Annotated in this window: 211 protein-coding genes and 1 pseudogene (1 of these 212 cut by a window edge); 121 read left to right on the top strand and 91 right to left on the bottom strand. The window is 60.2% G+C overall.

All coding sequences use genetic code 11. The features are described from left to right. Positions 1-81: 81 nt before the first annotated feature. Complete coding sequence (locus tag QRN33_RS06605) at positions 82-732, bottom strand: HAD family hydrolase (RefSeq protein WP_252873649.1); 651 nt, start codon at positions 730-732, stop codon at positions 82-84. A gap of 28 nt (positions 733-760) precedes the next feature. Then, positions 761-1306 (bottom strand): gamma carbonic anhydrase family protein, encoded by a 546-nt coding sequence (locus QRN33_RS06610; protein ID WP_064365253.1) that lies wholly within the window; start codon positions 1304-1306, stop codon positions 761-763. Between the two features lie 62 nt (positions 1307-1368). Here QRN33_RS06610 and prlC point away from each other — a divergent pair, with 62 nt between their 5' ends. From prlC to QRN33_RS06625, 3 genes are all read left to right on the top strand, one after another. Beyond that, a complete protein-coding gene (prlC, locus tag QRN33_RS06615; RefSeq protein ID WP_165839188.1) occupies positions 1369-3447 on the top strand; it encodes an oligopeptidase A in 2079 nt (692 codons plus the stop codon). Further along, complete coding sequence (locus tag QRN33_RS06620; protein WP_016772316.1) at positions 3444-3734, top strand: YheV family putative zinc ribbon protein; 291 nt, start codon at positions 3444-3446, stop codon at positions 3732-3734. Before prlC ends, QRN33_RS06620 begins: the two co-directional genes overlap by 4 nt. Before the next feature lie 113 nt (positions 3735-3847). Next, positions 3848-5869, top strand: a complete 2022-nt coding sequence (locus QRN33_RS06625; protein WP_285407656.1) for a M3 family metallopeptidase — start codon at positions 3848-3850, stop codon at positions 5867-5869. 5 nt (positions 5870-5874) lie between these two features. On the opposite strand, the gene QRN33_RS06630 is transcribed toward QRN33_RS06625, so the two are convergent. Beyond that, positions 5875-6522 (bottom strand): phosphatase domain-containing protein, encoded by a 648-nt coding sequence (locus QRN33_RS06630; protein WP_065616468.1) that lies wholly within the window; start codon positions 6520-6522, stop codon positions 5875-5877. Positions 6523-6802: 280 nt separating this feature from the next. On the opposite strand from QRN33_RS06630, the gene QRN33_RS06635 reads away from it, so the two are divergent. Genes QRN33_RS06635 through QRN33_RS06645 form a run of 3 tightly spaced genes read left to right on the top strand, consistent with a single transcriptional unit; the run spans position 6803 to position 10650 of the window. Next, positions 6803-7549 (top strand): gluconate 2-dehydrogenase subunit 3 family protein, encoded by a 747-nt coding sequence (locus QRN33_RS06635; protein ID WP_285407658.1) that lies wholly within the window; start codon positions 6803-6805, stop codon positions 7547-7549. 2 nt (positions 7550-7551) lie between these two features. Continuing rightward, positions 7552-9336 (top strand): GMC family oxidoreductase, encoded by a 1785-nt coding sequence (locus QRN33_RS06640; protein WP_064365248.1) that lies wholly within the window; start codon positions 7552-7554, stop codon positions 9334-9336. 12 nt (positions 9337-9348) lie between these two features. Next, positions 9349-10650 (top strand): cytochrome c, encoded by a 1302-nt coding sequence (locus QRN33_RS06645; protein ID WP_285407662.1) that lies wholly within the window; start codon positions 9349-9351, stop codon positions 10648-10650. 67 nt (positions 10651-10717) lie between these two features. On the opposite strand, the gene QRN33_RS06650 is transcribed toward QRN33_RS06645, so the two are convergent. Continuing rightward, a complete protein-coding gene (locus tag QRN33_RS06650) occupies positions 10718-11020 on the bottom strand; it encodes a hypothetical protein (RefSeq protein ID WP_042608998.1) in 303 nt (100 codons plus the stop codon). Between the two features lie 247 nt (positions 11021-11267). On the opposite strand from QRN33_RS06650, the gene QRN33_RS06655 reads away from it, so the two are divergent. From QRN33_RS06655 to QRN33_RS06665, 3 genes are all read left to right on the top strand, one after another. Further along, positions 11268-12326, top strand: a complete 1059-nt coding sequence (locus tag QRN33_RS06655) for a PA0069 family radical SAM protein (protein WP_285407663.1) — start codon at positions 11268-11270, stop codon at positions 12324-12326. Positions 12327-12563: 237 nt separating this feature from the next. Continuing rightward, a complete protein-coding gene (locus QRN33_RS06660) occupies positions 12564-13292 on the top strand; it encodes a carbonic anhydrase (RefSeq protein WP_064365244.1) in 729 nt (242 codons plus the stop codon). A 90-nt stretch (positions 13293-13382) separates the two neighbouring features. Beyond that, positions 13383-14909, top strand: coding sequence for a SulP family inorganic anion transporter (locus QRN33_RS06665; protein ID WP_116657658.1), 1527 nt, complete (start codon positions 13383-13385; stop codon positions 14907-14909). 115 nt (positions 14910-15024) lie between these two features. Here QRN33_RS06665 and QRN33_RS06670 read toward each other — a convergent pair whose 3' ends face one another. Next, positions 15025-15675 carry a hypothetical protein gene (locus QRN33_RS06670; RefSeq protein ID WP_042609002.1) on the bottom strand — a complete coding sequence of 217 codons (651 nt, stop codon included), beginning with the start codon at positions 15673-15675 and terminating at the stop codon, positions 15025-15027. A gap of 370 nt (positions 15676-16045) precedes the next feature. On the opposite strand from QRN33_RS06670, the gene coxB reads away from it, so the two are divergent. From coxB to QRN33_RS06690, 4 genes are all read left to right on the top strand, one after another. Beyond that, a complete protein-coding gene (coxB, locus tag QRN33_RS06675) occupies positions 16046-17173 on the top strand; it encodes a cytochrome c oxidase subunit II (RefSeq protein ID WP_042609003.1) in 1128 nt (375 codons plus the stop codon). An 82-nt stretch (positions 17174-17255) separates the two neighbouring features. After that, a complete protein-coding gene (gene ctaD / locus QRN33_RS06680) occupies positions 17256-18842 on the top strand; it encodes a cytochrome c oxidase subunit I (RefSeq protein ID WP_042609004.1) in 1587 nt (528 codons plus the stop codon). Between the two features lie 155 nt (positions 18843-18997). Beyond that, complete coding sequence (locus QRN33_RS06685; protein ID WP_016772328.1) at positions 18998-19549, top strand: cytochrome c oxidase assembly protein; 552 nt, start codon at positions 18998-19000, stop codon at positions 19547-19549. A 25-nt stretch (positions 19550-19574) separates the two neighbouring features. After that, a complete protein-coding gene (locus tag QRN33_RS06690) occupies positions 19575-20462 on the top strand; it encodes a cytochrome c oxidase subunit 3 (RefSeq protein ID WP_042609005.1) in 888 nt (295 codons plus the stop codon). A gap of 97 nt (positions 20463-20559) precedes the next feature. Here the strand turns inward: QRN33_RS06690 and QRN33_RS06695 are convergent, their stop codons facing one another. Then, positions 20560-20763 carry a twin transmembrane helix small protein gene (locus tag QRN33_RS06695; protein ID WP_024015001.1) on the bottom strand — a complete coding sequence of 68 codons (204 nt, stop codon included), beginning with the start codon at positions 20761-20763 and terminating at the stop codon, positions 20560-20562. 70 nt (positions 20764-20833) lie between these two features. Here QRN33_RS06695 and QRN33_RS06700 point away from each other — a divergent pair, with 70 nt between their 5' ends. Genes QRN33_RS06700 through QRN33_RS06720 form a run of 5 tightly spaced genes read left to right on the top strand, consistent with a single transcriptional unit; the run spans position 20834 to position 24742 of the window. Then, positions 20834-21574 (top strand): SURF1 family protein, encoded by a 741-nt coding sequence (locus tag QRN33_RS06700; RefSeq protein ID WP_285407669.1) that lies wholly within the window; start codon positions 20834-20836, stop codon positions 21572-21574. Further along, complete coding sequence (locus QRN33_RS06705) at positions 21540-22133, top strand: PA_0111/PP_0108 family redox-active disulfide protein (RefSeq protein WP_116657655.1); 594 nt, start codon at positions 21540-21542, stop codon at positions 22131-22133. The genes QRN33_RS06700 and QRN33_RS06705 overlap by 35 nt, the downstream gene beginning before the upstream one ends. 10 nt (positions 22134-22143) lie before the next feature. After that, entirely contained in the window at positions 22144-23223 is a 1080-nt protein-coding gene (locus QRN33_RS06710; protein ID WP_042609008.1) for a COX15/CtaA family protein, read from the top strand. Next, positions 23211-24110: a heme o synthase gene (gene cyoE / locus QRN33_RS06715; RefSeq protein ID WP_285407672.1), complete on the top strand. Its 900-nt coding sequence runs from the start codon at positions 23211-23213 to the stop codon at positions 24108-24110. The genes QRN33_RS06710 and cyoE overlap by 13 nt, the downstream gene beginning before the upstream one ends. Next, positions 24107-24742 carry an SCO family protein gene (locus QRN33_RS06720; RefSeq protein WP_285407674.1) on the top strand — a complete coding sequence of 212 codons (636 nt, stop codon included), beginning with the start codon at positions 24107-24109 and terminating at the stop codon, positions 24740-24742. Before cyoE ends, QRN33_RS06720 begins: the two co-directional genes overlap by 4 nt. Before the next feature lie 268 nt (positions 24743-25010). Here QRN33_RS06720 and QRN33_RS06725 read toward each other — a convergent pair whose 3' ends face one another. The 3 genes from QRN33_RS06725 to QRN33_RS06735 form a co-directional block, all read right to left on the bottom strand. Beyond that, complete coding sequence (locus QRN33_RS06725) at positions 25011-25781, bottom strand: MetQ/NlpA family ABC transporter substrate-binding protein (RefSeq protein ID WP_042609011.1); 771 nt, start codon at positions 25779-25781, stop codon at positions 25011-25013. Positions 25782-25846: 65 nt separating this feature from the next. Then, positions 25847-26521: a methionine ABC transporter permease gene (locus tag QRN33_RS06730; RefSeq protein WP_016772337.1), complete on the bottom strand. Its 675-nt coding sequence runs from the start codon at positions 26519-26521 to the stop codon at positions 25847-25849. Next, on the bottom strand, positions 26521-27528 hold the full coding sequence (locus QRN33_RS06735) for a methionine ABC transporter ATP-binding protein (protein WP_016772338.1): 1008 nt from the start codon (positions 27526-27528) through the stop codon (positions 26521-26523). Before QRN33_RS06735 ends, QRN33_RS06730 begins: the two co-directional genes overlap by 1 nt. 262 nt (positions 27529-27790) lie before the next feature. On the opposite strand from QRN33_RS06735, the gene katE reads away from it, so the two are divergent. Further along, positions 27791-29932: a catalase HPII gene (katE, locus tag QRN33_RS06740; RefSeq protein ID WP_285407678.1), complete on the top strand. Its 2142-nt coding sequence runs from the start codon at positions 27791-27793 to the stop codon at positions 29930-29932. An 80-nt stretch (positions 29933-30012) separates the two neighbouring features. Here katE and QRN33_RS06745 read toward each other — a convergent pair whose 3' ends face one another. The 4 genes from QRN33_RS06745 to QRN33_RS06760 are packed head-to-tail and all read right to left on the bottom strand — an operon-like array spanning position 30013 to position 32812. Continuing rightward, entirely contained in the window at positions 30013-30726 is a 714-nt protein-coding gene (locus tag QRN33_RS06745) for a PA5502 family lipoprotein (protein ID WP_042608299.1), read from the bottom strand. A 37-nt stretch (positions 30727-30763) separates the two neighbouring features. Further along, positions 30764-31552, bottom strand: coding sequence for a zinc ABC transporter permease subunit ZnuB (gene znuB, locus QRN33_RS06750; protein WP_016772340.1), 789 nt, complete (start codon positions 31550-31552; stop codon positions 30764-30766). After that, on the bottom strand, positions 31545-32330 hold the full coding sequence (znuC, locus tag QRN33_RS06755) for a zinc ABC transporter ATP-binding protein ZnuC (protein ID WP_101159662.1): 786 nt from the start codon (positions 32328-32330) through the stop codon (positions 31545-31547). The genes znuB and znuC overlap by 8 nt, the downstream gene beginning before the upstream one ends. Further along, positions 32330-32812, bottom strand: coding sequence for a Fur family transcriptional regulator (locus QRN33_RS06760; protein WP_042608298.1), 483 nt, complete (start codon positions 32810-32812; stop codon positions 32330-32332). The genes znuC and QRN33_RS06760 overlap by 1 nt, the downstream gene beginning before the upstream one ends. Before the next feature lie 66 nt (positions 32813-32878). On the opposite strand from QRN33_RS06760, the gene QRN33_RS06765 reads away from it, so the two are divergent. Beyond that, complete coding sequence (locus QRN33_RS06765; protein WP_285407684.1) at positions 32879-33799, top strand: zinc ABC transporter substrate-binding protein; 921 nt, start codon at positions 32879-32881, stop codon at positions 33797-33799. Positions 33800-33889: 90 nt separating this feature from the next. Here the strand turns inward: QRN33_RS06765 and QRN33_RS06770 are convergent, their stop codons facing one another. Both QRN33_RS06770 and QRN33_RS06775 read right to left on the bottom strand, forming a co-directional pair. Next, positions 33890-34843 (bottom strand): homoserine kinase, encoded by a 954-nt coding sequence (locus tag QRN33_RS06770; RefSeq protein ID WP_285407686.1) that lies wholly within the window; start codon positions 34841-34843, stop codon positions 33890-33892. 53 nt (positions 34844-34896) lie between these two features. Further along, on the bottom strand, positions 34897-35187 hold the full coding sequence (locus QRN33_RS06775) for a DUF2782 domain-containing protein (RefSeq protein WP_042608295.1): 291 nt from the start codon (positions 35185-35187) through the stop codon (positions 34897-34899). Positions 35188-35261: 74 nt separating this feature from the next. Between QRN33_RS06775 and polA the strand changes: the two genes are divergently transcribed. Then, positions 35262-38066, top strand: coding sequence for a DNA polymerase I (gene polA, locus QRN33_RS06780; protein ID WP_285407689.1), 2805 nt, complete (start codon positions 35262-35264; stop codon positions 38064-38066). Between the two features lie 418 nt (positions 38067-38484). Here the strand turns inward: polA and yihA are convergent, their stop codons facing one another. After that, entirely contained in the window at positions 38485-39126 is a 642-nt protein-coding gene (gene yihA / locus QRN33_RS06785; protein WP_123417616.1) for a ribosome biogenesis GTP-binding protein YihA/YsxC, read from the bottom strand. 191 nt (positions 39127-39317) lie between these two features. Between yihA and QRN33_RS06790 the strand changes: the two genes are divergently transcribed. The 7 genes from QRN33_RS06790 to QRN33_RS06820 all read left to right on the top strand — a co-directional run bounded on the left by QRN33_RS06790 (position 39318) and on the right by QRN33_RS06820 (position 46587). Next, positions 39318-39623, top strand: coding sequence for a c-type cytochrome (locus QRN33_RS06790; RefSeq protein ID WP_039757140.1), 306 nt, complete (start codon positions 39318-39320; stop codon positions 39621-39623). Positions 39624-39653: 30 nt separating this feature from the next. Next, positions 39654-40265, top strand: coding sequence for a c-type cytochrome (locus QRN33_RS06795; RefSeq protein WP_285407692.1), 612 nt, complete (start codon positions 39654-39656; stop codon positions 40263-40265). Positions 40266-40464: 199 nt separating this feature from the next. Further along, on the top strand, positions 40465-41106 hold the full coding sequence (locus QRN33_RS06800; protein ID WP_042608291.1) for a thiol:disulfide interchange protein DsbA/DsbL: 642 nt from the start codon (positions 40465-40467) through the stop codon (positions 41104-41106). A 14-nt stretch (positions 41107-41120) separates the two neighbouring features. After that, complete coding sequence (locus tag QRN33_RS06805; protein WP_024014985.1) at positions 41121-41999, top strand: endonuclease/exonuclease/phosphatase family protein; 879 nt, start codon at positions 41121-41123, stop codon at positions 41997-41999. Then, positions 41996-44014, top strand: coding sequence for a diguanylate cyclase (locus QRN33_RS06810; protein ID WP_285407696.1), 2019 nt, complete (start codon positions 41996-41998; stop codon positions 44012-44014). Before QRN33_RS06805 ends, QRN33_RS06810 begins: the two co-directional genes overlap by 4 nt. A 101-nt stretch (positions 44015-44115) precedes the next feature. Next, positions 44116-44898 (top strand): N-acetylmuramoyl-L-alanine amidase, encoded by a 783-nt coding sequence (locus QRN33_RS06815; protein ID WP_285407698.1) that lies wholly within the window; start codon positions 44116-44118, stop codon positions 44896-44898. Positions 44899-44973: 75 nt separating this feature from the next. Then, on the top strand, positions 44974-46587 hold the full coding sequence (locus QRN33_RS06820) for an EAL domain-containing protein (protein ID WP_285407700.1): 1614 nt from the start codon (positions 44974-44976) through the stop codon (positions 46585-46587). On the opposite strand, the gene QRN33_RS06825 is transcribed toward QRN33_RS06820, so the two are convergent. Beyond that, complete coding sequence (locus QRN33_RS06825) at positions 46584-48374, bottom strand: ATP-binding protein (protein ID WP_042608287.1); 1791 nt, start codon at positions 48372-48374, stop codon at positions 46584-46586. The two genes, QRN33_RS06820 and QRN33_RS06825, sit on opposite strands and share 4 nt — an antisense overlap. Before the next feature lie 10 nt (positions 48375-48384). Next, positions 48385-49731, bottom strand: a complete 1347-nt coding sequence (gene algB / locus QRN33_RS06830; RefSeq protein WP_039757147.1) for a sigma-54-dependent response regulator transcription factor AlgB — start codon at positions 49729-49731, stop codon at positions 48385-48387. A gap of 428 nt (positions 49732-50159) precedes the next feature. Here algB and QRN33_RS06835 point away from each other — a divergent pair, with 428 nt between their 5' ends. The 5 genes from QRN33_RS06835 to QRN33_RS06855 all read left to right on the top strand — a co-directional run bounded on the left by QRN33_RS06835 (position 50160) and on the right by QRN33_RS06855 (position 54644). Then, positions 50160-50444, top strand: coding sequence for a hypothetical protein (locus QRN33_RS06835; RefSeq protein ID WP_039757148.1), 285 nt, complete (start codon positions 50160-50162; stop codon positions 50442-50444). A 75-nt stretch (positions 50445-50519) separates the two neighbouring features. After that, the gene (locus QRN33_RS06840; RefSeq protein WP_003177151.1) at positions 50520-50684 is read left to right on the top strand and encodes a DUF1328 domain-containing protein; all 165 of its coding nucleotides are present in this window, start codon (positions 50520-50522) and stop codon (positions 50682-50684) included. A gap of 2 nt (positions 50685-50686) precedes the next feature. After that, the gene (locus QRN33_RS06845; RefSeq protein WP_285407704.1) at positions 50687-51151 is read left to right on the top strand and encodes an inhibitor of vertebrate lysozyme family protein; all 465 of its coding nucleotides are present in this window, start codon (positions 50687-50689) and stop codon (positions 51149-51151) included. A 716-nt stretch (positions 51152-51867) separates the two neighbouring features. Then, positions 51868-53199 (top strand): glutamate/aspartate:proton symporter GltP, encoded by a 1332-nt coding sequence (gene gltP / locus QRN33_RS06850; protein WP_227973379.1) that lies wholly within the window; start codon positions 51868-51870, stop codon positions 53197-53199. A 215-nt stretch (positions 53200-53414) separates the two neighbouring features. Further along, positions 53415-54644 carry a spore maturation protein gene (locus QRN33_RS06855; RefSeq protein WP_042608285.1) on the top strand — a complete coding sequence of 410 codons (1230 nt, stop codon included), beginning with the start codon at positions 53415-53417 and terminating at the stop codon, positions 54642-54644. A gap of 116 nt (positions 54645-54760) precedes the next feature. Here QRN33_RS06855 and QRN33_RS06860 read toward each other — a convergent pair whose 3' ends face one another. The 9 genes from QRN33_RS06860 to QRN33_RS06900 form a co-directional block, all read right to left on the bottom strand. Beyond that, positions 54761-55387 (bottom strand): ABC-type transport auxiliary lipoprotein family protein, encoded by a 627-nt coding sequence (locus QRN33_RS06860; protein WP_065616448.1) that lies wholly within the window; start codon positions 55385-55387, stop codon positions 54761-54763. Beyond that, positions 55384-56322, bottom strand: a complete 939-nt coding sequence (locus tag QRN33_RS06865; RefSeq protein WP_042608283.1) for an MlaD family protein — start codon at positions 56320-56322, stop codon at positions 55384-55386. Before QRN33_RS06865 ends, QRN33_RS06860 begins: the two co-directional genes overlap by 4 nt. A gap of 1 nt (position 56323) precedes the next feature. After that, positions 56324-57127 carry an ABC transporter ATP-binding protein gene (locus QRN33_RS06870; protein ID WP_252873632.1) on the bottom strand — a complete coding sequence of 268 codons (804 nt, stop codon included), beginning with the start codon at positions 57125-57127 and terminating at the stop codon, positions 56324-56326. Then, complete coding sequence (locus QRN33_RS06875) at positions 57124-58272, bottom strand: ABC transporter permease (protein ID WP_285407706.1); 1149 nt, start codon at positions 58270-58272, stop codon at positions 57124-57126. Before QRN33_RS06875 ends, QRN33_RS06870 begins: the two co-directional genes overlap by 4 nt. A 54-nt stretch (positions 58273-58326) precedes the next feature. Next, positions 58327-59355, bottom strand: coding sequence for a DUF5924 family protein (locus tag QRN33_RS06880; protein WP_042608280.1), 1029 nt, complete (start codon positions 59353-59355; stop codon positions 58327-58329). A 232-nt stretch (positions 59356-59587) separates the two neighbouring features. After that, positions 59588-60982: a M16 family metallopeptidase gene (locus QRN33_RS06885; RefSeq protein WP_258639855.1), complete on the bottom strand. Its 1395-nt coding sequence runs from the start codon at positions 60980-60982 to the stop codon at positions 59588-59590. 164 nt (positions 60983-61146) lie between these two features. After that, positions 61147-62805, bottom strand: coding sequence for a Na/Pi cotransporter family protein (locus QRN33_RS06890; RefSeq protein ID WP_285407709.1), 1659 nt, complete (start codon positions 62803-62805; stop codon positions 61147-61149). 297 nt (positions 62806-63102) lie between these two features. Further along, complete coding sequence (locus QRN33_RS06895; protein WP_285407710.1) at positions 63103-63690, bottom strand: hypothetical protein; 588 nt, start codon at positions 63688-63690, stop codon at positions 63103-63105. Between the two features lie 88 nt (positions 63691-63778). Then, on the bottom strand, positions 63779-64414 hold the full coding sequence (locus QRN33_RS06900; RefSeq protein ID WP_285407711.1) for a hypothetical protein: 636 nt from the start codon (positions 64412-64414) through the stop codon (positions 63779-63781). Between the two features lie 467 nt (positions 64415-64881). On the opposite strand from QRN33_RS06900, the gene QRN33_RS06905 reads away from it, so the two are divergent. Continuing rightward, a complete protein-coding gene (locus QRN33_RS06905; RefSeq protein WP_285407712.1) occupies positions 64882-65247 on the top strand; it encodes a DUF6124 family protein in 366 nt (121 codons plus the stop codon). 139 nt (positions 65248-65386) lie between these two features. On the opposite strand, the gene QRN33_RS06910 is transcribed toward QRN33_RS06905, so the two are convergent. Genes QRN33_RS06910 through QRN33_RS06925 form a run of 4 tightly spaced genes read right to left on the bottom strand, consistent with a single transcriptional unit; the run spans position 65387 to position 68367 of the window. Continuing rightward, entirely contained in the window at positions 65387-66088 is a 702-nt protein-coding gene (locus QRN33_RS06910) for a hypothetical protein (RefSeq protein ID WP_285407713.1), read from the bottom strand. After that, positions 66066-66695, bottom strand: a complete 630-nt coding sequence (locus QRN33_RS06915; protein ID WP_285407714.1) for a hypothetical protein — start codon at positions 66693-66695, stop codon at positions 66066-66068. The genes QRN33_RS06910 and QRN33_RS06915 overlap by 23 nt, the downstream gene beginning before the upstream one ends. Beyond that, positions 66695-67852, bottom strand: a complete 1158-nt coding sequence (locus tag QRN33_RS06920; protein WP_285407715.1) for a DUF2515 family protein — start codon at positions 67850-67852, stop codon at positions 66695-66697. The genes QRN33_RS06915 and QRN33_RS06920 overlap by 1 nt, the downstream gene beginning before the upstream one ends. Positions 67853-67869: 17 nt before the next feature. Further along, positions 67870-68367 (bottom strand): PAAR domain-containing protein, encoded by a 498-nt coding sequence (locus QRN33_RS06925; RefSeq protein ID WP_285407716.1) that lies wholly within the window; start codon positions 68365-68367, stop codon positions 67870-67872. Positions 68368-68908: 541 nt separating this feature from the next. Between QRN33_RS06925 and QRN33_RS06930 the strand changes: the two genes are divergently transcribed. Further along, on the top strand, positions 68909-69268 hold the full coding sequence (locus QRN33_RS06930) for a DUF6124 family protein (protein WP_285407717.1): 360 nt from the start codon (positions 68909-68911) through the stop codon (positions 69266-69268). A gap of 129 nt (positions 69269-69397) precedes the next feature. Here QRN33_RS06930 and QRN33_RS06935 read toward each other — a convergent pair whose 3' ends face one another. Next, on the bottom strand, positions 69398-70165 hold the full coding sequence (locus QRN33_RS06935; RefSeq protein ID WP_042608270.1) for a TerC family protein: 768 nt from the start codon (positions 70163-70165) through the stop codon (positions 69398-69400). Positions 70166-70250: 85 nt separating this feature from the next. Beyond that, on the bottom strand, positions 70251-71558 hold the full coding sequence (locus QRN33_RS06940; protein ID WP_042608269.1) for a CitMHS family transporter: 1308 nt from the start codon (positions 71556-71558) through the stop codon (positions 70251-70253). Between the two features lie 328 nt (positions 71559-71886). Between QRN33_RS06940 and QRN33_RS06945 the strand changes: the two genes are divergently transcribed. Beyond that, complete coding sequence (locus QRN33_RS06945) at positions 71887-72297, top strand: GFA family protein (RefSeq protein WP_285407718.1); 411 nt, start codon at positions 71887-71889, stop codon at positions 72295-72297. Here QRN33_RS06945 and QRN33_RS06950 read toward each other — a convergent pair. Continuing rightward, entirely contained in the window at positions 72294-72620 is a 327-nt protein-coding gene (locus QRN33_RS06950; protein ID WP_285407719.1) for a DOPA 4,5-dioxygenase family protein, read from the bottom strand. The genes QRN33_RS06945 and QRN33_RS06950 overlap by 4 nt on opposite strands. 81 nt (positions 72621-72701) lie before the next feature. On the opposite strand from QRN33_RS06950, the gene QRN33_RS06955 reads away from it, so the two are divergent. Further along, positions 72702-73367: an NAD(P)-dependent oxidoreductase gene (locus QRN33_RS06955; RefSeq protein WP_285407720.1), complete on the top strand. Its 666-nt coding sequence runs from the start codon at positions 72702-72704 to the stop codon at positions 73365-73367. Between the two features lie 80 nt (positions 73368-73447). On the opposite strand, the gene QRN33_RS06960 is transcribed toward QRN33_RS06955, so the two are convergent. Then, entirely contained in the window at positions 73448-74398 is a 951-nt protein-coding gene (locus QRN33_RS06960; protein ID WP_285407721.1) for a choline sulfate utilization transcriptional regulator, read from the bottom strand. A 114-nt stretch (positions 74399-74512) separates the two neighbouring features. Between QRN33_RS06960 and betC the strand changes: the two genes are divergently transcribed. The 3 genes from betC to QRN33_RS06975 all read left to right on the top strand — a co-directional run bounded on the left by betC (position 74513) and on the right by QRN33_RS06975 (position 78788). Then, the gene (betC, locus tag QRN33_RS06965) at positions 74513-76027 is read left to right on the top strand and encodes a choline-sulfatase (protein WP_285407722.1); all 1515 of its coding nucleotides are present in this window, start codon (positions 74513-74515) and stop codon (positions 76025-76027) included. A gap of 16 nt (positions 76028-76043) precedes the next feature. After that, the gene (gene choX, locus QRN33_RS06970) at positions 76044-76964 is read left to right on the top strand and encodes a choline ABC transporter substrate-binding protein (RefSeq protein WP_285407723.1); all 921 of its coding nucleotides are present in this window, start codon (positions 76044-76046) and stop codon (positions 76962-76964) included. A gap of 255 nt (positions 76965-77219) precedes the next feature. Continuing rightward, entirely contained in the window at positions 77220-78788 is a 1569-nt protein-coding gene (locus QRN33_RS06975) for a SulP family inorganic anion transporter (RefSeq protein ID WP_285407724.1), read from the top strand. A 108-nt stretch (positions 78789-78896) separates the two neighbouring features. Here QRN33_RS06975 and aroE read toward each other — a convergent pair whose 3' ends face one another. After that, positions 78897-79718: a shikimate dehydrogenase gene (gene aroE, locus QRN33_RS06980; RefSeq protein WP_285407725.1), complete on the bottom strand. Its 822-nt coding sequence runs from the start codon at positions 79716-79718 to the stop codon at positions 78897-78899. Positions 79719-79727: 9 nt separating this feature from the next. After that, positions 79728-80642, bottom strand: a complete 915-nt coding sequence (gene hemF / locus QRN33_RS06985) for an oxygen-dependent coproporphyrinogen oxidase (RefSeq protein WP_285407726.1) — start codon at positions 80640-80642, stop codon at positions 79728-79730. A 150-nt stretch (positions 80643-80792) separates the two neighbouring features. On the opposite strand from hemF, the gene QRN33_RS06990 reads away from it, so the two are divergent. After that, complete coding sequence (locus QRN33_RS06990; RefSeq protein ID WP_285407727.1) at positions 80793-81770, top strand: quinone oxidoreductase family protein; 978 nt, start codon at positions 80793-80795, stop codon at positions 81768-81770. 171 nt (positions 81771-81941) lie between these two features. Here the strand turns inward: QRN33_RS06990 and QRN33_RS06995 are convergent, their stop codons facing one another. From QRN33_RS06995 to QRN33_RS07010, 4 genes are all read right to left on the bottom strand, one after another. Beyond that, positions 81942-82688, bottom strand: a complete 747-nt coding sequence (locus QRN33_RS06995) for a hypothetical protein (RefSeq protein ID WP_252873623.1) — start codon at positions 82686-82688, stop codon at positions 81942-81944. A gap of 184 nt (positions 82689-82872) precedes the next feature. Further along, the gene (gene tsaC, locus QRN33_RS07000; protein ID WP_042608257.1) at positions 82873-83430 is read right to left on the bottom strand and encodes an L-threonylcarbamoyladenylate synthase type 1 TsaC; all 558 of its coding nucleotides are present in this window, start codon (positions 83428-83430) and stop codon (positions 82873-82875) included. A 54-nt stretch (positions 83431-83484) separates the two neighbouring features. Further along, positions 83485-84582, bottom strand: a complete 1098-nt coding sequence (gene dprA / locus QRN33_RS07005; protein WP_285407728.1) for a DNA-processing protein DprA — start codon at positions 84580-84582, stop codon at positions 83485-83487. Positions 84583-84666: 84 nt separating this feature from the next. Then, positions 84667-85692, bottom strand: a complete 1026-nt coding sequence (locus tag QRN33_RS07010) for a LysM peptidoglycan-binding domain-containing protein (RefSeq protein WP_285407729.1) — start codon at positions 85690-85692, stop codon at positions 84667-84669. A 159-nt stretch (positions 85693-85851) separates the two neighbouring features. On the opposite strand from QRN33_RS07010, the gene def reads away from it, so the two are divergent. The 5 genes from def (at position 85852) to QRN33_RS07035 (ending at position 90544) form a co-directional block, all read left to right on the top strand. Continuing rightward, positions 85852-86358, top strand: coding sequence for a peptide deformylase (def, locus tag QRN33_RS07015; RefSeq protein WP_042608254.1), 507 nt, complete (start codon positions 85852-85854; stop codon positions 86356-86358). 57 nt (positions 86359-86415) lie between these two features. Further along, positions 86416-87375 (top strand): methionyl-tRNA formyltransferase, encoded by a 960-nt coding sequence (gene fmt / locus QRN33_RS07020; RefSeq protein ID WP_042608253.1) that lies wholly within the window; start codon positions 86416-86418, stop codon positions 87373-87375. Then, the gene (rsmB, locus tag QRN33_RS07025) at positions 87372-88682 is read left to right on the top strand and encodes a 16S rRNA (cytosine(967)-C(5))-methyltransferase RsmB (RefSeq protein ID WP_285407730.1); all 1311 of its coding nucleotides are present in this window, start codon (positions 87372-87374) and stop codon (positions 88680-88682) included. Before fmt ends, rsmB begins: the two co-directional genes overlap by 4 nt. A gap of 21 nt (positions 88683-88703) precedes the next feature. Then, the gene (gene trkA / locus QRN33_RS07030) at positions 88704-90080 is read left to right on the top strand and encodes a Trk system potassium transporter TrkA (protein ID WP_042608251.1); all 1377 of its coding nucleotides are present in this window, start codon (positions 88704-88706) and stop codon (positions 90078-90080) included. A gap of 149 nt (positions 90081-90229) precedes the next feature. Further along, the gene (locus QRN33_RS07035) at positions 90230-90544 is read left to right on the top strand and encodes a tetratricopeptide repeat protein (RefSeq protein ID WP_064365211.1); all 315 of its coding nucleotides are present in this window, start codon (positions 90230-90232) and stop codon (positions 90542-90544) included. 51 nt (positions 90545-90595) lie between these two features. Here QRN33_RS07035 and QRN33_RS07040 read toward each other — a convergent pair whose 3' ends face one another. Together QRN33_RS07040 and tag are read right to left on the bottom strand one after the other, a co-directional pair. Next, on the bottom strand, positions 90596-91483 hold the full coding sequence (locus QRN33_RS07040) for a lysophospholipid acyltransferase (protein ID WP_024014955.1): 888 nt from the start codon (positions 91481-91483) through the stop codon (positions 90596-90598). 40 nt (positions 91484-91523) lie between these two features. Next, positions 91524-92081, bottom strand: a complete 558-nt coding sequence (gene tag / locus QRN33_RS07045; protein WP_042607974.1) for a DNA-3-methyladenine glycosylase I — start codon at positions 92079-92081, stop codon at positions 91524-91526. A gap of 81 nt (positions 92082-92162) precedes the next feature. On the opposite strand from tag, the gene glyQ reads away from it, so the two are divergent. The 4 genes from glyQ (at position 92163) to QRN33_RS07065 (ending at position 96574) form a co-directional block, all read left to right on the top strand. Beyond that, positions 92163-93116 carry a glycine--tRNA ligase subunit alpha gene (gene glyQ / locus QRN33_RS07050; RefSeq protein ID WP_003187265.1) on the top strand — a complete coding sequence of 318 codons (954 nt, stop codon included), beginning with the start codon at positions 92163-92165 and terminating at the stop codon, positions 93114-93116. Beyond that, the gene (glyS, locus tag QRN33_RS07055; RefSeq protein WP_042607975.1) at positions 93113-95167 is read left to right on the top strand and encodes a glycine--tRNA ligase subunit beta; all 2055 of its coding nucleotides are present in this window, start codon (positions 93113-93115) and stop codon (positions 95165-95167) included. The genes glyQ and glyS overlap by 4 nt, the downstream gene beginning before the upstream one ends. A 4-nt stretch (positions 95168-95171) precedes the next feature. Next, positions 95172-95711, top strand: coding sequence for a D-glycero-beta-D-manno-heptose 1,7-bisphosphate 7-phosphatase (gene gmhB / locus QRN33_RS07060; RefSeq protein WP_177330619.1), 540 nt, complete (start codon positions 95172-95174; stop codon positions 95709-95711). An 83-nt stretch (positions 95712-95794) separates the two neighbouring features. Further along, entirely contained in the window at positions 95795-96574 is a 780-nt protein-coding gene (locus tag QRN33_RS07065) for a lysophospholipid acyltransferase family protein (protein ID WP_042607977.1), read from the top strand. 167 nt (positions 96575-96741) lie between these two features. Here QRN33_RS07065 and QRN33_RS07070 read toward each other — a convergent pair whose 3' ends face one another. Then, the gene (locus QRN33_RS07070) at positions 96742-98277 is read right to left on the bottom strand and encodes a sensor histidine kinase (protein ID WP_042607978.1); all 1536 of its coding nucleotides are present in this window, start codon (positions 98275-98277) and stop codon (positions 96742-96744) included. A gap of 164 nt (positions 98278-98441) precedes the next feature. Between QRN33_RS07070 and QRN33_RS07075 the strand changes: the two genes are divergently transcribed. Together QRN33_RS07075 and QRN33_RS07080 are read left to right on the top strand one after the other, a co-directional pair. Beyond that, the gene (locus QRN33_RS07075; RefSeq protein WP_285407731.1) at positions 98442-99161 is read left to right on the top strand and encodes a response regulator transcription factor; all 720 of its coding nucleotides are present in this window, start codon (positions 98442-98444) and stop codon (positions 99159-99161) included. Between the two features lie 47 nt (positions 99162-99208). Continuing rightward, positions 99209-100399 carry a CgeB family protein gene (locus tag QRN33_RS07080; protein WP_285407732.1) on the top strand — a complete coding sequence of 397 codons (1191 nt, stop codon included), beginning with the start codon at positions 99209-99211 and terminating at the stop codon, positions 100397-100399. A 70-nt stretch (positions 100400-100469) separates the two neighbouring features. Here QRN33_RS07080 and gyrB read toward each other — a convergent pair whose 3' ends face one another. Genes gyrB through dnaA form a run of 4 tightly spaced genes read right to left on the bottom strand, consistent with a single transcriptional unit; the run spans position 100470 to position 106671 of the window. Further along, the gene (gyrB, locus tag QRN33_RS07085; protein WP_024014948.1) at positions 100470-102887 is read right to left on the bottom strand and encodes a DNA topoisomerase (ATP-hydrolyzing) subunit B; all 2418 of its coding nucleotides are present in this window, start codon (positions 102885-102887) and stop codon (positions 100470-100472) included. Between the two features lie 5 nt (positions 102888-102892). Then, positions 102893-103996: a DNA replication/repair protein RecF gene (gene recF / locus QRN33_RS07090; protein ID WP_042607980.1), complete on the bottom strand. Its 1104-nt coding sequence runs from the start codon at positions 103994-103996 to the stop codon at positions 102893-102895. 14 nt (positions 103997-104010) lie between these two features. Further along, complete coding sequence (gene dnaN, locus QRN33_RS07095; protein WP_016772390.1) at positions 104011-105114, bottom strand: DNA polymerase III subunit beta; 1104 nt, start codon at positions 105112-105114, stop codon at positions 104011-104013. 39 nt (positions 105115-105153) lie between these two features. After that, on the bottom strand, positions 105154-106671 hold the full coding sequence (dnaA, locus tag QRN33_RS07100) for a chromosomal replication initiator protein DnaA (RefSeq protein WP_042607981.1): 1518 nt from the start codon (positions 106669-106671) through the stop codon (positions 105154-105156). Between the two features lie 566 nt (positions 106672-107237). Between dnaA and rpmH the strand changes: the two genes are divergently transcribed. From rpmH to mnmE, 5 genes are all read left to right on the top strand, one after another. Next, complete coding sequence (rpmH, locus tag QRN33_RS07105; RefSeq protein WP_003213577.1) at positions 107238-107372, top strand: 50S ribosomal protein L34; 135 nt, start codon at positions 107238-107240, stop codon at positions 107370-107372. A 16-nt stretch (positions 107373-107388) separates the two neighbouring features. Next, the gene (gene rnpA / locus QRN33_RS07110) at positions 107389-107790 is read left to right on the top strand and encodes a ribonuclease P protein component (RefSeq protein WP_064365270.1); all 402 of its coding nucleotides are present in this window, start codon (positions 107389-107391) and stop codon (positions 107788-107790) included. Then, the gene (gene yidD, locus QRN33_RS07115; protein WP_027901580.1) at positions 107783-108028 is read left to right on the top strand and encodes a membrane protein insertion efficiency factor YidD; all 246 of its coding nucleotides are present in this window, start codon (positions 107783-107785) and stop codon (positions 108026-108028) included. Before rnpA ends, yidD begins: the two co-directional genes overlap by 8 nt. A gap of 2 nt (positions 108029-108030) precedes the next feature. Further along, positions 108031-109713, top strand: a complete 1683-nt coding sequence (yidC, locus tag QRN33_RS07120; protein ID WP_064365205.1) for a membrane protein insertase YidC — start codon at positions 108031-108033, stop codon at positions 109711-109713. 81 nt (positions 109714-109794) lie between these two features. Next, positions 109795-111162 carry a tRNA uridine-5-carboxymethylaminomethyl(34) synthesis GTPase MnmE gene (gene mnmE / locus QRN33_RS07125; protein ID WP_064365204.1) on the top strand — a complete coding sequence of 456 codons (1368 nt, stop codon included), beginning with the start codon at positions 109795-109797 and terminating at the stop codon, positions 111160-111162. Between the two features lie 44 nt (positions 111163-111206). On the opposite strand, the gene QRN33_RS07130 is transcribed toward mnmE, so the two are convergent. The 3 genes from QRN33_RS07130 to QRN33_RS07140 form a co-directional block, all read right to left on the bottom strand. Then, on the bottom strand, positions 111207-113642 hold the full coding sequence (locus QRN33_RS07130) for a TonB-dependent siderophore receptor (RefSeq protein ID WP_285407733.1): 2436 nt from the start codon (positions 113640-113642) through the stop codon (positions 111207-111209). A gap of 118 nt (positions 113643-113760) precedes the next feature. Next, the gene (locus QRN33_RS07135; RefSeq protein WP_285407734.1) at positions 113761-114708 is read right to left on the bottom strand and encodes a FecR domain-containing protein; all 948 of its coding nucleotides are present in this window, start codon (positions 114706-114708) and stop codon (positions 113761-113763) included. Beyond that, complete coding sequence (locus QRN33_RS07140; protein WP_064365201.1) at positions 114708-115214, bottom strand: sigma-70 family RNA polymerase sigma factor; 507 nt, start codon at positions 115212-115214, stop codon at positions 114708-114710. Before QRN33_RS07140 ends, QRN33_RS07135 begins: the two co-directional genes overlap by 1 nt. Positions 115215-115784: 570 nt before the next feature. Between QRN33_RS07140 and mnmG the strand changes: the two genes are divergently transcribed. From mnmG to QRN33_RS07230, 18 genes are all read left to right on the top strand, one after another. Further along, entirely contained in the window at positions 115785-117683 is a 1899-nt protein-coding gene (mnmG, locus tag QRN33_RS07145) for a tRNA uridine-5-carboxymethylaminomethyl(34) synthesis enzyme MnmG (RefSeq protein ID WP_285407735.1), read from the top strand. Next, the gene (gene rsmG, locus QRN33_RS07150; protein WP_064365199.1) at positions 117680-118324 is read left to right on the top strand and encodes a 16S rRNA (guanine(527)-N(7))-methyltransferase RsmG; all 645 of its coding nucleotides are present in this window, start codon (positions 117680-117682) and stop codon (positions 118322-118324) included. Before mnmG ends, rsmG begins: the two co-directional genes overlap by 4 nt. Positions 118325-118342: 18 nt before the next feature. Then, positions 118343-119140, top strand: coding sequence for a ParA family protein (locus QRN33_RS07155; protein WP_016772400.1), 798 nt, complete (start codon positions 118343-118345; stop codon positions 119138-119140). A 9-nt stretch (positions 119141-119149) separates the two neighbouring features. Continuing rightward, positions 119150-120022, top strand: a complete 873-nt coding sequence (locus tag QRN33_RS07160; protein ID WP_285407736.1) for a ParB/RepB/Spo0J family partition protein — start codon at positions 119150-119152, stop codon at positions 120020-120022. Between the two features lie 148 nt (positions 120023-120170). Continuing rightward, positions 120171-120578: a F0F1 ATP synthase subunit I gene (locus QRN33_RS07165; RefSeq protein WP_042607990.1), complete on the top strand. Its 408-nt coding sequence runs from the start codon at positions 120171-120173 to the stop codon at positions 120576-120578. A gap of 16 nt (positions 120579-120594) precedes the next feature. Beyond that, a complete protein-coding gene (gene atpB / locus QRN33_RS07170) occupies positions 120595-121464 on the top strand; it encodes a F0F1 ATP synthase subunit A (RefSeq protein WP_042607991.1) in 870 nt (289 codons plus the stop codon). A gap of 133 nt (positions 121465-121597) precedes the next feature. Then, on the top strand, positions 121598-121855 hold the full coding sequence (gene atpE / locus QRN33_RS07175) for a F0F1 ATP synthase subunit C (protein WP_003097235.1): 258 nt from the start codon (positions 121598-121600) through the stop codon (positions 121853-121855). A gap of 58 nt (positions 121856-121913) precedes the next feature. After that, complete coding sequence (locus tag QRN33_RS07180) at positions 121914-122384, top strand: F0F1 ATP synthase subunit B (protein ID WP_016772403.1); 471 nt, start codon at positions 121914-121916, stop codon at positions 122382-122384. A 12-nt stretch (positions 122385-122396) separates the two neighbouring features. Then, complete coding sequence (locus QRN33_RS07185; protein WP_016772404.1) at positions 122397-122933, top strand: F0F1 ATP synthase subunit delta; 537 nt, start codon at positions 122397-122399, stop codon at positions 122931-122933. Positions 122934-122954: 21 nt separating this feature from the next. Further along, positions 122955-124499, top strand: a complete 1545-nt coding sequence (atpA, locus tag QRN33_RS07190; protein WP_016772405.1) for a F0F1 ATP synthase subunit alpha — start codon at positions 122955-122957, stop codon at positions 124497-124499. Positions 124500-124549: 50 nt separating this feature from the next. Next, positions 124550-125410: a F0F1 ATP synthase subunit gamma gene (atpG, locus tag QRN33_RS07195; RefSeq protein ID WP_007911960.1), complete on the top strand. Its 861-nt coding sequence runs from the start codon at positions 124550-124552 to the stop codon at positions 125408-125410. 27 nt (positions 125411-125437) lie between these two features. After that, positions 125438-126817, top strand: coding sequence for a F0F1 ATP synthase subunit beta (gene atpD / locus QRN33_RS07200; protein WP_007911961.1), 1380 nt, complete (start codon positions 125438-125440; stop codon positions 126815-126817). A 45-nt stretch (positions 126818-126862) separates the two neighbouring features. Continuing rightward, positions 126863-127288, top strand: coding sequence for a F0F1 ATP synthase subunit epsilon (locus tag QRN33_RS07205; RefSeq protein WP_016772407.1), 426 nt, complete (start codon positions 126863-126865; stop codon positions 127286-127288). Between the two features lie 119 nt (positions 127289-127407). Next, the gene (glmU, locus tag QRN33_RS07210; protein ID WP_285407741.1) at positions 127408-128775 is read left to right on the top strand and encodes a bifunctional UDP-N-acetylglucosamine diphosphorylase/glucosamine-1-phosphate N-acetyltransferase GlmU; all 1368 of its coding nucleotides are present in this window, start codon (positions 127408-127410) and stop codon (positions 128773-128775) included. Positions 128776-128980: 205 nt separating this feature from the next. Then, entirely contained in the window at positions 128981-129757 is a 777-nt protein-coding gene (locus tag QRN33_RS07215; protein WP_042607993.1) for a DeoR/GlpR family DNA-binding transcription regulator, read from the top strand. A gap of 2 nt (positions 129758-129759) precedes the next feature. Further along, complete coding sequence (gene glmS, locus QRN33_RS07220) at positions 129760-131592, top strand: glutamine--fructose-6-phosphate transaminase (isomerizing) (RefSeq protein WP_285407743.1); 1833 nt, start codon at positions 129760-129762, stop codon at positions 131590-131592. 75 nt (positions 131593-131667) lie between these two features. Next, positions 131668-132594: a LysR family transcriptional regulator gene (locus QRN33_RS07225; RefSeq protein WP_042608016.1), complete on the top strand. Its 927-nt coding sequence runs from the start codon at positions 131668-131670 to the stop codon at positions 132592-132594. A 103-nt stretch (positions 132595-132697) separates the two neighbouring features. Next, complete coding sequence (locus QRN33_RS07230; protein WP_252875345.1) at positions 132698-133324, top strand: glutathione S-transferase family protein; 627 nt, start codon at positions 132698-132700, stop codon at positions 133322-133324. Here QRN33_RS07230 and QRN33_RS07235 read toward each other — a convergent pair. Next, a complete protein-coding gene (locus tag QRN33_RS07235; protein ID WP_285407747.1) occupies positions 133307-134743 on the bottom strand; it encodes a glycosyltransferase family 4 protein in 1437 nt (478 codons plus the stop codon). The two genes, QRN33_RS07230 and QRN33_RS07235, sit on opposite strands and share 18 nt — an antisense overlap. A 525-nt stretch (positions 134744-135268) precedes the next feature. Between QRN33_RS07235 and QRN33_RS07240 the strand changes: the two genes are divergently transcribed. The 6 genes from QRN33_RS07240 to QRN33_RS07265 all read left to right on the top strand — a co-directional run bounded on the left by QRN33_RS07240 (position 135269) and on the right by QRN33_RS07265 (position 143555). After that, the gene (locus QRN33_RS07240; RefSeq protein WP_285407749.1) at positions 135269-136846 is read left to right on the top strand and encodes a glycosyltransferase; all 1578 of its coding nucleotides are present in this window, start codon (positions 135269-135271) and stop codon (positions 136844-136846) included. Beyond that, positions 136840-138141, top strand: a complete 1302-nt coding sequence (locus tag QRN33_RS07245) for a glycosyltransferase (protein WP_285407750.1) — start codon at positions 136840-136842, stop codon at positions 138139-138141. The genes QRN33_RS07240 and QRN33_RS07245 overlap by 7 nt, the downstream gene beginning before the upstream one ends. Further along, positions 138138-139292, top strand: a complete 1155-nt coding sequence (locus tag QRN33_RS07250) for an acyltransferase family protein (RefSeq protein WP_285407751.1) — start codon at positions 138138-138140, stop codon at positions 139290-139292. Before QRN33_RS07245 ends, QRN33_RS07250 begins: the two co-directional genes overlap by 4 nt. Beyond that, positions 139286-140113 carry a class I SAM-dependent methyltransferase gene (locus QRN33_RS07255; protein WP_042608021.1) on the top strand — a complete coding sequence of 276 codons (828 nt, stop codon included), beginning with the start codon at positions 139286-139288 and terminating at the stop codon, positions 140111-140113. Before QRN33_RS07250 ends, QRN33_RS07255 begins: the two co-directional genes overlap by 7 nt. A 135-nt stretch (positions 140114-140248) precedes the next feature. Next, positions 140249-141433 carry a DUF3142 domain-containing protein gene (locus tag QRN33_RS07260; RefSeq protein ID WP_285407753.1) on the top strand — a complete coding sequence of 395 codons (1185 nt, stop codon included), beginning with the start codon at positions 140249-140251 and terminating at the stop codon, positions 141431-141433. Continuing rightward, positions 141420-143555, top strand: a complete 2136-nt coding sequence (locus tag QRN33_RS07265) for a hypothetical protein (RefSeq protein ID WP_285407755.1) — start codon at positions 141420-141422, stop codon at positions 143553-143555. Before QRN33_RS07260 ends, QRN33_RS07265 begins: the two co-directional genes overlap by 14 nt. Here QRN33_RS07265 and QRN33_RS07270 read toward each other — a convergent pair. After that, positions 143552-144181 (bottom strand): LysE family translocator, encoded by a 630-nt coding sequence (locus QRN33_RS07270; protein ID WP_285407757.1) that lies wholly within the window; start codon positions 144179-144181, stop codon positions 143552-143554. The two genes, QRN33_RS07265 and QRN33_RS07270, sit on opposite strands and share 4 nt — an antisense overlap. Before the next feature lie 145 nt (positions 144182-144326). Between QRN33_RS07270 and QRN33_RS07275 the strand changes: the two genes are divergently transcribed. After that, positions 144327-144800 (top strand): Lrp/AsnC family transcriptional regulator, encoded by a 474-nt coding sequence (locus tag QRN33_RS07275; protein WP_253497391.1) that lies wholly within the window; start codon positions 144327-144329, stop codon positions 144798-144800. 100 nt (positions 144801-144900) lie between these two features. Here the strand turns inward: QRN33_RS07275 and lpdA are convergent, their stop codons facing one another. Next, complete coding sequence (gene lpdA, locus QRN33_RS07280) at positions 144901-146301, bottom strand: dihydrolipoyl dehydrogenase (protein ID WP_042608025.1); 1401 nt, start codon at positions 146299-146301, stop codon at positions 144901-144903. A gap of 202 nt (positions 146302-146503) precedes the next feature. Here lpdA and hflK (QRN33_RS07285) point away from each other — a divergent pair, with 202 nt between their 5' ends. The 5 genes from hflK (QRN33_RS07285) (at position 146504) to cfaB (ending at position 153820) form a co-directional block, all read left to right on the top strand. Then, positions 146504-148465 (top strand): protease modulator HflK, encoded by a 1962-nt coding sequence (gene hflK, locus QRN33_RS07285; protein ID WP_285407762.1) that lies wholly within the window; start codon positions 146504-146506, stop codon positions 148463-148465. Further along, a complete protein-coding gene (gene hflC, locus QRN33_RS07290; RefSeq protein ID WP_116657220.1) occupies positions 148462-149502 on the top strand; it encodes a protease modulator HflC in 1041 nt (346 codons plus the stop codon). The genes hflK (QRN33_RS07285) and hflC overlap by 4 nt, the downstream gene beginning before the upstream one ends. Continuing rightward, on the top strand, positions 149499-150548 hold the full coding sequence (gene hflK / locus QRN33_RS07295) for a protease modulator HflK (RefSeq protein WP_285407766.1): 1050 nt from the start codon (positions 149499-149501) through the stop codon (positions 150546-150548). Before hflC ends, hflK (QRN33_RS07295) begins: the two co-directional genes overlap by 4 nt. Further along, positions 150545-152455, top strand: coding sequence for a cation-translocating P-type ATPase (locus tag QRN33_RS07300; protein WP_285407768.1), 1911 nt, complete (start codon positions 150545-150547; stop codon positions 152453-152455). Before hflK (QRN33_RS07295) ends, QRN33_RS07300 begins: the two co-directional genes overlap by 4 nt. Positions 152456-152632: 177 nt before the next feature. Continuing rightward, on the top strand, positions 152633-153820 hold the full coding sequence (gene cfaB, locus QRN33_RS07305; RefSeq protein ID WP_064365182.1) for a C17 cyclopropane fatty acid synthase CfaB: 1188 nt from the start codon (positions 152633-152635) through the stop codon (positions 153818-153820). A gap of 11 nt (positions 153821-153831) precedes the next feature. Here the strand turns inward: cfaB and cls are convergent, their stop codons facing one another. After that, positions 153832-155271, bottom strand: coding sequence for a cardiolipin synthase (cls, locus tag QRN33_RS07310; protein ID WP_285407770.1), 1440 nt, complete (start codon positions 155269-155271; stop codon positions 153832-153834). A 131-nt stretch (positions 155272-155402) separates the two neighbouring features. On the opposite strand from cls, the gene QRN33_RS07315 reads away from it, so the two are divergent. Then, complete coding sequence (locus QRN33_RS07315; protein ID WP_285407772.1) at positions 155403-155921, top strand: DUF3617 domain-containing protein; 519 nt, start codon at positions 155403-155405, stop codon at positions 155919-155921. 85 nt (positions 155922-156006) lie between these two features. Here QRN33_RS07315 and QRN33_RS07320 read toward each other — a convergent pair whose 3' ends face one another. The 5 genes from QRN33_RS07320 to QRN33_RS07340 form a co-directional block, all read right to left on the bottom strand. Further along, the gene (locus QRN33_RS07320) at positions 156007-156882 is read right to left on the bottom strand and encodes a metal ABC transporter substrate-binding protein (RefSeq protein WP_285407774.1); all 876 of its coding nucleotides are present in this window, start codon (positions 156880-156882) and stop codon (positions 156007-156009) included. Positions 156883-156893: 11 nt separating this feature from the next. Continuing rightward, positions 156894-157763 (bottom strand): metal ABC transporter permease, encoded by an 870-nt coding sequence (locus tag QRN33_RS07325; RefSeq protein ID WP_285407776.1) that lies wholly within the window; start codon positions 157761-157763, stop codon positions 156894-156896. Next, entirely contained in the window at positions 157763-158431 is a 669-nt protein-coding gene (locus QRN33_RS07330; protein ID WP_042608035.1) for a metal ABC transporter ATP-binding protein, read from the bottom strand. Before QRN33_RS07330 ends, QRN33_RS07325 begins: the two co-directional genes overlap by 1 nt. After that, a complete protein-coding gene (gene folE2, locus QRN33_RS07335) occupies positions 158428-159324 on the bottom strand; it encodes a GTP cyclohydrolase FolE2 (protein ID WP_285407778.1) in 897 nt (298 codons plus the stop codon). The genes QRN33_RS07330 and folE2 overlap by 4 nt, the downstream gene beginning before the upstream one ends. Before the next feature lie 83 nt (positions 159325-159407). Continuing rightward, complete coding sequence (locus QRN33_RS07340) at positions 159408-159785, bottom strand: glutamine synthetase (protein ID WP_285407780.1); 378 nt, start codon at positions 159783-159785, stop codon at positions 159408-159410. A gap of 209 nt (positions 159786-159994) precedes the next feature. On the opposite strand from QRN33_RS07340, the gene zigA reads away from it, so the two are divergent. Together zigA and QRN33_RS07350 are read left to right on the top strand one after the other, a co-directional pair. Further along, the gene (zigA, locus tag QRN33_RS07345; RefSeq protein ID WP_285407782.1) at positions 159995-161200 is read left to right on the top strand and encodes a zinc metallochaperone GTPase ZigA; all 1206 of its coding nucleotides are present in this window, start codon (positions 159995-159997) and stop codon (positions 161198-161200) included. After that, positions 161200-161850: a DUF1826 domain-containing protein gene (locus QRN33_RS07350; protein WP_285407785.1), complete on the top strand. Its 651-nt coding sequence runs from the start codon at positions 161200-161202 to the stop codon at positions 161848-161850. Before zigA ends, QRN33_RS07350 begins: the two co-directional genes overlap by 1 nt. Positions 161851-161853: 3 nt before the next feature. Here QRN33_RS07350 and QRN33_RS07355 read toward each other — a convergent pair whose 3' ends face one another. After that, positions 161854-162210, bottom strand: coding sequence for a hypothetical protein (locus tag QRN33_RS07355; protein WP_064365269.1), 357 nt, complete (start codon positions 162208-162210; stop codon positions 161854-161856). A gap of 41 nt (positions 162211-162251) precedes the next feature. Here QRN33_RS07355 and QRN33_RS07360 point away from each other — a divergent pair, with 41 nt between their 5' ends. Continuing rightward, positions 162252-163217, top strand: a complete 966-nt coding sequence (locus tag QRN33_RS07360) for a CobW family GTP-binding protein (RefSeq protein ID WP_285407787.1) — start codon at positions 162252-162254, stop codon at positions 163215-163217. Between the two features lie 6 nt (positions 163218-163223). Here QRN33_RS07360 and QRN33_RS07365 read toward each other — a convergent pair whose 3' ends face one another. Beyond that, positions 163224-163637, bottom strand: coding sequence for a DUF3301 domain-containing protein (locus QRN33_RS07365; RefSeq protein ID WP_042608041.1), 414 nt, complete (start codon positions 163635-163637; stop codon positions 163224-163226). Between the two features lie 117 nt (positions 163638-163754). Here QRN33_RS07365 and pdxY point away from each other — a divergent pair, with 117 nt between their 5' ends. Next, complete coding sequence (pdxY, locus tag QRN33_RS07370) at positions 163755-164627, top strand: pyridoxal kinase PdxY (RefSeq protein WP_042608042.1); 873 nt, start codon at positions 163755-163757, stop codon at positions 164625-164627. 107 nt (positions 164628-164734) lie between these two features. Here pdxY and QRN33_RS07375 read toward each other — a convergent pair whose 3' ends face one another. Further along, a complete protein-coding gene (locus QRN33_RS07375) occupies positions 164735-165217 on the bottom strand; it encodes an acyl-CoA thioesterase (protein ID WP_016772447.1) in 483 nt (160 codons plus the stop codon). Positions 165218-165496: 279 nt separating this feature from the next. Between QRN33_RS07375 and QRN33_RS07380 the strand changes: the two genes are divergently transcribed. After that, positions 165497-167260: a cation:proton antiporter gene (locus tag QRN33_RS07380; RefSeq protein ID WP_083353860.1), complete on the top strand. Its 1764-nt coding sequence runs from the start codon at positions 165497-165499 to the stop codon at positions 167258-167260. Between the two features lie 21 nt (positions 167261-167281). Here QRN33_RS07380 and QRN33_RS07385 read toward each other — a convergent pair whose 3' ends face one another. From QRN33_RS07385 to uvrD, 3 genes are all read right to left on the bottom strand, one after another. After that, entirely contained in the window at positions 167282-167689 is a 408-nt protein-coding gene (locus tag QRN33_RS07385) for an SMI1/KNR4 family protein (RefSeq protein WP_123417680.1), read from the bottom strand. A 136-nt stretch (positions 167690-167825) separates the two neighbouring features. After that, a complete protein-coding gene (locus tag QRN33_RS07390) occupies positions 167826-168701 on the bottom strand; it encodes a Tim44 domain-containing protein (protein WP_016772449.1) in 876 nt (291 codons plus the stop codon). 293 nt (positions 168702-168994) lie between these two features. After that, positions 168995-171178, bottom strand: coding sequence for a DNA helicase II (gene uvrD / locus QRN33_RS07395; protein WP_064365169.1), 2184 nt, complete (start codon positions 171176-171178; stop codon positions 168995-168997). 257 nt (positions 171179-171435) lie between these two features. Here uvrD and QRN33_RS07400 point away from each other — a divergent pair, with 257 nt between their 5' ends. The 3 genes from QRN33_RS07400 (at position 171436) to QRN33_RS07410 (ending at position 175682) form a co-directional block, all read left to right on the top strand. Next, positions 171436-174309 (top strand): GGDEF domain-containing phosphodiesterase, encoded by a 2874-nt coding sequence (locus tag QRN33_RS07400; protein WP_285407796.1) that lies wholly within the window; start codon positions 171436-171438, stop codon positions 174307-174309. A 127-nt stretch (positions 174310-174436) separates the two neighbouring features. Continuing rightward, positions 174437-175303 carry a transcriptional regulator HexR gene (gene hexR, locus QRN33_RS07405; protein WP_007962240.1) on the top strand — a complete coding sequence of 289 codons (867 nt, stop codon included), beginning with the start codon at positions 174437-174439 and terminating at the stop codon, positions 175301-175303. Positions 175304-175478: 175 nt separating this feature from the next. Further along, a complete protein-coding gene (locus QRN33_RS07410) occupies positions 175479-175682 on the top strand; it encodes a PA3496 family putative envelope integrity protein (RefSeq protein ID WP_080902479.1) in 204 nt (67 codons plus the stop codon). Here the strand turns inward: QRN33_RS07410 and QRN33_RS07415 are convergent. Then, on the bottom strand, positions 175624-176586 hold the full coding sequence (locus QRN33_RS07415; protein ID WP_285407799.1) for a LysR family transcriptional regulator: 963 nt from the start codon (positions 176584-176586) through the stop codon (positions 175624-175626). The two genes, QRN33_RS07410 and QRN33_RS07415, sit on opposite strands and share 59 nt — an antisense overlap. 190 nt (positions 176587-176776) lie before the next feature. Between QRN33_RS07415 and QRN33_RS07420 the strand changes: the two genes are divergently transcribed. Together QRN33_RS07420 and oadA are read left to right on the top strand one after the other, a co-directional pair. Then, the gene (locus QRN33_RS07420) at positions 176777-178192 is read left to right on the top strand and encodes an acetyl-CoA carboxylase biotin carboxylase subunit (protein WP_024014853.1); all 1416 of its coding nucleotides are present in this window, start codon (positions 176777-176779) and stop codon (positions 178190-178192) included. A 100-nt stretch (positions 178193-178292) separates the two neighbouring features. Further along, positions 178293-180101, top strand: a complete 1809-nt coding sequence (gene oadA, locus QRN33_RS07425) for a sodium-extruding oxaloacetate decarboxylase subunit alpha (protein WP_285407801.1) — start codon at positions 178293-178295, stop codon at positions 180099-180101. A gap of 209 nt (positions 180102-180310) precedes the next feature. Here oadA and QRN33_RS07430 read toward each other — a convergent pair whose 3' ends face one another. Beyond that, on the bottom strand, positions 180311-182506 hold the full coding sequence (locus QRN33_RS07430; RefSeq protein WP_285407803.1) for an autotransporter family protein: 2196 nt from the start codon (positions 182504-182506) through the stop codon (positions 180311-180313). A 294-nt stretch (positions 182507-182800) separates the two neighbouring features. On the opposite strand from QRN33_RS07430, the pseudogene QRN33_RS07435 reads away from it, so the two are divergent. Next, positions 182801-183199, top strand: a pseudogene (locus tag QRN33_RS07435) (HipA domain-containing protein); the annotation flags it as partial. After that, positions 183196-183474: a helix-turn-helix domain-containing protein gene (locus QRN33_RS07440; RefSeq protein ID WP_024014849.1), complete on the top strand. Its 279-nt coding sequence runs from the start codon at positions 183196-183198 to the stop codon at positions 183472-183474. The pseudogene QRN33_RS07435 and the gene QRN33_RS07440, both read left to right, overlap by 4 nt. 7 nt (positions 183475-183481) lie before the next feature. Here the strand turns inward: QRN33_RS07440 and QRN33_RS07445 are convergent, their stop codons facing one another. Together QRN33_RS07445 and QRN33_RS07450 are read right to left on the bottom strand one after the other, a co-directional pair. Next, positions 183482-184318 carry an amino acid ABC transporter permease gene (locus QRN33_RS07445; RefSeq protein ID WP_083353854.1) on the bottom strand — a complete coding sequence of 279 codons (837 nt, stop codon included), beginning with the start codon at positions 184316-184318 and terminating at the stop codon, positions 183482-183484. Continuing rightward, positions 184315-185133, bottom strand: coding sequence for an ABC transporter substrate-binding protein (locus QRN33_RS07450; RefSeq protein ID WP_258639769.1), 819 nt, complete (start codon positions 185131-185133; stop codon positions 184315-184317). Before QRN33_RS07450 ends, QRN33_RS07445 begins: the two co-directional genes overlap by 4 nt. Positions 185134-185246: 113 nt before the next feature. Between QRN33_RS07450 and QRN33_RS07455 the strand changes: the two genes are divergently transcribed. Continuing rightward, the gene (locus QRN33_RS07455) at positions 185247-186149 is read left to right on the top strand and encodes a homocysteine S-methyltransferase family protein (protein ID WP_285407809.1); all 903 of its coding nucleotides are present in this window, start codon (positions 185247-185249) and stop codon (positions 186147-186149) included. 120 nt (positions 186150-186269) lie between these two features. On the opposite strand, the gene QRN33_RS07460 is transcribed toward QRN33_RS07455, so the two are convergent. The 3 genes from QRN33_RS07460 to QRN33_RS07470 are packed head-to-tail and all read right to left on the bottom strand — an operon-like array spanning position 186270 to position 188034. Next, entirely contained in the window at positions 186270-186941 is a 672-nt protein-coding gene (locus QRN33_RS07460; protein ID WP_285407811.1) for a GNAT family N-acetyltransferase, read from the bottom strand. Between the two features lie 12 nt (positions 186942-186953). Further along, complete coding sequence (locus QRN33_RS07465; protein ID WP_285407813.1) at positions 186954-187400, bottom strand: GNAT family N-acetyltransferase; 447 nt, start codon at positions 187398-187400, stop codon at positions 186954-186956. A 10-nt stretch (positions 187401-187410) separates the two neighbouring features. Next, positions 187411-188034: an FMN-binding negative transcriptional regulator gene (locus QRN33_RS07470; protein WP_285407815.1), complete on the bottom strand. Its 624-nt coding sequence runs from the start codon at positions 188032-188034 to the stop codon at positions 187411-187413. Between the two features lie 93 nt (positions 188035-188127). Between QRN33_RS07470 and pdxR the strand changes: the two genes are divergently transcribed. Beyond that, positions 188128-189681, top strand: coding sequence for a MocR-like pyridoxine biosynthesis transcription factor PdxR (gene pdxR / locus QRN33_RS07475; RefSeq protein ID WP_285408133.1), 1554 nt, complete (start codon positions 188128-188130; stop codon positions 189679-189681). Here pdxR and QRN33_RS07480 read toward each other — a convergent pair. The 4 genes from QRN33_RS07480 to QRN33_RS07495 all read right to left on the bottom strand — a co-directional run bounded on the left by QRN33_RS07480 (position 189638) and on the right by QRN33_RS07495 (position 197750). Continuing rightward, positions 189638-194242 (bottom strand): dermonecrotic toxin domain-containing protein, encoded by a 4605-nt coding sequence (locus tag QRN33_RS07480; RefSeq protein WP_285407817.1) that lies wholly within the window; start codon positions 194240-194242, stop codon positions 189638-189640. The two genes, pdxR and QRN33_RS07480, sit on opposite strands and share 44 nt — an antisense overlap. 139 nt (positions 194243-194381) lie before the next feature. Next, positions 194382-195476 (bottom strand): polyamine ABC transporter substrate-binding protein, encoded by a 1095-nt coding sequence (locus QRN33_RS07485; RefSeq protein ID WP_064365155.1) that lies wholly within the window; start codon positions 195474-195476, stop codon positions 194382-194384. Then, entirely contained in the window at positions 195473-196498 is a 1026-nt protein-coding gene (locus tag QRN33_RS07490) for a histone deacetylase family protein (RefSeq protein WP_285407820.1), read from the bottom strand. The genes QRN33_RS07485 and QRN33_RS07490 overlap by 4 nt, the downstream gene beginning before the upstream one ends. Before the next feature lie 256 nt (positions 196499-196754). Beyond that, positions 196755-197750 (bottom strand): AraC family transcriptional regulator, encoded by a 996-nt coding sequence (locus QRN33_RS07495; protein WP_064365153.1) that lies wholly within the window; start codon positions 197748-197750, stop codon positions 196755-196757. A 405-nt stretch (positions 197751-198155) separates the two neighbouring features. Between QRN33_RS07495 and QRN33_RS07500 the strand changes: the two genes are divergently transcribed. Further along, a complete protein-coding gene (locus QRN33_RS07500) occupies positions 198156-198587 on the top strand; it encodes a hypothetical protein (RefSeq protein WP_123417694.1) in 432 nt (143 codons plus the stop codon). A 72-nt stretch (positions 198588-198659) separates the two neighbouring features. Here QRN33_RS07500 and QRN33_RS07505 read toward each other — a convergent pair whose 3' ends face one another. The 3 genes from QRN33_RS07505 to aspA all read right to left on the bottom strand — a co-directional run bounded on the left by QRN33_RS07505 (position 198660) and on the right by aspA (position 203206). Then, positions 198660-199664 (bottom strand): asparaginase, encoded by a 1005-nt coding sequence (locus QRN33_RS07505; protein WP_285407823.1) that lies wholly within the window; start codon positions 199662-199664, stop codon positions 198660-198662. 170 nt (positions 199665-199834) lie between these two features. Further along, positions 199835-201283, bottom strand: a complete 1449-nt coding sequence (locus QRN33_RS07510; RefSeq protein WP_042608066.1) for an alanine/glycine:cation symporter family protein — start codon at positions 201281-201283, stop codon at positions 199835-199837. 498 nt (positions 201284-201781) lie between these two features. After that, positions 201782-203206 carry an aspartate ammonia-lyase gene (gene aspA / locus QRN33_RS07515; RefSeq protein WP_016772472.1) on the bottom strand — a complete coding sequence of 475 codons (1425 nt, stop codon included), beginning with the start codon at positions 203204-203206 and terminating at the stop codon, positions 201782-201784. A 180-nt stretch (positions 203207-203386) separates the two neighbouring features. Between aspA and QRN33_RS07520 the strand changes: the two genes are divergently transcribed. The 5 genes from QRN33_RS07520 (at position 203387) to QRN33_RS07540 (ending at position 207197) form a co-directional block, all read left to right on the top strand. Then, positions 203387-204295 carry a LysR substrate-binding domain-containing protein gene (locus tag QRN33_RS07520; protein ID WP_123417696.1) on the top strand — a complete coding sequence of 303 codons (909 nt, stop codon included), beginning with the start codon at positions 203387-203389 and terminating at the stop codon, positions 204293-204295. A 329-nt stretch (positions 204296-204624) separates the two neighbouring features. Further along, positions 204625-205116 (top strand): 5-(carboxyamino)imidazole ribonucleotide mutase, encoded by a 492-nt coding sequence (gene purE / locus QRN33_RS07525; RefSeq protein WP_007920220.1) that lies wholly within the window; start codon positions 204625-204627, stop codon positions 205114-205116. 10 nt (positions 205117-205126) lie between these two features. Next, a complete protein-coding gene (locus QRN33_RS07530; protein ID WP_042608067.1) occupies positions 205127-206209 on the top strand; it encodes a 5-(carboxyamino)imidazole ribonucleotide synthase in 1083 nt (360 codons plus the stop codon). 112 nt (positions 206210-206321) lie between these two features. After that, positions 206322-206567 (top strand): GlsB/YeaQ/YmgE family stress response membrane protein, encoded by a 246-nt coding sequence (locus tag QRN33_RS07535; RefSeq protein ID WP_016772475.1) that lies wholly within the window; start codon positions 206322-206324, stop codon positions 206565-206567. Between the two features lie 93 nt (positions 206568-206660). Beyond that, positions 206661-207197: a DUF3299 domain-containing protein gene (locus QRN33_RS07540; protein WP_042608068.1), complete on the top strand. Its 537-nt coding sequence runs from the start codon at positions 206661-206663 to the stop codon at positions 207195-207197. An 85-nt stretch (positions 207198-207282) separates the two neighbouring features. On the opposite strand, the gene QRN33_RS07545 is transcribed toward QRN33_RS07540, so the two are convergent. Together QRN33_RS07545 and QRN33_RS07550 are read right to left on the bottom strand one after the other, a co-directional pair. Further along, entirely contained in the window at positions 207283-208182 is a 900-nt protein-coding gene (locus QRN33_RS07545; RefSeq protein WP_285407830.1) for a D-hexose-6-phosphate mutarotase, read from the bottom strand. Positions 208183-208239: 57 nt separating this feature from the next. Beyond that, complete coding sequence (locus QRN33_RS07550; RefSeq protein ID WP_003229628.1) at positions 208240-208644, bottom strand: acyl-CoA thioesterase; 405 nt, start codon at positions 208642-208644, stop codon at positions 208240-208242. 377 nt (positions 208645-209021) lie between these two features. Between QRN33_RS07550 and QRN33_RS07555 the strand changes: the two genes are divergently transcribed. Continuing rightward, a complete protein-coding gene (locus tag QRN33_RS07555) occupies positions 209022-210320 on the top strand; it encodes an MFS transporter (RefSeq protein ID WP_064365146.1) in 1299 nt (432 codons plus the stop codon). Between the two features lie 11 nt (positions 210321-210331). On the opposite strand, the gene QRN33_RS26685 is transcribed toward QRN33_RS07555, so the two are convergent. From QRN33_RS26685 to QRN33_RS07565, 3 genes are read right to left on the bottom strand one after another with little or no spacing between them, the layout of a single operon-like run. Further along, entirely contained in the window at positions 210332-210586 is a 255-nt protein-coding gene (locus tag QRN33_RS26685) for a PIN domain-containing protein (RefSeq protein WP_502944972.1), read from the bottom strand. Further along, the gene (locus QRN33_RS07560; RefSeq protein WP_285407833.1) at positions 210541-210828 is read right to left on the bottom strand and encodes a PIN domain-containing protein; all 288 of its coding nucleotides are present in this window, start codon (positions 210826-210828) and stop codon (positions 210541-210543) included. Before QRN33_RS07560 ends, QRN33_RS26685 begins: the two co-directional genes overlap by 46 nt. Next, entirely contained in the window at positions 210825-211883 is a 1059-nt protein-coding gene (locus QRN33_RS07565; protein WP_285407835.1) for a helix-turn-helix domain-containing protein, read from the bottom strand. The genes QRN33_RS07560 and QRN33_RS07565 overlap by 4 nt, the downstream gene beginning before the upstream one ends. A 187-nt stretch (positions 211884-212070) precedes the next feature. Here QRN33_RS07565 and QRN33_RS07570 point away from each other — a divergent pair, with 187 nt between their 5' ends. From QRN33_RS07570 to QRN33_RS07600, 7 genes are all read left to right on the top strand, one after another. Continuing rightward, positions 212071-213069, top strand: coding sequence for a phosphate ABC transporter substrate-binding protein PstS (locus QRN33_RS07570; RefSeq protein WP_042608073.1), 999 nt, complete (start codon positions 212071-212073; stop codon positions 213067-213069). A gap of 505 nt (positions 213070-213574) precedes the next feature. Then, entirely contained in the window at positions 213575-215608 is a 2034-nt protein-coding gene (locus QRN33_RS07575; protein ID WP_285408135.1) for an ABC transporter permease family protein, read from the top strand. Positions 215609-215624: 16 nt separating this feature from the next. Next, on the top strand, positions 215625-217295 hold the full coding sequence (gene pstA, locus QRN33_RS07580) for a phosphate ABC transporter permease PstA (protein WP_285407838.1): 1671 nt from the start codon (positions 215625-215627) through the stop codon (positions 217293-217295). 131 nt (positions 217296-217426) lie between these two features. Beyond that, complete coding sequence (gene pstB, locus QRN33_RS07585) at positions 217427-218260, top strand: phosphate ABC transporter ATP-binding protein PstB (protein WP_016772482.1); 834 nt, start codon at positions 217427-217429, stop codon at positions 218258-218260. Positions 218261-218382: 122 nt separating this feature from the next. Beyond that, positions 218383-219144: a phosphate signaling complex protein PhoU gene (gene phoU / locus QRN33_RS07590; protein ID WP_016772483.1), complete on the top strand. Its 762-nt coding sequence runs from the start codon at positions 218383-218385 to the stop codon at positions 219142-219144. 187 nt (positions 219145-219331) lie between these two features. After that, positions 219332-220285: a response regulator gene (locus QRN33_RS07595; RefSeq protein ID WP_042608076.1), complete on the top strand. Its 954-nt coding sequence runs from the start codon at positions 219332-219334 to the stop codon at positions 220283-220285. A 186-nt stretch (positions 220286-220471) separates the two neighbouring features. Next, complete coding sequence (locus tag QRN33_RS07600) at positions 220472-221368, top strand: peptidoglycan DD-metalloendopeptidase family protein (protein ID WP_123417701.1); 897 nt, start codon at positions 220472-220474, stop codon at positions 221366-221368. Positions 221369-221475: 107 nt separating this feature from the next. On the opposite strand, the gene QRN33_RS07605 is transcribed toward QRN33_RS07600, so the two are convergent. The 3 genes from QRN33_RS07605 to phoB form a co-directional block, all read right to left on the bottom strand. Continuing rightward, complete coding sequence (locus tag QRN33_RS07605) at positions 221476-222816, bottom strand: hemolysin family protein (RefSeq protein ID WP_042608078.1); 1341 nt, start codon at positions 222814-222816, stop codon at positions 221476-221478. 123 nt (positions 222817-222939) lie between these two features. After that, a complete protein-coding gene (phoR, locus tag QRN33_RS07610; RefSeq protein ID WP_285408137.1) occupies positions 222940-224226 on the bottom strand; it encodes a phosphate regulon sensor histidine kinase PhoR in 1287 nt (428 codons plus the stop codon). Positions 224227-224364: 138 nt separating this feature from the next. After that, positions 224365-225054, bottom strand: coding sequence for a phosphate regulon transcriptional regulator PhoB (gene phoB, locus QRN33_RS07615; protein WP_007896474.1), 690 nt, complete (start codon positions 225052-225054; stop codon positions 224365-224367). A 151-nt stretch (positions 225055-225205) separates the two neighbouring features. On the opposite strand from phoB, the gene QRN33_RS07620 reads away from it, so the two are divergent. Continuing rightward, positions 225206-225589: a COG4315 family predicted lipoprotein gene (locus QRN33_RS07620; RefSeq protein WP_065616386.1), complete on the top strand. Its 384-nt coding sequence runs from the start codon at positions 225206-225208 to the stop codon at positions 225587-225589. Positions 225590-225701: 112 nt separating this feature from the next. On the opposite strand, the gene ubiA is transcribed toward QRN33_RS07620, so the two are convergent. Then, complete coding sequence (gene ubiA / locus QRN33_RS07625; RefSeq protein WP_064365141.1) at positions 225702-226592, bottom strand: 4-hydroxybenzoate octaprenyltransferase; 891 nt, start codon at positions 226590-226592, stop codon at positions 225702-225704. After that, positions 226592-227152: a chorismate--pyruvate lyase family protein gene (locus tag QRN33_RS07630; RefSeq protein ID WP_083353843.1), complete on the bottom strand. Its 561-nt coding sequence runs from the start codon at positions 227150-227152 to the stop codon at positions 226592-226594. Before QRN33_RS07630 ends, ubiA begins: the two co-directional genes overlap by 1 nt. Positions 227153-227353: 201 nt before the next feature. On the opposite strand from QRN33_RS07630, the gene QRN33_RS07635 reads away from it, so the two are divergent. The 3 genes from QRN33_RS07635 (at position 227354) to QRN33_RS07645 (ending at position 229156) form a co-directional block, all read left to right on the top strand. Next, positions 227354-227521, top strand: coding sequence for a rubredoxin (locus QRN33_RS07635; RefSeq protein WP_016772491.1), 168 nt, complete (start codon positions 227354-227356; stop codon positions 227519-227521). Positions 227522-227541: 20 nt separating this feature from the next. Further along, the gene (locus QRN33_RS07640) at positions 227542-228690 is read left to right on the top strand and encodes an NAD(P)/FAD-dependent oxidoreductase (protein WP_285407846.1); all 1149 of its coding nucleotides are present in this window, start codon (positions 227542-227544) and stop codon (positions 228688-228690) included. Positions 228691-228880: 190 nt separating this feature from the next. Continuing rightward, positions 228881-229156, top strand: a complete 276-nt coding sequence (locus QRN33_RS07645; protein WP_003213368.1) for an HU family DNA-binding protein — start codon at positions 228881-228883, stop codon at positions 229154-229156. Between the two features lie 94 nt (positions 229157-229250). On the opposite strand, the gene QRN33_RS07650 is transcribed toward QRN33_RS07645, so the two are convergent. After that, positions 229251-229607 (bottom strand): hypothetical protein, encoded by a 357-nt coding sequence (locus tag QRN33_RS07650; RefSeq protein WP_252873587.1) that lies wholly within the window; start codon positions 229605-229607, stop codon positions 229251-229253. 676 nt (positions 229608-230283) lie between these two features. Between QRN33_RS07650 and tssA the strand changes: the two genes are divergently transcribed. Beyond that, positions 230284-230686, top strand: the 5' portion of a protein-coding gene (tssA, locus tag QRN33_RS07655) for a type VI secretion system protein TssA (protein WP_253497264.1). It continues 1160 nt past the right edge of the window; only the first 403 of its 1563 coding nucleotides appear in the window; it begins with the start codon at positions 230284-230286; its stop codon lies beyond the right edge, outside the window.

A 230686-nucleotide genomic window follows, 5' to 3' on the forward strand; every position in this document is an offset into this window, starting at 1 on the left:
AGCAGTCAGATGCGAACTGTTCGTCCCACCACCCCTTCAAGTCTAACCATACAAGTGAGCCTGCTCGCGATAGCCATCTGATCAGCGCTGCAAAAACGCCTGATGCAACTCATCCAAAGTTTCAAAGTGATATGCCGGCGCCTCGGCATTCAACTCTTCAAAACTGCCAAACCCATACCCTACCGCCGCTGCATCGATGCCATTGCTGCGCGCCCCGATCAGGTCATGCTTGCGATCACCGATCATCAGGGTCTGCGCCGGATCCAGGCCTTCAGCCTCGAGCAGATGCGCGATCAGCTCAACCTTGTTCGTCCGCGTGCCGTCCAGCTCGCTGCCGTAGATCACTTTGAAATGCCGGGCAAAATCAAAATGCCGGGCGATTTCGCGGGCGAACACCCACGGCTTGGACGTTGCGATATATAACTGCCGCCCTTGCCCGCTCAAGGTTTCCAGCAGCGGCGTCACGCCGTCGAACACACGATTCTCGTAGAGACCTGTGACCTTGAAGCGCTCGCGGTAGAAATTCACCGCTTCCCAGGCCTTGGCCTCGTCGAAATCGTAGAACTGCATGAACGCTTGCAACAGCGGCGGGCCGATGAAGTGTTCCAGTTTGCTCAGATCAGGTTCGTCGATGCCGAGGTTGGCCAAGGCAAATTGAATTGAGCGAGTGATGCCCTCACGCGGATCGGTCAGGGTGCCATCAAGGTCGAACAGTACAGTCTGGTAATGCATGAGAAATCCTGAGCAGGTGTAGGGCAATTCAGAGCTGGTCGTAGCCTTCGGCCAGATGCAGGTCCTTGAGCTTGACGTAGTTCGCCGCGCTGTAGGTAAAGAAGGCGTTTTCCTTGTCGGTCAGCGCTCGCACCTGTTTCACCGGGCTGCCGACATACAGGAAGCCGCTTTGCAGGCGCTTGCCCGGCGGCACCAGACTGCCGGCGCCGATGATCACGTCGTCCTCGACTACGGCGCCGTCCATGACGATGCTGCCCATGCCGATCAACACGCGGTTGCCGACCGTGCAGCCATGCAGCATGACCTTGTGGGCGATGGTCACGTCATCGCCGATCAGCAAGGGAAAACCGTCCGGGTTGAACGGGCCGGCGTGGGTGATGTGCAGCACACAGCCGTCCTGCACGCTGGTGCGCGCACCGATGCGGATGCGGTGCATGTCGCCACGGATCACTGTCAGCGGCCAGACCGAGCTGTCTTCACCGATCTCGACGTCGCCGATCACCACCGCCGAGCCGTCGACGAATGCGCCTTTGCTCAAGCGGGGGGTGTGATTCTGATAGTTGCGAAGGGACACGATTAGTTCTCTCTCTGTCGCCGATAGCTGCGGTGAGTGGCGATTGTAATTAAGATGGGCGCATGTTTCTTCCAGCCAAGGTGCCAACCGTGAGCGTGAACAACCCTCTTTTGCAGTCCTACGACCTGCCACCGTTCTCCACGATCCGTGCCGAACACGTCCTGCCCGCCATCGAAACCATCCTCGCGGACAACCGCGCCGCCATCGCCGAAATCCTCAAGACCCAGGGCAAGAACCCCACCTGGGCCGGTCTGGTGCTGGCGATGGACGAACTCAACGATCGCCTCGGTGCAGCGTGGAGCCCGGTCAGTCATCTTAACGCTGTGTGCAACAGCGCCGAATTGCGTGAAGCCTACGAGTCGTGCCTGCCGGCCCTGAGCGCCTACTCCACCGAGATGGGCCAGAACCGCGAACTGTTCCAGGCCTACGAGGCGCTGGCCAACAGCCCGGAAGCCGCCAATTTCGACGTCGCGCAAAAAACCATTCTGGAACATGCACTGCGCGATTTCCGCCTGTCGGGTATCGACCTGCCGGAAGCCGAGCAGAAACGTTACGCCGAAGTGCAGAGCAAGCTGTCCGAACTCGGCAGCCGCTTCTCCAACCAATTGCTCGACGCCACCCAGGCGTGGACCAAACACGTCACCGACGAAGCCGCCCTCGCCGGCCTGACCGATTCGGCCAAGGCGCAAATGGCTGCTGCTGCCCAGGCCAAAGGCCTCGACGGCTGGCTGATCACCCTGGAATTCCCCAGCTACTACGCGGTGATGACCTACGCACAAGACCGCGCGCTGCGTGAAGAAGTCTACGCCGCCTACTGCACCCGCGCCTCGGACCAGGGCCCGAATGCCGGCCAGAACGACAACGGCCCGGTGATGGAAGAGATTCTCGACCTGCGCCAGGAACTGGCCCGACTGCTGGGCTTCGCCAGTTTCGCCGAGCTGAGCCTGGCGACAAAAATGGCCGAATCCAGCGATCAGGTGCTGAGCTTCCTGCGTGATCTGGCCCAGCGCAGCAAGCCGTTCGCCGCCCAGGATCTGCAACAGTTGCGTGCATACGCCGCCGAACAGGGCTGCGCCGATCTGCAAAGCTGGGACAGTGGCTTCTACGGCGAAAAACTCCGCGAGCAGCGTTACAGCGTCGCTCAGGAAACCCTGCGTGCCTACTTCCCGATCGATAAAGTCCTGAGCGGCCTGTTCGCTATCGTCCAGCGTCTGTACGGGATCGAGATCGCCGAGCAGAAAGGCTTTGATACCTGGCACCCGGACGTGCGCCTGTTCGAGATCAAGGAAAACGGTCAGCACGTCGGCCGCTTCTTCTTCGACCTGTATGCCCGCGCCAACAAGCGTGGCGGCGCATGGATGGACGGCGCCCGCGACCGTCGCCGCACCGTCGACGGCGTGTTGCAAAGCCCGGTGGCCAATCTGGTGTGCAACTTCACCCCGGCCGACAGCGGCAAGCCGGCGCTGCTGACCCACGATGAAGTCACCACCCTGTTCCATGAATTCGGCCATGGCCTGCATCACCTGCTGACCCGCGTTGATCACGCCGGCGTTTCCGGCATCAACGGCGTGGCATGGGACGCGGTCGAGCTGCCAAGCCAGTTCATGGAAAACTGGTGCTGGGAGCCGGAAGGCCTGGCGCTGATTTCCGGCCACTACGAGACTGGCGAACCACTGCCGCAGGACTTGCTGGAAAAAATGCTCGCGGCGAAGAATTTCCAGTCCGGCCTGATGATGGTCCGTCAGCTGGAGTTTTCGCTGTTCGACTTCGAACTGCACGCCACCCACGGCGATGGCCGCAGCGTGGCGCAAGTGCTCGAGGGCGTGCGCGACGAGGTCTCGGTGATGCGTCCACCGGCGTACAACCGCTTCCCGAACAGCTTCGCGCATATTTTCGCCGGTGGTTACGCGGCCGGTTACTACAGCTACAAGTGGGCCGAAGTGTTGTCCGCCGATGCCTTCTCCAAGTTTGAAGAAGACGGCGTGCTCAACGCAGAAACCGGTCGCGCCTTCCGCGAAGCGATTCTGGCGCGCGGCGGTTCGCAGGCACCGATGGTGCTGTTCGTCGACTTCCGTGGCCGTGAACCATCGATCGACGCGCTGTTGCGCCACAGCGGTCTGAGTGAGGACGCGGCAGCATGAGTGACGGCCCTGTGATCACCAAGAAGCGCTTTATCGCCGGGGCGGTCTGCCCGGCGTGCAGCGAGCCGGACAAGTTGATGATGTGGAACGAGGACGGCGTGCCGCACCGCGAGTGCGTGGCCTGCGGTTACTCCGACACACTCAACGAGCAGGGCCTGTCGGTGCCCAAAGAGCTGGGCACACGGGTCAATACCAGCGCGCTGAAGCCTGCCGCCGACAAAAAGGTTCAGGCCGTGCAGTTTTTCCCGAACCCGAAGCTGAAGAAAAAGCCTGACGAGCAACAGTAACAACTATCGCCACGTGCCGATGATCGTCGGCAGGTGGCGGTAACTATCTACCCCCTCGCCCCCGCGCTTCCTGATTAGGCTGGCCAATCCAGCCCTCTCTCACGGAAGACGCCATGCCTGACACCAATCCCCTCCTGCAACAATGGCAGTTGCCGCCCTGGTCGGCGGTACGCGCCGAGCACTTGCTGCCGGCGGTCGAGCGCATCGTCGCCGACAACCTGCTGATTATCGAAAACGTTATTGCCACTCAGGTCGATCATCCGAATTGGGATGATGTGGTCATCGCCATCGATGAAGCCGACGCGCGCCTGGGAGAAACCATGGCGGTCATCGAGTTCCTGACGGTGATCCGCTCCAAGGATCCCGACTGGGTACAGCAGAGCGCCCTGAGCAGCGCAGTCGCAAAGCAATTCCTGGGCGCAAAAGCCAGAAATCCTGCGTTGTCACAGACCTTTCAGCGGCTGGCATGCAGTTCGATCGCGGCCAGTTTCAGTGATTCACGCAAAGCCTCACTGGCGAAAATCCTGCGCGGATTCCACATGGCGGGAGCCGGGTTGGCCAACGCTCAAAGCGAAAAACTGGGGCAATTGAACACGGAGATCGCGCTCATGCAGAAACTGTTCATGAGCAATCTCAAAGCTGCCAGCGCCGCCTGGAGCAAGCACGTTGCAGACATCACGTTGCTGGCAGGGCTGAGGCCCGATGTGCAGGAGCATCTGGCTGCCAACGCAAGACAGGCAGGACTCACCGGCTGGCGGCTGACGCTGGAGCAGAACACTCATCAGCAGATCATGACCTTCGCGCAGAATCGTGCGCTGCGCGAGGAATGTTACAAAGCTTATTGCACACGCGCCTCGAATCACGGGCCTGATGCGGAGCACTTCGACAATGAGCCGGTATTGATGGTGTTGCTGTTCTTGCGTCACGAAAAAGCCCGGACATTGGGCTTCGACAATTTCGCTCAATTGCGCTTGCACGATCGTATGGCTACAGACACCTCGCAGGTCGGCGCTTTCCTGCGTCGGCAAATAGCCCTCAATGCAGCCTCTCTGGCCGAGGAAACCAAGGAACTGCAGACGTTTGCCCAGGAGCAGGGTATCGAGCAGGTCGAGCCATGGGATCACGATTTCCTGGCTGAACAACTCCGTCGCCAGCGGGCGGACGGCGCACTGGATGATCTGCGGCAATATTTCCCGTTGAACACCGTATTGCGCAGTCTCTGCCGGTTCAGCGAGCATTTGCTTGGGATCAGGATCAGCGAAGACACCCAGCGTGATCGCTTCGACGAGAACGTCCGCCTGTTCGAAGTCAGCGAGCACGGTCAACCGATTGGCTACGTTTACATCGACCTCTTCCGCCGCGAGGCTGGCAATGACTTTGCATGGTCGGGCGTGTTGCGTAACCGTCGGGTCAACGCCGAAGGCCGGCCAGCATTGCCGATTGCCTCGCTTCACAGCAACTTTACCGCCGCAGCCGCCGGCCATGAAAACCTGCTGTCACACCAGGATCTGCGCGTACTGCTGCACGAGTTCGGGCACTGCCTGCATCACGTACTGACCCGTTCGCCGCATTACAACCTGTCCGGCATCTCGCAATTGAGCCGCGACGCTGCCGAATTTATCGGGCAGTTGTTCGAACACTGGGCGCAGTCAGCCGAGTTTTTGCGCTGGCTGGGCATCCATCACAAAACCGCCGAACGTCTGTCCGAGACCCGGATCAAGGTCGCGTTGTCCGCTCTGGGCGCGCAACGAAGCCGGGAAACGGCGATCTTGTTGATGGGCGCGCTATTCGATCTGGAGCTACATAGCGGTGACGGTCGCAGCATTCAGCAGGTGTTCGATGATGTGCAGCGGGAGTTTGCCCACCTGCCGATACCCGCCTATTGCCGGTTCGCCAACAGTTTCGATTTTCTGGCGACCGGCTATGAAGCGTCGGTGTACGCCTACAAATGGTCCGGCGTGCTGGCCAGTGAGGCATTCAAACGCTTTGAGCGCGAGGGCGTATTCAACCCCCGGACGGGCCGCGATCTGCGTGAAACACTGCTTTCGGGTGACATGAAGTCGCTGCCCGAGGCGCTGCAAGCCTTTCTTGGCCAACCGATCAACCCAGAACTATTTGCCGCGATGCCGGGCTGAGCCGATCAACGCTGGACGTGCGCCGAGTCGAACCAGTTCTTCATCGAGCACATGGCGAATGCACTGGTGCTGCATTCGCCATTGACCAAGGCTTCGTGCAAGCGGTCGACGTCGGCTTGCATCACGTAACGCACGCTGTCGTGAAAGTGCTGGCTGTCACCAAATCCGCCCTCGGTCATCTCCTTGAGCGCCTGCTCTTTGCTCCAGCCCTGCACCACCACCCGGTACATCGCCGCCATCAGACCGGTGCGATCAGAACCGTGCTTGCAGTGCATCAGCACCGGGCCCTCAGCTTCGGCGGACTGAATTGCCCGCAGGGCTTTAAGCACGTCGCTGTCGTCGACGTGACTGGTGCGATACGGCAGCTGCACCTGCCTGATTCCGGGCACGGAGAGCCAGTCGCTATCAGCATCAGGCAGGAAGTTGATCACCGTGACGACATGCAGACTGTTCAACAGCGGCACCGCGCTACGACTCGGCAAGGCGCTGCGATACAGGGTTGGCGACATGCGAAACAGATTGAACTGCGCCTCGACCGGCTGCGCCCACTCGGCCGGGCGAGGCGGCGTGGCGTCGGCAGCCCGGGCGGCAATGCCATGCAGCAGCGCGACAAGCGAAAAACACAACGCGGGAAAAAAACGCACTCGAGACATGCTGGGCTGACCGTTCGGCAATCATCATTGCGGGAATTGCAGCTTCGCTAGTGAGCGGTCAATGCACCGTGAGCCGGCCGTCAAAGAAACGTGAATCGTCGCCTCGCCGGGCTTTTTTCCGCTCAAGCAGTATTTCTTGATGCTTAGCCTGCTACCATTTGTCACATGATGTTGCAGACGTGACGCCCTTCACCGGACCAGACCCTGATCGTCGCGACGCAAAATTCCTCGAGCCGCTCGCAGAAGCGGCTGACTTCTATGCCTGATGAGGTGCCCCCCCATGTCTGATCAAGATCGAGACAACCCGCGGCGTGAGTTCTTGCGCAAATCCCTGACCCTGATTCCGGTGGTTACCCTCGCCGGTACCGGCCTGGGCAGCAGCGTACTGCAAGCCGCACCAGAAAGCGCACCGGCGCCTGCGGCGGCAAAACCCGCCCCTGCCAGTGCTGGTGATTATCAGCCGAGCTACTTCACCGCCGAAGAATGGGCATTCATCAACGCCGCCGTTGCGCAGTTGATCCCCAGCGATGCGCAAGGCCCCGGCGCCCTCGAAGCCGGCGTGCCGGAATACATCGACCGGCAGATGAACACCCCGTATGCCGCCGGCGCCCTTTGGTACATGCAAGGCCCGTTCAATGCCGACGCTGCGCCGGAAATGGGCTGGCAGAGCAAACTGGTGCCAAAAGACATCTACCGCCTCGGCATCGCCGCCACGGATCAGTGGGTAAAAGGTCTCAGCGGTAAAACATTTGCCGAGCAAGACAGCGCTACCCGAGACGATTTGCTCAAGCAGCTCGAAGCCGGCAAGCCACAGTTCGATGCGGTGCCGGCGAAGATCTTCTTCAATCTGTTGCTGCAAAACACCAAGGAAGGTTTCTTCTGCGACCCGATCCACGGTGGCAATAAAGGAATGGTCGGCTGGACCATGATCGGTTTCCCCGGCGCCCGCGCCGATTTCATGGATTGGGTGGAACGCAACGAGCAATACCCCTTCCCGGCAGTGTCGATTCGCGGCGAGAGGGCGTAAGCATGGCAACGGTAATGAAGAAGGTGGACGCAGTCATCGTCGGTTTCGGCTGGACCGGCGCGATCATGGCCAAGGAACTCACCGAGGCCGGTCTCAACGTGCTGGCGCTGGAGCGCGGGCCGATGCAGGACACCTACCCCGACGGCAACTATCCACAGGTGATCGACGAACTCACCTACAGCGTGCGCAAAAAACTCTTTCAGGACATCTCGAAAGAGACGGTGACCATTCGCCACAGCGTCAACGATATCGCCCTGCCCAACCGCCAACTGGGCGCGTTCCTGCCGGGCAATGGCGTCGGCGGCGCCGGACTGCACTGGTCCGGCGTGCACTTTCGGGTCGATCCGATCGAGTTGCGCATGCGCAGCCATTACGAAGAACGCTACGGCAAAAGCTTCATCCCCAAGGACATGACCATTCAGGACTTCGGCGTCAGCTATGAAGAGCTGGAGCCGTTTTTCGACTTTGCGGAAAAAGTCTTCGGCACCTCTGGCCAGGCCTGGACCGTGAAGGGCCAATTGGTCGGTCAGGGCAAGGGCGGCAACCCGTATGCGGCGGATCGCTCCAACCCGTTCCCGCTTGAAGCGCAGAAAAACACCGTGTCCGCCCAGCTGTTCGGCAAAGCGGCGACGGAAGTCGGTTACAAACCCTACAACCTGCCTTCGGCAAATACCTCGGGACCGTACACCAATCCCTACGGCGCACAAATGGGCCCGTGCAACTTCTGCGGTTTCTGCAGCGGCTACGTCTGCTACATGTATTCCAAGGCCTCGCCGAACGTGAACATTCTCCCAGCGCTCAAGCCGCTGGCGAATTTCGAGCTGCGGCCCAACTCCCATGTGCTGCGAGTCAACCTCGACAGCAGCAAAAGCAAAGCCACCGGGGTCACCTACATCGACGGCCAGGGCCGCGAGATCGAGCAGCCGGCGGATCTGGTGATCCTCGGCGCGTTCCAGTTGCACAACGTGCGTCTGATGCTGCTCTCCGGGATCGGCAAACCCTACGACCCGATCAGCGGCGAAGGCGTGGTCGGGCGTAACTTCGCTTACCAGAACATGGCGACCATCAAGGCGTTCTTCGACAAGGACACCCACACCAACAACTTCATCGGCGCTGGCGGCAACGGCGTGGCGGTGGACGATTTCAACGCCGACAACTTCGATCACGGCCCGCACGGCTTCGTCGGCGGCTCACCGATGTGGGTCAATCAGGCCGGCAGCCGACCGATTGCCGGCACCTCTAACCCGCCAGGCACACCGGCCTGGGGCAGTGCATGGAAACGCGCTACCGCCGATTACTACACCCATCAGGTGTCGATGGACGCCCACGGCGCGCATCAGTCCTACCGCGGCAACTATCTCGATCTCGATCCGGTGTACCGCGACGCCTACGGTTTGCCGCTGCTGCGCATGACCTTCGACTGGCAGGAAAACGACATCAAGATGAACCGTTTCATGGTCGAGAAAATGGGCAAGATCGCCGAAGCCATGGGCCCGAAAGCCATTGCGGTGATCGGCAAGCAAGTGGGCGACCACTTCAACACCGCCTCGTACCAGACCACCCACCTCAACGGTGGCGCGATCATGGGCACCGATCCGAAAACCAGCGCGCTGAACCGCTATTTGCAGAGCTGGGACGTGCATAACGTGTTCGTCCCGGGCGCCTCGGCGTTCCCGCAGGGCCTGGGCTACAACCCGACCGGGCTGGTCGCGGCGCTGACCTACTGGTCGGCGAAAGCGATCCGCGAGCAATACCTGAAAAACCCCGGCCCGCTGGTGCAGGCTTAAGGAGCGATGACCATGAAAAATTTCGTTATCGCCACCCTCGCCCTGCTCGGCAGCACAGCAGTTTATGCGGCCGAAGCTGATCAAAATCTGATCAAACAAGGCGAATACCTCGCCCGCGCGGGTGACTGCGTAGCCTGTCATTCGGCCAAGGGCGGCAAGCCGTTCGCCGGTGGCCTGCCAATGGAAACCCCGATCGGCACGATCTACTCGACCAACATCACCCCGGATAAAACCGGCCTCGGCGATTACAGCTTCGAGGACTTCGACCAGGCCGTGCGCCATGGCGTCGCCAAAAACGGTAGTACGTTGTATCCGGCGATGCCGTATCCGTCCTACGCCCGCGTGAACGAAAGCGATATGAAAGCGCTGTATGCATATTTCATGCACGGCGTCGAACCAGTGGCGCAGGAGAACAAGGCCAGCGACATTCCATGGCCGTTGAGCATGCGCTGGCCGCTGATGGGCTGGCGCTGGCTGTTTGCACCGAAGGTCGAGGATTATCAGGCCACAGGCAGCGACGCGGTGATCAGTCGCGGCGCGTACCTGGTCGAAGGCCTCGGCCACTGCGGCGCCTGCCACACCCCGCGCGCGCTGACCATGCAGGAAAAAGCCCTGAGCGCGGCGGACGGTGAACATTTTCTGGCCGGCAGTGCACCGCTGGAAGGCTGGATCGCCAAGAGCCTGCGTGGTGATCACAAGGATGGCCTCGGCAGCTGGAGTGAAGAGCAACTGGTGCAATTCCTCAAGACCGGACGCAGTGATCGCAGCGCGGTGTTCGGCGGCATGAGCGATGTGGTCACTCACAGCATGCAATACATGAGCGACGCCGACCTCACCGCGATTGCCCGCTATCTGAAGTCACTGCCGGCCAATGATCCTGCGGATCAGCCGCATCGGTACGACGAGAAAGCGGCGAAATCCCTGTGGAACGGTGATGACAGCCAGCGTGGCGCGTCGGTGTACATCGACAACTGCGCGGCCTGCCACCGCACCGACGGCCAGGGCTACACCCGGGTGTTCCCGGCGCTGGCGGGCAACCCGGTGCTGCAGACGGACGATCCCACTTCGCTGATCCACATCGTGCTCAAGGGCGGAACCTTGCCGGCGACGCACGCGGCTCCTTCGACCTTCACCATGCCCGGCTTCGCCTGGCGCCTGTCGGACCAGGAAGTCGCGGATGTGGTGAGCTTCATTCGTGGTGGTTGGGGCAACAAGGGCGCCCCGGTCAGCGCCAAGGACGTTGCGCATCTGCGCAGCGAAGATATGCAAAATACCTCCGGCGATGATCTCGGCCAGGTCACCCAACATAACTAAAAACAAACCCCCTGCATGATGTACTCACGCAGGGGGTTTTTATTGGGTTTGTGATGATAATTTCAGCTTACGGATTAATGATGGCCACATAAGCTTTGGCCAGGGCGATCAACTTCGCCTTGTCATCGCTATCAATATCGCCGTCACCGTCGACATCTTTCTTATCGGTGCGAATGGTAAAGGTCTTGCCTTTGTCGGCCGATACCGCCACGACGTAAATCGAATCGACCAGCGCTTCGGTCGACAGCTGTTGCTCTGCGTTCCAGCCCAGTTCCTTGCGTGCCAGTTGCAGCGAAACAATAGTGTTGGAATCGGTAATATTCGGCTGCATCATTTGCAGGAAAACACCGCGTTGATTCAAGTAAGACATTCAATCAAATCCTTTTAATTAGTCGGCCGGAGTCTGTTGCCGGTAGTTCCAGAGCCTATATAGCGGACCTGCGTTCAGCAATTAGGCATCTGTATCTTGGCTTGTCGTCAGTCAGCGAAAAAACTTGTCGCACCCAGAACTTCCTCGAAGAAAGACACCGCCATTTTCAATAGCATCGCTGAACGGTACTGGATCACAACGCACGCCGTCGGATACTGTATGCATATACAGAGCAGAGATTCGTTCGATGAACATCCCAGTTCCGCCCCGCGGTCGCGGCACCGCAACCAACCCTCACAATCGCTTTGCGCCGAGTCGTTCGGTCGCCGAGGACGACGGCTGGTATCAGGAAGTGCCGGCGACGCAAAACACCGAAGTGATCATCGAAAAAGCCAAATCGATCATCAGCCGCAACACCTCGCCGGATCTGCCCTTCGACCGTTCGCTCAATCCCTATCGCGGCTGCGAACACGGCTGCATCTATTGCTACGCACGCCCCAGCCACGCCTATTGGGACATGTCGCCGGGCCTGGACTTCGAAACCCGGCTGATCGCCAAGACCAACGCCGCCCAGGTCCTGGAAGAACAACTGAGCAAACCCGGCTATCAATGCGCGCCGATCAATCTGGGCTCCAACACCGACCCGTATCAGCCGATCGAGCGCGAATATCAGATCACCCGACAGACTCTGGAGGTGCTGCTGCGCTATCGCCATCCGGTGACCATCGTCACCAAAGGTTCGCTGATTCTGCGCGATCTCGATCTGCTCACTGAGCTGGCACAACAGCGGCTGGTTTCGGTGATGATCAGCCTGACCACCCTGGACGACGAGCTCAAACGCATCCTCGAACCGCGCGCCGCGGCGCCCAAGGCGCGCCTGCGCGCGATCCGGGTAATGCGCGAAGCGGGAATTCCAGTGGGTGTGCTGTGCTCGCCGATGATTCCGATGATCAATGACAGCGAGATCGAAAGCCTGCTCAGCGAAGCCTACGCCGCCGGTGCGCAAAGTGCCGCCTACATGATGTTGCGCCTGCCGCTGGAAGTCGCGCCGCTGTTCGAGGAGTGGTTGCAGGCGCACTATCCACAACGCGCCGCGCATGTGCTGAGCCTGATTCGCCAGAGTCGCGGCGGCGAACTCTACGACAGCCGTTTCGGTGCGCGCATGCGCGGTGAAGGACCGTTTGCCGACCTGCTCGCACAAAGATTTGCCAAGGCCATCAAAAAGCTGGGGCTGAACAAACGCGAGGGCTATAACCTCGATTGCACGGCCTTCTGTCCGCCGGGTCGCCAGATGTCGTTGATTTAGCGACAATTGGCTTGGGGTTGACGGGTTGGAATCCTTCCGCCGAAACACGCCAGTCACGTTTTTTGTGACCTGGAACACACGTTCTAGAGCGTTTGATTCAGTTTCAGTTAAGTTTCGGCGGCTACCTTGTTCATCGAGTGACTGACGGGTCGGGATGACCCGGATGGTTTAAACAGCCACTGGCTTCATACCGGAATACCGGGGAAGACTCCCTGAATCCGCACAAGAGGATGAATCATGAGTGACAAGGATAAACAGTCGTTGGCTGCCTCGGCGCAAAGCCCTGAAGCACAATCCGCCGATGCAGCACTGCGACAGATCGTTGATGGCTTTTTACGCTTTCACCATGACGTTTTTCCGCAGCAGGAAGAACTGTTCAAGAAGCTCGCCACCGCCCAGGCGCCCAAGGCGATGTTCATCACCTGCGCCGACTCGCGCATCGTTCCCGAGCTGATTACCCAGAGCTCGCCGGGCGATCTGTTCGTCACCCGTAACGTCGGCAACGTGGTTCCGCCCTACGGTCAGATGAACGGCGGCGTCTCCACCGCGATCGAGTACGCGGTACTGGCACTGGGCGTGCAACACATCATCATTTGCGGCCACTCCGATTGCGGCGCCATGCGCGCGGTACTCAACCCCGACAGCCTGGAAAAAATGCCGACGGTCAAAGCCTGGCTGCGCCACGCCGAAGTCGCGAAAACCATGGTGCACGACAACTGCAACTGCACCGACGAAAAAGAAAGCATGCCGATCCTCACTGAGGAAAACGTCATCGCCCAACTGCAGCACTTGCGTACCCATCCTTCGGTAGCCTCGCGCATGGCGAACGGTCATCTGTTCATCCATGGCTGGGTCTACAACATCGAAACCAGCGAAATCAAAGCTTACGACGCGGACCAGGGTCGTTTCCTGCCTCTCGACGGCAGCCATCCGATTCCTGTGGCGACGCCCAAAGCGCGCTTCTAAATCTTCCCAACAATCTGTGTGGTATGACGCCGGCCGCTGATTCAGCGGCCCGGCCTCGCCACGCCTGAAGAAAACTTCGGGAGAATCGCCATGCGTGCGGCTCAATTGAAAGCTGTGTTGCCACGGGAGCTGCTCGCCTCCGTGGTTGTGTTTCTGGTCGCCCTGCCGCTGTGCATGGGCATCGCGATTGCGTCAGGGCTGCCGCCGGCCAAGGGTCTGATCACCGGCATCATCGGCGGTCTGGTGGTCGGTTGGCTGGCGGGTTCGCCGTTGCAGGTCAGCGGTCCGGCGGCGGGGCTGGCGGTGTTGGTTTTCGAACTGGTGCGCCAGCACGGCATCGAGATGCTCGGGCCGATCCTGCTGCTCGCCGGATTTCTGCAACTGGTCGCCGGACGTCTGAAGCTTGGCTGCTGGTTCCGGGTGACGGCGCCAGCGGTGGTCTACGGCATGCTCGCGGGCATTGGCGTGTTGATCGTGCTGTCACAGGTGCATGTGATGCTCGATGCCAAGCCGCAACCGTCAGGTCTGGACAACCTCACGGCGTTCCCGGCAGCCGTGGCGCAAGCCTTGCCATCGTTCGGCTGGCAAGCCGGTCTGCTCGGTCTGTCGACGATTGCCGTGATGTGGCTGTGGGAAAAATTCCGCCCGCATTCGCTGCGCTTCATTCCCGGCGCATTGCTCGGTGTGGGTCTGGCCACAGTGGCGAGCCTGATGCTGGCGTTGCAGGTCAAGCGCGTGGAGGTACCGGCGAATCTGGCCGAGGCGATCGATTGGCTGAAACCTGCCGACCTGATGAATCTGGCCGACCCGACCCTGCTGATTGCTGCGTTCGCCGTGGCGTTTATCGCCAGTGCCGAGACGCTGTTGTCCGCCGCAGCGGTGGATCGCATGCACAGCGGCGTGCGTTCGGATTTCGACCGTGAGCTGTCGGCGCAAGGTGTCGGCAACATGCTCTGCGGTCTGGTCGGCGCGTTGCCGATGACCGGAGTGATCGTGCGCAGTTCGGCCAACGTCCAGGCCGGTGCGACCACCCGCTACTCGACGATTTTCCATGGCCTGTGGCTGCTGGCATTCGTGTTGTTGCTGTCGAGTGTGCTGCAGAGCATTCCGGTGGCGAGCCTGGCGGGTGTGCTGGTGTATACCGGTTTCAAACTGGTCGACCTCAAAGCCTTCCGTGGTCTCGGCCGTTACGGACGGATGCCGATGTTCACCTATGCCGCCACGGCGTTGGCGATCATCTTCACTGACCTGCTCACCGGTGTGCTGATCGGCTTCGGTCTGACGATGTTGAAGCTGGCATTCAAGGCTTCGCGCCTGAAGATCAGCCTGATCGACCTGCCGCAGGACGGCGAGATGGAACTGCGTCTGGTTGGTGCAGCGACGTTCCTCAAAGTGCCGGCGCTGACGCAAGTGCTGGGCAGCATCCCTCACGGCACCACGGTGCATGTGCCGCTGAACAACCTGAGTTACATCGACCATTCGTGCCTGGAATTGCTGGAAGAATGGGGCCGGGCGAATGCGGCGAAGGGTTCGAAGCTGTTGATCGAGTCGCGCGGGTTGAAGCGCAGGCTGGAAGGACGGGTGCGGACCAATACCGGGATTGGTGCGGCAGGATAAATCTCCGGGTTGAACTCGACCCCTGTAGGAGTGAGCCTGCTCGCGATGGCGATGGAACATTCAACATCTTCGTTGATTGATCCACCGCTATCGCGAGCAGGCTCGCGTGTATGACTCAGGCGGCAGGCTGATCCAGCTCCAGCCCCACGCCCAACCGGCGGCTCATGCACGGCCAGCGTTTCCACGCCGCGCCGGTATCCGGGCTGCTGAGTTTTTCGCGGTAGGCTTCTACCGACTCCAGGGCAAAACTCTCGTCATTGAGCATCTCGTCAATCGCGTGATGCACCGCCTCGTCCAGTTGGTTGGCGAACTCCTCACCGATCAACTGGTGCGCAATCAGGTTGGCGACCGTCATGTCCAAAGGGATCAATGGCTGGCCGAAGTGTTTGATGTACAGGTCGTTGACCTCTTCGACAAAACGGTGCGCCAGGTAGGCTTCGTCGAGCAGGCTGTCCAGGCCGACATGTCCGGCCATGATCGCCGGCGGCTGGAGGAAATACTGCTCGGCGATTTTCAGCACCGGTTTGATCTGCGATTCGATTCCCGCTTCCCTGGCGACTTCATTGGCTGCGTCCAGCAGGTCGGGTACTTCATCGATGTAGGCGGCGACAAAACGCGTCAGCACGCCTTGGGCGTCGGCTTCCGGCAACTGGATCGCCGGGTGCAGGTGAGGCAGCTTGCTTTCCAGCTGACGGGTCAGCAGGCCGGTGTCTTTTTCGTGCTGTTGGGCTTTTTGGATCTGCTCGCGCAATGCGGCGGTGTTCATGAAAACTCCAGGAAACAAGGCAGTGAAATAGGGAAGACATAACTTAGCTGGCTTACAAAAAACGCTAAGACGCATTTGTCATAATTATTTCATCCTTGATGCAGCTGCGTTATATCCATTTGCCACCACTCGTCTGCATCCTTCTCCAATCGGGCACTTGAACGCAAGCGCCAGTTGTTGCAGCTCATTTACCTGCGCAAGTTGCATTTCCCGGGCGCTGTCTATACTCGCCAATGAATGGAGTTAGCTGATGACGCCCGACTGCACCCGCAGCAAGGCCCGGCGATTCAAGTTCGTAGTCTGATGCAGCCGCTCCCTTGCCGCAGGCGATACGCCGGCGGGATAACAAGAACGATAAGGGGAACCCGCAATGATGCGACATCCACATGTCTGGATGGGCCTCCTGTTGTGGTCGATTTTCAGCCCGGCCAATGCGGCCTGGACTGTGAATATGGCGCCTGGAGCGACTGAAATCAGTCACGCAGTATTCGACCTGCACATGACCATTTTCTGGATCTGTGTGGTGATCGGGGTGGTCGTCTTCGGCGCCATGCTCTGGTCGATGATGGTGCACCGCCGCTCCACCGGCCAGGTCGCGGCGAAATTCCATGAAAGCACCGGCGTCGAGATCATGTGGACCATCGTGCCGCTGCTGATCCTCGTGGCCATGGCCGTCCCCGCCACCGCGACGCTGATCAAGATGTACGACACCAGCGAGCCGGACATCGATATCCAGATCACCGGTTATCAGTGGAAGTGGCACTACAAATACCTGGGCCAGGACGTCGAGTTCTTCAGCAACCTGGCCACCCCCGCCGAGCAGATCCACAACAAGGAAGCCAAAGGCGAGCATTACCTGCTCGAAGTCGATAAGCCGCTGGTGCTGCCGACCGGCGCCAAGGTGCGCTTTCTGGTGACCTCGGCCGACGTCATTCACTCCTGGTGGGTACCGGCGTTTGCGGTCAAGCGCGATGCGATCCCGGGATTCGTCAACGAAGCCTGGACGCGGATCGACAAGCCCGGCCTCTACCGTGGCCAGTGCGCCGAATTGTGCGGCAAGGATCACGGCTTCATGCCGATCGTGGTCGAGGTCAAGGAACCGGCCGATTACGAAAAATGGCTCGCCGAGCGCAAGGCCGAGGCCGCGCAACTCAAAGAACTGACCAGCAAGGAATGGACCCTCGACGAGCTCAAGGAGCGCGGCGACAAGGTCTACCACACCACTTGCGTGGCCTGTCACCAGGCTGAAGGCCAGGGTCTGCCGCCGATGTTCCCGGCGCTCAAGGGCTCGAAAATCGCCACCGGGCCGATCAAGGATCACCTGGGCATTGTCTTCCACGGCAAACCCGGCACCGCCATGGCGGCGTTCGGCAAGCAGCTGTCGGAAGTCGATATCGCAGCGGTCGTGACCTATGAACGTAACGCCTGGGGTAACAACAAGGGCGACATGGTCACGCCAAAAGAAGTGCTGGAGCTGAAACAGGCGGAAAGCAAATGAGCCGGTCAATTGCGTACTCAGTGAACCGGTCGGGGCAGCACGTCCCGGCCTGCCCCGTGCACTTTCGTGAAGGAGACCGGCCATGAGCGCTGTCATCGATGACCACGGTCACGCCGACCACGCCCACGGCCCCGCCAAAGGCCTGATGCGCTGGGTGCTGACCACCAACCACAAGGACATCGGCACGCTGTACCTGTGGTTTGCCTTCTGCATGTTCCTGCTCGGCGGCTCATTCGCCATGGTCATTCGCGCCGAGCTGTTCCAGCCCGGCCTGCAGATCGTGCAGCCGGAATTCTTCAACCAAATGACCACCATGCACGGCTTGGTCATGGTGTTCGGTGCGGTGATGCCGGCGTTCGTCGGCCTCGCCAACTGGATGATCCCGCTGATGGTCGGCGCGCCGGACATGGCCCTGCCGCGGATGAACAACTTCAGCTTCTGGCTGTTGCCGGCGGCGTTTCTGCTGCTGGTCTCGACGCTGTTCACCCCCGGTGGCGGGCCGAATTTCGGCTGGACCTTCTACGCGCCGCTGTCGACGACCTATGCACCCGAGAGCGTGACGTTCTTCATCTTCGCCATCCACCTGATGGGGATCAGTTCGATCATGGGCGCGATCAACGTGGTCGCAACCATCCTCAACCTGCGCGCACCCGGCATGACCCTGATGAAAATGCCGCTGTTCGTCTGGACCTGGCTGATCACCGCGTTTCTGCTGATCGCAGTGATGCCGGTGCTGGCCGGCTGCGTGACGATGATGTTGATGGACATCCATTTCGGCACCAGTTTCTTCAGTGCTGCCGGCGGTGGTGACCCGGTGCTGTTCCAGCATGTGTTCTGGTTCTTCGGCCACCCCGAGGTGTACATCATGATCCTGCCGGCGTTCGGCGCGGTCAGCCAGATCATCCCGACCTTCGCGCGCAAGCCGCTGTTCGGCTACACCTCGATGGTCTACGCCACGGCGAGCATCGCGTTCCTGTCGTTCATCGTCTGGGCGCACCACATGTTCGTGGTCGGCATTCCGCTGGTGGGCGAGTTGTTCTTCATGTACGCGACCATGCTGATCGCCGTGCCGACCGGGGTGAAAGTCTTCAACTGGGCGAGCACCATGTGGCAAGGCTCGATGACCTTCGAGACACCGATGCTGTTTGCCGTGGCGTTCGTCATCCTGTTCTCGATCGGCGGATTCTCCGGGCTGATGCTGGCGATCGCCCCGGCGGACTTCCAGTATCAGGACACCTACTTCGTGGTCGCGCACTTCCACTATGTGCTGGTGCCCGGGGCGATCTTCGGCATCTTCGCCTCGGCCTATTACTGGCTGCCGAAATGGACCGGACACATGTACGACGAAACCCTCGGCAAGCTGCATTTCTGGCTGTCGTTCGTCGGCATGAACCTGACCTTCTTCCCGATGCACTTCGTCGGGCTGGCCGGGATGCCGCGACGGATTCCGGACTACAACCTGCAGTTCGCCGACTTCAACATGGTCTCGTCGATCGGCGCGTTCATGTTCGGCGCTACGCAGATCTTTTTCCTGTTCATCGTCATCAAGACCATCCGTGGCGGCGAACCGGCCCCGGCCAAACCGTGGGATGGCGCCGAAGGGCTGGAGTGGAGCGTGCCGTCACCGGCGCCGTATCACACCTTCACCACACCGCCGGAAGTGAAATGAAACGCGCTTCTGCTACCACATCCCCTGTGGCGAGGGAGCTTGCTCCCGCTGGGTTGCGCAGCAGCCCCAAAGATTCTGTGGGCGCTGCGCACCCAAGCGGGAGCAAGCTCCCTCGCCACAAAAGCTTGCTCGCAGTTTCGGAGGAGGCATGAACCATGGCTGACTCGATCTCGCTGAAGAAACTCGTCACTCGCCTGCTGCTGGTGGTAGTGGCGATGTTCGTCTTCGGTTTCGCGCTGGTGCCGATCTACGACGTGATGTGCAAAGCCTTCGGCATCAACGGCAAGACCGGCGGCCAGTACGCGGGCGAGCAAGTAGTCGACACGTCGCGCCAGGTGCGCGTGCAGTTTCTCTCAACCAACACCGCCGACATGCCCTGGGACTTTTACCCAAAACATGACGAGCTGACCGCCAATCCCGGCGCGGTCAACGAGATGGTATTCATCGCGCGCAATCCCACCGACAAACCGATGAGTGCGCAAGCGGTGCCCAGCATCGCGCCGAGCAATGCGGCGGCGTTTTTCCACAAGACCGAATGCTTTTGTTTTACCCAGCAGGTGCTGCAGCCCGGTGAACAGATCGAGATGCCCGTGCGTTTCATCGTTGACCGCGACATGCCCAAGGAAGTGAAGCACCTGACGCTGTCCTACACGCTGTTCGATATCACCGCCCGACATCCTCCGGTGGCTGTTAACACTGGCGGTTGAGCGTGGCCGATAAGGAGAACAATAAATGGCAACTCATGAGCATTATTACGTCCCGGCCCAGAGCAAATGGCCGATCGTCGCCACGGTCGGGATGTTCGTCACCGTGTACGGCCTCGCCACCTGGTTCAACGATCTGAAGGCCGCGCGTCCGGAATCCCACGGCCCGCTGATCTTTTTCGTCGGCGGCCTGCTGCTGGCGTACATGCTGTTCGGCTGGTTCGGTGCGGTGATCAAGGAAAGTCGCGCAGGGTTGTACAGCCCACAACTGGATCGCTCGTTCCGCTGGGGCATGAGCTGGTTCATCTTTTCCGAAGTGATGTTCTTCGTCGCCTTCTTCGGCGCGCTGTTCTACGTGCGCCACGTATCCGGGCCGGCGCTGGGCGGTGAAGGGCCGAAAGGCATCGCGCACATGCTCTGGCCGAACTTCGAATTCGTCTGGCCGCTGCTGCACACGCCAGACCCGAAACTGTTCCCGCCGCCCAAGGACGTCATCAGCCCGTGGGGCCTGCCGCTGCTCAACACGATCCTGCTGGTCAGCTCCAGCGTGACCATCACCATCGCCCACCATGCGCTGAAGAAAGGCCATCGCGGCGCGCTGAAACTGTGGCTGGCGATTACCGTGCTGCTGGGCATCGCGTTCCTCGGTTTCCAGGCCGAGGAATACATCCACGCCTACAAGGAGCTGGGGCTGACCCTCGGCTCGGGCATCTACGGCGCGACGTTCTTCATGCTCACCGGCTTCCACGGCGCCCACGTGACCATCGGCACGATCATTCTGTTCGTGATGCTGATGCGGATCATGAAGGGCCATTTCGATAACGAGCACCAGTTCGGCTTTGAAGCGGCGAGCTGGTATTGGCACTTCGTCGACGTGGTCTGGATCGGCCTGTTCTTCTTCGTTTATGTGCTTTGACAGCAGCTGCAAGCTTCAAGCGGCAAGCTGCAAGCTTCAAGTCAAAGCGGGATGGCCTCTAACTTGTAGCTTGCCGCTTGAAGCTTGCCGCTCGCGTCTACCACGGCACGTGGGACACCAACTGGCCGCTGTAGAAACCCCAGGCCATCAGGCCGACGGTGACCACGGCCAGTGCCACCCGAACACTCAGGGCGATGACCAGGCGATTGGAGCTGCTGTCGTCCTTGACCAGGAAAAACAGGCCGCTGAACAGGCTGACGACCGTGGCAATCAGCATCAGGACGATCGCTGCTTTGAACATGGCAAGACTCCGGGGGACAGGCGATGCACTTGAGTATAGCGATCGCGATGACTGACTTTATGGCGCGGCCATGAAGCACTTTCGCCCGGGCGTGATTCCCACTGTCGTGGTGGCACTGTTGCTGCCGCTGATGGTTGCGCTGGGCTTCTGGCAACTGGGCCGGGGCGCGGAGAAAACTGCGCTGCTCGCCAGTTACGCCGAACGTCGGGTAGGCGAACCGATGGCCAGCAGTGAATTGCTCGGCAGCGCCGACCCGGCTTATCGCCGCGTGCGCCTGCACGGTCAGTTCGATGCCGCTCACAGCCTGTTGCTCGACAACCGCCAGCGTGGCGGCAAGGTCGGCGTCGAGTTGCTGCAACCGTTTCAGGATCAGCGCAGCGGCCTGTGGCTGCTGGTCAATCGCGGCTGGCTGCCATGGCCCGATCGGCGCGTGCCGCCGCAATTCACGACACCGGCCGAGACACTGACGCTCGATGCCTGGGTTTATGTCGCTCCCGGCGCGACGTTCCAGTTGCACGCCGATCCGGTCAGCAGTGTCTGGCCGCGAACCATCACTGCCGTCGAGCCGAGCAAATTGTGGCAATCCCTGGAGCGCGACGGTTTCGCCTTTGAGCTGCGCGCCGAACCCGGCCCGGCCAGCTATCAAACGGACTGGCCGGTGGTCGCGATGGGCCCGGAAAAACACCTCGGCTATGCCGTGCAATGGTTCGCCATGGCCACGGCGTTGCTCGGTCTCTATCTCTATTTGGGCTGGCACAACGCAAAGGAGAAACGCCATGGGAAGCGCCATGAATCCACTCAGCATGTCTGAGGCCAAACCTGCCCCCAGCCGCCGGCGCGGGCGCATTCAGTTGCTGTTGATTGTGCTCGGTGTGGTCGGGCCGATGCTCCTCGCCACCGGCATGTACAAATTGCAGTTCTGGGTGCCGGAAGGGCGCAGCTACCACGGCGAACTGATCGGCAACGGCCAGACCCGCGCCGACCTTGGCGTGCAGGCCGATGAGCAGCGCTGGCAGATTCTGGTCACGGCGCCGAAGGACTGCGCTGTCGATTGCCAGCAACTGGTGTATCTGGCGCGGCAGATCCAGATCAGCCTCGGCCGCGAAGCCGGGCGCGCCAGCCACGCCCTCGCCGCCGCGCAACCTTTGAGCACCGACTACGCCGCCAAGCTCGACCGTGAATACCCGCAACTGCAGCGTTACCCACTGGATGCCGGGGTGTTTGCCAGGACCACCGGCGACAAAGCCGTGCCGCAGCTGTGGATCGTCGACCCCCACGGCAATCTGGTATTGCGTTACGAGCCGAATGTGAAGGGCAAGGATCTGCTCAACGACCTGCGTCATCTGCTGAAACTGTCGAACATCGGATAAGGGCATCGTCATGGCCAAACCTGGATTTCGCCTCGCGCTGTTTGCCACCCTGCTGGCACTGGTTGTGGTGCTGCTCGGTGCCTACACCCGCCTGACCCACGCCGGCCTCGGCTGCCCGGACTGGCCGGGCTGCTACGGGTTTATCAGCGTGCCGAAAAGCGAGGCGCAACTGGCCCATGCCGAACTGCATTTCCCTGATGCGCCGGTGGAGGCGCACAAGGGCTGGAACGAGATGATCCACCGCTACTTCGCCGGCACCCTCGGTTTGCTCATTTCAGTGCTGGCCGGGCGCGCGTGGGTCAATCGTCGCGATCCGGGGCAACCGGTAAAGTTGCCGCTGTTTCTGCTGGCAGTCGTCATCGCCCAGGCGGCGTTCGGCATGTGGACGGTGACGCTCAAGCTCTGGCCGCAAGTGGTCACCGGGCATTTGCTCGGCGGTTTCGCCACGTTGAGTCTGCTGTTTCTGCTGACGCTGAGGTTGTCCGGCGTGCTGCCGGCGCTGACCGTGCCCAAGCGCCTGCAATATTGGGCGACGGCGGGTCTGTTGCTGGTGATCGGTCAGATCGCGTTGGGCGGCTGGGTCAGCTCCAATTACGCAGCGGTGGCGTGCATCGACTTCCCCACCTGCCATGGCCAATGGCTGCCGCCGGCGGATTTCGCCAACGGTTTTCACCTGACCCAGCACATCGGTCCGAATTATCTCGGCGGCCAACTGGACAGCGACGCGCGCACGGCGATTCACCTGACCCACCGCATCGGCGCTCTGCTGGTGACGGTCGTGCTGCTCGGTCTGGCCTGGCAATTGAAGATGGTCGGCATGACGCGCCTGGCCGGGCTGGTGCTGATCGCCCTCGCCGCGCAGATCACCCTCGGCATCAGCAACGTGCTGTTCCATCTGCCGCTGCCGGTGGCCGTCGCCCATAACGCCGGCGGTGCGGCGCTGTTGCTGACTCTGGTGCTGGTCAATTATCACGCGCGCACCAGCCTGTTGCGGGTGACCCAACCGGTACTCGCGCGCTGGCGCTTCAGTGCGCACAAACCCGCCGTCGCGCCCATCGCATTGAAAGGAGAAACCCCATGGCGAGTCTGATCGGCGAGCGTCCGGCGCAAGCGCTGTGGCGCGATTATCTGGAGCTGACCAAACCGAAAGTCGTGGTGCTGATGCTGATCACTTCACTGGTCGGCATGTTCCTCGCCACCCGCGCCGGGGTGCCGTGGACGGTGCTGGTGTTCGGCAATCTGGGGATTGCCCTGTGCGCAGGCGGCGCGGCGGCGGTCAATCACGTGGTCGATCGGCGTATCGATGCGGTGATGGCGCGCACGCATAAACGGCCATTGGCCGAAGGCCGGGTTTCGCCTGCGGCGGCGCTGAGCTTCGCCCTGGTGCTAGCGTTGCTCGGACAGGCGCTGCTGCTGACCTTCACCAATCAGCTGACCGCGTGGCTGACCCTCGCCTCGCTGCTCGGTTACGCGGTGGTCTACACCGGTTTTCTCAAACGTGCGACGCCGCAGAACATCGTCATCGGCGGCCTCGCTGGCGCAGCCCCGCCGCTGCTGGGCTGGACCGCTGCCACCGGCCATGTCAGCGCCGAGCCGCTGTTGCTGGTGCTGATCATCTTCGCCTGGACCCCGCCGCATTTCTGGGCGCTGGCGATTCATCGCAAGGAAGAATATGCCAAGGCGGATATTCCGATGCTGCCGGTCACTCACGGCGAGCACTACACCAAAGTGCACATTCTGCTGTACACCTTTGCGCTGCTGGCGGTGAGTCTGCTGCCCTACGTGATTCACATGAGCGGCGTGCTCTATCTGGTCTGCGCGCTGGCCCTGGGCGCGAGGTTTCTGCAATGGGCCGTGGTGCTGTACCGTGGCAGTCGGCCGCACGCGGCGATCAACACCTTCAAGTACTCTATCTGGTACTTGTTCCTGTTGTTCATCGCCCTGCTCGTAGACCACTACTTACTGTTGAACCTATGACCCGAACCCAGAAAACCGTCTTCATCCTCGTCGCCGTGATCGCGTTGATCCTCGGACTTACCGTCAACAAGGTGCTGAGCGGCAAAGGCCAGGGCGACCCCACGGCACTGATCGACGCCGGGATCATCCTGCTGCCGCAGAGCCGCAACCTGCCGGACGTGACCATGACCGATCAGGACGGCAAACCGGTTGCGATCGATGAGCTGAAAGGCAAGTGGAGCCTGTTGTTCTTCGGCTACACCTTCTGCCCGGACATCTGCCCGACCACGCTGGCACAACTGCGACAGATCAAGAGTGAATTGCCGAAAGACGCTGTGGACAAGTTGCAGATCGTGCTGGTCAGCGTTGACCCCAACCGCGATACGCCGAAACAGTTGAAGCAGTATCTGGGCTACTTCGACCCGCAGTTCATTGGCTTGACGCCGACGTCGATCGAGGAGCTGCAGAAGGTCGCGAATGCGGTGAGCATTCCGTTCATTCCGGCCGATACCAGCAAGCCGAATTACACCGTCGACCACAGCGGCAATCTGGCAGTGATCGGCCCGGACGGCACGCAGCGCGGGTTTATTCGGGCGCCGTTGAACAACGCCAAACTGGTTGCGCAACTGCCGGGGATGCTTAAGCGCAAGTGACAGCTTAAAAGCCAAGAGGCCCTCACCCTAGCCCTCTCCCGGAGGGAGAGGGGACTGATTGGGGGATGGTGAAGAAATACGCCAACCTGTAAGTCCTGTGCCGAATCCATAATCGATTCGATCTTTCAGATCGATGCATGACGCAAGACACCTCGGTCGGCCCCCTCTCCCTCGGGAGAGGGGCCGCTTCACAGCAGGTCAAAAGCCAACCGACAGACACAAAAAGGGGACGCTCATGGCGTCCCCTTTTTCATTGCAGCAACCGGAATCAGAACGCCGGCAATACCGCGCCTTTGTACTTCTCGGTAATGAACTGCTTCACTTCCGGGCTGTGCAGGGCTGCAGCCAGTTTCTTCATCGCGTCGCTGTCCTTGTTGTCCGGGCGGGACACGAGGATGTTTACGTACGGCGAGTCGTTGCCTTCGATCACCAGCGCATCCTTGGACGGGTCGAGCTTGGCTTCCAGCGCATAGTTGGTGTTGATCAGTGCCAGATCGACCTGGGTCAGCACACGCGGAATGGTTGCGGCTTCCAGTTCACGGAATTTCAGGTCTTTCGGGTTCGTCGCGATGTCCTTGAGGGTCGACAGGATATTGGTCGGGTCCTTCAGGGTGATCACGCCCGCCTTGGCCAGCAGCATCAGTGCACGGCCGCCGTTGGTGGCGTCGTTCGGGATTACCACGTTCGCACCGCTAGGCAGCTCTTCGATTTTTTTAAGCTTGCTCGAGTACGCACCCAGCGGTTCCAGGTGCACGCCGGTCACAGCGACCAGATCAGTGCCCTTGGCCTTGTTGAACTCATCAAGGTACGGCTGGTGCTGGAAGAAGTTGGCGTCGAGGCGCTTTTCCGCAACCTGTACGTTCGGCTGAATGTAGTCGGTGAAGACCTTGACCTTAAGATCCACGCCTTCTTTGGCCAGGGCCGGCTTCACGAACTCAAGGATTTCCGCGTGCGGCACCGGGGTGGCGGCGACGGTCAGGGTTTCGGCGTGGGCCGAGAACGCAGCAACGGCAGCGAAAGCAGCGATCAGTTTTTTCATTCAGCTAACTCCTGTTCAGGGCGCCCGCCATCTTGGCCAGCGCCTCTCTAGATGATCGAAACCAGTTATTTGCGCGAGAAATGCACGACCAGACGGTCGCCGACCATTTGCAGCACCTGCACCAGAATCAACAGCAGCACCACGGTGACGATCATCACGTCGGTCTGGAAACGCTGGTAGCCGAAACGGATCGCCAGGTCACCCAGACCACCAGCGCCAACCACACCGGCCATCGCCGTGTAGGACACCAGTGTAATCGCTGTCACCGTAATCGCTGCGAAGATGCCTGGACGGGCTTCCGGCAGCAAGGCGTTCATGATGATCTGCCGGGTGGTCGCGCCCATCGACTGGGTCGCTTCGATGATGCCGCGATCGACTTCGCGCAGCGCGGTTTCCACCAGACGCGCGAAGAACGGCGTGGCGCCGACCACCAGCGGCGGGATCGCCCCGGCCACACCCAGCGAGGTGCCGGTGATCAGCACGGTGAACGGGATCATCACGATCAGCAGAATAATGAACGGCAGCGAACGCAAAATGTTCACCACCAGCGACAGCACGGCGTAGAGGCCACGGTTCTCCAGCAACTGACGCGGGCTGCAGAGAAACAGCAGCACGCCCAGCGGCAGGCCGAGCAGCACGGTGAACAGCAGCGAACCGCCGAGCATCAGCATGGTGTCGCCAGTCGCCAGCCAGATTTCGTACCAGTCGATATTGGCGAAGAAACTCATCAGATCAGCCATTAGCGCAACACCTCCATGTGAACGTCAGCGGCGGTGAAGCGGGCAAACGCCGCCTCCATGTCGCCACCGGTGACAGCGAGGGTCAGTTGCCCGTACGGAATGTCTTTGATGCGGTCGATGCGACCGGCAAGGATGCTGTAGTCAACGCCGGTTTCCCGGGCGACAGTGCCGAGCAACGGCGCGTAGGTCGCTTCGCCCTGGAAGGTCAGGCGCACGATGCGCCCAGGTACATGGGCGAAATCATCGCGCTGTTCGCTCTCGTCGATCTGCTCGCTTTCCTGGACGAAACGCTTGGTGGTCGGGTGCTGCGGATGCAGGAACACATCGGCTACCGGACCCTGCTCGACGATCACGCCAGCGTCCATCACCGCGACCTGGTCGCAGACGCGACGGATCACGTCCATCTCGTGGGTGATCAGGACGATGGTCAGTTTCAGTTCGCGGTTGATTTCCGCCAGCAGCTGCAGGACCGACGCGGTGGTCTGCGGGTCGAGAGCGCTGGTGGCCTCGTCGCACAGCAGGATCTTCGGTTTGGTCGCCAGCGCACGGGCGATGCCGACGCGCTGTTTCTGGCCGCCGGACAATTGCGCCGGGTACTTCTTCGCGTGGTCGGACAGACCGACCCGCGCCAGCAACTCGGCGACGCGTTGGTTGATTTCACTGCTCGACAGCTCACCGGCCAGGGTCAGCGGCAAGGCAACGTTGTCGGCGACTGTCTTGGAGGCGAGCAGGTTGAAGTGCTGGAAGATCATCCCGACCTGCTGGCGGAAACGGCGCAGGCCGTTGGCGTCCAGTGCAGTGACTTCTTCGCCGTCGACGATGATCTTGCCGCCACTGGAGTCTTCCAGGCGATTGATCAGACGCAGCAGGGTACTTTTGCCCGCACCGGAATGGCCAATCAGGCCGAACACCTGGCCGTTCTCGATGGCGAGACTGGTCGGGTGCAGCGCGGGAATATCCTTACCGGCGACGCGGTAAGTCTTGTGGACGTTTTGAAACTCGATCACGTAGCGAACCTTGTGGGGCGCGTTGGAAAAGGATCAGCGGTTAGCCGGGCGCGCATTTTAGCCTGTCCGTATAGAGGTTCTTAGCATTTATTTCGCAATTATCCTTCGATTTGGCAATAACGCGATCAAAGGTCAGATAAACGGAACGGCTGAAACGCTCATCAGTCACTACTTAAGCGACTTGAAACCCTGGGTGCCGTGCCCGGGAATCACTCAAGGGTCTGCGGAAGGCATCCGGGGCCAAACGAGGAGTTTACGTCTGATGAGCATCAAAAAGCCTGCACCCGATAAAAGCGAAATGGCCGGGACCGATACCCCGGATCGCGCCAACACCAACGCCAAGCTCGACAGCCTGGAAGAGTTCCGTTCAGACGCCACCGGTCAGGCCCTGCGCACCAACCAGGGTGTGAAGATCGCGGATAACCAGAACACCCTCAAAGCCGGGCCACGCGGGCCTTCGCTGCTGGAAGACTTCATCATGCGTGAAAAGATCACGCACTTTGACCATGAGCGGATTCCGGAGCGCATCGTCCACGCACGCGGTACCGGCGCCCACGGTTTCTTTCAGACCTACGAGAACCATGCAGCGCTGACCAAGGCTGGTTTCCTACAGGATCCGGGCAAGAAGACGCCAGTGTTCGTGCGCTTTTCCACGGTGCAGGGACCACGCGGTTCCGGCGACACCGTGCGTGACGTGCGTGGCTTTGCGGTGAAGTTCTTTACCGACGAGGGCAACTTCGACCTGGTCGGCAACAACATGCCAGTGTTCTTCATTCAGGACGCGATCAAGTTTCCTGATTTCGTGCACGCGGTGAAACCCGAGCCGCACAACGAAATCCCCACCGGCGGCTCGGCTCACGACACGTTCTGGGACTTCGTTTCGCTGGTGCCGGAATCTGCGCACATGGTGATCTGGGCGATGTCCGACCGGGCCATCCCGAAAAGCCTGCGCAGCATGCAGGGTTTCGGCGTGCACACCTTCCGCCTGATCAATGCCGAGGGTAAGTCGCGCTTCGTCAAATTCCACTGGCGCCCAACCGCCGGCACCTGTTCGCTGGTGTGGGACGAGGCGCAGAAGCTCGCCGGGAAAGATACCGACTACCACCGTCGCGACCTGTGGGAAGCGATCGAGATGGGTGACTACCCGGAATGGGAACTGGGCGTGCAGATCGTCGAAGAAGAGAACGAACACGACTTCGACTTCGACATCCTTGACCCGACCAAGATCATTCCCGAAGAAATCGTGCCGATCACCCCGCTGGGCAAAATGACCCTGAATCGCAACCCGGACAACTTCTTCGCGGAAACCGAACAGGTCGCCTTCTGCCCAGGTCACATCGTGCCGGGTATCGACTTCTCCAATGACCCGCTGCTGCAAGGTCGGCTGTTTTCCTACACCGACACGCAGATCAGCCGGCTCGGCGGGCCGAACTTCCATGAGCTGCCGATCAACCGTCCGGTCGCGCCGTTCCATAACGGCCAGCGCGACGCGCAACATCGCACCACCATCGACAAGGGCCGCGCTTCCTACGAGCCGAACTCGATCGACGGCGGCTGGCCGAAAGAGACCCCGCCGGCGGCACAGGACGGTGGTTTCGAGAGCTATCCAGAGCGCATCGACGCCGCGAAGATCCGTCAGCGTAGTGAGTCGTTCAGCGATCACTTCTCTCAGGCGCGCCTGTTCTTCAACAGCATGAGCGACCATGAGAAAGAGCACATCATCGCCGCGTACAGCTTCGAGCTGGGCAAGGTCGAGCGTGAGTTCATCCGTGCCCGTGAAGTGAACGAGATCCTCGCCAATATCGACCTGACCCTGGCCAAACGCGTGGCGGAGAACCTCGGTTTGCCGGCGCCAGCCAAAGGCACGGTCGAAGTGCGCAAGACCTCGCTTGAGCAGTCGCCAGCGCTGAGCCAGGCCAACCTGCTGCCGGGCAATATCAAGACGCGCAAAGTGGCGATCCTTGCTGCCAACGGTGTTGACGCTGCGGCCATCGATGCGATGAAGAAAGCACTTGAAGCCGAAGGCGCCCACGCGAAACTACTTGGCCCGACCTCGGCGCCAGTGAAGACCACTGACGGCAAGGCATTGCCGGTGGATGCGTCGATGGAAGGCATGCCTTCAATTGCGTTCGATGCGGTGTTCGTACCGGGTGGCGCAGCGTCGATTACCGCGTTGAGCGGTGACGGTGTGGCGCTGCATTACCTGCTCGAAGCGTACAAGCACCTGAAGGCGATCGCACTGCACGGCGAGGCCAAGCAATTGCAGGACTTGTTGAAGCTGGATGCGGATGCGGGGTTGTTGCAGGGCGCTGATGTTGGCGCGTTGACCAAGCCGTTCTTCGCCGCGATTGGCGAGCATCGAGTCTGGGCGCGGGAGCCTAAGGCCAAGGCGATTCCAGCGTAAAAGCAAAAGATCGCAGCCTTCGGCAGCTCCTACAGGATGTACTCGATCCCATGTAGGAGCTGCCGGAGGCTGCGATCTTTTTAGGGTTTACGCGGGCTCAACACCATCTGCGCCGGCACCGTGCGCAAGATCTGCTTCTCGATCTGCAAATCAAAGTCAGGATCGAGCTTCTTGACTCGCTTGGTCAGCAAGGTCGCCAGCCACGGATAATCCGCAGTGCGTGGGGCCTGGATGCTGACGGCGCACTCATAATTCACCACATCGGCGGCAATCGCATCGAGTTGGCGTTGCAGCTTGTGAATATCACCAATGTTCAGCGCAACCGTGGTGCTCTCGGCAGTGGGGTCGATGACCTTGGCTTTCGGCCGGGCCTCGGCAGCCAGCAGCGCGGCTTCAGCCTTTTCCAGCTCGGCCTTGCGCGCTTCAGTGATCGCGCCGTTGACACCGCCAGTCAGCGCGGGCGCCTTGGGCATCAAGGCGCGGGCACGGCTCAATGCAGTGGCCGCAGCGTTGACATCACCTTTCTGCAGGACGATCTGGCTGCGGCGCAGGTACGCCTCCGCCAACTGCCGCTGATACTGCTCGAGGGATTGATCGTTAGGGGTTTCGGCCTGCAACGCGGCCAACTGGTCTTCGGCTGTGGCCAGTTCGCTGCTGGCCAGGCTTTGCTCCAGCTGTGCGATGGCCGTAGCCCGCGCATCCGGGACTTCAGCCACCGGCGGCGTGCTTTGGCAGGCGCCCAGCAGCACTGAAAATGCGACAAGGAGCAGATAACGGGAGGCGAACGGCTTCATTCCTGCGACTCTCTAATTGCGCAAAAAGCGGCCAAGTCTACACCCCACGACGGGGCAGAACAAAACTCAACAGAAACAGCGCGGCCGCCGTCACCACGATCGACGGCCCCGCCGGGGTGTCCTTGAACCATGACAACGCCAGCCCGCCGCACACCGCGAGCATGCCCAGCAGGCTCGCGCCCAGGGCCATCTGCTCCGGCGAACGGGCGTGACGCTGTGCCGCAGCGGCCGGAATGATCAGCAGCGAAGTGATCAACAATACCCCGACGATTTTCATCGCCACTGCGATCACCACCGCGATCAACAACATCAGTGCCAAGCGCAGACCGGCCACCGGCAGGCCCTCGACCCGCGCCAGTTCTTCGTGCACGGTGACCGCCAGCAGCGGCCGCCACAGCGTCACCAGCAACACCAGCACCGCCGCGGTGCCGCCGAGGATCCACGCCAGGTCGCTCGGACTGATCGCCAGCAGATCGCCAAACAGATAAGCCATCAGGTCGATCCGTACTTCATGCATGAAGCTTAGTACCACCAGGCCGAGAGAGAGCGTGCTCGGCGCAAGAATTCCCAACAGCGTGTCAGACGCCAGTGGCTGGCGCTGTTGCAGGGTCACCAGCAGCACCGCCAGCAGCAGGCACCCGACCGTCACCGCTACAGTCGGGCTGACATCCAGCAGAAAGCCCAGTGCCACGCCGAGCAGCGCGGCGTGGGACAGGGTGTCGCCGAAATAGGCCATGCGCCGCCACACCACAAACGAGCCGAGCGGTCCGGCTACCAGCGCCAACGCCAGACCTGCAAGCAGGGCATACAAGAGAAAATCAGCCATGCTTGCAGCCGTCTCCATGAACATGAGGTTGCCCGCCCAGCGGGCCTTTGACCACCGAACCGTGCAGGTCGTGGGCGTGGTCGTGATGGTGGTGATAGATCGCCAGACTCGGCGCATTCTTGCCGAACAGCTCGACGAATGCCGGATCACCGCTGACCTGCTCGGGATGCCCGGAGCAGCAGACGTGGCGGTTGAGGCAGACCACCTGATCGGTGGTGCTCATCACCAGATGCAAATCGTGGGACACCATCAGCACGCCGCAACCGTGGCGGTCGCGCAGACGGGTGATCAGGCTGTACAGCTCGGCCTGCCCAGCCACGTCGACGCCCTGCACCGGTTCGTCGAGCACCAGCAGCTCAGGCTCACGCAGCAGGGCCCGAGCCAGCAGCACGCGCTGCATTTCGCCGCCGGAAACACTCTGCACCGGGCTGTCGATCACGTGTTCGGCGCCGACTTCCTTCAATGCCGCCAAGGCACGCGGGCGATCCACACCGGGTACCAGGCGCAGAAAGCGCAGGACTGACAGCGGCAGCGTCGGATCGACGTGCAGCTTCTGCGGCATGTAGCCAACGCGCAGTTTCGGCTTGCGCCAGACGCTGCCGCTGTTCGGTTTCAACAGCCCGAGCACGGCGCGCACCAGCGTGGTCTTGCCGGCACCGTTGGGGCCGATCAGGGTGACGATCTGTCCCGGCTCGACGCTCAGCTCGATGTTGTCCAGCACGGTCTGCCCGGCAAATGTCACGGCGACCTGCTCCAGACGGATCAGCGCATTGCTCATCAGGCCCCCTGGCAACCGGCGCACAGGCCGACCACTTCGACCGTCTGCGCTTCGACGATGAAGCCGACGTCTTTGGCGCTGCTGATAATTGCGTCGCTGATCACTTTTTGCTCAAGTTCGATAGCGGCGTGACAGTCGCGGCAGATCAGGAACTGACCCTGATGCGCATGCTCGGGATGCACGCAGCCGACGAAGGCGTTGAGCGACGAGATGCGATGAACCAGGCCGTTTTCCAGGAGGAAATCCAGCGCGCGGTACACGGTCGGCGGCGCGGCCCGACGGCCGTCCTGCTCGCTGAGCACGGCGAGGATGTCGTAGGCACCCAGTGGCTTGTGGCTCTGCCAGACCAATTCCAGCACGCGGCGGCGCAGAGCGGTCAGACGCAAACCTTTTTGCGCGCACAAGGTATCGGCCTCGGACAAAGCGCTGTGCACGCAATGGGAGTGGTCGTGGGGACGGCTGGCAATCGGTGTAATAGGCATGAGCGGCGACGAGATTTGCTGGAGACGTTATTATGTTACCCGTTCTCGCTTCCTTGAGTGGTCATCGTGTCCCGACTTTTTTCTGTTTTTGTGGCCTTTGTTGCCGTTTTTCTGCTGACCGGTAAGGCTCAGGCCGAGGTCAAAGTGCTCACCAGCATCAAACCGTTGCAGTTGATTGCCGCTGCCGTGCAGGACGGCGTGGCGATTCCCGAGGTGCTGTTGCCACCGGGTGCCTCGCCGCACAATTACGCCCTGCGCCCATCCGACGTACGGAAGGTGCAGTCGGTCGATCTGCTTTACTGGATCGGCCCGGACATGGAAGGCTTCCTGCCGCGGGTGCTCAGCGGTCGCAGCCTGCCGAGTGTCGCGGTGCAGGATCTGCCGGGGCTGAAATTGCGCCATTTCGGCGCAGACAACCATTCCCACGCCGAACAGGCCGATGAGCATGACCACGACCATCGCCCCGGCTCGCTGGACGCGCACTTATGGCTGTCACCGGTCAACGCCCGGGTGATCGCCGAGAAAATGGCCGCCGATCTCAGCGCCGCCGACCCGGCCAATGCCCAGCGTTATCAGAGCAACGCCAAAGCCTTCGATGAACGTCTGGGTGCGCTGGATCAGCGCTTGAAGAAGCGTCTGGCCAATGTCGAAGGCAAGCCGTACTTCGTCTTTCACGAGGCGTTTGATTATTTCGAAGACGCTTACGGCTTGAAGCACGCCGGGGTGTTCGCCGTCGCGGCTGAAGTGCAGCCCGGCGCTCAGCATGTGGCGGCGATGCGCAAGCGCTTGCAGGAGGTGGGCAAGACTTGCGTATTCAGCGAGCCACCGTTGCGTCCGCGTCTGGCGGAAACGCTGGTGGCTGGCCTGCCGGTGAAGCTGGCGGAACTGGATGCGTTGGGCGGGTACACCCCGGCGACGGCTCAGGGTTATGAGCAGGTGCTGGAAAAACTCGGCAATGATCTCGCCGGATGCCTGGAATCGCTTTAGGGCTGATTCGGCTTCGCCTCAATCGCGAGCAGGCTCACTCCTACATTTGGAATGCATTCCCTTGTAGGAGTGAGCCTGCTCGCGAAGCTTTTAAAGGGCGAAAGGCAACGGTGTGCTGACCTTCTGCCGCTGTGCCAGTCGCTGCTCGAACTCCCGCGGATCGTGAATCAACACGTCCTGCCCGGCGAACTGCTCGGCGGCGATCAAGCGTGACAGCCAGAACCGCACACAAGCCACGCGCAGCATCGTCGGCCACAGTTCAGCTTCCGCCGCCGTGAATGGGCGCAGCGCGGCGTAGGCACCGAGAAACGCTCGGGCCCGCGGGCCATCGATCACACCCGCTTCATCCGAGCACCAGTCGTTCAACGCGATTGCCACGTCGTACAGCATCGGCCCCGAGCAGGCATTGTAGAAGTCGATCAACCCGGTCAGGTGCGTGCCTTCGAACATCGCGTTGTCGCGGAACAGATCGGCGTGGATGTTTGCCCGCGGCAGCGCGAGAATTCTGTCCTTCTGCGCGGTGATTTCGTCCAGCGCCTTTTGCAGCAAGGCCTGCGGCTCTTCGCTCAAGTGGGACAACAACTCGCCGCCCTCCTCCAGCATCCAGTCCAGACCGCGATCGGTCTTGCGCTTGATCATGCGCTCGCCCTGGGTCGCCAGGTGCAGATGTGCCTGCAATTCGCCGACCTGGGCGCAATGCTGGGCATTGGCGACCTTGATGTGCTTGCCCGACAGGCGCGGTTGCAGCAGCGCTGGCTTGCCTTTGAGTTCACGCAACGCCACGCCGTCGCCGGTGCGCAGGGCATACGGCACCGGCAGGTCGGCTTCGTGCAGCACGTCGAGCAGGTCGATGAAGAACGGCATCTCCTGCACCGGACCGCGCTCGACCAGGGTCAGGACGAATTCGCCCTGCTCCAGGCTGATAAAGAAGTTGGTGTTTTCGCTGCCGGCGGCGATCCCCTGGAAATCAAGCAGGCGGCCAAGCCCGTATGGGGCGAGAAAGGTTTCCAGCTCGGGCCGAGCCAGGGGAGTGAACACAGACATGTCTTAACTGCCAGTACGGGCGCCGCAACGGCGGCGCCGGGTGAATTAAAAACCTACTTCCATTCGAAGATCTTCCATGACGGGATCAGCATATCCGGCTGATCCGAGCGGATGAAATTGGCATCCGTCCCGTCGGCGCGCACCAGAAAATACGGCGGCGCGCCCTTCGGCGTGACTTTGATCGCATACAGGAAACCGTTCTGGCGGTACTCCTGAATGGTCTTGTCGCCCTCCGTGCGGATGGTGACGTCGGGGTCGGCGCCAGGCGCATCATCCGCCGCCATCGCGGCCAGTGGTGAGACAGCGATCAACCCGACCAGCAGCAAGCGATTTAACGTACGCATGATAACCTTGTCCCTTTGTCGTCAACGGTCCCGCTATTCTAGCCCCGGACCCGCCGAAAAGGTTGATCCTGCTCATGAGCCAAGCCCCCCTCGTCCTGGTGGACGGTTCGTCTTACCTGTACCGCGCCTTTCATGCACTGCCACCACTGACCACGTCCAAAGGCCTGCCGACCGGTGCGGTCAAAGGCGTGCTGAACATGCTCAAGAGTCTGCGCAAGCAGTACCCGGACAGCCCGTTCGCCGTGGTGTTCGACGCCAAGGGCGGGACATTTCGCGATGAGATGTACGCCGAATACAAGGCCAACCGCCCGAGCATGCCCGATGACATGCGCGTGCAGATCGAGCCGCTGCACCAGAGCGTGATCGCCCTCGGCTTCCCGCTGCTGTGCGTGGACGGCGTCGAGGCCGACGACGTGATCGGCACCCTGGCGCGCAGCAGCGCGGCGGCGGACCGCCCGGTGATCATCTCCACCGGTGACAAGGACATGGCGCAATTGGTCGACGGCCACATTACCTTGGTCAATACCATGTCCGGTAGTTCGATGGATGTGGAGGGCGTCAAAGAGAAATTTGGCGTCGCACCGGAGCAGATCATCGATTATCTGGCGCTGATGGGCGATTCCTCCGACAACATTCCGGGCGTGCCGGGCATCGGCCCGAAGACGGCGTCCGGCCTGCTGGTCGGCGTCAACGGCGGTCTGACCGAGCTGTACGCCAACCTCGACATCGTGCCGACCCTGCCGATTCGTGGGGCGAAAACCCTGGTGGCCAAGCTCGAAGAGCACAAGGAGATGGCTTTCCTCTCCTATCAACTGGCAACCATCAAGATCGATGTGCCGCTGGATATCGGCCTCGATGATCTGCAGATGGGTCAGGAAGACCCGGCCAGACTCTACGAGCTCTACACCCTGCTGGAATTCAAGAGCTGGCTCAACGACCTCGATCGCGATGCCAAACGCCTGGAACTGAGTGCGGCTGCCGAACCTGCGCCCGTGCATGATCTGTTCAGTGCTCCACAAGCCGAGGCAGCCACTGCCCCTGCCGAAGCCGCGTACGAAACCATCCTCGATCAGGCCCGCTTTGACGTCTGGCTGGAAAAACTGCGCAACGCCAAGCTGATCGCTTTCGACAGCGAAACCACCGGCATCGACGCGCAGCGGGCACAACTGGTCGGTCTGTCGTTCGCCGTACAGGCCAACGAAGCCGCCTACATTCCGCTGACCCACTCCTACATCGGCGTACCGGAGCAACTGGATCGCGACACCGTGCTGCGCGCACTCAAGCCGATCCTGGAAGACCCGAACAAGCTCAAGGTCGGCCAGCACGCCAAGTTCGACATGAATATTCTGGCCAACTGCGCCATCGGCGGCGACCAGAACGAAGGCATCAGCGTGCGCGGCATCGCCTTCGACACCATGCTTGAGTCGTACGTGCTCAACTCCACCGCGACCCGTCACGATATGGACAGCCTCGCGCAGAAGTACCTCGACCACACCACGGTGAGCTTTCAGGACATCGCCGGCAAAGGTGCCAAGCAACTGACCTTCGACCAGATCGCCCTGGAACAGGCCGGTCCCTACGCCGCCGAAGATGCCGACATCACCCTGCGTCTGCACCAGGCTCTGTTCGAGAAGCTAAGCGCGATTCCGAGCCTGGCCAGCGTGCTGACCGACATCGAGATTCCGCTGGTGCCTGTGCTGGCGCGCATCGAGCGCCAGGGCGCGTTCGTCGATGCCGAGCTGCTCGGGATCCAGAGCATCGAGCTGGGCAACAAAATGGTCGCGCTCGAGCGAGAGGCCTTCGAGATTGCCGGGGAAGAATTCAACCTTGGCTCGCCCAAGCAACTGGGGGTGATCCTCTATGAAAAGCTTGGCCTGCCGGTGCTGAAGAAAACTGCCAAAGGCCAGCCGTCCACCGCTGAAGAAGTGCTGGCGAAACTCGCCGAAGACGATCACCGCTTGCCGAAAGTGCTGATGGAGCACCGTTCGATGAGCAAGCTGAAAAGCACTTACACCGATCGCCTGCCCGAGCAGATCAACCCGCGCACCGGACGCATTCATACCTCGTATCATCAGGCGGTGGCCTCGACCGGTCGCTTGTCCTCCAGTGATCCGAACCTGCAGAACATCCCGGTGCGCACCGCCGAAGGCCGGCGCATTCGTCAGGCGTTCGTCGCGCCGAAGGGCTACAAACTGCTGGCGGCGGACTACTCGCAAATCGAGTTGCGGATCATGGCGCACCTGTCCCGCGACGAAGGCCTGATGAACGCCTTCCGCAACAACCTCGACGTGCACACCGCGACCGCCGCCGAGGTGTTCAAGGTCGAGCTTGAGCAAGTGACCTCGGACCAGCGCCGCAGCGCCAAGGCGATCAACTTCGGTCTGATCTATGGCATGGGCGCGCAGAAGCTCGGCAAGGACATCGGCGTCGACACCAAGACGGCCAAGGCCTACATCGATACGTACTTCGCCCGTTATCCAGGCGTTCGCGAGTACATGGAGCGCACCCGCGCACAGGCGGCCGATCAGGGCTACGTCGAAACGTTCTTCGGTCGTCGCCTGTACCTGCCGGAGATCAACTCGAACAAGCCGCAGGAACGCGCCGCCGCAGAACGCACGGCGATCAACGCGCCGATGCAGGGCACGGCGGCGGACATCATCAAGAAAGCCATGGTCGCCGTGGACAACTGGCTGGCGACGTCGGGGCTGGATGCCCGGGTCATCCTGCAAGTGCACGATGAACTGGTGCTGGAGGTTCGCGAGGATCTGGTCGAGCAGGTCAGCACCGAGATTCGCCTGCACATGAGCGAAGCGGCGAAACTGGACGTGCCGCTGCTGGTGGAAGTCGGCGTCGGCAACAATTGGGATGAGGCGCACTGAGCAGGGTGCAGCGTGGCCGCGACACGGCGTCGCGGCAAGCCCGCGAAACCGGCTTAGACCGATAAATGCTTGAGGCTATTCCAAAGCTTTTTGAAAAAAATCTGAACTAATCTGCCGGTGGAACACTCAGAGGTACTGAATGGCTGGTGAAGCCCTTCGATGCTCCTATGTTGTGTTAAGTGTTGGCAGATATCTGAACCCCGCCCTAGCGGTTCGGAACTTAGACCCCGGAATTCTCCCTCCCCACTGAATCCCGGGGCTTTTTTTGCCCAAAAATCGGCTGTGGCACGCTCAGACTGCGTTGGAAGCGCAGCTCGAAATGCTCATTCAGGCCCCCAAAGTCGGACGCGACCCCGGCCGTTCGAGCTGCACTTCCGCCTTGCCTGAGCGCACCACAGCCAATTTTCCATACCTCGGATTATTCAGCGGCCTCGGTGTTTTTGTCTGCCAGTTCCATCCAGTCGGCCAGAACGGTGTAAGCCTCTTCCAGGCCCATGCGTTTTGGCGCGGAGAACAGTTGGATGGTGATCGAGTCGCCCCAGCCTTTGCGGATTTCCGACTGTACTTTCAGCAGGGTGTTCTTGGCTGCGCCGTAGGTGAGCTTGTCGGCCTTGGTCAGCAGGATGTGCATCGGCATGCCGGCGGCGACGGCCCAATCGAGCATCAGCAGGTCGAAGTCGGTCATCGGATGGCGGATGTCCATCATCAGAATCAGACCTTTCAAACTCTCCCGACCGCCGAGGTAAGCCTCGAGGTGGCGCTGCCAGTGTTGCTTGAGCGGGATCGGTACTTTTGCATAACCGTAGCCCGGCAGGTCGACCAGACGGCGATCATCGTCTAGCTTGAAGAAGTTCAACAGCTGTGTGCGACCCGGAGTTTTCGAGGTGCGCGCCAGGCTGGCGTGGGTCAGGGTGTTCAGCGCGCTGGATTTGCCAGCGTTGGAACGACCGGCAAACGCCACTTCGAAGCCTTCGTCGTCAGGGCATTGATCGACTTTGGCGGCACTGAGCATGAATGTGGACTGTTGGCACAGGCCGAGGATGGGATTCTTGAGTTGCATGGGATTTCCGATGTGGGCGGCGCCGGGAATGGGCGCGGAACGCGGTGTCGCTTCCGTTTCAGTGACGCCAGTATATAATGCCGCAGATTTTGTGTGTGCTTTGTCCCAGCGAAGGATGAAGTTCACGAGAGCGCCAGACTTTGATTGCGCATTAGAACGCAGAACGCTCTCAACCCTGAAAAGGTCGTTTTATGACGAAATGGCTGCTGGCTGCCGGAGTCTTGGTGCCGCTTTACAGCGCACAGGCTACACAGGATCCGGAAGCTGTGTACAACCGTGTTTGTGGTGCCTGTCATTCCGGCCAACTACCCATGGCGCCCGCAAGAGGCGATCAGGAAGCTTGGACGCCGAGGTTGGCGAAAGGTATGGGGACGCTGGTGCAACACGTGACCCAGGGTTTCAAGGCGATGCCGCCGCGTGGTTTGTGCATGGACTGCAGTGCCGAGGATTACCAGGCCATCATCCTGTGGATGAGCGAGAGTAAGCCCGGTCCATAACTTAACCCTTAGCCGTAGTTGGATTAGCTGATGAACAAATTGATCGTGAGTCTGCTGTTGACCGTGGGAATTTCAGGCGTCGCCCATGCTGCCGGCGATGCCGCAGCAGGCCAGGCCAAAGCCGCCGTGTGCGGGGCCTGCCATGGCCCGGACGGCAACAGCATGGCGCCGAACTTTCCGAAACTGGCAGGTCAGGGTGAACGCTACCTCGACAAGCAATTGCGCGACATCAAGTCGGGCAAACGCGTGGTTCTGGAAATGACCGGGCTGCTGACCAACCTGAATGATCAGGATCTGGCCGATATCTCCGCATACTTCGCCAGCCAGAAAGGCAGCGTCGGCGCCGCCGATCCGAAGATCGTCGCGCGCGGTGAAGCGCTGTTCCGTGGCGGCAACCTGGAAAAAGGCCTGCCAGCCTGCACCGGTTGCCACTCGCCGAATGGCGCCGGCAACGCCGCCGCAGGCTTCCCGCATCTGGGTGGCCAGCACGCTCAATACATCGCCAAGCAACTGACCGATTTCCGCAAGGAAGTCGACGGTCGTGCCAATGACGGTGATGCCATGACCATGCGCACCATCGCGCGCAAGCTGAGCGACGAAGACATCGCTGCGGTTTCCAGCTACATACAGGGCCTGCACTGAGGCCCTTGTTCGAGTGTTGAGCGAGGCGCGCAACGCCTGCCACGTTAACGCTCGATTAATCCTTCGCAGCAAGTATAAAAAGGGTGGCTTTGGCCGCCCTTTTTTGTGGCCGCTGCCGTTACACTACAGCACTCATGCCCGCCAGGATCTGTGTCGAAACAGGTCGAGCGAGGCGACCCAAATTGTCCAGGAGTAAAGCATGCGTAATCTGATCATCAGCGCCGCCCTCGTCGCTGCCAGCCTGTTCGGCTTCACCGCCCAGGCCGCTGAAGCCCCTGCCGCCCCTTATGTCGAACTGGCCAACCCGGTCCCGGTTGCAGTGCCTGGCAAGATCGAAGTGGTCGAGCTGTTCTGGTACGGCTGCCCGCATTGCTACGCCTTTGAACCCGTCATCAACCCGTGGGTTGAAAAACTGCCGTCCGACGTCAACTTCGTGCGCATTCCGGCGATGTTCGGCGGACCGTGGGACGCTCACGGCCAGATGTTCCTGACCCTCGAAGCGATGGGTGTCGAGCACCAGGTTCACGCTGCGGTCTTCAACGCCATTCAGAAAGAACACAAGAAGCTCACCGACAAGAACGACATGGCTGACTTCCTCGCCACTCAAGGCGTGGACAAGGACAAGTTCCTCGCCACCTTCGACTCGTTCGCGATCAAAGGTCAGATCAACAAGGCCAAAGAGCTGGCCAAGAAGTACGAAATCACCGGCGTGCCAACCATGATCGTCAACGGTAAATACCGCTTCGACATCGGCTCTGCCGGCGGTGCCGAGCAAGCGCTGAAACTGGCTGACGATCTGGTCGCCAAAGAGCGAGCGGCTAACAAGGCTGCTGCCAACTAAGCGCGGCATTCGCCATGCGCCGCTGGAAGTCCGAACGCATCGTTGGCCTGCATGATCCGCAGGTCAACGAGCATCACCTGGCGTCTACGGGCCTGCCCGCAGACCAGCGTCTGCGCTTGCTCAGTTTCAACATTCAGGTCGGCATCAGCACCGAGCGCTATCGGCATTACCTGACCCGCAGCTGGCAGCATCTGCTGCCGCACACCGGGCGTTCCGGCAATCTGCAGAAGATCGGTGACCTGCTCGGCGACTTCGATCTGGTCGCACTGCAGGAAGCCGATGGCGGCAGCCTGCGTTCGGGCTACGTCAATCAGGTCGAACACCTGGCCCATCTCGGCGCCTTCCCCTACTGGTATCAACAACTCAATCGCAACCTCGGCCGGCTGGCCCAGCACAGCAATGGTGTGCTCAGTCGCCTGAAGCCGTGGGCGATCGAGGATCACCCGCTGCCCGGTCCAAAAGGTCGCGGCGCAATCCTGCTGCGCTTCGGCGAAGGTCCGGAAGCGCTGGTGGTGGTGATGATGCATCTGGCCCTTGGCGCGCGGACGCGCAGCCTGCAACTGGCCTACATTCGTGATTTGATCAGCGGCTACAAGCATCAGGTGCTGATGGGTGACATGAACACCCACGCCAGCGACCTGCTCGAACACTCGCCGTTACGCGATCTCGGCCTGCTGGCCCCGCAGGTGGAAGCGACCTTCCCCAGCTGGCGCCCACAGCGTTGCCTTGATCATATTCTGCTCAGCCCGACCCTGACCCTGGAAAAGGTCGAGGTGCTGGCCCAGCCCATTTCCGATCACCTGCCGGTCGCGGTGGAAATTCGTCTGCCGGGTTCGCTCACGGCCGACGCATTGCCCGCGTTGAGCCCTGCCCCTCGCGGAACCTGTGAATGAGCGACGACGCCCAGCGCTGGAAAGAGAAGTACCTCAAGAGCATCGAACAGCAGGACAAGCTCGAACGCCGCTGGGCCGCGCGACTCGACCTGCTGCGGCGCGGGCTGGTGCGCAGCACGCTGGCGGCCGAAGGCACCGACAAGGCTGTCGATCAGTGCATGAAGGAAATGCGCGAAGTGGTGCGCACCGATGACATGGACGCCGGGCTCGCCGCCCTGCTGCCGCGCCTGGAAAAAGCCGTGCTCGATTCCGAGCAACGCCGCGAAACCCGCATCGATCAGGTCAGTACCGCGCTGACCGCACTAGTCACCCAGTTGCAGGCCCTCCCTTTGCCGCGAGAAGTCGCGCAACCGCTGAAGAAATTTGCCAAACAACTGGACGGCCGCGTCGGTCAGGCGCGGGAAATGCCCCTGCTGCTGAGCGAGCTCAGTGGCTTGCAGGGCAAGGCCTTGAGTCAGCTAGAGACGCCTGCCGAACCGGGCCGGCCGGGGTTGTTGCAGCGTCTGTTTGGCAGTCGCGAGAGTGAGGAAACCACCGCACCCGCGGCAGACATTCCAGCACCACCCGTGCCGCAGCCGGTCGAAGCTCAGCAACCCGAACCGCAACCCACGCAAACGGCAGCGGTCACAGACCCTGAACCGGCGATTGAGGCTCCCGCCGCGACCGTCGAGACGCCTGTGCAGGTCGCGCCCGAACCGGAAGTCGTCGCGTTCGCGACGCCTGTTGTCACTGTTGAAGCCGAACCAGCGCAGATTGAGCCAGGCGCATCCGCGGCGCCAGGCGCCTCGGCGCAATCGCCCACCACCGAGGCAGTCAATCCCGACGAACTGAGCCACCCCGGCGATCCGTCCGCGTTGATTCTCGACAGCCTGCCTTTGCCCGAGCCGATCGCCCAGGCCCTGGCCGCCATCGACCCGGATCAGCCGGAACACGACATCCTCTTCGCCTTGCCGGACTCGCCGGAGCCGTCCTACAGCTCCGTGGCCAGGCATATCGAAGACACACTGATCGGCCTGCTCGACGACCTGACCCTGCCCGAGCGTCATCGGCCCCAAGCCGAAGCCATGCGCGAACGGCTGAAGCACGGCTTGAACTGGTACGAATTGCTGCCGATCCTCGACGATCTCGCAACCTTGATGCTGGCAATTACCGACAGCGGTCAACATGAGTTCGAAGCCTATCTGCAACAGCTCAACGAACGCCTCGAAGCGTTTCAGAGCAACCTGCAAGCGGCCAGCGACGGGCATGCCGACAACAGCTCGGCGGCGCGGGCCATGGATTCGCAGATCCGTGAACAGGTCGACGGCTTGCAGAGCAGCGTCCAGCAAGCAGCCGACCTCGATGACCTCAAGCATGTGCTGGAGAATCATCTGGAAGGCCTGCTCGGCACCATGGATCAGCACCAGAAACAGCGCGACGCCCGCGAGCAGGAAGTCGCCGCAAGACTGAAGAGCCTGTCGGAGCGCGTGGCGCACATGGAACAGGAAGCTCTGGGTTTCCGCGAACATCTCGAGGAGCAGCGGCAGAAAGCCCTGATCGACCCGCTGACCGGCCTGCCCAACCGCGCGGCGTGGAGTGAACGCCTCGAGCATGAAATCCAGCAGTGGCAGCAACACGGCAATACCTTGAGTCTGGCCATGCTCGACCTCGATCACTTCAAGCGCATCAACGACAGCTACGGCCACCTGGCCGGCGATAAAGTGCTGAAGATCATCGCCACGGTGCTGCGCAAACGCCTGCGCGGCTCGGATTTCATTGCTCGCTTCGGCGGTGAAGAGTTCGTGCTGTTACTGCCGGCAACGCCGCCAGCGGCAGGCGCGAAGCTGCTGGAAACCCTGCGTGCGGCGATTGAGGCCTGCCCGTTTCACTTCAAGGGCGAGCGGGTGACCATAACGATCTCCATGGGGCTGGCTTGTTTCAGGGTGGGCGAACACAGCGATCTGGTGCTGAAAAGAGCCGATCAGGCGCTGTATCGGGCGAAAAACGCCGGACGCAACCGCGTGGAGCTGGGCTGAGGCAATTGTTCCATTTTGTTTAAATCCGCCCGCTGGCGGACTCTGGCCAGATCCGTACGTTACACTGTTGCATTATTGTCTTTTGCGTATCGTCCTTTGCCATGAAATTCTTTGCCCTGTTTGCCTCGCTGCTCGTCCTCGCTGGTTGCGCCAGCGGCCCGCGCTACGACACCAGCCATCCTTCGACCAATTACGACAGCCGCATCCAGTTCGTCGTGGTGCATTACACCTCGGCATCGCTGGAGCGTTCGCTGCAGTTGCTGACCCATGGCGAGGTCAGCAGCCATTACCTGATCGGCGATGACAAGGGCGCCACGATCTATAAGTTGATGGACGAAAACCAGCGCGCCTGGCACGCCGGCGAAAGTCAGTGGCAGGGCCGTACCTGGCTTAACTCCAGCTCCATCGGCATTGAAATCGTCAATCCCGGCTACAAGGACACCCCGACCGGGCGCCTGTGGTACCCGTACAGCGAAGCGCAAATCCAGTCGCTGATCACCCTGCTCAAGGACATCAGCCAACGCAACGGCATCAGTCCCCGGCATATCATCGGTCACAGCGATATAGCGCCTCTGCGCAAGCTCGATCCGGGTCCACTGTTCCCGTGGAAACGTCTCGCGGATGAGGGCTTGGGCCTATGGCCGAACGAACAAGCCGTGGCGCGTCAGCAAGCGGTGTTCAACAGCAGTCCACTGCCGGACATCGGCTGGTTCCAGTCGCAACTCGCCCGGCTGGGCTACGACACCCCGCAGACCGGTGAGCTGGATGTAGCCACCCGCCACGTCCTTGCCGCATTCCAGATGCACTACCGCCCTGCCCGTTTCGACGGCACGCCGGATGCGCAAACGGCAGCACTTCTGCTGGTGCTCAACCAGACAAAATAATGACGCCCGCCCGACGGTCAGGGCGAAATCGCAATCAGCAGCTATAACTCATGGTAATTCTTCGGAAATTCCTTGATGGCTGCTACCCGAGAAACGCTGCGTAGCTGGTTTTATCGCCCCGGTTTTTTGGCGATGATCGCGGCTGTCCTCAGTGCCAGCCTGCTGATCGCCGGCAGTATGTTCGCGGCGATGCGGCAGATGGAGTTGCGCGAGAGCCAGGAAATGAACGCGCAGGGTGAGCGTTTCCTCGCCCGCCTCGAACAATTGTTCGGCCAGTTGCGCGAAAGCCTCGACGATCTCGAAGCCCAGCCCCTGCGCGGCTGCGACGAAGAAATGATCGCGACCTTGCAGCAAGTCACTTTCAACTATCGCTTCGTCTACGAGGCCGCCTACATGGACGCCTCGCGGTTCTGCTCCAACCGTCCGCGTCAGGAAGGCCTGTCGCTGGATCGTGCTCCTGACATCCAAGGCCCGACATACAGTTATTGGCTGAACACCACCACTGAACCTGATGAAAACCGCGCGGCGCTCATGCTCGGTCGCGGCAATTTTCGCGTCGCCACCTCGCGCGGGCATTTGACCGACATGGTCGATCTGTCGACCGGAAGCAGCCTGCTGGTGGTGCTCGATCACGGCACTCGCGCGATCCCGGTACTTGGCTTTGCACAGGTCTGGCCGCCCACCGAACCCTGGCCACCGAAAAGTCGTGATGCACTGCAGGTGACGCAAACGCGGTTGATCTATCGCATGCCCACCGATAATCCGGAATACCAGCTGGTATTGATTACGCCGCGCACTGGCGTGCATATCCCTGCGGTGTGGTGGTGGCTGTTGCCGGTGTGCCTGATTGCCGGGGCCATTGTCGGGTTTCTGACCTTCCTGCTGGTGCGCCAGCGGCAATCGCTGGATGCCGAGTTGCACGGGGCGATCCGTCGGGGTGAGTTACAGGTGCTGTATCAACCGATCTTCGACCTCGACAGCCGCAACTGCGTCGGCGCCGAAGCCCTGCTGCGCTGGCGGCGCCCGGACGGCACGCTGACCAGCCCCGACCTGTTCATTCCGATGGCCGAGAACACCGGACAGATCCGGCAGATGACCGACTTCGTGTTGCAGCGTTTGCTCGAACAACTGGGCCAGTTATTGCGCGCCAACCCGCAGCTGTATATCTCGGTGAACCTCGCGGCGTGCGATGTCATGGTACCGCGCATCGGCCAGGTCATGGCGCGCCTGCTGGCGCTGCACCGTGTTGCGGCGCGGCAGATTGCCTTCGAAGTCACCGAGCGCGGCCTGATCGATGTGGTCGTCGCTCGGGAAAACCTGCAAGCCTTGCGCGACGTTGGCCATCAGGTACTGATCGACGACTTCGGCACTGGCTACTGCAGCCTCGCCTACCTGCAGACCCTGCCAGTGGATTGCCTGAAGATCGACAAGGCCTTCATTGATGCGCTGGGCCATGACGCGGCGAGCAGCGGCGTCGCGCCGCACATCATTCACATGGCGCAGGCGCTGGATCTGAAGGTGATTGCTGAAGGCATCGAACTGGAATCCCAGGCGACCTTGCTCAGCAGTGAAGGGGTGAAATTCGGTCAGGGCTGGTTGTTCGCCCATGCGCTGAGCGCCGTGCAGTTCATCGAACTGATCACCCGCGGACGCCGGCTCGCAGGACGGCGTATGGACGACGAAGCCTAAACCGCCAGCGCCATGTAGAACTGGGTGCCCTGCCCCGGCCGCGAATAGACGCCCATGCGTCCGCCGTGTAACTGGACGATTTCCTTGCACAGCGCCAGGCCGAGCCCGGCGCCACCCTTCTTGCGACCGACCTGCACGAACGGCTCAAAGATTCGCCCCTGCTGGCCGTAGGCAATGCCTTCACCGTTGTCTTCGACGCTGATGATCACCCGCTCGCCATGACGACGCGCCTGCAGACGGATCTGCCCATCGCGTGCAGTGTGGCGCAGCGCGTTGTCGATCAGGTTGTCGAGGACACGATCGAGTTGCGCCTGATCGGCCTGCAAACGTGGCAACGGCCCTTGAATCTCGACGTTCAGCGCCACACCTTTGGCCGCCGCCGCTTCGGCAAAGCGCAGCTGCGCCTGCTCCAGCAAGTCCTCGATGGAACATGGCGCCAGGGTGAGTTTCTGCAAGCCGTTCTGGTAGCGCGAGAAATTGAGCAAGTCGTTGATCAACTGCATCAGACGCTGCATTTCCTCGTTGACCGTATCCAGCAGGTCAGCCTCGCGCGACTCCGCCGGAAACTTGGCCCGCTCACGAAACAGCCCGAAAGCCATGTGCATGCCCGTCACCGGCGTACGCAATTCATGGGAAGCGCGCAGAACAAATTCGCTGCGAACCCGCTCGAACGCACGTTGTTCGGTGACGTCGTGCAGCACCATGACCGCGCCGAGAATATGCCCCTGGGTGTGGCTGACCGGCGTCAGGCTATAAGTCAGAAGGCGCGATTCACCATCGACTTCGATACTCAGATCTTCCGGCGCCCGCTCCAGCGTGCCGCCGCGCAGCACCAGTTGCAGTTGTGCATCCAGCTCCGGGCGACCGAGTGCGGTGCCCAAGCCCTGGCCGAGACGATCATCTTCCCAGCCCAACTGACGCTGAGCGACCGGGTTGAGGTGTTCGAGCTGGCCTTGGCGATCGATCATCAACAAACCGTCGTCGATACTGTCGAGCACCGCTTGCAGACGTTGCTGACCGGCCAACAGCTCGTCGACATTCATCGCCTGGTGTTCGCGCAACGCCTCGGCCATCAGGCCGAAGCGCCGCGACAGCAGGTTGACTTCCATGGCGGTGGAAATCGGCAGGGTCACGTCATAGTTACCCTGCCCTATGTTATCGGCAGCCTTGGCCAGCGCTTCGATCGGCGCGCCAAAGCGGCGGGCAATGCCTTGCGCTGTGACAAAACCGATGATCAGCACCGCCAGCCCGACCAGACCGAGCAGCCCGGCGATGAGCAAGGCGCGTTCGCGGGCGGCGTGCTGCACCTCGTTGATACTGTCCAGCGCGTGCTTGTGTTCCGCAATCAAACCGTTGCGCAGGATATTGAAGCGCTCGCGGAAATCCGCGCTGGTACTGGCATCCTTCGCCGCTTCGGCGCTGACATCGAAGGAGTCGAGGAAGTTAAGGTAATCGGCCTTGGCCTGGCGGAAACCGTAAGGCTGATCTTCACCCTCCGACTGCTGGGCGATGCCTTGGTCGAGCAACTGGAAGTAATGCTGCTTGGACGCTTCGAAAGCAACGGGGTCGGGCTTTTCCGCGAGCATGATGATCAACTGATCGCCGAGGGTCTGGCGCAATTTGAGGCCCAGATCCAGGGTGACGAAGTTGCTGCGCACCAGCGCTTCCTGCGACCCGGCCATCTGCATCACGCTGACCAGCCCGAGCAGAAGCCCGAGCAAAGCCACGGTGATCAGTGCAGAAATGCTCAGGAACAGGCGCGTGCGCAGCTTGATCGCCAGTTTCATCGCGCAGTGCTCACAGGTTGTACTGCTTGCGTTTGCGATAAAGGGTCGAGGCGTCGATGCCGAGGGTTTTCGCCGCTTGATCCAGTGTGCCAGCGGTGGCCAGAACCGCCCCGATGTGCGCTTTCTCCAGCTCATCCAGGCTCAGCGCCGCACCGACCCGTGGCGCGTTGTTGGCTGGTTGTTCGGCCATGCCCAGGTGGCTGATTTCCACGCGTTCCTGCGGGCAGATGATGCTCGCCCGCTCGACCACGTTGCGCAACTCGCGAATGTTGCCCGGCCAGCGATAACCGAGCAGCGCTTCGCGCGCCTCATCGCTGAAGCCGCGCGCCGGGCGCGCGTACTCTTTGACGAAACGTGCGAGGAAGCGATCGGCAAGGGTCAGGATGTCTTCGGCGCGCTCACGCAATGGCGGCAGGTGCAGGGTGATGACGTTGAGGCGATAGAGCAGATCCTCGCGGAAGCGACCGTCGCGGACCATGTCTTCGAGGTTCAGGTTGGTCGCGGCGAGAATGCGCACATCGGCACGGCGAGTCACCGGGTCGCCGACCCGCTCGTATTCCTTGTCCTGGATGAAGCGCAGCAACTTGGGTTGCAACGTCAGTGGAAAGTCGCCGATCTCGTCGAGAAACAGCGTGCCACCGTCAGCCTGGTTAACCCGACCGAGCGTACTTTCGCTGGCCCCGGTGAAGGCGCCACGGCTATGGCCGAACAGCTCGCTTTCCATCAGCTCGGCAGTCAGCGACGGACAGTTGATGGTTACGCAGGACTTCTTCTCGCGCTTGCTCCAGCCGTGGATTGCACGGGCCAGTTCACCTTTACCAGTGCCGGATTCGCCGAGGATAAGAATGTTGGCGTCAGTGCTCGCGACCTGGCGGGCTGTCTCCAGTACGACCTTCATCGCCGGGCTATGGGAATCGAGGCCGTCTTTCGGTTTACGGATCTCGCCTTCGAGGGCTTCAAGACGCGCCGACAGCTGGCGCACCTCCAGTTGCTTGGCGGTGGCCAGACGTAGTTGGTCGGGGCTGCACGGTTTGACCAGATAGTCGGCGGCGCCGGCCTGGATGGCATCAACGGCGGTGTCGACCGCCGAATGCGCGGTGACGATCACCACGCGCATCCAAGGCGCCTGAATGCGCATTTGCGCGAGGACGTCGAGACCGTTGTCCTCGCCCAGGCGCAAATCGAGGAAGCACAGGTCGAAGACCTGGCGTTGCAGCAAAGCCTCGGCTTGCGCCGCGCTGTTGGCCGTGGCGACTGTATAGCCTTCGTCTTCGAGGCAATAACGAAACGTACGCAGGATGGCGGATTCATCGTCCACCAGCAGAATGCGGCCTTGTTGCTCAGTGGCAGATTCCATTTTTCCTACGCTCCATAGTGATTAGTCTTGGGTTAGTCCCGGAAAAATCGGGCAAGTTGCATGGTTGATTCTGAACGATACCAGCCATAGGAGGGTAGCTCTCTACTGCCATAACGGCCAATTCATTGATTTCGTTGAGTTTTAAAACAGCCAGCGATTTGCAGGGCAGATCCTGCGTCCTCTTCTGACATCTGCGTACCGGTAGCAATTCCATATCATCGAAATTTCCCACGAAATAATCGTGCATTGCGCACGACCGCAGAAGAGCCATCGTGCAGGATGCGTCGCAGGAAATTTCTCAAGCGTACGTAAGCCATTGTTTTTATTGATATTTTCAGACAACAAAAAACTGGCATGCAGGCTGCAATACCTCACTCAGCCCGGGCAGATCAGCACTGCCCCAACCGAACAAGCGTGAGGAACACAGGATGACTCGCCCAACTGCCGCCCAAGTACGTATCTCGCCACTGCAGATCCAGCAAGGTCTGTTCGGCGTACTGGCGTTGTTGATCACCCTGATCGTCTGCCAGCAATACATGAGCTGGGAAAACAGCCGCAAACCCGAGCCACTGATTTCGATGCAGCACAGCACTCAAAAGCACTTCAGTGCCGTGAGCAGCAGCCAGGCCGAAAACGCTTCGATGCACATGATCGATGTAGACCAGGCGCAACCGCTGGACCAACTGCCACGGGAAGAGCGCTGGGTTTTCTAAGTCGTTGAACAGATTCGGGCGCCTGAGCGTCGGAAACCGCAAACACCCCTAAATAGAGAAGTAAGGAGAATCACCATGTTGAGCTGGGCAATTACATTCTTGATCATTGCCATCATCGCCGCCGTACTGGGCTTCGGTGGTATCGCGGGCACCGCCACGGGTATCGCCAAGATTCTCTTTGTCGTGTTCCTGGTGATGTTCATCGCTTCCTTCTTCTTTGGCCGTCGCGGCCGAGGTTAACGATGATCGGTCTCAAGACATTGGCCGCCGCCCTGCTTCTGGGCGGCAGTGCCATGGCCATGGCGGCCAATGACGGCCAGGCCCGGGTCAACGAACTGCTCGCTTCCGACGAGCAGTATCGCGAAACCTGGGAAGGTGTGATCAAAAAGGAAGAGCGCGTACCGGAGTGGGTGATCAGCCTGTCCGGAACCTCTGAGCAACAGATGAATGCCGTTACGGAAGATGGCGACAAGTATCTGGTCGGGCCGCTCTGCGAGAGTCAGGACAAATGCCTGAATCACCGTTTGATCGTTGCCTTCAGCTTCGACAAGGATGACGCCTACGCCATGCTGGTCGATGTCCCGGAAGGTCTGCCGCAGGACAAGTCGCCAACGCGACACGCGACGTATCGCTTCTTCGGCAAACCTGATCAGGGCATGCAGGATCTGCTGATGGAAACCCTGAAGAAAGATCCGAAGTGGTACTGATGCAGGACGCACAGGATTCTTGAACACGAAAGCAGCGCCCCGCTGCTTTCCATTGCGCCACCCGATGAGGGCCGGTGCATGACCAGGGGGCCGGGACGTTCTGACTGCTACAGGGTCGGAGTGACCTACGGGTACAGGGAGTACCTGCGCAAGGGCCGGGTCAGGGTAAAAGCTGCGCCGCAGGTTCGTCGACCCGATGGTCTGACGAATCTGCGCTGGGCTTTGAATCAGCCAAATCATTGATCCAGCACGCTAATCCCCTTCTTCGAATCGCCGACACTGCGCGGGAAAACATTTCGCGGTGTTTCCTGACGACCGTATATCGACAAAGATCGCGCTCGATTCGTGTGACTTATAGGCTTTCAATTCAGAATTTTTCCGGAAAATTCCGCCGATTCTCGCTGTGCGAAATTTAACCAGCCTACGCTGTAATGGCCGGTTCACGGCACTTATGCCGGCTGAAATGTCACAATCGAACCGCTTGGGACGCCAGTTTCAATTGAAAAAGCTCATGCCGATTCGGCATAGGGTAGGCGTTTACGGCATTAGACGGCGCCACCTTGCATCGGAATAGTTGCGCCTTTTTTCGCCTGCCGAAGAGCCGTAAATACGCACTTCGGGGCACCTTATACGGAGGCAGATGCACAGACTTTTCCGCTGATGAGCGTTCCAGTTCCTGCATGTGCCTGAGTCAAACGCAAGTAAGGGTAAAGATAATGAAGAAGGCAAAAATCAGCCTCGCCTGGCAGATCCTGATAGGTCTGGTTCTGGGGATTGCACTGGGTGCGTTGCTCAACCACTTCAGCGCCGAGAAGGCCTGGTGGATCAGCAACGTCCTGCAACCGGCAGGCGATATCTTTATCCGTCTGATCAAGATGATCGTCATCCCGATCGTCATTTCTTCTCTGATCGTCGGCATCGCCGGCGTGGGCGACGCCAAGAAGCTCGGGCGTATCGGCCTGAAGACCATCATCTATTTCGAAATCGTCACCACCATCGCCATCGTGGTCGGTCTGGTGCTGGCCAACGTGTTCCACCCGGGCACCGGCATCGACATGAGCACCCTGGGCACGGTCGATATCTCGAAGTACCAGGCGACCGCCGCTGAAGTGCAGCATGAACATGCGTTCATCGAGACCATCCTCAACCTGATCCCGTCGAACATCTTCGCAGCCATGGCCCGCGGCGAAATGCTGCCGATCATCTTCTTCTCCGTCCTCTTCGGTCTCGGCCTGTCGAGCCTGCAGTCGGACCTGCGCGAGCCGCTGGTGAAGATGTTCCAGGGCGTCTCGGAAAGCATGTTCAAAGTCACCCACATGATCATGAACTACGCCCCTATCGGCGTGTTCGCCCTGATCGCGGTGACTGTCGCCAACTTCGGCTTCGCCTCGCTGCTGCCGCTGGCGAAACTGGTGATCCTGGTTTACGTCGCCATCGCCTTCTTCGCCTTCGTGGTGCTGGGCCTGATCGCCAAGCTGTTTGGCTTCTCGGTGCTCAAGCTGATGCGCATCTTCAAGGATGAGCTGGTGCTGGCCTACTCCACCGCTTCCTCGGAAACCGTGCTGCCACGGGTGATCGAGAAGATGGAAGCCTACGGCGCGCCGAAAGCCATCTGCAGCTTCGTGGTGCCGACCGGTTACTCGTTCAACCTCGACGGCTCGACCCTGTACCAGTCGATCGCGGCGATCTTCATTGCCCAGTTGTACGGCATCGACCTGTCGATCAGCCAGCAACTGCTGCTGGTGCTGACCCTGATGGTCACCTCCAAAGGCATCGCCGGCGTACCGGGCGTGTCCTTCGTGGTGCTGCTGGCGACGCTGGGCAGCGTCGGCATTCCGCTGGAAGGCCTGGCGTTCATCGCCGGTGTCGACCGCATCATGGACATGGCGCGTACCGCACTGAACGTGATCGGTAATGCCCTGGCGGTGCTGGTTATCGCGCGCTGGGAAGGCATGTACGACGACGCCAAGGGCGAGCGCTACTGGAACTCCCTGCCGCACTGGCGCAGCAAGGAAAAACTGCCAACTGGCGAGATCTCCAAGCCGTAATACAAAACCCTGTAGGAGCTGCCGAAGGCTGCGATCTTTTGATCTTGCTTTGAAAACAAAGTCCAAAGATCGCAGCCTCCGGCAGCTCCTACAGGGGATCAATGCCAGCCCATAGACAGGCGCTTGCCGATCCAGACAAACCCCGGAGCAATCCGGGGTTTGTCGTTTCTGGCGACCCCGCTATCATTCGCCGCATTCTTCGGGGGATTTGACTGATGCTTAATGGCCTGTGGCTTGGCTTCTTCATCGTGGCAGCCGTGTCGGCGCTGGCGCAGTGGCTGATCGGCGGCAATGCCGGGATCTTCGCGGCGATGGTGGAGAGCATTTTCGCCATGGCCAAGCTCTCGGTCGAAGTCATGGTGCTGCTGTTCGGCACCCTGACCCTATGGCTGGGCTTTCTGCGCATCGCCGAGAAAGCCGGGATCGTCGAATGGCTGGCCAAGGTGCTCGGCCCGCTATTCCTGCGGCTGATGCCGGAAGTCCCCGCCGGCCACCCTGCCCTTGGCTTGATCACGCTGAACTTCGCTGCCAATGGCCTCGGCCTGGACAATGCCGCCACGCCTATCGGCCTCAAAGCCATGAAAGCGCTGCAGGAGCTCAATCCCAGCGCCACTATCGCCAGCAATGCGCAGATCCTGTTCCTGGTGCTCAATGCCTCGTCGCTCACCCTGCTGCCCGTGACCATCTTCATGTACCGCGCCCAACAAGGCGCGCCGGACCCAACCCTGGTGTTCCTGCCGATTCTGCTGGCGACCAGTTGCTCGACCATCGTCGGTTTTCTCTCCGTGGCCTTCATGCAACGGCTACGGATCTGGGACCCGGTGGTGCTGGCCTATCTGGTGCCCGGCGCCCTGATCCTCGGCGGCTTCATGGCGCTGCTCGGCACACTCTCTGCGACGGCGCTGGCGGGATTGTCGTCGATCCTCGGCAATCTCACGCTGTTCGGCTTGATCATGCTGTTTCTGCTGATCGGTGCAATGCGCAAGGTCAAGGTCTACGAAGCGTTTGTCGAAGGCGCGAAAGAAGGCTTCGATGTGGCGAAAAATCTTCTGCCGTATCTGGTCGCGATGCTATGTGCGGTTGGCGTGTTGCGCGCCTCTGGAGCGCTGGATTTCGGTCTGGACGGCATTCGCCATCTGGTCGAGTGGGCCGGTTGGGACACGCGCTTCGTCGACGCATTGCCGACGGCGATGGTCAAACCGTTTTCCGGCAGCGCCGCGCGGGCAATGCTCATTGAAACCATGAAGACCTCAGGCGTCGACAGCTTCCCGGCACTGGTCGCCGCGACGATTCAGGGCAGTACCGAGACCACGTTCTATGTGCTGGCGGTGTACTTCGGCGCGGTGGGGATTCAGCGGGCGAGGCATGCAGTGGGCTGCGCGTTGCTGGCGGAGTTTGCTGGTGTCGTCGGCGCCATCGGCGTCTGCTACTGGTTCTTCGGCTGATCACATATCCACTGTAGGAGTGAGCCTGCTCGCGATAGCGCTGTGTCAGTCACCGATGATGGTGACTGACACACCGCTTTCGCGAGCAGGCTCGCTCCCACAGCGATTGTGGTGTGTCAGCGGGGTTGTGGGGCCAGTTTCTGGCCTTGTTCGACTGCCCAAGCCACAACCCTGGCCGTAAGGCGATCACTGGCCTGGCCAAACCCGGCAACCACCGCCGGCACCTGCACATCATTCAACGTCTGGCGCTCTTCAAAACGGCGGCTGGCGAGAATGCGCTGATCGTAGCCACGCACCAGCAACGCATCGACCCGCACCACGACGCCGGCCTGGGTGCCCTGATATTCGGTCTGAAAAGCCTGCAAACTGCCGCCCAGCTCCAGGTCCGCCTGGAAGTTGCTGTCGTCGGTGCTCAGCAGCGTCACCCGACCATCCCGCGCAAAGCCATCCAGCAAGCGATTGCGCAGCAGCACCGGCGCCGGATCGCTCCAGCGCGAGCCCTTGTAGCTGCTGATCACATCGCCCTGCGGGATCACAGCAATGCTCGGCCGGTTCAGCGCTTCGCTGGCCTGCAATTTATTCAAGCGCAGCGACCACGACTGAGCCGTCGTCGGGCTGGCCGAGGCGGGCGCCGGTGCGGCGGGCAGGCGATAGACATCCGAGGGTTCCGACTCGGGCAAAATCGAGCACGCGCCAATCAGGATCAGGCCGGCGCCGAGGAGGGCGATTCGAGTCAACTTCATGGGGTGAATTCCTTGTTCTTGTCGCTGCCCAGCAGATACCCGCTGGGATTGGCCTCGAGGCGTTGGGAAATGGCACGCAGCGAGGTCAGCGTCTCGCGCAGTTCGCGAATCGCCGGGGCCAGGCCGTTGAGACCCTGCATGCCGTTATCCAGCGAATTCTGGTTTTTGCTGAGCAAACCATTGATGGTCACGCTGCTTTGCTCCAGCGACTTCATCGCCTGTTCGGCGCTGCCCAAGGCCTGCTTGCCCTGATCGTTGAGCAAGCCATTGGCGTTGCGCATCAGCAGCGAGGTCTGCTCGAGCATGCTGCCGGCCTGTTTGCCCACCGTCGCCAGTTGCTGCATCGCTTGTTTGATGTCACCGCGCTGGTCGTTGATGGTGCCGGTGGTTTGCTCCAGATGAGCGAGGGTCTTGCTCACGCGCTCGACGTTTTCTGCGGAGAACATATGGTTGGCGTTCTGTAGCAGGGCGCTGATGCCGGTCATCAAGTCGCTGCTGTCGTTGAGCAGGCGCGAAATCGGCGAGGGCGAGGCGATCAGGGTCGGCAACTGACCGTCATGCCCGCGCAGTTTCGGACTCTGCGGGGTGCCGCCACTGAGCTGGATGATCGAGGTGCCGGTGATCCCGGTCAGTGCCAGTTTCGCCTGGGTGTCTTCCTTGACCGGCGTGTCGCCCGCCAGACGAATCCGCGCCAGGACCCGACGCGGGTCCTGCGGGTCGAGGCGCAGGCTGACCACATCACCGACCTTGATCCCGCTGTACTGCACCGAGCTGCCCTTGGACAGACCGCTGACCGCCTCGTTGAACACCACTTCGTAATCCTTGAACTCGGTGTCGACGCTGGATTTGGCCAGAAACAGGCCGAAGAGCAGGGCGCCGGCCACGACGATCACCGTGAACAGGCCGATCAACACATGATGGGCTCGGGTTTCCATATCAGACCTCGTTGAGCAGTTTGGCGGCGTCCAGCGCCGAGCGGCCGCGCGGGCCGTGGAAGTATTCGTGAATCCAGGCGTCGTCGGTTTCCGAGACGACGTCGATCGGGCCGGCAACCAGCACTTTCTTTTGCGCCAGCACCGCCACTCGATCAGTGATGGTGTACAGCGTGTCGAGGTCGTGGGTGACCAGAAACACGCTCAGACCCAGCGCATCGCGCAGGGTCAGGATCAGTTGATCGAATTGCGCCGCGCCAATCGGATCGAGGCCGGCGGTGGGTTCGTCGAGAAACAGGATGTCCGGGTCCAGCGCCAGGGCCCGCGCCAGCGCCGCGCGCTTGATCATGCCGCCGGACAGCGACGCCGGGTACTTGTCCGCCGCCGACAGCGGCAGCCCGGCCAGCGCCAGTTTCACCGCCGCCAGATGCTCGGCGTCGTGACGGCTGAGGCCGGCGTGTTCGATAAGGGGCAGGGCGACGTTCTCGGTCACAGTCAGCGACGAGAACAGCGCGCCTTTCTGGAACAACACACCGAAGCGCCGTTCGATCAGCGAGCGTTCATGCTCGGGCAGATTCGGCAGGTTCTGGCCGAAGACTTTGACCATGCCTTCGCTGGGCCGATTCAGCCCGACAATGCTGCGCAGCAGCACCGATTTGCCGGTGCCGGAGCCGCCAACCACGGCGAGGATTTCGCCTTTGTACACGTCCAGATCAAGGTTCTCGTGCACGCTCTGCGGGCCAAAGCGATTGCACAGGCCACGGACTTCGATCACCGCCTCGGAAGGCGCGCGGGGTAGACGACTCACCAGCCCATCTCCATGAAAAACAGCGCAGCCACCGCATCGAGCACGATCACCACGAAAATCGACTGGACCACGCTGGAGGTGGTGTGCGCGCCGACCGATTCAGCGCTGCCGCTGACCTTGAAGCCTTCCAGGCAAGCAATCGCGGCGATCAGGAAGGCGAAGATCGGCGCCTTCACCAACCCGACCAGAAAATGCTGAATGCCGATGTCCGATTGCAGCAACGAAAGGAACATCGCCGGCGAGATGTCCAGCGACACTGCGCAGACCACGCCGCCGCCGACGATCCCCGAGAGCATCGCCAGAAACGTCAGCATCGGCAACGCCACCAGCAGCGCTAGCACCCGCGGTACCACCAGCAATTCGATCGGGTCGAGGCCAAGGGTGCGGATCGCGTCGATCTCCTCGTTGGCCTTCATCGAGCCGATCTGCGCGGTGAACGCACTGGCGGTGCGCCCGGCCATCAGGATCGCCGTGAGCAGCACGCCGAATTCGCGCAGGAACGAGAAGCCGACCAGATCCACGGTAAAAATCGTCGCGCCGAAACTGGCCAGTACTGTGGCACCGAGAAACGCCACCACCGCGCCAACCAGGAACGTCAGCAAAGCCACGATCGGCGCCGCGTCGAGGCCGGTCTGCTCGATGTGCGCGATCATCGGCGTGATGCGCCAGCGCTTGGGCCGGAACAGGCCACGGGCGATGACTTCGAGAATCAGCCCGACGAAGCCGAGCAGCTGCATCGTGTCGTTCCAGACCTTATCTACTGCGCGGCCAATGCGCGTCAGCAATTGCACGCTGACGCTGACTTCCGGCTCCTTGATCGGCACGCAGAAATCGTTCAGCGAGCAATACACGGTTTGCAGCAACGCGCGGTCGGCCGGAGAAAGGGTGCAATCGGGGTGTTCAGCGGTCTTGCCCAGGCGTTCCGACCCGAGCAGTTCGACCAGCAACGAGGCGCCAGCGGTGTCGAGGGCACCGAGGCCGTTGAGGTCGATCGGGGTATTGGCGTCGTACTGGCCGTGGAGCTTTTCGCTCAGGTGCTTGAGCGCCGTGTAGTGGGCAAGCGTCCAGTCACCGCTGACCCGCAGGCGGGCAGGGCTGAGCGCGGTGTCCAGGTGGGCACTGCCGGGGGTTGGGCTGCTGGTCATAAGCTCCGTGCTTGTACGGCCGTTACGAGATCCTACGTAATAGCACGAACCGGATTACTTTTCTTTGGCCGGTGTGCTGTCAGTGATCGCGAAGCGCAGCACACCGATCAACTGCCCGTCCTCGGTCAGCACCCGCACCTGCCACTTGCCCGCCGGGTTGCCGGGGAAGTTCTGCTTGTGCGTCCACGCCCGGTAACCCTCCTTGCGCCCGCCATGGATATCGAGGGCGATGCGGTCGACCTCTTTGCCGTTAAAAGTCCAGACGTGATAAATGCGCTCGTCGAGACCGCGCGGCGCGTTGATCGCGGTGTAGGCGTAGAGCCCGCCGCTGCGGATCTGCTCGGCGCTGACGGTATCGAGGCTGGCGCCGGGGGTGCGATCCTGCAACTGCGTGCTGATCGCCACGTCGGTCATCCACAGCGTCGCCGGTGGCACCCACGAACGCAGCGCCCAACCGACGCCGCCGATGCCAAAGGTGATGAACAGAATCGCCAGGGCGTTGCGCACGGTGCGGATCGGGAAGATCGACGCCAGGCTCGGGAACGACAGCAGCACGGCAATCCCCAGCGCCCATTTGAAACTCTGCGCGGTGGTCAGGTGCATGATCACCGGCAACGCGGTGAGCAGGGCGGCGAACAGGGTCAGGGTATGCAGCGCGAGAAACGCCCAGCGCCGTGGCGCCAGCCATTTGTAGTACAGCGGATCGACGATGGAGATCAGTGCGGCAATGCCGAGCAGCCCCGTGAAAATCAACTGGCCGCTGTTCCAGGTGGTGGTGATGAAGAAGAACGGCAGAACGAAAAACAGGCTTTCCTGATGGATCATCTGCGTCGCGTAGCGCAGCAGCGGCTGGGGAATCTCGCGTTTGAAGATCCGCGTGAACAGCCCGGTCAGGGTGTTTTCCAGCATCAGCCAGATCCAGCTGAGCAGCATGATCACCGTGATCCAGCTCGCCAGCCCCTGTTGGCGATCAACGAGGATGAAACTGCCGACCCCGGAAATGAAACCACCCGCCGCAATAACCCCGGGGTAGCGCTTGATCAGCTCGAGAATGCGCTGGACCAGGAGGGTTAGTTTCGACATGTGGGCGCTTCACTGCAGGCTAAGGAAATACCCCGACAGAGTAGCGTCCGCCGGGCGTTGTGGCGAGGTTCACGGTTAGCAACCCCCACGAGAACCTGTGGCGAGGGAGCTTGCTCCCGCTCGACTGCGCAGCAGGCGCAGGATTTGCGGACACGGTGTCTCTGGAATGTTGAGTCGCCTGCATCGGGGCTGCTTCGCACCCCAGCGGGAGCAAGCTCCCTCGCCACAGTGATCAGGTGTTTCCCGCTGGTTTTCGGTGGCGATGCAGGCGCCAGCCGATCACGATCAGCAGCAAGACCCCGACACCACCCGCGACCAGCCACAACACCTGATCATCACTGATCAAGGGCTTCTCGATCCTGATGTACCCCGGCTGTAACAACAGTTCGCGCATGGCCTTGTTCGCCGCGTCCAGCGTAACCCCTTGCAGCTCACGCGCCGGGTTGGCGAAGCGGCCGTCCTGATAATCGGCCAGGGCGCTCCAGTAATAGTCCGCCAGTGCGCTGTTGCCCTGCACGGCCCAGGCCTGATGGGCGATGGCGGCTTGTTTGATGCGGGCGAAGGTGTCTGCATCGAGGCCGTTTTTCAGCAAGTCGGCCTTGAGGTCTTCCAGCACTTGAATGGCTTCGTCGACGTCATCGCGATCGAGGTCAGCGTTGAGGCTCATGAAACCGACACCGCCGAACACTTCGCGCTCGGCCCATGGCCCGTACGACAAACCGTGGTTGAGGCGAATCTGCCGATACAGCGCCCAGTCGAGGTAATCCTTGAGGATGTCGAACGTCTGGTCGTACTGATCGTCGAGCACCGGTTCCGGCACCAGCCAGTGCAGCTTGGCGCTGTCGCCGATGAAGCCACGGGTGAGGGTGCGTTCATGGGCGGCGCTGGTGCGGATGTCCGGCAACGCCCGGTGTTCGGTGGGCTCGACCGGCTCCAGCTCGCCCCAGGTACGCTCGAGATAGGCCGGCAGCAGCTTGTCGAGTTCGCCGACGACGATCAGGGTCATGTTGTTCGGTGCGTACCAGGCCTTGCGTACCTTCTCCAGTTGCTCCTGGGTCAGATGGCCGACTTCGGCGCGCTGCGGGCATTTCAGACCCAACTCGACAGCCAGCTGATTGCTCGCGGTGTGGCCGAGGTCCTGACGGTCGAGGAAACGCTGCAGTTTGGTGTAGTGCCCGCCGTCCTCACGCTCGACCACCCGCTTGGCGGCGTTGATCGCGTTGTCGTCGATGCGTGTCTGGGTCAGCAGCGCGAGCAGCAGGTCGAGCACCTTGCGCTGGTTCTTCGCCGGGGCTTCGATGACGAACGTGGTGTCGGCATTGCTGGTGAACGCATTCCAGTCACCACCCAACGCCTGCATGCGCTCTTCCAGACCGCCTTCACCGGTGGCATCGATGCCGCTGAACAGCAGGTGTTCGAGCAAATGCGGCAGCTCTTTTTCGTCGCAGTCGAAGTCATCGAGACCGACGCCGACCACCAGCCGGATCGCCACATGGCCACGTTCGGTGCCGGGTTTGAGCATCAGTTGCAAACCGTTGGGCAGCGCATAGCCTTCGACCTGAAAACGATCCAGGGCGAAGGCGGGCAGGGAACCGAGCAACAGACAGGCGAACAACAGGCAACGCATAACAGGCTTCCATACGGCTGATTTGGAGATCCGTGTCGTGGTCAGCCACCAGCGCGGGCTGACCCGACTCTACATTTGGAATGCAATCCCTGTAGGAGTGAGCCTGCTCGCGATAGCGGTCTCAAGCTGAACCACTGTAACTGACTGACCCCAGCCCCAGACGTTCAAGGCGAATGCGTAATGTCCGCCATGTCATCCACTGCCAGCGCGCCAGTGTCCGCCGTTTCCAGCACCACATAGGCGCTGCTGCAGAACAGCGAATTGAGCCGCTTCATGTCGGCGATCAACTCCAGGTGCAGCGAACTGGTCTCCAGACTCTGGACGATCTTGCGTTGCAAACGGCTGACATGCGCGTGGGCCAGACGCCGTTCCTGCGCACGAAACCGGCGTTTCTCCCGCAACAACTGCCGCGCGCTTTCGCGGTCGCCACTGAGGAACACCGACAGGCCCAGGCGCAGGTTGGCGATCAGTTGCTGTTGCAGCCCGGCGAGGTCTTCCAGGCCTTCTTCGGAAAACGAACAGCGCTGCGAGGTCTTCTGCTGCTGGATCTTGCGCAGCATGCGCTCGATCAGGTCGGCGGCGAGCTTCAGGTTGATCGCCAGCTCGATGATTTCGGCCCAGCGCCGACTGTCCTGCTCGCCGAGATCCTCGCGAGGCATCTGCGCCAGATACAGTTTGATCGCGCTGTACAGCGCCTCGACGTCGTCGGTCAATCGGCGCATTTCCTGAGTGACGGCGGTTTGCTTGCCGCGCAGCACATCGAGGGAAGCGTCGAGCATGTTGTCGAGCAGATCGCCCATGCGCAGGGTTTCCCGCGCGGCATTGGCCAGCGCCAGACTCGGCGTGACCAGCGCGGTCGGGTCGAGATGACGCGGTTTGGCGGTGCCGTTGACCTCCGGGCGCTCCGGCAGCAGCCACGCACAAAGCCGCGCCATCGGCCCGACGCTCGGCAGCAGGATCAGGCAGCGCGCGGTGTTGTAGAGCAGGTGGAAGCCGATGACCATTTCCTGCGGGCTGAAATCGAGGCTGTCGATCCAGTGCACCAGCGGATCGAGCACCGGAATGATCAGCAGCAGGCCGATCAGTTTGTACAACAGACTGCCCAGCGCCACTTGGCGGCCGGCGGCGTTCTGCATGCTGGTGCTCATGAAGGCGAGGATGCCGCTGCCGATGTTGGCGCCGATCACCAGTCCGATCGCCACCGGCAGGCTGATCACCGCCGCGCCGGCCAAGGTGGCGGTGAGCAGCACGGCGGCGAGGCTGGAGTAGGAAATCATCGCGAACAACGCGCCGACCAGGGCATCGAGGAGGATGTCGCCGGTCAGCGAGGCAAAAATCACCTTCACCCCTTGTGCGTGAGTAATCGGCGCTGCGGCTTCGACGATCAATTGCAGGGCGAGAATGATCAGCCCCAGCCCGATCGACACTCGACCCATCTGTCCGAGCCGCGTCTGTTTGCGCGACAGAAAGAAAATCACCCCGAGGAAAATCAGCAGCGGCGACAGCCACGACAAGTCAAACGTCAGCACCCGCGCCATCAACGCGGTACCGACGTCGGCGCCAAGCATGGTCGCCAGCGCCGGGGTCAGCGCCATCAGGCCCTGGCCGACAAACGAGGTGACCAGCATCGCCGTGGCGTTGCTGCTTTGCACCATCGCAGTGACGAGAATACCGGCGATGAACGCCAGCCATTTCCTCGACATGTTCTGGCCGATCACATGTCGCAGATTGGTGCCGTAAACCCGCAGGATGCCGGTTCGGACGATGTGCGTGCCCCAGATCAACAGAGCGACGGCGGATAGCAGATTGAGCAGGGTGAGCATGCAGACCCCCTGTAGTAGCAGCGCCCCAGAGGGGCAAGTGGACGGCACCGCGCGGTTTCTACGTTTTTGATACTTAAGCTGTAGTTGGCTAACGGTCTGGGCGCCAGCATTGCACAGCTAAAGCGTGGATTGAAACAAAAGTGTCATGAAAACAGGTTCGTCCGATCGTTGAACGCAGCGCAAACAAATGTAGGAGTGAGCCTGCTCGCGATAGGGTCATCAGCTTCAACATCATCGTTGTCTGAGAGACCGCTATCGCGAGCAGGCTCACTCCTACAGGATTGTGGTTTTGCAGGATCAATCGCTGAAGTGGTCCCTGCTCAGGCCAACGTCGATTAAATACCTGGCCGTCTTCACATTCCGCTCATCACATCGCGCATAGCACTTGATGTGCATCAGCAGGCTGTATTTGTGTGGAACCAGAAGAATGACCCCATCCGCCTGATCAAAAAGCTTCGCTTGTAGCTGTCGCCTTTCATCATCACTCTGCACTTTGATCCAATCATTTCCCTCAACGGGTTCAGGAGTCCAGTTGGCGTTCCTGAACATAGTTTGCAGCTCGTCCAAGAGCGCAGCTGTCTTATCGAAGGGAAGCGATTCCACCATTGGCGACGTCGATATGCCGTCTACTTTTCCCTTGGTGTAGCCCACCGCGCCGTAAATTGTTTTGGGCAAGGTAAAGCCATGCTCGGGATCATCAAAAGTAATCACGACCGGGCTGCTTATCCAGGTCGAGTCGACCTTGGGAGGGTCACTGGGATATATGACTGTTTTTCGTTCAACAGGGAAACTGGAGTCTTTGACGACTTCGGCGTATGGCTTGCCAATACGAACAACCAGAAAATCCATCGGAAAGTGAAAAGACGTCAGGCACACGAACAACATGAAGAACACTGCTGTGCGCGAGCATCGACTGTGTCCCCGGTAGCAATTTCTCATTTGCGACTTCGGTTAAGAGCCATATAGCGCTTGCTCATTCGCTGTAGTAATCCTTTCCTACGCTGACATCGATCAGATACTTAGCTGTCTCCGGATCGCGCTCATTACAGCGGGCGTAGCATTTAACGTTGAGCGCGAGACTGTACTTATGAGGGATCAAGAGCACTGTCACCTTGACGTGATCAAACAACTCGACCTGAAGCGTCTTTCGACTGGTTTCATCAGCCGTATTCACCCAAGGATTTGTCTCACTGTTCCACTCTACCCATCCGGCGCTTTTAAGCTGGCTCTGAAGTTGATCAAGCACCGCCATGAGTTGGTCGAAGGGCAACGTTTCGAGCATCGGAGAGGTCGTCATATTCGAAACCTTTCCCTCGTCAAATCCGATTAAGGCGAATTTGGAGGCAGGCAACGTAAAGCCGTGCTCCGGATCATCGAAATGGATAATAACTGGTGTGGAAATCCAGGCTGAGCTCGGATGCGGAGGATTTCCAGGGTAAATCACAGTGTGAGCTGCCACACTAAATGTGGAGTCGGCAACTGTCTCGTCGTAAGTCTTTCCGATATGGACTCGCAGGGTCTCCGTACCCCAAGTGGAATACGCGATTGCCGCCCCAACTAAAGCAGTAGCGAGAATTATGACGAAGCGCTTTCTCGACAACTGGATCACTGTACTCCCCCACCCTTAGAAATTTCTGTTATGGACTGTCGCCTGACACGCCGCTATCGCTGGCAAGCCAGCTCCCACAGGTTTTGCGGTGATTTTTTTGAATGGGGTTAAACACGGATTGCGCAGGAGTGTTTATGCACACGCCATGTTACGCGGCGACAGGCTACAAATCCTTGCGCCGTTGCCTACGGCTACGCCAGAATCCGCCGGCTTGTGCGCTTTGGGCTAGCTGCGTAACTTGGTTCCGTCACTGCTCATCAGTGATCGGGTTTAGCAGCTCGATGATTCCACGCCGCACAAGACTCTATCAGTCAGGTATCCGTTCCTGCACCTGATGGTGGCTGTGCGCAGGGCACCTTCGGGTGCGCCGATTGCGTGGCTCATCGGTCTGCTAACCTGCGTACAGCTGCCACCCTTATCGTTTAGCAGCGAGCTGGTTGCAGCCTCATGTTGAGAGGTAAGAGCCCGTGAAAAAGATAACGCCCGATCCACCCGATACCGATTTCTCCCGCCACGACCCCGACCTCGAAGCGCAAAGACTCAAACGAGCCGCCGACCGCGCCCTCGATTTCTACCTATGTCCCGGTCTCAAGCAAGACCCCGGCGCCGCGCGCAAGCCCAGCACCATTTTCCTCGTCGATCCGGCTGTGGATAACGAAACGCTGCTGGTGCACGCCTGCGAATCTTTGGCGTCGGCGAGCATCATGGCCAGCGATCTGGCCGGGTTTATTGATGGATCGCAGCGCAATTCACTGCTGGGGATCCAGCAAGTCATCATGTTGGGTGAGCTGGCCGTCAACCGCGTCCTCGACAACCTCGTTCCTCCTGCCTGAACGCAGAAACAAATGTAGGAGTGAGCCTGCTCGCGATAGGGCCATCAGCTTCAACATCATCGTTGACTGACAGACCGCTATCGCGAGCAGGCTCACTCCTACAGGTTTTGACCGCGCAGGATCAACGTGTGGCGACTTTTCATGCCCCGCTTCGATCCCGACCCACACTAATATCAATCAAATATTTTGCAGTCATCGGATCTTCCCTGTCACAGCTTGCGTAGCACTTGATCAAGAGCAGTAAGCTGTACTTTCCCGGTACGTACAAATCAATGCCTACAGGCTGATCAAAGAGTGTGGCCTGTAGTCGCCCGCGCTTGGCAGCGGAGTCAACGTTGAACCAGTCATTGTCTTCCAAAGGCTCAATCTTCCACCCCCGCGATTTGAGGATATTTTGCGTAGCAATCAATCGATCCAGAGCTTCTGCAAACGGCAAGGTTTCTGTCATCGGCGACGTCGTCAGTGTCGAGACTTTCTGACTCGCATAAGTAACGGCACCGAACACGGTCGGGGGAAGTTTGAAACCATGAACGGGGTCGTCGAACTCAATGATCGTCGGGCTGCTGATCCATGTAGAGCCGGGACGAGGGGGATCCGTCGGGTCATGGGGATCACCAGGATAGATTGCCGTTTTGTCTTCAACCGAGAAGGTTGAGTCTTTGATCACCTGTTCGTAAGGTTTTCCAATATGAACGCATAGGGTCGTGGCGCCCCATGGCCACGCCATGACACCACCCAGCAAAATCGTAGCGGCGCCCATCGACAGCCAATGCTTACCTGCCAAAGCCGTCGACTTCCTCTGAGACGATTGAAAACGGTCAATCACTGAAGTGATCTTCACCAAAACCCACATCAATCAAATATTTGGCCGTATCAGGATTTCGTTCGTCGCAACGTGCGTAGCATTTGATGTGGAGGAACAGGCTGTACTTATGCGGAATCAACAGAATGACACCGTCCAACTGGTCAAAAAGCTTGGCTTGAAGGCGCACCTTGTCTTCTTGAGTTTCAGTCTTGAGCCAATCATTCCCTTCAACAGCTTCTGGCGACCAGCCTGCCTTTTTGAACGTCTGCTGCAGCACTCCCAGCAGATTCACTGCTTGCTCGAAAGGTAACGTTTCCAGCATTGGTGAGGTAGAAAGGGTGATCGCTTTGAAATCAGACCAGCCAATCGCACCGAATTTTGTAACGGGCAACGTGAACCCGTGTTGTTCGTCATCGAATGTGATGACCACTGGGCTACTGATCCAAGTCGAACTTGGGTGAGGTGGATCACCGGGATAGATGGCAGTTGTATCCGTCACAGGAAATGATGAGTCGCGCACGACATCGTCATATGTTTTTCCAATGTGGAAAGAAATTTGTTGCGGACCTCTTCCGAAATAGAAGGTTAGCGCGATAGCTCCCAATACGGCGGCGGCAGCAACGTAGAAACTGCGTCTATGCATCACTTAACTCCCCCGCCAGCTGCAATTTCTCGGATAGATTGCTCAAGTTTTGCGCGAGAGGACGGCTGTTTAAGCAGTTCGTTAAATTGATTGGCAGCGCGCAGTACGAACTCCATTCGCTGATCCTTATCGGCAAGGTTAGCCAGCGGATTGCTGCCAAACGCGACTTTTCGACTGTCGGGCGCTTTACATTGGCTAGCGAGAGTAAGCTGGATCTCCTCGGCAGCACCTGGCAACAATCCGGTCACAACAGAAATCACGTCACCGCCATGTGTGCCTCGCATCAACAGGGCAAAGTGGGTTTCGTCGTACATCGCCGGCTGAAGGATGTTGACTTGTTCATGGAGCGCCATTTGTTCAACGCTACCTGAAATGTTCCCTTGATCAATGGCTTTGAAGGTCGCGTAAATCTCAGGATTATCACGGCCAAACTCTACCTTCTCAGCAATCGGCCACATTACATCCTTCCCAATGCCACGCCGGCTTCTCAAACACTTTTCCATTTCCTTGTACCCCCGCACCATGAAAAACCGGTGCAACGGATAAACGTCGAGAAACAGCGACGTATTACCCAGCGCCAACATCTCATACACATAGTCCAGTTGCTGCTGAACCACTGAGCGTGGGTTGTCGCCGAAGGTGATGTCCTCCGTCGGCATCGGATTGGCTGCCCGAGCCTTGGCCAGCTCCTGCTCTGCCTCGGGATTGGTCTTGCTGAACTTGAACCCAAAGCCTTCGAACAGAGTTTCCGATGGTGCGGTTCGCAACTTTTCCTGTGCCGCCTTCTGTGCAGCGATGGCGGTCTGCAGTTTGGTGGCGTGGATCAGCCCACACCCCACCTGCTTCGAAGCAAACGCCGCCAACCCTGCCCACTGAAAGCGGTTATCCGCCAGCCACAATTGCGCGTAAGCAGCGTTGATCTTGCGGTTGCGGGCCTGGGGGTCGGCGATGAGTACGCCGCCGGGGGCGACCCAGTCTTCGGCTTCTTTCTGGAAGCGGCGCCACAGGCAGTTGCAGGTCAGCAGCGGGACTTCGACGCGGGTTTTCGGGTTGGGGCCGGCGGTGCTGGTTTCCCGTTTGCAAGTGGGCAGCTCACAGGTGCTGTCCCAGAGCTTTTTCATGTCCAGGTCGTCTGGAACGATGCATTGTCCGGTCATTGTTTCTTCCTTGAAGCTCAGGCGGTCCAGCGAACGATGGCGAGATCGGGCTGCAGGGTCGCGACGCTCTGGGTCATGCCCTGCGCATTGGTCAGGCCTTTGACAATGCGGCCTTCGGCGGTTTCGATTTCGTAGCCCTGTTCGGAAATGGGTTCGCCGTTGCCGGCGCTAACCGCTTTGAATTCGACCAAGGGCTGGCCGATGATCGGCAACGGTGGAACGAACGGAGCAGGGGTGTGCGAGCTGCCGATGATCACATTAGCTGAGCCGCCAATCACGACGCCGCCATGGCTGGCGGTGCTGTCGAGGGTCATGGCGTTCTTGCCGTTGATGAACACGGTGGACGAAAAGGCACCGCTGAGTGCTTGGCCGCAGGTGCATTTGTCGCCCAGGCGAGCGGCGGCGAGGCCGTTGAAGAAAACGTCGCCGGAACCGCTGGCAATCGGGTTGGTACCGTGGCCGGGAATCGGGCAAGTGGTCGGGTCCGTGACGCGCGCGGCGGGTTTTCCAGACATGAACGTTCCTTGTTTGTCGTTTGAGGCGAGCGGGGGACGCTAACGATCATTGCTTTGGGCGTCAACCTGTAGGAGTGAGCCTGCTCGCGATTGCGGTCTGACAGCCACCATTACTGTTGAATGAGAAAATGCTATCGCGAGCAGGCTCACTCCTACAGGTTTTGCGGTGATGTTTTGAATGGGGATAAACACGGATTGCGCTGGGTGTTTATGCACACGCCGTGTTACGCGGCGACAGGCTACAAATCCTTGCGCCGTTGCCTACGGCTACGCCAGAATCCGCCGGCTTGTGCGCTTTGGGGCTGGTCTCTATCGTTTGCTGACCACTGCTCATCAGTGGTCGGGATTAGTAGCCCGGGTTGCTAGTTATCGTGCGCAAGCACCGTTGCGTCAGGCTATGCCTGATCCTGATGGTGGTTGTGCGCAGGGCGCCTTCGGGTGCGCCGGAAAAGCTAGCTCCCCGGTCTACTAACCTGCGTACAGCCGCCTCCCTTCTTTTAGTAGAGAACGGCAGTGGCTTCATTCTATGGAGCAGCTGAACATGAAAAAGATAACGCCAGATCCACCGGTCGATGATCTTCCTCACCCTGATCTAGAAGCGCAAAGACTCAAACAAGCCGCCGACCGCGCCCTCGATTTCTACCTCTGTCCCGGTCTCAAACAAGACCCCGGCGCCGCGCGCAAGCCCAGCACCATTTTCCTCGTCGATCCGGCTGTGGATAACGAAACGCTGCTGGTGCACGCCTGCGAATCTTTGGCGTCGGCGAGCATCATGGCCAGCGATCTGGCCGGGTTTATTGATGGACCGCAACGCAATTCACTGCTGGGGATCCAGCAAGTCATCATGTTGGGTGAGCTGGCCGTCAACCGCGTCCTCGACAACCTCGTTCCTCCTGCCTGAACGCAGAAACAAATGTAGGAGTGAGCCTGCTCGCGATAGGGCCATCAGCTTCAACATCATCGTTGACTGACAGACCGCTATCGCGAGCAGGCTCACTCCTACAAGGGGTGTTGCCTGAAGACTACCGGGTTATTGCCCCGGCACATCCTTGCGCAGTTTCACTGGATCCTGCTGTTGTTTCTTCTTGGCCATCGCGCCGCGCAGTTTGATGTTGATCGCTTCCACCGCCAGCGAGAAAGCCATGGCGAAGTAGACGTAGCCCTTTGGCACATGCACGTCGAACGATTCGGCGATCAGCACGGTGCCGACCACCAGCAGGAACGACAGGGCGAGCATTTTCAGCGACGGGTGCTTGTCGATGAATTCGCTGATCTTGCCCGACGCCAGCATCATCACCAGCACCGCCACGATGATCGCCGCGACCATCACCGGCACGTGGGAAACCATGCCGACCGCAGTGATCACCGAGTCCAGCGAGAAGACGATATCGATGATCGCGATCTGGATGATGGTGTAGAGGAAGTTGCCGCCCTTGCCCGATGGCGCGTCGTCGCTTTCGTCTTCGCCTTCCAGCGCGTGGTACATCTCCTGCGAGCTTTTCCACAGCAGGAACAGGCCACCGAAGAACAGGATCAGGTCACGACCGGAAATACCCTGCCCGAACACTTCGAAGAGGTCGGCGGTGAGGCGCATGACCCAGGTGATCGACAGCAGCAACAGGATCCGCGTGACCATGGCCAGGCCAAGACCGAAGATCCGGGTGCGCTGCTGCATGTGCTTGGGCATGCGGCTGACCAGGATCGAAATCATGATGATGTTATCGATGCCGAGGACGATTTCCAGGGCGGTCAGGGTAAAGAAGGCAACCCAGATTTCGGGGTTGGTCAGCCAATCCATGTGTATTCCTTTGAGCAATTGTTGAACCGCAAAAGGTCCGGGCTTCAAACCGCGAAGCCAGGACCCGCAACGGTGAGTCTTGGGCTTATAGAGTGCTGAACACCGGGAAAGTCCCCAACAGCAGTGCAGCAATCAGAATGCAGATACACACCAGAATCGCCCATTTCAGGGTGAAACGCTGGTGATCACCAAAATCGATGCCGGCCAGCGCCACCAACAGATAGGTCGACGGCACCAGCGGGCTCAGCAAGTGGACGGGCTGACCGACGATCGAGGCACGGGCCATTTCCACCGCAGTGATCCCATAGTGGCTGGCCGCTTCGGCCAGCACCGGCAACACGCCATAGTAGAACGCGTCGTTGGACATGAAGAAGGTGAACGGCATGCTCACCAGCGCCGTGATCACCGCCAGGTACGGGCCGAGGAACTCCGGAATCACCGCCAACAGGCTTTTCGACATCGCATCGACCATGCCGGTGCCCGACAGGATACCGGTGAAGATACCGGCCGCAAAGATCAGCCCGACCACTGCCAGCACGCTGCCGGAATGCGCGGCGACGCGATCCTTCTGCATTTGCAGGCATGGGTAGTTGACGATCATCGCGATACTGAACGCCACCATGAACAGCACCGGCAGCGGCAACAGGCCGCCGATCAGCGTGCACATCAGGCCGAAAGTCAGTGCGGCGTTGAACCAGATGAGCTTCGGACGGCGTGCGTCGGGGAATTGCGAGACGCTGATTTCGCTGTGATCGATCTCGTCGCCGACCAGATGCAACTCGCCGAGGCGGGCACGTTCGCGTTTACCGTAGAAGTAGGCAATCAGCAGGATCGCCACGACACCGGCGGCCATGGCCGGGATCATCGGTACGAAAATGTCCGACGGATCGACATGCAGCGCACTCGCGGCGCGGGCGGTCGGGCCGCCCCACGGGGTCATGTTCATCACGCCACCGGCGAGGATGATCAGACCGGCCATGATCCGCGGGCTCATGCCGATGCGGCTGTACAGCGGCAGCATCGCGGCCACGCAGATCATATAAGTGGTCGCGCCGTCACCATCGAGGGAAACGACGAGCGCCAGAACGGCGGTGCCGACCGAAACTTTCAGCGGATCGCCCTTGACCAGTTTGAGGATCTTGCGCACGGCCGGGTCGAACAGGCCGGAGTCGATCATCAGGGCGAAATACAGAATAGCGAACATCAACATCACGCCGGTCGGCGCCAGTTTGGTGATGCCCTCGAGCATCATCGGACCGATCTTCGGCGCGAAACCACCGAACAGGGCGAACAGAATCGGGATGATGATCAGGGCGATCAGCGCAGACAGGCGCTTGGTCATGATCAGGAACATGAACGTGATGACCATGGCGAAGCCAAGGAAAGTCAGCATGGGAATACTCCAGGCGTAGCGCGGCTAATGGAATGAGCGGATCGGGCGGGATCAGCGCAGAACGGGAGGCGCGAAGCGTACGGGCGGAGTAATAAGCAGGAAGCGGGAGAGACGGCGGGTTGCAGAGGACATCAGAATCACCATTGTTGTTGTTAATTGGGCCGGGCCTGTGGAACTGACACAGGTCTTGGGCCAACCGGTCTGTTGCCGGGAGTGAGGCGATCCTAATCGGGGAAGCTTTCAGCTACCTTTCGCTAATGAACGCGAAGAATGAACGGTCAACCGGCGGTCGGATGCAGCGAGCGTCAATAAAAACGGGAGAAGGGCGGTGGAAACCAACCATGCACACAACGGCGGCTGTCACTGCGGACACATCCGCTATCAGTTCAGCGGTCCGTTGCGCGATATCGCTCATTGTCACTGTTCGATCTGCCGCAAGGTCAGCGGCGGCATCGTCACCACCTGGATCACCGTGCCGGCGGCGAACTTTCAATGGCTGGCCGGGACGCCGGCACGCTATGACTCGTCGGCCAGTTGCGCGCGTTTCTTCTGCGCAAACTGCGGTGCACAACTGGCGTTGGTGACCTCGCTCAGCCCCGACAGCCTCGACGTGACCATCGCCACGCTGGACCACCCGCAAACGGCGCCGGCCGAGCGGCATATCTGGACCGACAGCCGCTTGCCCTGGCTGCATCTGGATGAACATCTGCCCGGCGAAGCCGAAGAAACCCTCGATTAAAACACCGACAGATTCAGAGGCCACACCGCGCCCATCCAGATCGCATGTTCGGTGTGGTCGAGCAAGTCATCGCCCGTGTCCGGATGCAGGAACACCACCAGGCCTTTGCGGTTGAGCGCCAGCCATGGCAGCACCTCGCCGATAAGCTCGGGGCCGAAGGCCAGTTGGCAGCTCCAGTCGGGGTGCGGCCCTACCGGGCGTTCGTGCACGCGGCCCATTTTCAGCGCAAACAACTGCGCGGCCTGTTCGCACAAGGCCCGCGCCTGGTCGATGGTTTTCGCGTCGAAATAGACATGGGCGTGATAGCCCTTGATCCCTTGCATCGTGTCGCCTCTCAATCGGTTCGAACCCTTGGCTGTTTCCACCGTCACAGGCCATATAGGACAACTATAAGGAAAACAGCCATGAAAAATGCCGAAACCCCAGTGGTGAAAGTGGTGCTCTATGGTGCCATGGCCAGCCTGGGCGGTGCGTTGATGGCTGAATTTCTGCGCCGCCAACACGAAGTCATCGCCATTCTCGACGATCTCACCGCACTCGCGCCGCGTCCGGGGTTGCGCACCAAGACCGGCGATCTGTTCGATGCCGAGCGGGTCAATCAGAGCGTCGCCGGCAGTTCGGCGGTGATTTGTCTGCTGGACGCGCCGGGGCTGCCGTTCAGCAGCGACCATGTCGAGCGCTCGGTGACACTGGGGCCGGTCGAACAGGTGCTGGCAGTCGACGCACTGGTCGAAGGTTTGCAACTGGCCAGCGTGCCGCGCTTGTTCCTGGTGGGCAACTTTGGCGTGCTTGACGAGCCTGACAGTGATGATCGCCTGCAACGGCACGCCGCCGAAGAAATCCTCGAAGCGGTGCAAAGCAGCACTCTGCGCTGGACCTTGGTCAACGCGCCGCATGGCGTTGCCGGGTTGACTATCGAGCACTTCAGCCAGGTTGGCGGCAATCTCGAGCCTGGTCTGGCTGAACCGCTGGAGCGCTTGAACCGTGTGGCGGTGGGGATTGCGGATGAGCTGCGGTTGAATCTGCATATCGGTGAGCATGTGAATTTTGTGGCGGCTTCTGATTCGTAAAAGATCGCAGCCTGCGGCAGCTCCTACATGAGATCGCATTCCATTTGTAGGAGCTGCCGAAGGCTGCGATCTTTTGCTCTTCATACCGCAATAGAAGGCAACGCCAAGCCGCTCAACGATTGCGCACTGCTGGCCTGCTCGGTCATCAACCAGTCAACGAACAGTTGAATCAACGCACCGCGGCGCTTGCGTTGCGGCAACACCACGTAATACCCCAGCCGCGACAACGTGGTTTGCGCCAGCGGCCGGCACAGCAGCCCCTGCACCAGCAAGTTATCCACAAGGTGACGCCAGCCGATCGCCACGCCTTGCCCGCCGATCGCCGCTTGGATCAACAACGTGTAATTGTCGAAGCGCAACTGCCCCGGCGCCGGCGGCGTGGTCAGGCCCAATTGGCGGAACAGCCCGCTCCAGTCAAACCAGTTGCTGCTGTTTTCGCCGCGCAAATGCAGCAGTGGAAATTCCAGCAAAGCCTGCGCGGGCAGCGGCAGTGAGCGGTCCTTGAGCAACAGCGGACTGCACACAGGGAACACTTCCTCGCTGAACAGCCAATGGCTCTCGCCCTGCTTGAAGCGACCGTCGCCAAACAGGATCGCCACGTCGATATCGGTGCGCAGCATATTGTGGTTGCGCTCGCTGGTGACCAGGCTGACATCAATGTGCGGATTGGCCTCGTGGAAGCGGTGCAGGCGCGGCATCAACCAATAGGCGGCGAAAGCGAAATCCGTGGCTACCTGAAGCACTTCATGTTGCTGCTGCGCGCTGATTGCGCTCAAGCCTGCGTCGATATTCTGCAAACCGAGGGCAACTTGCTCGAAGAGCAGGGCGCCGACTTCTGTCAATTCGATGCCCCGATAAATCCGGTCGAACAGACGCGTGCCGAGCTGTTCTTCCAGGCGCTTTATCTGCTGGCTGATCGCCGGTTGCGTGGTACCGAGCTCTACCGCAGCGGCGGTAAAGCTGCGATGACGTGCCGCCGCCTCAAAGGCGCGCAGTAGATCGAGAGACAGGTCACCAAGGGCGTCATACATAAGCTGTGCTTATCCTAGTCATTGTCCGGCGCGGGCTTTACCGGAACAGGCATGGACTCCATGCTCGATCGCAGCACTCTCGCATAAATATTCAACATGGAATGCCGCGATCACATGAAGCGCAAGAACATTCTTTTCATCATGGCCGATCAAATGGCCGCGCCAATGTTGCCGTTCTACGGCCCGTCGCCGATCAAACTGCCGAATCTGTCCCGCCTCGCCGCCCAAGGCGTGGTCTTTGACGCTGCCTATTGCAACAGCCCGCTGTGCGCGCCGTCGCGTTTCACCCTGGTCAGTGGTCAGTTGCCGAGCAAGATCGGCGCCTACGACAACGCTGCTGATTTCCCTGCCGATATCCCGACTTACGCGCACTACCTGCGCCGTCTCGGCTACCGCACCGCGTTGTCGGGGAAGATGCACTTCTGTGGGCCGGATCAGTTGCACGGTTATGAAGAACGCCTGACCAGCGATATCTATCCGGCCGATTACGGTTGGGCGGTGAACTGGGACGAGCCGGATGTACGGCCGAGCTGGTATCACAACATGTCGTCGGTACTCCAGGCCGGGCCGTGCGTGCGCACCAATCAGCTGGATTTCGACGAAGAGGTGGTGTTCAAGGCCCAGCAGTACCTCTTCGATCACATCCGCGAGGATGGCGACCAGCCGTTCTGCCTCACTGTGTCGATGACCCACCCGCACGACCCCTACACGATTCCCAAGGCATTCTGGGATTTGTATGACGACGCCGATATCCCGTTGCCTACAGCCTTGAACCAGGACGAACTCGATCCGCACTCGCAACGGCTGCTCAAGGTTTACGACCTGTGGGACAAGCCACTGCCTGTGGATAAAATCCGCGATGCGCGTCGCGCCTATTTTGGCGCTTGCAGTTATATCGACGCCAACGTCGGCAAATTGCTGCGAACCCTTGAGGAAACCGGACTTATCGACGACACCATCATCGTCTTCTCCGGTGACCATGGCGACATGCTCGGCGAGAAGGGCCTCTGGTACAAAATGCACTGGTTCGAGATGGCTGCGCGGGTCCCGCTGCTGATCAGCGCACCGGGACAATTCGAGGCCGGCCGGGTCAGCGCCGCCGTTTCCACCGCCGACCTGCTGCCGACTTTCGTTGACCTGGCCGATGGCACGCTCGAACCGGGCTTACCCCTGGACGGCCGTTCGTTGCTGCCGCATCTGCAAGGGCAGGGCGGGCACGACGAGGTGTTCGGCGAGTACATGGCCGAAGGCACCGTCAGCCCGCTGATGATGATCCGTCGGGGTGCCTACAAATTTATCTACAGCGAAAGCGACCCGTGCCTACTCTTCGATGTGGATAACGATCCGCGCGAAGAAGAGGAACTGAGCCAATCGGCGCAACATCGTCAGCTGTTCGAAGAGTTCCTCGCTGAAGCGGGGGCCAAATGGGACATTCCAGCGATCCATCGGGACGTTCTGGCCAGCCAGCGCCGACGCCGTTTCGTCGCCGACGCTTTAACCATCGGCAAGCTGAAGAGCTGGGATCACCAGCCGCTGGTCGATGCCAGTCAGCAGTACATGCGCAACCACATCGATCTTGATGACCTGGAGCGCAAGGCCCGTTATCCACAACCCTGCCAAAACCAATAATGTTAAGGGGAAGTCCATGCGCAAGTTATCCACAGCTGTGACCGTCGGCCTGATTGCGTTGAGCAGCGCTTCGGCCTTCGCCGAACAGGGCTGCGAAACCGTGAAAATGGCCGATCCGGGCTGGAGCGACATCGCCGCGACCAATGCCATCACCGGTTTTCTGCTGGACGGCATGGGCTACAAGGCCAAGGTCGACACCCTTGCGGTGCCGATCACCTTTGGCGGATTGAAGGATGGTCAGGTTGACGTGTTTCTCGGCAACTGGATGCCAGCGCAGCAGGGCTTCTACGACAAGTTCGTCGCCCCCGGGGACGTGACGCAGTTGGCGAAAAATCTGGTAGGCACGGAATTCACCCTCGCCGTTCCTGACTATGTCTGGGAGGCAGGTGTGCATGACTTTGCTGACCTGAACAAATTCGCCGACAAGTTCGACAAGAAAATCTACGGCATCGGTTCGGGGGCGCCGGCGAACATTTCGTTGCAGGAAATCATCAAGAAGAACGACTTCAACATGGGTCAGTGGAAGCTGATCGAATCCAGCGAGCAGGCGATGCTCGCCGAAGTGTCGCGAGCGGTGAAGAAACAGAAATTCGTCACCTTCCTCGGCTGGACCCCGCACCCGATGAACGTGCAGCTGAAGATGCGCTACCTGAAGGGCGGCGAAAAATACTTCGGCGACACCGGCAACGTCTTCACCCTGACCCGCAAGGGCTACGCCGAGGCCTGCCCGAATGTGGGCAAGTTGCTGACCAATCTGGCATTCACCCAGGCTATGGAGAACAGCATCATGGCCGAGGTGGTGAACAAGAAAGTCAGCAATGCCGAAGCGGCAAAGGCGTGGATCAAGGCGAACCCCGCGGTGCTGGACAAGTGGCTGGATGGCGTGAAGACCGTGGATGGCAAAGATGCGTTGGCGGCGGTGAAGGCCAAGCTTTGATCTCAGGGTTGCTGGAATAGCGTTCCGCTGGAGATTTTTGCCCCCTCACCCCAGCCCTCTCCCCCAAGGGGGCGAGGGGGAAAGGGAGCCGATCGCTGTTGGATCAAAACGTGCGTTCAACGCCGAATCGCAGGTCGGTGAATCTTCAACAAACAGCTCGGTCAGTTCCCTCTCCCTCCGGGAGAGGGCTAGGGTGAGGGGCTTTTACACCTGACACCCTGATAACCTTGAACAAAACCCCAACCGCGAGGACCCATGGCCTTTCCCAGCCGTCATTCCCTATTCCCGTTCCTGACCTGGCTGCCACGACAGACCCGCGCCAGCGTCGGGCGGGACCTGATTGTCGGCCTCAGCGGTGCGATTCTCGCGTTACCCCAGTCGATCGCCTACGCACTGATCGCTGGTCTGCCGCCGGAATACGGCCTGTATGCGGCGATCCTCCCGGTGTTGATCGCCTGCCTGTGGGGTTCCTCATGGCACCTGATCTGCGGCCCGACGGCGGCAATTTCGATTGTCTTGTACGCCAGCGTCAGCCCGCTCGCGGTGCCGGCGTCCGAGGACTACATCACCCTGATCCTGCTGCTGACGTTCCTCGCCGGGATTTTCCAGTGGCTGCTCGGTCTGCTGCGCTTCGGCGCGCTGGTGAATTTCGTTTCGCATTCGGTGGTGCTCGGCTTCACCCTCGGTGCCGCCGTGGTGATCGCCATCGGGCAATTGCCCAATCTGTTGGGGCTGGAATTGCCGGCCAACACCACGGCGCTCGCCAGCCTGATGGACCTGTCGCGGCATCTGGGGGCTGTGGATAAACCGTCGCTGATGCTTGGCGTCGCAACGGTGATCGTCGGCGTAATACTGAAAAAACTCCTGCCGCGCTGGCCGACGCTGTTGATCACGCTGGTGCTGGCCAGCCTGCTGGTGTGGCTGTGGCCGGCGATGTTCAGCCATGTGCATCTGGTCAGCGCTTTCGTCGGGCGCTTGCCGCCGTTCAGCACTTTGCCCCTGGATCTTGAAGTGATCCTGCACCTGCTGCCGAGCGCCGTGGCGGTGGGCATGCTCGGGCTGGTGACCAGTCTGTCCATCGCCCGTTCGATTTCGGCGCGCTCGCAGCAGCTGCTCGACGCCAATCAGGAAGTCCGCGCACAGGGCTTGTCGAACATTGTCGGTGCGTTCTTTTCCGGGTCGCTCTCAGCCGGATCGTTTACCCGCTCGGGCCTGAGCTACGAGGCGGGTGCCTGCTCGCCGCTGGCCGGGGTGTCCTCGGCGATCTGGGTGGCGTTGTTCGCAGCGTTCGGCGCGGGGCTGATCGCGCACATTCCGATCCCGGCGATGGCCGGCAGCATCCTGTTGATCGCCTGGGGTCTCATCGATCACCGCGGCATCCGCGCATTGCTGCGAGTCAGCCGCGCCGAGTTCGTGGTGATGGCTCTGACCTGCCTCGCGACCTTGCTGCTGGAATTGCAGACGGCGATCTACGCCGGGGTGCTGGCCTCGCTGTTCTTCTACCTCAAGCGCACCTCGCAACCACGGGTGCAGCATTGGCGCGACGGTGACGACGATGTGCTGCGGGTGGGCGGCTCGATCTTTTTCGGCGCCAGCCATTATCTGCAAGTGCGCCTGCAACGCTTGCACGGCGCGCGAGTGGTGATCGAGGCGCAGCAGATCAACTTCATCGATTACTCGGGGGTGGAGATGCTGCATCAGGAAGCGCGGCGCCTGCTGGGCCAGGGGCGCAGCCTGACCTTGCGCCGGGCACGGCCGTCGGTGGTGGAGGAGTTGAGGAAGCTGGAAGGGGCGCAGAAGTGTCCGATCCGGTTTGAGGACTGAACACCGCATGCCCCCTGTAGGAGTGAGCCTGCTCGCGATTGCGGTGTGTCAGTTGAAACTTTGTGTCTGACACACCGCAATCGCGAGCAGGCTCACTCTTGCAGGATATTATTGCGCCAACTGGCGGCGCAGCTCGGCGAGTACCGGCGCGGTATCCGGGCGCACACCGCGCCACAGCCAGAACGCCTCGGCCGCCTGTTCGGCGAGCATGCCCAGACCATCCATCGCCAGCGCCGCGCCGTGCTCAGTGGCCCAGCGGCAGAACGCGGTCGGTTCCTTGCCGTACATCATGTCGTAGCACAGGGTCTGACCCGGCTCGATCAGGCTTGGCGCGATCGGCGGCACGTCGCCGGTCAGGCTGGCGGAGGTGGCGTTGATGATCACGTCCACCGGCTCGCGCAGCCAGTCGAAACCACTGGCCGACACCGGTCCCAGGTCGCAGAACAACTCGGCGAGCAGCTCAGCCTTGTCCACCGTGCGATTGGCGATGATCACCGAGGCCGGTTTCTCCGCCAGCAACGGCTCCAGCGCACCCCGCACCGCGCCACCGGCGCCAAGCAACAGGATACGTTTACCCGTCAGGCTGAATCCGGCGTTCACCGTCAGATCACGGACCAGCCCGGCGCCGTCGGTGTTGTCGCCGAGCAGCGAGCCGTCGTCCAGTTTGCTCAAGGTGTTCACCGCACCGGCGCGCTGCGCGCGTGCGGTCAGGTTATTGGCCAGACGGTAAGCGTCTTCCTTGAACGGCACCGTTACGTTGGCGCCACGCCCCTCTCGAAAGAACGCGGTGGCGCAGCCAGCAAAATCGTCGAGCGGCGCCAGCAGCGTGCTGTAGTCGAGGCGCTGACCGGTCTGCTCGGCGAACAGTTGGTGAATCATCGGCGACTTGCTGTGGCCGATCGGGTTACCGAAAACGACGTAACGATCCATTACCCGTCCTCAGGCCTCGGCCAGCCAGTCGCGATCCTGCAGGAAGTACTCGGTCAGGCGCGCCTCTGCGCTGCCAGGTTCAGCCTTCCAGTCATAACCCCAGCGCACTTGCGGCGGCAGCGACATCAGAATCGATTCGGTACGCCCGCCAGATTGCAGGCCGAACAGGGTGCCACGGTCGTAAACTAGGTTGAACTCGACGTAGCGGCCACGGCGGAATTCCTGGAATTCGCGCTGCTGAACGGTGAACGCGTCGTTCTTGCGCCGTTGCACAATCGGCAGGTACGCCTCGATGTAGGCGTCGCCGATAGCCCGCATGAAAGCGAAACTGGTGTCGAAATCCCACTCGTTCAGATCATCGAAGAACAATCCGCCAATGCCGCGTGGCTCGTGCCGGTGCTTGATGTGAAAGTAGGTGTCGCACCAGGCCTTGTAACGCGGATAGACGTCCGCACCGAACGGTGCACAGGCTTGCTCGGCGACGCGGTGCCAATGAATGCAATCTTCCTCAACGCCGTAATACGGGGTCAGGTCGAAACCGCCGCCGAACCACCAGACCGCTTCTTCGCCTTCTTTTTCAGCAATGAAAAAGCGCACGTTGGCGTGGGAGGTCGGCACATGCGGGTTGTGCGGGTGGATCACCAGCGACACACCGAGCGCCTCGAAACCACGTCCGGCCAATTCCGGCCGATGGGCGCTGGCCGATGGCGGCAGGCCGCTGCCAAACACGTGGGAGAAATTGACGCCGCCCTTTTCGATCAGCGTGCCGTTTTCCAGCACACGGGTACGCCCGCCACCGCCCGCCGGCCGGGTCCAGGCGTCTTCGACGAAGCATTTTCCGCCGTCTTCGGTTTCCAGCGCAGCGCAGATGCGGTCTTGCAGATCGAGCAGATAGGCCTTTACGGCGTCGGTGCGGGTCGTCATGGCTTCACCTTGAATCGGGCGGCGCCCCGGCAGGCGGGCGGCGCAAATGGGCGCACAGCATACCATCGCAGACCGGCGCGCCGCAGTTGACGAAGATCAACCAGCGGAGTTGGATAGAGGGCTTACCGAACACCCAAGGAGAGCAGGCAGATGGCAAAGCGTATCCAGTTCCGCGCCCACGGCGGTCCCGAAGTGCTCGAATATGTTGACTACGAACCCGCTGCGCCCGGACCGAATCAGGTGCGCGTGGCCAACCAGGCGATCGGCCTGAACTTCATCGACACCTATTACCGCAGCGGCCTCTATGCCCCACCCGCGTTACCGTCTGGCCTGGGTTCGGAAGGCGCCGGCACCGTCGAGGCAGTGGGCAGCGACGTCACCCGGTTCAAAGTCGGCGATCGCGTGGCATACGGCAGCGGCCCGCTCGGCGCCTACAGCCAGGTGCATGTGCTACCGCAGGACAATCTCGTGCACCTGCCCGATGAAATCAGTTTTGAAACCGCCGCCGGGGTCATGCTCAAAGGTCTGACCGTGCAGTACCTGCTGCGCCAGACCTACGAACTGCAGGGCGGCGAAACCATTTTGTTCCACGCCGCGGCGGGCGGCGTCGGCTCGCTGGCCTGCCAGTGGGCCAAGGCGCTCGGCGTGAAGCTGATCGGTACCGTCAGTTCGAAGGAAAAAGCCGAACTGGCCAAGGCCAACGGCGCCTGGGCCACCATCGATTACAGCCACGAGAACGTTGCCGAGCGCGTGCTGGCCCTGACTGACGGCAAGAAAGTCCCGGTGGTGTATGACGGCGTCGGCAAGGACACCTGGCTCACATCCCTGGACAGCGTGGCGCCACGTGGCCTGCTGGTGAGTTTTGGCAATGCATCGGGCGCGGTCGACGGCGTCAATCTGGGCATTCTTGCCGCGAAGGGCTCGCTGTACGTCACCCGGCCTACGCTGGCGACCTACGCCAACAGCGCCGAGAACCTGCAGCGCATGGCCGACGAGCTGTTCGATATGATCATCAGCGGCAAGCTGAAGGTCGACATCAGCCAGCGCCATGCATTGGCGGATGCGGCGAAGGCACAAACCGAACTGTCGGCACGGCGCACCACCGGCTCCACGATCCTGTTGCCGTAAGTTGATAATCGGCGAACTCTTCCATGAGTTCGCCGATTATCTTCCAGCTATATCAAGTACATCTTCCGGTGAAGTTTCTTCGCCGCCGGCCTACGACCGGCAAACTTCCTGCGCAACTTCTTCGATTCATATACAAGCCATTTCTCCGCCCACTCTTCGATCACTGGCGGATCAATACTGACGGTTATATTCATCACGATACTCCGGCTGATGCGCGTTCATGTTCACAGGCTGATCCAGAGCCATCAATATCTGTCGCCACTCGGCGGACAACAGCCAATAATCGCCCCGGGCCCGTTGTTCGATATGCATCGCGTGCGAAGCGATCGGACTCAGGCCGAATCGCTGAAACAGTTGCCGCTGCGGCGTTCTGCACAGAGCCGTCACCCCCTGATAGCCACGATCGATCGCCCATTGCGCGGCGGTGGCGAGCAGGCCATTGATCGATACTGGGCGGTGCTGTTGAGAATGGGTGATCAGGCGACTGAACTCGACGTGCCGGGCCAATGCCACGGTAGGAGAAACATGATGCTGCGCCAGTGAGGCCCATTCGAACGGCGCCGGGGTTGCCCGCAGCACTGCAATGAGTTGATCTCGCTGGTACAGCAAAAAGTGCGTGCTGCGTGAGGTAATCGCCAAGCGGGTCTCCAGTGCCCGGGCTCTGGAGGTCAGCATGTAATGCTGCAATCGCAGGCGAAACTGCCGATTGATGAAGCGTTCAAATTCCCCGGCATCCGACCCGGCCTCAAGAATGGCCACACGGTAATCAGCCTGTTGATTCTTGAGTGTCTCCTGAAAGCCCTGCAGATAATCCTTGAGGTGTAAATCCGTAATATCCATTACTTCTCCGCAGCCATTAACATTTCGAAGTTGTTTCAAGCACATTGAAAGAATGGATGCTTTTGGAAATCTCGCCACTGCACGCGTTCTGATAATCCCGTGGGAAAATTTACGGCTATTTCAGACTCAGAGATTCATCTGACGCAGGAAAGAACAATGGCGACGGATAAGTGTTAAACAGATGCAGGACTAAATTGCAGGCATGCGCAGAACTCCTCGTCCATACCGCCGAGGAGTGCGCAAAAAATATAAAAGAATGGCGTCAGTCAGGACGAATGACGTTACCGCTGGCCAGATCGCGGATCACGCTGGGATTCTTGCGTCCGCCAAGGCTGCCGCCCAGCACCAGGTCGACCTGCCCACGGAAATACTGCTCGACGCGCAAGCGCGTGCGCGCTGGCGGTCGCCCCTGGGGATTGGCCGATGTCGAGATCAGCGGCCCGACCAGCGAGCACAAATCGCGCACTTGCGGGTGGTCACTGACCCGCAGCGCCACGGTGTCATGCACACCTGTCACCCATTCCGGCAACAGGTTCTGATGGGGTACCAGCCAGGTGTTCGGCCCTGGCCAGGTGCTGGCCATGCGGTCGATCCAGTCCTGCGGAAAGTCTTCGAACAGGAAATCGAACTGGCGGATATTGTCGGCGACCAGGATCAGCCCTTTGCTGACCGAGCGATTCTTGATCGCCAGCAAGCGATCCACTGCGTCTTCATTCCACGGGTCGCAACCCAGCCCCCAGACGGCTTCGGTTGGATAGGCAATCACCGCGCCGGCGCGAACTTCACGCGCGGCTTGTTGCACACGCCAACTGTTGACCATGAAAAACTCTCCACAAACAGGTTTCGCGCAGTTTACCGATCTTCCCCGTAAAACCTAGCTCGACCGTGCCAGCCAGCGACCGTTTTCGCATACCGCCCGGCCGTCAATCTCCAGCTCGGTCAGCGTCGCCAGCACTTTGGGCAGCGCCCAGCCACAGCTCGCGGCCAAGGCTTCGCTGGTGTGCGGCGCCGCGTGAAGCAGCGCAAGCAACGGATGGTCGGCCTGGGTTGGCGCTGTGGATAACAGCGGCTGCTGCCAGCCACGCAGGGCTTCGAGGATGTGTTCGATGGTTTCCACGAGCACCGCGCCGTCGCGGATCAACTGGTGACAACCACGCGCACCGGGATGATGGATCGAGCCCGGAATCGCATACACCTCACGCCCTTGCTCAGCCGCCAGTCGCGCGGTGATCAATGAGCCGCTGGCTACGCTGGCCTCGACCACCAGCACACCGAGGGACAAACCGCTGATGATGCGGTTGCGCCGTGGAAAGTTGCTCGCGGTTGGCCCGGCGTCCAACGGGAACTCGGTAAGCACCGCGCTGCCCGAGGCAATCATCGCCTCAGCCAGGCGTTTATTGCGTTGTGGATAAAAATTTTCCAGCCCGGTGCCGAGCACGCCCACGGTGAGCCCGCCAACGTCCAATGCCGCCTGATGCGCAGCAGCATCGATGCCCAGCGCCAGCCCACTGGTGATGACAAAACCGGCCCCGGCCAGACTGCGGGAAAACGCAGCCGCCGTGTCCATGCCCGGACGCGAAGCGCGGCGGCTGCCGACCATCGCCAGCTGCGGCTTTTCCAGAATCGACGGATCGCCGGCGACGAACAACAGCGGCGGTGGATCGGGAATTTGCGCCAGCAACGCTGGGTAATCCGCTTGATCCCACATCAGCAAATGCTGATCGGGACGCTCTAGCCAGCGCATTGCGTGGCTGGCGCCGTCGCGCACCGTCGGACAACGCCGTGCCTCGGCACAGGCCGCCGGCAACCCCAGCGAGCGCCAGGCACTGGCCGGCGCACTGATGGCCTTCGACGCCGAGCCGAAGGCTTCGAGCAGTTTGGCAAAACGCTTGGGGCCGATATCCGGCATGCGGTGCAGGCGCAGACGCGCCTCCAGTTCCGCCGGGGAAATGGCCGTACTGACAGACAACATGAATGGATCATCCTTGATCGTTCTATGCTCCGAACCATTCGGAACAAGCTGTGGATAACTCTGTTGGTAACTTGTTAAGCAAGCTTACGGATTTCGCACCTTGTCGAGCACCGCCAGCGAGCGCGAAGCGTTGAGCACCAGGCCATAACTAAGTTTGTCGTAGGTGCGGAACACCATCAGCAGGCCGGCGCGTTCATCGGGAATCTTCAGCGGCTGGCCGGTGATCCGGTCACGCACCGTTTCACCGGTTTTCATCACCGCCAGTACGTTACCTTCGGCCAGTCCGTCGCGTTTGCCCTTGTTCAGGGTGACCACGTCCATCGCGCCGATCTGCGTGACACCGCGGGGCACATCGATGATCAGACCGTCGATCGAACGCTTCGGCGCGCTGGGCATGAAAGTCGAATTGATCGAGCGTTCTTCACCGCCGAACAGGCGGTCACCGAGGCGCACTTCCTGGGTGGTGCGCTGCAGGGCGAGGGTGGCGACGTCGCCTTCGGTGGCAACAATCTCGCCGCCACCGATATCGTCGGCGTTGATGCCGAGAAACTCCTTGGTGTGCGGGTCGGTGTAGACCTTGCCCTGGCGGAAGATGCCGTACACCGGTTGCTCCGGATCGAAATGGCCGCGGGCGAAAATGCGGTCACCGGTGCCACTGAGCACCCGCTCGGCATCGCCGGCGACGATGTACGGCGCCTTGTCGAAGTCTTCGGCCTTGTCGACGATGCGGTTGCTCAGCAGAAAGCTGTTGATCGATTTCAGCGGGATGCTCGGAATCGCCTCGGCCACCGGGCTGGTGCGAATTCGTGGCGAGAGCTTGATGGTGCCGCGCGACTCGCCACGATTGACGGTCAGTTGCGGCTGGCCGTCGACGTAGCTGAGGGTCAGCGTGTCACCGGGATAGATCAGGTTGGGGTTTTCGATCCCCGGGTTGGCGCGCCACAGTTGTGGCCATTGCCAGGGCTCGCGCAGGTATTTGCCGGAAATGTCCCAGAGGGTGTCTCCGGAAACCACCGTGTATTGCTGTGGAAAACCATCCCTGAGTTGCACTTGCCCTTGAGCGGCGCCGGCCGAAGCCAGAAGCAGCAGGGCGAGTAGTGTTTTCCTCATGCAGTGAATCCCTTTATCATGTGCATTCGCGTGAATCGTCAGAGCCCCCGTGGCTCGCTTCTGTTTTTCAGAAGCTACGCTTCACAACGGTAGCCTGCATCTTCGGACCCGCCAGGCCATCGACCCGACTTTACTCAACGTGTGCAGCAATCGAAGCCTATGGCCATTTTAAACATCCTCGAATTTCCGGACCCACGTCTGCGCACTATCGCCAAACCAGTGGCCGTAGTGGACGACGAAGTGCGTCAGTTGGTCGACGACATGTTTGAAACAATGTATGAAGCGCCGGGCATCGGCCTCGCCGCGACCCAGGTCAACGTGCACAAACGTATCGTCGTGATGGACCTGTCCGAAGACCGAACCGAGCCACGGGTGTTCATCAACCCCGAGTTCGAACCGCTGACCGACGACATGGACCAGTACCAGGAAGGCTGCCTCTCGGTACCGGGCTTCTACGAAAACGTCGACCGCCCGCAGAAGGTCAAAATCAAGGCGCTGGACCGCGACGGCAAGCCCTATGAGCTGATCGCCGAAGGCCTGCTCGCGGTGTGCATCCAGCACGAATGCGACCACCTCAACGGCAAATTGTTCGTCGATTACCTGTCCACGCTCAAACGCGACCGGATCAAGAAGAAGCTGGAAAAGCTGCACCGCCAGAACGCTTGATGCCCCTCTTCAAAGGCTTGCTGCGGCAAGCCTTTTTCTTTTTATGAGACGCCTTTCATGACTGAGCCACTGCGCATTGTTTTTGCCGGTACCCCGGAATTTGCCGCCGAACACCTCAAGGCCCTGCTGAGCAGCCCGTACGAGATCGTCGCGGTCTACACCCAGCCGGATCGCCCGGCCGGCCGTGGGCAAAAACTCATGCCGAGCCCGGTCAAACAACTCGCGCTGGAAAATAATATCCAGGTGTTGCAACCGCCGACCTTGCGCAATGCCGACGCCCAGGCTGAACTGGCCGCGCTGAAGCCGGACTTGATGGTGGTGGTCGCCTACGGTCTGATCCTGCCGCAGGCGGTGCTGGATATTCCGCGCCTGGGCTGCATCAACAGCCATGCGTCGCTGCTGCCGCGCTGGCGCGGTGCGGCGCCGATCCAGCGCGCGGTCGAACACGGCGATGCCGAAAGCGGCGTAACCGTGATGCGCATGGAAGCCGGTCTTGATACCGGGCCGATGCTGCTCAAGGTCGTCACCCCGATCAGCGCCGAAGATACCGGCGGCAGCCTGCATGATCGCCTCGCCGAGATGGGTCCGCCCGCCGTGGTCCAGGCGATTGCCGGTCTGGCTGCCGGCACGCTTGAAGGCGAGGTGCAAAACGATGAGCTCGCCACCTACGCGCACAAACTGAACAAAGACGAAGCGCGCATCGACTGGAGCCGTCCGGCGCTTGAGCTTGAACGCCTGGTACGCGCCTTCAACCCGTGGCCGATCACCCACAGCACGCTCAATGGCGAAGCGTTGAAAGTGCTGGCCGCGACAGTGGCTGAAGGCACTGGCGCTCCGGGCGAAATCCTCAGCGCCAGCAAGGACGGCCTGATCGTCGCCTGCGGTGCCCAAGCGCTATGCCTGACCCGCCTGCAACTGCCCGGCGGCAAAGCCCTGAACTTCAGCGATCTGTTCAACAGCCGCCGCGAGAAGTTCGCCGTCGGCAGCGTGCTCGGCGCAGCGGTGGACGCGCAATGAACCCGCGTCTGGCCGCCGCCAAGGCGCTCGCTGCCGTGCTCAGCGGCAAGGCCTCGCTGAACAGCTCACTGCCGACGCAACTGGACAAGGTCGAGGATCGCGATCGCGGTTTCACTCAGGATCTGGCCTTCGGCACCGCACGCTGGCAGCCGCGTCTTTCAGCGCTGGCGGAAAAACTGCTGCAGAAACCGTTCAAAGCCGCCGACGCCGATGTCGAGGCGCTGCTGCTGGTTGGTCTGTATCAATTGCTCTACACCCGTGTACCGGCCCATGCCGCCATCGGCGAAACCGTCGGTTGCGCCGACAAGCTGAAAAAGCCTTGGGCCAAAGGTTTGCTCAACGCTGTGCTGCGCAACGCCCAGCGCGAAAGCGAAACGATTTTCGCCGAGCTCGAACGCGACCCCGTAGTGCGCACCGCTCACCCGCGCTGGCTGCAAAAAACCCTGAAAGCCTTCTGGCCGGAACAATGGGAAGCGATCTGTGCAGCGAACAACGCGCATCCGCCGATGATCCTGCGGGTCAACCGCCGCCATCACAGTCGCGACGCTTATCTCGCGCTGCTGGGGGAAGCCGGGATCGCCGCGACACCTTGCGTGTACAGCCGCGACGGCATCGTCCTCGAAGCCGCCGCCGATGTACGCAGCCTCCCGGGTTTCGCCGAAGGCTGGATCAGCGTGCAGGATGAAGCCGCGCAACTGGCCGCCGATCTGCTCGATCTGGCGCCCGGCCAACGGGTGCTCGACGCCTGCTGCGCCCCGGGCGGCAAGACCTGCCATATCCTCGAAGCCGAACCGGCGCTGGCCGGCGTGGTGGCCGTGGATCTGGAAGCCAAGCGTCTGGTGCGGGTGAAGGAAAACCTTGAACGCCTTGGCCTCAACGCTGAACTGATCGCAGCCGACGGTCGCGATATCGATAAGTGGTGGGACGGCAAACCGTTCCAGCGCATCCTCCTCGATGCACCCTGCTCGGCCACCGGGGTGATCCGCCGTCATCCGGATATCAAGTTGACTCGCCAGCCCGACGACATCGCCGCCCTCGCACAACTGCAGAGCGAGCTGCTCGATGCGATGTGGAAAACCCTCGAGGTCGGCGGCATCCTGCTCTACGCCACCTGCTCGACACTGCCGACCGAGAACACTGAAGTCGTCGCCGCGTTCCTCGAGCGCACCCCCGGCGCCCGCGAACTGGATCTGGCCACGGCGGCCGGAATCAAGCAGCCCCATGGTCGCCAACTGCTGGCCCAGCAGGGCGGGCATGACGGTTTCTACTACGCCAAGCTGATCAAGATCGCTGCCGCGCGCGGCTAAACGGATTCATGGAGTGACTGGATGAAAATCATCATCCTCGGTGCGGGACAGGTCGGCGGTTCGCTGGCCGAACATCTGGCCAGCGAGGCCAACGACATCACCGTGGTCGACACCGACGGCGAGCGCCTGCGCGACCTCGGCGACCGCCTCGACATCCGCACCGTGCAGGGCCGCGGCTCGCTGCCGTCGGTGCTGCGTCAGGCCGGTGCCGACGACGCCGACATGCTGGTCGCGGTGACCAACAGCGACGAGACCAACATGGTCGCCTGCCAGGTCGCGCACACGCTGTTCCACACGCCGACCAAGATCGCCCGGGTGCGCGAAGCGTCGTACCTCAACCGCGAGGAACAGCTGTTCCAGAACGAAGCGATTCCGGTCGACGTGCTGATCAGCCCCGAGCAAGTCGTGACCAATTACATCAAGCGCCTGATCCAGCATCCCGGCGCCTTGCAGGTGATCGACTTCGCCGAAGGCGCGGCGCAACTGGTGGCGGTGCGCGCCTATTACGGCGGGCCGCTGGTGGGTCAGCAACTGCGCCAGTTGCGCGAGCACATGCCGAACGTCGAAACCCGCGTGGCGGCGATCTTCCGCCGTGACCGGCCGATCCTGCCCCAGGGCGACACGGTGATCGAAGCCGATGACGAAGTGTTCTTCATCGCCGCCCGTGAGGACATCCGCGCGGTGATGAGCGAAATGCGCCGTCTCGACGAGACCTACAAACGCATCGTCATCGCCGGTGGCGGGCAGATCGGCGAGCGCCTCGCCGAGGCCATCGAAAGCCGCTATCAGGTGAAGATCATCGAGATGAGCCCGGCGCGCTGCCGCTACCTCTCCGACACTCTCGACAGCACCGTGGTCTTGCAGGGCAGTGCCTCGGACCGCGATCTGCTGCTGGAGGAGAACATCGCCGACGCCGATATCTTCCTCGCCCTGACCAATGACGATGAAGCCAACATCATGTCCTCGCTACTGGCCAAACGGCTGGGGGCGAAGAAGGTCATGACGATCATCAACAACCCGGCCTATGTCGACCTGATCCAGGGCGGCGACATCGACATCGCCATCAGCCCGCAACTGGCGACCATCGGCACCTTGCTCGCCCACGTGCGCCGCGGCGATATCGTCAGCGTGCACTCACTGCGACGGGGCGCGGCGGAAGCGATCGAAGCGATCGCCCACGGTGATGCGAAATCCAGCAAGGTGATCGGCAAGCCAATCGAAAAGATCGGCCTGCCGCCGGGCACCACCATCGGCGCGGTGATCCGCAACGAGAAAGTGATCATTGCCCACGACCACACGGTGATCGAAGCGGGCGACCATGTGATTCTGTTTCTTGTGGATAAAAAACATATTCGCGATGTGGAGAAGCTGTTTCATGTGGGTCTGAGCTTTTTCTGACCTGAAGACAACGCTGCCCGTGATGGCCCCTTCGCGAGCAGGCTCGCTCCCACAGGGGGAATGCATTCCAATGTGGGAGCGAGCCTGCTCGCGAAAGCGGTATGAAAGACTCGCAGGTTCTCTGACGAACAAAAGAAAGGAATCCACCAATGCTCGAATCCCTGGAAAAAATGCTCGCAAAGGGTGTGGATAACGCTCTTTTGCGCTTCGGCCTGGGCAAGGGTTATCTGGATCTGGGTGAAAACGCCAGGGCTGCCGAGCATTTTCAGCGCTGTGTGGCGTTCGATCCGAAATACTCGGCAGCGTGGAAATTGCTGGGCAAGGCGCAGCTGGCGCTGGGCGATCACGCCGCTGCGCGTCAGGCCTGGGAGCAAGGCCTGGAAGCGGCCCGCGCCCATGGCGACAAGCAGGCCGAGAAGGAGATGACGGTATTTCTCAAGAAGCTTGAGCGACAGGCGCCTTGAGCTACGGACAGCGCAATGCGTCTGCATTGACCGTCACCAGATCGAGTCCACTCAGTACCAGCGCGCCTCACCCGGCGGACGCTTCTTGAAGCGTTTCATGCTCCACATGTACTGGCTCGGATACGCCGCGACGTAACGCTCGACCACTTTGCTCATGGCTGCGCAGGACTCTGCGGTATCGGTGCTGTACATCGCTTCTGGCGCGGCTTCGAGGATCACTTTGTAGCCCGAGCCGTCAGGCAGGCGCAGCGCGTGCAGGAACACTCCGACCGCTTTGCCGCCGGCGAGCATGTTCGGCACGAATTTGCTGGTCAGTGCCTGAGTGGCGAAGAACGGCACGAAAATCCCGGCGGACTCGGCCGGTTCCGGGTCGGCGGGAATGCCAACTGCACCACCCTTGCGCACTTCCTTGATCACACTGAGGATGCCCTCCTTGGTGGAAGCAGCGACCTTGTTGCCCAGTTGCACGCGCTGTTTGCGCAGCAATTCATCCACAGCCTTGAGCTTCGGCGGACGGTAGAAAATGATCGGTTTGCACTGGCTGCAATAGAAATGGTTGAGCACTTCCCAGTTGCCCAGGTGGCTGGTGATGCCGACCACGCCTTTGCCCGAAGCCAGCGCATCCTTGAGCACATCGAGGCCTTCGACTTCGCGGACCAGATCAATCGAACGCTGCGCCGGCCAGATCCATGCGCAGGCGCTTTCGGTCAGCGACTTGCCGATGTCCTTCAGACTCTGACCGACCAGACGCTCGCGCTCGGCCGCATCCATCTGTGGAAAACACTTGGCAAGGTTGATCCGCACCACGTCGCGGGAGCGGTTGGGGGTTTTCCACATGATCCAGCCGATCGCCGAGCCCACGGCTTGCACGGCTCGCCATGGCAGCAGGGCAAACAGCCGCAGAGCGCCTACCAGCAAGGCGCCTTTAAACTTTTCCACAGGTCACTCCTGATTATGTGCGATGCGCGAGGCGGGCATTCTAACCGCCGTTGGCAAGCTGCGCGTAGCGGTCGCAATCCTGGGTGTGGTCCATGACCATGCCCGAGGCCTGCATCAGCGCGTAGCAAATGGTCGGGCCGACGAAGGTGAAGCCGGCCTTTTTCAGCGCTTTGCTCATCGCCAGCGCTTGGGGGGTGATCGCCGGGACTTCGCTGCGATCCTTGAAATGATTGATGATCGGTCGGTCGCCAACGAACGACCAGAGGAACGCCACCGGATCCTCCAGCGCCAGCCAGGCCTGCGCATTGCGCCGGGCGGCGTTGAGTTTCAGGCGGTTGCGGATGATGCCAGGGTCGAGCATCAGTTCATCGATCTCGGCGTCGCTCATCTGCGCCACGCGCTGCACATCGAAGCCGAAGAGCACCTGACGATAACGCTCGCGCTTGCGCAGCACGGTGATCCACGACAGCCCGGCCTGGAACCCTTCGAGCAAAAGCAACTCGAACAAACCCTGCGCATCGCGTAGCGGCGTGCCCCACTCCTGATCGTGATAAGCCATGTACAGCGGATCTTCGGTACACCAAAAGCAGCGTGGCATAAGGCTCCAGGGGGCGTGCGCAGCAACGAATCGGGTATACTCCCGCTCTTTAAATCGCAGCCCAAGAAACAGGTGAATTTCGTGAGCCAGCCTACGCCAGCCGTGCGTACCTTCCAAGACTTGATCCTCGCGCTCCAGCAATACTGGGCCGAGCAAGGTTGTGTGGTACTTCAGCCCTACGATATGGAAGTAGGCGCCGGCACTTTCCACACCGCGACCTTCCTGCGCGCCATCGGCCCGGAAACCTGGAACGCCGCTTACGTACAGCCAAGCCGCCGTCCGACTGACGGCCGTTACGGCGAAAACCCGAACCGTCTGCAGCACTACTACCAGTTCCAGGTCGTGCTCAAGCCGAACCCGGACAACTTCCAGGAACTGTATCTGGGCTCGCTCAAGCATGTCGGTCTCGACCCGCTGGTGCACGACATCCGCTTCGTCGAAGACAACTGGGAATCGCCGACCCTCGGCGCCTGGGGTCTGGGCTGGGAAGTCTGGCTCAACGGCATGGAAGTCACCCAGTTCACCTACTTCCAGCAAGCGGGCGGCATCGAGTGCTACCCGGTGACCGGCGAGATCACCTACGGTCTCGAGCGCCTGGCCATGTACCTGCAAGGCGTCGATTCGGTCTACGACCTGGTCTGGGCTGACGGCCCGTTCGGCAAAGTCACCTACGGCGACGTGTTCCACCAGAACGAAGTGGAGCAGTCCACCTACAACTTCGAACACGCCAACGTCGACAAACTGTTCGAACTGTTCGACTTCTATGAAAGCGAAGCCAAGCGCCTGATCGAACTCGACCAGCCGCTGCCGTTGCCAAGCTACGAAATGGTCCTGAAGGCTTCGCATACCTTCAACCTGCTGGATGCGCGCCGGGCGATCTCGGTGACTGCGCGTCAGCAATACATTCTGCGCGTGCGCACCCTGGCGCGTTCCGTTGCGCAAGCCTACCTGCTGGCACGCGCCAAGCTGGGCTTCCCGATGGCGACCCCGGACCTGCGTGACGAAGTACTGGCCAAGCTGGAGGCTGCACAATGAGTGCGCAAGATTTTCTGGTTGAACTGGGCACCGAAGAACTGCCACCCAAAGCCCTCAACACGTTGGCTGAAGCGTTCCTCGCCGGTATCGACAAGGGCCTGCAAGCCGCCGGCCTGAGCTACGAAAGCAAAACCGTTTATGCCGCGCCGCGTCGCCTGGCCGTGCTGATCACTGCGCTGGCCACTCAGCAGCCGGATCGCAGCATCAACCTCGACGGCCCGCCACGTCAGGCCGCGTTCGACGCTGATGGCAATCCGACTCAGGCCGCCCTCGGCTTCGCCAAAAAGTGCGGCGTCGACTTGAGCGAAATCGATCAAAGCGGTCCGAAACTGCGCTACAGCCAGAACATCGCCGGCAAGCCGACCGCGAGCCTGCTGCCGACCATCGTCGAAGATTCGTTGAACGACCTGCCGATCCCGAAACGCATGCGTTGGGGTGCGCGCAAGGAAGAGTTCGTGCGTCCGACCCAGTGGCTGGTGATGCTGCTCGGTGACCAGGTCATCGACTGCACGATCCTCGCGCAGAAGGCTGGCCGAGATTCCCGTGGTCACCGTTTCCACCATCCGGAAGCCGTGCGCATCGGTTCGCCGTCGAGCTACCTCGCCGACCTGCGTGCCGCGTATGTATTGGCCGACGCCAACGAGCGTCGCGAAATCATCAGCAAGCGTACCGAAGAACTGGCCACGCGCCAGGAAGGCACCGCAATCGTGCCGCCGACGCTGCTCGACGAAGTGACCGCACTGGTCGAATGGCCAGTGCCGCTGGTGTGCTCGTTCGAAGAACGTTTCCTCGACGTGCCGCAGGAAGCGCTGATCACCACCATGCAGGACAACCAGAAGTACTTCTGCCTGCTGGATGCCGACGGCAAGTTGCTGCCACGTTTCATCACTGTGGCCAATATCGAAAGCAAAGACCCGCAGCAGATCATCGCCGGCAATGAGAAAGTCGTGCGCCCACGTCTGACCGACGCCGAGTTCTTCTTCAAGCAGGACAAGAAGCAGAAGCTCGAAGCGTTCAACCTGCGCCTGCAGAACGTGGTGTTCCAGGAAAAACTCGGCAGCGTCTACGACAAGGCCGAGCGCGTGTCGAAACTGGCCGCGTACATCGCCGCACGCATTGGCGGCAACGCTTCGTGGGCTGCCCGCGCGGGCCTGCTGTCGAAGTGCGACCTGGCCACCGAAATGGTTGGCGAGTTCCCGGAGATGCAAGGTGTCGCCGGTTACTACTACGCCCTCAATGACGGCGAGCCGCAGGACGTCGCGCTGGCATTGAACGAGCAGTACATGCCACGCGGTGCCGGCGCGGAATTGCCGGCGACCCTGACCGGTGCGGCCGTCGCCATCGCCGACAAGCTCGACACCCTGGTCGGTATCTTCGGTATCGGCATGCTGCCAACCGGCAGCAAAGACCCGTATGCCCTGCGCCGCGCGGCACTGGGTGTGCTGCGTATCCTGATCGAAAAGAAACTCGATCTCGACCTGAACGACGCCGTGGCCTTCGCCGTGACTGCGTTCGGCGGCAAGGTCAAGGCTGCCGGCCTCAACGAGGCGGTGCTGGAGTTCATCTTCGACCGTCTGCGGGCGCGCTATGAAGACGAAGGCGTCGATGTCGCCACCTACCTGTCGGTACGTGCGCTCAAGCCGGGTTCGGCGCTGGACTTCGACCAGCGTGTACAAGCGGTGCAGGCCTTCCGCAAACTGCCGGAAGCGGCAGCGCTGGCAGCGGTGAACAAGCGGGTGTCGAACCTGTTGAGCAAAGTCGAAGGCTCGGTACCGACCGTGGTCGAAGCCAAGTACTTCGACAATGCCAACGAGTTCTCGCTGTATTCGGCGATCCAGCAAGCGGATCAGGCCGTGCAGCCGATGGCCGCGGCGCGTCAGTACAACGAATCGCTGGCGCGCCTGGCGGCACTGCGCGAGCCGGTCGACGCGTTCTTCGACGCGGTGATGGTCAATGCCGACGACGCCAATGTGCGGGCCAATCGTTACGCGCTGCTGGCGCGCCTGCGTGGCCTGTTCCTCGGCGTTGCCGACATTTCGCTGCTGGGTTGAGGGACTGCTGTTGAAACTGCTGATTCTCGATCGTGACGGCGTGATCAATTACGACTCCGATGCCTACATCAAGTCGGTGGAGGAGTGGATTCCGCTGCCCGGCTCGATCGCAGCGATCGCGCAGTTGAGCAAGGCCGGCTGGACGGTGGCGGTGGCCACCAACCAGTCGGGCATTGCTCGCGGCTATTACGACCTCGCCACCCTCGACGCCATGCACGCGCGCCTGCGCGAGCTGGTGGCGGAGCAGGGCGGTGAAGTCGGCTTGATCGTTTATTGCCCGCATGGCCCGGATGAAGGTTGCGATTGCCGCAAGCCGAAACCGGGGATGCTGAAAACCATCGCCGCGCATTACAACGTCGAGCTGGCCAATGTCTGGTTCGTCGGCGACAGCCTTGGTGACCTGGAGGCCGCCAAAGCCGTCGATTCACAGCCAGTTTTGGTGAAGACCGGAAAAGGCGAGAAGACTCAGGGCAAGACCCTGCCGGTTGGCACTCTGATTTTTGACGATCTGGCGGCGATTGCCGCAGAACTTATCCACAACTAGAGTACTTCTGAATTTCCTGGCCAGGGATTGCTCGGGAGTGCGCTTGAACAGTCGGGCATTGCCCCGTAACGGTAACCGTCGCCATGTCGATACTGCGGGCCTTCAGAATCTTTCTTTTCTATCTGCTGCTGGGCACAACAGCGTTGCTGTGGTGCAGCCTGAGCTTTTTCATCGCGCCCTTTCTGTCTTTCAAGGCGCGCTATCGTTTTATCAACGTGTACTGGTGCCGTTGCGCCCTGTGGCTGACCAAGGTGTTCCTCGGTATCCGCTACGAAATCAAAGGTGCGGAAAACGTGCCGGACCGGCCCTGTGTGATTCAGTCGAACCACCAGAGCACTTGGGAGACGTTTTTTCTCTCCGCTTATTTCTCGCCCTTGAGCCAGGTGCTCAAGCGCGAACTGCTTTACGTACCGTTCTTCGGCTGGGCCATGGCCATGCTGCGCCCGATCGCCATCGACCGCGACAACCCCAAAGCTGCGCTCAAACAAGTCGCGGCCAAAGGCGACGAGCTGCTCAAGGACAACGTCTGGGTGCTGATCTTCCCTGAAGGCACACGAGTGCCCTACGGCACCGTCGGAAAATTCTCCCGCAGTGGCAGCGCATTGGCAGTGAATGCGGCGCTTCCGGTGCTGCCGATTGCACACAATGCCGGCAAATTCTGGCCGAAAATCGGCTGGGGCAAACAGTCCGGAGTGATCACCGTGGTCATTGGCGAACCGATGTATGCCGAAGGTAGTGGGCCGCGTGCCATCGCTGATCTGAATGACCGAGTGCAAGCGTGGAACGAAAAAACCCAACGCGAGATGGGCTCGCTGCCACCGGCGCCACAGGCGCCGGCCGCAAGTGATCGACTGGCTGTCTGAATTTTGTGGATAACCTGTGTACGCTTTCGCCTGAAATGACCGTAATCGTTCTATAACTTGCTGATTTTTATACATATTTCAAAATCGATAAGTTGAACGAAATCCGTGCATAAGTTTTATTCGGATGTAAAAAAACCGGCCGTTATAGCCGGTTTTTTTGTGCCTCTTCATTCCGCAATCAGCGGCAACTCGATGCAGAAGGTGGTTCCCGCATCGACCACGCTGTGACACTCGATTGTGCCGCCATGATGATCGATCACCGCCTTGACCATCGACAGGCCCAGGCCCACGCCGTCGATGCCCTGGGCCGAGGAGAAGCGCCGATACTGGCTGAACAGGTCAGGCAATTCATCGGCAGCGATGCCCTTGCCCTGGTCGGTCAATTCGCAGCGCAGCCATGGCCCGTGACAAGTCACCTTCAGTTGCACAGTTGTGTCTGCCGGACTGTACTTGATCGCGTTCTCCAGCAGGTTGAACAGGGCGCGCGTCAGCAACCCCTGATCGGCGAGAATCAGCCGCTCCTGGCATTCTTCATCGACTTGATTCAGCAGTTCGATACGTTTCTGCTGGGCGATGGGTAAGGCCTGATCCAGCACGTCCAAGACCAGCATCGCGAATAACGTCGGGCGGAACTGGTAGGTCTCGGACTCAGCTCGCGCCAACAGGACAAACCCATCGGTCAGATCCAGCGCGCGGCGAACCTGGCGTTCGATCTGCTCGAACAACGGTGCGTCAGCCCCCGCCTGGTGACGATGCACATCGAGCAGGGCGAGGATCGCCGAATGGGGGGCGCGCAGGTCGTGGGAAAGAAAACGCAGCAGCACGCCGCGCTGTTCCTCCGCCGCGCGTTCAGCGCTCAAGTCAGTCAGGCTGAGCAGCCAACCGATTGGCGTATCGCCGTCGACCGGCAGCAGCGCCGCTCTTTCCAGGCGCAGACTGCGTTCCTTGTGATCACGAAATTCCAGCAGCGCCAGCGTTGCCAGCGCTGGTCGCGGCGCTGTGGATAATTCCGGATAGCCGAGTCGTGCCAGCTGATCGAGTACGTCATCGCCCACCAACGGATCGTCGAACAACTCACGTGCTTTACGATTGCCTAGCAGAATCTTGCCCTGCGGGTCGCTGATCAGCGTCGCCACAGGCAAATACTCCAAGCCATCGGCAATGAAGCGCCGCGTATCGCGGGTGCGGCTCATGGCTTGTTCGAGCGCCATGATCTGTCCCTGCAAACGGTCAGCGCCGGTGAAGCGGGTTCGGCGTCGCTCCGGGAAGACCTTCGGTTCGCTGTCCAGACGCGCCAGCTCCCAGCCGAAGTAGGTGAGCACGACACTCAGGCGCCGCCAGTTCCAGATCAGGTAACCGAACAACATGCCCAGCGCGGCAGACGTGGGCGACCACCAGTAGCGAATCTCAGCGAGTATGGCGCTGCTGATCAGCGTACACGCCATACCAGTCAAGGTTACCCACAGCGCCCAACGCGGCCGCCACAGCAATAATCCCAGCACACCCGCGACCATCGCCACCGACAGCAGCGCGCCAGAGGCAGGAGAGGGATTGTGCAGATTGTCCTGGGCGCGATAAGACAACAGAGCAGTCAGCGGCAACAGCACTAGACTTATCCACAACCACTCGCGCACCAGTCGCCGGAATAGACGCTGCACCTGGCTTGGCTCACGACTTTCATGTCGGCGTTGAGGTTTACGCATGGCGCGAACGGCAAGGCCGTGTGGTGGGTTTCATAGGTCTCAGGTCTGAGGCGTGGACCCGAAGAATCATAGCGGACGTCGAACGCCAACGGGCCGCTTCTTTCATCGCGGCTGTAGAGTGGTTATTGTCGACATCCCAGCCCCAGCGACAAGGAACACCGCCGATGCGCGTTGCCATTCTGGACGACGAACCCGCCGAGCTGCGCCGGGTCGAGCACACCCTGGAGCAAATGGCCGAGGCCGGAGAACAGCCATGGTCACTGCACAGCTTCGAGCGCGGCGAAGACTTGTTGCGCCAGCTGCGTCGGGAGACTTTCGACCTGCTGATCCTCGACTGGCAACTTCCCGACCTGACAGGTCTGGCGCTGCTGCGCTGGACTCGCGAACACATGGATGCGCCACCGGCAGCGATCATGCTGACCAGCCGCGATGGCGAGAGCGATATCGTTCAAGCCTTGAATGCCGGCGCCGATGATTATGTCAGCAAGCCGTTTCGCCCCAACGAGTTGAAGGCGAGGGTGGCGGCGGTATTGCGTCGGCATAGCCAACCGCGCAGCGCGGCGGGTGAAGTGCAGACCTTTCACGATCTGACTTTCGACGACGCCGAACTGACCGTCACCCGTGAAGGCAAACCGATCCTCATGACCGAGCGCGAATACCGCTTGGCGCGGTGTCTGTTCAGCAACCTGGGTCGGCCGTTGTCGCGGGATTATCTGTATGAGCGCTTCTGGCCGAACGAGGAGACGACGTCTTCGCGGCCGCTGGATACGCACATCTACCGACTGCGCAACAAGCTCGGGCTGACGGCGGATCGGGGTTGGCAGTTGTTGACGATTTATGGCTATGGGTATCGGTTGGAGAGTGTGGCGACCGGGAATGAGTGAGCCACGACGGCCGGAAAATTATCAAAGATGAAAAAGGTCTGAGGGAATTGACTGCGTATTCCGAACAATCAAAAACCGCCGCCTCTATAGTAGTGTTCGAGGCCACCGTCATCTCGGCTGACTGTGCCGAGGCATTGCAGACCCTGGGTCTGCGTGTGACAACGCTGGCGCTGAACGAAGACAACGTCATGGGGCTGATGAGCACGCGACCCGACTATGTGCTCACCATCAACTTCAATCAGTACATCAGTGAAGTCTGCGAGCTGCTGAAAATCCCTTACCTGGCCTGGGTGATCGATACCCCGTGTTACCCGATCTACGACAAGGCCATCAATCATTCGCACAGCTTTACCTTCATCTACGACGCGGCAGTGGCCCGGCGGCTGAGGCAGAGCGGGGTTCGTCAGGTTTACCATCTTCCGGTCGCGGCGAACCTGGAGCGCATCAGCCAGATCGATGTTCTCGAGCAGCATTCACTGGCGGAACATGACATCAGCTTCGTTGCGAACCTGACCCGCACTGAGTTTCGCACCTCGATATTGCCGCATCTGTCGTCGCAGACCCGTGAGCGTTGCAAGCGACTGATCGACTCGCTGGATCAGCCCGACGGTTTCTTCAACCTGTCGGCGCAACTGGCTGATGAGTTCATCAGCACCATCAAGCTGGAGTCCAACTACCCGCTGGCGGGCGATCGCTATTTGTCGGTGACGGAAAAACTCGCTTACCTGCTGGGCAGAGAGCATTCCTGGCAAGAACGCATCGAGGTCATCCAGCGGCTTGAAAAACGTTTCAGGGTTGCCGTGTATGGCAATGATGAATGGCAGGCCCAGGTAAGCAGCTATGTCGGCCATGCCGAGCACTTCACTGAGATGCCAAGGATTTTCCAGCGCTCGAAAATCAACCTCAACATCATCCGTTCGTTCGTCGAATCCGGCCTGCCGATGCGCGTCTTCGATGTGCTCAGCTGTGGCGGCTTCCTTGTCACCAACGACAAGGAGGATCTGCACAGGCTGTTCACCGATGGCAAAGATCTGGTGATCTACCGGGACACTCAGGACTTGCTGGAGATCTGCGCTTATTACCTCGAGCACGATGATGAGCGCAGGACGATTGCCCAGCAGGGGCGGGTGACATTGGCGCAAAACCATACGTTTGTGCAGCGCATGGGCGACATGTTGACCACGGTGCAGAGCGAGCTGCGCGGAGAGCCGGGGACGCTCAGCCGGTGGTATCGCTGAGCTCGTTCCTTCAGACATAAAAAAACCCCGGCGCACTGGCCGGGGTTTTTCTGAGCGGGTAGCAACCAGATCAGAAGTCCAGGTTGGATACCGCCAACGCGTTGCTTTCGATGAAGTCCCGGCGAGGTTCGACCGCATCACCCATCAGGGTGTTGAAGATCTGATCTGCGCCGATGGCGTCTTCGATGGTGACTTTCAGCATGCGGCGCACGCTTGGGTCCATGGTGGTTTCCCACAGTTGATCCGGGTTCATTTCGCCCAGACCTTTATAGCGCTGGATAGTGTGGCGCTTGGTACTTTCGGCCATCAGCCAGTCGAGCGCTTCCTTGAACTCGGTCACGGCTTTCTTGCGTTCTCCACGCTGGATGTACGCACCTTCGTCGAGCAGGGTGCTGAGTTGCGCGCCCAGGGTGACCACGGTTTTGTAGTCGTTGCTGCCGAAGAAGTCGCGGTTGAAGGTGACGTAGTTCGACAGGCCGTGAGAGATCAGCTCGACCTCTGGCAGCCAGACGCCACGTTCACGGTCTTCGCGCAGGCTGGCCTTGTAGACCAGGCCGGACTTCTCATTGGTGCGCAGGCGAACTTCGTACTGGGCCAGCCACTCTTGCATCGCTGCGTGGTCGCCCAGTGTTTCCAGGCTGACGGCTGGCAGGTAGATGAAGTGCTCGGTCAGCTCCTGTGGGTACAGGCGCGACAGACGCTTGAGGGTCTTCATGACCATGCGGAAGTCATTCACCAGACGCTCCAGCGCTTCACCGGAAATGCCCGGGGCTTCTTCGTTCAGGTGCAGGCTTGCATCTTCAAGGGCCGACTGCGTCATGTACTCTTCCATGGCGTCGTCGTCTTTTATGTATTGCTCTTGCTTGCCTTTCTTGACCTTGTACAGCGGCGGCTGGGCGATGTAGATGTAGCCGCGCTCGATCAGCTCCGGCAACTGACGGAAGAAGAAGGTCAGCAGCAGGGTACGGATGTGCGAACCGTCGACGTCAGCATCGGTCATGATGATGATGTTGTGATAGCGCAGCTTGTCGATGTTGTACTCTTCGCGACCGATGCCGCAGCCCAGCGCGGTGATCAGCGTGCCCACTTCCTGGGACGAGATCATCTTGTCGAAACGGGCCTTCTCGACGTTGAGGATCTTGCCCTTCAACGGCAGGATCGCCTGGGTCTTGCGGTTACGTCCCTGCTTGGCAGAGCCGCCCGCGGAGTCACCCTCCACAAGGTACAGTTCGGACAGCGCCGGGTCTTTTTCCTGGCAGTCGGCGAGCTTGCCCGGCAGGCCGGCGATGTCCAGCGCGCCTTTGCGGCGGGTCATCTCACGCGCCTTGCGCGCGGCTTCACGGGCACGGGCGGCATCGATCATCTTGCCGACCACCAGCTTGGCTTCGTTGGGGTTTTCCAGGAGGAAGTCGGAGAAGTATTTGCCCATCTCCTGCTCAACCGCAGTTTTCACTTCGGAAGACACCAGCTTGTCTTTGGTCTGCGAGCTGAACTTCGGATCCGGGACTTTCACCGAGATGATTGCGGTCAGGCCTTCACGGGCATCGTCACCGGTTGTGGCGACTTTGTGCTTCTTCGCCAGACCTTCCTGCTCGATGTAGTTGTTCAGGTTACGGGTCAGTGCCGAACGGAAGCCCACCAGGTGAGTACCGCCGTCGCGCTGCGGAATGTTGTTGGTGAAGCACAACAGGTTCTCATTGAAGCTGTCGTTCCACTGCAGGGCGATTTCCACGCCGATGCCGTCTTCACGCTGGATATTGAAGTGGAACACCTGATTGACCGCAGTCTTGTTGGTGTTCAGATATTCAACGAATGCACGCAGGCCGCCTTCGTACTTGAACAGCTCTTCCTTGCCGCTGCGCTCATCCTTGAGGACGATGCCGACACCGGAGTTGAGGAAGGACAGTTCACGAATGCGCTTGGCGAGGATGTCCCAGCTGAAGTGAATGTTCTTGAAGGTTTCGCTGGAAGCCTTGAAGTGAATCTGCGTACCGGTGGTCTCGCTGTCGCCAACGATGGCCATTGGCGCCTGAGGCACGCCGTGGACGTAGGTCTGTTCCCAGATCTTGCCGCTACGGCGAACGGTCAGAACCAGCTCTTCGGACAGCGCGTTCACTACCGACACACCTACACCGTGCAGACCGCCGGATACTTTATAGGAGTTGTCGTCGAACTTACCGCCAGCGTGGAGGACGGTCATGATGACCTCGGCGGCGGAGACGCCTTCCTCTTTATGCACGTCTACCGGAATGCCACGACCGTTGTCTTTAACGGTGATGGACTCGTCCGGGTGGATGATGATGCTGATGTCGTCGCAATGGCCGGCGAGGGCTTCGTCGATCGAGTTGTCGACCACCTCGAACACCATGTGGTGCAGACCGCTGCCATCGTCGGTGTCACCAATGTACATACCGGGACGTTTGCGTACGGCATCCAGGCCTTTCAGCACTTTAATGCTCGTTGAGTCGTACGTATTTTCTTCGCTCAATGCCTTCACTCCCGATGGTCGTGGGTCTGGGTGATACGGCCCTGTTCCACGTGGAACAAAGCGACCGGCGTTTCCGTCTGCCAGCCTTCCCTCAGTAATTCGTGATCTACACAGGTGATGAACACCTGGCAGCGTAAGTCTTCCAGCAAGCGGCACAGCGCGCGACGATGGCTCTCGTCCAGTTCGGACGGCAAGTCATCCACCAGATAAATACACTGACCGCGGCGGGCCTGGCTGACCAGGTGGCCTTGGGCAATCCGCAGCGCACAGACCACCAGCTTCTGCTGACCCCGGGACAGGATGTCCGCGGCATTGTGTGCGCCCAATCTGAGACGCAAATCAGCGCGTTGCGGGCCGGCCTGGGTATGCCCCATCTGCTGGTCCCGTTGCACGGATCCAGCCAGTACGGCGCTCAAATCGCGGTCCTTGTCCCAGCCTCGGTAATAGCTGAGCGTCAAACCCTCGAGCTCAACCAGTTCGCTCAAGGTCTGTTCGAAGACCGGTTTCAAGGCTGTGATGTAAGCGCGGCGGTATTCATCGATTTCAGCGCTGGCCTGGCACAGTTCCCTGTCCCAAACCGCTTGCGAAACGGCGTCAAGTGTACCATGCCGCAGCCAAGAGTTTCTCTGGCGCAAGGCCTTCTGAAGCCGCTGCCATGTGGCCATGAAACGCGGTTCGACGTGGAACACGCCCCAATCGAGAAACTGCCGACGAATCTTCGGCGCACCTTCCAGCAGACGGAAACTGTCCGGGTTGATCAACTGCAGTGGCAGGATCTCGGCCAGTTGTGCAGCGCTGCGGGCGTTCTGGCCATCGATGCGAATCTGGAACTCGCCCTGACGGTCTCGAGAAATCCCCAAGGCACTCTGACCACCTTCCGCCAGTTCAACCTGACCGAATACGGTACAGGCGAGCTGTTCGTATTGAATGACAGGCAACAGCCGCGTGCTACGAAACGAACGGGCAAGCCCCAGCAAGTGAATGGCTTCCAGAACACTGGTTTTGCCGCTGCCGTTGGCGCCGTAAAGGATGTTGATGCGGGGGGAGGGGGAGAAGGTCACCGGGTGCAGATTGCGCACCGCGGTGACCGAAACACGACTTAACGACATTCAGGATCAGCTGATTACAGACGCATCGGCATGACAACGTAAGCCGAGTCGTCATTGTCGGACTCTTGCACCAGCGCACTGCTGTTGGAGTCGGACAGGATCAGGCGTACCTGCTCGGTGGTCATCACGCCCAGCACGTCGAGCAGGTAGCTGACGTTAAAGCCGATTTCCAGGGAGCCGCCGTTGTATTCAACACCCACTTCTTCTTCCGCTTCTTCCTGCTCCGGGTTGTTGGCCTGGATTTTCAACTGACCGCTGGCCAGTTGCAGACGGATACCGCGGTACTTCTCGTTGGACAGAATCGCGGTACGGCTGAACGCTTCACGCAATGCCTGGCGATCGCCGAGTACCAGCTTGTCGCCACCTTTCGGCAGTACGCGCTCGTAATCCGGGAATTTACCGTCGACCAGTTTCGAGGTGAAGGTGAACTCGCCGGTGGTGGCGCGGATATGGTGCTGACCGAGGACGATGCTGACGTTGCCATCCGGCTCGGTGAGCAGACGCGCCAGTTCGAGGATACCTTTGCGCGGCACGATCACCTGATGACGATCCGGCTGACCGATATCGGCCTGCATCGAGCACATCGCCAGACGGTGACCATCGGTGGCCACGGCGCGGATCACGCCCGCGGAAACCTCCAGCAGCATGCCGTTGAGGTAATAACGCACGTCCTGCTGAGCCATGGCGAAGCTGGTGCGCTCGATCAGTCGACGCAGTTTGCTCTGCTCCAGGCTGCAGGTCAGCGAGCCCGGGCCTTCTTCGACGGTCGGGAAATCGTTGGCCGGCAGGGTCGACAGGGTGAAACGGCTACGGCCGGCCTTCACCACCAGCTTCTGCTCGTCGACCTTGATGTCGATCAGCGCATCGTTGGGCAGGCTTTTGCAGATATCCATCAACTTGCGCGCAGGCACGGTAATGGAACCAGTTTCGGCCGGCTCTTCAAGTTGCACACGACCGACCAGTTCGACCTCAAGGTCGGTACCGGTCAGCGACAATTGCTGGCCTTCGACGACCAACAGCACGTTGGACAGTACCGGCAAGGTCTGTCGACGCTCGACGACGCCTGCGACCAGTTGCAGGGGTTTCAACAGGGCTTCGCGTTGAATGGTGAAATGCATGGTCTCGTCCCTTGCCTTAATAAGCTGCGCTGGTGTTCATCAAGTGGTCAGTGTACGCAGCAGGTTCTTGTAGTCCTCGCGGATGTCCGCGTCGGATTCCTTAAGTTCGTTGATCTTGCGGCAGGCATGCAGCACGGTGGTGTGGTCGCGGCCGCCAAAAACATCGCCGATTTCCGGCAGGCTGTGATTGGTCAGTTCCTTGGACAACGCCATGGCCACCTGACGCGGACGTGCCACCGAGCGCGAACGCCGCTTGGACAGCAAGTCGGAAATCTTGATCTTGTAATACTCGGCGACGGTGCGCTGAATGTTATCCACAGAGACCAGTTTGTCCTGCAATGCCAACAGGTCTTTAAGGGATTCGCGAATCAGCTCGATGGTGATGTCGCGGCCCATGAAGTGCGAGTGGGCGATCACGCGTTTCAGCGCGCCTTCCAGTTCGCGGACGTTGGAACGGATGCGCTGGGCAATGAAGAACGCGGCGTCATGGGGCAACTCGACTTTGGCCTGGTCGGCCTTCTTCATCAGGATCGCCACGCGGGTTTCGAGTTCCGGCGGCTCGACGGCCACCGTCAGGCCCCAGCCGAAGCGGGATTTGAGGCGTTCCTCAAGACCTTCGATTTCTTTCGGGTAGCGGTCACTGGTGAGAATGACCTGCTGGCCACCTTCAAGCAGAGCGTTGAAGGTGTGGAAAAACTCTTCCTGGGAGCGCTCCTTGCGGGCAAAGAACTGAATGTCGTCGATGAGCAAAGCGTCCACCGAACGATAGAAACGCTTGAACTCGTTGATCGCGTTCAATTGCAGCGCCTTGACCATGTCGGCCACGAAACGCTCGGAATGCAGGTACACGACCTTGGCATTCGGATTCTTCTTTAATAGATGGTTGCCCACCGCATGCATCAAGTGGGTCTTACCCAGACCGACACCACCATAAAGGAACAGCGGGTTGTAACCGTGCTTGGGATTGTCCGCCACCTGCCAGGCCGCCGCACGGGCGAGCTGGTTAGACTTGCCTTCGACGAAATTCTCGAAGGTGAACGTGCGGTTGAGATAACTGGTGTGCTTGAGCGCGCCTTCTACCTGCACGGTGCGCTGTTCGGCGCGAACCGGAGCCTGCTGTGAAGCGGCACCGGCCATCGGGTCGAAGCTGTCGCGGGACGGCTCTTCGCTGACTTCAGCGGTTTTCTGCGTGGAACGCTTGGCCGGAGCGGGCGCGGGTGCCGGGTTACTCGCAGGTACGTTATTGGCCTGCGCCTGGGAAACCTGCGCGGCCGCCAGTGGCGCGTTCGGTGCGGCACGGGGTGCCGAGCTGCGTTTGCTGCCTATTAACAAGGACAACGCCGGCGTCGAGCCATTGCCATGCTCATCCAGCAACTCAATGACGCGACCCAGGTACTTTTCGTTGACCCAGTCCAGCACGAAACGATTCGGTGCGTAGACGCGCAACTCGTCGCCTTCGGCTTCGACCTGTAGTGGACGGATCCAGGTGTTGAATTGTTGGGCAGGCAGCTCTTCGCGCAAAAGCTCCACGCACTGCTGCCAAAGTTCCACTGACACGGATATCCCCTAAGTTGAAAGCCGGTGAGGCAAAAACAAGCGGCCATTGTAGCGGCGAGCGGTTCACTTATCCACATGCAGGTAGCGCCGTCGCAATCATTTATCAATGCATTATCGCTGCTAAAAGCGACCAACGGCGTGTGAATAAGCCCTGTGGATAAACGCACTTGAGGGCACTGGACAACTGGGGGGTGAACTCGGTGGATAACCACGCTGTGGATAACCACGCATTCCACACACAGCTTATCCGAGGGTGCAGCACAGGCTGAACACGGTTTTCCACTGTAGTTGTCATTCTCTGTACATCAGAAGGAACAAGGCCTGGTAGCACTTATCCACAGGAGATGACGTGCATAGCTTTTACAAGCTTTACAGAAAAGCTTTAAATACTTCCCTTCTTTATTTCTATATCTGGCGGACAGGCTTTCGAGCTGAAACCGTGCCGAGATCTATTTATAAGGAAACGCTGGTTGGAAATTGACCTGAAGGCTTGCTTTCTCTAGAATCCCCGGTCTCTTAAAACGGGGGCCATTCCGGCCCGTTGTGGACGAACCAGGTAACACGACATGAAACGTACTTTCCAACCAAGCACTATCAAACGCGCTCGTACCCACGGTTTCCGTGCTCGCATGGCTACCAAGAACGGCCGCGCAGTCCTGTCGCGTCGTCGCGCCAAAGGTCGTGCGCGTCTGGCAGTTTGATAATCCGGTACTGGAGGTGAGTCAGGACTTCAGTCGGGAAAAGCGTCTGCTTACCCCCCGGCATTTCAAGGCAGTCTTTGACTCCCCTACCGGCAAGGTTCCGGGGAAAAATCTCCTGCTCCTTGCACGCGACAACGATCTTGATCACCCCCGTCTCGGGCTGGTTATCGGGAAAAAGAGCGTAAAGCTTTCCGTTGAGCGCAATCGCCTCAAACGTCTGATGCGCGAATCGTTCCGTCTGCACCAGGATTCACTGGTCGGCTGGGACATCGTTATCGTCGCGCGCAAAGGTTTGGGTGATGTAGAAAACCCCGAATTGATTCAGCATTTCGGCAAACTCTGGAAGCGTCTGGCGCGCAACAAGCCCGTTCCGGCAGTCAAAACCGAAACTGTAGGGGTAGACAGTTCCGATGCGTAAACTGGCCCTCGTTCCGATCCAGTTTTATCGCTATGCCATTAGTCCTTTAATGGCCAGCCACTGTCGCTTCTACCCCAGTTGTTCCTGCTACGCGTATGAAGCCATTGAAAATCATGGCCTTCTGCGCGGTGGCTGGCTGACCTTTCGTCGTTTAGGTCGCTGTCATCCGTGGAATCCCGGTGGTTATGACCCGGTTCCACCTGTCCCTACCTCCCGTTCTTCTTCGATGGCCGAGTAATCATGGATATCAAACGCACGATCCTGATCGTCGCCCTGGCAATCGTGTCCTACGTCATGGTTCTTAAATGGAACCAGGATTATGGCCAGGCTGCCCTGCCGACTCAGAATGTTGCTTCCAGTACGACTACATCCGGTTTGCCGGACACCGCCACTGGCACCAGTACTGCCGCCAGTGACGATATTCCGCGCGCCGCCAGCGATACCACCGCACCAGCCGAAACGCCGGTCGCCGCCAGCAAGGACCTGATTCAGGTCAAGACCGATGTGCTCGATCTGGCGATCGATCCACAGGGTGGCGACGTTGCACAACTGACTCTGCCTCTGTATCCACGTCGCCAGGACCGTCCTGACGTGCCGTTCCAGTTGTTCGATAACGGCGGCGAACGTGTATATCTGGCTCAGAGCGGTCTGATCGGCACCAACGGCCCGGATGCAAATCCGGCCGGTCGTCCGGTTTACTCGTCGGAGAAGAAGGTTTACCAACTGGCTGACGGTCAGGATCAACTCGTCGTTGACCTGAAATTCAGCAAGGATGGCGTCAACTACATCAAGCGTTTCACCGTGAAACGTGGCCTGTACGACGTTGCTGTCTCCTACATTGTGGATAACCAGAGCGCTCAGCCGTGGAACGGCGCAATGTTTGCCCAGTTGAAGCGCGACGCCAGCGCTGATCCATCGTCGACAACTGCTACCGGCACCGCGACTTACCTGGGCGCCGCCCTGTGGACAAGTTCCGAGCCGTACAAGAAAGTGTCGATGAAGGACATGGACAAGGCGCAGCTCAAGGAAACTGTCACCGGTGGTTGGGTGGCCTGGCTGCAGCACTACTTCGTGACTGCGTGGATTCCGGCGAAGGGCGAAAACAACATCGTCCAGACCCGTAAAGACAGCAAAGGCAACTACATCATCGGTTACACCGGTCCTACCTTGACCGCTGCTCCGGGCGCCAAGGTTGAAACCAGCGCTGTGCTGTACGCCGGTCCGAAAAGTCAGGCGGTACTGAAAGAGTTGTCCCCAGGTCTGGAACTGACTGTCGACTACGGCATCCTGTGGTTCATTGCCCAGCCGATCTTCTGGTTGCTGCAGCACATCCATGCCATCGTCGGTAACTGGGGCTGGTCGATCATTTTCCTGACCATGCTGATCAAAGGGATTTTCTTCCCCCTGTCGGCGGCCAGCTACAAATCGATGGCGCGCATGCGTGCCGTGGCACCGAAACTGGCAGCGCTGAAAGAGCAACATGGCGATGACCGGCAGAAAATGTCGCAAGCCATGATGGAGCTGTACAAGAAAGAGAAGATCAATCCGCTGGGCGGCTGCTTGCCGATCCTCGTGCAGATGCCGGTCTTCCTGTCGCTGTACTGGGTTCTGCTGGAAAGCGTGGAAATGCGCCAGGCGCCGTTCATGCTGTGGATCACTGACCTCTCGATCAAGGATCCGTTCTTCATTCTGCCGATCATCATGGGCGCGACCATGTTCATCCAGCAGCAGTTGAACCCGACTCCTCCGGATCCGATGCAGGCGAAAGTGATGAAAATGATGCCAATCATCTTCACCTTCTTCTTCCTGTGGTTCCCGGCGGGCCTGGTACTGTACTGGGTTGTGAACAACTGCCTGTCGATTGCACAACAGTGGTACATCACGCGTAAGATCGAAGCGGCGACGAAAAAAGCCGAGGCGTAACTTGCACTGTGGATAACACCACTCAAAACGCCCCCTAGTGGGGCGTTTTGCTATCTGCCACTTTTGTCTGGATGCCGCTTTATGAGCACACCCCGTGAAACCATCGCCGCTGTCGCCACCGCTCAAGGTCGCGGCGGTGTGGGCATCGTCCGTATTTCCGGGCCGTTGGCCAGCGTGGCGGCAAAAGCCATCAGCGGCCGCGAACTGAAACCGCGTTACGCCCATTACGGGCCGTTTTTCAGTGACGATCAGCAGGTACTGGATGAAGGTCTGGCTCTGTATTTCCCGGGTCCGAACTCGTTCACCGGCGAAGACGTTCTGGAATTGCAGGGCCACGGTGGTCCGATCGTATTGGACATGTTGCTCAAGCGCTGTCTGGAACTGGGTTGCCGCCTCGCTCGGCCAGGTGAATTCAGCGAACGTGCTTTTCTCAATGACAAACTTGATCTGGCCCAGGCCGAGGCGATTGCCGATTTGATCGAAGCGAGTTCCGCACAGGCTGCGCGCAATGCATTGCGTTCGTTACAGGGTGCGTTCTCCCAGCGTGTGCATAACCTGACCGAACAGTTGATCGGCCTGCGTATCTACGTCGAAGCCGCGATCGACTTTCCGGAAGAGGAAATCGACTTCCTTGCCGACGGCCATGTGCTGAGCATGCTCGACAAAGTGCGCAATGAGTTATCCACAGTGCTTCGCGAAGCCGGGCAGGGTGCGCTGTTGCGCGATGGCATGACGGTGGTGATTGCCGGTCGGCCGAATGCCGGCAAATCCAGCCTGTTGAATGCATTGGCGGGGCGCGAAGCCGCCATCGTCACCGAGATTGCCGGTACCACTCGGGATATCCTGCGCGAACATATCCACATCGACGGCATGCCATTGCACGTGGTCGATACTGCAGGGCTGCGGGACACCGATGATCATGTGGAAAAGATCGGGGTCGAACGGGCGTTGAAAGCCATTGGTGAAGCGGATCGGGTTTTACTGGTGGTCGATGCGACCGCACCGGAGGCACTGGATCCCTTTGCTCTTTGGCCGGAATTCCTCGAAACCCGACCGGACCCGGCAAAAGTGACGCTGATCCGTAACAAGTCCGACCTCTCTGGCGAAGCGATCGCTTTGGAAACCAGTGACGACGGTCATGTAACCATCAGCCTCAGCGCCAAGTCCGCGGAAGGCCTCGACCTGCTGCGGGACCATCTCAAGGCGTGCATGGGTTACGAGCAGACGTCGGAAAGCAGCTTTAGCGCACGTCGCCGGCATCTGGAAGCACTGCGTCACGCCAGCGCGGCATTGGAGCACGGCCGCGCCCAACTGACGTTGGCCGGTGCGGGCGAACTGCTCGCCGAGGATTTGCGCCAGGCTCAGCATTCGCTGGGGGAAATTACCGGTGCGTTCAGCTCGGATGATTTGCTGGGGAGGATTTTCTCCAGCTTCTGCATCGGCAAATAATGAAAAGGGGCTGTGGATAATTCATCCACAGCCCCTTTTTTTGTTCACCAGTTATAAGACACCGTACCGAGCAGGGTGCGATCCTCACCCCAATAACAGCGGCCTGCGTCGTTGCAGCCCGACACATATTCCTTGTCGAACAGGTTTTTCGCATTCAGATCGACACTCCAGTGTGTATCGATCTGATAACCAACCGCCGCGTCTACCAACGTGACGTCGCCGGCATCCAGCTTTCCGTACAGCGAAGGCGATGTATAAGCGAATGCGCTATCGAAATAACGCACACCACCCGCGACATACAAGCCTTTCAGATCACTGTCGAGGAAGCGGTATTTCGCCCAGACCGAGGCCTGATTACGCGGCACTCCGGTCATTTGATGGCCCTTGACCAGCGACGTCGCCGCATCCTTGGTGATTTTTGCATCGGTGTAGGTATAAGCCGCCGTGACATTGAGGTTCTGCGTCAGATTGCTGTTGAGTTCCAGCTCCACACCCTTGGCACGGCTTTCACCCACCTGGCGATAGGTCGACGTCGTTGCGTCGAAATAGGTGTCGTCCTTCTTGCGCAGGTCATACACCGAAGCGGTGAAGGCTGTATCCCTGCCGATCGGTTCGTATTTGAGGCCCACTTCGTACTGGCTGCTGGTAATCGGATCAAGTGGGGCGCCGGCATTGGAAATCTGCTGCACCGGCACGAATGCTGTGGAATAGCTGACATACGGCGTCATGCCGTTGTCGAACTGATACATCACACCGCCCTGGTACGTGAACTTCTTGTCTTCGGAGCTGATGTTGCTGCCTCGGGCTACCTTGTCGCGGAAGTCACTGTCGACCCAGTCCTGACGCCCTCCCAGCAGGAACAGCCAGTGGTCGTACTTGCTCTGGATCTGTGCATAGACGCCCTTCATCTGCTGCTCGAGCAACGTGTTTTGCACGGCAATCGGCGTGGTCGGATCGCGCAGGTAAACCGGGTCATAGACATTGATCGGCCCGACAATCCCGGCATTCCAGTCCTGGTTGAACGAGGTGCGATCGTAGCTGGCGCCAAACAACACGGTGTTTTCCAGATCGCCCGCCTGGAATTTGCCTTCCAGCTGGTTATCCAGCGAATACACCATGGATTTGTTGAAGCGATCATAGGCGGTCATGTTCAACCGCGTGCCGAAGCCTGCGTTGTTCAAATTGCCCGGCCAGGTTTCGTGACGGGTAATGCGCGACTGCATGTAGCGCGAGTTCTGGCGGAACTGCCAGTCATCGTTGAACGAGTGGCTGAACTCGTAACCGGTGCTCCAGGTTTCCCGCTCGAAAGTATTCCAGTCGGGGTCACCGAGCATGGTGTCCTTGGACAGCTTGCCGTTGGGGTTGCTCAGCAATGTGCCGGCGGCCGGCAGACCGAGCTCCATATTGGTATGGTCTTTCTGGTAGTTGGCCAGCAGGGTCAGCGTATTGAAATCGTCGAAATTGAGGGTCAGCGAAGGGGCGATATAAATGCGGTCGTCAAGAACGTGATCGGTCTGGGTATCGGATTTGCGTCCGAGCATCACCACGCGCCCGAGCACATTACCGCTGTCATTGAGCGGGCCGGAGACATCGACGCCGATCTGCCGGCGGTTGTTCGAGCCGTAGCCCAATTGCACTTCGCCCCGTGGCGCGGCCGTCGGGCGCTTGCTGACCAGATTGACCAGACCGCCCGGCGCGTTTTCGCCATACAACAGCGAAGAAGGGCCACGGAATACTTCGACGCGTTCAAGTCCGTACGGCTCGGTGCTGGTGTCATAGCGATTGCCCTGCACGCGCAGTCCATCCCGGAGCAGACCGTAGCCGTAATCGGTGGCGTTGAAACCGCGGATGTAAAACAGATCGCCGGCCAGACTGTCGCCGGCAGCGAACGGCGGGGCGAAGATTCCCGGCACGTAGCCGAGTACGTCGGTAAGTGTCTGGGATTTCTGATCCTTGATGCGCTGCCCGGTCACTACTGACACCGAACGCGGCGTTTCCGACAGCGGTGTGCTGGTTTTCGTACCGATCCGGCTGTTTTGCGCTTTGTAGCCAACGTCGGCGGCGTAATCCAGATCCATTGGATTGGCCAACTGTGCATTGATGTTGGTCGGTGCCAGTTCCAGGGTATCTCCCTCAGGCAAGGGCTGCAGGATGTAGCTGCCGGGTGCTTGCGGCACCGCCTGTAAACCAGAACCTTGCAGCAACTGGGCGAAGCCTTGTTCGACGCTGAAGTCACCGCTTAACCCGGCGCTGCGCAGGCGGCTGGTCTGTTGCGGCGAGAACGACAGAATCACATTCGCGGTAGAGGCGAACTGACTCAATGCATTGTCCAACGGGCCGGCAGCGATGACGTAGCGCTGGGATGCGGTCGCTGCGAAGGCGCTGTGGCCGGTGACCAGACAGGACGCAGCGCTGGCCATCAATAAGCTGTAGGCAATGCAGTGGGGAGAAAAACGCTGACGGAACGTGGGAAGACGCATGTGTGGATTAGCCCTGAAGGTGGCGAAGAGCCGCGTTTATCGCGATTACCTGTAGGGCCGGGTCAGGGCAAAAAAAGATAACCCTGTCGGCAATTATTTTTCCCTGGCCTTGTTTCAATCAAGCGCTGTGGCTGATCGAGACCCAGTAACGGCTGAAATAGCGCACGTTGATTGGCAACGAAGCCTGAAGGTTGGCCAGCACCGCGTCGGTCGAATCGAGCCGGAAGGTCCCGGAGACGCGCAGATCCCTTGCCCGACGATCGCAATGCAATACACCGCTGCGATAGCGTCCCAACTCTTCGAGGACATCGCCCAAGCGGGCATCGAGGACGATCAACTGGCCGTTGATCCAGGCCACTTCTGCTGGCTGGAAGGGATGAATGAGGCCGATATGCCGACTATCGAAATCCGCACCTTCGCCTGCCTTCAGCATCAGCGGAGCAATGGAGGACTGCGCAGGTTGAACGCTGACTCGATCTTCCAGCACCCCGACCCGTGTTGAGTTGGGCATTTGATGCACCGAGAAGCGGGTGCCCAACGCTTGAATCCGGCCGTCACGGGTCTGCACGTAGAAGGGTCGCTGATCCCCGAGCTTGCCGGTCTGAACGAGAATTTCCCCGCCGCGCAGTCGAATCAGGCGTTGCGCTGCGTCGAAAGAAACATCGATCGCAGAGTCGGTGTTGAGCTGGATCTGGCTGCCATCGGCCAGGCTGATGGTGCGACGCTGGCCCACCCCGGTTTTATAGTCGGCCCAGACGTTTCCGAGGGACGTGTGTCGTTGAACATTCCAGCCCACGAAGCCTGTACCCGCTACGAGCAGCAACAGCTTGAGTACCTGTCGCCTGTGTTGGCCGCTATTGAGCGCACGTCGCTTCAGATCCTGCGGCAGCGTTCCCAAGTGGCGCTGCAATTGTTCCATCTGGTTCCACGCCGCCAGATGCGCCGGATCGCTATCTATCCACAGCTGCCAGGCTTTTTGTTCGGCAAGGCTCGGAGGCTGGGATTGAAACTGCACATACCAGCTGGCAGCGGTTTCGAATACCTGGCGGTTGGCAGCGACGGCCATCAGTGCTGCGCCATGATCAGGGCGCATTCCGTGAGGGCGCGGATCATGTGTTTCTTGATTGTGGTCAGCGATACCTTCATCTGCAGAGCGATCTGTTGATAAGTCAGGCCGTCGACCTGCGAGAGGATGAATATCTGCCGTGTGCGCGTGCCAAGCCCGGCCAGGGCTTTATCCACAGCGAGCAGGGTTTCGATGATCAGCGCCTTGTCCTCTTCGCTGATAACCGCCGCTTCGGGCCGGGTGGCCAGTGTCTGCAAGTACGCGGCTTCAATGGCGCACCTTCTATAGCGGTCGATGACCAGACCGCGTGCGATGGTCGCCAGGTAATCCCTCGGCTCTCGGATATGCGCCGCATTGCGCGCCGCCAGAATGCGCAAAAAGGTGTCATGCGCCACATCGGCTGCATCGCAGGTGTTGTGCAGTTTGCCCTTGAGCCAGCCATACAGCCACGAATGGTGTTGCTCGTAGATTTGCTCGATCGCAGCGGTATGGGCGGGTAGGGGCATGGGAGAAACTGGCAAGTTAATGATAATGGCTATTATTAGCCTCTGTTACGTTCTCTCACAATAGCCTTTTGATGTCCTGTCGCAGGCTTTCTAAGCGTCACCGATCCTTCGGTGACGTTTTTTTTTGCGCATGGAAACATCCATCCAGCGGTTTTTTGCAGATTAAGCCCTGTGAATAACTGGCGCTAAGGTCGGTTGATAACAAGGCCTGAAAATTGGCTATAACCCGCCCTGTGGATAAACATACCTTTAATCCACAGGCTTACACCGGTTATCCAAGGGCCTCCTCGGCACCTGAGCACAGGGTTTTGAATCCCTGTACACATTGATTAATAAGGCCTGTAGCGATCTATCCACAGAAAGGTTGCCCAGTAAGAATAAACATAAAAACAAAGGTTTTATAAATTTCTCTCTTTTTTATTCTTTTAACCTCGAGTTCTCCACAGCTGGTTAAATTTTGTGCAGAGGGTTCTTTAGAAAGGGCGAAGTCCCTATACTTGCCGACCAGGTCCAGAAACCTGAGCTCAAATTTTTCCTGAATGACCTACTTAAGCAGGCACGAGGTGCGTGGTGGATTTCCCTTCCCGTTTTGAAGTGATCGTCATCGGCGGCGGTCATGCCGGTACCGAGGCAGCACTGGCGTCAGCACGCATGGGGGCAAAAACCCTATTGCTGACGCATAACGTGGAAACCCTCGGTGCCATGAGTTGCAACCCGGCCATCGGTGGCATCGGCAAGAGCCATCTGGTCAAGGAAATCGATGCCCTCGGCGGCGCGATGGCTACGGCCACAGATTTGGGCGGCATCCAGTTCCGTGTGTTGAACAGTCGTAAAGGCCCGGCGGTACGGGCGACCCGTGCGCAAGCCGACCGGATTCTGTACAAGGCAGCGGTCCGTGAAATCCTGGAAAACCAGCCGAACCTGTGGATATTCCAACAAGCTGCTGATGACTTGATCGTCGAGCAGGAACAAGTCCGCGGTGTTGTCACGCAAATGGGTCTGCGTTTCTTCGCCGATTCCGTGGTGTTGACCACCGGTACGTTCCTCGGCGGACTTATCCACATTGGTTTGCAGAATTTTTCCGGCGGTCGTGCCGGTGATCCGCCGTCAATCGCGCTGGCTCATCGTTTGCGTGAACTGCCACTGCGTGTCGGTCGCCTGAAAACCGGCACACCGCCGCGTATCGATGGCAAGTCTGTGGATTTCTCGGTTATGACCGAGCAACCAGGTGATACGCCGATTCCAGTGATGTCGTTCATGGGCAACAAGGAACAGCATCCACGGCAAGTCAGTTGCTGGATCACTCACACCAATGCCCGCACCCACGAAATCATCGCGGCGAACCTTGATCGTTCGCCGATGTATTCCGCTGCCGGTGAAATCGAAGGCGTCGGCCCGCGCTATTGCCCGTCGATCGAAGACAAGATCCACCGCTTTGCCGACAAGGAAAGCCATCAGGTGTTCATCGAACCGGAAGGTCTGACCACCCATGAGCTGTATCCGAACGGGATATCCACAAGCCTGCCGTTCGACGTGCAATTGCAGATCGTGCAATCGATCCGCGGCATGGAGAACGCGCACATCGTGCGTCCGGGTTATGCGATCGAGTACGACTACTTCGATCCGCGCGATCTGAAGTACAGCCTGGAAACCAAAGTCATCGGCGGTCTGTTCTTCGCCGGGCAGATCAACGGCACCACCGGTTACGAAGAAGCCGGCGCCCAAGGTCTGCTCGCCGGGGCCAACGCTGCGCTGCGCGCCAAGGGCAAAGAAGCCTGGTGCCCACGCCGCGATGAAGCGTACATCGGGGTATTGGTCGACGACCTGATCACCCTTGGTACACAAGAGCCGTACCGCATGTTCACTTCTCGTGCCGAGTACCGCCTGATTCTGCGCGAGGACAATGCCGATCTGCGTCTGACCGAAAAAAGTCGCGAGCTCGGTCTGGTCGATGACGCGCGTTGGGCGGCCTTCTGCAAGAAGCGCGAAAGTATCGAGCTGGAAGAACAGCGCCTGAAAAGCACTTGGGTTCGCCCGAATACCCCTCAGGGCGATGCGATTGCCGAGAAATTCGGCACGCCACTGACTCACGAATACAATTTGCTCAACCTGTTGAGCCGTCCGGAAATCGACTACGCCGGTCTGGTCGAAGTGACCGGGCAGGGCGCGGAAGATCCACAGGTCGCCGAGCAGGTGGAAATCAAGACCAAGTACGCCGGTTACATCGACCGTCAACAGGACGAAATCGCCCGTCTGCGCGCCAGTGAAGACACGAAATTGCCTGTGGATATCGATTACACCAACATCTCCGGTCTGTCCAAGGAGATCCAGAGCAAGCTCGGCGCCACACGTCCCGAGACGCTGGGCCAGGCGTCACGGATTCCAGGCGTAACCCCGGCGGCGATCTCGCTGTTGATGATTCATTTGAAAAAACGCGGCGCGGGCCGTCAGTTGGAGCAAAGCGCTTGAGTGCCAAGGTCACTTCGCAACACGCCGAAGAGTTATCCACAGGAGCCCGCGAGCTCGGGGTCGATCTCACCCCAATCCAGCACGAACGGCTGCTGGGCTATCTGGCCCTGTTGATCAAATGGAACCAGGCCTACAACCTGACCGCCGTACGAGATCCGGACGAAATGGTTTCGCGCCACCTGCTCGACAGTCTCAGCGTGATGTCGTTTATCGAAAACGGGCGCTGGCTCGACGTCGGCAGCGGTGGCGGCATGCCTGGCATTCCGCTGGCCATCCTGTACCCGGACTCGCAGGTGACCTGTCTGGACAGCAACGGCAAGAAAACCCGCTTCCTGACTCAGGTCAAACTCGAACTGAAGCTGGATAACCTGCAAGTTATCCACAGTCGCGTCGAAGCTTTCCAGCCTGCACAGCCTTTCAACGGAATCATTTCCCGGGCATTCAGCAGCATGGAAAACTTCACCAACTGGACTCGCCACCTCGGCGATGCCGATACACGCTGGCTGGCAATGAAGGGCGTTCATCCCGCCGATGAGCTGGTAGCATTGCCGGCAGATTTCAAACTCGATAGCGAACACGCCCTGGCCGTCCCCGGTTGCCAAGGCCAACGCCATCTGCTGATACTGCGCCGCACGGCATGATTGGGAACACAAGCAAGAATGGCTAAGGTATTCGCGATAGCGAACCAGAAGGGTGGTGTGGGCAAGACCACCACCTGCATCAACCTCGCAGCATCCCTGGTCGCGACCAAGCGCCGGGTGCTGTTGATCGATCTCGATCCACAGGGCAACGCCACCATGGGTAGCGGTGTGGATAAACATGGCCTGGAAAACTCGGTTTACGATCTGCTGATCGGTGAATGCGATCTGGGCCAGGCCATGCACTTTTCCGAGCACGGCGGTTATCAGCTGCTGCCGGCCAACCGCGACCTGACCGCTGCGGAAGTGGTATTGCTGGAAATGCAGATGAAGGAAAGCCGTCTGCGCAGTGCGCTGGCGCCCATCCGCGACAACTACGATTACATCCTGATCGACTGCCCGCCGTCGCTGTCGATGCTCACGCTCAACGCTCTGGTCGCCGCTGACGGGGTGATTATCCCCATGCAGTGCGAATACTTTGCCCTCGAAGGCTTGAGCGACCTTGTGGATAACATCAAGCGCATCGCTGAGCTGCTCAATCCGAACCTGAAAGTCGAAGGCCTGCTGCGGACCATGTATGACCCGCGCCTGAGCCTGATGAACGATGTCTCGGCGCAACTCAAGGAACACTTCGGCGATCAGCTGTACGACACGGTGATCCCGCGCAACATTCGCCTGGCCGAAGCACCAAGCTACGGCATGCCGGCGCTGGCTTACGACAAGCAATCGCGTGGCGCCCTGGCCTATCTGGCTCTGGCGGGCGAGATGGTTCGCCGTCAGCGCAAAAATTCACGCATTGCTGCTGCTCAGCCAACTTAAGGAATCCCCATGGCCGTCAAGAAACGAGGTCTCGGACGTGGACTGGATGCACTGCTGAGTGGTCCGACGGTCAGCGCGCTGGAAGAACAGGCCGCGCAGGCTGACACCCGTGTACTGCAACATCTGCCGCTGGACCTGCTGCAGCGTGGCAAATATCAGCCGCGCCGCGACATGGACCCGCAGGCACTGGAAGAGCTGGCGCAATCGATCAAGGCTCAGGGCGTGATGCAGCCGATCGTGGTGCGCCCGATTGGCGGCGGTCGTTTTGAGATCATCGCCGGTGAACGCCGCTGGCGCGCCAGTCAGCAGGCCGGGCAGGAGACGATCCCGGCGATGGTCCGCGATGTGCCGGATGAAACCGCCATCGCGATTGCGCTGATCGAGAACATCCAGCGCGAAGACCTCAATCCGATCGAAGAAGCGGTGGCTTTGCAGCGTTTGCAGCAGGAATTTCAGCTGACCCAGCAGCAGGTCGCCGAGGCTGTGGGTAAGTCGCGGGTGACTGTGGCTAACCTGTTGCGACTTATTGCACTGCCCGAAGTCATCAAAACCATGCTCTCGCACGGTGACCTGGAAATGGGTCATGCGCGCGCCTTGCTCGGTCTGCCGGACAATCAGCAGGTTGAAGGGGCGCGACATGTTGTCGCACGAGGGCTGACCGTGCGCCAAACCGAGGCACTGGTTCGGCAGTGGTTGAGTGGCAAGCCGGAGCCTGTGGAAGCAAGAAAAACCGATCCGGACATCGCTCGCCTCGAGCAGCGCCTGGCCGAGCGGCTGGGCTCTGCGGTGCAGATTCGCCACGGCAAGAAGGGCAAAGGCCAACTGGTGATTGGTTATAACTCTCTCGATGAGCTTCAAGGTGTGCTCGCACACATCCGCTGAAACATTTCCTCATGTAGCGCGCAGTCGGAAATCACTACCTGACAGTTGAATAGGGGCAGAACCGCCCCTATACTCTGCGCGCATTTTGTCGGCACAAATTATGCCAAGTTATTGAATTTTGGCAGCCGACCATTGGAGAGCAATTGTGATGGAAACCCGCACGCCAAACCGCTTGCCTTTCCATCGCCTGGCGGTTTTTCCGGTGTTGATGGCTCAATTTGTCATTTTGCTCATTGCCGCTTTGGCGCTCTGGCAATGGCATGGAGTCGTTGCCGGATACTCGGGACTTTGCGGAGGCCTGATAGCCTTGCTGCCCAATGTTTATTTTGCTCACAAGGCATTTCGGTTTTCCGGCGCCCGAGCAGCCCAGTCCATCGTCCGGTCTTTCTATGCCGGCGAGGCAGGCAAACTGATTTTGACGGCAGTGCTGTTTGCACTGGTGTTTGCAGGTGTGAAGCCACTGGCGCCGATCGCAGTATTCGGCGTGTTCGTGCTGACTCAGTCGGTCAGCTGGTTCGCTCCCCTGCTGATGAGAACAAGACTTTCGAGACCTTAGGGCGTTTGAGGCAACCATGGCAGAAACAACCGCTTCGGGCTATATCCAGCACCACTTGCAGAACCTGACTTTCGGTCAGCTACCCAACGGCGGCTGGGGCTTTGCCCACACCGCAGCAGAGGCCAAGGAAATGGGCTTCTGGGCTTTCCACGTCGATACCCTCGGCTGGTCGGTCGCGCTGGGTCTGATCTTCGTTCTTCTTTTCCGCATGGCGGCAAAGAAAGCGACGTCGGGTCAGCCGGGTGCCTTGCAGAACTTCGTTGAAGTATTGGTCGAATTCGTCGATGGCAGCGTGAAAGACAGCTTCCATGGCCGTAGCCCGGTGATTGCACCGCTGGCACTGACCATCTTCGTCTGGGTGTTCCTGATGAACGCCGTCGACCTGGTACCGGTCGACTGGATTCCTCAGTTGGCCATCCTGATCTCCGGCGACCACCACATCCCGTTCCGCGCCGTGTCGACTACTGACCCGAACGCGACCCTGGGCATGGCGTTCTCGGTGTTCGCACTGATCATTTTCTACAGCATCAAGGTCAAGGGCATCGGCGGCTTCATCGGCGAACTGACCCTGCACCCGTTCGGCAGCAAGAACATCTTTGTTCAGGCGCTGCTGATTCCGGTGAACTTCCTGCTGGAATTCGTCACCCTGATCGCCAAGCCGATCTCTCTGGCTCTGCGTCTGTTCGGCAACATGTATGCCGGCGAGCTGGTGTTCATTCTGATCGCTGTGATGTTCGGCAGCGGCCTGCTCTGGCTCAGCGGCCTGGGCGTTGTTCTGCAGTGGGCGTGGGCGGTGTTCCACATCCTGATCATCACCCTGCAGGCGTTCATCTTCATGATGCTGACCATCGTCTACCTGTCGATGGCGCACGAAGAAAACCATTAAGACCAGTCTCGACTAGTCTGATGTTCCTCCCGGTCAAACGGGAGGGAGCTCCTTGCGGGGCAACTGAAACGATTTGTTTTACCGCTTTAATCTAAAAAACCTAAACCATACGACGTAAAAGTCGGGAGGAAAGATGGAAACTGTAGTTGGTCTAACCGCTATCGCTGTTGCACTGTTGATCGGCCTGGGCGCACTGGGTACCGCAATTGGTTTCGGCCTGTTGGGCGGCAAGTTCCTGGAAGGCGCAGCGCGTCAGCCAGAAATGGTTCCAATGCTGCAAGTCAAAATGTTCATCGTTGCCGGTCTGCTCGACGCCGTAACCATGATCGGTGTTGGTATCGCTCTGTTCTTCACCTTTGCGAACCCGTTCGTTGGTCAGATCGCTGGCTGATTACTCGGATCTTCCGGGTAATTTGGTGTGATGGACAACGTAACTGCGAGGTGTTGGCGTGAACATTAATGCGACCCTGATTGGCCAGTCCGTTGCGTTCCTGATTTTTGTACTGTTCTGCATGAAGTATGTATGGCCTCCGGTCATCGCTGCTCTGCACGAACGTCAAAAGAAGATCGCTGATGGTCTGGACGCTGCCAGCCGTGCAGCTCGCGACCTGGAGTTGGCCCAAGAGAAAGCGGGTCAGCAACTGCGCGAAGCGAAAGCTCAGGCAGCTGAAATCATCGAGCAAGCCAAGAAACGCGGTAACCAGATCGTCGAAGAGGCTGTTGAAAAAGCCCGTATCGACGCTGACCGTGTGAAGGTTCAGGCTCAAGCCGAGATCGAACAGGAACTGAACAGCGTCAAAGACAAGCTGCGTGCCCAAGTGGGCTTGCTGGCTGTTGGCGGCGCCGAGAAGATCCTGGGTGCCACAATCGATCAAAACGCGCACGCAGAGCTGGTTAACCAACTGGCTGCTGAAATCTAAGCGAGGGCGATCATGGCAGAACTGACCACGTTGGCCCGACCTTACGCTAAGGCGGCCTTCGAGCACGCTCAGGCCCACCAGCAACTGGCCAATTGGTCAGCCATGCTCGGCCTGGCAGCAGCGGTGTCGCAAGACGACACCCTGCAGCGCGTGCTCAAGGCCCCGCGACTGACGAGCGCAGAAAAGGCCGCCACGTTCATTGACGTGTGCGGCGACAAGTTTGATGAAAAGGCACGCAATTTCATCAACGTCGTTGCCGAGAACGACCGTCTCCTGCTTCTGCCGGAGATCGCCGCTCTGTTCGACCTGTACAAGGCCGAACAAGAGAAATCGGTAGACGTTGAAGTAACCAGTGCATTTGCATTGAACCAAGAACAGCAAGACAAACTCGCCAAGGTTCTCAGTGCACGACTCAACCGGGAAGTGCGCCTGCAAGTTGCGGAGGACGCTGCCTTGATTGGTGGTGTCGTGATCCGCGCCGGCGACCTGGTTATCGATGGCTCGATTCGCGGCAAAATCGCGAAACTTGCCGAAGCATTGAAATCTTGAGTTTGAAGGGGCAGCAGAGCAATGCAGCAACTCAATCCTTCCGAAATAAGTGAAATTATCAAGGGCCGCATCGACAAGCTCGATGTGACCTCCCAAGCCCGTAACGAAGGCACTGTCGTCAGCGTATCTGACGGCATCGTGCGGATTCACGGTCTGGCCGACGTCATGTACGGCGAGATGATCGAGTTTCCGGGCGGCGTCTACGGTATGGCCCTCAACCTGGAGCAGGACTCCGTAGGTGCCGTGGTATTGGGCTCCTACCAGTCGCTGGCTGAAGGCATGAGCGCCAAGTGCACCGGCCGCATCCTCGAAGTTCCTGTTGGTAAGGAATTGCTGGGCCGCGTAGTCGATGCTCTGGGTAACCCTGTTGACGGCAAAGGTCCACTGGGCAACACCGAGACCGACGCGGTCGAGAAAGTTGCTCCAGGCGTGATCTGGCGTAAGTCGGTAGACCAGCCTGTACAGACTGGCTACAAGGCAGTCGATGCCATGATCCCTGTCGGCCGTGGCCAGCGTGAGCTGATCATCGGTGACCGTCAGATCGGTAAGACCGCTCTGGCAATCGACGCGATCATCAACCAGAAAGACAGCGGCATTTTCTGCGTCTACGTAGCCATCGGTCAGAAGCAATCGACCATCGCCAACGTGGTTCGCAAGCTGGAAGAAAACGGCGCCCTGGCCAACACGATCATCGTGGCTGCCAGTGCTTCGGAATCTCCTGCGCTGCAATTCCTGGCACCGTACTCCGGTTGCACCATGGGTGAATTCTTCCGCGACCGCGGTGAAGACGCGCTGATCGTTTATGACGATCTGTCCAAGCAGGCAGTGGCTTACCGCCAGATTTCCCTGCTGCTGCGCCGTCCACCAGGCCGTGAAGCTTACCCAGGCGACGTGTTCTATCTCCACTCCCGTCTGCTGGAGCGCGCATCCCGCGTTTCGGAAGAATACGTAGAGAAGTTCACCAACGGCGCAGTGACCGGCAAAACCGGTTCCCTGACCGCACTGCCGATCATCGAAACCCAGGCTGGCGACGTTTCCGCGTTCGTTCCGACCAACGTGATTTCCATCACCGACGGTCAGATCTTCCTGGAATCGGCCATGTTCAACTCGGGCATCCGCCCTGCAGTGAACGCCGGTGTTTCGGTATCCCGTGTGGGTGGTGCCGCTCAGACCAAGATCATCAAGAAGCTCTCCGGTGGTATCCGTACCGCTCTGGCTCAGTACCGTGAACTGGCGGCATTCGCCCAGTTCGCTTCTGACCTGGACGAAGCGACCCGCAAGCAACTTGAGCATGGTCAGCGCGTTACCGAGCTGATGAAGCAGAAGCAATACGCACCAATGTCGATCGCTGACATGGCGCTGTCGCTGTATGCCGCTGAGCGTGGGTTCCTGACTGACATTGAAATCGCCAAGGTCGGCAGCTTCGAACAAGCGCTGATCGCTTTCTTCAACCGCGATCACGCCGATTTGATGGCCAAGATCAACGTTAAAGGTGACTTCAATGACGAAATCGACGCTGGCATGAAAGCCGGTATCGAGAAGTTCAAGGCCACCCAAACCTGGTAAGCCGCAGCGGGAGCCGCGAGGCTCCCGCTTGCTAACCTGATAGGTGTTACATGGCAGGCGCAAAAGAGATTCGCAGTAAGATTGCGAGCATCAAAAGCACGCAAAAGATTACCAGCGCCATGGAAAAAGTGGCGGTCAGCAAAATGCGCAAGGCACAAATGCGCATGGCTGCTAGCCGTCCTTATGCGGAGCGTATCCGCCAGGTAATTGGGCATCTGGCCAACGCCAACCCGGAATACCGCCACCCGTTCATGATCGACCGCGAAATCAAGCGCGTCGGTTATGTCGTCGTGAGCAGTGACCGTGGTCTGTGCGGCGGCTTGAACACCAACCTGTTCAAGGCCCTGGTCAAGGACATGGCGGTAAACCGCGAAAACGGCGTCGAGATTGATCTGTGTGTAGTCGGTAGCAAGGGTGCGGCCTTTTTCCGCAACTTCGGCGGTAACGTCGTTGCAGCTATCAGCCACCTGGGTGAAGAGCCGTCGATCAATGATCTGATCGGCAGCGTCAAGGTGATGCTGGATGCCTACCTGGACGGCCGTATCGACCGCCTGTCCGTGGTGTCCAACAAGTTCATCAACACCATGACGCAACAGCCTACCGTGGAGCAGTTGATTCCACTGGTGGCCACCCCGGATCAGGATCTCAAGCACCACTGGGACTATCTCTACGAACCGGACGCCAAAGAGCTGCTTGACGGCTTGATGGTCCGTTACGTCGAGTCGCAGGTCTACCAGGCGGTGGTCGAGAACAACGCGGCTGAACAGGCTGCGCGGATGATCGCGATGAAGAACGCTACCGACAACGCCGGTGATTTGATCAGCGATTTGCAGCTGATCTACAACAAGGCGCGTCAGGCTGCGATCACCCAAGAGATCTCGGAAATCGTCGGCGGCGCTGCCGCGGTTTAACGGTTCAAATATTCAGAGGATCCAGCTATGAGTAGCGGACGTATCGTTCAAATCATCGGCGCCGTTATCGACGTGGAATTTCCACGCGACAGCGTACCGAGCATCTACAACGCGCTGAAAGTAGTGAGCGCGGCTGAAACCACTCTGGAAGTTCAGCAACAGCTGGGCGACGGCGTGGTTCGCACCATTGCGATGGGTTCCACCGAGGGCTTGAAGCGCGGCCTGGAAGTCACCGACTCTGGCGCAGCCATCTCCGTACCGGTCGGTAAAGCGACCCTGGGCCGGATCATGGACGTCCTCGGTAACCCGATCGACGAAGCTGGCCCGATCGACACCGAAGAGCGTTGGGGCATTCACCGTCCAGCGCCTTCGTTCGCTGAGCAAGCAGGCGGCAACGACCTGCTGGAAACCGGCATCAAGGTTATCGACCTGGTCTGCCCGTTTGCCAAAGGCGGTAAAGTCGGTCTGTTCGGTGGTGCCGGTGTAGGCAAAACCGTAAACATGATGGAACTGATCCGTAACATCGCCATCGAGCACAGCGGTTATTCCGTGTTCGCCGGTGTGGGTGAGCGTACTCGTGAGGGTAACGACTTCTACCACGAGATGAAGGACTCCAACGTTCTGGACAAAGTGGCACTGGTTTACGGTCAGATGAACGAGCCGCCGGGAAACCGTCTGCGCGTAGCACTGACCGGCCTGACCATGGCCGAGAAGTTCCGTGACGAAGGTAACGACGTTCTGCTGTTCGTCGACAACATCTATCGTTACACCCTGGCCGGTACTGAAGTATCCGCACTGCTGGGCCGTATGCCTTCGGCAGTAGGTTACCAGCCGACCCTGGCTGAAGAGATGGGCGTTCTGCAGGAACGTATCACTTCGACCAAGGAAGGTTCGATCACCTCGATCCAGGCGGTATACGTACCTGCGGACGACTTGACCGACCCGTCGCCAGCGACCACCTTCGCCCACTTGGACGCCACCGTCGTTCTGTCCCGTGACATCGCTTCCCTGGGTATCTACCCGGCGGTAGATCCACTGGATTCGACTTCGCGCCAGCTGGACCCGAACGTGATCGGCCAGGACCACTACGACACCGCTCGCGGCGTCCAGTATGTTCTGCAGCGTTACAAAGAGCTGAAAGACATCATCGCGATCCTGGGTATGGACGAGCTGTCGGAAGCCGACAAACAGTTGGTTAACCGTGCTCGTAAGATCCAGCGCTTCTTGTCGCAGCCGTTCTTCGTGGCTGAAGTCTTCACCGGTGCTTCGGGTAAATACGTTTCCCTGAAAGACACCATTGCTGGCTTCAAAGGCATCCTCAACGGTGACTACGACCACCTGCCAGAACAAGCGTTCTACATGGTTGGCGGCATCGAAGAAGCGATCGAGAAAGCCAAGAAACTGTAATCCCGGCGCCCGGCAACGGGCGCTAATTTAGGTTGAGGCAATCAGATGGCTATGACAGTCCATTGCGATATCGTCAGCGCGGAAGGGGAAATCTTTTCCGGCCTGGTCGAGATGGTGATTGCGCACGGTGCACTGGGTGATCTTGGTATCGCTCTGGGTCACGCGCCGCTGATCACTAATCTCAAGCCGGGTCCGATCCGCCTGATCAAGCAAGGCGGGGAAGCCGAGGTGTTCTACATCTCCGGTGGTTTCCTTGAGGTTCAGCCGAACATGGTCAAGGTACTTGCCGATACCGTGCAACGTGCCGCCGACCTGGATGAAGCTCAGGCTCAGGCAGCTCTCAAGGCTGCCGAGAATGCCCTGAACGAAAAAGGCGCGGACTTCGATTACGGCGCCGCTGCCACTCGTCTGGCCGAGGCTGCAGCCCAGCTGCGCACCGTCCAGCAGATCCGCAAGAAGTTTGGCGGTTAATCCGTCAGCCGCTTGTTGTGCGATTGATAAAAAAGGGTAGCCTCGGCTACCCTTTTTTCTTTTCCGAATTCCCCAAAAACCGGTCGCAGTCGCTGACCACCCAGGATTGGTAGCCAGTCATGTCTCTTGAAATCGTTATCCTCGCGGCCGGTCAAGGCACTCGCATGCGCTCGGCGCTGCCCAAGGTGCTGCACCCGATTGCCGGCAACTCCATGCTCGGTCACGTTATCCACAGCGCCCGGCAACTGGATCCCCAGCGCATTCATGTGGTGATCGGTCACGGTGCCGATGTGGTGCGCGAGCGCCTGGCGGCCGATGACTTGAATTTCGTGCTTCAGGACAAGCAACTGGGCACAGGCCACGCCACTGCTCAGGCCGTGCCGTTCATCGATGCCGACACCGTGCTGATCCTTTACGGTGACGTGCCACTGATCGAAGTCGAAACCCTGCAGCGTCTGCTCAAGCACGTCGTGCCGGGACAAATGGGCCTGCTCACCGTAGAGCTGGATGACCCGACCGGTTATGGCCGCATCGTGCGCGATGCCGACGGCAAGGTTGCTGCGATCGTCGAGCACAAAGACGCCAGCGAAGCGCAACGTGCGATCACCGAAGGCAACACTGGCATCCTCGCCGTGCCTGCCAATCGCTTGGCTGACTGGATGAGTCGCCTGTCGAACAACAATGCGCAGGGCGAGTATTACCTGACCGACGTGATCGAAATGGCGGTCAGCGATGGTCTGGTGGTTGCCACCGAACAACCGCATGATCCGATGGAAGTGCAGGGCGCCAATGATCGCAAGCAATTGGCCGAACTCGAGCGTCATTATCAGTTGCGCGCTGGCCGTCGCCTGATGGCTCAAGGCGTGACCTTGCGTGACCCGGCGCGTTTCGACGTGCGTGGTGAAGTCACCGTCGGCCGCGATGTGCTGATCGATATCAACGTGATCCTTGAAGGCAACGTGGTCATCGAAGACGACGTTGTGATCGGTCCGAACTGCGTGATCAAGGACAGCACCTTGCGCAAGGGTGTGGTGATCAAGGCCAACAGCCATATCGAAGGCGCGATTCTCGGCGAGGGCAGCGACGCCGGTCCATTCGCACGTCTGCGCCCAGGCACGGTGCTCGAAGCTCGCGCCCATGTGGGTAATTTCGTTGAGCTGAAAAATGCGCACATGGGCGAAGGCGCGAAGGCTGGCCACCTGACTTATCTGGGCGACGCTGAGATCGGCGCGCGCACCAACATTGGCGCCGGCACCATCACCTGCAACTACGATGGCGCCAATAAGTGGAAGACAGTAATGGGCGCTGATGTGTTCATCGGTTCGAACAACTCGCTGGTTGCGCCTGTGGATATCTCGAGCGGTGCAACCACTGCGGCCGGCTCGACCATCACGCAAAATGTGGGTAACGCCCAACTGGCGGTGGGCCGTGCGCGTCAAAAGAATATCGACGGCTGGAAGCGTCCGGAAAAAATCAAAAAATCCTGAGTTATCCACAATCTCTGTGGGAGCGAGCCTGCTCGCGAATGCGGCTGATAAGCCACTTATTCAGTGGCTGATCCCCCTTTCGCGAGCAGGCTCGCTCCCACAGCAGCTTCTATCTTTCTGAATTTTTCTCCTCGCGTCTTGACGGCAACCTTTCGATAGAGTTTCATTGCTTCACGTTATCTTTCGAATCGAAACTTAAGCCGCCATGTCCAAGCGCAACACACCCCAGCGTCGCCACAACATTCTCGCCCTGCTCAACGAGCAGGGCGAAGTCAGTGTGGATGAACTGGCCAAGCGCTTCGAAACTTCCGAAGTTACGATTCGCAAGGATCTCGCCGCGCTGGAAACCCACGGCCTGTTGCTGCGTCGTTATGGCGGAGCGATCAGCATGCCGCAGGAACTTGTCGCGGAAACTGCGCAGACTATCTCCAGATACAAGCAGGCGATTGCCCGCGCAGCGGTCCAACGCATTCGCGAACACGCACGCATCATCATCGATAGTGGTAGCACCACCGCCGCAATGATTCCCGAACTGGGCCAGCAACCGGGGCTGGTGGTGATGACCAACTCCCTGCACGTCGCCAACGCCCTGAGTGAACTCGAACACGAGCCAGTGCTGCTGATGACCGGCGGCACCTGGGATCCGCATTCGGAATCCTTCCAGGGTCAGGTCGCCGAGCAGGTACTACGCTCTTACGACTTTGATCAACTGTTCATCGGCGCCGACGGCATCGATCTGGTTCGCGGCACCACGACCTTCAATGAATTGCTCGGTCTCAGCCGGGTGATGGCTGACGTTGCACGCGAAGTCATCGTGATGGTCGAGGCGGACAAGATCGGCCGCAAGATTCCCAATCTGGAGCTGCCGTGGAGCAGCATCCATACCCTCATCACCGATGATCGCTTGCCTCAAGAGGCGCGCGATCAGCTTCAGGCCCGCGGGATCACCTTGATCTGTGCGGCTGTCAGTCAGGAGAAATAACCATGTGTGGCATTGTCGGCGCTGTAGCTGAACGTAATATCACCGCCATCCTCCTCGAAGGCCTGAAGCGCCTCGAATACCGCGGCTATGACAGCGCCGGTGTGGCGGTTTATACCAACGATGAAACCCTGGAACGCATGCGCCGTCCGGGCAAGGTCAGTGAACTGGAAACGGCGCTGGCCGAACACCCGCTGGCCGGCCGGCTCGGTATTGCCCACACCCGTTGGGCCACCCATGGCGCGCCGTGCGAACGTAACGCCCACCCGCATTTTTCCGGGGACATCGCGGTGGTGCACAACGGCATCATCGAGAACCATGAAGCCCTGCGTGAGCAACTCAAAGCGCTGGGCTACGCGTTCAGCTCGGACACCGACACTGAAGTTATCGCGCACCTGTTGACGCACAAGCTCAAGGAGCAACCAGACCTGGCGGCCGCACTCAAGGCTACGGTCAAGGAACTGCATGGCGCTTACGGGCTGGCGGTGATCAATGCGCAGCAACCGGATCGTCTGGTCGCCGCGCGCAGTGGCAGCCCACTGGTGATCGGTCTGGGCCTGGGCGAAAACTTCCTCGCTTCCGACCAGTTGGCCCTGCGGCAGGTCACTGACCGTTTCATGTATCTGGAGGAAGGCGATATCGCTGAAATCCGTCGCGACATCGTGCAGATCTGGGACGTGAACGGCAACGCTGTCGAGCGCCAGACCGTGCAGTACACCGACGGTGCCGAAGCCGCCGACAAGGGCGAGTTCCGCCATTACATGCTCAAGGAAATCCACGAGCAGCCGGCCGTGGTCCAGCGCACCCTCGAAGGTCGCCTGGGCAACAATCAAGTGCTGGTTGAGGCCTTCGGTCCTCAAGCCGCCGAACTGTTCGCCAAAGTGCGCAACGTGCAGATTGTCGCCTGCGGCACCAGCTATCACGCCGGCATGGTCGCGCGTTACTGGCTCGAAGAGCTGGCGGGTATTCCGTGCCAGGTCGAAGTTGCCAGCGAGTTCCGTTATCGCAAAGTCGTAGTGCAGCCAGACACGCTGTTCGTCACCATCTCGCAATCCGGCGAAACCGCTGACACCCTCGCGGCCTTGCGCAATGCCAAAGAGCTGGGTTTCCTCGCCAGCCTGGCGATCTGCAACGTTGGCATCAGCTCGCTGGTACGCGAATCCGATCTCACCTTGCTGACCCAGGCCGGTCGCGAAATCGGCGTGGCCTCGACCAAAGCCTTCACCACGCAATTGGTCGGTCTGTTGCTGCTGACGTTGTCGCTGGGTCAGGTCCGCGGGACTTTGGCTGATGGCGTCGAGGCGACGCTGGTCGAAGAGCTGCGTCGTCTGCCAACTCGCCTGGGCGAAGCGCTGGCGATGGACAGCACCGTGGAAAAAATCGCAGAGCTGTTCGCCGAGAAAAACCACACCCTGTTCCTCGGCCGAGGTGCGCAATTCCCGGTGGCGATGGAAGGTGCCTTGAAGCTCAAGGAAATCTCCTACATCCACGCCGAAGCCTACCCGGCCGGAGAATTGAAACACGGCCCGCTGGCGCTGGTGGATAACGACATGCCGGTAGTCACCGTGGCGCCGAACAACGAACTGCTGGAAAAGCTCAAATCCAACCTGCAGGAAGTCCGCGCCCGCGGCGGCGAACTGATCGTGTTCGCCGACGTAAAAGCTGGCATGACCGACGGCGAAGGCACTCACGTGGTGCAAATGCCGCACATCCACGACATCCTCTCGCCGATCCTTTACACGATCCCGCTGCAACTGCTGTCGTACTACGTGGCTGTGCTCAAGGGCACTGACGTCGACCAGCCGCGTAACCTGGCGAAGTCGGTGACTGTGGAATAAGTTATCCACCGTTGATCTACGCTCTCACAATCGCAGCCTCGGCTGCGATTGTCGTATCCGCCGCCGAGGAATCCCATGGACCGCTTTCAGGAAATGCAGATCTTCGTTGTCGTCGCCCAGGAGCAAGGCTTTTCGGCGGCGTCGCGGCGTCTGGGGTTGTCGGCGGCGAGTGTCACCCGCGCAGTGGCGGCACTGGAGCAGCACATCGGTACGCAGTTGCTGGTGCGCACCACGCGCACCGTGCATCTGACCGAAGCCGGGCAGCGTTACTGCGATGACTGCCGACGGATTCTCGCCGAAGTCCAGGAGGCCGAGGATTCGGCGGCAGGCAGTCATGCGTTGCCGCGGGGGCAGTTGACGATCACTGCGCCGGTGCTGTTCGGCGATCTGTTCGTAACCCCGGTGATGGCCGATTATCTGTGTCGTTATCCGGATGTGTCGATCAACGCGCTGTTGCTCGACCGGGTGGTCAATATGGTCGAGGAGGGCATCGATGTCGCGGTGCGCATCGGCGAACTGCCGGACAGCAATCAGCATGCGATCCGCGTCGGCGAAGTGCGGCGAGTGATCTGCGCCTCGCCGGATTTCCTCGCCAGGCATGGCCGACCGGATCATCCGCAGGCGTTGGCCGGACTGCCGGTGGTGGCGACGTCGGCGATCGGTCAGCAACGCAATTGGCCGTTTCTCGACGCGGGTGAAGCACTCAGCGTGCGCACCGAACCGCGTCTCACCGTGACTGCCAATCAGTCCGCGATAACCGCTGCACGCAAAGGCCTGGGACTGACGCGAGTGCTGTCGTATCAAGTGGCGGACAAGGTTGCGGCAGGCGAACTGGAAATCGTCCTCGCCGAATTTGAATTGCCGCCGTTGCCGATTCATGTGGTGTATCAGGGGGGGCGCAAGGCGCCGGCGCGGATCCGCAGCTTTGTCGACTTCGCCGTGAAGGCGTTGCGCGAGCATCCGGCCTTGAACACGGCGGCGTTATTGCAGCCACTGAAATAATCGATTGCATCGGCTGGTGATTCTTTAGTTTTGCCGATCCGTAGATGATGACTCCATCGGCGCGCTCATTCCGTAGCGTCGTCACTTTCCAGCGGAGTCGACCATGCAACCGATCAAACTCTACAACTTCCCCCGTTCCGGCCACGCCCATCGCGTCGAGTTGATGCTGTCCCTGCTGCAGCTACCGACCGAGCTGATCTTCGTCGACCTGGCCAAGGGTGAGCACAAGCAGCCGCAGTATCTGGCGATCAACAGTTTCGGCCAGGTGCCGGCGATTGATGACAACGGCGTGGTGCTGGCCGATTCCAATGCGATTCTGGTGTATCTGGCGCAGAAGTATGGCAACGGTCGCTGGCTGCCCGCCGACCCGGTGGGCGCAGCACATGTGCAGCGCTGGCTGTCGGCAGCGGCGGGGCCGATTGCCTTTGGCCCGGCGGCGGCACGCTTGATCACGGTGTTCGGTGCGCAACTGAATGCCGAAGAAGTCATCGGCCGCGCGCACAACCTGCTCAAGGTCATGGAGCTGGAGTTGGGCAAGACCGCCTATCTGGCAGGCGATGAGCCAACCATCGCTGATGTGTCTGCCTACAGCTACATCGCGCATGCGCCGGAGGGCAATGTCTCGCTGGAGGAATACGCCAATGTCCGGGCCTGGCTGGCACGCATCGAGTCCCTGCCCGGTTTTGTGGCGATGCCGCCTACCGCGGCCGGGCTACTGAAAACTGCCTGACGCGCGCATTCGTGAATACTCAGGGGGCGTCGGCAACGCTTCACCCGGTGCACTGATGCCCTCAAGCGTAACGGCCGGTTGCGCGACCTCTCCTCGCAAGACATGCAGCGCGCTGCGCTCTACCAACTGTTGGCTGGCTTGGCGCCAGTCAATCCAGCGCCAGTCGCGCACATCCTTGCCGGCGGGGAACTGACCACTGGCCTCGAAGGCCATGATCAGTTCGGTCAGGCTCTGCGGCTCCTGCAGATCGAAATAGGCCATGTACTTGCCGCCGATTTCGCGAAACACCGGGATGTCACTGCCCATTGCCGGCAAACCGCGCTGCATGGCTTCCACCAGCGGCAGGCCAAAGCCTTCGACGAATGATGGGAAAACCAGCGAACTGGCGTGGGCGTAAGCATGCTCCAGACTGGTGTCGCTGAGGTTGTTGAACATGAACAGGCGCCGGTTCAATTCCGGATGGTGGCGTATCCGTGAGAGCAGTTCGTCGCACTTCCAGCCGATATGTCCAGCGATACACAACCTGGCGCTGGAACCACCTGCCCAGGCACGCTCGAAAGCATCCAGCAGATAAGCATGGTTCTTGCGCGGCTCGATCGTGCTGACCATCAGGAAAACCGGGCCGGGTGCCTCGAACATCTGGCGCAACGCCGGTTCCACGGCTGCGGTCGAGCTGTGCAAGTCCAGCTCGGAACCCAAGTGGAAGTAGTCGAACCAGCGTTTTCCCGCTTGCAGGGGGCCAAGCCGTCGCTGCAGTTCATTGCGCACCTCGTCGCGCACGGTGGCGGAAATGGCCATGTAGCCGTCGGCAGTGCGGCAAATCCAGTCAAACCATTCCCCGAACACCTGCGCCGGGCGGGTTTCGTAAAAGTGTGGATGCGTCATGGGAATCAGGTCATAGATCACCGCAATGATCCCGACGCCATCACGCTTGAGTCGCTCGACATGAGGAAAGAAATCCGAATGCCACGAGGAGTCGAGCAGTATCAATTGATCATCGGCCTGATGCTGCAAGGGCGAGCAGCGCTTGAGCAGCTGCAAGTGCCTCAGGCGTTTGAACAGCCTCAACGGGATCCCGAATGCGGTGAACGAGGTCAGGCGGTAGGCAACATATACAGCGCGGCGAGCCAGCTTCGACTCACATTGGGCCTCGCGCCGCTGGTGCCATTGCCAAAAACGATGGGCAAGGCGTTCCAGGCGGTCAGCGAATGTCGCGAAGGCGTTGAAAACCGGCGTGTTCAGAGGGGCCAGGCGCAAGACCCGGTAGAGTTGGCCGTTGACGAAAACCACCGGCATGCATTCGACATCAGCAGCACCGGACGGCAATTTATTGATGACATTGCGCACCACCCGCTGAATCCCCGAGTTGAGTTTCGGGTGGTTGAAAACGTGGGTGCACTCCACCAACAGTCGAGTCATAGCGCGCGCTCCGTGTTCGCCGATCCGGCGGGCAACAGGGGTGTCCGCAGAGGGTATTGCGCGAAACTGGCGAGACCTGTGGCGACCAGGCAATTTTTCAAAACCGCGACCCCTTGGGCTTATGTTTCGCTATTTCCTACAGCTGGTGTAGGAGGGTCTGTCAGACCGAGACGAAAGCTCGGTAGGACAACAGGCGAAACAGTTGTTGTATTTGTTCTGCGATCAATCTGTGCCAATTACACGACAATTTCAACAGGGCAAACCGTGACCGGTCAGTTCTGGACAGCGTAGACCGAATTATTCACGCCCGATGGTTCCCGAACCCTCAATGGATGTGTTTAGAATGCACCTCGTCGCGATATTCCGAAGTTGAACATGGGGGTTGCGACGCAGAGTGAAACTGACCACTAAAACAAGAACTAAGACGTGTCTGATGAAGGACGCCGTGTCGGGATTCCCGGCCCGATCCATCTCTGGCCGTCACAGCATGAAGTTGCCGGAATGGCAGCTTTATCGTGGGATGCCATGAATTTCATTCTTTACTCGGACGTCAGCGACAGCTCCATCAGCCAGAGTCTCGGCCGTCCCGAATACAGTTATTACTTCGTGCTCAAGGCCTATCGTCCGTTGCTGGAAAGTCTTGGTCGTGTGCATGTCGTATCCGCCCCGGCAGAAGTCGATCCCCTCTACCGCCGATTGCTCGCCGCAGGCGAAGACAGCGTATTCCTGTCGTTTGCCCCACCGCAGAAAACCCCGGCCGATCTGCAATGCCCGACGGTCTGCGTCGTGGCGTGGGAGTTCGACTCGATTCCCGATGAACAGTGGGACAACGACCCGCGCCAGGACTGGACGCAAATGCTCGCGCGCCACGGCCGGGTCATCACCTTGTCGAGCCACACTGCCCGGGCGATCCGGCGGGCCATGGGTGAGGATTTTCCGGTGCTGGTGCTACCGACAGCGCTATGGGAAAGGTTTTCGGATATCCGCCAGGCGCATGTCCCGACACCGATCAATGCGGGGGCAACCCTGGCGATCAGAGGCTGTATTTTCGATAGCCGCGAACTTGGCTTGTCCGCCGATGCGCTGATTCCCGTCCCTTTGACACCTGAAGAAGAAGCTGCACTGGCGGCTGAAATAGAAGCCGCGCGTCCACCGCCGCTGACCCTGAAGCGCCGATTCGTCATCGCCCGGCATTATCTGCGGCTATGGGCACTGGATCTCGGGCGTGACCTGGCAGAGCCGGTCCCACGGGTGAAATACCTGCAGAACTGGTATTGGGAAGGGGTTCGTGATCGCGTTCCCGACAACCTTCACGCCTGGCTCGAGCATCGTCTGCCCGCCATTTGCGGCGCGCACCCGATTCCGCTCAGCGAACCACCGCCGCTGGACCTGCCGGCCACCGACGGCATCGTTGAAACCCGTGTCGACGGTGTGGTGTACGTCTCGGTCTTCAATCCCAAGGATGGCCGCAAGAACTGGCATCAACTGATTACCGCGTTTTGCTGGGCATTTCGCGAGCAGCCGGACGCGACCCTGGTGGTCAAGATCACCCAGAACGATCTGGCCTTGTATTACAGCGAATTGATGACGTTGCTCGCGCAGCTCAGCCCGTTCGCTTGCCGCGTTGTGGTGATGCACGGCTACCTTGACGACGCGCAGTACGCCGAGCTCTACAAGGCGGCGACGTTCTACGTCAATGCCTCGCGCTGCGAAGGCCTGTGCCTGCCCTTGATGGAGTTCATGTCCAGCGGCAAACCGGTGATCGCGCCGGCCCACACCGCCATGGAGGATTACATCGACGACTCGGTGGCATTCGTGGTGAGGTCCAGCGAAGAGTTGACGATCTGGCCCCAGGACACGCGGATTATTTACCGCACCCTGCGCTACCGACCGGACTGGGGTTCGCTGAAAAGCGCCTACGAAAACAGTTACCGCATGGCCACTGCGCACCCGCAGGACTACCAGCGGATGTCGGCCGCCGCCATCGAACGGATGCACGATTACTGCGCGTTCGCGCCATTGCAGACACGCCTGGCGGATTTTTTCGCGCTGGCTCCCACGGCCGCTGATATCGAGCCTGTTCTGGATAACGCCTCATGCTGATCATCATTCATTCTGAAACCAATCAGCACACCATTACGCAAAACCTGGGGCGTTCCGAATACAGCTATTACTTCGTCCTCAAGGAATATCGACCGGTTCTCGAACGAATCGGGCGGGTTATCGAAGTGGCTGATCCGCAGACGCAAGTCGATGCGCTCTATGGCGAATGCCTGGCTCGGGGCGAGCCCTGTGTGTTCCTGTCGTTTTCCCCGCCGCACCGTACGCCCGTTGATCTGGCGTGTCCGACCGTGCCGGTGTTTGCCTGGGAGTTCAGCACGATCCCCAACGAGCCGTTCGCCGGTGAGCCACGCAACGACTGGCGCAGCGTTTTGCACGCCTGCGGCGCGGCTGTCACCCATTCCAGTTATACCGTCGCTGCGGTCCGCGAAGCCATGTCCGCGGACTACCCGATCAGCGCCATCCCGGCGCCGGTGTGGGACCGCTTCGCCGCACGCGGCAGGCAAGCACAGGATCATTGCGCTGCCGAGCCGCTGCGGCTGACGATCAAAGGGGTGGTGGCCGACAGCCGTCAGCTCGACTTGAATGCCTTCGCCCCAGAGCATTTGTGCAGCGGCGAGGGGATTGATTTTGCCGCACCGGTGACCGAGCAGACCCTGTCCCTTGAAGGCGTGGTGTATACGTCAGTGTTCAATCCCGGCGATGGCCGCAAGAACTGGGAGGACATGCTCAGCGCGTTCTGTGTGAGCTTTCGCGAAGTCGAAGACGCTACCCTGGTGCTGAAACTGACGCACTTCGATGCTGAAGAGGCGCTGGCTGACATCCTCCATCATTTGTACAAAAACCAGCCCTATCGGTGCCGTATCGTTTTGATTCACGGCTATCTCGCCGATCCGGACTACGAGCGACTCGTGCAGGCGACTCGCTATGTCGTGAACACGTCCTACGGGGAAGGCCAGTGCCTGCCTCTGATGGAATTCATGTCTTGCGGCAAGCCCGCAGTAGCGCCTCGAACCACGGCAATGATCGATTACCTGAGCGCTGAGAACGCGTTTCTGATCGAGTCCACCGACGAACTGACCGCCTGGCCGCACGATCCGCGCAAGGCATTTCGCACGCTGCGGTACGTGACCAACTGGGCATCATTATGTGAGGCCTACCGGGCCAGTTACGACGTTGCAAAAAACCAGCCGCAGCGTTATGCCGCGATGTCCGCACAAGCGGTCGACAGCCTGCAGGCTTTTTGCAGTCAGGCGGTGGCCGAGCAGCGCCTGCGGGCATTTCTTGCACAGTTGTTCGAACACCGTGCCGCTGCGGGGGAAGCCTGCCAAGCATGAACGGCAAGCGCATCATGGATATAGAAGTGCTGCGCGCCGTCGCCGTGCTGGGGGTATTGTTCCATCACCTGCAGGGCAGTCTGTTCGCGGACCCGGTGCCTTTGCTGGACAGCATTCACGGCAGTCTGCAAACGTGGTGGGGCGTCGATCTGTTTTTCGCCATCTCCGGCTTTGTCATCGCTCGCAGCCTGGTTCCGGCGTTGCAAGGTTGTACCAGTCGCCGGGAGTGCTGGCAGCAGACGCGCAACTTCTGGCTGCGCCGCGCCTTTCGCCTGTTGCCGTCGGCCTGGCTATGGCTCGCGCTGATGCTGCTGGCCTGTGTGTTCCTCAATCGCTCCGGGGCTTTCGGTACCTGGCATGCCAACTTGCAAGCGACCCTGGCCGGCGTGTTGCAATACGCCAATTTCCGTTTTGCCGACAGCTTCTTCCGATACGAATACGGCAGCAGTTTTGTCTACTGGAGCCTGGCGCTGGAGGAACAGTTTTATCTGCTGTTTCCGCTGCTGATTCTGCTGTTTCGCCAGCGTCTGGTCTGGGCGCTGCTGGCGCTGGTCGCGGTGCAGATTCTGACCGTGCGCACCCCGTTGCTGATGGTGGTGCGCACCGACGCGCTGGCCCTTGGCGTGCTGTTGGCGATGTGGAGCGCACGGCCCGGCTATCAGCGCTGGCAGCCAACCTGGCTGGCGCGGCCGTGGGCCGGGATTTCAGCCTTCATCGCCATCGCATTGCTGCTCAGCTTCATGGCCACCGATCGTTTCACCTTCGCGCCTTATCGGATCGGTTCAATCGCGCTGCTCAGTGCCGTGCTGGTGTGGATCGCTTCATACAACCGCGATTACCTGGTGCCTGCCGGTGCGGTGCAACGGTTGCTCGCGTGGGTCGGCAGCCGCTCCTATGGCATTTATCTGATCCATATCCCGGCCTATCAACTGGTGCGTGAACTGATTTTCCGTTTGCAGAGCGCCGGTCTGCCGAGTCCGGCCGGGCATCCGGTGGTCACGCTGTTGCTGGGATTCGGCCTGATCGTGCTGTTCAGTGAACTGAATTACCGCTTGATCGAAATGCCGATGCGCAACCGTGGCGCCGCGCTGGTCAAGCGCCTCGGCACGCCCCGATCCGCCCTTCCATCCCCTGGAGCCACCTCATGCTGAGCCTTTTGAAGAAACTCACGAACGCCACGCCGGCGCAGCCTGTTGTGGCGGTTGCCGAGAAGACCGACCCGTACATGCTCGGCCTGCACGATGCGATGCTCAGCGGCTGGTTCAATCAGCAAACCGGCGAACTGTTCACAGGGTTCCCGGTGACCCCCGACGACACGCTGCTCGATGTGGGCTGCGGCGATGGCGGTAACGTGCATTTCTGCGGCATGCGCGGGGCGAAGATCATCATTGCCGATATCGATGCGGCCAAGGTCGAAGCCACCCGTCAGCGCTTGAGCGATACCCCGGCGCGCGAAGTCGAGTGCCACGTCACCGATTGCAATCCGCTGCCGATTGCCGACGCCACGGCGACACGTGTGGTCTCGACGGAAGTGATCGAACATGTCGACGACCCTGCGCAGTTTCTCGCTGAGCTGGTGCGGGTCGGAAAGCCTGGCGCGTTGTACCTGCTCAGCGTGCCGCACCCAAGCTCCGAAGACCTGCAAAAGGACATCGCCGCGCCCGAGTACTTCCAGAAACCCAATCACATACGCATCATCAGTGAAGAGCAGTTCAAGGCAATGGTCGGCGACGCCGGGCTGGAAATCATCAGCCATAGCCAATACGGCTTTTACTGGTCGATGTGGATGATGCTGTTCTGGGAAGCCAAGGTCGAATTCAGCAACCCTGATCACCCACTGCTCAATCACTGGGCCGACACGTGGCAAGCGGTACTCGACTCCCCGCGCGGGGCGCAGATCAAACAGGCGCTGGATGCGGTGGTGGCGAAGAGTCAGGTGATCATTGCGCGCAAGCCTGCGGCATCCCTGTAGGAGCTGCGGCACGCTGCGGTCTTTTGATCTTGATTGTTAACGCACGATCAAAAGATCGCAGCCTCGTTTCACTCGTCAGCTCCTACGGGGTTTTTGTGTAACCTTGCGGCTTGTGGTCTCAGGGATTGTCAGGGTATGCGGTTTATTGTGGGTCTGTTTCTTGGCGTCTTGCTTGCGGGTTGCGAGCAACACGTCGCACCTGCCCTGGACCAGCAACTCTATGTCTGGCAGCGCCAATGGACGTCCGCGCACGCGCCGGCATTGAGCGCCAGTCGCAGTGACTTCTCGACGTTGCGGGTGCTGGCATTGCAGGGTTTTCCCGGTACCCGTTGGAGCAAGGCGCAGGTCGATCCAGCGTTACTGAAAGCGGATGGCCGACCTTTGATCGCGGTGGTTCGCCTCGACGGTCAGCTTCGATCGCTGGATCAGGAGCAGGTCACCGCGCATATTCTGCAAGTCATCGCCGACTGGCAGGCGCGGGGCCTCACGCTGAGCGGCGTCGAGATCGACCACGATGCCGGCAATGCGCGGCTGCCCGCATACGCTGACTTGCTCAAGCATCTACGCTCCGTCTTGCCGCCATCTCTGCCTCTGAGCATCACCGCGCTGCCGGCCTGGCTCGACAGCCCTCGGCTGCCGGCACTTTTGCAGAGCGTCGACAGCAGCGTGCTGCAGGTTCACGCGGTGAGCGATCCGCGACGAGGTCTGTTTGATCCACAGCAGGCCTTGAAGTGGGCCAAGGCCTGGGCACGTGCCAGCGACAAACCGTTCTATCTGGCGCTGCCGGCTTATGGCGTTGCGCTGTTGGCAACTGACGGTGGTGCGCCGGTGGTGGAAAGCGAAGTGCAACTCGAGCGCGGCGGACAGCGCCGGGAGCTGCTCGCCGATCCGCTGCAACTCAGCCAATTGGCCAAGACCTTGCGCGACGACCCGCCCGAGCATCTCGCCGGGCTGATCTGGTTTCGTCTGCCGCTGGCCAACGATCGTCGCGCCTGGAGCCTGACGACTTTACGCGCCGTGGCTCGAGGTGATTTGCTCAGCAGTCATTTCGGCCTGTCGCTCAAAGAGCAGGCGGGACTCTATGACATCCAGCTCGAAAACCGCGGCAATCTCGACAGCCCGTGGCCCGCGCAAATCACGCTGAAGGTGCAGGACTGTGCTGGCGCCGATGCGCTCGCCGGTTACTCGTTGCAACAAAGTGCCAATCTGCTTACCTTCACCCGCCTGCGTGACGGCCGCTTGCCGGCGGGCGGGCAGCGCGCTATCGGTTGGGCGCGTTGTGCACATATTGATCAAGGAGGTTCGCATGTTGACCCGTAACTGGCCCCGCCATCTGCTGTGCCTGAGCCTCAGCCTGCCGCTGGGCTCGGCGTTGGCCTGCGGCCCGGACTTCCCGATGCGCCTGCTCGACAATCGCGCGCAGACGTTGGCCGATTTGCCCGAAGGCAGCTTCAGCTTCGAAATCAGTCGCCTCGGCAAAACCATTGCCGGGCTGAAAAATGTCACCGCCGCGACCCATAACCCCAACGATTACGCCGAAGACAACGCGTCGGAGCTGGCACGGGAACAGGCTGAACAGGTCGGCCTGAGCGCCGAGCAGCAAGCCTTGGTCAAGCGCTTGCGCGGGCTCAGCGACGCGCGTCAGGCTGAGGAGCAGGGCGCCGGTCTGCCGGCGGAAATCCGTTTGTACGTCGCCGGCGCGGTGGCCTTTGCCAGCGGCGATCAGCAATCGGCCACGGAGTATTTCAACAAGGTGCTGGCGCTGCCGGCAGAGCAGCGTCCGTTGCGCAGTACCTGGGCGGCGTATTCTCTGGGGCGCATCGCTTTCGCCATGAGCACCGAGGCGCATGACCGCATCGAAGCGCTGGAACAGGCGCGCGCTGCCTTTCGTCAGGCCCGGCAGCTGAGCATCGATGGCTTCAGCGATCCGCTGGAACTTGGCGTTGCCAGCCTCGGTGAAGAAGCGCGGGTGTTGCGCAGCGCGGGCGACTGGAGCGGCGCCATCGAACTGTACGAAGCGCAGAACCTGCATGGCTCGGCGGTCGGTTACACCTCGCTCAAGCAACTGATGAACGAACTGGCCGAATTGCCCCAAGCCCAACTGGCGAAACTGCTGCAGCAGCCAGCGGTGCAGCAACTGGTCACGGCGTCGCTGGTCAGTCGTCAGGGCTGGTCATTCGGTGAACAGCCGCCGAATGAAAAGAAACTGGTAACACTGTTGCAGAACAGCACACATGGCAGCCTCGACAATGCCGATCGATTGGCGGCAATGAGTTATCAACAGGGCGATTACGCATCTGCCAAGGCCTTCCTGGAAAATGCCGGGGACGGCGGGCTCGCTTGGTGGTTGCGGGCAAAACTGGCGGTGCGTGATGGCGACACGACTGCCGCCGCGGCAGCCTACGCCAAAGCCGCCCAGGCTTTCCCGCAGAACGAAGACTGGGGTTATCGCCGCACACCGGACTGGGCGTTTGAAACCGTGCAGCCGAAATGCCGGGTCGAGGGCGAAAGCGCGATCCTGGCGTTGCAACGCGGCGAATACCTGCAAGCCTTTGTCCAGTTGTACCGCAGCAACAGCATTTACTGGTTCGATGCCGCCACCGTTGCCGAGCGGGTGCTGACGGTCGATGAACTTAAACAGTATGTTGATGAGAACGTGCCGGCGCCGCCGCCATTGACGCAGCAGGAACGCGATAACTACGTGCCGCTGTCGGTGGCCGCCAATCTGCGCAATCTGCTCGGTCGACGGTTGCTGCGTGAGGGACGTTACGAGGAAGCGGTCAGTTACTTTGCCAGTGACGATCTGCAGCACAAGGCCCGGCTCTATGGCGAGCAACGGCTCAAGGCCGAGGCGGCATGGTGGCCGAGCAAACGCGCCAGTGCGTTGTACAACGCCGCATGGACAGCCCGGGAGTGGGGCATGGACATCCTCGGTTATGAGATGGCGCCTGATTACGCCACATTTGGCGGCAGCTACACGCTGGAGAGCACGAAGCTGGATGTCGGCCCGCTGATTTCCGCAGCGGAAGTGCAGCGCCAGCAGGCTAGCGCCGCGCAACCGGATCAGCGTTATCACTATCGTTTTGTCGCCACGGCATTGGCCAGTCGCGCCGCCGATCACCTGCCGCACACCAGCCAGGCATTTGCCGCGGTGCTGTGCAACGCTGCCGGGTGGAACAGCAGCCTGGCAGACCAGAGTGCGCTGTATCAGCGCTACGTCAAAGAAGGTCCTTACGTGGCGTGGGCGCAAGACTTCGGCAATCAATGCCCGTACCCGGACTTCGAAAATGCCGACAAGCGCTACGTCACCCAAGTCACCGACGCGGTGCGGGCGACGCTGCGACCTTACAAGTGGCCGGTGCAGATTGGCGCGATGGTGCTGGTCGCTCTTGCCGCGCTTGTGTTGATCACCCGTCGCCAACGCAAGGTGCGCCAGGCTTAAGCCTGCTGAAGGAAGCCCAGGCGTACGGCGAAGCCGATCAACAGGCTGCCGAACAGCCATTGCTGAACGCGCTGGGCCGTTGGACTGTGTTGCAGCCAACGGCCCAATGCCGCGCCGGTCAGGGCGACAACACTGTCGAAAAGCAGGCCGACGCTGACCAGCACCACGCCGAGTACGGCGAACTGGGCCAACACCGACGCGCCGTGGCTGACGATGAACTGGGGCAACAGCACCGAGCAGAACAACAAGGCCTTGGGGTTGAGCAGGTTGGTCAGCAGGCCGCGACGGATTGCCTCGCGCCACTGGCCCTTGGCAGATGTCTGCGCTTGCGTTTGCAGGCTCGGCACCAGCGAGCTGCGAAAACATTGAATGCCGATCCACAGCAGGTACGCCGCACCGGCGATGCGCACCACGTCAAAGGTCCACGGTGCCGTTTTGAACAGCGCCGCCAGGCCCAATGCTGCCAGTACCACATGGCAGGCGCGGGCGATGGCCAGGCCCAACGCCGTGGCCAGCGCCGCAGCGCGACCTTGCCGCGCACCGGTTTGCAATAGCAGGATCATGTCCGGTCCCGGCAATAGCAGAACCACAGCCAGGGTCAGGATAAACAGCCAGAGACTTGCCACGTCGCACCCTCTTTCGTTGGTGATTTGCACGCGCCAGTCTAGTGCGAGAGGGCAGGGCAGGTGCTTGCGTAGTCAGCTTCAAAATCCTGCGTGTTTGGCATAACCTGCTGGTTTTCCACCGTGTAACTATCGGGATCTGCCAAAGATGAAACTCGACGCCTATGACCGCAAGATTCTCGCCGCGCTGCAACGCAACGGCCGCTTGAGCAATGTCGAGCTGGCGGAGGAAATCGGCCTGTCGGCCTCGCCGTGCCTGCGGCGGGTGCGCATGCTGGAAGAGGCGGGAGTGATTCGTGGCTATCAGGCCAATCTGGATCGCGACGAAGTCGGACTGGGGCTGACGGTGTTTGTCGGCGTCAAAGTCGAGCGGCACAACGAAGAACGCGCCGAGGCTTTCTATGCCGCTGTCACTGCGTTACCCGAGGTGATCTCGGCCTTTCTGGTGTCCGGGGAGTCGGATTTCCTGTTGCAAGTGGTGGTGCCGGATCTGCGTGCGTATGACCGCTTTGTCAGTGGCCATCTGCTGAAACTGCCGGGAGTGAGCGATATTCGCAGCAACTTTGCCATTCATACGGTGAAGGCGCCGGGCGCGTTGCCGTTAGGGCATCTGCCGCTGTAGATCGGGTGGCGCCATTCGCGAGCAGGCTCGCTCCCACAGGGGTAACGCATTCCAAGTGGGAGCGAGCCTGCTCGCGAAGGAGCGCGCAAGGCTTGGAGATTTACATCTGCGTCGCCATCCCCTCGACATTCATCGCTGCCTGACGCAAAGCTTCCGAGCGCGTCGGGTGCGGATGGCAGGTCAGGGCGATGTCCTCGGCCGAGGCGCTGAACTCCATCGCCACACAAAACTCGCCGATCATCTCGCTAACGCTCGGGCCAACGAGGTGCACGCCGAGCACTTCGTCCGTGCGCTCGTCGGCGAGGACTTTGGCAAAGCCTTCTGTTTCGTGATTGATCTTCGCCCGGCTGTTGGCAGTGAAGGGAAACTTGCCGACCTTGTAGGCGCGCCCTTCGGCCTTGAGCTGTTCTTCGGTCAGGCCGACGCTGGCCAGTTCCGGCTGGGTGTAGATGACGTTGGGAATCAGCGCGTAATTGACCTCGCCGGCCTTGCCGTGGATCTGTTCGACGCAGGCCATGGCTTCGTCTTCGGCCTTGTGCGCGAGCATCGGCCCGGACGTGACGTCGCCAATCACCCAGATCCCGGCGGCTTCGGTGCGATGTTGCTTGTTGGCGAGCATGCCGCGTTTGTCGGTACTCAGGCCGACGTTCTCCAGTCCCAGGCCTTGGGTGTACGGCCGGCGCCCGATGGCCACCAGCACATAATCGGCTTCAATCAGCTCGGCAGCGCCGCCTGCGGCAGGTTCGACACTCAGCTGCACGCCTGAAGCGGAGCTGGTGGCGCTGGTAACCTTCGAGCTCAATTTGAAGGCAATGCCTTGTTTGCTCAGCGCGCGTTGCAAGGTTTTGCCGGCCTCGCCATCGACGCCGGGGCAGATACGATCAAGGTATTCGACCACGGTGACCTGCGCGCCGAGTCGCCGCCATACCGAACCCAGCTCCAGGCCGATCACTCCGGCGCCAATCACCACCAGATGCCTGGGCACTTCGCTCAGCGACAGCGCGCCGGTGGAATCGAGGATGCGCTGGTTGTCGATCTCGACCCCGGGCAGGGGAGTGGGCTCGGAGCCGGTGGCAATGATGATGTCCTTGGCGCTGAGCTCGGTCTTATTGCCCTGAGCGTCGGTCACCGTGACCTTGCCCGGGCCGTCGATATGGCCCCAGCCCTTGATCCAGTCGACCTTGTTCTTGCGAAACAGAAACTCGATGCCCTTGGTCAGGCCGGCGACGCTTTCGTCTTTCTGTTTCATCATCTGCGCCAGGTTCAGCGTCGGTTTGACCTCGATGCCGAGGTTGGCGAATTCCGTACCCGCCGCAGCGGCGTACAGTTCCGAAGCGTGCAGCAAGGCTTTGGACGGCATGCAACCGACGTTCAGACAGGTGCCGCCGAGGGTCGAACGTCCTTCGACGCAAGCGGCTTTAAGGCCGAGCTGGCCGGCGCGGATGGCCGCGTTATATCCACCGGGACCACCGCCCAGAATCACCACGTCATAGTTGCTCATGCGCTTGCTCCAGATTGCTCGATGGGGATAGCCAAGATTAGTTGCGATAAAAATTATGTGCGTAATATGAGCGTTGCCGAACATTTCGGTCAAGGCTTCAGGCAAGCGACAGCTGCGGCGTCTTTGAATAAGTGCAATTGTGTACGAATATTTCACAGCCTTCGTTATATCGTAACGTCAAGACCAATGTAGCCGGGGTGATATGCAAGTCGATCTTGAGTTGGACGCCACGCCAGTGACCGGGCTGCCGCGCTTTCAGCAAGCAGCCGCGCAGGGACGCCAGTTGCGTCGGCTGGCTTATGGCCTCGGTGGATTAGCAGCGGTGGGCTGGGTGTTGGCGTTTTTCGTCGGCCTGTTTGCGCCACGATCACTGTGGTTGCCATTGTTGATCAATCAAAGCGCAGCGTTGCTGGTGCTCGTCGCCGGGTTGCAATCGGCCTGGTGGGTGACGCAATGGCGCGCGCGAGTACTGCATCCGTTGAGTTCGCAACCGGCAGTTGTGGAGGAGGGCGCCACAGCCGATGGCTGGTACGAAAGGCTTCTGGAGCGCCTGAATCAGCGCAGCCGGCATCTGCTCGGACAAATCGGCGCGCCGACGCTGTGGCTCGGCGGCTGGGCGTTGCTGGTCCTGCTCAGTATCGAGCAAGTATGGAATCTGGCGTTACCCCCAGCGGCGTTGGGTATTTCGGCGAGCATCGGTGCGGCATTGGCGTTGTTGCTGGCGTTCGCCTTGCTGGTGCTGGAGCGGCACCTGGCACAGGAGCCGCCGGCGCAATGGCCGGAAGCGGCGGCGCTCGCGCAACTCGCCCGGGTGGTGATCTTCTCGCTTCTGATCGGTGCACTGTGTCTGCTGTTCGCCAGTGAACACGCGGTCTGGCCAGTTCGCATCGCGGTGCTCAGCGCGATTCTGCCGATGTTCGTTGCCATCGAACTGTTGTTGCGCGCGGTGCTGTCAGTCTTCAGCCCGCGCCGCGAACAACTCGAACCTACCCTGCTGGCGCGCAGTTTTATCGCCGATATGCTGCGCTGGCCGCCGCAACCGTGGCTGGCGCTGCAGGATGAAATGCACAACCGTTTCGGCATCGATCTGCGCCAGATCTGGGCGTTCAGTTACATGCGCCGGGCCCTGTTGCCAGTGATGGCAGTGGTCGCACTGGTCGGGTGGATGCTGACCGGCGTACATGAAATCCCTCTGCAAGGTCGCGGCATCTATGAGCGCTTCGGTAAACCGGAGCAGGTGTTCGGCCCAGGTTTGCACGCCGGATTGCCTTGGCCGTTGGGGCGCGTGCTGAGCGTTGAAAACGGCGTCGTCCACGAACTGGCAACCAGCGTCGGCGACAAGCCAATCGCTGTGCAGACTGACACAGCTGAAGGTCCCGCCCCGCTGACCGCCAACCGTTTGTGGGACGCCAGCCATGTCAACGACAAATCCCAGGTCATCGCCAGCAGCCGCGGTGCGCAACAGGGTCTGCAAATCGTCAACATGGACGTGCGCTTTGTTTACCGCATCGGTCTGAACGACGAAGCAGCGCTCGCCGCGACCTATAACAGCGCCGATGTACCGACGCTGATCCGCAGCACTGCCAGTCGCATTCTGGTTCACGATTTCGCCTCGCGTACCCTCGACGGATTGCTCGGCGACGATAGGGCAGGGCTTGCCGAGAAAATCGGTCGCGGGGTGCAAAGCGATCTGAACCAACTGAACAGCGGTGTGGAGATCCTCGCCACCGTTGTCGAAGCAATCCATCCACCGGCCGGCGCGGCGAATGCCTACCACAGTGTGCAAGCGGCGCAGATCGGCGCCCAGGCGTTGATCGCTCGCGAACGCGGGGCGGCTGCGCAGGCCAGCAACGAAGCGCAGTTGCAGGCGAGCACGGTTCGCGACCAGGCGACGGCAAACGCTCGGGAGATCAATGCCGCCGCGCAAACCGCCGACCTGAAATTCAGTGCCGAACAGAAAGCCTTCGCCAGTGCCGGCCAGGCCTTCGTGCTGGAGCAATACCTCAGCCAGCTCAGTCAGGGCTTGAGTAAGGCCAGGTTGCTGGTACTCGATCATCGGCTCGACAGCAGCGCCAATGCGCCAACCATCGATCTGCGCACTTTCACGCTGCCGGCTGATCCGTCGCCCGCACGTATCAACGCTCAACCAGGAGCCACCCATTGAGCCAGTCGCCTGTGCATGACGTTCACGACCACCGCGGCCACGACCATGGCCACGGCGGGCATCACCATCACCATGGTCACCACCATCATGGCGATGCCGAGGACGCCGGGCCATTTCCCTGGCGGCGCATGGGTTGGGCGGCATTGCTGGTGGCGTTTGCCATCGCTGCCGCGAGTCTGGTGCAAGTGCGCTCCGGCGAAGCCACGGTCATCACCCGTTTCGGTAATCCCTCGCGGGTCTTGCTTGATCCCGGATTGAGCTGGCGCTGGCCTGCGCCGTTCGAGGCGGCAATTCCGGTGGACTTGCGTCTGCGGACAACCTCCAGCGGTTTGCAGGATGTCGGTACTCGGGACGGTTTGCGCATCATCGTTCAAGCGTATGTGGCGTGGCAGGTGCAGGGTGATCCTGAACACGTGCAGCGCTTCATGCGGGCAGTGCAGAATCAGCCGGACGAAGCGGCCCGGCAGATTCGTACCTTTGTCGGTTCGGCCCTGGAAACCACGGCCAGCAGTTTCGACCTGGCCGATCTGGTCAACACCGATGCCAGCCAAGTGCACATCAGCGATTTTGAAGCGCAGTTGCGTCAGCAGATCGATCAACAATTGCTCGCCACTTATGGCGTGCGCGTGGTGCAAGTCGGCATTGAGCGGCTGACGTTACCTTCGGTCACGCTCAGTGCAACGGTCGATCGTATGCGCGCCGAGCGTGAAACCATCGCCACTGAACGCACAGCGATCGGCAAACGCGAGGCGGCGCAGATCCGCTCCGCTGCCGAACGCGATGCGCGAATTGTCCAGGCCGATGCCACGGTAAAAGCCGCCGACATCGAAGCGCAGTCACGGGTAGAGGCTGCGCAGATTTATGGTCGCGCCTACGCCAGCTCGCCGCAGCTGTACAACCTGCTGCGCTCGCTCGATACCCTCGGCACCATTGTCACGCCGGAAACCAAACTGATTCTGCGCACTGATGCCGCGCCGTTCCGCGTGCTGGTCGATGGCCCCCCGAGTCTCGACAGCAAATCCGGATCGCAACCATGAATGAACAAGTTCCACGTGGAACACATGCGTTGAACAGTCCGTGGATTCAGGCGGGGCGTCTGGCGTTTATCGCCCTTTACGCGGTAACCGTGTTGGCCGCCTTGGCGTGGGCGTGCTCGAATGTGCGGCAGATCGATCCGCAGAACCGCGCCGTGGTGCTGCACTTTGGGGCGCTGGATCGCGTGCAGAATGCAGGTCTGTTATGGGCATGGCCGCAACCCTTTGAACAGGTAATTCTGTTGCCAGCGGCGGATCGGGTAATCGAGCGTCGGGTGGAAAATCTGTTGCGCGGTGACGAGGCGCTGAAGGCTGATCGTGTGGCTTCTTTCGCCACGCCATTGAGCGATGCTCTCGCCGGGTCTGGTTATTTATTAACCGGTGATGCCGGCGTGGTGCAACTGGACTTGCAAGTGTTTTACCAGGTCTCCGATCCCTATGCGTTCGTGTTGCAGGGCGAGCATGTGCTGCCAGCGCTCGACCGGGTGGTGACACGCAGTGCGCTGGCGCTGTCCGCCGCGCGGGATCTCGACACTATTCTGGTCGCTCGTCCGGAGCTGGTGGGCGCCGACAATCAGGCGGCCGAGCGTCGCGAGCGATTGCGCGGTGATCTGGTGCAAGGCATCAACGCGCGTCTCGCTGAGCTGAAAGCGAGCGGGCAGGGCATCGGCATCCAGGTGTCGCGGGTGGATGTGCAATCGAGCCTGCCGGAACCGGCGGTCAGTGCCTTCAACGCGGTTCTGACCGCCAGTCAGCAGGCCGATAAAGCGGTAGCCAACGCGCGTACCGAGGCAGAAAAACTCACTCAATCGGCCAACGAACAGGCCGACCGTGCGCTGCAAGTGGCCCACGCGCAGGCGGGTGAGCGCATTGCCAAAGCCTCGGCCGATACCGCCACCGTCTCGAGTCTGGCCACGTCTGCCGACCCGCAAATGCTCCTGCGTCTGTATCGCGAACGCGTGCCAAAGATTCTCGGCCAGGCCGGGTCGGTCACCACTGTTAACCCGAAAGACGATTCCCGGTTGATCATTCAAGGAGCCAGTCAATGACGGCGACCACCGCAGCGCCGAGTCTGTTGTCCTCGGCCGAACAACGCCGCGCCGCGCGCCAATTGACCCTGGCGATGCTCGCGCTCGGGCTGTTAGGTCTGGGGCTGGTCTGGCGCTGGATGCTCCCGGAGCAGGTAGGTGTCAGTCAGTTATTGCTCGGTTCTGCTTCTTTATTGGTAGCGGTTCCGGTGATGCGTTCGGCGTGGTACAGCCTGCGTTACCCCAGCCTGCACGGCATCACCGATCAGTTGATCGCGCTGGCCATGCTCGGTGCCTGGGCGACCGGCGATCTGCTCACCGCAGCGTTGTTGCCGATCATCATGATCTTCGGCCATGTGCTGGAAGAGCGCAGCGTCATCGGTTCCCAGGAAGCGATTGACGCACTCGGCCAGTTGACCCGCAGCCATGCGCGCAAGCTGCAAGCAGACGGCTCGATCATCGAAGTGGACAACGGCACGCTCAGCACTGGCGATATCGTCGAAGTGCGGGCCGGCGATCGGGTACCGGCGGACGGTCGTGTGTTATCCGGGCAGGCGAGCCTCGACACCGCGTCGATTACCGGTGAGTCGGTGCCGGTGGAAGCTGGCCTCGGCATGCCGGTCTTCGGCGGTGCGATCAACCTCGATGGATTGCTGCGCATCGAAGTCACCCGCACTGGCGGCGAATCGACCTTGGGCAAAGTCATCGCCCTGATGCAAAACGCCGAACGCTCGAAACCGCCGATCACCCGTTTGCTCGAACGCTACGCTGGTAGTTACATGGTGCTGGTGTTGCTGCTGGCGGCGGTGACCTGGTTCGTCACCAATGATGCCCAGGCGATGCTCGCGGTGCTGGTGGCGGCGTGTCCCTGTGCGCTGGTGCTGTCTGCCCCGGCCACGGCGATTGCCGGTGTCGCCGTCGCCGCGCGCCATGGGATTCTGATTCGCAGCTCGGCGTTCCTTGAAGAACTCGCCGATCTGACCTCGCTGGTGGTCGACAAGACCGGCACGCTGACTTACGGCACTTTGCGTTTGCAGTCGATCGCCAGCCTGAACGCGGACACCGGCGAAGTGCCGGAGCTGGCCGCCAGTCTTGGCGCGGCGAGCAGTCATCCGGTGAGCCGGGCGCTCTCTGGATTGGTCGATCAGCAAGCCTATTGGCCTCTCACCAATATCCATGAGCGCCAAGGCTTGGGTGTAGTGGCGATGACAGAGAAGGGCGAAGCTGCGCTCGGTCGGCCTGAATTATTCGCGCAGCTGGGCATCACAACCACCCTTGTTCCTGAACACGACGGCCCGATCGCGGGTCTGGCTTTGCACGGCGAATTCCTCGCATGGCTGTTGCTCGCTGACAGCATCAAACCTGAAGCACGCTTTGCCTTGGGCGAACTGCGCGAACTGGGGCTGGGTCGACAACTGCTGCTGACCGGTGATCGTCAGAGTGTGGCCCGATCCCTGGCGCAAGAAGTCGGACTCAACGAGGTCCAGGCGCAAGCGCTTCCCGAGGACAAGCTCAATCGAGTGCTCAAGGAAATCGATCATGGCTTCCGCCCGATGGTGGTTGGCGACGGTATCAACGATTCCCTCGCGCTCAAGGCCGGTGTGGTCGGCGTGGCGATGGGCGCTGGTGGCGCCGACATTGCTCTTGCGTCGGCAGACATCGTTTTGATCGGCAGCGATTTGCGTCGCCTCGGTACTTGCATCCGCTTGAGCCGTCAGTGCCGGCGTACCTTGCAGGTCAATGTGGTGATCGGCCTGGGCTGGACGCTGGCAATTGTGGTTTTTGCAGCTTTCGGTTGGCTCGGCGCGGCCGGGGCGATGATTGCGGCCCTGCTGCACAATCTGAGCACCCTGTTGGTGTTGGGCAACGCCGGACGTTTGCTGCGCTTTCAAGAGCCTTTGCTCAAGGCAGATGCTCAGGAGAGATGAAAGAAAATTCATCGAACCGCAGGCTGCAAATACAGTCATCTGTCGTAAGGCGCGTGTTGTCGGGCGTGCAGCCGCGGCGCCGGTAATGATAGACAAGGCTAATCGAATCGATAGCCTGCTATTTTTCCAGGTTGGTCTACCCTCAGATCAGACGTCTGAAACAAGGGGGGATTTTCCATGCTCGCGCAACTTCCACCGGCCTTACAGAACCTGCAGCTCCCACTGCGCCTGCGACTCTGGGATGGCCACGAGTTCAATCTGGGCCCGGCGCCCAGCGTGACCATCGTGGTCAAGGACCCGCAGATGGTCACCCAGTTTACCCACCCGAGCCTGGATGCGCTGGGTGCGGCGTTCGTCGAGGGCAAGCTGGAACTGGAGGGCTCGATCAGTGAAGTCATCCGCGTCTGTGACGAGTTGAGCAGTGCGCTGCTCGACGAAGACGAAGGCAGTCAGCCGGTGCGTGCGCATCACGACAAGGACACCGACGCCAAAGCCATTTCCTACCATTACGACCTGTCGAATGCGTTCTACCAGCTCTGGCTGGACAGCGACATGGCCTATTCCTGTGCCTATTTCGAAACCGGCAGCGAAACTCTCGAACAGGCCCAGCAAGCCAAATTCCGCCATTTGTGCCGCAAGCTGCGCCTGCAGCCGGGTGAGTATCTGCTGGATGTCGGCTGTGGTTGGGGCGGTCTGGCGCGGTACGCGGCGCGAGAGTTCGGCGTGAAGGTATTCGGTATTACCTTGAGCAAGGAACAATTAGCGCTCGCGCAGGAGCGGGTCAAAGCCGAAGGCCTGGAAGATCAGGTCGAACTGCAGTTGCTCGATTATCGCGATCTGCCGCAGGACGGTCGTTTTGACAAAGTCGTAAGCGTTGGCATGTTCGAACACGTCGGCCACGCCAATCTCGCCGAGTACTGCAAAACATTGTTCGGTGCGGTGAAGGAGGGTGGTCTGGTGATGAACCACGGGATCACCGCCAAGCACACCGATGGCCGCCCGGTTGGGCGCGGTGCCGGAGATTTCATCGAGAAATACGTGTTCCCCAACGGCGAGTTGCCGCATCTGGCGATGATCTCCGCCCAGATCAGTGAAGCAGGGCTGGAGATCGTTGATGTCGAGAGTCTGCGCCTGCATTACGCACGTACGCTTGATCACTGGAGCGAGCGGCTGGAGGACAACCTCGAAGCTGCGGCGAAACTGGTACCGGAGCAGGCGCTGCGGATCTGGCGCCTGTACCTGGCCGGCTGCGCTTATGCTTTCGCCCGAGGCTGGATCAATCTGCATCAGATCCTCGCCGTGAAAGCGCACCCGGATGGCAGCCACGAACTGCCGTGGACCCGCGACGACATCTACAACCCCTGAGCCCGGGACGTTCAGAGTATCGGCGAAATCAGCCGGGCGATCCGCATGCCGACCTGTTGCAGGCGGTGGATGTCCCGGCTTTCTTCTTTGGCTACTTCATCGGCCTGAGCGAAATCATCATTGAGCATGTGTTCCACATCGGCGGCGAACGCGCTGTCGACGGTGAGCAGCATCACTTCGAAGTTCAGGCGGAACGAGCGGTTATCCAGATTGGCGCTGCCGATGGCGCTGATCTCGCTGTCGATCAACACCACTTTCTGGTGGAGGAAGCCCGGTCGATAGCGGAACACCCGGACGCCGGCCCGCACCGCTTCAAACGCATACAGGCTGGACGCTGCATAGACGATTCTGTGATCCGGCCGCGACGGCAACAGCAGGCGCACATCGACCCCACGCAAAACCGCCAGCCTCAGGGCGGCGAAGACGGCTTCGTCCGGGACGAAGTATGGGCTGGTGATCCATACCCGCTGCGTCGCTGCGTGAATGGCTTCGACGAAAAACAGCGAGCAGGTTTCGTAGGCATCGGCCGGGCCGCTGGCGAGCAATTGGCAGAGCACGCCGTCCGCCGGGTACTCATCCGGCAGAATCAACGGCGGCAAAGTGCGTGCGGCCCAGAACCAGTCTTCGGCGAACGATTCCTGCATGCACGCCACCACCGGCCCGCGTACTTTGACGTGTGTATCGCGCCATGGCGCCAGCGGCGGTTTCTCACCCATGTATTCGTCGCCGACGTTATGCCCGCCGACAAAGCCGACCACGCCATCGACCACGACGATTTTGCGGTGGTTACGGAAATTCACCTGAAAGCGATTGAGCCAGCCACTGCGCGTAGCAAAGGCTTTGACCTCGACACCACCATCGCGCAGCGCCTGCACGTAGTGATGGGGCAGGGCATGACTGCCAATGCGGTCGTAGAGCAAGTGAATGGACACCCCTTCGGCGGCTTTCTTCAACAGCACATCACGCAAGCGCTGGCCTAGGCGATCATCGTGGATGATAAAGAACTGGATCAGCACTGCTTCCTTCGCTTGTTCGATCGCCTGAAAAATCGCCTCGAAGGTCGCCGTGCCGTTCACCAGCAGTTGCACTTCGTTATTCGCCAGGCACGGCATGCGCCCCAGTTTCGGCATCGCACGTAATGAGGCGTAGGCGCTTGAGGCCCGGGCGGCCAAGGCTTCTTCCACCCACGGGCGCCAGTTCAGTTCGGATATCGCCAGGCGCATCTGCTCGTTGGCCTGGCGCCGCGCCTTGATGTAACCATCGAAGGTGCTGCGACCGAACACCAGGTACGGAATAAGCGTGAGGTAGGGAATGAAGATCAGCGACAATGCCCAGGCGATCGAGCCTTGTGCGGTGCGCACGGTAAGCACTGCATGGATCGCAGCGATCGAACCGAGTGTGTGCAACAGGGCGATCAGGTAACCGAAAATATGCGGTCCGAAAAAATCCATGGGGCAGCCTTGCTCCGCGAGATGCAATGCTTAACAGACCATGTTCTGCTGCGAATGTCTCTATTTAATCGGTGCATGAACCGACGCAACCGGCCGGCGTCTAACGGCCACAACTGATCAGGAGTTTCTCGATGAACGTTCGTCTGCTGGGTTTGGCGCTGGGCCTGGGTTTGGCATTACCGGTGGTTGCGCAGGCGCAAATGCTGCAGCCGGGGTTGTGGGAGATGACTTCAAGCAATCTGAAGGTCGATGACCAGGCCATGGACGTGCAATCGATCCTTGGCCAGATTCAGGGCCAGATCACCCCACAGCAGCGGGCGGCGCTGGAAAAGAACGGCATCAATATCGGCGGTAAAGGCATCCGCGCCTGCCTGACGCCACAGCAAGTGGCGACCAACGATATCCCGTTGGCCGATCCGCAATCGGGCTGCAAGCAGCAGATCACCGAGCGTACCGGCAACCAATGGAAATTCCGCTTCAGCTGCCCGAAGGCCCAGGGCACCGGCGTAGCGACATTCCTCAGTGACCGCGAATTTACCACCGTCGCCAATGGCACCTTCAACGCCATCGGCATCAACCAGACGGGCAGCCTGGAAACCCGTGCGGTGTGGCTGGGTCAGGATTGCGGCACAGTTAAACCCCGCGCCTGATTCCTCCGCAGCGCTCCCACAGTCGAAACCCATTCCAACTGTGGGAGCGAGCCTGCTCGCGAATAAATCGAAAGTTCGCCTCAGGTCATGGCTGACTCAACGCCTTGTACAGCGTATTGAGGTTGTATTCGAACAGCCCGATAAAGGTGCTCGCCGGGCCACTCGCCGCCAGCGCATCTGAATACAGCGTGCCACCGATGTGCGCGCCGCTTTCATCCGCGATCTGCTTGAGCAGACGCGCGTCCTTGATGTTCTCCATAAACACCGCTTTGACTCTGGCCTGGCGAATCTGAGTGATCAACGCTGCGACTTCAGCAGCCGACGGTTCGCGTTCGGTGGACAACCCCTGCGGCGCCAGAAAGTCGATGCCATAAGCCTGGCCGAGGTAGCCGAACGCATCGTGGCTGGTAACGATCTTGCGGTTGCCTGGCGGCAGCGCCCCGAGTTTGTTTTTGGCTTCGGCGAGCAGCCCGTAGATCTGTTTGAGATAGTTCAGGCTATTGCGCTCGTAGTCGGCCTTATTGGCGGGGTCGGCAGTGACCAGTGCCTTGGTGATATTGCCGACATACAACTCAGCATTCGCCAGATTGTGCCAGGCGTGTGGATCCGGCACGGTTTCGCCGTCCTCATCGAGCGAACGTGGAATCACCCCGCGACTGGCAGTGATCACCGTGGCCTTACTGTCGGTGCTGGTCACCAGCCGATCCAGCCAAGGCTCGAAACCGAGCCCGTTCTTGATGATCAGCCGCGCCCTGAGCAGGGCCTTGGCATCGTTCGGGGTCGGCTCGTAGGTGTGCGCATCGGCGTCCGGGCCAACCATGCTGGTGATTTGCACGTGCTCGCCGCCGACCTGCTGAACCATGTCGGCGAGGATGCTGAAGCTGGTGACCACCGGCAGTTTTTCGGCAGCCGACAACGTCATCGACAGCATCAGGCTGAACAGCACGAGTAGAGCGCGCATCGGGAAACACCTCATTGGGATGTGAGCAAGGGCGGACGGTGCAGCAAACCGTGAACCGGCCCGAACACCACCGAGAGCAGATAGCCGACCCCGGCGACCAGCACGATGGCCGGGCCGCTAGGCAGCGAGTAGTAGAACGACAGCAGCAAGCCGAGCCACACCGACAGGCAACCCATGACGGCGGCGACAGCAATCAGTACCGGCAGGCGGCGGCTCCAGAACCTTGATGCGGCCGCAGGCAGCATCATCAGTCCGACCACCATCAGTGCGCCGATGGCTTGAAAGCCGATCACCAGATTCAGCACGACCAGAGTGAGAAACACGGCATGGGCCAGCGGCCCGAGACGGCTGACCGTGCGCAAGAACAGCGGGTCTAGTGTGTCCAGTAACAACGCTTTGTAGATCGCGGTCATGGCCACGAGGCTGAGGGCCGAGACCCAAAGCATGCCGGTCAGCGTCGGCCCGTCCACGGCCAACGCAGAGCCGAACAGCAAATGCAAAAGGTCGAGGCGTTTGCCGGCCATGCCAAGAATCAGCACGCCGCTGGCCAGTGAGATCGGATAAACAGCGGCGAGGCTGGCGTCTTCGCGTAGGCCCGTGCGCCGGGTGATCCAGGCGGCGAGACCGGCCATGCTCAGACCGGCGCCGAGGCCACCGAGCGTAAGGGCGGGGAGGCTCAAACCGGCGAACCAGAATCCCAATGCCGCACCGGGGAGAATGCCGTGGGCCACCGCGTCGCCGATCAGGCTCATTCGCCTGAGAATCAGGAACACGCCCAAGGGCGCCGTGCTGCATGCCAGCACCAGTCCGCCGAGCAAGGCGCGGCGCAAGAATACGAATTCGCTGAAGGGCTGCCAAAAATGGCTGACGGTGATGAGCATCAGGCCACCCGCATGGACGGTGTCGGCTGGATCAATTCTCGGCTGGTCCCGTACACGCAGTGGCCGTTTCTGATCAGCAGCGTATGCGGAATATGTTGTCGCACCGCGACCAGGTCATGGCAGACCACAACCAGTGTTCGGCCCTCCGCCTGCCAGTGGTGAATGTGTTGCCAGAGCAATTGCTGCCCGAGTTCATCGAGTGCGGCATGCGGTTCATCCAGCAACAGCACTGGGGCGTCTGCGAGACTCAATCGCGCGAGCAGCGCGCGCTGTAATTCACCGCCGGACAGGGCCATCAAAGGACGCTGTTCAAGTCCACTCAAGTGCCAGTCTTCCAGTGCGTTTTTCAAGCGCTGCGTGCGCAATTGAGTCGAGAGCCGACGACCCCAGAAACCTGCAGCGATGAGTTCTTCGAGGCTGATCGGGAATTGTCGATCCAGGTGCTGCTGTTGCGGCAGAAAGGAAATGCCGCTTTGCCGTGGAACAGCCATTTCCACTTTGCCAGCCAAGGGCTTTTGCAATCCGGCGATGACTTTCAGCAAACTGCTTTTGCCGCAGCCGTTGGCGCCGATGACGGCAGTCAGGCTGGCGCTTTCGAACTCCAGGCTAAGAGGTGTCGTCAACGGTTGTCCGGGCGCGCCCCAGACCAGCGATTGGCAGCGGATCACGGTTGTTCCCGCTGCCAGCTGCTCTCGGCAACGGCGTCGTGAGCGTGCAGGCTTTCGGCATGGATCACGCGGATATGGAATCGGTTGATACCCGGCGTGCGCTGCAGTGCCAGGTTGAGACGGCGGGCTGCGTCTTCGCAGAACATCAGATTTTGCCCGTTGGCGAGAGCGAAGGCCTGCTCGTCTGGGCGCTTTACTGCGGTCTGAACGGCGGTGCCGAGGGCGGCTTCGGCGTCATTGATGATCGCGGTCAGCGGTAGCTCATCGATGAAGTCATCAAGATGCAGGTGAAGTTGCGCATAACTGCGTTGGCTATGCGGTGTCGCTACGATCCCTTTGGTTGAGCCGAGCCATGCCAACACCTCAGCGTGCTGCAGAGACTTATTGGCGAAATCGTCGACGAATTGCTGCTGGATCAATTGCCTTGCCAAGGCTGCGGAGCACGGGCATGTCGAGGAATAAGGCACCTCGACTTTTAGTTCCACGTGGAACATTCGCTGTTTCAGGCTGGCTGAGATGGTAGCCGGGTAGGATTTCCAGCCTGCCACGGGACTGATCAGCGCGGGTCGTTTCAGTAGCAATTCAGTATGAATGTTCAGATATGCGCAGTCAGACAGACCCTGATGACTGGCCAGAAAACGCTTGAGTATTTCCCGCAACAGCGCCGGGGAAAGGCTTCGCTGTTCGAGCGTATCGAGTGCCAAGTACAACCGCGACATGTGAATACCGCGCGCTTCACCATCATCAAGGCTCACGCCAGCGTCTACTTTGGCACTGAGGCGTTGGCCTTCAAGCAAAACGGGTAGGGCAATCCCACGCATGCCTACCCAATCGAGTGGCAATGCCTGGCGTGCAGATTGGTTGGCGGTATCCGGCAGCGTAAGAGCGTTCATGGTTGAGACCGTCGTGTTGATCTCATTTTACGTTACATTATAACGCTGCATTCAGCGAAGCTTTTTTCATGAAAAGGTTTTCACTAGCAGCCCGTCATCCGGCTGCAAGTGAACCTTGCGCTGCTGCCTCCCGAGCTCGAGAAGCGGTTGATGGTAGTCCAGCCGACACGCCGGGTATAGCCGACCCAAGCCTCGCCATCCGAGGCGATGCCGGTAAAAAACGTCAGTTGGCCGAACCGGCTGTTGGTTTGCGCCCAGTAGCGATGGCCATTCTTTTCGAATCCCCTGAGATACAGCGTGGTGCCGACCGTATTGACGCTATAGGCGTTGCCTTCGGCGTCCACGCAAGCCAGCAGGTTAGCGCTGCGCGTGCAGTGCGCGAGACCGGGAACTTGTGCTTCGGCTTGGCCGGTGAGCGCCATGCCGGAACTCAAAAGCAGGTATTTCAGCGCATTGTTCATCGCGGTTTCCAGGATAGGTGGCGAGACAAATCGTGAAATCTTCCCGCTCGGGCTAGCAACTCTTTATTGTTACACTATAACATAAGGCGCAAACCAGCCGGAGCTGCCGATAACAACCGTTGCCTTCTTCACTCCCAAGACGTGAAGCGCAATACGTCATGCGCATATCACCAAAGCGCATATCGGCGGCTATCAACGAGGATTATCCAATGTCAGAGAAACTGCCCGTCACCGTACTTTCAGGATTTCTCGGCGCCGGAAAGAGTACGCTTTTGAATTACGTACTACGTAACCGAAAAGGTCTGCGCGTTGCGGTAATCGTTAACGATATGAGCGAAATCAATATTGATGCTAGCGAAGTCCAGCGTGATGTCAGCTTGAACCGCGCAGAAGAAAAACTCGTTGAAATGAGCAACGGCTGCATTTGCTGTACGTTACGTGAAGACCTGCTTGAAGAGGTCAGCAAGCTCGCAAGGGAAGGACGTTTCGATTACCTGCTGATCGAATCCACCGGCATCTCCGAACCGCTTCCAATCGCCGAAACTTTCACCTTCCGCGATGAACACGAACAAAGCCTCGCCGACATCGCCCGTCTCGACACCATGGTCACAGTCGTCGACGGCGTGAACTTGCTGCTCGATTACCAGGCCGCCGAAAGCCTCGCCTCTCGCGGCGAAATCCTCGGTGAAGAAGACGAGCGTTCCATCACGGACCTGTTGATCGAACAGATCGAATTCGCCGACGTCCTGCTGATCAGCAAAATCGACCTGATCAGCCAGCATGAGCGCGAAGAGCTCATAGCGATCCTCAAGCGCCTGAATGCCCAGGCTGAAATCATTCCAATGGTGATGGGCGAGGTGCCGTTGGAGAAAATCCTCAACACTGGCCGTTTTGATTTTGAAAAAGCCGCACAAGCACCCGGATGGCTACAGGAATTACGCGGTGAGCACGTCCCGGAAACTCAAGAGTACGGCATCGCCTCGACGGCGTACCGCGCCCGCAGGCCCTTCCACCCACAGCGCTTTTTCAGCTTCATCGACCGCCCATGGCTGAACGGCAAGCTGCTGCGCTCCAAAGGCTTCTTCTGGCTCGCCAGCAAGCCTACCGATGCTGGCAGTTGGTCGCAGGCCGGTGGTTTGATGCGGCATGGATTTGCCGGTCGCTGGTGGCGTTTCGTGGCGAAGAATCAATGGCCTGAGGATCAGCAAAGCGTACAGGCCATCATGGGAAACTGGACTCCGAGCGTAGGAGATTGCCGCCAGGAACTGGTTTTCATCGGTCAGAACATCGATTTCCTACAACTCACAGCCGAGCTGGATGCCTGTCTGCTCACCGATGAAGAAATGGCAATGGGTGTAGAAGGCTGGCGCTTGCTGCCTGATCCCTTCGGCCCTTGGCACGAAGAGGCCGCCTGATGCTCGCACTCAAAGATCAGCACCTCCTTACCCGTCATCAGCATCAGGGCCTGAGCCCGCAAACGCTGACGCGAATCCTTGAGGACGGAACCAATCTCGCCGTCTGGCAACGCCAGCTGCCTTTGCACATCGCCGATTTCGCACAATTAGTGCTGTCGCTCGACGAGCCCTTGGCTGAGTCGCTTTGCCTGGAATTACCTGAAGAAGACGCAGAACCGGATCTCGACGGATTGGCTTCAGGGCTGCGTGATCTTCAAGGTTACGAAGGTTTCATGAGCGACCTTAAATGGCTGATCAGTGCCTTCGCCTGCCTGCTCGGCGCGCGGCGTATCGGCGTGCGCCTGCGCGTGCTGGACAAGGCCATGTGCCCGCGCTTCCACGTCGATCACGTACCCGTGCGCCTGATCACGACCTATGCCGGGGTCGGTAGCCAGTGGCTTGAAGAGGGGGCGATGGATCGCACGCGACTTGGTCAGGCCAATGCCGAACCGCAAGATGCAGCGACGATTCGCCAGCTCAACAGCGGCGACGTTGCCCTGCTCAAAGGCGAAAAGTGGCACGGCAATGAAGGCTTCGGCCTGATCCATCGTTCACCGCAACCGGCTCCCGGTGAACACCGTCTGTTGTTGACCCTCGACTGGCTCGGCTGACACTCAGGGCTTGCGCCAGGCACCCTGGCTCTGGCCTTCGCAATACGGCTTGAGATACGCCGCATCAGTGGCCACGCCGTAATAGTGGATATCCTGGCGATAGGGCATATTGGCGACTTGCGCGTTGCTGCACACACCGAAAGCCCCGCTCGGGCACTGATCGACGTATTGCACCTCGACCTTCTGCCCGGCCAGCGTCGGTTGGCAGAAGCCGTCGCTGAACAATTTCTGCGGAATCGTCCTGTTCTGCTGACAGACTTTGACGTCGAGCCGTTCGCCCTGTGTGTGCACCACGCAGGCCTGGGCCCACGCTTCACTCGACAGCAGCGTCAACAGCAACGACCATCCCCACCAGCGCATCATCAGTCTCCTCAATAACTGTCAGCAGAAAAGTACCCGCCATGTTGCAGAACATTCCGACCCACGTCATCGCCGGCCCGTTGGGCGCGGGCAAGACCAGCCTGATTCGCCAGTTGTTGGCGCAGCGGCCCGCGGACGAACGCTGGGCGGTGCTGATCAACGAGTTCGGCCAGATCGGTCTGGATGCCGCGCTGCTGACTTGCGATGCCGATGGTATCGCACTGGGTGAGGTGGCCGGGGGCTGCCTGTGTTGCGTCAATGGCGCGCCGTTCCAGATCGGCCTTGGCCGCTTGCTGCGCAAGGCCAGACCGGATCGACTGTTTATCGAGCCATCCGGGCTGGGTCATCCGGCGCAGTTGCTCAAGCAATTGAACGCGGCGCCGTGGCTGGGCGTGCTGGCGGTTCAGCCGTGTGTTCTGGTCCTGGATGCTCAGGCATTGCACTCAGGTAGAGGCTTGCCGGGGGCCCAGCAGCAAGCGTTGGCCAGCGCGGGGTTGTTGCTGTTGAACAAGGCAGACGACCTTGATGAAACGGTTCGGGAGAACATCGCTCGCCAGCTGCCACCGGTCAGGATGATCTGGACGCAGCAAGCCCAGTTGCCTCTGGATGAGCTGCCGGGGATGACAGAAAAAGCAACCGAAGGCGTGGTTAATCTGCCGCTGCCCACGGGCTTGGCGCAGCTGCCGGCCGTCTGGAGCGACCCGAGCGTGCCGATTTGCCTGAGCCAGGCGCAGGAGGATGGCTGGAGCATCGGGTGGCGCTGGCATCCTGGACAGATATTTGACCAAGGACGCATCGTTGATTGGCTGGCCGCTCTCGAGTGGAAGCGGGCCAAACTGGTCATCCACAGCAGCGATGGCTGGGTTTCAATCAATGCGCTGGAAAATGCAGATCTGATTTGGCAGGCCAGCGAATGGCGAAAAGATTCGCGAATTGAGCTGATCTTTACCGGGCCGCAGAACATCGAACAGCTAGAAGCCGATTTGACTCAATGCCGAGTTCGGTGAATCAGCTCAAGGCTTCCACTTGGTATGTTCCTGCCGCCACTGGCTCAGCTCGATGACTTCCGCGCGAGGCTTGTGCACTTCGACCACCGGCGGCGTATCGTCGAACGGTGCCGGGTAGGGTGCCAATTCTATCTGCGCACTGTGCGCGCCGAATTGGGTCACGGTGCCGTTGTGGCGGCTCTCGCCAGTCACGGTGAATTCGAAGTTGTACACCCGCGCCAGTCGGCGGCGACCGTTGGCATCCTTGATCAAACCGATCTTTTTCAGCGCGACGTTACCGTCCAGCAATTCGACGCCGACGTTGCTGCAATGCTGTTTGACCCGCTCCAGCGCGCGCTCGCGCAAGCCGTGGTTGTGCCAGAACCAGGCACCGGCAGCGGCGAACAGCATCAGCACGAAGATGTTTTCCAGGGTCAGCATCTACATCGAACTCCAAAAGATGGCGTCAGCTTAACTGTCTCGCCGGTCTGTCGTACAGGCTGTGTTTCGTCGCATACTGCGCGGCTTGAATTTCAATCGTTTTACGGAATGACCCGAATGAAACGTACGCCTCATCTGCTCGCCATCCAGTCCCACGTGGTGTTTGGCCACGCCGGCAACAGCGCTGCGGTTTTTCCGATGCAGCGCGTCGGGGTCAACGTCTGGCCGCTCAACACCGTGCAGTTCTCCAACCACACCCAGTATGGTCAGTGGGCCGGTGAAGTGCTGGCGCCGCAGCAGATTCCCGAACTGATCGAAGGCATCGCCGCGATTGGCGAGCTGGGCAACTGCGATGCGGTGCTGTCCGGCTATCTCGGCAGCGCCGCGCAGGGCCGGGCGATTCTCAGCGGTGTGGCGCGGATCAAAGCAGTCAATCCGAAGATGTTGTATCTGTGTGACCCGGTCATGGGTCATCCAGAGAAGGGTTGCAGCGTGCCCACCGAGGTCAGCGATTTCCTGCTCGATGAAGCGGCCGCCGTGGCGGACATCATGTGCCCGAACCAGTTGGAGCTGGACAGTTTTTCCGGGCGCAAGCCGCAGTCGCTGTTTGATTGCCTTGCCATGGCGCGGGCGCTGCTGGCGCGCGGGCCGAAAGCAGTGCTGGTCAAGCATCTGGATTACCCGGGCAAACCGGCCGATGGTTTCGAGATGCTGCTGGTGACGGCTGAGGGCAGCTGGCATCTGCGCCGTCCATTACTGGCGTTTCCGCGTCAGCCGGTGGGCGTGGGCGATCTGACATCCGGCCTGTTCCTGGCGCGGGTACTGCTGGGCGACAGCCTGCTCGCGGCCTTCGAATTCACCGCAGCGGCGGTGCATGAGGTGTTGCTGGAAACCCAGGCGTGCGCCAGTTATGAGCTGCAACTGGTGCGGGCGCAGGACCGGATTGCCCATCCGCGGGTGAAGTTCGAGGCGACAGCGATCAGTCTCTAAGAGCTAGTCGTCTGTATTCGCGAGCAGGCTCGCTCCCACAGGAAGAATGCATTCCCAATGTGGGAGCGAGCCTGCTCGCGAAAGCGATCAATCGAGCGCTCTCCATTTCAAGCGTCGCCCTTGATCTCCTGATAACGCTTCTCCAGCTCCTGACGAATCTGCCGACGCTGTTGCGCCTGCATGAAGCGGCGCTTGTCTTCGCTGTTCTGCGGTTGCAGCGGCGGTACGGCGGCCGGTTTGCGCTGGTCGTCCACGGCGACCATGGTGAAGAAGCAGCTGTTGGTATGGCGCACCGAGCGTTCGCGGATGTTTTCCGTGACCACTTTGATGCCGACTTCCATCGACGTGTTGCCGGTGTAGTTGACCGAGGCGAGGAAGGTCACCAGTTCGCCGACATGAATCGGCTCGCGGAAAATCACCTGATCAACCGACAGTGTCACCACGTAGCGCCCGGCATAACGGCTGGCGCAGGCGTAGGCCACTTCGTCGAGGTATTTGAGCAGGGTGCCGCCGTGGACATTGCCAGAGAAGTTGGCCATGTCGGGGGTCATCAGTACCGTCATCGACAGCTGGGCGTTTCCGGGTTCCATAACGTTCTCACGGGTCAAGGCTGATGGCTGGAAGCGCCTCTGCGGGCGCTTGGTGGCTTTTCAGAAAGCACCGTTATCGGGACGCCGGGCAACGGGCCGCCGTCACGCCGGTAGCGATCTGTTTCCATATATTGCACCGGCTTCCAGAGCGAAGTCGCGGTGTTAACCTGCAAAAGCCCTGCCCAAGGGCAATTCCCACATCTAAAGCGGATTTTTAACCTGCTCGCGCGGACTATTCTGACGTCTGCCTGCGACTGTCGTGATCAAGGAGCCCACGCCATGCATGCCATCAGTTTTATTCAGGATCTGGCAGTGATCATGCTGGTCGCAGGTGTGGTCACCGTGCTGTTCCACCGTTTCAAGCAACCGGTGGTGCTCGGCTACATCGTCGCCGGGTTCATCATCGGCCCGCACACACCACCGTTCGGCCTGATCCACGACGAAGAAACCATCAAGACCCTGGCCGAACTCGGGGTGATTTTCCTGATGTTCTGTCTCGGTCTGGAGTTCAGCCTGCGCAAGTTGTTCAAGGTCGGGGCCACAGCGTTTATTGCCGCGTTCCTCGAAATCATTTTGATGATCTGGATCGGCTACGAGATTGGCCGCTGGTTCGACTGGAACACCATGGATTCGCTGTTCCTTGGCGCGATTCTGGCGATTTCCTCAACCACCATCATCGTCAAAGCCCTCAACGATCTGAAGATGAAAAACGAGCGCTTCGCCCAGTTAATCTTCGGCGTGCTGATTGTCGAGGACATCCTCGGCATCGGCATCATTGCGCTGCTGTCGAGCATCGCGGTCAGCGGCACGGTGAGCTCGGGCGAAGTGTTCTCCACGGTCGGCAAGCTGTCGCTGTTCATGATCGTCGCGCTGGTCATCGGCATCCTGCTGGTGCCGCGTCTGTTGGCATATGTAGCGAAATTCGAAAGCAACGAGATGCTGCTGATCACTGTGCTTGGCTTGTGTTTCGGCTTCTGCCTGCTGGTGGTCAAGCTCGAATACAGCATGGTCCTCGGCGCCTTCCTGATCGGCGCGATCATGGCCGAGTCGCGACAGCTGCTGAAAATCGAGCGCCTGGTCGAGCCGGTTCGTGACTTGTTCAGTGCGATCTTTTTCGTTGCGATCGGGCTGATGCTCGACCCGCTGATTCTCATCGAATACGCCTGGCCGATTGCGGTGATCACCGTCGCCGTGGTGCTGGGCAAGATGTTGTCCTGCGGCCTCGGAGCATTTATCGCTGGCAACGACGGACGAACCTCGCTGCGGGTCGGCATGGGCCTGTCACAGATTGGCGAATTTTCCTTCATCATCGCCGCGCTGGGCATGACCTTGCAGGTGACCAGCAACTTCCTCTATCCGGTCGCGGTGGCCGTGTCGGTGATCACCACGCTGCTGACGCCGTACTTGATTCGCGCGGCGGATCCGCTGTCGATCAAGCTCTCGGCAGCCGTGCCCAAGCGTCTCGGCCGGGTGCTCGGCATGTATGGCGAATGGTTGCGCAGCATTCAGCCGCAAGGCGAGGGCGCTATGCTGGCGTCGATGATCCGGCGGATTCTGTTGCAGGTCGGGGTCAATCTGGCGCTGGTGATTGCGATCTTCTTCGCCGGCGCGTATTTCGCCGAGCGCATGTCGTTGTGGCTGCAGGACTGGATCAGCGATCCGAGCTGGCAGAAGGCGTTGATCTGGGGCGGGGCGTTGTTGGTTTCGCTGCCATTCCTGATCGCGGCATATCGCAAGCTCAAAGCGCTGTCGATGCTACTGGCGGAGATGGGCGTCAAGCCGGAGATGGCCGGGCGTCACACGCAGCGAGTGCGACGGGTGATCGCCGAAGTGATCCCGATTCTCTCGCTGCTGGTGATTTTCCTGCTGTTGGCGGCGTTGTCGGCCAGTATCCTGCCGACCAATAAGCTGCTGGTGCTGATCGCCGTAGTCGCCGCTGCGGTAGCGGCGCTGCTCTGGCGCTGGTTCATCCGCGTGCACACGCGCATGCAGGTGGCCCTGCTGGAAACCCTCGACAACCACAACGAGTCGTCGGGGCACTGACCACCCGGGGCGTCTGGCGGATCAGCTCTCCAGCCAGACGTCCCGCGCCCAGTGCCATACCGATTCCCAGGTTTCCTCGGCGATCAATTCTTCTTCGGCCTGCCACAGCACCACGGTGCCGTCTTCTTCGACACAGTAGTAGTCATCGCCGTCCTGACAGATCGGGATCAGGCTGCGCTCAACGCCCACATCCCACGCATTGGCCGCGACGTCCGGTAAATAGGTGTGTGACTGCGGGTCGGTAACCGTCACGGGTTCTAGGCTGCCATAGACCACATCGCTGACGGTCAGCAAAAATTCCTTGAAGACAAACGGAATGTCGATGAACAGTTGTTCTTCGATTTCCACCAGCAGGTCTTCGTCAGGCAGTTCCAAAGGAACCGGCACGGGTTCGTTGGCTTCGCGCAGTTGTTCGATAATTTCTTCCACGTCCGGGATCCTCTTGCTTGAATGGCGCGGTTTATATGGGCCGGTTTATACAGTAGCTCGCTACAGATGCAACCGTGAAATGAAAAACCCCGGCCGGGGCCGGGGTTCTGTTACCGCAAGTGAAGCGCAGCAGGGATCAGCCGTTCTGGCGGATACCGGCGACCAGCCAAGGCTGGTTGTCGCCCTGCGGACGTTCCATATTCCAGCTCTCGCTGAACACTTCGCCCTGGTCGAAACGCGAGGTTTTCGACACGCCGGTGAAGGTCAGGGTGGCGATGGTCTTGTCGGCACGATCGTCGACGCCGTCCAGCTGCACCTGCAGATTGTCGATATAGGTCGACTGGAAGCCGTCGCCCAGATCGGCACGCTCACGCTTGAGGAACTCAAGCATTTGCGGGGTCACGAACTCGGCGATCTTGTCCATTTCGTTGGCGTCCCAGTGCTGCTGCAGCGACTGGAAGTGGCTGCGTGCGGCTTCAAGGAAGCGCTCTTCGTTGAACCAGGCCGGTGCGTTGATCACCGGACGGGCGGCAGCCGGAGCAGCCGAACCACCGAAGATCGAACCCATGGCGGCTGGCTTCTGCTCGAACACTTCACGCTGCATCGGCGCGCCGGCCGGAGCGAATTGCTCCTGCTGCTTGCGACGACGGGCGGCAATGAAGCGGAAGATCACGAACGCGATCAGCGCCATGATGAGGATGTCGAAGATCTGCATGCCCTGGAAGCCGTCGCCCATGAACATCGACGCGAGCAAGCCACCGGCGGCGATGCCCGCCAGAGGGCCGAGCCAGCGAGAAGCACCGCCGGCCTTGGCCGCGGCGCCAGCAGCACCGGCAGCGCCAGCGGTCGCTGCTGCACCGCCCACGCCTGGAGAAGATGGAGCCATCTGGCTGGTCTGGTGCGTCGGCGCAGCGCCGGCGCTTTTGCCACCACCAAAGCGCTTGGCGTTGGCGTCGAGGCTCATCGTCAGGCCGATGCACAACGCCATGGCGATGCTAAGAAAACGTTTCATAAAGGGTATTCCCGTTTTGTGGAGACACGCGCGCCATGTTGCACAGCTGAAGTGTTACTGGCTAGCGAGAGAGTGTTTCGGGCTTTTGCCTGACAGGTTGCGTTCAGCTTGGCGAGGCAATCAGCCGATGTACTTTTGTCTGTAGGAAAAGGCGATAGGTTCAGAGGGATTGTGGGTCAGAACACCGAACCCTGTGGGAGCGAGCCTGCTCGCGAAAGCTGCACCGCGGTGTATCAGATCAACCGCTTTGATTTCATTCGCGAGCAGGCTCGCTCCCACAAAAAAAACCGGGGTCAGATGGCTTCCAGCTTGGCATAGCCGAGCATCAGCCATTTGCTGCCTTCGCTGAAGTTCACCTGGACTCGGGCCTGGGCGCCGGAACCTTCGAAGTTGAGGATCACCCCTTCGCCGAAGATCGAATGACGTACGGCCTGACCCAGCACAAAACCGGTTTCCGGTATCTCGCTGCCGCTGAACAGATTGCTGCCGCTCATCGACTGGTTGCCGCCGAACGGTCGGCTGACGCTATTGGACAGACGCACTTCCTGAATCAGGCCCTTCGGCACCTCGCGTACGAAACGCGACACCTTGTTGTAGGTTTCGCTGCCGTACAGACGCCGGGTTTCCGCGTAGGTCATCACCAGATTCTGCATGGCCCGAGTGATACCGACGTAGGCCAGACGCCGTTCTTCTTCAAGACGCCCGGGCTCTTCCAGGCTCATCTTGTGCGGGAACAGGCCTTCTTCCATGCCCACCAGGAACACGTAAGGGAATTCCAGACCTTTGGCGCTGTGCAGGGTCATCAGCTGAACGCTGTCTTCGTGCTCGTCGGCCTGAGTGTCGCCGGCCTCCAGCGATGCGTGGCCGAGGAATGCCGCCAGTGGCGTCAGCTCTTCGTCCTCTTCGGTGTTCTCGAAGTTGCGCGCGGCGCTGACCAGTTCCTCAAGGTTTTCCACTCGAGCCTGACCTTTTTCACCTTTTTCCGCTTCGTGATAGGCGATCAGGCCGGACTGCTCGATGACGGTTTGCGTCATCAGGTGCAGCGGCATCTCGGCGCACTTGGCGGCGAGGTTCTCGATCAGCTCGATGAATGCACCGAGCGCACTGGCGGCGCGGCCGGTCAGGCCTTTGTTGGCGACCAGTTGGCGCATCGCTTCCCACATCGATACATCGCTGTGTCGCGCGTGCTCGCGGATCGCTTCGACGGTTTTCTCGCCGATGCCACGGGCCGGCACGTTGATCACCCGTTCCAGCGCCGCATCGTTGCCGCGACCTTCAAGCAAGCGCAGGTAGGCCATCGCGTTCTTGATTTCCGCGCGTTCGAAGAAGCGCTGCCCGCCATAGATGCGGTACGGAATCCGCTCGCGCAGCAGGGCTTCTTCGAGCACTCGCGACTGGGCGTTGGAGCGGTACAGAATCGCGATATCGCTACGGGCCAGGCCGGTTTTCAGCGCACTTTCGATGGTTTCGACCACGTAGCGTGCTTCGTCGTGTTCGTTGAACGCCGCGTACAGGTTGATCGCTTCGCCGTCGCCGCCGTCGGTCCACAACTCTTTGCCCAGGCGCCCGGTGTTGTTGGCGATCAAGGCGTTGGCGGCTTTGAGGATGCCGGCGGTGGAGCGGTAGTTCTGCTCCAGGCGAATCGTCTCGGAATCCGGAAAATCCGAAGAATACTGATGGATGTTTTCAATCTTCGCGCCGCGCCAGCCGTAAATCGACTGATCGTCGTCGCCCACCACCATCAGGCTGTCACCGCCCTTGCCGAGCAGGCGCAACCATGCGTACTGCACGGCGTTGGTGTCCTGGAACTCGTCGACCAGAATATGACGGAAACGCTTTTGATAGTGGGCCAGCAGGCCCGGATGATCACGCCACAGGTCGAGGGCGCGCAGCAGCAGCTCGGAGAAATCGATCACGCCGGCACGCAGGCACGCCGCCTCGTAGGCTTCGTAGATGCCGCGCATGGTGGCGAGGAACAGGTCGCCGCTGGCCTGAATGTGTTGCGGGCGCAGACCTTCGTCTTTCTGCCCGTTGATGAACCACTGCGCCTGACGCGCCGGCCAGCGTTGCTCATCCAGACCCAGTTCGCGGATCACCCGCTTGACCAGACGCTGCTGGTCATCGCTGTCGAGAATCTGAAAGGTCTGGCTCAGGCCCGCTTCCTGCCAGTGCGCCCGCAGCAAGCGGTGCGCGAGGCCGTGGAAGGTGCCGACCCACATGCCGGCCGGGTTGATGCCCAGCAACTGCTCGATGCGATGACGCATCTCGGCAGCGGCCTTGTTGGTGAAGGTCACCGACAGGATGGAGTGAGGCGAGGCGTTCTCGACCTGGATCAACCAGGCGATACGGTGCACCAGCACTCGGGTTTTACCGGAACCGGCGCCGGCCAGGACCAACTGACGGCCAACGGGGGCCGCTACGGCCTGGCGTTGGGCATCGTTGAGGGAGTTCAGCAGAAGGGAGAGATCATCGCGCATCGGGGCATTCTAGGGTGCGCCGCGGGCCCGGGCAAACCGCGCGTTGCATTAGCCGATGAAAGTGCTGCCGAGGACGACCGGTCGGTCATTGGCTGCAGGCTTCGGCCTGTCTCGCCTGGGGGGTGGCAGCGGGGCGTTGGCGGCGGAAATTTTCCCTGCAATTGTGATCGGCAGCAGTTTGGCAACGGGGTCGGCTTGTGTATGCTCCGTCCACGTTTCGGGCGCACGCCCTCCTTATAAGAACAAGAACGTTGCCCATGACCCTCAGCGCCGAACTGTCGGGGCCCTCCGTGGACCCTCGGGTGATCCGCAAGCACTATGCCGTCGAAATGGCGGTGGAGCGCACGCGTCTGCTGTATCAGGGCTCGTTGTTGCCCACGCTGTTCATGTTGATCAATGGTCTGGTCTGCGCCGCTTTGCTCTGGAGCCCGCAGCGCTACTTCGTGGTCAGCGTCTGGCTGGTGTGGCTGCTGTCGCTGGTCGCGTTGCGGGTGATCCAGGTGGCCGCGTTCGATTCGGCGATTCCCGATCGCCAGGCCCGGCCGATCTGGTTTCGCATGTTTCTGCTCGGTTCGACCATGACCGGTCTGACTTTGGCCGGTGCCGGCATCGCCCTCGTTCCCGCCGACAATTTCATTCAGCAGGCCTGGGTATTCGGCCTGATCGGCGCGGCAACGCTGTCGGCCAGTGTCGCCTACGCCGTGAGCCTGCCGGCGTTCCTGTCGTTTACCTTGCCCTGTCTGCTGCCAGCGATCGGCTACCTGTTCTGGGGCGGCGACGATCAGGCACGGGGCTGGGGCTGGCTGGGGTTGATCCTGCTCGGTTCGCTGAGCGTGGTCGCGTGGCAGGTCAATCGGCTGATCGATCGCGGTTTGCTCCGGCGTTTCCAGAACCAGCACCTGATCGAGCACCTTCAGCAAGCACAGGCCCGCAGCGAACAACTCAATCAGGAACTGGGCAAAGAGATCGAGCAGCGCCGCTGTGCCGAAGCCCGGTTGCGTGAAGCGCAGGTTGATCTCGAAGATCGCGTGGCCCAGCGCAGCCGCGAACTGGATGCAGCCAACCAGGCCTTGAGCAAAAGCGAAGCGCGGTTGGCGCTGGCACTGAAGGCCAGTGAGCTCGGCTTATGGGACTGGAATCTGCAGACCGACGAAGTCCACCACACGCAGGTTCAGGAACTGTTCGGCCTCGCCCCGGAATACGTGACTGCGCTGCTGCGCGATCTGAAACCGCGACTGCACCCCGAAGACGTGCCGTCACTGCAGTTCGCCCTGGTCGAACATTTGAAGGGGCGCACCGAGGATTATCAGGTCGAATATCGCTTGCGCCACGGCGACGGCCACTGGGTGTGGATCGAGGACCGCGGCCGCGCCGTCGAGCGCAGCGCCAGCGGCCGGGTGATCCGCATGGTCGGTACCCGCCGCGATATCAGCGCCGGCAAAAGCCTCGAAGAGCAGCAACGGCTGGCGGCGACGGTGTTCGAGGCGGCCAGCGAAGGCATCGTGATTCTCGATCCTGACTACGCGCTGATTGCGATCAATCAGGCTTTCAGCCGGGTTACCGGTTACGAGATCGACGACATGCTCGGGCGCAACGTTGTCGAGTTGCCGTGCAGCCGCGATGCCCGTCGTCACTACGTGGCGATCCGGCATGCGCTGGAGCAGCACGGCAGCTGGCAGGGCGAACTGGTGGAAACCCGCAAGAACGGCGAGTTGTACCCGCAATGGTTGCAGCTCAATGCGGTGCGCGACAGCCGCGGCAATGTCAGCCATATCGTTGGCTTCTTTGCCGACCTCTCGGCGCGGCGGGCGTCGGAAGAACGCCTGCGCTATCTGTCCCATTACGACGAGCTCACCGGTCTGGCCAACCGTTCGCTGTTCCGCGAACGCCTGCATGAAGCCCATCAGCGGGTTCGCCAGGGCGGGCGCCGCAGTCTGGCGTTGCTGCACATCAATCTGGACCGTTTCAAATTGCTCAATGACAGCCTTGGTCATGAAGTCGCCGATCAGTTGCTGCAGAAGATGGCGCGCCGGCTGGTCAATGCCTTGCCGGAGGCCGACACCATTGCGCGCTTGTCGGGAGACGAGTTTGCCGTGCTGTTCGATGCCTACGGCAATCTGTCGAGCCTGGCCCGGGTCGCCACACGGTTGTCGGCCAAGCTGCGTTTGCCGCTGAGTGTTGACGGGCATGAGCTGGTGGTGAGTGCCTCGATGGGCATCAGTCTGTTGCCCGACAACGCGCGGGAGATCTCGACGCTGGTCAGCCAGTCGAACATGGCCATGCAACATGCCAAACATCTGGGCGGCAACAACTTCCAGTTCTACACCGACAGCCTGCAAGCCAGCACACTCGAGCGTTTGCAGCTGGAAAACCACTTGCGCCGGGCCATTGAAGAGCAGCAACTGACGGTGTTCTACCAACCGAAACTGTGCCTGCAAAGCGGTCGTTTGAATGCTGCCGAGGCGCTGGTGCGCTGGGATCATCCGAGCATGGGCCAGGTGCCGCCGGCGGATTTCATCGGCCTCGCCGAAGAGACCGGGCTGATCGGGCCGATCGGCGAATTCGTCCTGCGTCAGGCGTGCTGGCAAGCGTGCGAATGGCAGCGTCAGGGCCTGGCGCCGATCCGCGTGTCGGTGAACCTTTCCGTGCATCAGCTGCGCCAGGGCAAACTGGTCAGCCTGGTGCGGCAAGTGCTGGAAGAAACCGGGCTGGCGCCGCACTGCCTTGAGCTCGAGCTGACCGAAAGCCATTTGCTCGACAGCGTCGAACACATCATTGCGACGTTCCAGCAACTGCGCGATCTGGGGGTGAAACTGGCGATCGATGATTTCGGTACCGGTTATTCGTCTTTGAGTTATCTCAAGCGTATTCCGGTGGATTACGTGAAGATCGATCAGGCGTTCATTCGCGGCTTGAGCGCGGGCAGTGCGGACGCCGCGATCACTCGCGCGATCATCGCCATGGCGCACGGGCTGGCCCTGAAAGTCGTGGCCGAGGGAGTCGAGCGGCAGGATCAGCTGGAATTTCTCCGCGTCGAGCGCTGCGACGAGGTGCAGGGTTATCTGATCAGCCGGCCGGTGGATGCTGCCACTCTGGCCGGGCTTTTGCGCGATCAGGAAAGTCCGCAGTAAGGGCTACATGCACCTCTGCAAGCCTGATACAGGGACATTGAGTTACGCATTGAGCAGGCAAAATGCCCATTCATGTAGTATAACTACAAGCTTGCTACATCCTTGCCCACAAGAAGAGTCCAGCCCCTTGAATCTGCTGCAACACATCGCCCAGTCACGTCACCTGTTACGCAAGTCGGAGCTCAAGGTCGCCGACCACGTGCTGCTTGACCCTGCGGCAGTGATGCACAGTTCCATGGCCGACCTTGCTCACAGCGTCGGCATCAGCGAGCCGACCATCGTGCGCTTCTGCCGCGCCATCGGTTGTTCCGGCTTTCAGGATCTCAAATTGAAATTGGCTCAGAGTCTGGCCGCCGGTGCCAGCTTCGGTCAGTTCGCCATCCACGAAGACGACTCCGTCGCCGACTACAGCCTGAAGATTTTCGACACCACGCTGCACACCTTGATGGAAGTACGCGAGAAACTCGACCCGGTTGAGTTGCAACGTGCAGTCACGCTGATGTCGCAGGCGCAACGCGTCGAGTTCTACGGTTTCGGTGCCTCGGGCGCGGTGGCGGCGGATGCGCAGCACAAGTTCTTCCGCTTGCTGCTGACCGCAGCGGCGTATTCCGATCCGCACATGCAGGCGATGTCGGCGGTAACGCTGAAGCCCACCGACGTGGCGATCTGTATTTCCCAGTCGGGGCGTTCCAAGGATCTGCTGATCACCGCCAACCTCGTTCGCGAGAGCGGGGCGTCGCTGATCACCTTGTGCCCGAGTCAGACGCCATTGGCGGAGTTGTCGACGGTGAACCTGGCGATCGATGTGCACGAAGACACCGAAATCTATACACCGCTGACCTCGCGCATCGCTCACCTGGTGGTGATCGACGTGCTGGCGATGGGCGTGGCCATGGCCCGCGGACCGAGCCTGGTCAATCACCTCAAGAGCGTGAAGCGCAGTCTGCGCAGTTTGCGTTTGTCGCCCAAGGCTGTGAAAGCGCTGGACGATTAAGATCAAAAGATCGTCCGATCGCGGCCCGAGCCTTCGGCAGCTCCTACATTTGGAATGCGTTCCCTGTAGGAGCTGCCGAAGGCTGCGATCTTTCGCTTTTTGACGGAAACTTTCATCAAACCGTCATCCCCCACGCCTATCGTAAAACTCCCGTACTCGCCTTGGGAGAATCGAAATGGCTCAGCCCTACGAAGAACGCAACAGCGCCGCGAAAACCCGTCGTCAGCAGGAAGATCAGCGCCGCATGGAATTCCGCCGTGCGATTGAAGATCGCTTCGAACTCCGCCAGCTTCAAGCCGAGATCGGCGATTTTCCCGAGATCACTCACTGGCAGGCAGCGCCCGCAGCTTCCCGTCGAAACGCTCAACCAGCGCAATAATCTGCGCCCGCTCGCTGCGGATAAATGCCACGAACGCATGCGCAACCGGTGACAACCGTTTGGCTTTGGCTTGCACCAGACACCAACTGCGCATCAGCGGCAACTCTTCGACCGGCAGCTCGACCAAGCCGCCGGTCGCCAGCTCCAGGTTCAGGGCGTGGCGCGTCAACAGCGCCAGGCCCAGACCCGCCAGCACGCATTCGCGCTGAGCTTCGGCGGACGCCACTTCCTGGGTCTGGGTGAAGTGCACGCGCTTTTCCTTGAAGTATTCCTCGCTGGCCAGGCGCGTACCCGAGCCCGGCTCGCGGATCAGCAGCGTGTACGGTTCCAGATCCTGCAAGCGCAGCGGGCCCATGTGCGCCAGCGGGTGATCCGGGCGCGCCACGGCGACAATCGGATTGTTGAGGAACGGCAGGAATTCCAGACCCATGTCCTGCGGCACCATCGACATGATCACCAGATCATCGCGGTTGTCCGAGAGGCGGCGGATGACCTGGCCACGGTTGACCACGGTCAGCTGCAAATTGACTTCCGGATGCTGGCGCTTGAACGCGGCGAACAGGTGCGGTACGAAATATTTGGCACTGGACTCCACCGCCAGTTTCAACTGACCCTGCAGCGACCCCTGCATGTCCGACAGCTGCATATCGAGGTTTTCCAGCCGTCCGAAAATGTCGCGGCTGGCGCGCTGAAGCGCTTCCGCCGCCTCGGTCATATAGAGTTTTTTACCGACATAATCGAATAACGGCTGGCCAATCAGCTCTTCGAGCTGACGAATCTGTAGGCTTACGGCCGGTTGTGTGAGAGACATTTCCTCGGCTGCGCGGCTGTAGGAACGTAAGTCGCACACCTCATTGAAGATCTGCAGTTGACGCAATGTCATACGCATCAATGACTTACGCATAGGGTTCGGGCTCGGTCGGCGGGCATATGTTTCAACTATAAGTGTTTACTTATGCCTGACCCAATTTTTATTCATTTTTGTTAATCCCTTGGCAGCGCTAGTGTGGTTCTGCGACCGAATTGAAACATTTGGTCACGCGTCGACCTGGGTCTAGCAGGTCGTGGTGCCACCGGCTCAAGGGAACCTCCAAGTGATAAAAAAGATCCTGATCGCCAACCGTGGTGAGATTGCCGTACGAATCGTGCGAGCCTGCGCCGAAATGGGCATTCGCTCGGTTGCGATTTTCTCCGACGCCGATCGCCATGCGTTGCATGTGAAGCGTGCGGACGAGGCCCACAGCGTCGGAGCCGAGCCGCTGGCCGGCTACCTGAACCCGCGCAAGCTGGTGAACCTGGCGGTGGAAACCGGCTGTGATGCGCTGCACCCCGGCTACGGTTTCCTTTCGGAAAACGCCGAGCTGGCGGAAATCTGCGCCGAGCGCGGTATCAAATTCATTGGCCCGTCGGCGGAAGTCATCCGGCGCATGGGCGACAAGACCGAAGCGCGGCGCAGCATGATCAAGGCCGGCGTACCGGTGACGCCCGGCACCGAAGGCAATGTCTCCGGCATCGAAGAAGCCCTGGTCGAAGGTGACCGCATCGGCTATCCGGTGATGCTCAAGGCCACCTCCGGTGGTGGCGGGCGCGGTATCCGTCGCTGCAACAGCCGCGAAGAACTCGAACAGAACTTCCCCCGTGTCATATCCGAGGCCACCAAGGCGTTCGGTTCGGCGGAAGTGTTCCTGGAAAAATGCATCGTCAATCCCAAGCACATCGAAGCGCAGATCCTCGGCGACAGCTTCGGCAACGTCGTGCACCTGTTCGAGCGTGACTGCTCGATCCAGCGCCGCAACCAGAAGCTGATCGAGATCGCACCGAGCCCACAGCTGACCCCGGAGCAGCGCGCGTACATCGGCGACCTGTCGGTACGTGCGGCCAAGGCTGTGGGTTACGAGAACGCCGGCACCGTGGAGTTCCTGCTCGCCGAGGGCGAGGTGTACTTCATGGAGATGAACACGCGGGTTCAGGTGGAGCACACCATCACCGAAGAAATCACCGGCATCGACATCGTTCGCGAACAGATTCGCATCGCTTCCGGCCTGCCGCTATCGGTGAAGCAGGAAGACATTCAGCACCGTGGTTTCGCCTTGCAGTTCCGTATCAACGCCGAGGATCCGAAGAACAACTTCCTGCCGAGCTTCGGCAAGATCACCCGCTACTACGCTCCCGGCGGCCCGGGCGTGCGCACCGACACGGCGATCTATACCGGGTACACGATTCCACCGTTCTACGACTCGATGTGCCTGAAACTGGTGGTCTGGGCGCTGACCTGGGAAGAAGCGATGGACCGGGGCCTGCGTGCCCTCGACGACATGCGCCTGCAGGGCGTGAAGACCACCGCCGCGTACTACCAGGAAATCCTGCGCAATCCGGAATTCCGCAGCGGCCAGTTCAACACCAGCTTCGTTGAAAGCCACCCGGAACTGACCAACTACTCGATCAAGCGCAAACCCGAAGAGCTGGCCCTGGCCATCGCCGCCGCCATCGCCGCCCACGCAGGCCTATGAATGAAGCAGCTGCGAGCTTTCAGCTGCAAGCGGCAAGTAAAAGCAGATTGGCTTTTCTTGCTGCTCGTAGCTTGAAGCTTGCCGCTATGAGGAGATACCAATGACTAAGAAGATCTTCGTTACCGACACCATCCTGCGCGACGCTCACCAATCGCTGCTCGCCACCCGCATGCGCACCGAAGACATGCTGCCGATCTGCGACAAGCTCGACAAGGTCGGCTACTGGTCGCTGGAATGCTGGGGCGGGGCGACGTTTGACGCCTGCGTACGTTTCCTCAAGGAAGACCCGTGGGAGCGCCTGCGCCAATTGCGCGCCGCACTGCCCAATACCCGTCTGCAAATGCTCCTGCGCGGGCAGAACCTGCTCGGCTATCGTCACTACAGCGATGACGTGGTCAAAGCCTTCGTCGCCAAGGCCGCGGTAAACGGTATTGACGTGTTCCGCATCTTCGATGCAATGAACGATGTGCGTAACCTGCGCGTCGCCATCGAAGCGGTGAAGGCTGCCGGCAAACATGCGCAAGGCACCATCGCCTACACCACCAGCCCGGTGCACACCATCGAGGCTTTCGTCACCCAGGCCAAGCAAATGGAGTCCATGGGTTGCGATTCCGTAGCGATCAAGGACATGGCCGGTCTGCTCACTCCATACGCCACCGGTGAACTGGTGCGTGCTTTGAAAGCCGAACAGTCGCTGCCGGTGTTCATCCACTCCCACGATACTGCTGGCCTGGCCGCCATGTGCCAGCTCAAGGCGATCGAAAACGGTGCCGATCATATCGACACCGCAATCTCCAGCTTCGCCTCGGGCACCAGCCACCCGGGCACCGAGTCGATGGTCGCCGCGCTCAAAGGCACCGAATACGACACCGGCCTGAACCTCGAACTGCTTCAGGAAATCGGCCTGTACTTCTATGCCGTGCGCAAGAAGTACCACCAGTTCGAAAGCGAATTCACCGCCGTCGACACTCGTGTGCAGGTCAACCAGGTGCCGGGCGGGATGATCTCCAACCTCGCCAACCAGTTGAAAGAGCAGGGCGCCCTGAACCGCATGGGCGAAGTGCTCGCAGAAATTCCGCGCGTACGTGAAGACCTCGGCTTCCCGCCGCTGGTGACCCCGACTTCGCAAATCGTCGGCACCCAGGCGTTCTTCAACGTACTGGCCGGCGAGCGCTACAAGACCATCACCAACGAGGTGAAGCTGTATCTGCAGGGCGGCTACGGCAAGGCACCGGGCGTCGTGAATGAAAAACTCCGGCGTCAGGCGATCGGCAGCGAAGACGTCATCGACGTACGTCCGGCCGATCTGCTCAAGCCGGAAATGACCAAGCTGCGTGCCGATATCGGCGCACTGGCCAAGTCCGAAGAAGACGTACTGACCTTCGCCATGTTCCCGGACATCGGCCGCAAGTTCCTCGAAGAACGTGCCGCCGGCACCCTCACCCCGGAAGTGCTGCTGCCGATTCCGGAAGCGGGCGCCGTGGCCTCGGCGAGCGGCGAAGGCGTGCCGACCGAGTTTGTCATCGACGTCCACGGTGAAACCTATCGCGTCGACATCACCGGCGTCGGCGTCAAGGCCGAGGGCAAGCGCCACTTCTATCTGTCCATCGACGGCATGCCGGAAGAAGTGGTGTTCGAACCGCTCAATGAATTTGTCAGCGGCGGCAGCAGCAAACGCAAACAGGCCTCGGCGCCGGGCCATGTCAGCACCACCATGCCGGGCAACATCGTCGATGTGCTGGTCAAGGAGGGCGACACCGTCAAGGCTGGCCAGGCCGTGCTCATCACCGAAGCGATGAAGATGGAAACCGAAGTCCAGGCTGCCATTGCCGGCAAGGTCACCGCGATCCATGTGGCCAAGGGCGACCGGGTCAACCCGGGCGAAATCCTTATCGAGATCGAAGGCTGAGATAACAGCCGCGATCCAACGCTTTAAACCTCGGGGGGGCATGTGCTCCCCTTTTTTTTGCCTGTGATTTTCGATATTTCTAAGCTCGCTTGAAGAGCCAATGTGGGAGCGAGCCTGCTCGCGAATGCGTCGGATCAGCCAACATCATCTTCGAATGTTCCACCGCTTTCGCGAGCAGGCTCGCTCCCACAGGAGGCGTGCTTAATCCATCAGAACGCCATGCGCCATTGGCCCGCCACGCCATACGTTCGGCTGTCATTACCCAGCTCACCGGTTAAGCCCACGCCCAGCGTGTGCGCCGCCGACAGGCCAAGATCGAGCCCCGCATCCACCGACAGACTGTTCCGGTCCAGCGCCGCGCCGGTCACTTCGAAACGCTTGCCGCCCTTGCGCAGTTGCTGGCGGGTGTCGCTGTCGATGTCGCCGAAGGTATGTTTCCAGCCTGCGCTCAATCGCGGGGTCAAATGCATGCCGTTATCCAGCGTATTGACCTGCGCAACCCGCAGACCCAAGGTGCTGCTGAAGTTGTCGCGGGTCTGGCCGTAGACTTTCAACGCCGCGTCGCCGCCCTTTTCGTTGTAGCTGTCGCGCTGATAGCGCTGATAGCCGAGGTTGGCGAAGGGTTCGAGGGTCACGTTGTTGCGGCCCAGGTTGAACCCGGCCTCGGCAAATGCTTGCTGAGTATTGGCGTCGTAGTTGCCCTTCAGACGATCGCTGAAACCCTTGAACGCGACCCGTCGTGTGCTGCTACCGTCATGGCTGGCGTAGGTGGCGCCGAGACGCAACGACAGTGGGCCGTCCTGACGCACGGCGTAGGCGCCCAAGTGCCAACTGTCGAGATCGCCGTCGTACTGGCGGGCATCGAGTTTCGTCTGTGATTTGCTGCCGAGCAGGCCGACGTGCCACTGCTCGTCGAGTCGCCAGTCAGCGCCCACGACCAGACCTTGCGTGGAGTGTTGGAGGATGCCGTCACCGTCCCGATCAACCTTGCCGCCGTTACCCAGCGCTTGAATCCACACCCGCCCGGAGTCTCCGCTGCCTGCGGCCTGACCCGGTGAGCTGCGCGATCCGTCCGTTGCGCCGGGACGGTTGTCCAGTTGCCGCATCGCCGAGAGCATGCTCGCACTGACCGGTGTGACACTGTTCAGAGTGGCTTTGGCGAGGTTGGCATTGCTGCCGGCAGCGAGTTGGTCGAGCGCGATAGGCGCGGTGGTTTTATCGCTGGTCAGCAGTGCGGCTACAGCGGCGTTAGCAGGCTTTGTAAGTTCAGGCACAGGCTGGGCGGCGGCTTCGCTGGTTTGCGCAGTCACGATTTCGTTTAGTGTCGATGATCCCACCAATGCGGAGTCTTCAATCAAGTTCGCAACTGAGGTCGGGACCGGCGCTGGAGCTGCGATCACCGCTGTCAGTGAGGCGGGAGCAGGCGTTGGCGATATGGGTGTTGAGATCGGGTCGGGCTCTGGCTCGATGATACTGCCTGCAAGCGCGCCTGCATTTTCGGTAGGCGCGAGGCTTTCAAGCGCTACGTCATTGCGAGCGTACGTCAGTGCAACCGACTTCTTGTTGTATTGAGCTGTGGCGGTCATATACGCCAGCTCGTTCTCGATCCTGCCAAACTGGCCCTTAACCTCACGGGCTTCGATGATTTTGTACTGGCTGCTCTGCGGAAATTCACCCGCAGCTGCGACGACTTTGAGGGTGGCGCCGTCAAGCTGAGCTGTGCCATCGACCTTGATTGTCGGGCTACCGGTGGGTGTGACCTCGTAAGCCAGTTCGGCACCAGGCGCCAAGTGCAGATTGCCTTTTACTCGGGGAGCGCCAAGCGCCGCATTGACAGTGAGCAGGCCGTCCACTTCAAGATTGCCTACCGAGCCTTTACCTGCGAACCCGCCGCCAGTCTGGACATAGACGTCACCCTTGATGCTGCCGAGGTTGGTCAGTGCTCCACCACTATTGACCATAACGCCTTCATGAAAATCACCTTTGGGGCTCAGCGTCCAGTCTCCTTGGGCGACGAATAATCCATTGAAGTTGCGTGTGTCGCTCAACGTGCCGCCGTTCGCAGCATCGAGGAACAGCACATTGTCGCCCTTGCCCCCATCCAGTCGGCCAGTGAAGCTCGCGCCGTCTTTAAGGGTAATCAAGTCGTTGACGTCAGTCCCTTTGAACACGGTCTCCGGTGTAGTGAACGTGATGGGAACCGTGCTCGCGTCGCTGAGAAAATCCTGAAGCCTTTGTATGGTCTGTTGCTTGAGGTTGGTTTCGGGCTGCTCCGTCGCTTCCACGCTTGGGGGCGACTCGGTGGCTTCGCTGGATTGCTCGGCATTAGCCAGCGCTACGCAACCCAGCGCCAGTGAAATAGCCAGAGCCAGGTGTTTTGGTGCGAATAGGTGTTGAGTGGGCATCAAGTTCGACCTCCTTATCGAGAAGACCCAACTCTATTGCTGCCCGAAAAAAATCGATGTCGGCCGCTTCCCACATCCATGCAGGCGACATCGGATCGTTCTACGGAAAATCCTCACCGGATTTCGCAAACAATTCTTTTGCGCGGCGCCGATTGTTCTTTTTCCTACAGCTTTCGCTTGAAGGCGGCATTTTTATCAGCGTGATGTTAAACGCTTCTCTGCATTATTTTGCACTTATGAAGCCAATAGCGAAGGTTAGTGTGCATTTTGTTGCAGATTTACGGCGTCTTTAGCAATAAAATCCTCGGAAACTCCGATAACCACGGTCGTAACACGGCGATCATCCGGCAAGAGAACGCTTTCCAACTCGCGCCTATTTATGACCTCGCCCCGATGGTCATGGATGACGAAGGCGTGACGCGTACGACCAAATGGCCAAAAGAGTTGGAGCGGGCGGGCGATGTCGATTGGCGAGGTGTCTGCCGCGTATTGGCCGATAGCGCAGATCCGCACGATTCGTTGGCGGGGCTGGATGCCTCTGCGCTGTTCGAAGGCCTGCGCGCGGATGCCCGCCGTCTGGCCGCACTGCCGGATATTCTTGCGGCCAGCGGTTTGCCCGCCAGAACCATGAATCACCCGAGCGTTCACCTGAAAAACCTCGAGCAACGTTTGAAAGAGTGGGACCTGCAATGAGTCTGACCGTCCTCGAGCGCACGGCGCTCATCGAAAGCATTCAGCAATCACTGGCCGAAGGCACTCTGGAAATCGGTGACGCCGTGCGCCGTTTACGGGTCGAAGTCACCGGTCTGCATCAGACCCAGTTTGCGAAAATGTGCAAGATTTCAGTGCGCACGCTGGTGCATATCGAACATGGCGAAGGCAACCAGACATTGAAGTCGCTGAACGCGGTGTTCCGCCCATTCGGCATGAAAATGGGTGTTGTGCGAATACGCCGGGACACCGTTTGAATAAGCTTCAGCCACGCCGCACATACGCCTTGCCGTAATGCCGCTCCATCCGTGCCTGAATCAGCTCCAGCCCGATCGACATCAGCCAGTAGATGATCGCCGCCGTGGTGAGCATTTCGATGTAGCGATAGCTTGAGCGGCCGTAGGACTGGGCGAGAAACATCACTTCCCAGACGCCCATCACCGAGATCAGCGACGAGTCCTTGAGCATCGAGATGAACTGATTGGTGGTCGGCGGGATGATCGTGCGCATGGCCTGGGGCAGGGTGATGCGCCAGAAGATCACGCTTTCGCGCAGGCCCAGCGCCAGGGATGCTTCGCGTTGTCCGTGATCGACGCCGAGGATCCCGGCGCGGAAGATTTCGCTCAGGTAGGCGCCGTAGTTCAGCGACAGGGCAATGATGCCGGCGACGATGGCGCCGGGGACGATGCCCAGTTGCGGCAGACCGAGGTAGATCAGCAGGATCTGGATCAGCAACGGCGTGCCACGGAAGAACGAGGTGTAGAAACTGGCAATGCCAAACGCCACGGCGCTGTTGGACAGGCGCGCCAGCGCGGTGATGAAACCGAGCAGCGATGAGGCGATGATCGAGCAGGCGCAGAGGAACAGCGTCAGCGCTGCGCCCTGCAGGAAGCCGTTCGGCGCCAGCTTCAGGCCAACGAGGTTGGGCAGCTTGTCGAGGATGATCGCGAACTTCAGGTCGAAACTGAGGAAAAATCCGGCAAACAGACAGAACAGCGCAGCCCACGTCAGGTACAGGCGCGTACGGAACCCGAAAAGCTTTTGCAGGCGGGTTTCAGCCACCGGTTGCGGTGGCTGTGGCGGGGTTGGAAAAGAACTCATTGGCTGATGTCGGCGCCGATCCATTTCTGCGACAGCTTGCTCAGGGTGCCGTCCTGTTTCAGCTGGGCGAACACCTCGCGCACCCTGGCGTCCCACTGCGGGTCACCCTTTTCGATGGCCACCGAGTTCGGCTCCGAGTACAGCGGTTCGCCGGCCAGTTTGAAGCGCTGGTCCTGGTTCAAGCGCGGTTGTGCGGTGACCAGATTGGTGAGGATAGCATCCAGGCGCACGCCGGCGCCGAGACCCAGATCCTGAAAGGCGACGTTGTCGGTGTCGTACGGAGCGATCTGCACATCCTCGAACGGATACTGCAGCTGTGTATCCTCGGCGCCTTCGATGACCAGATTCTTGTTCAGATAACTTTCATAGCTGGAGGCGCTGGTCAGACCGACTTTCTTGCCGCTCAGGTCCTTGGCGCTGTGGATGCGATCGTCCTTGGCATTGACCACGATCACTGCTGGCGAGGCGTAGTACTCGACCGGGAAGTCGAACACTTCGGCGCGGGCCTTGCTCGGGGTCATCGAGCAGATGCAAATGTCGTAGCGCCCGCTCCAGCGGCCGGCGGCGATCACGTCCCAAGACGGCGTTTCCAGACGAAGTCTGACGCCGAGCTTATCCGCCACCGCTTTGGCAACGTCGACATCGAAACCGTCGAGTTGATTCTGTTCATTGAGGAACGAGAAGGGCGGGTAACTCTCCATCAGCACGCCAACCAGTTCTTTTTTCTGCTCGACACGGTCCAGCGTCGCGCCGCCGAAGGCTTGGGTGGAGGCCAGAACGGTCAGGCCCAGGGCCAATAGCGGTTGGAATTTCACAGTCGCTTCCTGTTGAAAAAAGAGGTTGTTATTAACCGAGTGGTGCGTATTAAATAGTTATAAGAACGGCTCCGATAGTGAGTTATTTTCATAAGCATATGAGTGAAACGCATATGAGCGCAGCAGGAACGGTCATTCTCGATGGCGGCATGGGCCGTGAGTTGCAACGCGCCGGCGCGCCATTTCGCCAGCCCGAGTGGTCGGCGCTGGCGCTGAGCGAAGCGCCGCAAGCGGTCGAGGCGGTGCATGCCGCTTACATCAATAGCGGCGCCAATGTGATCACCAGCAACAGTTACGCAGTGGTACCGTTTCACATTGGTGAAGAGCGCTTTGTCGCTGAAGGTCAGGCGCTTGCGGCACTGGCGGGGGAGTTGGCGCAACGTGCAGTGCAGGCTTCGGGCAAAGCCGTACGGGTGGCCGGTTCATTGCCGCCGCTGTTTGGTTCGTACCGTCCGGATCTGTTCGAGGCTGGTCGCGTGACCGAACTGTTGACGCCTTTGGTTAACGGTCTGGCCCCATATGTCGACCTGTGGCTGGCAGAAACGCAAAGCTCGATCGTCGAGGCGCGCGCCATTCACGCCGGGCTGCCGAAGGATGGCAAACCGTTCTGGCTGTCATTCACCCTCAAGGATGAAGACACCGATGAAGTGCCGCGCCTGCGCTCCGGTGAGCCCGTTGCCGAAGCGGCTGCGGCGGCGGCTGAGCTCGGCGTCGAAACGTTGCTGTTCAACTGCAGCCAGCCTGAAGTGATTGGCGCGGCCATCGACGCGGCGCGCGCAACGTTCGAGCGTCTCGGCGTGAACATCAACATCGGCGCGTACGCCAATGCGTTTCCTCCGCAACCGAAGGAAGCCACGGCCAACGACGGACTCGACCCGCTGCGTGACGATCTTGATCCGCCGGGGTATCTGCACTGGGCGCTGGATTGGCAACAGCGCGGCGCCACTCATTTGGGCGGCTGCTGCGGGATCGGGCCGGAGCATATTGCGGTGCTGGAGCAGGAACTGCGTCGATAAGCCTGACCCCGCCAATTGTGGAGCGAGCCTGCTCGCGAAAGCGGTCAGTCAGTCAACATTTGCAGTGACTGACATACCGCCTTCGCGGGCAGGCTCGCTCCCACAGGGTATTTGAGAAATTCAGCTACGGCACTCGGCCAAGCCTTTCACTTGGCCACCCGGCGTCTGGTTTTCATCGCTCAACCAGCGCTCGAACCCGGTGCCAATCGCCGCCCATTCCGCATCCAGAATCGAATACCACGCGGTATCGCGGTTCTGTCCCTTGACCACCATGTGCTGGCGGAACACTCCTTCGAAGCTGAAGCCCAAACGCTCGGCCGCGTATTTGGAGCGGGCGTTGCCGTTGTTGCACTTCCATTCCAGGCGCCGGTAACCCAGCTCGAACGAGTACTTGGCCAGCAGGTACACCGCCTCGGTGCTTTTCGGCGAGCGCTGCATGGGTGCGCCGAAGGTGACGTGACCGATTTCAATACGACCTTGGGCCGGGACGATCGACATCAGGCTGAGGATGCCCTGGACCTGATCAGTCGCGCGGTCGATGACGCTGAAGAAATACGGGTCGCTGTTGGACGCATGGTTGTTCAACCAGTCGTTGAACGCGCTGCGCTCGCGAAACGGCCCGTAAGGCAGATAATCCCAGAGTTTCGGATCGGCGCCCGGCCCTTCCAGAGCAGCGTAGAGTTGCTCGGCATGCCGTGCCGGGTCGAGTTTCTCCAGGCGAATGAAGCGGCCTTCGAGCAAGGTGGCGGAGGGGGCGGGGACGCCTTTCCAGTCAGCGAGTGAAGCGGTCATGTGCGCGTCTCCTTAAAGTGCTTTACGAAACTGGATGAAACCCGGGCGGTCGGCGATGCGCTCGTAGAGCTGGATCGCGGTGGCGTTGGTTTCGTGGGTCAGCCAGTGGACTTTGCAGCAGCCATCGGCCTTGGCGGTAGCGTAGACATGTTCGATCAACAGGCGACCGACACCCGTGCCCCGCGACTCCGGCACGACCAACAGATCCTGCAGGTAGCAGGAGTTTTCGATGCTCCAGTTCGAGCGATGATAGATGTAATGCACCATGCCCAACGCTTTGCCATCAGCCCAGGCGATGGCCGCGTGGGTCGGTTCGTTCGGGTCGAGAAAGCGCTGCCAGGTGCTTTGGGTCACGGTGTCCGGCAGCTCGGTGTTGTAAAAGCGCAGGTAGGCCTGCCACAGCGGCAGCCAGGCGGCGTGGTCATTGGCGCTGACCGGGCGAATATCGATCTGGGTCATGCGGGTTTCCTTAGCGCATCAAGCGAGCGAGGGTCTGGTCGTTGGCGTCGGGGCTTGCGGCGAGGCCTTCGCGCACCCCGGCAATGTCTTCGGCGCTGCGGTTCTGGCTGAGCTTACGCTTGCCTTCGAGGCGATCGATGGGAATGGCAAAACCGACAATGGCCTTGAGCATGCCGTCGATGTAATCGGCCGGCGCATCTTCCACCGACCAAGGCTGGGCGCGGCCCGCTTCGTGACGGTCGGTCAGGGTGCTGACGATGTCGAGCAGCCGCCCGCCATCGCTGAAGGTCTCGGCATGACCGTAGGCGTGTACGGCGATGTAGTTCCAGGTCGGCACGACTTTGCCGTGTTCGGCTTTGCTCGGATAGAAGCCTGGACTCACGTAGGCGTCTGGGCCGGCGAAGATCAGCATCGCTTCGGCGCCGTCGCGCAGGTCTTTCCACTGCGGGTTGGCTTTGGCCAGATGACCGTAGAGCGTGCCGTATTCGCCCTGTTCGCGATGCAGCAGCACTGGCACATGGCTGGCTTGCAGTCCGCTCTCACCGTGGCTGACCAGAATGGCCAGGCGCGTGGCAAGGATCAGTTCGTGCAGTTGGGACAAGTCTTGGATGGCAAAGGCGCGTGGTGTGTACATGGACAGATTTTCCTTGGCGAATGCCTGCATCCTAGGCAGGCTATTGGTCTGTTGTAAGAGCCATTGATGAGCCATTTCATAGGTCCATTCGCCATGCCCGATCTGCCACCCTTGTCGATGCCCTTCAACCCGGCCGGTATCGAGCTTGATCGCCGCCAAGGCCTGAGCCGCCAGCTCTATCAGTCTTTGCGCCTGCGGGTGCTTGATGGACGTCTTGCTAGTGGCACGCGATTGCCGGCCAGCCGCGACCTGGCCTCGGCTCTGGGAATATCCCGCAACAGCGTGGTGCGCGCCTACGATCAGTTGTATGCGGAGGGCTTTATCGAAGGACGCGTGGGCGACGGCACCTATGTCGCGCAATTGGCCCAGGGTTCCACCTCGAAGAAAAAACTATCCACAAATCCATCCACAGGCTTGTCAACAGGCTTACCCACAGCCTTATCCACAAATTGGCTGGATTTACCTGTGAATCCATCCAGCAAAGTTATCCACAGCGGTGGATTTTCCCGTATCGAAAAGCATCATTTGCCCCGACCACCGAGCGGTCCGCCGCGGGCTTTTCGGGTGGGCGTTCCAGCGTTCGATCTGTTCCCTTTCGAGGTGTGGGCCAAGCTGAATGCGGCTTTCTGGCGCAAACCGGATCTGCAGCAACTGTGTTATGGCGACCCTTCCGGTGATCCGCGGCTGCGCGCAATGATCGCTGCTTATCTGCGCAGCTCGCGGGGCATGCAGTGCTCGGCTGAGCAAATTGTGATCACCAGTGGCGCGCAGCAGGGCATAAGCCTTTGTGCACAGCTGCTGGTCGAGCCGGGCGACGGGGTGGCGATAGAGAATCCGGGCTATCGCGCCGCCGGGCATGCCTTCGCCGTAGCGGGGGCGAAGTTGCACGGCGTGGCGGTAGACGGCGAGGGCATCGATTGCAGCGCCATGGCTCAGCTCAGCGACTGCCGCGTGGCCTACGTCACGCCGTCTCATCAGTACCCGACCGGCGTGGTGATGAGTCTGGCCCGGCGTCTGGAGTTGCTCGCCTGGGCCGAGCGCGTCGGTGGCTGGATCGTCGAGGATGACTATGACGGCGAATATCGATACACCGGCGCGCCGCTGGCGCCGTTGGCCGCACTTGATCGTCAGGGTCGTGTGCTCTACGTCGGCACGTTCGGCAAAGTCGCCTTTCCGGCGTTGCGCCTCGGTTATCTGGTGCTGCCGCCAGCACTGGTCGAGGTGTTCTCGCAACGCCGTGCTGTCGACGTGCGGCATTCGGAAGTCAGCACCCAGGCGGTGATGGCCGAGTTCATGGCTGCCGGGCATTTTCAGCGGCATATCCGCCGGATGCGCCGGGCTGCGCTGAGCCGGCGCAATTGCTTGCTCGAAGGTTGGCCGACAGCAATCGCCGGTGTCGGTCAATTGCCCGCCGTGTCCGCCGGGCTGCACCTGACGGTCGCTGTGGACAGCGTGGAGCGCGAGCAACAGTTGATCGCTCAGGCCGCTGATGCCGATGTCGAGATCAACGGCCTGAGCACTTACTGGTTGCCGGACTCAACCACACCCATGGCCCGGCGCGCCGGCCTGGTGCTGGGTTTTGCCGCGGTGCCGGAGGCTGCGATCACAGCGGCACTGGCGCGCTTGCGCCAGGCTTGGGTAGGTTGAAGAACAACGCCTCGGCCGAGCGACTGGAAATTTCGCTGCGATGGATTTCAATCAGTTGCTGGTTGCTTGGCTGGCTGGGCTCGTAGGCGCCGCCCATTCGCTGTTGGGCGACGGTTTTCATGTGCCCGCGAACGAACGATGGATCATGCGCCTCGGCGCTGCTGTAGTGAAAATGGGCATAGCACAGGACCTTGTCATTATGGGCATCACGAATCCGGTACTCGTCGAGGAAATCATGCTGACGGCGTCTGATCGGCCGCCGGGTCACGGTTTTGTCGATGGTTATTTCTCCCTTTTCCTTGAGCCATTGCATGCCCGCCGCCGTGGGTAATTGCTGTTTGACCAGGCGAATGCGCGTGCTGGTGCCTTTTTCTTCCAGGGTTTTCGCTGCTTTGTCGAGCGCGTGGCTGAGCGTTTCGGAGGGTTCATGCGGGCCCGCGGTGAGGTTCCTGGCGGTCAGTGCTTCGTCGATCGCCGCAATGGCCTTGCGCAAGAGTGCGGCATGCTGGTGGTATTCCTCCTCGACCTCCACCGGGATCCGCGCGCCGCGTTTGAGGCGCGCCTCGATGCGCCGATGAAATGCCGCCAGGCCATCGATCAGTGCCTGGCCCTCGCGCACACTGTTTTTCAAGTCGACGGGAGAGGTTGGCGCCGGCGCCGGCGGCGTACGCTGTTCGACCCAGACACCGGGCGACTCTTCGTGGAATGTGGCAATGACGCCCGTAAGATGGGTGCGCACTTCCATCGTTTCGGTAGTGTCATCGCCGACGCTTTTCTTGCGTTCGCCGACCACGGTGCCCCTTGATCGTGTGTGGATGATCTGTCGATTCGAGGCAGACGCGGATGGCGTTGACGGACCAGCCTGCGGCACCAGCAGATGCCGGTAGCGCAACAGGTCGGCGAGGCGATTGTCGGCGGCGGCCTTGAAGGCAATCACCCGCGCTTGTACATGTTTGAGTCGGTCTGTGTGGAGCTGGTCGGAATATTCGCTGGCCAGATCGCTGAAGCGTTTGTTCACTGAATCGAACTGCTGGGCAACGTTGCTCAAGGCATCGATGCGTCCACGCAAATCGCCCAGGCTTTCATCGGCGCTCAAGTCCAGCGAGCTCTGGATATTCAGCGCAGCGTCTTCGATGAGATCGGCCAGTGCCTGTTGAGCGCTGGCATGGTCCGTGGTGTCGCCCGGCTTGATACATATTCTCTCGGCGAGGCTGATTTGCAGCACTTTGAGGTCGTTCAACCGGTAATCCGGCAAAGCGTCCCGATACACACGCATGGCTTCCACGGCGTCTTTTCCCAACAGCTTCATTTCTTCGAAGCAGACGTGTGCCGCCTCGATTTTCTCGATGATGCTCTGAGTGGTGTCATTCAGGCTGACCGCCGCCTGGCTGAATGCTTCAGGCTCGACGGTGCGCCCATCCGCGATCATTGTCTGCATGGCCTCGACACTTTGTTGAAAGTGGGAGGAATGCTCGTTGAGCCACTCCTGGCCCAGAAACAATTGCATTTGCAGGCGCTCGGTCATGACGGTGCGGTAATTGGGAATGGTCTGATTGAGATTCAACTCTCTGATCTGCTGAATGTTCGCTGCGTACTCCTTGTACTGGGCGTCGAGTGTGGCGAGGTACTGAGTGCGCGCCTGTGACTGCGCCTGCGGCAAAGCATCGCTCAGGGCATCACGGTCCGCGTTCAGACGTAGCTCCTTGGCATGCATGGTGTTATCGAAAGCGGTGATTTTTTCGGTCAACGCTTTGGCGACGGTCTGCCTGCTGCCACGGGATTTTTGCAGGGCCGAGTCCAGGCCCCCGCCGCGCAGACGCAGGCGCATATCGATCACCCACTCGCCCCTGACGGAATAGGCCAGTGTCGGACCGAAGCGGCGTGGTTGCTGGCGCGAGTCGATAATCTGCACTTTATCGTGTTCGTTGCGCATCACCTCGAACCAGCGCTCGCCGACCTGCACGTACCAGGTGTCGCGGTGAGGGCGCAGGCCCCGGTGCGCGCCGTCGCTGGCAGCGGCGCCAAGATCTTTCGGTCGGTCGAGCTTGAAGCTGTCGAGAACCTTGGCCAGTGCCTGCGGCGAGCGTTTCAGTGCGGTGACGATATCGATGGTGGTCGCGTGTACGCCGGTCATTTCAGCGCCGATGACATCGGGCAATTGCAGCGCCTTGGGTACTTTTACGGCCGGGTTGAGGGACGTTGTTTGTTTTTCTGGCTGCGCCAACGATTCATGTGCTGGTGCCTCGCCGACTGCCGCGCGATGCGCAAGGACCATGCCCAGGGCCAGAAGGATGTCGGCAATTGCCGTCCACGCGATCTTGCCCGACTGCTGATTGGCAACGTCGGTGACTTCTTGCAGATCGTCCATGATTTGCCAGATCCACGCCGCCGTGCCGACGCTGCGCCCCAGAAACGGCAGAGCGGCATTGAACATCAGCCAGCCGCCCTGTTTCAGGGTGGCCCAGCGTGCCTCGGCGTTGGACACCGATTGCCGGTCGGCCTGGGTCAGCAGGGCCTGTACGTTGCGGTCATGAAGGGTCTCCAGCACGTCGCCGGTCAGCACTTGGGTACCCAGCGCGACGGGGCCCGACATGTCGAGTGCCGTCGTCGGATTGACCAGCATCTGTGGAATTGTCCACACCGACGGCAGCCTGGCGGTAAAGACAAACTGGCTGTAATTGAAACGTACGTCATCGGGCAACCACGCCAGCACCGAATCGCGTAAATGTCGCGAATGCTCGATCGCGTAGAGGAGGTTGGCGTGCCCGGGATATTGCATCAACGGCATCTCGAACAGTGGACGGTACAGCAGGCAGGGGCCCTTGTTCGCTTCGCGCGGGCCGATGACGTACATGTTGACGACGCTGTCGCTTACGGAACTGCTGCGGTGCGCGACAAAGGCCAGCGGGCGGATCACGATTTCCTCGCCATCGACGTAGCGCTCTGCGCCGGTCGTCGCCAGCGCCGCTGCCACGTAGCGATACCCCGACTCATCAAGGCCGCCCCGGCCCTGGATCTTGTGCTGCAACGCCAGCAATGGCAGCTCGATGCGTAGCTGGCTCTTGTATAACTCTTTCAAGGCCGACGCCTGATCGGTGTCGTCTACCAGGCATGCCTTCAAGTGCGCTGGATAGGTCTTGCCGATATCCACCGTCCTGACCAGTTTTTCCAGGTAGGCCACGGTCATCCACGCAGGCACTGCGCTGGCGTTTTTATAGCTCACGGTCCTGTTGCCCAGTGGCAGTCCGGCGAGATTCTGCAGGGCAAGTTCCGGCAACGTCAGGGACTGGACGCTGGTGTTGCCGGGCAATACGAACGTGCCCCAGACCACCAGGCTGGTGATGGTGATCAGAATGTCATCGGGGTTGATGTCCTTGGCGCTCGGCTGGTCCTTCGCCATCTGTTGCACCAAGGCGTCGCGGGTGTACGCGCGCAGGTCGATGACCTCGCTCTGGAACGATTTGCCGTCGTGTTCATGCGCAAACGTGGTCAGATCCAGCAGATGCCGGCTATAGCGTGCCTGATCGACGGGCAGCGCATCGTTCAGCCACTGCGGCAGCATCGGTCGCAGTCGCTCGAAATGTGTCTCAAGGCGCGGCGTCGGTTCAGCCGTTTTGCCCAGGGTTCCGGTGTGCGGATAGACGCGGTTGAGCGGCCTTTCAGCAAAAAAATTGATTTCGCCCAGGGCGTCGGCCTCGAGCGAAATCAAGGTGCAGGCCTGATGATCGAAGAAATTGCCCTGCGGTTCGACCAGCCGCCACCTGAGGTGCGGATCTGCGCAAGTAGCACCGAAGCGTTGCTGCAGATCCTCGCCAAGCGCTTGCAGCGAGTCGAAGTGCTGGTAACCGCGAGTGACCGCGTGAGTGAGAATCACGCTACGTTCCGCAACCGTGCCAATGATCACCGCCATATCGAGCAAGGCCAGGTGGGCGGGCTGTGCGGTGTCTTGCCGGTCGAGGTCGATCAGGCAGGCCCGTGTGTCGTAGGTGTCAGCGCTCATGCGTTGTTGCCTGTCGGGCTGGCGGAACACCGCCTCGGCGACGGCGGTTTGAGCGGCATCCCAGCCATGGCTGGCATCGGCTCTCCATAAATTGCGCAACGCTTGCGACAACTGCTGCCAGCGCGGCTGTCCCGGGTAGGTGAACTCATCCCAGTAGATGACGTGCCGATCCTTGTAGGCGATGAACAACAGCGGTGCGAGCTCGTTGAGCAGCAGACCGATGGCCTCGATTTTCACCGGCAACTGCACGGGGGCCGGCCAGGCAGGCTGCTGGGTCAGATAATGCTCGCCGTCCAGATAGGTCACGGTTTTGCCGGTCATGCCAAGGCGTACCAGCGCATCGGTCAGCGATTCAACGTTGGGCCGACCGGCGAAGACTTGATCGTCATCGATCTCCCAGGTCGGTTCTACGACCATGGCCAATTGCGGGTCGATCTCAAGGTTGGGGTACAGCGTCTTGAGTGCCGGGCCCAGCGTTTTCGTGGCGACTTCATGGAGTGAGGGGCCGGTGACCAGTTGGGTCACGATATCGACGGTACTGGGGGAGGGGAGTTCGGGCATCAGTGATTCCTGCTCTGTCGGGCGCCGAATGCCGGCGGTTCAGGGCAAGTTAAAAGGCGCCACGTTCGCGCGTGCGGTACATAGATCTGCCGGGCAAAAAAAAGACCCGCGTGCGCGGGTCCTGGAGGCGGTACGGGGATCAGGTTCCGGATTTGATTTTGGTCCACGCCCGCGTTCGTGCGCGTTCGGCATCCCGAGGCAGCGGCTGCAAGGTGTAGAGCGTGCTCATCGCCGCATCGGTCGGGTACAGGTTCGGGTTGTTGCGAATGGCCGGATCGACCAGACCGGTGGCGTCCTTGTTCGGATTGGGATATCCGACAAAATCGCTGACCGGGGCGATCACCGCAGGTTGCAGCAGATAGTTGATGAAGGTGTAGGCGTCCTCAGTGTTCTTTGCGCCTTTGGGGATGGCGAGCATGTCGAACCAGATCGGCGCCCCTTCTTTTGGCAGGCGCATGTCCACCACCACACCGTTTTTCGCTTCTTTGGCGCGGTTGGCCGCTTGCGAGAAGCTGCCGGAATAACCGACGGCCACGCAGATGTCGCCGTTGGCGATGTCGGCCATGTATTTGGAGGAATGGAAGTAGGTCACGTAGGGGCGGATCTTCATCAGCAGCGCTTCGGCCTTGGCGTAATCCGCCGGTTTCTTGCTGTTGGGGTCCAGACCCAGGTGTTGCAGGGCCAGCGGCAGAATCTCCGACGGTGAATCGAGCAGGGCGACGCCGCACTGCTTGAGCTTGCTGATGTTCTCTTCCTTGAAGATCAGGTCCCAACTGTCCACTGGCGCGTTGTCGCCCAGCGCTGCCTTGATCCTGGCCGGATTGAAGCCGATGAGGATGGTGCCGTACATGTAAGGCACGGCGAATTTGTTTCCCGGATCGTTGGCTTCGATCAGCTTCATCAGTTTCGGATCAAGGTGATTCCAGTTCGGCAGCTTGCTGCGATCCAGCGGCTGGAATACTCCGGCCTCGATCTGTTTGGCGAGGAAGACGTTGGACGGCACTACCACGTCGTAGCCGGAATTGCCGGTGAGCAACTTGGCCTCAAGGGCTTCGTTGGTGTCGAAGATGTCGTAGATCAGTTTGGTCTGGGTGTTCTGCGCCTTGAACTCGTCCAGCGCTTTGGGGGTGATGTAGTCGAACCAGTTGTAGACGCGCAGTGTGCGTTCTTCGGCGTGGGCGCCGGCGCTCAGCATGGCCGCGCACAGCGCCGAGGCGATCAGTCGCTTTTTCATTGTTCAAAACCTTCCAGCACGTTCACGGCGTTGATGCCGATCTCTTCAACGGCGTAGCCACCTTCCATGACGAACAGGGTCGGTTTGCCAAGGGCGGCAATGCGTTTGCCCATGGCCAGGTAATCCGGGCTGTCGAGTTTGAACTGCGAGATCGGGTCGTCCTTGAACGTGTCGACGCCGAGGGAGACGACGACGATGTCTGCGCCATAATTGTCGATTTCATCGCAGGCCCGATCCAGCGCCGCGCTCCACACGTCCCAGCCGGAACCGGCCGGCAGCGGATAATTGAAATTGAACCCTTCACCGGCACCTTCGCCGCGCTCGTCGTCGTAGCCGAGGAAGAACGGAAACTCCGCTTCCGGGTGGCCGTGGATCGAAGTGAACAGGACGTCGCTGCGCGCGTAGAAAATCGACTGGGTGCCGTTGCCGTGGTGGTAATCGACGTCGAGGATCGCGACTTTCCGGTGACCCTGATCGAGGAACGCTTGCGCGGCGATGGCGGCGTTGTTGAGGTAGCAATAACCGCCCATCAAATCGCTGGCAGCGTGATGGCCCGGCGGACGGCACAGCGCGAAGGCCGCGCGGGCGCCACCCTGGATTTTCGCTTGCGCGGTCAGGGCCACCTGCGCTGCGCTGTAGGCGGCTTGCCAGGTGCCGGCGGTGATCGGTGCGCCACCGTCGAAACTGTAATAACCGAGCTGGCCGTGCAGGCTGGTCGGTTTGATCGCACGCAGCGTGCGCGCCGGCCAGGTGTAGGGCAGCAGGTCGCCGTCGGTGTTGAACTCGGTCCAGCGATCCCACGCACCTTTGAAAAATTCCAGATAGTCACGGCTGTGAATGCGCGCGATCGGCTCCAGACCGAAATCCTTCGGCGCTTCGACGGCACCGAGATTCTGCTTCTGCACCCGTTGCAGTACGTGGTCGGCACGAGAGGGCATCTCGAAGCATGGCTTGAGCTGGCCATCGATGAGCTCACAGCGGCCATGGTGCAAGTGGTGATCGTCTGAGTAGATCGTCAGCATTTGTTGTTCTCCGCAGGGCTGATTCGGTGGTCTTCAGTGTTGCGGGGCGAGGTGAATCGGGGAACGTCGGGAGCGGCCAAAAGGGGATCGAAATGGCCAAAACCTCTGACCGCAATTCGCCCCTTGATAACGCTGGCTCAAGGGTGAATTACGAACCCTTGTAGGAGTGAGCCTGCTCGCGATAGCGGTCCGTCAGGCAAAGAATGTGTTGGATGATAAATAGCCATCGCGAGCAGGCTCACTCCTACAGGGAGGATCAATGCGGCCGGAACTGACTCGGCGCCACGCCGCTCCAGCGCACAAAGGCATGGCGGAAACTGGCGGTCTCACTGAAGCCCAGCGTCTCGGCGATCCGATAGATCGGCAACTGATCCTCACACAACATCTGCTTGGCCCGCTCGAAACGCAATTCATCGAGCAGTTCCTGATAGCTGCTGCCCATGTCTTTCAGATGCCGGCGCAAGGTGCGCGGTGAACACTTCATCTGCTGCGCGAGCCCTTCGAGTCCCGGCGCGGCATTCAATTGCGCGCTGAGCAGCTGACGAATCCGCCCCAGCCAGGCCTGACGTCCGGTGAACTCCAGATTCTGCTTGCGGCAACGTTCGGCCATGGCCTGATGGGTAATAGCGTCGGCCAGCGGCAACGGCTGATCCAGCCAGTGGCGGTCGAAGGCGAAGGCGTTGTCCTTGGCCGAGAACTGCAGCGGCGAGTTGAAAGGTTCAGCATAACTGTCGCGGTAATCGGGCGCGGCGTGCTCGAAACGCGTAGCGCGCAGTGGCAGCGCATGGCCGAGCAAGTCGTCGCAGATGACTTTCAGCGACACCAGACAAAATTCGGCGTTGAACACCGCCATGGCCGGGCTCTCGCGATAGTCGGCGGCGACGAACCATACCTGCTCGCCATCGTCTTCCAGGCTCAGTTCGAACAGCGTTCCCAACAGCGCCGGATAACGGATCGCCAGCCGCAAAGCGTCACCGAAGGTGGCACAGGTCAGCAGGGCGTAACCGAGCATGCCGTAACAGGAGACGTGCATGCGCCGGCCCAGTTCAAGGCCGATGTCACGCTTGAGCGCGACGGCGTTGGTGCAGACCTGCATCTCCTGATGGGTGGTGATGCGCGTGTCGGCCCGCTGCAGATCCGCCGCAACGATGCCGCTGCCAGCCAGCAACGCCTCGCTCGACAGGCCTTCGGCCTTGAAGGTGTTGAGGATCAGCGAGACCGCGTTGAGGGTGGTGAGGTGGGAGTGGAGCATAAGAAGTTCCCCGATCATGGATGGGGATACACCAGCAATTTATGTGCCGCTCAAGATAATTTGTAATGTCGAGATTATATTGGAAGTTAAACTTCCAATCACTGACGAGAGATTTGCAAGTTGTAAGTTATATTTTTAAAGTTGTCTATAAGCCGTTGAGTAATCAGAGCAGGACATGGCCCATGTCAATTCTAAATATTAAGCTGCGCTTGGTCTACTGTCAGAAATCACAGGTTTTTGGCGAATTGTTAACCGTTTGTCGAATATTTTTATTTAGAGGTATTTTTTTTGACAGCTACATAAGTCGGGTCTAGTTTGCCAGTGGATGTCGCTAATTGTTTAGTGGATGTTGCGAGTTCTTCAGTAAATATGAATTTTGACCAATGTGTCGATAAGGAGATTTAAATGAGCGGTTCACAAGCTAAAAAATATTCGCTGGAATTTTTCAAAGGCAGCAAGAAGGCGCTTCAAGGCCAGATTACTGTGGAGGTTGACGGTCACAAGCAAACGTTTCCGGTCATTCACGCCGAAGTTCGTGCTAATGAAATTGTTTTCGACTTCGATATGAGCGGCGGAGATCCGGGCCGCAATAACATTATCGGCGTGGCAATCGGCAAAGCTTATTTGAATACGAAAGTGGAGTTTGTAGGGCACGGCGACCCTGTTTATTTGTTGTTTCAGGATTCTGTGCAAGAGTGGGTGGCGACAAAGGGCTGGATTCGAGTGGAGTGGCAAGAGGGCAGTAAAAAGATAGCTGGGTTGCTGGATGATGTTCAAGGCGATAGAGACGGTAACTCCATACTCACCGGCGGAAAATTCGAAGTTACTTTAGATTAATTGTTTAAACCTTCCTGCATCAATTTTGCAGGAAGGTTTATTTATGATGAAAAGTGTATTGGACAGCGCTGGTCAGACCAGCTCTCCACACAGATCCAGCTCAACCAGTTGACGAACTTCCTGTGTGTTAAGCCCTGCGCCAAGCAGACCATGCAACTTGCCGAACGCCGCTTCGCGGGTCATGCCCCCACCGGACAACACGCCCGCACTTCGCAAGCGGCTGCCCGCTTCGTACACATCAAGCTCAACGCCACCTTCATGACACTGCGTGACTGCAACCACGACCACGCCGTTATCCCGTGCGCGGCCAAGGCTGGCGAGGAATTGCGGGTTGTCGCTCGGCCCTGTGCCGCTGCCGTAGCACTCCAGCACCAGACCTTGAATGCCGCTGTCGAGCAGGCCGTCGAGCACCTCGGCGCTGATGCCCGGGAACAGTGGCAACACCGCCACCTTGGCCAGTTGCTTCGGCTGGTTGTAGTTCAACGACGCTGGAATCGAAGGCGCTTTCAGGCCACCGCCCTGACGCTCAAGTCGTTTGAACGGATGACGGCCAAAACTGCGCACTTTCGCGCAACGGGTCGGGGCCAGCAGTTCGCCGTGGAAGTACAGATGCACGCCGGGCGCCAGGCCTTGGCCGAGGGCGACCAGCGCGCCGCCGAGGTTTTCCCAGGCATCGCTGTCGGTCACGCCTGCCGGCTGCATCGAACCGGTGAAGCACACGCGGGCGTGCAGACCGAGCAATTGAAAACTCATCGCCGCTGCGCTGTACGCCAGCGTGTCGGTGCCGTGCAGGATCAGCACGCTGTCGCAGCCTTTTACGTCAACGGCATCGACCACCGCTTCGCGCAGTTGCTGCCAGTAGGCCGGGGTCATGTTGGCGCTGTCGATCAGCGGCGACATCTCGCGAAATTGCCACTGTGGCACCACCAGCTCAGGCTGGCTGTGCAGGTAGTCACGCATCCGCGCTTCGAAACCGGACGCCGGGGCCAGGCCGTGGGCGCTGGCCTGCATGCCGATGGTGCCACCGGTGTAGAGCACCATGACGTGTTGGGCGGCGGGATAGGAATGGGCAATCATCTGAGGTCTCCACAAGAGATGACATTGTAGGAGTGAGCCTGCTCGCGATAGCAGTCTTTCAGCCAACATAAATGTTGAATGATCAATCGCTATCGCGAGCAGGCTCACTCCTACAAGTTATTGCATCACAATAACTGACGGGCGCAGCGGATGCGCCCGTCATTCACCTGTCAGCGTTGCGCTGCAGGTACGCCTTGCGGCGCAGTTTCAGTCTGGCCCGCAGCGGCTGGCGGGTTGACTGGCCAAGCGTTGCGATCCAGATCCAGATCGGCAAATTTGCTGGAGTCAAATACTGGCTGTTTGACGCCGGCGCGGCGCTGTTCGTCGTAGTCGCGCATCACGCGCAGGCCGACCTTGAACAGCATGGCCAGGGCCACCAGGTTGACGAAGGCCAGGCAGGTCATGGTGATGTCGGCGAAGGCGAACACGGTCGACAGGTCCTGCATCGAACCCCAGACCACCAGCGCCAGCACCAGGCCACGGAACAGCATCAGCAGGGCGCGGTTGCGGCTGAGGAACTGCAGGCTGTTTTCGCCCAGGTAGTAGTTGTAGAGGATGCAAGTGAAGACGAACAGCGACAGCGCGACGCTGACGAACATGCGACCCCAGTCACCGACTACGGCAGCCAGCGAGTTCTGGGTCAGGACGATGCCGTCACCTTCGAAGCCCGGCGTATAGAAGCCCGACAGCAGGATCAGCAGCGCGGTGCAGGTGCAGATCACGAAGGTATCGAGGAATACGCTGAAAGCCTGGACCACGCCCTGTGCACCCGGGTGCTTTACGGCGGCCACAGCGGCGACGTTCGGCGCACTGCCCAGACCCGCTTCGTTGGCAAACACGCCACGCTTCACGCCCATGACGATGGCGCTGCCGAGCAGGCCACCAAAGGCCGGATCGAGACCGAAGGCGCTCTTGAAGATGGTTTCCAGCATGGCCGGCACGTGTTCGATCTGGGTGCCGATCACGTACAGGGTCACGCCGATATAGGCCAGGGTCTTGATCGGGACCAGCAGGTCGGAGACCGAAGCGATGCGCTTGATCCCGCCGATAAACGTGATGGCCAGCAGCACTGCGAGGACGATCCCGGTGTGGCGCGGGTCGAAGTCAAAGGCGTTCTGCAGCGAGTGGGTCACGGTGTAGGACTGCAGGCCAATGAAGGCGAAGCCGTAAGTGACCAGCAGCAGAATCGAGAAAACCACCGCCATGCCTTTGAGCTTGAGCCCGTGCTGGATGTAGTAGGCCGGGCCGCCACGGTACAGGCCGTCGCCATCGGCGCGCTTGTAGACCTGGGCCAGGGTGCACTCGAAGAAGCTGCTGGACATGCCGACCAGTGCGGTCACCCACATCCAGAACACCGCACCCGGACCACCGAGGGTCACGGCGATGCCGACACCGGCGATGTTGCCTGCACCGACGCGGCCGGCGAGGCTGAGCATCAAGGCCTGGAACGAGCTGAGTTGCCCGGCGCTGCCTTTGAGGCTGTCGCGGAACACCGCGAACATGTGGAAGAAGTGACGCAGTTGAACGAAACGCGAGCGAATCGTGAAGTAGCTACCGAGCCCGACAATGAGCACGATCAGTACTTTCCCTGAGAGGAAGTCGTTGATGACTTCGAGCATGGATTTTTCCTCGCTGTTTTTTGTGGGTGCAAATGCTGGATCGGAGAAACATCGTGTTACACCGGTCTGCGCGCGGCACGACGGGTGAGGCGAAGGTTTCGTCCCGGATCCATATCGCGGGTTTTGTTATTAGTTCGGGTTTCGCATGGGTAATGGCCTCGTTACCGACGACCGCTCACGCGAAGAGGGGCGGCACTATACCGATCAGTGGCGCGCCCGTCTGCACGGTAGTGGTGCAAGCGACGAAACGAAGCGTTGAAACACCCGGCGTTACCGGCGCCGGGCTTTTGTAGGAGTGAGCCTGCTCGCGATGCAGGCGCTGAGGTTCTAATGGCACACCGCGTCATCGTTCATCGCGAGCAGGCTCACTCCCACAGAAGACGTTTGTCCTTAAAACAGTTAAAAAAAAGGGCTCGGGGACAAAATCCCCAAGCCCTCAAAAGGTGAGAGGTGTCTAGTCCCTCGACCTGGTGAGCGGTGCTGCAAGTTTGCGTCGGCTCAGGCTTTGAGCGGAACCAGACGCGGAGCGATCATGTTTTCCGGGCGCAGGATGTCGGCGAGCATCGCTTCGTCGAGCAGACCTTCTTCGCGCACCAGTTCCAGCACGCCACGGCCGCTTTCAAGGGCGATACGGGCGATGCGGGTGGCGTTCTTGTAGCCGATGTACGGGTTCAGTGCGGTGACCAGACCGATCGAGTGCTCGACCAGTTCACGGCAGCGCGCTTCGTTGGCGGTGATGCCGACGATGCAGTGCTCGCGCAGCATGTCCATGGCGCGTTGCAGCAGGCGGATCGAGTCGAGGATCTTGAAGGCGATCAGCGGCTCCATCACGTTCAGCTGCAACTGGCCGCCTTCGGCCGCCATGGTCAGCGCCAGATCGTTACCGATGACCTGGAACGCCACCTGGTTCACGGCCTCCGGGATCACCGGGTTGACCTTGCCGGGCATGATCGAGCTGCCTGGCTGACGCGCCGGCAGGTTGATTTCATTGATGCCGGTGCGTGGGCCGCTGGACAACAGGCGCAGGTCGTTGCAGATCTTCGACAGCTTGACCGCAGTGCGCTTGAGCATGCCGGAGAACAGCACGAACGCGCCCATGTCGGAGGTTGCTTCGATCAGGTCGGCGGCCGGTACCAGCGGTTGACCGCTGATCAGTGCCAGACGCTGTACCGCCAGTGCCTGGTAGCGCGGGTCGGCGTTGATGCCGGTGCCGATCGCGGTGCCGCCCAGGTTTACCTCGGTCAGCAGTTCCGGGGCCAGCGTCTTCAGACGGGCGAGGTCTTCGCCCATGGTGGTGGCGAACGCGCGGAATTCCTGGCCGAGGGTCATCGGCACGGCGTCTTGCAGCTGGGTACGGCCCATTTTCAGGACGTGATCGAACTCTTTGCCCTTGGCCGCGAAGGCCTGGATCAGGCTGTCGAGACTGGCCAGCAGCGCGTCGTGACCGAGCAGCAGACCCAGACGGATCGCCGTCGGGTAGGCGTCGTTGGTTGACTGCGCCATGTTCACGTCATCGTTCGGATGCAGGTACTGGTATTCGCCTTTCTCGTGGCCCATCGCTTCCAGAGCAATGTTGGCGATCACTTCGTTGGCGTTCATGTTGGTGGACGTGCCGGCGCCACCCTGAATCATGTCGACCACGAACTCTTCGTGGTAATCGCCGCGGATCAATCGGGCACAGGCTTCGCTGATGGCAGCGTGCTTGGCTTCGCTCAGGTGACCCAGCTCGCGGTTGGCGTCAGCGGCGGCCTGTTTGACCATCGCCAGGCCCACAACCAGTTTCGGGTAATGCGAAATCGGAACTCCCGAGAGGCGGAAGTTGTTCACCGCTCGCAGGGTCTGGATGCCGTAATACGCATGGGCCGGTACTTCGAGGGCGCCAAGCAGGTCGGTTTCTGTGCGGAAAGATGCAGCGGAGGACATGATAGAAATCATCTCGATAAGGACCCGGTCTGTGCCGGAACGCTGCGAATGCTAGGCTTGTGGGGATTTTTGGGCCAATGCTGTTCAGCACTGCCCTATGCACATTCGGCATAATGCCCATGTGACGCCGTCTGTGCGGCAGACGTGTGACCTGTTTTGGTGCGTGTCCGGGAGGACGTGATGAATCTGGAAAGCAAATGGCTCGAGGACTTCAGTGCCTTGGCCGCTACCCGCAGCTTCTCGCAGGCGGCCGAACGGCGCTTCGTGACCCAGCCGGCGTTCAGTCGGCGGATTCGCAGCCTCGAAGCCGCATTGGGGCTGACCCTGGTCAATCGTTCGCGCACGCCGGTCGAACTGACGGCGGCGGGGCAGTTGTTTCTGGTGACCGCGCGCACCGTGGTCGAACAGCTCGGTGAAGTGCTGCGCCACCTGCATCATCTGGAAGGCGGGCAGGGCGAGGTGATGCAAGTCGCAGCGGCGCACTCGCTGGCCCTGGGCTTTTTTCCGCGCTGGATCGCCCAGTTGCGCAACGAAGGGCTGAACATTGCCACGCGGCTGGTGGCGACCAACGTTGGCGACGCCGTGCATGCACTGCGCGAAGGCGGCTGCGATCTGATGCTGGCGTTCTACGACCCGGATTCGGCGATGCAGATGGACCCGGAAATCTTCCCCTCGCTGCACCTGGGCCAGACCGAGATGCTGCCGGTGTGCGCGGCGGATCTGGATGGCAAGCCATTGTTCGATCTGGAAGGTGAGGCGAGCGTGCCGTTGCTGGCTTACAGCGCCGGGGCGTTTCTCGGCCGTTCGGTCAACGGCCTGCTACGCCAGCGCCAGCTGCGCTTCACCACGATCTACGAAACCGCCATGGCCGACAGCCTGAAGAGCATGGCGCTGGAAGGCCTGGGTATCGCCTGGGTGCCGCAACTGAGCGTACGCGCCGAACTGGCGCGCGGCGAACTGGTGGTCTGTGGCGGCCCGCAATGGCATGTGCCGCTGGAGATCCGCCTGTACCGCTGCGCCCTGGTGCGCAAGGCCAACGTGCGGTTGCTGTGGCGCAAGCTTGAAGGCGGCGCTGCACAAAACTCTTGAACACACCCGCAGCCCTGTGGGAGCGAGCCTGCTCGCGAAAGCGTCTGCACATTCAACGATGATGTGACTGACACACCGCCATCGCGAGCAGGCTCACTCCTACAGGGATTTGTGGTGTTGCGGCGCTGACCTTCAAGTCAATAAAACCGGGCATTTGCGGCAGATGACAGATGGTCGTTTCGGGGGCTGTTTATTGCTTTCTTTGCGGTATACTGCGCGGCCTTCGGCCGGCACGTCCGGCCATTTTTCGCACAATCAAGCCACGCAACCTGCGTGGCTTGTTGTTTTATGACGCGCCTGCGGGCGCTCCAGAGAGAAGAGGCGCGACGATGAGTGCACTGGTTGGCGTGATCATGGGCTCCAAGTCCGATTGGTCCACCCTTAGCCACACCGCCGATATGCTGGAAAAGCTCGGCATCCCGTACGAGGTCAAGGTGGTCTCCGCCCACCGCACCCCGGATCTGCTGTTCCAGTACGCCGAAGAGGCTGAAAGCCGCGGCATCGAGGTGATCATCGCCGGTGCCGGTGGCGCAGCCCACTTGCCAGGCATGTGTGCGGCCAAGACCCACCTGCCGGTGCTGGGCGTCCCGGTGCAGTCGGCCATGCTCTCGGGCGTCGATTCGCTGCTGTCGATCGTGCAGATGCCCGCGGGCATTCCGGTCGCCACCCTGGCCATCGGCAAGGCCGGCGCGATCAACGCCGCGCTGCTCTCGGCGAGCATCCTCGGCGCCAAGCACCCGCAGTTCCACGCGGTACTGAAAACCTTCCGTGCCGAGCAGACAGACAGCGTCCTGGACAATCCAGACCCACGTATTGCCTGAGGTTGTTGAGATGAAGATCGGTGTAATCGGTGGCGGCCAGTTGGGTCGCATGTTGGCCCTGGCGGGCACTCCGCTGGGGATGAACTTCGCTTTTCTCGACCCTGCGCCGGACGCTTGTGCGGCCGCACTGGGCGAACACCTGCGGGCCGATTACGGCGATCAGGATCATCTGCGCCAACTGGCCGATGAAGTCGATCTGGTGACCTTCGAATTCGAAAGCGTCCCGGCCGAAACCGTGGCGTTTCTCTCGCAATTCGTGCCGGTCTACCCGAGCGCCGAAGCGCTGCGCATCGCCCGTGATCGCTGGTTCGAAAAAAGCATGTTCAAGGACCTCGGCATTCCGACCCCGGCCTTCGCCGACATCCAGTCGCAAGCCGATCTGGAAGCCGCCGTCGCTTCCATCGGTCTGCCGGCCGTGCTGAAAACCCGCACCCTGGGTTACGACGGCAAGGGCCAGAAAGTCCTGCGCAAGCCGGAAGACGTTGCGGGTACTTTCGCCGAACTGGGCAGCGTTGCCTGCCTGCTGGAAGGATTCGTGCCGTTCACCGGCGAAGTGTCGCTGATCGCCGTGCGTGCCCGCGATGGTGAAACGAAGTTCTATCCACTGGTGCACAACACCCACGACAGCGGCATCCTCAAGCTGTCGGTCGCCAGCACCGATCACCCGTTGCAGGCGCTGGCGGAAGATTATTCCAGCCGTGTGCTCAAGCACCTCGACTACGTCGGCGTGATGGCTTTCGAGTTCTTTGAAGTCGACGGTGGCCTGAAAGCCAACGAAATCGCCCCGCGCGTGCACAACTCCGGGCACTGGACCACCGAAGGCGCCGAGTGCAGCCAGTTCGAAAACCACCTGCGCGCCGTGGCCGGCCTGCCACTGGGTTCGACCGCCAAGGTCGGCGAGAGCGCGATGCTCAACTTCATCGGCGTGGTACCGCCGGTTGAGAAAGTCATCGCCATCGAAGACTGCCATCTGCATCACTACGGCAAGGCCTTCAAGGCCGGACGCAAGGTCGGCCACGCCAACCTGCGTTGCGCCGACATGGCCACGCTGCAAGCGCAGATCATCAAGGTCGAAGCGCTGATCGCCGAGTAAAAACGGTTTCATGTGGCAGCGGCGGAACCATTCAAGGGCCGCCGTTCTCTCATGGCAGGATGCCAAAGTCTGTCTAGGCTTTCGCATATCTACCAAATCAGAGGGAAATGCCATGGGAATTATCGGAACCATCTTTATCGGCTTGATCGTCGGCCTGCTGGCTCGGTTCCTGAAACCGGGCGATGACAGCATGGGCTGGATCATGACCATCCTGCTCGGTATCGGCGGTTCGCTGGCAGCCACCTACGGCGGCCAGGCTCTGGGCATCTATCAGGCGGGCGAGGGCGCGGGTTTCCTCGGCGCACTGGTCGGCGCTGTCGTGTTGCTGGTGATCTACGGTCTGATCAAAAAGAACTGATCGAAAGCGACAAAGCACTCTCGGCCTTCGCGGCCGGGAGGGCTAGAATGCGCGGCGACTCACCGTTCATACCCTTGCCTGCCGAGCACCTTCATGCGCCGTCTTCTGTTGACTCTCCTTTTGCTGGGCAGCTATCTCGCCCACGCCGGCGAACTGCCGGAAACCGACTGGCTGGAACTGATGCCCAAGTCGGACCAGAAGGCCCTCGAGGCCATGCCTGAAATCGACCACAACTCCCCCGAGGCCACTGGCACCTTCACCGAGAAGGGTGGGATGAAGCAGGCCAAAGGTCTGCCGGCGGTGATGTATTCGACGAAAACCGTGGCGTCGATGAACGACAAGCACATCCGCCTCGGTGGTTACCCGGTGCCGCTGGAATCCGATGCCAAGGGCCGCAGCACGTTGTTCTTCCTCGTGCCGTATCCGGGCGCCTGCATCCATGTGCCGCCACCGCCGCCGAATCAACTGGTACTGGTGCGTTATCCGAAAGGCTTGAAGCTGGACGACATCTATACACCGCTCTGGGTGACCGGCACGCTGAAAATCGAAAAGGTCAGTAATGACCTGGCGGATGCGGCCTATGCGCTGGAAGCGGATAAGGTGCGGGTGGTGGAGGAGGCTGACCTTTAAAGCAAAAGATCGCAGCCTTCGGCAGCTCCTACATGGGATTGATGTACGCCCTGTAGGAGCTGCCGAAGGCTGCGATCTTTTGATCTTAAAGTGGTTTGCTGGCGACGCTGACGCCCATGGTGTGGCTCGCACCCGGCGCGAGGCTCACGATGTCGTCCATCACATTCGCCGTCTCGATGCACAGCATGCGCTGCCAGCCGTCGTTGTCCATGTCGGGCAATGCGGCGGCGCGGTCGATCCACGGGTTCCAGATCACCGCAGTCCGCGAGCCTGTAGCCGTCAGCACGACGCGTCGTTCCCAGGTCGGATCAACGATGCTCAGCTGTGGCGGAGCGTCAAGGTAGATGCGGTCGGTTTCGCCACTGAAATGCAGATCGCCGCTCTGGCTGGCCGTGTTCCAGTCATCCAGGGTCTCGATGTAATTCAGCCCGGCCACGCCGTCGACATGCACAGTGCGCACGTCACTCACGGCGAAATACGTGTGCAGCGCCTGACTCAATGTGACGGAGTCAGTACCACGGTTATGGCTGGTCAGACTGTAGTGCAATTGATCCGCCAGATGCAGGGTCAGGGTCAGATCCACCTCGTGCGGCCAGCCCGGCAGGCCTCCTTCCGGGTAGGGCAGCTTGAACTCGACCTTGATGCCGTCAGCCTCTGATTCGATGTTGCCCAACTCCCAGTCCATCGCCCGCACCAGACCGTGCGCGGGGGCCGGTTGCTCGCCGGTATACATCGCCTGCACGCTGTGCGGGTTGCGTTCGAACTTGCCGAACCACGGCCAGCACACCGGCACACCGGCGCGGATGCTCTTGCCGGTCTTGAACTCGGCCTTGTCGTTGAGCCAGATGATCGGCGGCTGGCCGTCGATCTGATAACTGAGGATGTGCGCGCCTTGCTGGGCCACCAGCACTTCGGCCTTGCCGTGGCGGATGCGCCAGCAGTTCAGTTCATCCTGTTTGACGGCTTCAACGTTGGGCGTGTTCATGGGCAACTCTCGATCAGACACTGGGGACGACTATCGACCGCAAAACGGCCGCGAGGTTTAACGCGCGCGTGGCGGCACCGAGCGGGTGCGACCGCTGCCGTCGATGGCAACGAAGACGAAAACCGCCTCGGTAACCTTGCGCCATTCGCTGGACAGTGGGTCATCGCTCCACACTTCGACCATCATCTGGATCGAGCTGCGGCCGATTTCCAGGGTCTGGGTATAAAAGGACAACTGCGCGCCCACGGCGACCGGCACGAGAAACGCCATGCGGTCGATGGCGACGGTGGCGACGCGGCCACCGGCAACACGGCTGGCCATGGCGGTGCCGGCCAGATCCATTTGCGCGACCAGCCAGCCGCCGAAAATATCTCCAAAGCCATTGGTTTCGCGCGGAAGTGCGGTGATTTGCAGGGCCAGGTCGCCCTGTGGGATCGGATCTTCTTGTTCGAGCTCTATCATGCCGAGGGGCCTCTGACCCGTGACTCTTCGTGGGTATTGCGGGTGGTAGCCGTCTTCAAGAAAAACGATTCAACACCGAACACACTGCGTTCGTCACGTTTTCCATCAGGCGCCTAAAGGGAAACTCTGCGAAAAAGGCTAAATCCCGAGCAAAGGACGGGCCAACAACGTTTTCGCACAGTAACCTCTTACAAATCCTGCGCAGGTGGCGAGTATATCGGTCGATAGACTCCGCGACGACCACCCGGTTCTGATTTCGACCGTCAATTACGCACCTCTATGTGCTTTTTCGAACAATTTGCTATGGTGCCGAACCTGTCCAAGCCACCGCCAGCGTTGTTGTGGCGACAGATTCGACTATAAGAGAAGCCCTTGCCATGACCACAGCGCCTTCGAGCCTCGCGCAGCCCGAGCAACCCGCACGACCGTTGACCCGCAATGACTACAAGACTCTGTCGCTGTCCGCCCTTGGCGGGGCGCTGGAGTTTTACGATTTCATCATCTTCGTTTTCTTCGCCACCGTGGTCGGCAAGCTGTTCTTCCCGGCCGACATGCCCGAGTGGCTGCGCTTGATGCAGACCTTCGGCATCTTTGCGGCCGGCTATCTGGCGCGGCCGCTGGGCGGCATCGTCATGGCGCACTTCGGCGACCTGCTGGGGCGCAAGAAAATGTTCACCCTGAGCATTTTCATGATGGCCGTACCGACGCTGATCATGGGCCTGCTGCCGACCTACGCGCAGATCGGCATCTGGGCGCCGATCCTGTTGCTGCTGATGCGGGTGATCCAGGGCGCCGCGATTGGCGGTGAGGTGCCGGGGGCGTGGGTCTTCGTTTCCGAACACGTACCGCAAAAGCACATCGGCTACGCCTGCGGCACCCTCACCAGCGGTCTGACTGCCGGCATCCTCCTTGGCTCGCTGGTCGCCACGGCGATCAACAGCATTTATACGCCCGTTGAAGTGTCGGATTACGCCTGGCGGATTCCGTTCCTGCTTGGCGGCGTGTTCGGCCTGTTCTCGGTGTATCTGCGCCGCTGGCTGCACGAAACCCCGGTATTCGCCGAACTGCAACTGCGCAAGGCACTGGCCGAAGAAGTGCCGTTGCGCGCGGTACTGCGTGACCACCGCGGCGCCATCGCCATCTCGATGCTGCTGACCTGGTTGCTGTCGGCAGGCGTCGTCGTGGTGATTCTGATGACCCCGACCGTGCTGCAAACGGTCTACCACTTCTCGCCAACCACCGCGCTGCAAGCCAACAGCCTGGCGATCGTCTTCCTCAGCCTCGGCTGCATCGGCGCCGGCGCACTGGCTGATCGCTTCGGCGCCGGTCGCGTATTCGTGTTCGGTTGCCTGGGCCTGCTGATCAGCTCCTGGACCTTCTACCACAGCCTCGCCGACCACCCGAACTGGCTGTTCCCGCTGTACGCATTGACCGGTCTGCTGGTCGGCACGATTGGCGCGGTGCCGTACGTGATGGTCAAGGCGTTCCCTCCGGTGGTGCGATTCAGCGGGTTGTCGTTTTCGTACAACGTCGCTTACGCAATTTTCGGTGGCTTGACGCCGATGGTGGTGAGCCTGCTGTTGAAGGAAAGCGCGATGGGGCCGGCTTACTACGTAGCGGTGTTGTGCGGGATGGGGATGGTGGTGGGAGCGTGGCTGTGGAAGAAGGGTCGCTGACTGGCGCTTCCCTACGGCTGTGGCTCTCGCCAGCGCGAGAGCCTTGCTTCACACTCGCCAACCGGTAGTCGAGCGCCATGCTCAAGCATGTGAGCCAAGGAATTCGCAGCATGGAGACGGTCGATCACTTGATGTGCAACCATCAAATCCAGTAACCACAGCGCACCGTGTACCTGTAATCCATCTCGTTGTGCCTGACGCCGCAACTTGCCGTCTCCGGTCAAGAGCGGCCGGCCTGTTTCCTGAGCGAGCAAGTAGCAGGACACGTCAGCCAGTGAGCTGTTGTTGTGCTCGTTTTCAATCCGAAAAGTCTGATCACCCCCGATTCGTCGAACGACTCAACGTTCAATCCTCGCTCAAGCAGTTCTTCATGAGGGAAGTCTGCGAGCTCCTGCATTACAAAGTCAGTGCAACAAAGGGTGAACGGCAGTTGAAACATCTGCTCCAGCAATCCGGCATTTCTGAAGTCAATCCATATATTCGTATCGCTGATGTAGATCAGACTCATGCATTCTCCAGTGAACCCAGGAAATTAGGGTCCAGTGCGCTCACTGGTTTGCGCAGAAGTTCAGCGGCTCTGGATTTACTGATCAATCCTTCGGCCAGAGCCCAGAATGCCAGCGACTCGAACCTTTGTGGTGGTTTGCATGGCAACGGCTCAGGTTCCGATTTGCGCCAGCCATTGGCACTGAATTGGATAGTCAGCGATTTGTAGCCGTTCTCGCTGAGAACCCTCAGATCTTTGAGTCGTCTCAGCGCCGCGTGCATGGAGATGCCGTATTGGCGCTTGGCAATCAGTAACTCACGTGGGTGAACTCTGGATCGAGGATGGCTACCGAAATCACTGGTGACGCCTTTTGCCGGATAAAGGAAGGCGCCGGCGAATCGATGGCAGCAATTTTCCTTGTCCTTCTCGGGCATATTTTCCGGTAATGCCATTACCCAGTGACCGAGCTCGTGAGCGGCAGTAAACCTGATTCTTTCGCCAGGGCGGTCCGCATTCAATGCAATCAGCACGTGCTCGCCGTTGCCAGTGGCAGCACAGGCGCCGTCGAAATCATCCGGGCCATGGAGCATCGCAACCTTGATACTGTGCTCTTCCAGTTGCTCGGTCAGGTTGGCAATCGGGTCGCTACCGATGCCCCAGAACTGGCGAAGCTCTTCAGCCGCCTGCTCGGCTTCATCGAGGCAGGAAACCTGGATCATTTGTGAGGGGGTTGCCGGGGTATAGATATCAGCGGGATTGAAACATTCCTCTAGCGCTATGTAGCGCTCGAGGTGTTCACGAATGTTCTCTTCCACCTGTGCCTGACGATATTTATGCATCCTTGCCAGTTTGCGAAACTCCAGCGGCGCGAGCGCAATCGCATCCGCACGGAAGAAATACTCCGGGCTGACATTAAGAGCTTTGGCCAGTTGCAGCAGGCGAGTCGAGTTCGGAGTGCTCAACCCTTTTTCATATTTGCTCAGGGCTTGTTTGGTTATGTCGCCGAGCTGATCGGCCAAAGCCTCAAGAGTGAGGCCTTTTTGCAGGCGTGCGCGGCGAATACGGTCGTTTATCATGGGTTCCTCTCGTGGTTGACAAGACTATCTTTTGCTAGTGATTTGTCAACTTCGGAAAGGTTTCTTCTGTTCTGCGGCGAGTGATGCTGGCCTTTCATCCAATTGTCATATTTCAGCCATAGAGTGTTCACATGGCCTGCCGATACTTGGCCCCGACTTAACACACCCTATCTGCTAGGAGTAAGGCATGAAACTGAAGCGTTTGATGGCGGCAATGACTTTTGTCGCTGCTGGCGTTGCGACTGCCAACGCGTTCGCCGCTGTTGACCCTGCTATCCCGAGCTACACCAAGACCACTGGTGTGTCGGGCAACCTGTCCAGCGTCGGTTCCGATACCCTGGCCAACCTCATGACCCTCTGGGCCGAGAACTACAAAAAAGAATACCCGAACGTCAACATCCAGATTCAGGCAGCAGGCTCGGCCACTGCACCACCTGCGCTGACCGAAGGCACCTCTAACCTGGGCCCGATGAGCCGCAAGATGAAGGACACCGAACTGGCGGCCTTCGAGCAGAAGTATGGCTACAAGCCCACCGCTATCCCGGTTGCCGTGGACGCCCTGGCGGTGTTCGTGCACAAGGACAACCCGATCCAGCACCTGACCATGGAACAGGTTGATGCGATCTTCTCGTCGACCCGCCTGTGCGGCGCCAAGGCCGACGTGAAAACCTGGGGCGATCTTGGCGTGACCGGCGACCTGGCCAACAAGCCAGTGCAATTGTTCGGCCGCAACTCGGTATCCGGCACCTACGGCTACTTCAAGGAAGAAGCCCTGTGCAAAGGCGACTACAAGCCTAACGTCAACGAGCAACCAGGTTCGGCGTCGGTAGTGCAGTCGATCAGCTCCTCGCTCAACGGCATCGGTTACTCGGGCATCGGTTACAAGACCGCCAGCGTGAAAACCGTACCTCTGGCCAAGAAAGGCAGCTCCGAGTTCATCGAAGACACCGAAGAAAACGCCCTGAACGGCAAGTATCCGCTGTCGCGCTTCCTCTACGTTTACGTCAACAAGGCCCCGAACAAGCCTCTGGCCCCGCTGGAAGCCGAGTTCGTGAAGCTGGTGCTGTCGAAACAGGGCCAGGAAGTGGTAGTGAAAGACGGCTACATCCCGCTGCCAGCCAAGGTTGCTGCCAAAGCTCTGGCTGACCTGGGTCTGCAGGAAGGCGGCGCGGTCGCCAAGAAATAACACTTTGGATCCGGGGGCAAAACCCGGACCTGCTGAAACCCTGTAGGAACTGACGAGGGAACCGAGGCTGCGATCTTTTGATCTGGCCTCTGATCGCAAGATCAAAAGATCGCAGCCTCGGTTCCCTCGACAGCTCCTGCACAGGTTTCACGACATCGAATTTTCGATCCTCCTCCAGCATCCCGCTGGCGGCGGATTTGCTGCGTCACTGCACTGTCATCTTTCTGTCATACAGGATCGCTAGGGTGTGCGCATGAATGATCTGGCCAATTCCCCAATGACTACGTCTTCCCCTCCCAAGCGCATTGATTTCAATACGCCTGAGCTGCAACGCAAGCGTCGCATTCGCGCGCTCAAGGATCGCTTCACCCGCTGGTACGTCCTTGTTGGCGGCCTGGCGGTGCTCGCGGCAATCACCCTGATTTTCTTTTTCCTCGCGTATGTCGTTGCGCCCTTGTTCCAGGGTGCCGACCTGACCGCGAAAGACTCGATCACCCCGGCCTGGATGCAGGACGCCGGCAAGCCGCTGATGATCTCGCTCGAGGAGCAGAATCAGGTGGCCATGCGCGTCTCCGACAAGGGCCAGGCGCTGTTTTTCGATATCGACAGTGGCGCTGAACTCAAGCGCGTCGACCTGCCATTGCCGGCGGGCGCAACGGTGACTTCGATTGGCGAAGATCAGCCGGGCCATCCGCTGGTGGCCGTAGGCCTGTCCAACGGCCAGGCGCTGGTGTTCCGTCACACCTATAAAGTCAGCTACCCGGATGGCAAGAAAACCATCAGCCCGGCCATCGAATACCCGTACGGTGAGGCGCCGATCGCGCTGAATGAAAGCGGCGGCGCGCTGGAGCATGTCAGCCTCAACGCCACCGACTCGACGCTGATGCTGGTCGGCTCCACCGGTTCGCAACTCAACGTGCTCTCGCTGACCAGCGAAGAAAACATGATGACCGGCGAAGTCACCAACGAGCAGAAGCGTATCGATCTGCCGCAGATGACCGAGCCGGTGAAAAACATCTTCGTCGACCCGCGTCAGCAATGGCTGTACGTGGTCAACGGACGTGCCCAGGCCGACGTGTTCAGCCTGCGCGACAAGAGCCTCAACGGCCGCTACAAACTGCTGGAAAATGCCGACGCCGAAGTCACTGCGACCGGGCAACTGGTCGGCGGCATCTCGCTGATCGTCGGTGATTCCAAGGGCGGTCTGGCCCAGTGGTTCATGGCCCGCGACACCGATGGCGAGCTGCGCCTGAAGCAGATCCGCACTTTCCAGATGGGCACCACACCGATCGTTGAAATCGCTGCCGAAGAACGCCGCAAAGGCTTCCTCGCCCTCGATGCCAGCGGCAAGCTCGGCGTGTTCCACAGCACCGCGCACCGCACTTTGCTGGTTGATCAGGTAGTTGAAGGCCAGGGCCTGTTCGGTCTGTCGCCACGCGCCAACCGGGTGATCGTCGAAGCCGGCGGCAAGCTGCAACCGCTGCTGCTCGACAACCCGCACCCGGAAGTCTCGTGGAGCGCGTTGTGGAGCAAGGTCTGGTACGAGAACTACGACGAGCCTAAATACGTCTGGCAATCGACGGCGGCCAACACCGATTTCGAACCGAAACTGAGCCTGTCGCCGCTGACCTTCGGCACCCTGAAAGCCGCGTTCTACGCGATGTTGCTGGCGGCGCCACTGGCCGTCGCTGCGGCGATCTACACCGCGTACTTCATGGCCCCGGGCATGCGCCGCAAGGTCAAACCGGTGATCGAGCTGATGGAAGCGATGCCGACGGTGATCCTCGGTTTCTTCGCCGGCCTGTTCCTGGCGCCGTATGTCGAAGGTCATCTGCCGGGGATTTTCAGCCTGTTGATGCTGCTGCCGATCGGCATCCTCGTCGCCGGTTTCACCTTCAGCCGCCTGCCCGAGTCGATCCGCCTGAAAGTCCCGGATGGCTGGGAAAGTGCGCTGCTGATTCCGGTGATCCTGTTTGTGGGCTGGCTGTCGCTGTACATGAGTCCGTTCATGGAGAACTGGTTATTCGGTGGCGACATGCGCATGTGGATTTCCCACGACCTGGGCATCACCTACGACCAGCGCAACGCTCTGGTGGTCGGTCTGGCCATGGGTTTTGCGGTGATCCCGAACATCTACTCGATCGCCGAAGACGCCGTGTTCAGCGTGCCGCGCGGCCTGACCCTGGGTTCTCTGGCCCTCGGCGCCACGCCATGGCAGACCATGACCCGCGTGGTGATCCTGACCGCCAGTCCGGGCATTTTCTCGGCGCTGATGATCGGCATGGGCCGTGCGGTCGGCGAGACCATGATCGTGCTGATGGCCACCGGCAACACCCCGGTCATGGAGATGAACCTGTTCGAAGGCCTGCGCACCCTGGCCGCCAACGTCGCGGTGGAAATGCCCGAGTCGGAAGTCGGCGGCAGCCACTACCGCGTGCTGTTCCTCTCGGCATTGGTGCTGCTGATGTTCACCTTCGTCATGAACACCCTGGCAGAACTGATTCGTCAGCGTCTGCGCAAGAAATACTCGTCGCTTTAAGCAAAGGTAGAAGTCTGTGAAACAGAACTCCCTGAAAGGATGGTTCAAGAGCGGCGCCCCCGGCGTCTGGATCAGCGGTGGCGCGGTGTCCATCGCGGTCATCATGACCATTGGCCTGTTGGCGGTGATTGCCGTGCGCGGTCTCGGTCACTTCTGGCCGGCGGATCTGATCCACGCGCATTACGACGTACCGGGCCAGGCCAATCACCTGGTGATCGGCGAAGTGGTGCAAAAAGAAGAAGTGCCGCGTGCCCGTCTGAAGAGTGCCGGCCTGCCGGTGCCGGACGAAGGCCCGGAATTCATGACCCGCGAGCTGATCAAGGTCGGCAACCGTGACCTGAACGGCAACGACTTCACCTGGATCGTCGGCGAGTGGCTGTCCAACCAGACCACGCCGCCCGAGCTGATGGCGATCGAGCGTCGTGAGTGGGGCAACTTCTACGGCTACCTGGTCAACGTCAAACAGGACGGCAAGGTCATCGCCGAGGGCGAGGCCGCATGGCCTGAACTGCAAGCGCGCATCGACCGCGTGAACGGCCTCGCTGCACAACTGAAATCGCTGGAAAAAGTCGACATCGGCGCGATCAACGCCGGCCTCGAACGCATCCGCCTGCACGGCCGCAAGCTGGAGCTTGAAGGCAAACTCGACGCCACCGCACAAGCGGACATGGAATCCGAGCGCGCCGAGTTGAACGCGCGCTATCAGGACATCGAGGCGCGTCTGGCCGATCTGCATGCGCAGTTCAACCGCGACGCGTTGACCGCTCGCGATGCCAACGGCAAAGAGATTGAAATCGGTCTGGGCAAAGTGGTTCACGCCTACCAGCCGAACGCGATGAGCACGTTGACCAAGGTCGGTTTCTACTTCAGCAAAATCTGGGAATTCCTCTCCGATGATCCCCGTGAAGCCAACACCGAAGGCGGGATTTTCCCGGCGATCTTTGGCACCGTGATGATGACCCTGATCATGGCGATGATCGTCACCCCGTTCGGCGTGCTGGCGGCGGTGTACCTGCGTGAATACGCCAAGCAGAACACCCTGACTCGCGTCATTCGTATCGCGGTGAACAACCTCGCCGGCGTACCGGCGATCGTCTACGGCGTGTTCGGCCTGGGCTTCTTCGTCTACGTGCTGGGTGGTTCGGTCGACCGCTTGTTCTTCCCTGAAGCATTGCCGGCACCGACCTTCGGCACGCCGGGCCTGCTCTGGGCCTCGCTGACTCTGGCCTTGCTCGCAGTGCCGGTGGTGATCGTGGCGACCGAAGAAGGTCTGGCGCGTATCCCGCGTACCGTGCGTGAAGGTTCGTTGGCCCTCGGCGCGACCAAAGCGGAAACGCTGTGGAAAATCGTTATCCCGATGGCCAGCCCGGCAATGATGACCGGCATGATCCTCGCCGTGGCGCGCGCCGCCGGTGAAGTGGCGCCGCTGATGCTGGTGGGTGTGGTGAAACTGGCGCCGTCGCTGCCGGTGGACGGCAACTACCCGTACCTGCACCTGGACCAGAAGATCATGCACCTGGGCTTCCACATCTATGACGTCGGCTTCCAGAGCCCGAACGTCGAAGCCGCCCGCCCGCTGGTCTACGCCACCGCGCTGCTGCTGGTGCTGGTGATCGCGACGTTGAACCTTTCGGCGGTGTATATCCGCAACCACCTGCGCGAAAAATACAAAGCACTGGACAGCTGATTTCTCATGTAGGAGTGAGCCTGCTCGCGATGGCAACACCGCGCTTTGATAGACAAACCGCAGCGCCTGGATCGCGAGCAGGCTCACTCCTACAAAAAACGAACCGAATTTGTTAGCACAGGGAGCCTCCCATGCAGCACGAAACACACAGCCACGGCATCAACATGTCTGCCCTGGGCCGCGACAAGCAGAGCCTGGACCTGGCGCAGGAAACCGTTGCCATCGAAGTGCCGGGCCTGAGCCTGTACTACGGCGAGAAACAGGCGCTGTTCGACGTCAGCATGAACATTCCGAAGCAGCGTGTGACCGCGTTCATCGGCCCGTCCGGCTGCGGTAAGTCGACGCTGCTGCGTACCTTCAACCGGATGAACGATCTGGTCGACGGCTGCCGCGTCGAGGGCGCGATCAACCTGTACGGCAACAACATCTATCGCAAGGGCGAAGACGTTGCCGAGTTGCGTCGTCGTGTCGGCATGGTGTTCCAGAAGCCCAATCCGTTCCCGAAGACCATCTACGAAAACGTGGTCTACGGCTTGCGCATTCAAGGCATCAACAAGAAGCGCATTCTCGACGAAGCGGTCGAGTGGGCGTTGAAAGGCGCGGCGCTGTGGGATGAAGTCAAGGACCGCCTGCACGACTCGGCCCTTGGCCTTTCCGGTGGTCAGCAACAGCGTCTGGTCATCGCCCGCACCATCGCGGTCGAGCCGGAGGTGTTGCTGCTCGACGAACCGTGCTCGGCCCTCGACCCGATCTCGACGCTGAAGGTCGAAGAGCTGATCTACGAGCTCAAGTCCAAGTTCACCATCGTCATCGTTACCCACAACATGCAACAGGCCGCGCGGGTATCCGACTACACGGCATTCATGTACATGGGCAAACTGGTGGAATTCGGCGATACCGATACCCTGTTCACCAACCCGGCGAAGAAGCAGACCGAAGACTACATCACGGGGCGGTACGGCTGATTGAAGCAGCCGCGAGCTTCAAGCTACGAGCGGCAAGTCAAAGCGGTTCAGCGTAACGACAAATTTCAGCTTGCAGCTTGTAGCTTGCAGCTCTTGGTTAAACGCTTTTTCGGAGCGAATGCATGATTTCCAAAGAAGGCCTCACTCATCATATTTCCGCGCAGTTCAACGCTGAACTGGAGGAAGTGCGCAGCCACCTCCTTGCCATGGGCGGGCTGGTCGAGAAGCAGGTCAACGATGCGGTCACGGCGCTGATCGAAGCCGACTCCGGTCTGGCTCAGCAGGTCCGTGAGATCGACGATCAGATCAACCAGATGGAACGCAACATCGACGAAGAATGCCTGCGCATTCTCGCCCGTCGTCAGCCGGCGGCGTCCGACCTGCGTTTGATCATCAGCATTTCCAAGTCGGTGATCGACCTTGAGCGTATCGGCGACGAAGCCACCAAGATCGCCCGCCGTGCCATCCAGTTGTGCGAAGAAGGCGAAGCGCCGCGCGGTTACGTCGAGGTTCGTCACATCGGCGACCAAGTGCGCAACATGGTTCGCGATGCGCTCGACGCTTTCGCGCGTTTCGACGCTGATCTGGCCTTGTCGGTGGCGCAGTACGACAAGATCATCGACCGCGAATACAAGACCGCTCTGCGTGAGCTGGCCACCTACATGATGGAAGACCCGCGCTCTATCTCGCGGGTGCTGAGCATTATCTGGGTCCTGCGTTCGCTGGAGCGCATCGGCGATCATGCGCGCAACATCTCGGAACTGGTGATCTACCTGGTGCGCGGCACCGACGTGCGCCATATGGGCCTCAAGCGCATGAAGGAAGAAGTTGAAGGCACAAGTGCTGAAACCGCTAATGTTCCGGGCGAAGCTGACGATAAGTAAGATTGCCTGAGAAAAGCGCCCGGCCCTCTGGCCGGGCGTTTTTGTTTCTGCTTTTCAAAGGCGGAGGCGAATTAAAGCGAATTAAAAAGCAGCACCCGCGAACGAAAAGTCCCGGCGTGACTGAAGAGTTTTGGCAATGTGCCATCAGCCAGCGTTATGCTTGCCGGGATTTTAATAGGGGTGTTGGATGAGCAAGATCAGTGTGTTGGTCGTGGACGACGCTTCGTTCATTCGTGACCTGGTGAAAAAGTGCCTGCGTAATTACTTCCCGGGGATTCGCACCGAGGACGCCATCAACGGCAAAAAGGCCCAGGCCATGCTGGCCCGAGAAGCCTTCGACCTGGTGCTGTGCGACTGGGAAATGCCGGAAATGTCCGGCCTCGAACTGCTGACCTGGTGCCGCGAGCAGGACAACCTCAAGACCATGCCGTTCATCATGGTCACCAGCCGTGGCGACAAGGAAAACGTCGTGCAGGCGATTCAGGCCGGCGTATCCGGTTACGTCAGCAAGCCGTTCACCAACGAGCAATTGCTGACCAAGGTCAAGCAGGCGCTGAACAAGGTCGGCAAGCTCGACACCTTGATGAACAGCGCACCGACGAAGATGAATTCAGCGTTCGGCAACGATTCCCTGAGCGCACTGACCGGTGGCAAGCCTGCCGTGGTCGGCGGCGCCCCGGCCGCCGCTGCAGCCAACCCGTTTGCCAAGCCTGTCGCCGCTCCGGCAGCCGCCGCTGCACCATCGCGTGGTTTGCTCAACAGCCCGCCGGTGCAGGCAGCTGGCGCCTCGAAAGCGCCGGTGGGTGGTCGCGGTCAGGGCCAGCTACGCCTGCCGAGCGGCACCCAGCAATGCGTGATCAAGGCCTTGAGCATCAAGGAAGCGCTGCTGGTAGTGAAGCGCACCGAAACCCTGCCGCAGATCCTCGACAGCGCCGTGCTCGATCTGGAGCAGGGCGACAACGCCGAGATCGCTCGCCTCAATGGTTACCTGCACGCCATCGTCGCCCACGAGCAGAAAGCCGACAGCGACTGGCTGCAACTGACTTTCCGCTTCGTCGACCAGGACGCACAGAAGCTCGACTACATCTCGCGCCTGATCGCCCGTGGCACGGCGCAGAAGCATTTCGTACCCGGCGCGTAACTGCAGCGGCCCAAAAGATCGCAGCCTTCGGCAGCTCCTACAGGGGATCGCATTCTCATGTAGGAGCTGCCGAAGGCTGCGATCTTTTGCTTTGTGTGCTGGCCAATTTGAAACATCTGTCGACTAGCCTGGTCTGTCTCAGCTGCTAGGCTGATTCCCAGGCCTTCCTTCGACAGACTCTTGCCCATGCTCGCGCGCCTGCTGTTTTTCTGCGGTCTCTGCCTGGCCTCCCAGCTGGCGATGGCCATGACCATCTACAAATCCACCGACGCCAACGGCGTGGTCTCGTACAGTGACCGCCCGAGCAAAGGCGCGAAAGTGTTCGTTTTTCAGGATCGCATGGTCGAACGCCTTGATCGCCAGGTGTACCTGGACATCAAGAAGCAGAAGGGCGTTGATGTGGTGTTTGCGCGCAACGATCTGTACGCGCCGGTCGAGGTTGCGCTGGCCTTCATCGGCACGAGCAATGTGCGTGGCGCGCCCGCGCAGGCGATCCGTCGCGTACTGCCGCCGCGCAGCAACACGCGGCTGGCGCTGCTGACAGCGATCAGCCGTGACCAGCCGCTGGTGTATTCGCCGCAGTTCCAGTATTCGCTGGGCGACCCCGCAGGCACCGCGCAGAGCTATCGCTATCCGCTGCCCTGGCGTGGCGGACCGTTCCGCCTCAGCCAAGGCGCCAACGGGCAGTACAGCCACTATGGGCCGAAGAATCGCTACGCCATGGACATCGCCATGCCGGTGGGCACACCGATCATTGCCGCGCGAGCGGGGGTGGTGGTCAAGACCGAGAATGCCCAGAGCGGGCGCGGCACCGATGCCTCCGGCAATTTCGTCCGGGTGCTGCACGATGACGGCACCATGGGCGTGTATCTGCATCTGAAACAGGGTTCGGTGAGCGTGCGCGAAGGGCAGCGGGTCAAGGTCGGCAGCCCGCTGGCCCTGTCGGGCAATACCGGCAACAGCAGCGGCCCGCACTTGCACTTCGTGGTGCAGCGCAATACCGGCGAAGGGCTGGTGTCGATTCCGTATCAGTTCAACCAGCCGCTGGGGGCGTTGCCCAACTTTGCGCTGGGCAAGCAATAGAGCAAAAGATCGCAGCCTGCGGCAGCTCTTACATGGGAATGCGATCCCTGTAGGAGCTGCCGAAGGCTGCGATCTTTTGGCAGGCAACGCGGTTTCCCGCATTGCACTCAATCCAGCATCAACACCTTGGCCAAAACAATCTTCGGTCCTTTCATCTTCTTGATGATGATCCGCAGGCCTTCGACTTCCAGCACTTCTTCCTCTTCCGGCACCCGTTTCAGGGTTTCGTAGACCAGCCCGGCGAGGGTTTCCGCTTCGATGTGATCCAGATCGATGCCGAGCAGGCGCTCGACCTTGAACAACGGCGTATCACCACGTACCAGCAGCTTGCCCGGTTGATAGGCGAGAATGCCGCGTTCAGCCTTGCGGTGTTCGTCCTGAATGTCGCCGACCAGCACTTCCAGCACGTCTTCCATGGTCAGGTAGCCGATGATGTTGCCGTCAGCCTCCTCGACCACGGCAAAGTGCGAGCCGCCCTTGCGGAACTGCTCCAGCAACTGCGACAGCGGCATGTGCCGCGACACGCGCTCCAGTGGGCGGGTCAGCTCAGCCAGGTTGAACGACTCGGGAATGTGGTCCAGCGCCGCCAGTTCCAGCAGCAGATCCTTGATGTGCAGCAGACCGACGAACTCCTGGCGCTCGCTGTCGTACACCGGGTAACGGCTGAACTTGTGGCGACGGAACATCGCCAGGATTTCCTTCAGCGGCGCGTTGAATTCGAGGGTGATCAGGTCTTCGCGGGAGTTGGCCCAGTCGACCACTTCCAGTTCGCCCATTTCCACGGCCGAAGCCAATACGCGCATGCCCTGATCGCTTGGGTCCTGACCACGGCTGGAGTGCAGGATCAGTTTCAGTTCTTCGCGGCTGTAATGGTGTTCATGGTGCGGGCCGGGTTCGCCTTGCCCTGCGATACGCAGAATCGCGTTGGCGCTGGCGTTGAGCAGGTAGATTGCCGGGTACATGGCCCAGTAGAACAGGTACAGCGGCACCGCCGTCCACAGCGACAAAAGCTCGGGCTTGCGGATCGCCCACGACTTTGGCGCCAGCTCACCGACCACGATGTGCAGGTACGAAATGATAAAGAACGCGGTGAAGAACGACACGCCTTTGACGACCTCGGGCGAGTCGACGCCGATGGCGCTCAGCAGCGGCTCGAGAATGTGCGCGAACGCCGGCTCACCGACCCAGCCCAGGCCGAGGGAGGCGAGGGTGATGCCGAGCTGGCACGCCGACAGGTAGGCATCGAGCTGACTGTGCACGGTGCGCAGGATGTGTCCGCGCCAGCCGTTCTGTTCAGCGATGGCCTCGACCCGGGTCGAGCGCAGTTTGACCATGGCGAATTCCGCCGCAACGAAAAAGCCGTTGAGCAAAACCAGGATCAGAGCAAAAAGGATCATGCCGAAGTCGGCAAAAATGGTAGCGAGGGACAAGCCAGGGGAAGGGTCCATGATGGAGTTTTGCGGGTTCCGTGTGATTCGAAAGTAGGGACAGACAGCGCCTGAAAGGCAGGCACAAGTCAGCCAATGTAGCGGCTGACCGGGCGATTGCCTAGTGGCGCGTGCCGGGCGGCGTCACTCGGTGGCGCTGATGGCCCGTGCGCTGGCCACCTGGGCCGGGGCGAAATGGCAGGTGAACGTGCTGCCGTGGCCGGGCACGCTGCTGATCTCCATGCGCGCGCGGTGGCGCAACAACACGTGTTTGACGATGGCCAGGCCGAGGCCGGTGCCGCCGGTGTTGGAGTTGCGACTGGAGTCCACACGGTAGAAGCGTTCGGTCAGGCGCGGCAGATGTTTGCTGTCGATGCCGATGCCGGAATCCTGCACGCTGAGGTGCGCGCCTTGCTCGTCGCCCCACCAGCGGATGCGGATGTTGCCCTCGGCCGGGGTGTACTTGACCGCGTTGAACACCAGATTGGAAAACGCACTGCGCAGTTCGGCCTCGCTGCCCTTGAGCACCAGGCGGGCGTCGGCTTCCAGGGTGATGCGCTGGTTTTTCGCGCCGGACAACTGCTGCGCATCGCTGGTGATCGATTGCAGCAGCGTGTCGATCTGCACCGGCTGGTTGTCCGACGGGTAATCGGTGGCTTCCAGCTTGGCCAACAGCAACAAATCGTTGAGCAGCGTCTGCATGCGCCCGCCCTGTTGCTGCATCTGTTGCAGGGCACGGCTCCAGCGCGGGTTCACTTCTTCGATATTGTCGAGCAGGGTTTCCAGGTAGCCGCAGATCACTGTCAGCGGGGTGCGCAACTCATGGGAGACGTTGGCGATGAAATCCTTGCGCATCTGTTCCAACTGATGGATGCGCGTGACATCGCGGACCAGCATCAGGTGTTCATTGTTGCCGTAGCGGGTCAGGTACAGCTGAATGCGCACCCGATCATTGGTCGGCGAGGGAATCTCCAGCGGCTCGGCGAAGCTGTCCTGCTCGAAATACTCCTTGAAGCGCGGGTGCCGCACCAGGTTGGTCACCGGTTGGCCGCTGTCCTGCGGAGTCTTCAGGCCGAGCAGGGTTTCGGCGGCGCGGTTCCACCATTCCAGATTGCCGTCGCTGTCGAGCATGATCACCGCGTCTTTCAACGCAGCGGTGGATTCCTGCACCCGGTCGATCACCGCTTGCAGGCGCCCGCGCACCCGTTGGTCGCGACGTTGCAGGTGGTAGATGCTGTCGAAGACCTCGCCCCACAGACCATAGCCATCGGGCGGCGCTTCGTCGGGCTGGTGCTGGCGCAGCCATTCGTGCAGACGCAGCAATTGCTTGAGCGTCCAGGCCAGATAGAGACCCAGGCCGGCCGCGAGGCTCCAGCCGTAATAGCCGGTGATCAGGCCGATCACCAGGCAGGCGGTGACCAGCAACAGCATGTGGCGAATCAGGGTGCCATGCCAGTTTTGATTCACGAGGGCGTCCTTAGCCGCAGCTTCAAGTTTCAAGCCGCAAGCTCCAAGCTAAAACGGATCGGCTTTCACTTGCCGCATGTAGCTAGAAACTTGCAGCTGCTTTTACGCTTTTGTGGAGAACCGGTAGCCGGTGCCGCGCACGGTTTGTACCAGATTTTCGTAGGCGTCGCCGAGGGCCTTGCGCAGGCGGCGGATATGCACGTCGACCGTGCGCTCCTCGACATAGACATTGCCGCCCCAAACCTGGTCGAGCAACTGGCCACGGGTGTAGGCGCGTTCCTGATGGGTCATGAAGAATTGCAGCAGACGGTATTCGGTCGGGCCCATCTCGGCGGGTTTGCCGTCGATGGTCACGCGGTGGCTGATCGGGTCGAGCAGCAGGCCGCCGACTTCGATCGGCGCTTCGCCATCGGTCGGGCCGGCGCGGCGCAGCACGGCTTTGAGGCGGGCGACCAGTTCACGGGGGGAAAACGGTTTGGTGATGTAGTCGTCGGCGCCGACTTCCAGGCCCTGGATCTTGTTGTCTTCTTCGCCCTTGGCAGTGAGCATGATGATCGGGATGTCTCCGGTCAGCTCGTCACGCTTGAGGCGTCGGGCCAGTTCGATGCCGGAAGTGCCGGGCAGCATCCAGTCGAGCAGGATCAGGTCCGGCTTGCGGTCGACGATGATGGCGTGGGCCTGCTGCGAGTTCTCTGCCTCGAGGCAGTCATAGCCGGCCATTTCCAACGCCACGGCGATCATTTCGCGAATGGGCGCTTCGTCGTCGACGATCAGAATGCTCCTGCCAACCATGCCTTAATCCTCTTGTCATTTAACTGTCTTGCGCCGCATTAGATAACGGAATTATTGCAGTCGTGTGACAGTATTTCAGGCCGGCAACATTTGTCCGCATCCTCGACTAAGCTCTAAGTCCGAATCCTGACAACCACAAAAGAAGGTTTCCATGACTCAGATGACTGCTTCTTTCAAAGCCCTGCTGATGGCCGCCGCCCTGACTCTGCCGGGACTGGCCATGGCTGCCGATCCGGTGATGGAGAAGGACGGCATGTACACCGATCACAAGGGCATGACCCTGTACACCTTTGCCAAGGATTCCGCTGGCAAATCTGCCTGCAACGACAAATGCGCGGCGAATTGGCCGCCGCTGAAGGCTGAGGCAGGCGATAAATCCATGGGCGACTGGACGGTGATCAAGCGTGACGACGGCACGATGCAGTGGGCCTACCAAGGCATGCCGCTGTACACCTTCGTGATGGACAAGAAGGCCGGTGACATGACCGGCGACGGCAAAATGGACGGCGCCTGGAAAGTCGCCAAAGCCAAATAACCACGGTCCCCTTGTAGGAGTGAGCCTGCTCGCGATAGCGGTGTGTCAGTCGATGCTTTCGTCAACTGACACACCGCTATCGCGAGCAGGCTCACTCCTACAGGGGTTGTATTTAGCGCAGTGCGTAATCCAGCACGATCCCGACAAAGATCGCCAACCCGGCCCAGTGATTGTGCAAAAACGCCTTGAAGCAACGCATGCGGTCCTTGCTGCGCGTGTACCAGAATTCCCACCCGTAACACCCGGCCGCCACCAGCAAGCCAAGGTGGAACCAGACGCCCAGCTCAAACTTCGACCCGGCCAGGACCAGGCAGCCCAGCGACAGCGCCTGCAAGCTGAGGATGATCACTCGATCGGCCTCGCCAAACAGAATCGCCGTCGATTTCACGCCGATCTTCAGGTCGTCATCGCGGTCGGTCATCGCGTAATAAGTGTCGTAACCCACCGTCCACAGCAGATTGGCGATCCACAGCAGCCACGCCGCCGCTGGCAGCTCGCCGGTCTCGGCGGTGAAGGCCATGGGCATGCCCCAGGAAAACGCCGCGCCCAGCACCACTTGCGGGTAGTAGGTGTAGCGCTTCATGAACGGATAAGTGAACGCCAGCGCCAGACCGCCGAGCGACAGCCAGATGGTCGGCGCGTTGGTGCACAGCACCAGCAGAAAACTGATGCCCATCAGCACGGCGAAGAACACCAGCGCTTCTTTCGAACTGATCCGGCCGCTGGCCAGCGGCCGTTGTGCGGTGCGTTTGACGTGGCCGTCGACCTTGCGGTCGGCCCAGTCATTGATCACGCAGCCGCCGGCGCGGGTCAGCACCACGCCGAGGACGAAGATGACGATATTGGCCAGCGACGGTGAACCCTTGCCGGCGATCCACAGTGCCCACAGCGTCGGCCACAGCAGCAGGTAAATACCGATCGGCTTGTCCATGCGCGTCAACTGAACGAAATCCCAGGCGCGCGGGTTCAGACGGTTGAGGGACTTGAGCAGGCTCTGATACATCAGCAGTTCTCCGGGTGGGCGCGGGCGGCGTCCCACAGGCTCGGCAGGAAGATTTCCGCGACCAGCACGCTCAGCGCGCCACGATCGAAACGCGAACGCCGGCCCCACAGCTCAGGGGCTCTCACCGCTGACGGCAGCCATTGTTCAGGGTAGTGGCAGACTTCAATCGCGCGACGCTGGAACGCCTGATCGCAAAACAGCAATTCGCCCAACGAGCGGCTGCCCAGTTCATCCATGTGCAGCCCATCGCCTTGCAGGGCCGCGCGCGCGGCGACGCTGCGGGCAAACACCCAGGCTTCGCCATGACCGCGCAGATACACCTCACGCACCCAGCCTTCGCTGCCCTCGGCCAGATCCAGCGCTGTGCATTCGTCAGCGCGCAGGGTGTCCCAGCCTTCGAACAACGGCGACACGCTGAAGCCATCCTCGGACAAACGGGTCAGACGGCGGGTCAGCGAACCTTCGTCGAACAGCCAGTCGAGGGTCAGCGGATCGGGGCGGGGCGTCAGGCGGTTCTGGCTCAGCCAGAGCGGGGCGGGGCAGGCATTTGAATGTTGCACAATGAGTCATTATTGGCCGCAAATGAGGCGCCGAGCTTACCATGGCGGGCGACAAGATCGAGTGGCGCCGGCCGCCGTTGCGCCGAACAGGCTTGCATCTGCCCGGCACCCTCAGTACAAAACGCCCTGAGCCGGATGGCAGCGCAGCACCCATCGACCGTCCGCGCCGGCACTACGCCTGAACCCTGAGGAAGTACCTGAATGAAGAAGTGGCAATGTATCGTCTGTGGCCTGATCTATAACGAAGCCGATGGCTGGCCGGATGACGGCATCGCGGCGGGCACCCGCTGGGAAGACGTACCGGCAGACTGGCTGTGCCCCGACTGCGGCGTCGGCAAAATGGACTTCGAAATGATCGAAATCAACTGAAAACACACAAGGAGTAAGGCATGAGCGCACCAGTCGTCATCATCGGCACCGGGCTTGCGGGCTATAACCTGGCCCGGGAGTTTCGCAAGCTCGACAGCGAAACCCCGCTGTTGCTGATCACCGCCGATGACGGCCGCTCTTACTCCAAGCCGATGCTCTCCACCGGTTTCGGCAAGAACAAGGACGCCGACGGCCTGAGCATGGCCGAACCCGGCGCCATGGCCGAGCAGTTGAAGGCCGAAGTGCGCACCCACACGCGCATCAGCGGCATCGACGCCGGCCACAAACGCTTGTGGATCGGCGAAGAAGCCGTGCCCTATCGCGACCTGATCCTTGCCTGGGGCGCGGAAACCGTGCGCGTACCGATCGAAGGCGACGGCAGCGATCTGGTGTTTCCGATCAACGATCTCGAAGACTACGCGCGCTTTCGTGCCGCCGCGGCGGGCAAGCGTCGGGTGTTGGTGCTGGGGGCCGGGCTGATTGGCTGCGAATTTGCCAATGACCTGATCCTTGGCGGCTACGAAGTGCAATTGGTCGCGCCGTGCGAGCAGGTCATGCCGATGCTCTTGCATCCCGCCGCTGCGGCCGCCGTACATGCCGGGCTGGAAAGTATCGGAGCGAAGTTTCATCTCGGCCCGGTGCTGACCCGGCTGGAGAAAGTCACCGATGGCCTGGAAGCACACCTGTCCGACGGCCAGATCATCCCGTGCGATGTGGTCGTCTCGGCGATCGGCCTGCGCCCACGCATCGATCTGGCGGCGGCTGCCGGCGTGCAGATCAATCGCGGTGTGATGGTCGATCGGTACCTGAAGACTTCCCACGCCAACATCTTCGCCTTGGGCGACTGCGCCGAAGTCGATGGGCTCAATCTGCTCTACGTGATGCCGCTGATGAGTTGCGCTCGGGCGCTGGCGCAAACCCTCGCCGGAAACCCGACCGCGGTCAGTTACGGGCCGATGCCGATCACCGTGAAAACCCCGGTATGCCCGCTGGTGGTGTCGCCGCCGCCACGGGGCAGCGAAGGTGTATGGAGCGTCGAAGGGCAGGGCGCCGATATCAAGGCGCTATGCCACAGTGCCGACGGTCGGTTGCTCGGATACGCCCTGACTGGGGCGGCCGTCATGGAAAAACTGGCCTTGAACAAACAGCTGCCGCCGCTGCTGGCGTAAATGCCGGTCGTTCTGTCGTAATCACCGCTCTTTTGCCCCGACAAAGCTCTTGGGGAGACTGGCGCCGCCGTTGGCGGCGTGCCATTCTCACTCCCGTCTGCCGCAGAGTAGAGCCTGCGGCGCCTTGGGCGCTGTTCCAACGAGAACAGCACGGACATAACAACAAAAAACCGTCAAAGGGGCTTCACTAATGCGTAAACCAGAACTCGCCGCTGCAATCGCCGAAAAGGCAGACCTGACCAAAGAACAGGCCAACCGCGTCCTCAACGCCGTCCTCGAAGAAATCACCGGCGCCCTGCACCGCAAGGACAGCGTGACGCTGGTCGGCTTCGGCACCTTCCTGCAACGCCACCGCGGCGCTCGCACCGGCAAAAATCCGCAAACCGGCGAACCGGTCAAGATCAAGGCCAGCAACACCGTTGCGTTCAAGCCAGGCAAATCGTTGAAAGACAGCGTCAATCCTTGATGGCGGCGTACTTCCCTGAATAACGGGGAGAACCGCAAAAAAATGGGCACACCGATTGCGGTCGGGTGCCCATTTTTTGTGGTTGCCTGATGACTTACTGGCGGCGGAAGCAAGCCTTGCCGTTGCCGAAATCCACGGCCAGACAGTTTGGTTCGATTGCCAATTGCAGGTCCTGGAACAGCCCGCCCAGATCACTGTCGGAAGCGGGTTTGGTCTGGCTTTTCAGCCACACTGTCTGGTTCTCTACTTTCCAGGTGCCTTTGGCAAAACCATCGGCACTGCCATACGCCACACCCGCGTCAAACGTCCCGTCCTTGCGCAATAACAACTCAGCGCCCATTTCCATTGCGCCGGTCAGATAGTAATGGCCGTCCAATGGTGGGGTTTGCGCTGACGCCTGGGTGATGGGCAGCCACATGAGCGCTGCGAAAAACAGAGGTTTCAATTCCATGAGTTAAAGCTCCTGACCTGCGTTTCATGAGGGGGAATTTGCTTGTGCCCGGCTCCGGAGCCAATCCCCTGCAAGATATGAATCTTTGTAAGAATTATCCCTGTCTTTTATCAGAGTATTTTCCGCCATTAAGTGCGATAGCTTATAAAAAAGGCGCACTGATAACTATCGACGTTGCAATGCGAGGGCGTATTTGTTGCAGAATGAAGTTTCATTAAGCGAGATGCCATCATTGTGATGGCACTTTTTGAACTGCTCGTTGTCGCGAACGATTGGTTGAAATATGCCGTTAGTCATTCGGAAGTGTCCTACTTCAATTTTTTTTTGAATTTGGCATGCTGCACGCCGCTCGAGGATGCGAGCGTCCGGTAAACTCGCCCGGCCGGGGCGGGAGGCTCTGGGTCAATGGTTTGGCGGGAGCAGGGAAAATGCGCTGATTAATAAGCGGCCTCAGGGAAACCCCTGTGACATATAGGGCGATCTCCTACAGAGCCCACTGAACACTTCGTCTTGTTGTTTAATCAGATGCTTGCTAGTGGCCATCATAGTGATTACGATGCGCCCACTTGAAAGAGCACATCTCAATTGGATGAGTCGCGTCACTGCTCTTCGATACTGTCCCGCGTTGCTGAACTCCATTCGCGCGTCTGACTGTAATCCTTACTAAAGGCCATGGATGTCCTACTCAAGCAAACTTTCCGCCCATTACCTCGAACTCGCAAAAGTCTCTGTTTCCAAAGAGAATTTCGCGGGCGAAGACGTTCGTTTCTCGAGCGAATTCGAGGCGCTGGAAAGTGAGCTGGCCAAGGCTTCGTCGATGCACGAAAGCGGGCAGATCGACTGGCTGAAAATCCGCGAAAACAGCGAAAATCTGCTGCGTACCCAATCCAAGGATCTGCGTGTCGGCGCCTGGCTGACGTGGTCGCTGTATCAGCGCGAATCCTTTCCGGGGCTGCTCGCCGGCCTCGGTCTGCTGCACCATCTGTCGGAAAATCACTGGGCCGACGTCCACCCGCTCAAACCCCGCACCCGCGCCGCCGCGATCGGCTGGCTGGTGCCGCGTCTCGAGCAGGTCATCA

The sequence above is a fragment of the Pseudomonas sp. FR229a genome (assembly GCF_030209115.1).
Classification (GTDB): Bacteria; Pseudomonadota; Gammaproteobacteria; order Pseudomonadales; family Pseudomonadaceae; genus Aquipseudomonas; species Aquipseudomonas moraviensis_A.

Excerpts from the sequence above, each read along its gene's own strand:
- QRN33_RS06605 (WP_252873649.1), bottom strand. The coding sequence starts at position 732 with ATGCATTACCAGACTGTACTGTTCGACCTTGATGGCACCCTGACCGAT.
- prlC (WP_165839188.1), top strand. The coding sequence starts at position 1,369 with ATGTTTCTTCCAGCCAAGGTGCCAACCGTGAGCGTGAACAACCCTCTT.
- QRN33_RS06620 (WP_016772316.1), top strand. The coding sequence starts at position 3,444 with ATGAGTGACGGCCCTGTGATCACCAAGAAGCGCTTTATCGCCGGGGCG.
- QRN33_RS06625 (WP_285407656.1), top strand. The coding sequence starts at position 3,848 with ATGCCTGACACCAATCCCCTCCTGCAACAATGGCAGTTGCCGCCCTGG.
- QRN33_RS06630 (WP_065616468.1), bottom strand. The coding sequence starts at position 6,522 with ATGTCTCGAGTGCGTTTTTTTCCCGCGTTGTGTTTTTCGCTTGTCGCG.
- QRN33_RS06635 (WP_285407658.1), top strand. The coding sequence starts at position 6,803 with ATGTCTGATCAAGATCGAGACAACCCGCGGCGTGAGTTCTTGCGCAAA.
- QRN33_RS06640 (WP_064365248.1), top strand. The coding sequence starts at position 7,552 with ATGGCAACGGTAATGAAGAAGGTGGACGCAGTCATCGTCGGTTTCGGC.
- QRN33_RS06645 (WP_285407662.1), top strand. The coding sequence starts at position 9,349 with ATGAAAAATTTCGTTATCGCCACCCTCGCCCTGCTCGGCAGCACAGCA.
- QRN33_RS06650 (WP_042608998.1), bottom strand. The coding sequence starts at position 11,020 with ATGTCTTACTTGAATCAACGCGGTGTTTTCCTGCAAATGATGCAGCCG.
- QRN33_RS06655 (WP_285407663.1), top strand. The coding sequence starts at position 11,268 with ATGAACATCCCAGTTCCGCCCCGCGGTCGCGGCACCGCAACCAACCCT.
- QRN33_RS06660 (WP_064365244.1), top strand. The coding sequence starts at position 12,564 with ATGAGTGACAAGGATAAACAGTCGTTGGCTGCCTCGGCGCAAAGCCCT.
- QRN33_RS06665 (WP_116657658.1), top strand. The coding sequence starts at position 13,383 with ATGCGTGCGGCTCAATTGAAAGCTGTGTTGCCACGGGAGCTGCTCGCC.
- QRN33_RS06670 (WP_042609002.1), bottom strand. The coding sequence starts at position 15,675 with ATGAACACCGCCGCATTGCGCGAGCAGATCCAAAAAGCCCAACAGCAC.
- coxB (WP_042609003.1), top strand. The coding sequence starts at position 16,046 with ATGATGCGACATCCACATGTCTGGATGGGCCTCCTGTTGTGGTCGATT.
- ctaD (WP_042609004.1), top strand. The coding sequence starts at position 17,256 with ATGAGCGCTGTCATCGATGACCACGGTCACGCCGACCACGCCCACGGC.
- QRN33_RS06685 (WP_016772328.1), top strand. The coding sequence starts at position 18,998 with ATGGCTGACTCGATCTCGCTGAAGAAACTCGTCACTCGCCTGCTGCTG.
- QRN33_RS06690 (WP_042609005.1), top strand. The coding sequence starts at position 19,575 with ATGGCAACTCATGAGCATTATTACGTCCCGGCCCAGAGCAAATGGCCG.
- QRN33_RS06695 (WP_024015001.1), bottom strand. The coding sequence starts at position 20,763 with ATGTTCAAAGCAGCGATCGTCCTGATGCTGATTGCCACGGTCGTCAGC.
- QRN33_RS06700 (WP_285407669.1), top strand. The coding sequence starts at position 20,834 with ATGAAGCACTTTCGCCCGGGCGTGATTCCCACTGTCGTGGTGGCACTG.
- QRN33_RS06705 (WP_116657655.1), top strand. The coding sequence starts at position 21,540 with ATGGGAAGCGCCATGAATCCACTCAGCATGTCTGAGGCCAAACCTGCC.
- QRN33_RS06710 (WP_042609008.1), top strand. The coding sequence starts at position 22,144 with ATGGCCAAACCTGGATTTCGCCTCGCGCTGTTTGCCACCCTGCTGGCA.
- cyoE (WP_285407672.1), top strand. The coding sequence starts at position 23,211 with ATGGCGAGTCTGATCGGCGAGCGTCCGGCGCAAGCGCTGTGGCGCGAT.
- QRN33_RS06720 (WP_285407674.1), top strand. The coding sequence starts at position 24,107 with ATGACCCGAACCCAGAAAACCGTCTTCATCCTCGTCGCCGTGATCGCG.
- QRN33_RS06725 (WP_042609011.1), bottom strand. The coding sequence starts at position 25,781 with ATGAAAAAACTGATCGCTGCTTTCGCTGCCGTTGCTGCGTTCTCGGCC.
- QRN33_RS06730 (WP_016772337.1), bottom strand. The coding sequence starts at position 26,521 with ATGGCTGATCTGATGAGTTTCTTCGCCAATATCGACTGGTACGAAATC.
- katE (WP_285407678.1), top strand. The coding sequence starts at position 27,791 with ATGAGCATCAAAAAGCCTGCACCCGATAAAAGCGAAATGGCCGGGACC.
- QRN33_RS06745 (WP_042608299.1), bottom strand. The coding sequence starts at position 30,726 with ATGAAGCCGTTCGCCTCCCGTTATCTGCTCCTTGTCGCATTTTCAGTG.
- znuB (WP_016772340.1), bottom strand. The coding sequence starts at position 31,552 with ATGGCTGATTTTCTCTTGTATGCCCTGCTTGCAGGTCTGGCGTTGGCG.
- znuC (WP_101159662.1), bottom strand. The coding sequence starts at position 32,330 with ATGAGCAATGCGCTGATCCGTCTGGAGCAGGTCGCCGTGACATTTGCC.
- QRN33_RS06760 (WP_042608298.1), bottom strand. The coding sequence starts at position 32,812 with ATGCCTATTACACCGATTGCCAGCCGTCCCCACGACCACTCCCATTGC.
- QRN33_RS06770 (WP_285407686.1), bottom strand. The coding sequence starts at position 34,843 with ATGTCTGTGTTCACTCCCCTGGCTCGGCCCGAGCTGGAAACCTTTCTC.
- QRN33_RS06775 (WP_042608295.1), bottom strand. The coding sequence starts at position 35,187 with ATGCGTACGTTAAATCGCTTGCTGCTGGTCGGGTTGATCGCTGTCTCA.
- polA (WP_285407689.1), top strand. The coding sequence starts at position 35,262 with ATGAGCCAAGCCCCCCTCGTCCTGGTGGACGGTTCGTCTTACCTGTAC.
- yihA (WP_123417616.1), bottom strand. The coding sequence starts at position 39,126 with ATGCAACTCAAGAATCCCATCCTCGGCCTGTGCCAACAGTCCACATTC.
- QRN33_RS06790 (WP_039757140.1), top strand. The coding sequence starts at position 39,318 with ATGACGAAATGGCTGCTGGCTGCCGGAGTCTTGGTGCCGCTTTACAGC.
- QRN33_RS06795 (WP_285407692.1), top strand. The coding sequence starts at position 39,654 with ATGAACAAATTGATCGTGAGTCTGCTGTTGACCGTGGGAATTTCAGGC.
- QRN33_RS06800 (WP_042608291.1), top strand. The coding sequence starts at position 40,465 with ATGCGTAATCTGATCATCAGCGCCGCCCTCGTCGCTGCCAGCCTGTTC.
- QRN33_RS06805 (WP_024014985.1), top strand. The coding sequence starts at position 41,121 with ATGCGCCGCTGGAAGTCCGAACGCATCGTTGGCCTGCATGATCCGCAG.
- QRN33_RS06810 (WP_285407696.1), top strand. The coding sequence starts at position 41,996 with ATGAGCGACGACGCCCAGCGCTGGAAAGAGAAGTACCTCAAGAGCATC.
- QRN33_RS06815 (WP_285407698.1), top strand. The coding sequence starts at position 44,116 with ATGAAATTCTTTGCCCTGTTTGCCTCGCTGCTCGTCCTCGCTGGTTGC.
- QRN33_RS06820 (WP_285407700.1), top strand. The coding sequence starts at position 44,974 with ATGGCTGCTACCCGAGAAACGCTGCGTAGCTGGTTTTATCGCCCCGGT.
- QRN33_RS06825 (WP_042608287.1), bottom strand. The coding sequence starts at position 48,374 with ATGAAACTGGCGATCAAGCTGCGCACGCGCCTGTTCCTGAGCATTTCT.
- algB (WP_039757147.1), bottom strand. The coding sequence starts at position 49,731 with ATGGAATCTGCCACTGAGCAACAAGGCCGCATTCTGCTGGTGGACGAT.
- QRN33_RS06835 (WP_039757148.1), top strand. The coding sequence starts at position 50,160 with ATGACTCGCCCAACTGCCGCCCAAGTACGTATCTCGCCACTGCAGATC.
- QRN33_RS06840 (WP_003177151.1), top strand. The coding sequence starts at position 50,520 with ATGTTGAGCTGGGCAATTACATTCTTGATCATTGCCATCATCGCCGCC.
- QRN33_RS06845 (WP_285407704.1), top strand. The coding sequence starts at position 50,687 with ATGATCGGTCTCAAGACATTGGCCGCCGCCCTGCTTCTGGGCGGCAGT.
- gltP (WP_227973379.1), top strand. The coding sequence starts at position 51,868 with ATGAAGAAGGCAAAAATCAGCCTCGCCTGGCAGATCCTGATAGGTCTG.
- QRN33_RS06855 (WP_042608285.1), top strand. The coding sequence starts at position 53,415 with ATGCTTAATGGCCTGTGGCTTGGCTTCTTCATCGTGGCAGCCGTGTCG.
- QRN33_RS06860 (WP_065616448.1), bottom strand. The coding sequence starts at position 55,387 with ATGAAGTTGACTCGAATCGCCCTCCTCGGCGCCGGCCTGATCCTGATT.
- QRN33_RS06865 (WP_042608283.1), bottom strand. The coding sequence starts at position 56,322 with ATGGAAACCCGAGCCCATCATGTGTTGATCGGCCTGTTCACGGTGATC.
- QRN33_RS06875 (WP_285407706.1), bottom strand. The coding sequence starts at position 58,272 with ATGACCAGCAGCCCAACCCCCGGCAGTGCCCACCTGGACACCGCGCTC.
- QRN33_RS06880 (WP_042608280.1), bottom strand. The coding sequence starts at position 59,355 with ATGTCGAAACTAACCCTCCTGGTCCAGCGCATTCTCGAGCTGATCAAG.
- QRN33_RS06885 (WP_258639855.1), bottom strand. The coding sequence starts at position 60,982 with ATGCGTTGCCTGTTGTTCGCCTGTCTGTTGCTCGGTTCCCTGCCCGCC.
- QRN33_RS06890 (WP_285407709.1), bottom strand. The coding sequence starts at position 62,805 with ATGCTCACCCTGCTCAATCTGCTATCCGCCGTCGCTCTGTTGATCTGG.
- QRN33_RS06895 (WP_285407710.1), bottom strand. The coding sequence starts at position 63,690 with ATGTTGTTCGTGTGCCTGACGTCTTTTCACTTTCCGATGGATTTTCTG.
- QRN33_RS06915 (WP_285407714.1), bottom strand. The coding sequence starts at position 66,695 with ATGCATAGACGCAGTTTCTACGTTGCTGCCGCCGCCGTATTGGGAGCT.
- QRN33_RS06920 (WP_285407715.1), bottom strand. The coding sequence starts at position 67,852 with ATGACCGGACAATGCATCGTTCCAGACGACCTGGACATGAAAAAGCTC.
- QRN33_RS06925 (WP_285407716.1), bottom strand. The coding sequence starts at position 68,367 with ATGTCTGGAAAACCCGCCGCGCGCGTCACGGACCCGACCACTTGCCCG.
- QRN33_RS06930 (WP_285407717.1), top strand. The coding sequence starts at position 68,909 with ATGAAAAAGATAACGCCAGATCCACCGGTCGATGATCTTCCTCACCCT.
- QRN33_RS06935 (WP_042608270.1), bottom strand. The coding sequence starts at position 70,165 with ATGGATTGGCTGACCAACCCCGAAATCTGGGTTGCCTTCTTTACCCTG.
- QRN33_RS06940 (WP_042608269.1), bottom strand. The coding sequence starts at position 71,558 with ATGCTGACTTTCCTTGGCTTCGCCATGGTCATCACGTTCATGTTCCTG.
- QRN33_RS06950 (WP_285407719.1), bottom strand. The coding sequence starts at position 72,620 with ATGCAAGGGATCAAGGGCTATCACGCCCATGTCTATTTCGACGCGAAA.
- QRN33_RS06955 (WP_285407720.1), top strand. The coding sequence starts at position 72,702 with ATGAAAAATGCCGAAACCCCAGTGGTGAAAGTGGTGCTCTATGGTGCC.
- QRN33_RS06960 (WP_285407721.1), bottom strand. The coding sequence starts at position 74,398 with ATGTATGACGCCCTTGGTGACCTGTCTCTCGATCTACTGCGCGCCTTT.
- betC (WP_285407722.1), top strand. The coding sequence starts at position 74,513 with ATGAAGCGCAAGAACATTCTTTTCATCATGGCCGATCAAATGGCCGCG.
- choX (WP_285407723.1), top strand. The coding sequence starts at position 76,044 with ATGCGCAAGTTATCCACAGCTGTGACCGTCGGCCTGATTGCGTTGAGC.
- QRN33_RS06975 (WP_285407724.1), top strand. The coding sequence starts at position 77,220 with ATGGCCTTTCCCAGCCGTCATTCCCTATTCCCGTTCCTGACCTGGCTG.
- aroE (WP_285407725.1), bottom strand. The coding sequence starts at position 79,718 with ATGGATCGTTACGTCGTTTTCGGTAACCCGATCGGCCACAGCAAGTCG.
- hemF (WP_285407726.1), bottom strand. The coding sequence starts at position 80,642 with ATGACGACCCGCACCGACGCCGTAAAGGCCTATCTGCTCGATCTGCAA.
- QRN33_RS06990 (WP_285407727.1), top strand. The coding sequence starts at position 80,793 with ATGGCAAAGCGTATCCAGTTCCGCGCCCACGGCGGTCCCGAAGTGCTC.
- tsaC (WP_042608257.1), bottom strand. The coding sequence starts at position 83,430 with ATGGTCAACAGTTGGCGTGTGCAACAAGCCGCGCGTGAAGTTCGCGCC.
- dprA (WP_285407728.1), bottom strand. The coding sequence starts at position 84,582 with ATGTTGTCTGTCAGTACGGCCATTTCCCCGGCGGAACTGGAGGCGCGT.
- QRN33_RS07010 (WP_285407729.1), bottom strand. The coding sequence starts at position 85,692 with ATGAGGAAAACACTACTCGCCCTGCTGCTTCTGGCTTCGGCCGGCGCC.
- def (WP_042608254.1), top strand. The coding sequence starts at position 85,852 with ATGGCCATTTTAAACATCCTCGAATTTCCGGACCCACGTCTGCGCACT.
- fmt (WP_042608253.1), top strand. The coding sequence starts at position 86,416 with ATGACTGAGCCACTGCGCATTGTTTTTGCCGGTACCCCGGAATTTGCC.
- rsmB (WP_285407730.1), top strand. The coding sequence starts at position 87,372 with ATGAACCCGCGTCTGGCCGCCGCCAAGGCGCTCGCTGCCGTGCTCAGC.
- trkA (WP_042608251.1), top strand. The coding sequence starts at position 88,704 with ATGAAAATCATCATCCTCGGTGCGGGACAGGTCGGCGGTTCGCTGGCC.
- QRN33_RS07035 (WP_064365211.1), top strand. The coding sequence starts at position 90,230 with ATGCTCGAATCCCTGGAAAAAATGCTCGCAAAGGGTGTGGATAACGCT.
- tag (WP_042607974.1), bottom strand. The coding sequence starts at position 92,081 with ATGCCACGCTGCTTTTGGTGTACCGAAGATCCGCTGTACATGGCTTAT.
- glyS (WP_042607975.1), top strand. The coding sequence starts at position 93,113 with ATGAGTGCGCAAGATTTTCTGGTTGAACTGGGCACCGAAGAACTGCCA.
- QRN33_RS07065 (WP_042607977.1), top strand. The coding sequence starts at position 95,795 with ATGTCGATACTGCGGGCCTTCAGAATCTTTCTTTTCTATCTGCTGCTG.
- QRN33_RS07070 (WP_042607978.1), bottom strand. The coding sequence starts at position 98,277 with ATGCGTAAACCTCAACGCCGACATGAAAGTCGTGAGCCAAGCCAGGTG.
- QRN33_RS07075 (WP_285407731.1), top strand. The coding sequence starts at position 98,442 with ATGCGCGTTGCCATTCTGGACGACGAACCCGCCGAGCTGCGCCGGGTC.
- recF (WP_042607980.1), bottom strand. The coding sequence starts at position 103,996 with ATGTCGTTAAGTCGTGTTTCGGTCACCGCGGTGCGCAATCTGCACCCG.
- dnaN (WP_016772390.1), bottom strand. The coding sequence starts at position 105,114 with ATGCATTTCACCATTCAACGCGAAGCCCTGTTGAAACCCCTGCAACTG.
- rpmH (WP_003213577.1), top strand. The coding sequence starts at position 107,238 with ATGAAACGTACTTTCCAACCAAGCACTATCAAACGCGCTCGTACCCAC.
- yidD (WP_027901580.1), top strand. The coding sequence starts at position 107,783 with ATGCGTAAACTGGCCCTCGTTCCGATCCAGTTTTATCGCTATGCCATT.
- yidC (WP_064365205.1), top strand. The coding sequence starts at position 108,031 with ATGGATATCAAACGCACGATCCTGATCGTCGCCCTGGCAATCGTGTCC.
- mnmE (WP_064365204.1), top strand. The coding sequence starts at position 109,795 with ATGAGCACACCCCGTGAAACCATCGCCGCTGTCGCCACCGCTCAAGGT.
- QRN33_RS07130 (WP_285407733.1), bottom strand. The coding sequence starts at position 113,642 with ATGCGTCTTCCCACGTTCCGTCAGCGTTTTTCTCCCCACTGCATTGCC.
- QRN33_RS07135 (WP_285407734.1), bottom strand. The coding sequence starts at position 114,708 with ATGGCCGTCGCTGCCAACCGCCAGGTATTCGAAACCGCTGCCAGCTGG.
- QRN33_RS07140 (WP_064365201.1), bottom strand. The coding sequence starts at position 115,214 with ATGCCCCTACCCGCCCATACCGCTGCGATCGAGCAAATCTACGAGCAA.
- QRN33_RS07155 (WP_016772400.1), top strand. The coding sequence starts at position 118,343 with ATGGCTAAGGTATTCGCGATAGCGAACCAGAAGGGTGGTGTGGGCAAG.
- QRN33_RS07160 (WP_285407736.1), top strand. The coding sequence starts at position 119,150 with ATGGCCGTCAAGAAACGAGGTCTCGGACGTGGACTGGATGCACTGCTG.
- QRN33_RS07165 (WP_042607990.1), top strand. The coding sequence starts at position 120,171 with ATGGAAACCCGCACGCCAAACCGCTTGCCTTTCCATCGCCTGGCGGTT.
- atpB (WP_042607991.1), top strand. The coding sequence starts at position 120,595 with ATGGCAGAAACAACCGCTTCGGGCTATATCCAGCACCACTTGCAGAAC.
- atpE (WP_003097235.1), top strand. The coding sequence starts at position 121,598 with ATGGAAACTGTAGTTGGTCTAACCGCTATCGCTGTTGCACTGTTGATC.
- QRN33_RS07185 (WP_016772404.1), top strand. The coding sequence starts at position 122,397 with ATGGCAGAACTGACCACGTTGGCCCGACCTTACGCTAAGGCGGCCTTC.
- atpA (WP_016772405.1), top strand. The coding sequence starts at position 122,955 with ATGCAGCAACTCAATCCTTCCGAAATAAGTGAAATTATCAAGGGCCGC.
- atpG (WP_007911960.1), top strand. The coding sequence starts at position 124,550 with ATGGCAGGCGCAAAAGAGATTCGCAGTAAGATTGCGAGCATCAAAAGC.
- atpD (WP_007911961.1), top strand. The coding sequence starts at position 125,438 with ATGAGTAGCGGACGTATCGTTCAAATCATCGGCGCCGTTATCGACGTG.
- QRN33_RS07205 (WP_016772407.1), top strand. The coding sequence starts at position 126,863 with ATGGCTATGACAGTCCATTGCGATATCGTCAGCGCGGAAGGGGAAATC.
- glmU (WP_285407741.1), top strand. The coding sequence starts at position 127,408 with ATGTCTCTTGAAATCGTTATCCTCGCGGCCGGTCAAGGCACTCGCATG.
- QRN33_RS07215 (WP_042607993.1), top strand. The coding sequence starts at position 128,981 with ATGTCCAAGCGCAACACACCCCAGCGTCGCCACAACATTCTCGCCCTG.
- glmS (WP_285407743.1), top strand. The coding sequence starts at position 129,760 with ATGTGTGGCATTGTCGGCGCTGTAGCTGAACGTAATATCACCGCCATC.
- QRN33_RS07225 (WP_042608016.1), top strand. The coding sequence starts at position 131,668 with ATGGACCGCTTTCAGGAAATGCAGATCTTCGTTGTCGTCGCCCAGGAG.
- QRN33_RS07230 (WP_252875345.1), top strand. The coding sequence starts at position 132,698 with ATGCAACCGATCAAACTCTACAACTTCCCCCGTTCCGGCCACGCCCAT.
- QRN33_RS07235 (WP_285407747.1), bottom strand. The coding sequence starts at position 134,743 with ATGACTCGACTGTTGGTGGAGTGCACCCACGTTTTCAACCACCCGAAA.
- QRN33_RS07240 (WP_285407749.1), top strand. The coding sequence starts at position 135,269 with ATGAATTTCATTCTTTACTCGGACGTCAGCGACAGCTCCATCAGCCAG.
- QRN33_RS07245 (WP_285407750.1), top strand. The coding sequence starts at position 136,840 with ATGCTGATCATCATTCATTCTGAAACCAATCAGCACACCATTACGCAA.
- QRN33_RS07250 (WP_285407751.1), top strand. The coding sequence starts at position 138,138 with ATGAACGGCAAGCGCATCATGGATATAGAAGTGCTGCGCGCCGTCGCC.
- QRN33_RS07255 (WP_042608021.1), top strand. The coding sequence starts at position 139,286 with ATGCTGAGCCTTTTGAAGAAACTCACGAACGCCACGCCGGCGCAGCCT.
- QRN33_RS07260 (WP_285407753.1), top strand. The coding sequence starts at position 140,249 with ATGCGGTTTATTGTGGGTCTGTTTCTTGGCGTCTTGCTTGCGGGTTGC.
- QRN33_RS07265 (WP_285407755.1), top strand. The coding sequence starts at position 141,420 with ATGTTGACCCGTAACTGGCCCCGCCATCTGCTGTGCCTGAGCCTCAGC.
- QRN33_RS07275 (WP_253497391.1), top strand. The coding sequence starts at position 144,327 with ATGAAACTCGACGCCTATGACCGCAAGATTCTCGCCGCGCTGCAACGC.
- lpdA (WP_042608025.1), bottom strand. The coding sequence starts at position 146,301 with ATGAGCAACTATGACGTGGTGATTCTGGGCGGTGGTCCCGGTGGATAT.
- hflK (WP_285407762.1), top strand. The coding sequence starts at position 146,504 with ATGCAAGTCGATCTTGAGTTGGACGCCACGCCAGTGACCGGGCTGCCG.
- hflK (WP_285407766.1), top strand. The coding sequence starts at position 149,499 with ATGAATGAACAAGTTCCACGTGGAACACATGCGTTGAACAGTCCGTGG.
- QRN33_RS07300 (WP_285407768.1), top strand. The coding sequence starts at position 150,545 with ATGACGGCGACCACCGCAGCGCCGAGTCTGTTGTCCTCGGCCGAACAA.
- cfaB (WP_064365182.1), top strand. The coding sequence starts at position 152,633 with ATGCTCGCGCAACTTCCACCGGCCTTACAGAACCTGCAGCTCCCACTG.
- cls (WP_285407770.1), bottom strand. The coding sequence starts at position 155,271 with ATGGATTTTTTCGGACCGCATATTTTCGGTTACCTGATCGCCCTGTTG.
- QRN33_RS07315 (WP_285407772.1), top strand. The coding sequence starts at position 155,403 with ATGAACGTTCGTCTGCTGGGTTTGGCGCTGGGCCTGGGTTTGGCATTA.
- QRN33_RS07320 (WP_285407774.1), bottom strand. The coding sequence starts at position 156,882 with ATGCGCGCTCTACTCGTGCTGTTCAGCCTGATGCTGTCGATGACGTTG.
- QRN33_RS07325 (WP_285407776.1), bottom strand. The coding sequence starts at position 157,763 with ATGCTCATCACCGTCAGCCATTTTTGGCAGCCCTTCAGCGAATTCGTA.
- folE2 (WP_285407778.1), bottom strand. The coding sequence starts at position 159,324 with ATGAACGCTCTTACGCTGCCGGATACCGCCAACCAATCTGCACGCCAG.
- QRN33_RS07340 (WP_285407780.1), bottom strand. The coding sequence starts at position 159,785 with ATGAACAATGCGCTGAAATACCTGCTTTTGAGTTCCGGCATGGCGCTC.
- zigA (WP_285407782.1), top strand. The coding sequence starts at position 159,995 with ATGTCAGAGAAACTGCCCGTCACCGTACTTTCAGGATTTCTCGGCGCC.
- QRN33_RS07350 (WP_285407785.1), top strand. The coding sequence starts at position 161,200 with ATGCTCGCACTCAAAGATCAGCACCTCCTTACCCGTCATCAGCATCAG.
- QRN33_RS07355 (WP_064365269.1), bottom strand. The coding sequence starts at position 162,210 with ATGCGCTGGTGGGGATGGTCGTTGCTGTTGACGCTGCTGTCGAGTGAA.
- QRN33_RS07360 (WP_285407787.1), top strand. The coding sequence starts at position 162,252 with ATGTTGCAGAACATTCCGACCCACGTCATCGCCGGCCCGTTGGGCGCG.
- QRN33_RS07365 (WP_042608041.1), bottom strand. The coding sequence starts at position 163,637 with ATGCTGACCCTGGAAAACATCTTCGTGCTGATGCTGTTCGCCGCTGCC.
- pdxY (WP_042608042.1), top strand. The coding sequence starts at position 163,755 with ATGAAACGTACGCCTCATCTGCTCGCCATCCAGTCCCACGTGGTGTTT.
- QRN33_RS07375 (WP_016772447.1), bottom strand. The coding sequence starts at position 165,217 with ATGGAACCCGGAAACGCCCAGCTGTCGATGACGGTACTGATGACCCCC.
- QRN33_RS07380 (WP_083353860.1), top strand. The coding sequence starts at position 165,497 with ATGCATGCCATCAGTTTTATTCAGGATCTGGCAGTGATCATGCTGGTC.
- QRN33_RS07390 (WP_016772449.1), bottom strand. The coding sequence starts at position 168,701 with ATGAAACGTTTTCTTAGCATCGCCATGGCGTTGTGCATCGGCCTGACG.
- uvrD (WP_064365169.1), bottom strand. The coding sequence starts at position 171,178 with ATGCGCGATGATCTCTCCCTTCTGCTGAACTCCCTCAACGATGCCCAA.
- QRN33_RS07400 (WP_285407796.1), top strand. The coding sequence starts at position 171,436 with ATGACCCTCAGCGCCGAACTGTCGGGGCCCTCCGTGGACCCTCGGGTG.
- QRN33_RS07410 (WP_080902479.1), top strand. The coding sequence starts at position 175,479 with ATGGCTCAGCCCTACGAAGAACGCAACAGCGCCGCGAAAACCCGTCGT.
- QRN33_RS07415 (WP_285407799.1), bottom strand. The coding sequence starts at position 176,586 with ATGCGTAAGTCATTGATGCGTATGACATTGCGTCAACTGCAGATCTTC.
- oadA (WP_285407801.1), top strand. The coding sequence starts at position 178,293 with ATGACTAAGAAGATCTTCGTTACCGACACCATCCTGCGCGACGCTCAC.
- QRN33_RS07430 (WP_285407803.1), bottom strand. The coding sequence starts at position 182,506 with ATGCCCACTCAACACCTATTCGCACCAAAACACCTGGCTCTGGCTATT.
- QRN33_RS07440 (WP_024014849.1), top strand. The coding sequence starts at position 183,196 with ATGAGTCTGACCGTCCTCGAGCGCACGGCGCTCATCGAAAGCATTCAG.
- QRN33_RS07445 (WP_083353854.1), bottom strand. The coding sequence starts at position 184,318 with ATGAGTTCTTTTCCAACCCCGCCACAGCCACCGCAACCGGTGGCTGAA.
- QRN33_RS07455 (WP_285407809.1), top strand. The coding sequence starts at position 185,247 with ATGAGCGCAGCAGGAACGGTCATTCTCGATGGCGGCATGGGCCGTGAG.
- QRN33_RS07460 (WP_285407811.1), bottom strand. The coding sequence starts at position 186,941 with ATGACCGCTTCACTCGCTGACTGGAAAGGCGTCCCCGCCCCCTCCGCC.
- QRN33_RS07465 (WP_285407813.1), bottom strand. The coding sequence starts at position 187,400 with ATGACCCAGATCGATATTCGCCCGGTCAGCGCCAATGACCACGCCGCC.
- QRN33_RS07470 (WP_285407815.1), bottom strand. The coding sequence starts at position 188,034 with ATGTACACACCACGCGCCTTTGCCATCCAAGACTTGTCCCAACTGCAC.
- pdxR (WP_285408133.1), top strand. The coding sequence starts at position 188,128 with ATGCCCGATCTGCCACCCTTGTCGATGCCCTTCAACCCGGCCGGTATC.
- QRN33_RS07480 (WP_285407817.1), bottom strand. The coding sequence starts at position 194,242 with ATGCCCGAACTCCCCTCCCCCAGTACCGTCGATATCGTGACCCAACTG.
- QRN33_RS07485 (WP_064365155.1), bottom strand. The coding sequence starts at position 195,476 with ATGAAAAAGCGACTGATCGCCTCGGCGCTGTGCGCGGCCATGCTGAGC.
- QRN33_RS07490 (WP_285407820.1), bottom strand. The coding sequence starts at position 196,498 with ATGCTGACGATCTACTCAGACGATCACCACTTGCACCATGGCCGCTGT.
- QRN33_RS07495 (WP_064365153.1), bottom strand. The coding sequence starts at position 197,750 with ATGCTCCACTCCCACCTCACCACCCTCAACGCGGTCTCGCTGATCCTC.
- QRN33_RS07500 (WP_123417694.1), top strand. The coding sequence starts at position 198,156 with ATGAGCGGTTCACAAGCTAAAAAATATTCGCTGGAATTTTTCAAAGGC.
- QRN33_RS07505 (WP_285407823.1), bottom strand. The coding sequence starts at position 199,664 with ATGATTGCCCATTCCTATCCCGCCGCCCAACACGTCATGGTGCTCTAC.
- QRN33_RS07510 (WP_042608066.1), bottom strand. The coding sequence starts at position 201,283 with ATGCTCGAAGTCATCAACGACTTCCTCTCAGGGAAAGTACTGATCGTG.
- aspA (WP_016772472.1), bottom strand. The coding sequence starts at position 203,206 with ATGTCCTCCGCTGCATCTTTCCGCACAGAAACCGACCTGCTTGGCGCC.
- QRN33_RS07520 (WP_123417696.1), top strand. The coding sequence starts at position 203,387 with ATGAATCTGGAAAGCAAATGGCTCGAGGACTTCAGTGCCTTGGCCGCT.
- purE (WP_007920220.1), top strand. The coding sequence starts at position 204,625 with ATGAGTGCACTGGTTGGCGTGATCATGGGCTCCAAGTCCGATTGGTCC.
- QRN33_RS07530 (WP_042608067.1), top strand. The coding sequence starts at position 205,127 with ATGAAGATCGGTGTAATCGGTGGCGGCCAGTTGGGTCGCATGTTGGCC.
- QRN33_RS07535 (WP_016772475.1), top strand. The coding sequence starts at position 206,322 with ATGGGAATTATCGGAACCATCTTTATCGGCTTGATCGTCGGCCTGCTG.
- QRN33_RS07540 (WP_042608068.1), top strand. The coding sequence starts at position 206,661 with ATGCGCCGTCTTCTGTTGACTCTCCTTTTGCTGGGCAGCTATCTCGCC.
- QRN33_RS07545 (WP_285407830.1), bottom strand. The coding sequence starts at position 208,182 with ATGAACACGCCCAACGTTGAAGCCGTCAAACAGGATGAACTGAACTGC.
- QRN33_RS07550 (WP_003229628.1), bottom strand. The coding sequence starts at position 208,644 with ATGATAGAGCTCGAACAAGAAGATCCGATCCCACAGGGCGACCTGGCC.
- QRN33_RS07555 (WP_064365146.1), top strand. The coding sequence starts at position 209,022 with ATGACCACAGCGCCTTCGAGCCTCGCGCAGCCCGAGCAACCCGCACGA.
- QRN33_RS07560 (WP_285407833.1), bottom strand. The coding sequence starts at position 210,828 with ATGAGTCTGATCTACATCAGCGATACGAATATATGGATTGACTTCAGA.
- QRN33_RS07565 (WP_285407835.1), bottom strand. The coding sequence starts at position 211,883 with ATGATAAACGACCGTATTCGCCGCGCACGCCTGCAAAAAGGCCTCACT.
- QRN33_RS07570 (WP_042608073.1), top strand. The coding sequence starts at position 212,071 with ATGAAACTGAAGCGTTTGATGGCGGCAATGACTTTTGTCGCTGCTGGC.
- QRN33_RS07575 (WP_285408135.1), top strand. The coding sequence starts at position 213,575 with ATGCAGGACGCCGGCAAGCCGCTGATGATCTCGCTCGAGGAGCAGAAT.
- pstB (WP_016772482.1), top strand. The coding sequence starts at position 217,427 with ATGCAGCACGAAACACACAGCCACGGCATCAACATGTCTGCCCTGGGC.
- phoU (WP_016772483.1), top strand. The coding sequence starts at position 218,383 with ATGATTTCCAAAGAAGGCCTCACTCATCATATTTCCGCGCAGTTCAAC.
- QRN33_RS07595 (WP_042608076.1), top strand. The coding sequence starts at position 219,332 with ATGAGCAAGATCAGTGTGTTGGTCGTGGACGACGCTTCGTTCATTCGT.
- QRN33_RS07600 (WP_123417701.1), top strand. The coding sequence starts at position 220,472 with ATGCTCGCGCGCCTGCTGTTTTTCTGCGGTCTCTGCCTGGCCTCCCAG.
- QRN33_RS07605 (WP_042608078.1), bottom strand. The coding sequence starts at position 222,816 with ATGGACCCTTCCCCTGGCTTGTCCCTCGCTACCATTTTTGCCGACTTC.
- phoR (WP_285408137.1), bottom strand. The coding sequence starts at position 224,226 with ATGCTGTTGCTGGTCACCGCCTGCCTGGTGATCGGCCTGATCACCGGC.
- phoB (WP_007896474.1), bottom strand. The coding sequence starts at position 225,054 with ATGGTTGGCAGGAGCATTCTGATCGTCGACGACGAAGCGCCCATTCGC.
- QRN33_RS07620 (WP_065616386.1), top strand. The coding sequence starts at position 225,206 with ATGACTCAGATGACTGCTTCTTTCAAAGCCCTGCTGATGGCCGCCGCC.
- ubiA (WP_064365141.1), bottom strand. The coding sequence starts at position 226,592 with ATGTATCAGAGCCTGCTCAAGTCCCTCAACCGTCTGAACCCGCGCGCC.
- QRN33_RS07635 (WP_016772491.1), top strand. The coding sequence starts at position 227,354 with ATGAAGAAGTGGCAATGTATCGTCTGTGGCCTGATCTATAACGAAGCC.
- QRN33_RS07640 (WP_285407846.1), top strand. The coding sequence starts at position 227,542 with ATGAGCGCACCAGTCGTCATCATCGGCACCGGGCTTGCGGGCTATAAC.
- QRN33_RS07645 (WP_003213368.1), top strand. The coding sequence starts at position 228,881 with ATGCGTAAACCAGAACTCGCCGCTGCAATCGCCGAAAAGGCAGACCTG.
- QRN33_RS07650 (WP_252873587.1), bottom strand. The coding sequence starts at position 229,607 with ATGGAATTGAAACCTCTGTTTTTCGCAGCGCTCATGTGGCTGCCCATC.